This window comes from Streptomyces sp. VTCC 41912 (assembly GCF_045799175.1).
GTDB lineage: Bacteria > Actinomycetota > Actinomycetes > Streptomycetales > Streptomycetaceae > Streptomyces > Streptomyces albulus_C.
In genome coordinates, this window is the sequence record NZ_JBJMAB010000012.1 from 1 (window position 1) to 197,200 (window position 197,200).

General features: G+C 73.6%; 160 protein-coding genes and 5 pseudogenes. 82 read left to right on the forward strand and 83 right to left on the reverse strand.

Annotated elements, in window-relative coordinates; genetic code table 11:
* The 3 genes and pseudogenes from ACJ6WD_RS19030 to ACJ6WD_RS19040 form a co-directional block, all read right to left on the reverse strand.
* Nucleotides 1-544 (reverse strand): annotated as a pseudogene (locus tag ACJ6WD_RS19030) (hypothetical protein); the annotation flags it as partial.
* 343 nt (nucleotides 545-887) lie between these two features.
* Entirely contained in the window at nucleotides 888-1,871 is a 984-nt protein-coding gene (locus ACJ6WD_RS19035) for an FG-GAP-like repeat-containing protein (protein ID WP_331246679.1), read from the reverse strand.
* Nucleotides 1,872-1,963: 92 nt separating this feature from the next.
* On the reverse strand, nucleotides 1,964-5,404 hold the full coding sequence (locus ACJ6WD_RS19040) for a GH92 family glycosyl hydrolase (protein WP_407616219.1): 3,441 nt from the start codon (nucleotides 5,402-5,404) through the stop codon (nucleotides 1,964-1,966).
* Between the two features lie 463 nt (nucleotides 5,405-5,867).
* Here ACJ6WD_RS19040 and ngcE point away from each other — a divergent pair, with 463 nt between their 5' ends.
* From ngcE to ACJ6WD_RS19085, 9 genes are all read left to right on the forward strand, one after another.
* Nucleotides 5,868-7,301: an N-acetylglucosamine/diacetylchitobiose ABC transporter substrate-binding protein gene (gene ngcE, locus ACJ6WD_RS19045; RefSeq protein WP_407616220.1), complete on the forward strand. Its 1,434-nt coding sequence runs from the start codon at nucleotides 5,868-5,870 to the stop codon at nucleotides 7,299-7,301.
* Between the two features lie 63 nt (nucleotides 7,302-7,364).
* A complete protein-coding gene (locus tag ACJ6WD_RS19050) occupies nucleotides 7,365-8,288 on the forward strand; it encodes a carbohydrate ABC transporter permease (RefSeq protein WP_016575515.1) in 924 nt (307 codons plus the stop codon).
* A gap of 11 nt (nucleotides 8,289-8,299) precedes the next feature.
* Nucleotides 8,300-9,175, forward strand: coding sequence for a carbohydrate ABC transporter permease (locus ACJ6WD_RS19055; RefSeq protein ID WP_407616221.1), 876 nt, complete (start codon nucleotides 8,300-8,302; stop codon nucleotides 9,173-9,175).
* A 234-nt stretch (nucleotides 9,176-9,409) separates the two neighbouring features.
* Nucleotides 9,410-10,609, forward strand: a complete 1,200-nt coding sequence (locus ACJ6WD_RS19060) for an ROK family transcriptional regulator (RefSeq protein WP_233657824.1) — start codon at nucleotides 9,410-9,412, stop codon at nucleotides 10,607-10,609.
* Nucleotides 10,610-10,806: 197 nt separating this feature from the next.
* Entirely contained in the window at nucleotides 10,807-11,850 is a 1,044-nt protein-coding gene (locus tag ACJ6WD_RS19065) for a substrate-binding domain-containing protein (protein ID WP_233657942.1), read from the forward strand.
* A 130-nt stretch (nucleotides 11,851-11,980) separates the two neighbouring features.
* A complete protein-coding gene (locus ACJ6WD_RS19070; RefSeq protein ID WP_233657825.1) occupies nucleotides 11,981-12,781 on the forward strand; it encodes an ATP-binding cassette domain-containing protein in 801 nt (266 codons plus the stop codon).
* Complete coding sequence (locus tag ACJ6WD_RS19075) at nucleotides 12,778-14,052, forward strand: sugar ABC transporter permease (protein WP_233657826.1); 1,275 nt, start codon at nucleotides 12,778-12,780, stop codon at nucleotides 14,050-14,052. Before ACJ6WD_RS19070 ends, ACJ6WD_RS19075 begins: the two co-directional genes overlap by 4 nt.
* A gap of 276 nt (nucleotides 14,053-14,328) precedes the next feature.
* Nucleotides 14,329-16,296 (forward strand): 1-deoxy-D-xylulose-5-phosphate synthase, encoded by a 1,968-nt coding sequence (dxs, locus tag ACJ6WD_RS19080; protein ID WP_038522327.1) that lies wholly within the window; start codon nucleotides 14,329-14,331, stop codon nucleotides 16,294-16,296.
* 204 nt (nucleotides 16,297-16,500) lie between these two features.
* On the forward strand, nucleotides 16,501-18,090 hold the full coding sequence (locus ACJ6WD_RS19085) for an amino acid permease (RefSeq protein WP_233657827.1): 1,590 nt from the start codon (nucleotides 16,501-16,503) through the stop codon (nucleotides 18,088-18,090).
* Nucleotides 18,091-18,177: 87 nt separating this feature from the next.
* Here the strand turns inward: ACJ6WD_RS19085 and ACJ6WD_RS19090 are convergent, their stop codons facing one another.
* From ACJ6WD_RS19090 to ACJ6WD_RS19115, 6 genes are all read right to left on the reverse strand, one after another.
* Complete coding sequence (locus ACJ6WD_RS19090; RefSeq protein ID WP_016573645.1) at nucleotides 18,178-18,576, reverse strand: hypothetical protein; 399 nt, start codon at nucleotides 18,574-18,576, stop codon at nucleotides 18,178-18,180.
* 127 nt (nucleotides 18,577-18,703) lie between these two features.
* Nucleotides 18,704-20,833 (reverse strand): 3-hydroxyacyl-CoA dehydrogenase NAD-binding domain-containing protein, encoded by a 2,130-nt coding sequence (locus tag ACJ6WD_RS19095; RefSeq protein ID WP_331246681.1) that lies wholly within the window; start codon nucleotides 20,831-20,833, stop codon nucleotides 18,704-18,706.
* Nucleotides 20,830-22,050 carry an acetyl-CoA C-acyltransferase gene (locus ACJ6WD_RS19100; RefSeq protein ID WP_016573643.1) on the reverse strand — a complete coding sequence of 407 codons (1,221 nt, stop codon included), beginning with the start codon at nucleotides 22,048-22,050 and terminating at the stop codon, nucleotides 20,830-20,832. Before ACJ6WD_RS19100 ends, ACJ6WD_RS19095 begins: the two co-directional genes overlap by 4 nt.
* Before the next feature lie 269 nt (nucleotides 22,051-22,319).
* Nucleotides 22,320-23,594 (reverse strand): ribonuclease D, encoded by a 1,275-nt coding sequence (locus tag ACJ6WD_RS19105; RefSeq protein WP_078487421.1) that lies wholly within the window; start codon nucleotides 23,592-23,594, stop codon nucleotides 22,320-22,322.
* An 80-nt stretch (nucleotides 23,595-23,674) separates the two neighbouring features.
* On the reverse strand, nucleotides 23,675-24,337 hold the full coding sequence (locus ACJ6WD_RS19110) for a response regulator transcription factor (RefSeq protein ID WP_016573641.1): 663 nt from the start codon (nucleotides 24,335-24,337) through the stop codon (nucleotides 23,675-23,677).
* A 274-nt stretch (nucleotides 24,338-24,611) separates the two neighbouring features.
* On the reverse strand, nucleotides 24,612-25,268 hold the full coding sequence (locus tag ACJ6WD_RS19115) for a DUF3000 domain-containing protein (RefSeq protein WP_016576823.1): 657 nt from the start codon (nucleotides 25,266-25,268) through the stop codon (nucleotides 24,612-24,614).
* 102 nt (nucleotides 25,269-25,370) lie between these two features.
* Between ACJ6WD_RS19115 and hemE the strand changes: the two genes are divergently transcribed.
* Nucleotides 25,371-26,438 carry a uroporphyrinogen decarboxylase gene (gene hemE / locus ACJ6WD_RS19120; RefSeq protein WP_016576822.1) on the forward strand — a complete coding sequence of 356 codons (1,068 nt, stop codon included), beginning with the start codon at nucleotides 25,371-25,373 and terminating at the stop codon, nucleotides 26,436-26,438.
* 60 nt (nucleotides 26,439-26,498) lie between these two features.
* Here hemE and ACJ6WD_RS19125 read toward each other — a convergent pair whose 3' ends face one another.
* The 4 genes from ACJ6WD_RS19125 to ACJ6WD_RS19140 all read right to left on the reverse strand — a co-directional run bounded on the left by ACJ6WD_RS19125 (nucleotide 26,499) and on the right by ACJ6WD_RS19140 (nucleotide 32,037).
* Nucleotides 26,499-27,899: an FAD-dependent oxidoreductase gene (locus ACJ6WD_RS19125; RefSeq protein WP_376439704.1), complete on the reverse strand. Its 1,401-nt coding sequence runs from the start codon at nucleotides 27,897-27,899 to the stop codon at nucleotides 26,499-26,501.
* A gap of 132 nt (nucleotides 27,900-28,031) precedes the next feature.
* On the reverse strand, nucleotides 28,032-29,489 hold the full coding sequence (locus ACJ6WD_RS19130) for an aldehyde dehydrogenase family protein (RefSeq protein WP_407616222.1): 1,458 nt from the start codon (nucleotides 29,487-29,489) through the stop codon (nucleotides 28,032-28,034).
* 117 nt (nucleotides 29,490-29,606) lie between these two features.
* Nucleotides 29,607-30,815 carry a thiolase family protein gene (locus ACJ6WD_RS19135; RefSeq protein ID WP_233657833.1) on the reverse strand — a complete coding sequence of 403 codons (1,209 nt, stop codon included), beginning with the start codon at nucleotides 30,813-30,815 and terminating at the stop codon, nucleotides 29,607-29,609.
* A 154-nt stretch (nucleotides 30,816-30,969) separates the two neighbouring features.
* Nucleotides 30,970-32,037 carry a DUF4349 domain-containing protein gene (locus ACJ6WD_RS19140; protein ID WP_407616223.1) on the reverse strand — a complete coding sequence of 356 codons (1,068 nt, stop codon included), beginning with the start codon at nucleotides 32,035-32,037 and terminating at the stop codon, nucleotides 30,970-30,972.
* 255 nt (nucleotides 32,038-32,292) lie between these two features.
* Between ACJ6WD_RS19140 and hemG the strand changes: the two genes are divergently transcribed.
* Entirely contained in the window at nucleotides 32,293-33,750 is a 1,458-nt protein-coding gene (gene hemG / locus ACJ6WD_RS19145) for a protoporphyrinogen oxidase (protein ID WP_407616224.1), read from the forward strand.
* A 2-nt stretch (nucleotides 33,751-33,752) separates the two neighbouring features.
* Nucleotides 33,753-34,490, forward strand: coding sequence for a hydrogen peroxide-dependent heme synthase (gene hemQ, locus ACJ6WD_RS19150; RefSeq protein WP_233657836.1), 738 nt, complete (start codon nucleotides 33,753-33,755; stop codon nucleotides 34,488-34,490).
* 81 nt (nucleotides 34,491-34,571) lie between these two features.
* Here the strand turns inward: hemQ and ACJ6WD_RS19155 are convergent, their stop codons facing one another.
* From ACJ6WD_RS19155 to ACJ6WD_RS19180, 6 genes and pseudogenes are all read right to left on the reverse strand, one after another.
* Nucleotides 34,572-36,281 (reverse strand): alpha/beta hydrolase, encoded by a 1,710-nt coding sequence (locus ACJ6WD_RS19155; RefSeq protein WP_331246687.1) that lies wholly within the window; start codon nucleotides 36,279-36,281, stop codon nucleotides 34,572-34,574.
* Between the two features lie 144 nt (nucleotides 36,282-36,425).
* Nucleotides 36,426-37,268: a TIGR04222 domain-containing membrane protein gene (locus ACJ6WD_RS19160; RefSeq protein WP_407616225.1), complete on the reverse strand. Its 843-nt coding sequence runs from the start codon at nucleotides 37,266-37,268 to the stop codon at nucleotides 36,426-36,428.
* A gap of 127 nt (nucleotides 37,269-37,395) precedes the next feature.
* Complete coding sequence (locus ACJ6WD_RS19165) at nucleotides 37,396-38,388, reverse strand: TIGR04222 domain-containing membrane protein (protein WP_407616226.1); 993 nt, start codon at nucleotides 38,386-38,388, stop codon at nucleotides 37,396-37,398.
* A 9-nt stretch (nucleotides 38,389-38,397) separates the two neighbouring features.
* Nucleotides 38,398-39,718: pseudogene (locus tag ACJ6WD_RS19170) on the reverse strand (DUF692 domain-containing protein).
* 209 nt (nucleotides 39,719-39,927) lie between these two features.
* A complete protein-coding gene (locus ACJ6WD_RS19175) occupies nucleotides 39,928-40,608 on the reverse strand; it encodes a LysE family translocator (RefSeq protein WP_376439722.1) in 681 nt (226 codons plus the stop codon).
* A 67-nt stretch (nucleotides 40,609-40,675) separates the two neighbouring features.
* Complete coding sequence (locus tag ACJ6WD_RS19180; protein ID WP_374206797.1) at nucleotides 40,676-41,440, reverse strand: peptidyl-tRNA hydrolase; 765 nt, start codon at nucleotides 41,438-41,440, stop codon at nucleotides 40,676-40,678.
* A 169-nt stretch (nucleotides 41,441-41,609) separates the two neighbouring features.
* Between ACJ6WD_RS19180 and ACJ6WD_RS19185 the strand changes: the two genes are divergently transcribed.
* From ACJ6WD_RS19185 to ACJ6WD_RS19195, 3 genes are read left to right on the forward strand one after another with little or no spacing between them, the layout of a single operon-like run.
* A complete protein-coding gene (locus ACJ6WD_RS19185; RefSeq protein ID WP_376439797.1) occupies nucleotides 41,610-42,497 on the forward strand; it encodes an ATP-binding cassette domain-containing protein in 888 nt (295 codons plus the stop codon).
* A complete protein-coding gene (locus tag ACJ6WD_RS19190) occupies nucleotides 42,494-43,174 on the forward strand; it encodes an ABC transporter (protein WP_233657841.1) in 681 nt (226 codons plus the stop codon). The genes ACJ6WD_RS19185 and ACJ6WD_RS19190 overlap by 4 nt, the downstream gene beginning before the upstream one ends.
* Nucleotides 43,175-43,227: 53 nt before the next feature.
* Nucleotides 43,228-43,434 carry a hypothetical protein gene (locus tag ACJ6WD_RS19195; protein WP_233657842.1) on the forward strand — a complete coding sequence of 69 codons (207 nt, stop codon included), beginning with the start codon at nucleotides 43,228-43,230 and terminating at the stop codon, nucleotides 43,432-43,434.
* 14 nt (nucleotides 43,435-43,448) lie between these two features.
* Here the strand turns inward: ACJ6WD_RS19195 and zapE are convergent, their stop codons facing one another.
* Entirely contained in the window at nucleotides 43,449-44,534 is a 1,086-nt protein-coding gene (gene zapE, locus ACJ6WD_RS19200) for a cell division protein ZapE (RefSeq protein ID WP_233657945.1), read from the reverse strand.
* Between the two features lie 103 nt (nucleotides 44,535-44,637).
* Between zapE and ACJ6WD_RS19205 the strand changes: the two genes are divergently transcribed.
* The 3 genes from ACJ6WD_RS19205 (at nucleotide 44,638) to ACJ6WD_RS19215 (ending at nucleotide 46,586) form a co-directional block, all read left to right on the forward strand.
* Nucleotides 44,638-45,483 (forward strand): pyrimidine reductase family protein, encoded by an 846-nt coding sequence (locus ACJ6WD_RS19205; RefSeq protein ID WP_038522348.1) that lies wholly within the window; start codon nucleotides 44,638-44,640, stop codon nucleotides 45,481-45,483.
* 153 nt (nucleotides 45,484-45,636) lie between these two features.
* Nucleotides 45,637-46,134 (forward strand): hypothetical protein, encoded by a 498-nt coding sequence (locus ACJ6WD_RS19210; RefSeq protein WP_037634293.1) that lies wholly within the window; start codon nucleotides 45,637-45,639, stop codon nucleotides 46,132-46,134.
* Nucleotides 46,135-46,382: 248 nt separating this feature from the next.
* Nucleotides 46,383-46,586, forward strand: a complete 204-nt coding sequence (locus ACJ6WD_RS19215; protein ID WP_331246692.1) for a hypothetical protein — start codon at nucleotides 46,383-46,385, stop codon at nucleotides 46,584-46,586.
* A gap of 48 nt (nucleotides 46,587-46,634) precedes the next feature.
* Here ACJ6WD_RS19215 and ACJ6WD_RS19220 read toward each other — a convergent pair whose 3' ends face one another.
* Together ACJ6WD_RS19220 and ACJ6WD_RS19225 are read right to left on the reverse strand one after the other, a co-directional pair.
* Nucleotides 46,635-47,321: an ABC transporter ATP-binding protein gene (locus ACJ6WD_RS19220; RefSeq protein ID WP_016576137.1), complete on the reverse strand. Its 687-nt coding sequence runs from the start codon at nucleotides 47,319-47,321 to the stop codon at nucleotides 46,635-46,637.
* Nucleotides 47,318-48,406, reverse strand: coding sequence for an ABC transporter permease (locus tag ACJ6WD_RS19225; protein WP_331246749.1), 1,089 nt, complete (start codon nucleotides 48,404-48,406; stop codon nucleotides 47,318-47,320). The genes ACJ6WD_RS19220 and ACJ6WD_RS19225 overlap by 4 nt, the downstream gene beginning before the upstream one ends.
* A 203-nt stretch (nucleotides 48,407-48,609) precedes the next feature.
* Here ACJ6WD_RS19225 and ACJ6WD_RS19230 point away from each other — a divergent pair, with 203 nt between their 5' ends.
* From ACJ6WD_RS19230 to ACJ6WD_RS19250, 5 genes and pseudogenes are all read left to right on the forward strand, one after another.
* Entirely contained in the window at nucleotides 48,610-49,854 is a 1,245-nt protein-coding gene (locus ACJ6WD_RS19230) for a sensor histidine kinase (RefSeq protein ID WP_233657845.1), read from the forward strand.
* Nucleotides 49,851-50,492 carry a response regulator transcription factor gene (locus tag ACJ6WD_RS19235; RefSeq protein WP_020931400.1) on the forward strand — a complete coding sequence of 214 codons (642 nt, stop codon included), beginning with the start codon at nucleotides 49,851-49,853 and terminating at the stop codon, nucleotides 50,490-50,492. Before ACJ6WD_RS19230 ends, ACJ6WD_RS19235 begins: the two co-directional genes overlap by 4 nt.
* A gap of 151 nt (nucleotides 50,493-50,643) precedes the next feature.
* On the forward strand, nucleotides 50,644-52,047 hold the full coding sequence (gene murC / locus ACJ6WD_RS19240; protein WP_407616227.1) for a UDP-N-acetylmuramate--L-alanine ligase: 1,404 nt from the start codon (nucleotides 50,644-50,646) through the stop codon (nucleotides 52,045-52,047).
* A gap of 16 nt (nucleotides 52,048-52,063) precedes the next feature.
* On the forward strand, nucleotides 52,064-52,471 hold the full coding sequence (msrB, locus tag ACJ6WD_RS19245; RefSeq protein ID WP_016574851.1) for a peptide-methionine (R)-S-oxide reductase MsrB: 408 nt from the start codon (nucleotides 52,064-52,066) through the stop codon (nucleotides 52,469-52,471).
* Between the two features lie 167 nt (nucleotides 52,472-52,638).
* Nucleotides 52,639-53,604 (forward strand): annotated as a pseudogene (locus ACJ6WD_RS19250) (helix-turn-helix domain-containing protein); the annotation flags it as partial.
* Between the two features lie 502 nt (nucleotides 53,605-54,106).
* On the opposite strand, the gene ACJ6WD_RS19255 reads toward ACJ6WD_RS19250, so the two are convergent.
* The 3 genes from ACJ6WD_RS19255 to ACJ6WD_RS19265 form a co-directional block, all read right to left on the reverse strand.
* Nucleotides 54,107-54,766, reverse strand: coding sequence for a 4'-phosphopantetheinyl transferase (locus ACJ6WD_RS19255; protein ID WP_407616228.1), 660 nt, complete (start codon nucleotides 54,764-54,766; stop codon nucleotides 54,107-54,109).
* Nucleotides 54,763-55,680, reverse strand: a complete 918-nt coding sequence (locus tag ACJ6WD_RS19260) for a metallophosphoesterase (protein WP_016578325.1) — start codon at nucleotides 55,678-55,680, stop codon at nucleotides 54,763-54,765. Before ACJ6WD_RS19260 ends, ACJ6WD_RS19255 begins: the two co-directional genes overlap by 4 nt.
* A 121-nt stretch (nucleotides 55,681-55,801) precedes the next feature.
* Nucleotides 55,802-57,394 carry a PucR family transcriptional regulator gene (locus ACJ6WD_RS19265; RefSeq protein ID WP_267952603.1) on the reverse strand — a complete coding sequence of 531 codons (1,593 nt, stop codon included), beginning with the start codon at nucleotides 57,392-57,394 and terminating at the stop codon, nucleotides 55,802-55,804.
* A gap of 160 nt (nucleotides 57,395-57,554) precedes the next feature.
* Here ACJ6WD_RS19265 and ACJ6WD_RS19270 point away from each other — a divergent pair, with 160 nt between their 5' ends.
* Nucleotides 57,555-59,045, forward strand: a complete 1,491-nt coding sequence (locus ACJ6WD_RS19270) for a cytosine permease (RefSeq protein WP_233657849.1) — start codon at nucleotides 57,555-57,557, stop codon at nucleotides 59,043-59,045.
* Nucleotides 59,046-59,224: 179 nt separating this feature from the next.
* A complete protein-coding gene (locus ACJ6WD_RS19275) occupies nucleotides 59,225-59,758 on the forward strand; it encodes a type 1 glutamine amidotransferase domain-containing protein (RefSeq protein ID WP_407616229.1) in 534 nt (177 codons plus the stop codon).
* Nucleotides 59,759-59,795: 37 nt separating this feature from the next.
* Here the strand turns inward: ACJ6WD_RS19275 and ACJ6WD_RS19280 are convergent, their stop codons facing one another.
* A complete protein-coding gene (locus ACJ6WD_RS19280; protein ID WP_407616230.1) occupies nucleotides 59,796-60,428 on the reverse strand; it encodes a M15 family metallopeptidase in 633 nt (210 codons plus the stop codon).
* Nucleotides 60,425-62,296 (reverse strand): malto-oligosyltrehalose trehalohydrolase, encoded by a 1,872-nt coding sequence (gene treZ, locus ACJ6WD_RS19285; RefSeq protein WP_407616231.1) that lies wholly within the window; start codon nucleotides 62,294-62,296, stop codon nucleotides 60,425-60,427. Before treZ ends, ACJ6WD_RS19280 begins: the two co-directional genes overlap by 4 nt.
* 158 nt (nucleotides 62,297-62,454) lie before the next feature.
* Between treZ and ACJ6WD_RS19290 the strand changes: the two genes are divergently transcribed.
* The gene (locus ACJ6WD_RS19290) at nucleotides 62,455-63,009 is read left to right on the forward strand and encodes a DUF1707 and FHA domain-containing protein (RefSeq protein WP_233657853.1); all 555 of its coding nucleotides are present in this window, start codon (nucleotides 62,455-62,457) and stop codon (nucleotides 63,007-63,009) included.
* A 167-nt stretch (nucleotides 63,010-63,176) separates the two neighbouring features.
* Here the strand turns inward: ACJ6WD_RS19290 and treY are convergent, their stop codons facing one another.
* Complete coding sequence (treY, locus tag ACJ6WD_RS19295) at nucleotides 63,177-65,693, reverse strand: malto-oligosyltrehalose synthase (RefSeq protein WP_233657854.1); 2,517 nt, start codon at nucleotides 65,691-65,693, stop codon at nucleotides 63,177-63,179.
* A 164-nt stretch (nucleotides 65,694-65,857) separates the two neighbouring features.
* On the opposite strand from treY, the gene ACJ6WD_RS19300 reads away from it, so the two are divergent.
* A complete protein-coding gene (locus tag ACJ6WD_RS19300) occupies nucleotides 65,858-67,147 on the forward strand; it encodes an MFS transporter (protein ID WP_407616232.1) in 1,290 nt (429 codons plus the stop codon).
* A 43-nt stretch (nucleotides 67,148-67,190) separates the two neighbouring features.
* Here the strand turns inward: ACJ6WD_RS19300 and glgX are convergent, their stop codons facing one another.
* Entirely contained in the window at nucleotides 67,191-69,374 is a 2,184-nt protein-coding gene (gene glgX, locus ACJ6WD_RS19305) for a glycogen debranching protein GlgX (RefSeq protein WP_233657856.1), read from the reverse strand.
* A gap of 564 nt (nucleotides 69,375-69,938) precedes the next feature.
* Between glgX and ACJ6WD_RS19310 the strand changes: the two genes are divergently transcribed.
* Nucleotides 69,939-71,189, forward strand: coding sequence for an SAV2148 family HEPN domain-containing protein (locus tag ACJ6WD_RS19310; protein ID WP_037637270.1), 1,251 nt, complete (start codon nucleotides 69,939-69,941; stop codon nucleotides 71,187-71,189).
* Between the two features lie 205 nt (nucleotides 71,190-71,394).
* Complete coding sequence (locus ACJ6WD_RS19315; RefSeq protein WP_037637283.1) at nucleotides 71,395-72,108, forward strand: exonuclease domain-containing protein; 714 nt, start codon at nucleotides 71,395-71,397, stop codon at nucleotides 72,106-72,108.
* Between the two features lie 40 nt (nucleotides 72,109-72,148).
* On the opposite strand, the gene ACJ6WD_RS19320 is transcribed toward ACJ6WD_RS19315, so the two are convergent.
* Nucleotides 72,149-73,036, reverse strand: coding sequence for an aminoglycoside phosphotransferase family protein (locus tag ACJ6WD_RS19320; RefSeq protein ID WP_020931394.1), 888 nt, complete (start codon nucleotides 73,034-73,036; stop codon nucleotides 72,149-72,151).
* A gap of 140 nt (nucleotides 73,037-73,176) precedes the next feature.
* Between ACJ6WD_RS19320 and ACJ6WD_RS19325 the strand changes: the two are divergent.
* The 4 genes and pseudogenes from ACJ6WD_RS19325 to ACJ6WD_RS19340 all read left to right on the forward strand — a co-directional run bounded on the left by ACJ6WD_RS19325 (nucleotide 73,177) and on the right by ACJ6WD_RS19340 (nucleotide 78,410).
* Nucleotides 73,177-74,425, forward strand: a pseudogene (locus tag ACJ6WD_RS19325) (macrolide family glycosyltransferase).
* A gap of 320 nt (nucleotides 74,426-74,745) precedes the next feature.
* Complete coding sequence (locus tag ACJ6WD_RS19330) at nucleotides 74,746-75,957, forward strand: S8 family peptidase (RefSeq protein WP_233657859.1); 1,212 nt, start codon at nucleotides 74,746-74,748, stop codon at nucleotides 75,955-75,957.
* 191 nt (nucleotides 75,958-76,148) lie between these two features.
* Nucleotides 76,149-77,102, forward strand: a complete 954-nt coding sequence (locus ACJ6WD_RS19335; RefSeq protein ID WP_407616233.1) for a phosphotransferase family protein — start codon at nucleotides 76,149-76,151, stop codon at nucleotides 77,100-77,102.
* Nucleotides 77,103-77,318: 216 nt separating this feature from the next.
* The gene (locus tag ACJ6WD_RS19340; protein ID WP_055582642.1) at nucleotides 77,319-78,410 is read left to right on the forward strand and encodes a glycosyltransferase family 2 protein; all 1,092 of its coding nucleotides are present in this window, start codon (nucleotides 77,319-77,321) and stop codon (nucleotides 78,408-78,410) included.
* Between the two features lie 56 nt (nucleotides 78,411-78,466).
* Here the strand turns inward: ACJ6WD_RS19340 and ACJ6WD_RS19345 are convergent, their stop codons facing one another.
* From ACJ6WD_RS19345 to ACJ6WD_RS19410, 14 genes are all read right to left on the reverse strand, one after another.
* On the reverse strand, nucleotides 78,467-79,237 hold the full coding sequence (locus ACJ6WD_RS19345) for a sirohydrochlorin chelatase (RefSeq protein WP_407616234.1): 771 nt from the start codon (nucleotides 79,235-79,237) through the stop codon (nucleotides 78,467-78,469).
* A 4-nt stretch (nucleotides 79,238-79,241) separates the two neighbouring features.
* Nucleotides 79,242-80,327, reverse strand: a complete 1,086-nt coding sequence (locus ACJ6WD_RS19350; RefSeq protein WP_233657862.1) for an ABC transporter permease — start codon at nucleotides 80,325-80,327, stop codon at nucleotides 79,242-79,244.
* Nucleotides 80,314-81,114 (reverse strand): ABC transporter ATP-binding protein, encoded by an 801-nt coding sequence (locus tag ACJ6WD_RS19355; RefSeq protein WP_016574327.1) that lies wholly within the window; start codon nucleotides 81,112-81,114, stop codon nucleotides 80,314-80,316. The genes ACJ6WD_RS19350 and ACJ6WD_RS19355 overlap by 14 nt, the downstream gene beginning before the upstream one ends.
* 34 nt (nucleotides 81,115-81,148) lie before the next feature.
* Complete coding sequence (locus tag ACJ6WD_RS19360; protein ID WP_233657864.1) at nucleotides 81,149-82,258, reverse strand: aliphatic sulfonate ABC transporter substrate-binding protein; 1,110 nt, start codon at nucleotides 82,256-82,258, stop codon at nucleotides 81,149-81,151.
* Nucleotides 82,259-82,472: 214 nt separating this feature from the next.
* Nucleotides 82,473-83,834, reverse strand: a complete 1,362-nt coding sequence (locus ACJ6WD_RS19365; protein WP_233657865.1) for a sulfate adenylyltransferase subunit 1 — start codon at nucleotides 83,832-83,834, stop codon at nucleotides 82,473-82,475.
* A gap of 2 nt (nucleotides 83,835-83,836) precedes the next feature.
* Entirely contained in the window at nucleotides 83,837-84,772 is a 936-nt protein-coding gene (cysD, locus tag ACJ6WD_RS19370) for a sulfate adenylyltransferase subunit CysD (protein WP_233657866.1), read from the reverse strand.
* Between the two features lie 91 nt (nucleotides 84,773-84,863).
* On the reverse strand, nucleotides 84,864-85,397 hold the full coding sequence (gene cysC / locus ACJ6WD_RS19375) for an adenylyl-sulfate kinase (protein WP_233657867.1): 534 nt from the start codon (nucleotides 85,395-85,397) through the stop codon (nucleotides 84,864-84,866).
* Between the two features lie 23 nt (nucleotides 85,398-85,420).
* Nucleotides 85,421-86,110, reverse strand: a complete 690-nt coding sequence (locus ACJ6WD_RS19380) for a phosphoadenylyl-sulfate reductase (RefSeq protein WP_233657868.1) — start codon at nucleotides 86,108-86,110, stop codon at nucleotides 85,421-85,423.
* Nucleotides 86,107-86,319 (reverse strand): hypothetical protein, encoded by a 213-nt coding sequence (locus ACJ6WD_RS19385; RefSeq protein ID WP_078487065.1) that lies wholly within the window; start codon nucleotides 86,317-86,319, stop codon nucleotides 86,107-86,109. The genes ACJ6WD_RS19380 and ACJ6WD_RS19385 overlap by 4 nt, the downstream gene beginning before the upstream one ends.
* Nucleotides 86,320-86,353: 34 nt before the next feature.
* Entirely contained in the window at nucleotides 86,354-88,048 is a 1,695-nt protein-coding gene (locus ACJ6WD_RS19390; protein ID WP_233657869.1) for a nitrite/sulfite reductase, read from the reverse strand.
* A gap of 219 nt (nucleotides 88,049-88,267) precedes the next feature.
* Nucleotides 88,268-88,351, reverse strand: coding sequence for a putative leader peptide (locus ACJ6WD_RS19395; RefSeq protein ID WP_350257049.1), 84 nt, complete (start codon nucleotides 88,349-88,351; stop codon nucleotides 88,268-88,270).
* Nucleotides 88,352-88,517: 166 nt separating this feature from the next.
* On the reverse strand, nucleotides 88,518-89,111 hold the full coding sequence (locus tag ACJ6WD_RS19400) for a GNAT family N-acetyltransferase (RefSeq protein WP_233657870.1): 594 nt from the start codon (nucleotides 89,109-89,111) through the stop codon (nucleotides 88,518-88,520).
* A gap of 100 nt (nucleotides 89,112-89,211) precedes the next feature.
* The gene (locus ACJ6WD_RS19405; RefSeq protein WP_407616235.1) at nucleotides 89,212-90,096 is read right to left on the reverse strand and encodes an LLM class flavin-dependent oxidoreductase; all 885 of its coding nucleotides are present in this window, start codon (nucleotides 90,094-90,096) and stop codon (nucleotides 89,212-89,214) included.
* 204 nt (nucleotides 90,097-90,300) lie between these two features.
* Complete coding sequence (locus tag ACJ6WD_RS19410) at nucleotides 90,301-91,662, reverse strand: helix-turn-helix domain-containing protein (RefSeq protein ID WP_233657872.1); 1,362 nt, start codon at nucleotides 91,660-91,662, stop codon at nucleotides 90,301-90,303.
* A 286-nt stretch (nucleotides 91,663-91,948) separates the two neighbouring features.
* Between ACJ6WD_RS19410 and ACJ6WD_RS19415 the strand changes: the two genes are divergently transcribed.
* Nucleotides 91,949-92,365, forward strand: coding sequence for a hypothetical protein (locus ACJ6WD_RS19415; RefSeq protein WP_233657873.1), 417 nt, complete (start codon nucleotides 91,949-91,951; stop codon nucleotides 92,363-92,365).
* 169 nt (nucleotides 92,366-92,534) lie between these two features.
* Here the strand turns inward: ACJ6WD_RS19415 and ACJ6WD_RS19420 are convergent, their stop codons facing one another.
* Complete coding sequence (locus tag ACJ6WD_RS19420; RefSeq protein ID WP_233657874.1) at nucleotides 92,535-94,181, reverse strand: acyl-CoA dehydrogenase family protein; 1,647 nt, start codon at nucleotides 94,179-94,181, stop codon at nucleotides 92,535-92,537.
* Between the two features lie 18 nt (nucleotides 94,182-94,199).
* On the opposite strand from ACJ6WD_RS19420, the gene ACJ6WD_RS19425 reads away from it, so the two are divergent.
* Entirely contained in the window at nucleotides 94,200-95,231 is a 1,032-nt protein-coding gene (locus ACJ6WD_RS19425; RefSeq protein ID WP_233657875.1) for a YihY/virulence factor BrkB family protein, read from the forward strand.
* A gap of 58 nt (nucleotides 95,232-95,289) precedes the next feature.
* On the opposite strand, the gene ACJ6WD_RS19430 is transcribed toward ACJ6WD_RS19425, so the two are convergent.
* Entirely contained in the window at nucleotides 95,290-96,984 is a 1,695-nt protein-coding gene (locus ACJ6WD_RS19430; RefSeq protein WP_407616236.1) for a helix-turn-helix domain-containing protein, read from the reverse strand.
* Between the two features lie 361 nt (nucleotides 96,985-97,345).
* Between ACJ6WD_RS19430 and ACJ6WD_RS19435 the strand changes: the two genes are divergently transcribed.
* From ACJ6WD_RS19435 to ACJ6WD_RS19450, 4 genes are all read left to right on the forward strand, one after another.
* A complete protein-coding gene (locus ACJ6WD_RS19435) occupies nucleotides 97,346-98,053 on the forward strand; it encodes a protocatechuate 3,4-dioxygenase subunit beta (RefSeq protein WP_233657877.1) in 708 nt (235 codons plus the stop codon).
* Nucleotides 98,053-98,673: a protocatechuate 3,4-dioxygenase subunit alpha gene (gene pcaG / locus ACJ6WD_RS19440; RefSeq protein WP_331246709.1), complete on the forward strand. Its 621-nt coding sequence runs from the start codon at nucleotides 98,053-98,055 to the stop codon at nucleotides 98,671-98,673. The genes ACJ6WD_RS19435 and pcaG overlap by 1 nt, the downstream gene beginning before the upstream one ends.
* Nucleotides 98,674-98,810: 137 nt before the next feature.
* Nucleotides 98,811-99,638 (forward strand): 3-oxoadipate enol-lactonase, encoded by an 828-nt coding sequence (gene pcaD / locus ACJ6WD_RS19445; RefSeq protein ID WP_233657878.1) that lies wholly within the window; start codon nucleotides 98,811-98,813, stop codon nucleotides 99,636-99,638.
* Complete coding sequence (locus ACJ6WD_RS19450) at nucleotides 99,635-100,822, forward strand: 4-hydroxybenzoate 3-monooxygenase (RefSeq protein WP_407616237.1); 1,188 nt, start codon at nucleotides 99,635-99,637, stop codon at nucleotides 100,820-100,822. The genes pcaD and ACJ6WD_RS19450 overlap by 4 nt, the downstream gene beginning before the upstream one ends.
* Here the strand turns inward: ACJ6WD_RS19450 and ACJ6WD_RS19455 are convergent.
* The 3 genes from ACJ6WD_RS19455 to ACJ6WD_RS19465 form a co-directional block, all read right to left on the reverse strand.
* Nucleotides 100,798-101,856, reverse strand: coding sequence for a PP2C family protein-serine/threonine phosphatase (locus tag ACJ6WD_RS19455; protein WP_044380156.1), 1,059 nt, complete (start codon nucleotides 101,854-101,856; stop codon nucleotides 100,798-100,800). The two genes, ACJ6WD_RS19450 and ACJ6WD_RS19455, sit on opposite strands and share 25 nt — an antisense overlap.
* Before the next feature lie 276 nt (nucleotides 101,857-102,132).
* Nucleotides 102,133-102,384, reverse strand: coding sequence for a hypothetical protein (locus ACJ6WD_RS19460; RefSeq protein ID WP_044380154.1), 252 nt, complete (start codon nucleotides 102,382-102,384; stop codon nucleotides 102,133-102,135).
* Between the two features lie 115 nt (nucleotides 102,385-102,499).
* A complete protein-coding gene (locus ACJ6WD_RS19465; protein WP_407616238.1) occupies nucleotides 102,500-103,705 on the reverse strand; it encodes a serine hydrolase domain-containing protein in 1,206 nt (401 codons plus the stop codon).
* A gap of 201 nt (nucleotides 103,706-103,906) precedes the next feature.
* Between ACJ6WD_RS19465 and ACJ6WD_RS19470 the strand changes: the two genes are divergently transcribed.
* Complete coding sequence (locus tag ACJ6WD_RS19470) at nucleotides 103,907-104,593, forward strand: isochorismatase family protein (RefSeq protein ID WP_407616239.1); 687 nt, start codon at nucleotides 103,907-103,909, stop codon at nucleotides 104,591-104,593.
* Here ACJ6WD_RS19470 and ACJ6WD_RS19475 read toward each other — a convergent pair.
* A complete protein-coding gene (locus ACJ6WD_RS19475) occupies nucleotides 104,556-105,383 on the reverse strand; it encodes a lipase family protein (RefSeq protein ID WP_233657881.1) in 828 nt (275 codons plus the stop codon). The genes ACJ6WD_RS19470 and ACJ6WD_RS19475 overlap by 38 nt on opposite strands.
* A gap of 197 nt (nucleotides 105,384-105,580) precedes the next feature.
* Here ACJ6WD_RS19475 and ACJ6WD_RS19480 point away from each other — a divergent pair, with 197 nt between their 5' ends.
* From ACJ6WD_RS19480 to ACJ6WD_RS19515, 8 genes are all read left to right on the forward strand, one after another.
* Nucleotides 105,581-105,994 (forward strand): hypothetical protein, encoded by a 414-nt coding sequence (locus ACJ6WD_RS19480; RefSeq protein WP_044379639.1) that lies wholly within the window; start codon nucleotides 105,581-105,583, stop codon nucleotides 105,992-105,994.
* On the forward strand, nucleotides 105,994-106,587 hold the full coding sequence (locus tag ACJ6WD_RS19485) for a 2Fe-2S iron-sulfur cluster-binding protein (protein ID WP_233657882.1): 594 nt from the start codon (nucleotides 105,994-105,996) through the stop codon (nucleotides 106,585-106,587). The genes ACJ6WD_RS19480 and ACJ6WD_RS19485 overlap by 1 nt, the downstream gene beginning before the upstream one ends.
* Nucleotides 106,584-107,606: a xanthine dehydrogenase family protein subunit M gene (locus ACJ6WD_RS19490; protein ID WP_233657883.1), complete on the forward strand. Its 1,023-nt coding sequence runs from the start codon at nucleotides 106,584-106,586 to the stop codon at nucleotides 107,604-107,606. Before ACJ6WD_RS19485 ends, ACJ6WD_RS19490 begins: the two co-directional genes overlap by 4 nt.
* 29 nt (nucleotides 107,607-107,635) lie before the next feature.
* Nucleotides 107,636-109,774, forward strand: a complete 2,139-nt coding sequence (locus ACJ6WD_RS19495) for a xanthine dehydrogenase family protein molybdopterin-binding subunit (protein WP_407616240.1) — start codon at nucleotides 107,636-107,638, stop codon at nucleotides 109,772-109,774.
* A gap of 158 nt (nucleotides 109,775-109,932) precedes the next feature.
* Nucleotides 109,933-110,481 carry an ATP-binding protein gene (locus ACJ6WD_RS19500; RefSeq protein WP_407616241.1) on the forward strand — a complete coding sequence of 183 codons (549 nt, stop codon included), beginning with the start codon at nucleotides 109,933-109,935 and terminating at the stop codon, nucleotides 110,479-110,481.
* A 289-nt stretch (nucleotides 110,482-110,770) separates the two neighbouring features.
* Entirely contained in the window at nucleotides 110,771-112,828 is a 2,058-nt protein-coding gene (locus tag ACJ6WD_RS19505) for a phosphocholine-specific phospholipase C (RefSeq protein ID WP_233657886.1), read from the forward strand.
* A gap of 126 nt (nucleotides 112,829-112,954) precedes the next feature.
* Nucleotides 112,955-114,013 (forward strand): aldo/keto reductase, encoded by a 1,059-nt coding sequence (locus ACJ6WD_RS19510; protein WP_407616242.1) that lies wholly within the window; start codon nucleotides 112,955-112,957, stop codon nucleotides 114,011-114,013.
* A 124-nt stretch (nucleotides 114,014-114,137) separates the two neighbouring features.
* Entirely contained in the window at nucleotides 114,138-114,704 is a 567-nt protein-coding gene (locus ACJ6WD_RS19515) for a hypothetical protein (protein ID WP_407616243.1), read from the forward strand.
* A 15-nt stretch (nucleotides 114,705-114,719) separates the two neighbouring features.
* Here ACJ6WD_RS19515 and ACJ6WD_RS19520 read toward each other — a convergent pair whose 3' ends face one another.
* Together ACJ6WD_RS19520 and ACJ6WD_RS19525 are read right to left on the reverse strand one after the other, a co-directional pair.
* Nucleotides 114,720-115,895, reverse strand: coding sequence for an Ig-like domain-containing protein (locus tag ACJ6WD_RS19520; RefSeq protein ID WP_233657888.1), 1,176 nt, complete (start codon nucleotides 115,893-115,895; stop codon nucleotides 114,720-114,722).
* Between the two features lie 188 nt (nucleotides 115,896-116,083).
* Complete coding sequence (locus ACJ6WD_RS19525) at nucleotides 116,084-117,364, reverse strand: DUF6777 domain-containing protein (protein ID WP_331246717.1); 1,281 nt, start codon at nucleotides 117,362-117,364, stop codon at nucleotides 116,084-116,086.
* Between the two features lie 184 nt (nucleotides 117,365-117,548).
* On the opposite strand from ACJ6WD_RS19525, the gene ACJ6WD_RS19530 reads away from it, so the two are divergent.
* Complete coding sequence (locus tag ACJ6WD_RS19530) at nucleotides 117,549-118,883, forward strand: streptophobe family protein (RefSeq protein WP_331246718.1); 1,335 nt, start codon at nucleotides 117,549-117,551, stop codon at nucleotides 118,881-118,883.
* Between the two features lie 15 nt (nucleotides 118,884-118,898).
* Here the strand turns inward: ACJ6WD_RS19530 and ACJ6WD_RS19535 are convergent, their stop codons facing one another.
* The 3 genes from ACJ6WD_RS19535 to ACJ6WD_RS19545 all read right to left on the reverse strand — a co-directional run bounded on the left by ACJ6WD_RS19535 (nucleotide 118,899) and on the right by ACJ6WD_RS19545 (nucleotide 122,944).
* Nucleotides 118,899-119,900 (reverse strand): serine/threonine-protein kinase, encoded by a 1,002-nt coding sequence (locus ACJ6WD_RS19535; RefSeq protein ID WP_233657891.1) that lies wholly within the window; start codon nucleotides 119,898-119,900, stop codon nucleotides 118,899-118,901.
* On the reverse strand, nucleotides 119,897-120,538 hold the full coding sequence (locus ACJ6WD_RS19540; protein ID WP_407616244.1) for a hypothetical protein: 642 nt from the start codon (nucleotides 120,536-120,538) through the stop codon (nucleotides 119,897-119,899). The genes ACJ6WD_RS19535 and ACJ6WD_RS19540 overlap by 4 nt, the downstream gene beginning before the upstream one ends.
* A 63-nt stretch (nucleotides 120,539-120,601) precedes the next feature.
* Entirely contained in the window at nucleotides 120,602-122,944 is a 2,343-nt protein-coding gene (locus ACJ6WD_RS19545; RefSeq protein WP_233657893.1) for an FHA domain-containing protein, read from the reverse strand.
* 239 nt (nucleotides 122,945-123,183) lie between these two features.
* Here ACJ6WD_RS19545 and ACJ6WD_RS19550 point away from each other — a divergent pair, with 239 nt between their 5' ends.
* On the forward strand, nucleotides 123,184-124,644 hold the full coding sequence (locus tag ACJ6WD_RS19550; RefSeq protein WP_407616245.1) for a nucleobase:cation symporter-2 family protein: 1,461 nt from the start codon (nucleotides 123,184-123,186) through the stop codon (nucleotides 124,642-124,644).
* Nucleotides 124,645-124,707: 63 nt separating this feature from the next.
* On the opposite strand, the gene ACJ6WD_RS19555 is transcribed toward ACJ6WD_RS19550, so the two are convergent.
* Nucleotides 124,708-125,343, reverse strand: a complete 636-nt coding sequence (locus ACJ6WD_RS19555; protein ID WP_233657895.1) for a transcriptional regulator — start codon at nucleotides 125,341-125,343, stop codon at nucleotides 124,708-124,710.
* Nucleotides 125,344-126,205: 862 nt separating this feature from the next.
* Between ACJ6WD_RS19555 and ACJ6WD_RS19560 the strand changes: the two genes are divergently transcribed.
* Nucleotides 126,206-128,578: a glycosyltransferase gene (locus tag ACJ6WD_RS19560; protein WP_407616246.1), complete on the forward strand. Its 2,373-nt coding sequence runs from the start codon at nucleotides 126,206-126,208 to the stop codon at nucleotides 128,576-128,578.
* Entirely contained in the window at nucleotides 128,575-129,795 is a 1,221-nt protein-coding gene (locus ACJ6WD_RS19565) for an acyltransferase (protein WP_331246723.1), read from the forward strand. Before ACJ6WD_RS19560 ends, ACJ6WD_RS19565 begins: the two co-directional genes overlap by 4 nt.
* 92 nt (nucleotides 129,796-129,887) lie before the next feature.
* Here the strand turns inward: ACJ6WD_RS19565 and ACJ6WD_RS19570 are convergent, their stop codons facing one another.
* Complete coding sequence (locus ACJ6WD_RS19570) at nucleotides 129,888-130,544, reverse strand: TetR/AcrR family transcriptional regulator (RefSeq protein WP_407616247.1); 657 nt, start codon at nucleotides 130,542-130,544, stop codon at nucleotides 129,888-129,890.
* A 345-nt stretch (nucleotides 130,545-130,889) separates the two neighbouring features.
* On the opposite strand from ACJ6WD_RS19570, the gene ACJ6WD_RS19575 reads away from it, so the two are divergent.
* On the forward strand, nucleotides 130,890-131,108 hold the full coding sequence (locus ACJ6WD_RS19575; RefSeq protein WP_331246725.1) for a hypothetical protein: 219 nt from the start codon (nucleotides 130,890-130,892) through the stop codon (nucleotides 131,106-131,108).
* 29 nt (nucleotides 131,109-131,137) lie between these two features.
* Here the strand turns inward: ACJ6WD_RS19575 and ACJ6WD_RS19580 are convergent, their stop codons facing one another.
* Complete coding sequence (locus tag ACJ6WD_RS19580) at nucleotides 131,138-133,108, reverse strand: amino acid transporter (RefSeq protein ID WP_407616248.1); 1,971 nt, start codon at nucleotides 133,106-133,108, stop codon at nucleotides 131,138-131,140.
* 510 nt (nucleotides 133,109-133,618) lie between these two features.
* On the opposite strand from ACJ6WD_RS19580, the gene ACJ6WD_RS19585 reads away from it, so the two are divergent.
* The gene (locus ACJ6WD_RS19585; RefSeq protein ID WP_407616249.1) at nucleotides 133,619-134,104 is read left to right on the forward strand and encodes a hypothetical protein; all 486 of its coding nucleotides are present in this window, start codon (nucleotides 133,619-133,621) and stop codon (nucleotides 134,102-134,104) included.
* A 57-nt stretch (nucleotides 134,105-134,161) separates the two neighbouring features.
* Here ACJ6WD_RS19585 and ACJ6WD_RS19590 read toward each other — a convergent pair whose 3' ends face one another.
* Together ACJ6WD_RS19590 and ACJ6WD_RS19595 are read right to left on the reverse strand one after the other, a co-directional pair.
* Complete coding sequence (locus ACJ6WD_RS19590; protein ID WP_233657901.1) at nucleotides 134,162-134,641, reverse strand: hypothetical protein; 480 nt, start codon at nucleotides 134,639-134,641, stop codon at nucleotides 134,162-134,164.
* A 270-nt stretch (nucleotides 134,642-134,911) separates the two neighbouring features.
* Complete coding sequence (locus ACJ6WD_RS19595; protein WP_407616250.1) at nucleotides 134,912-137,794, reverse strand: SpoIIE family protein phosphatase; 2,883 nt, start codon at nucleotides 137,792-137,794, stop codon at nucleotides 134,912-134,914.
* Nucleotides 137,795-138,239: 445 nt separating this feature from the next.
* Here ACJ6WD_RS19595 and ACJ6WD_RS19600 point away from each other — a divergent pair, with 445 nt between their 5' ends.
* The 3 genes from ACJ6WD_RS19600 (at nucleotide 138,240) to ACJ6WD_RS19610 (ending at nucleotide 142,373) form a co-directional block, all read left to right on the forward strand.
* Nucleotides 138,240-139,622 carry a family 2B encapsulin nanocompartment shell protein gene (locus ACJ6WD_RS19600; RefSeq protein WP_331246728.1) on the forward strand — a complete coding sequence of 461 codons (1,383 nt, stop codon included), beginning with the start codon at nucleotides 138,240-138,242 and terminating at the stop codon, nucleotides 139,620-139,622.
* Nucleotides 139,609-141,033 carry a SufS family cysteine desulfurase gene (locus ACJ6WD_RS19605; protein WP_407616251.1) on the forward strand — a complete coding sequence of 475 codons (1,425 nt, stop codon included), beginning with the start codon at nucleotides 139,609-139,611 and terminating at the stop codon, nucleotides 141,031-141,033. The genes ACJ6WD_RS19600 and ACJ6WD_RS19605 overlap by 14 nt, the downstream gene beginning before the upstream one ends.
* A 275-nt stretch (nucleotides 141,034-141,308) precedes the next feature.
* Nucleotides 141,309-142,373 (forward strand): sodium:calcium antiporter, encoded by a 1,065-nt coding sequence (locus ACJ6WD_RS19610; RefSeq protein WP_331246730.1) that lies wholly within the window; start codon nucleotides 141,309-141,311, stop codon nucleotides 142,371-142,373.
* An 11-nt stretch (nucleotides 142,374-142,384) separates the two neighbouring features.
* Here the strand turns inward: ACJ6WD_RS19610 and ACJ6WD_RS19615 are convergent, their stop codons facing one another.
* Nucleotides 142,385-143,503: a cation diffusion facilitator family transporter gene (locus ACJ6WD_RS19615; protein ID WP_374206798.1), complete on the reverse strand. Its 1,119-nt coding sequence runs from the start codon at nucleotides 143,501-143,503 to the stop codon at nucleotides 142,385-142,387.
* A gap of 64 nt (nucleotides 143,504-143,567) precedes the next feature.
* Between ACJ6WD_RS19615 and ACJ6WD_RS19620 the strand changes: the two genes are divergently transcribed.
* Both ACJ6WD_RS19620 and ACJ6WD_RS19625 read left to right on the forward strand, forming a co-directional pair.
* Complete coding sequence (locus ACJ6WD_RS19620) at nucleotides 143,568-143,924, forward strand: metalloregulator ArsR/SmtB family transcription factor (protein ID WP_037632240.1); 357 nt, start codon at nucleotides 143,568-143,570, stop codon at nucleotides 143,922-143,924.
* 157 nt (nucleotides 143,925-144,081) lie between these two features.
* Nucleotides 144,082-144,519 carry a MerR family transcriptional regulator gene (locus ACJ6WD_RS19625; protein WP_233657907.1) on the forward strand — a complete coding sequence of 146 codons (438 nt, stop codon included), beginning with the start codon at nucleotides 144,082-144,084 and terminating at the stop codon, nucleotides 144,517-144,519.
* A gap of 40 nt (nucleotides 144,520-144,559) precedes the next feature.
* On the opposite strand, the gene ACJ6WD_RS19630 is transcribed toward ACJ6WD_RS19625, so the two are convergent.
* Nucleotides 144,560-145,429: a MerR family transcriptional regulator gene (locus tag ACJ6WD_RS19630; RefSeq protein ID WP_233657908.1), complete on the reverse strand. Its 870-nt coding sequence runs from the start codon at nucleotides 145,427-145,429 to the stop codon at nucleotides 144,560-144,562.
* A 332-nt stretch (nucleotides 145,430-145,761) separates the two neighbouring features.
* Here ACJ6WD_RS19630 and rsgA point away from each other — a divergent pair, with 332 nt between their 5' ends.
* Entirely contained in the window at nucleotides 145,762-146,892 is a 1,131-nt protein-coding gene (rsgA, locus tag ACJ6WD_RS19635) for a ribosome small subunit-dependent GTPase A (protein WP_233657909.1), read from the forward strand.
* Between the two features lie 231 nt (nucleotides 146,893-147,123).
* Here the strand turns inward: rsgA and ACJ6WD_RS19640 are convergent, their stop codons facing one another.
* The gene (locus ACJ6WD_RS19640; RefSeq protein ID WP_331246732.1) at nucleotides 147,124-147,606 is read right to left on the reverse strand and encodes a DUF456 domain-containing protein; all 483 of its coding nucleotides are present in this window, start codon (nucleotides 147,604-147,606) and stop codon (nucleotides 147,124-147,126) included.
* 186 nt (nucleotides 147,607-147,792) lie between these two features.
* On the opposite strand from ACJ6WD_RS19640, the gene ACJ6WD_RS19645 reads away from it, so the two are divergent.
* The 3 genes from ACJ6WD_RS19645 to ACJ6WD_RS19655 all read left to right on the forward strand — a co-directional run bounded on the left by ACJ6WD_RS19645 (nucleotide 147,793) and on the right by ACJ6WD_RS19655 (nucleotide 152,276).
* On the forward strand, nucleotides 147,793-149,463 hold the full coding sequence (locus ACJ6WD_RS19645; RefSeq protein ID WP_407616252.1) for a hypothetical protein: 1,671 nt from the start codon (nucleotides 147,793-147,795) through the stop codon (nucleotides 149,461-149,463).
* Between the two features lie 239 nt (nucleotides 149,464-149,702).
* Entirely contained in the window at nucleotides 149,703-151,445 is a 1,743-nt protein-coding gene (locus ACJ6WD_RS19650; protein WP_233657912.1) for a pyruvate dehydrogenase, read from the forward strand.
* A 459-nt stretch (nucleotides 151,446-151,904) separates the two neighbouring features.
* Complete coding sequence (locus ACJ6WD_RS19655) at nucleotides 151,905-152,276, forward strand: ATP-binding protein (protein WP_331246734.1); 372 nt, start codon at nucleotides 151,905-151,907, stop codon at nucleotides 152,274-152,276.
* A gap of 39 nt (nucleotides 152,277-152,315) precedes the next feature.
* Here the strand turns inward: ACJ6WD_RS19655 and ACJ6WD_RS19660 are convergent, their stop codons facing one another.
* Complete coding sequence (locus tag ACJ6WD_RS19660) at nucleotides 152,316-153,419, reverse strand: DUF2637 domain-containing protein (protein WP_376558336.1); 1,104 nt, start codon at nucleotides 153,417-153,419, stop codon at nucleotides 152,316-152,318.
* 211 nt (nucleotides 153,420-153,630) lie between these two features.
* A complete protein-coding gene (locus ACJ6WD_RS19665) occupies nucleotides 153,631-154,491 on the reverse strand; it encodes a (2Fe-2S)-binding protein (protein ID WP_233657914.1) in 861 nt (286 codons plus the stop codon).
* A 134-nt stretch (nucleotides 154,492-154,625) separates the two neighbouring features.
* Here ACJ6WD_RS19665 and ACJ6WD_RS19670 point away from each other — a divergent pair, with 134 nt between their 5' ends.
* Complete coding sequence (locus tag ACJ6WD_RS19670; RefSeq protein ID WP_407616253.1) at nucleotides 154,626-155,408, forward strand: GntR family transcriptional regulator; 783 nt, start codon at nucleotides 154,626-154,628, stop codon at nucleotides 155,406-155,408.
* 39 nt (nucleotides 155,409-155,447) lie between these two features.
* Here ACJ6WD_RS19670 and ACJ6WD_RS19675 read toward each other — a convergent pair whose 3' ends face one another.
* The 3 genes from ACJ6WD_RS19675 to ACJ6WD_RS19685 form a co-directional block, all read right to left on the reverse strand.
* Entirely contained in the window at nucleotides 155,448-156,323 is an 876-nt protein-coding gene (locus tag ACJ6WD_RS19675; RefSeq protein ID WP_374206799.1) for a hypothetical protein, read from the reverse strand.
* Nucleotides 156,324-156,673: 350 nt separating this feature from the next.
* Nucleotides 156,674-157,519, reverse strand: a complete 846-nt coding sequence (locus ACJ6WD_RS19680) for a hypothetical protein (protein ID WP_331246735.1) — start codon at nucleotides 157,517-157,519, stop codon at nucleotides 156,674-156,676.
* Nucleotides 157,520-157,878: 359 nt separating this feature from the next.
* Complete coding sequence (locus ACJ6WD_RS19685) at nucleotides 157,879-159,546, reverse strand: PucR family transcriptional regulator ligand-binding domain-containing protein (protein WP_016574245.1); 1,668 nt, start codon at nucleotides 159,544-159,546, stop codon at nucleotides 157,879-157,881.
* 262 nt (nucleotides 159,547-159,808) lie between these two features.
* On the opposite strand from ACJ6WD_RS19685, the gene ACJ6WD_RS19690 reads away from it, so the two are divergent.
* The 6 genes from ACJ6WD_RS19690 (at nucleotide 159,809) to mgtA (ending at nucleotide 170,378) form a co-directional block, all read left to right on the forward strand.
* The gene (locus ACJ6WD_RS19690) at nucleotides 159,809-160,711 is read left to right on the forward strand and encodes a xanthine dehydrogenase family protein subunit M (protein WP_233657918.1); all 903 of its coding nucleotides are present in this window, start codon (nucleotides 159,809-159,811) and stop codon (nucleotides 160,709-160,711) included.
* Nucleotides 160,702-161,301, forward strand: coding sequence for a (2Fe-2S)-binding protein (locus ACJ6WD_RS19695; RefSeq protein ID WP_016574247.1), 600 nt, complete (start codon nucleotides 160,702-160,704; stop codon nucleotides 161,299-161,301). Before ACJ6WD_RS19690 ends, ACJ6WD_RS19695 begins: the two co-directional genes overlap by 10 nt.
* A 2-nt stretch (nucleotides 161,302-161,303) precedes the next feature.
* A complete protein-coding gene (locus tag ACJ6WD_RS19700) occupies nucleotides 161,304-163,691 on the forward strand; it encodes a xanthine dehydrogenase family protein molybdopterin-binding subunit (RefSeq protein WP_016574248.1) in 2,388 nt (795 codons plus the stop codon).
* Between the two features lie 328 nt (nucleotides 163,692-164,019).
* Nucleotides 164,020-165,483 (forward strand): NCS2 family permease, encoded by a 1,464-nt coding sequence (locus tag ACJ6WD_RS19705; RefSeq protein WP_233657919.1) that lies wholly within the window; start codon nucleotides 164,020-164,022, stop codon nucleotides 165,481-165,483.
* A 33-nt stretch (nucleotides 165,484-165,516) separates the two neighbouring features.
* Complete coding sequence (locus tag ACJ6WD_RS19710; RefSeq protein WP_016574250.1) at nucleotides 165,517-166,710, forward strand: XdhC/CoxI family protein; 1,194 nt, start codon at nucleotides 165,517-165,519, stop codon at nucleotides 166,708-166,710.
* A 902-nt stretch (nucleotides 166,711-167,612) separates the two neighbouring features.
* Nucleotides 167,613-170,378, forward strand: coding sequence for a magnesium-translocating P-type ATPase (gene mgtA / locus ACJ6WD_RS19715; protein WP_407616254.1), 2,766 nt, complete (start codon nucleotides 167,613-167,615; stop codon nucleotides 170,376-170,378).
* 49 nt (nucleotides 170,379-170,427) lie between these two features.
* On the opposite strand, the gene ACJ6WD_RS19720 is transcribed toward mgtA, so the two are convergent.
* The gene (locus ACJ6WD_RS19720) at nucleotides 170,428-171,765 is read right to left on the reverse strand and encodes an MFS transporter (RefSeq protein WP_407616255.1); all 1,338 of its coding nucleotides are present in this window, start codon (nucleotides 171,763-171,765) and stop codon (nucleotides 170,428-170,430) included.
* 223 nt (nucleotides 171,766-171,988) lie between these two features.
* Here ACJ6WD_RS19720 and ACJ6WD_RS19725 point away from each other — a divergent pair, with 223 nt between their 5' ends.
* Both ACJ6WD_RS19725 and ACJ6WD_RS19730 read left to right on the forward strand, forming a co-directional pair.
* Nucleotides 171,989-173,083, forward strand: a complete 1,095-nt coding sequence (locus tag ACJ6WD_RS19725; RefSeq protein ID WP_407616256.1) for a helix-turn-helix domain-containing protein — start codon at nucleotides 171,989-171,991, stop codon at nucleotides 173,081-173,083.
* 10 nt (nucleotides 173,084-173,093) lie between these two features.
* A complete protein-coding gene (locus tag ACJ6WD_RS19730) occupies nucleotides 173,094-174,347 on the forward strand; it encodes a GNAT family N-acetyltransferase (protein ID WP_376442961.1) in 1,254 nt (417 codons plus the stop codon).
* A gap of 13 nt (nucleotides 174,348-174,360) precedes the next feature.
* On the opposite strand, the gene ACJ6WD_RS19735 is transcribed toward ACJ6WD_RS19730, so the two are convergent.
* Nucleotides 174,361-174,909, reverse strand: coding sequence for a GNAT family N-acetyltransferase (locus ACJ6WD_RS19735; protein ID WP_407616257.1), 549 nt, complete (start codon nucleotides 174,907-174,909; stop codon nucleotides 174,361-174,363).
* A 115-nt stretch (nucleotides 174,910-175,024) separates the two neighbouring features.
* On the opposite strand from ACJ6WD_RS19735, the gene ACJ6WD_RS19740 reads away from it, so the two are divergent.
* Nucleotides 175,025-175,969 carry a LysR family transcriptional regulator gene (locus ACJ6WD_RS19740; RefSeq protein ID WP_233657925.1) on the forward strand — a complete coding sequence of 315 codons (945 nt, stop codon included), beginning with the start codon at nucleotides 175,025-175,027 and terminating at the stop codon, nucleotides 175,967-175,969.
* Nucleotides 175,970-176,152: 183 nt separating this feature from the next.
* Nucleotides 176,153-177,694 carry an AMP-binding protein gene (locus ACJ6WD_RS19745; RefSeq protein ID WP_233657926.1) on the forward strand — a complete coding sequence of 514 codons (1,542 nt, stop codon included), beginning with the start codon at nucleotides 176,153-176,155 and terminating at the stop codon, nucleotides 177,692-177,694.
* Nucleotides 177,695-178,175: 481 nt separating this feature from the next.
* Here the strand turns inward: ACJ6WD_RS19745 and ACJ6WD_RS19750 are convergent.
* Together ACJ6WD_RS19750 and ACJ6WD_RS19755 are read right to left on the reverse strand one after the other, a co-directional pair.
* Nucleotides 178,176-178,403: pseudogene (locus ACJ6WD_RS19750) on the reverse strand (chaplin); the annotation flags it as partial.
* A 419-nt stretch (nucleotides 178,404-178,822) separates the two neighbouring features.
* A complete protein-coding gene (locus ACJ6WD_RS19755) occupies nucleotides 178,823-179,002 on the reverse strand; it encodes a hypothetical protein (protein WP_233657927.1) in 180 nt (59 codons plus the stop codon).
* A gap of 324 nt (nucleotides 179,003-179,326) precedes the next feature.
* On the opposite strand from ACJ6WD_RS19755, the gene ACJ6WD_RS19760 reads away from it, so the two are divergent.
* Nucleotides 179,327-179,617 (forward strand): hypothetical protein, encoded by a 291-nt coding sequence (locus ACJ6WD_RS19760; protein ID WP_016575042.1) that lies wholly within the window; start codon nucleotides 179,327-179,329, stop codon nucleotides 179,615-179,617.
* Nucleotides 179,618-179,935: 318 nt separating this feature from the next.
* On the opposite strand, the gene ACJ6WD_RS19765 is transcribed toward ACJ6WD_RS19760, so the two are convergent.
* Nucleotides 179,936-180,283, reverse strand: coding sequence for a hypothetical protein (locus tag ACJ6WD_RS19765; protein ID WP_407616258.1), 348 nt, complete (start codon nucleotides 180,281-180,283; stop codon nucleotides 179,936-179,938).
* Nucleotides 180,284-180,410: 127 nt separating this feature from the next.
* Entirely contained in the window at nucleotides 180,411-180,695 is a 285-nt protein-coding gene (locus ACJ6WD_RS19770; RefSeq protein ID WP_374206800.1) for a hypothetical protein, read from the reverse strand.
* 1,069 nt (nucleotides 180,696-181,764) lie between these two features.
* Here ACJ6WD_RS19770 and ACJ6WD_RS19775 point away from each other — a divergent pair.
* From ACJ6WD_RS19775 to ACJ6WD_RS19785, 3 genes are all read left to right on the forward strand, one after another.
* A complete protein-coding gene (locus ACJ6WD_RS19775) occupies nucleotides 181,765-182,010 on the forward strand; it encodes a hypothetical protein (RefSeq protein WP_016575039.1) in 246 nt (81 codons plus the stop codon).
* A 320-nt stretch (nucleotides 182,011-182,330) separates the two neighbouring features.
* On the forward strand, nucleotides 182,331-182,603 hold the full coding sequence (locus tag ACJ6WD_RS19780; protein WP_233657929.1) for a hypothetical protein: 273 nt from the start codon (nucleotides 182,331-182,333) through the stop codon (nucleotides 182,601-182,603).
* Nucleotides 182,604-182,730: 127 nt separating this feature from the next.
* Nucleotides 182,731-183,060: a hypothetical protein gene (locus ACJ6WD_RS19785; RefSeq protein ID WP_233657930.1), complete on the forward strand. Its 330-nt coding sequence runs from the start codon at nucleotides 182,731-182,733 to the stop codon at nucleotides 183,058-183,060.
* A gap of 267 nt (nucleotides 183,061-183,327) precedes the next feature.
* Here ACJ6WD_RS19785 and ACJ6WD_RS19790 read toward each other — a convergent pair whose 3' ends face one another.
* The 4 genes from ACJ6WD_RS19790 to ACJ6WD_RS19805 all read right to left on the reverse strand — a co-directional run bounded on the left by ACJ6WD_RS19790 (nucleotide 183,328) and on the right by ACJ6WD_RS19805 (nucleotide 186,100).
* Nucleotides 183,328-183,606 (reverse strand): hypothetical protein, encoded by a 279-nt coding sequence (locus ACJ6WD_RS19790; protein ID WP_016575036.1) that lies wholly within the window; start codon nucleotides 183,604-183,606, stop codon nucleotides 183,328-183,330.
* Nucleotides 183,607-183,739: 133 nt separating this feature from the next.
* Nucleotides 183,740-184,420: a hypothetical protein gene (locus ACJ6WD_RS19795; protein WP_233657931.1), complete on the reverse strand. Its 681-nt coding sequence runs from the start codon at nucleotides 184,418-184,420 to the stop codon at nucleotides 183,740-183,742.
* A 593-nt stretch (nucleotides 184,421-185,013) separates the two neighbouring features.
* On the reverse strand, nucleotides 185,014-185,292 hold the full coding sequence (locus ACJ6WD_RS19800) for a hypothetical protein (protein WP_016575045.1): 279 nt from the start codon (nucleotides 185,290-185,292) through the stop codon (nucleotides 185,014-185,016).
* 319 nt (nucleotides 185,293-185,611) lie between these two features.
* Nucleotides 185,612-186,100 carry a hypothetical protein gene (locus ACJ6WD_RS19805; RefSeq protein WP_233657932.1) on the reverse strand — a complete coding sequence of 163 codons (489 nt, stop codon included), beginning with the start codon at nucleotides 186,098-186,100 and terminating at the stop codon, nucleotides 185,612-185,614.
* A 932-nt stretch (nucleotides 186,101-187,032) separates the two neighbouring features.
* Here ACJ6WD_RS19805 and ACJ6WD_RS19810 point away from each other — a divergent pair.
* The 4 genes from ACJ6WD_RS19810 to ACJ6WD_RS19825 all read left to right on the forward strand — a co-directional run bounded on the left by ACJ6WD_RS19810 (nucleotide 187,033) and on the right by ACJ6WD_RS19825 (nucleotide 191,828).
* Nucleotides 187,033-188,148: a PP2C family protein-serine/threonine phosphatase gene (locus ACJ6WD_RS19810; protein WP_376559215.1), complete on the forward strand. Its 1,116-nt coding sequence runs from the start codon at nucleotides 187,033-187,035 to the stop codon at nucleotides 188,146-188,148.
* Nucleotides 188,149-188,505: 357 nt separating this feature from the next.
* A complete protein-coding gene (locus tag ACJ6WD_RS19815) occupies nucleotides 188,506-188,772 on the forward strand; it encodes a hypothetical protein (protein WP_016575048.1) in 267 nt (88 codons plus the stop codon).
* Between the two features lie 443 nt (nucleotides 188,773-189,215).
* Complete coding sequence (locus tag ACJ6WD_RS19820; protein ID WP_407616259.1) at nucleotides 189,216-190,916, forward strand: AMP-binding protein; 1,701 nt, start codon at nucleotides 189,216-189,218, stop codon at nucleotides 190,914-190,916.
* 234 nt (nucleotides 190,917-191,150) lie between these two features.
* Nucleotides 191,151-191,828: a hypothetical protein gene (locus tag ACJ6WD_RS19825; protein ID WP_407616260.1), complete on the forward strand. Its 678-nt coding sequence runs from the start codon at nucleotides 191,151-191,153 to the stop codon at nucleotides 191,826-191,828.
* A 141-nt stretch (nucleotides 191,829-191,969) separates the two neighbouring features.
* On the opposite strand, the gene ACJ6WD_RS19830 is transcribed toward ACJ6WD_RS19825, so the two are convergent.
* The 5 genes from ACJ6WD_RS19830 to ACJ6WD_RS19850 all read right to left on the reverse strand — a co-directional run bounded on the left by ACJ6WD_RS19830 (nucleotide 191,970) and on the right by ACJ6WD_RS19850 (nucleotide 197,120).
* The gene (locus ACJ6WD_RS19830; protein WP_016574273.1) at nucleotides 191,970-192,347 is read right to left on the reverse strand and encodes an MmcQ/YjbR family DNA-binding protein; all 378 of its coding nucleotides are present in this window, start codon (nucleotides 192,345-192,347) and stop codon (nucleotides 191,970-191,972) included.
* Nucleotides 192,348-192,394: 47 nt separating this feature from the next.
* Entirely contained in the window at nucleotides 192,395-192,913 is a 519-nt protein-coding gene (locus tag ACJ6WD_RS19835; RefSeq protein WP_233657935.1) for a GNAT family N-acetyltransferase, read from the reverse strand.
* A gap of 76 nt (nucleotides 192,914-192,989) precedes the next feature.
* Nucleotides 192,990-193,748, reverse strand: coding sequence for a hypothetical protein (locus ACJ6WD_RS19840; RefSeq protein ID WP_016574271.1), 759 nt, complete (start codon nucleotides 193,746-193,748; stop codon nucleotides 192,990-192,992).
* 484 nt (nucleotides 193,749-194,232) lie between these two features.
* Nucleotides 194,233-195,690, reverse strand: a complete 1,458-nt coding sequence (locus ACJ6WD_RS19845; RefSeq protein ID WP_020929221.1) for a catalase — start codon at nucleotides 195,688-195,690, stop codon at nucleotides 194,233-194,235.
* A gap of 218 nt (nucleotides 195,691-195,908) precedes the next feature.
* Entirely contained in the window at nucleotides 195,909-197,120 is a 1,212-nt protein-coding gene (locus ACJ6WD_RS19850; protein ID WP_407616261.1) for a thiamine pyrophosphate-binding protein, read from the reverse strand.
* Nucleotides 197,121-197,200 lie beyond the last annotated feature (80 nt).

Here is a 197,200-nt window from a genome sequence, read left to right on the forward strand (position 1 = left end):
CGCCGTTGCGGTCGCGGGCGAGGATGTCGTACTCCTTGGCGCCGCCGAGGTTGCCGGGGGAGAGCACCTTGTCGTAGGCGCTCCACCCGCCGCCGATCCGGACGCTGTCCGGGGTGGCGGCGTTGCTGAAGTACAGGTTGCCGCTGGGGTCCCAGAGCCAGACGCCGTCGGCGATGCCGTCGGCGTCGTTGTCCACCGCCTGCTGGTTGGCGCGCACGTCGCCGAGGTCGTCGACCTTCTGGCGGGCCGTGAACTTGCCCGAGCCGTCGACGTCGTAGACGTAGGTGGCACCGGAGGACTCCACGCCGAAGAGGGTGAAGACCGGGTTGGCCGCGCTCGGACCGCCGGCGGTGACGCCGGTGATCGCCCGGGGGGCCTTGGCCGGCGCCTGCGGGGTCGCCTGGACGGCGTTCCGGGCGGCCGAGCCGGGGTTGTCCGCCGCGAAGGAGGTGCCGGCAGCGGTGCCGGCCAGTGCGACGGCGATGGCCGCGGTGGCGAGACGGGACAGGGCACGTCCGCGCTTGCGGCCGAAGGGTATTGCCACGTAGTTCTCCGTGGTTGGGATCGAGAGGGACCCGGGACGACGACGGCGCGCCCCCGCAGGGGCGCGCCGAAGGTCTCCGGAGCTCAGGATCTTCCGCAGGGCTCCTTCACGTGTCAACTACTTTGCCGGGTCTGTGACCAGCCATCTCTCCGCCCGTACAACCTTTTCGCCGGTGACGATTCGGTACCTGGCGGTGCGAAACGGGCCAACCGATCGAGAAGACGCGGGTCCGGCGGTCCCGGACGACGGACCGACCGATCCGTGTGTCCGGCGGTGTCCGGGTTGTTCCGTCCTGTGATCCTTCCAACACCGGCGCCCCTCGCGGGGTGACCGGCCATGGACTTCAGAACATCAGGCGGTAGGTCTGGTAACCCCAACCGAGCTTGACGGGCTTGGCGTACGGCGCCCGGGCGTTGCCGGTGCCCTTGTAGAGCATCAGCTCGCCGCCGGCGGTGCGGGCCAGCAGGTCGGCGTTGCCGTCGCGGTCCACGTCGCCGGTGGAGAGCAGGTAGTTGTAGGAGTTCCAGCCGGCGCCGATCTTCTGCCGGGCCTGGAACGGGGCCTTGGGGTTGCCGGTGCCCTGGTAGAGCCACAGGACGCCCGCCTTGTCGCGGGCGACGATGTCGGTCTTGCCGTCACCGGTGAGGTCGCCCTGGCCGGCTATCTGGGTGTACGCGCCCCAGCCGGCGCCGATCTTGATGCGCGGTGTCACCTTGCCGTTGGGGTAGGCGAGGTAGACGTACAGCACGCCGGACTTGTCGACGGCCATGATGTCGGATTCCTTGGCGCCGCCGAGGTCGCCCGGGGACAGGACCTTGTCGTAGGTGTTCCAGCCGCCGCCGATGAGGCGGGTCTCCGCCTCGTCCAGGGTGAAGTCGGAGTAGAAGAGGTTGCCGTTGAAGTCCCAGGTGTAGAGGCCCTCTTCGTAACCGTCCTTGTTGTGGTCGACCCGCTGGGCGGCCTTGAAGACGTCCCAGTCGAACCACCTGTACTCGCGCGCGTCGAAGCCGCTGCCGTTCGACTCCTGCATGTAGAGGTCGCCGTTGCGGTCCACGCCGGAGAAGGGGAAGAAGGGGGCGCTCACCTCGCCCGGTGCGGCGTACCCCATGCGGCTGCGGGGGGCCTTCGGGGCGCCGGGGGTGGCCGACTTCAGTGTGTCGACGTTCTTCAGGGGTGCCGGGACGGGGGCCGGGGTGTCGGCGACGGCGGTTCCCGCGGTGGTGCCCAGCAGGGTCGCTGCGAGCACTGCGGTCGCGAGCCGGGTGAGCGCGCGGCCACGCTGACGGCCGGGAAGGAAGCCCACGTGAATCTCCAGTTGTTCGGACATGGGTAGCGCCATGCCCTATACCAGGGCATGGCGCGGCATTTACCCAATCTTTGCAACCGAACGATTATCCGTCAAAGGGGATAACCGGCTCGTTAGTGCACGGAAGCCCCAACTGGCCCGTGTTGCCCCAGCAGTTCGGTCTCGGCGAGGGGTGCCGGGTGGGGCAGGGTGAGGCGGTAGTGGCGGTGGGTACTGGGGGCGGGCAGGGAGAAGGGGCGGGTCTGGCGGTCCCAGGCGAAGCGCTGGTTGGTCCGGTGGTCCAGGGGGAACCAGTGCGTGCCGTCGTCGGAGCCTTCCAGCAGCCATTCCCCGGGAGCCTTCGAGGCGGTCGCGGAGGTGAGGGTGTACGAGGAGACCGTGGAGCCGGCCGGGACGGTGAAGGTCGCGCGGGAGACCGTGGCGGAGGTGTCCGACGTGTCGTCGGTCAGCGGGCCGCCGTCCGGGACGGTCAGGTCCGTGGGCGGCGTCGGCACCGCGTCGTCCTTGGTGACGGAGGTCGGCGCGGCGTCCGGCCCGGTGGCCCAGGTGGAGGGGCGCGGTCCCATGGTGAAGTCCAGGGTTCCGCCGCGGGCGAGCAGGGCGTGCGGCAGGGCGGTGCGGTTCCACGGCCGGCCGTTCACCTTCAGGCCCTGTACGTAGACGTTGCGGGCGCTGTTGCCGGGCGCGTTGACGACGAGGTCGCGGCCGTTCTCCAAGTGGACGGTGGCCTTGGTGAACAGCGGTGAGCCCACCGCGTACTCGCCCTGGCCCATCACCAACGGATAGAAGCCCAGGGCGCTGAAGACGTACCAGGCGGACATCTCGCCGTTGTCCTCGTCGCCCGGGTACCCCTGGCCGATCTCGCTGCCGAGGTAGAGCCGGGAGAGCACCTCGCGGACCTTCGCCTGCGTCTTGGCGGGCTGCCCGGCCGCGTCGTAGAGGTACGCGATGTGGTGCGATGGCTGGTTGCTGTGCCCGTACATGCCCATCCGCACGTCGCGGGCCTCGGTCATCTCGTGGATGACGTCGCCGTAGGAGCCGGCGAACTGCTTGGCGGCGGTCTCCGGGGTGCTGAAGTAGGCGTCCAGCTTCTTCGCCAGGCCGGCCCGGCCGCCGTAGAGGTTGGCCAGTCCGCGGGTGTCCTGCGGGGCGGTGAAGGCGAACGTCCAGGCGTTGGTCTCGGTGTAGTCGTAGCCCCAGACGCGGGGGTCGAAGCGGTCCGGCGGCAGCCGCCAGTCGCCTTGGGCGTCCTTCCCCTGGAAGAAGCCGGTGCGGGGGTCGAAGAGCCGCACGTAGTTGCGGGCCCGGCCCAGGAAGTACCGCGACTCCTCCTTGTACCGGGGGTTGTGGGTCTTGGCGTAGAGGGCCTGTCCCATCCGGGCGATGCCGAAGTCGTTGAGGTAGCCCTCCAGTGCCCAGGACGCGCCCTCGCGGGTGTCGGTGCTGGTGTAGCCGAGGAACGGCGCGGTGGCCATGCCCTTCCGTCCGACGCCGGCGGACGGCGGGGCGACGGTGGCGTTCTTGACCGCCGCGTCGTAGGCCGCCGCGGCGTCGAACCGCACGCCCTTGACGTAGGCGTCGGCGAACGCGACGTCCGAACTGGTCCCGGTCATCAGGTCCGCGTAGCCGGGCGAGGACCAGCGGGAGATCCAGCCGCCGTCCTTGTACTGCTGGACGAACCCGTCCACCATCTTCCCGGCCCGGCCGGGGGTGAACAGGGAGTAGGCCGGCCAGGTCGTGCGGTAGGTGTCCCAGAAGCCGTTGTTGACGTACACCGCGCCGTCGACGATCTTCGCGCCGGTGCGGGTGGGGGTGTCCGGGCCGACCGGCGGCGAGAACGGGCTGGCGTACCGGATCCGCGAACCCACCTGCTCCGAAACGGAGTTGGGATAGAGGTACAGCCGGTAGAGGTTGGAGTAGAGGGTGGTCAGCTGGTCGCGGGTGGCCCCCTCGACCTCGACGCGGCCCAACAGCGCGTCCCATTGGGCGCGGGCGCGGTCCCGGACGGTGGTGAAGGAGGTGCCGTCGGGGATCTCCCGGGCGAGGTTCGCCTTCGCCTGCTCGACGCCGATCAGCGAGGTGGCCAGTCGCAGCGTCACCGTGCGGTCCGCGCCCGGCCGCAGCCGCAGGTAGCCGGTGACGTCCTTGCCCCCGCCGCCCGGCAGCGGTCCGCTCGCGGTGACGGGCGCGTCCACCACGCCGTAGACGAACAGCCGGCCGGCGCCGACCGAGAGCCCGCTGCGGACGTCGGAGTAGCCGGAGAGGACGCCGTGCGCGGGGTCCAGGGTCAGACCGCCCTTGTTGCTGACGTTGTCGAAGATCAGGTTGGCGTCGGCGCCGGGGAAGGTGAACCGCATCGCCGCCGCGTGGTCGGTCGGCGCGATCTCGGTGCGCAGGCCGTTGTCGAAGGTCACCGCGTACTGGTACGGCCGCGCGGTCTCGCGCTCGTGGTGGAAGGGCAGCGCTCGCCCGGTGCGCGAGGCGTCCGGGGTGCCCGCCGCGGTGGACGGCATCACCTGGAAGGTCTGCCGGTCGCCCATCCAGGGGCTCGGCTCGTGACTGGCGCTGAACGCCTGGAGGGTGGGGAGGTTGTCGGCGTTGTTCTTCCGCGCGTACTCGTAGAGCCAGTCGGTGGAGCCGGCGTTGGTCACCGGCGTCCAGAAGGTGAAACCGTTCGGCACGGCGGTGGCGGGGAAGGTGTTGCCGCGCGAGAAGCTGCCGCTGGAGAGGGTGCCGCGGGTGGTGACGGCGTGGTCGGAGAGGTGGGCGAACGGCTTCTCCGGGGCCTTGGGGCCGAGGGCGACGTCGTCGAGCCAGCCGCGGAAGGCCGGCGCGGTGCGCGGCGCCCGGGGCGCGTCGTAGGCGAGCAGGATCCGGGCGACGGTCTTCCCGGCGGCGACCGCGCCGATCCGGGACTCCCGGGCGTTCCACTGGTTGACGTAGAGCGTCTTGGCGGCGGCTTGGCCCTGCGGGGTCAGCCGGGCCCCGTACTGGTCGGTCGCGGCCAGCTCGCTCAGGTACGTCCCGTCGGTGAAGGCCAGGTCGACCGCGACGTGGGTGGCCGGGTAGTCGAGGTCGGTCCCGGACATCTGCGGGAACAGCTTGTACGAGAGCGTGGTGGTGGGGGTGACGGGGACGTGCACGGCGAACAGCTTGTTGTACGAGTAGGCCCGGCCGGCGGCGGTGTGCGTGCCGGCGTAGCGCAGCGCGTGGCCGCCGGTGAACCCGGCGTGCGCCTTGGCGGTGGGGGAGTCGGCGGGGCCGGTGTCGGGGGCGGTGTCCATGCCGGGCCCGCCGGGCGCGGAGGCGGCGGCGACGCCGGAGGTCCGGGGGCGGCCGTCCGGGCCGGTCTCGACGGTGTCGGTCCAGTCCGGTGCGGGCTGGCCCGGTTCGAAGGAGGAGCGGAACTGCGCTGCGGTGCCCGGTGGTTGGGGCGGCGCCGCCTGGGCCGGTCCGGTCGTGCCCGGCCCCACCAGGACGAGCAGGGCGGCCGCCGCGAGGGCGGCGGGGCGGGCGATCCTCCGCAGTGGACTGTGCCGGTGTCTGTGCCGCACGCGCGAGCCCTCTCAACGGGATTGACATCGTTGTCAGTTGCGTAGTGCAGAGATAAGTAAGGTGCGCGGCGGCGCGGGTGTCAAGGGTGTGGCGGCGCGCCGCCGACGCTCGTGTCGCGGCCCCGGCCCCTTGCGAGCGGTCGGGCTCGTGCCCGGCGGCCGCACCCTCGATCCGGGCGCACCGCAGGCGCATGTCGGAGAGGTCTCAACTAGGGAAAGACTCCCGGCCAACTCGGTGCACGATCTTGCCCGTTCGGCTGGAAGTGGACTATACCTATCGGCGTCCGATACCGGCCGTACGACCGCCAGGCCGGATTCCGGGGGGAAAGCGGGGGCGTCGGAATTTCCCGCATATCCCTAGCTCGCCCGGTGCACATCCCGTACAACTCAGCTTCATCTGACCCGCGGTGCCGGGGTGGCTCCGGTACACCGCCTGAGTCCTGAAGAAGGCGAGGACTTGAGCATGGGATCCACCTCAGAAGTAGGCCGTCGCGATCTGGTCAAGCGGGCCGCGGCCCTGGGAATTCTCGCGGTACCGACCATGGGCGCCCTGTCGTCCTGCGCCACCGGGGGCGGCGGCGGCACCGAGGACGGCACCAAGAACAAGGGCGCCACCTCGGCCAGGAATCCGCTCGGCGTGAAGAACGGCGTGTCGCTGGAGGCATTCATCTTCAAGGGGGGCCTCGGCGACCAGTACGCCAAGGACGCCGAAGCCGACTACAACAAGACCTACGGCACGACGGTCAAGCACACCGGAACCCAGCAGATCGGCCCGAAACTCCAGCCGCGCTTCGCCGGCGGCAATCCGCCCGACCTGATCGACAACTCCGGCGCCGACCACCTCGACATGAACACCCTTTCCGCACAGGGGCAGTTGCAGGACCTCACCGCACTGCTGGACGCCCCGTCGATGGACGACCCGAAGAAGAAGGTGCGGGACACGCTTTACCCCAGCACCATCGAAAAGGGCAAGCACAAGGACACCTTCGACGTCTTCTACTACGCCTTCACGGTGTACGGCACCTGGTATTCCAACAAGCTGCTGAAGGACAAGGGCTGGGCCTATCCCACCTCCTTCGACGAGATGATCAGCCTCTGCGCCGAGATCAAGAAGGCGGGCATCGCGCCCTGGACGTATCCGGGGAAGTACCCGTACTACGTCCACTTCAACGTCTTCGCCCAGATCGCCAAGATCGGCGGCCTGGACAAGTGGATCGCCATCGACAACCTGGAGCCGGGCGCCTGGACCTCCAACGACGCGGTCAAGCAGGTCATCGGGCACTACGAGGAGCTGGCCGCCAAGGGCTACTTCCTCGAAGGCAGCCAGGGCCTGACGCACATCCAGTCGCAGACCGCCTGGACCCGCGGCAAGGCGGCCTTCATCCCCAACGGCTCCTGGGTGGAGAACGAGGCCGCGCCCACCACCCCGGCCGACTTCGACATGGCCGTCGGCCCGCTCTTCAACGGCGGCACCGGCGACAGGATGCCGCACGGCACGCTGCGCGCCGAACCCAGTGAGCCGTTCATCGTCGCCAAGGGCGGCAAGAACCCCCTCGGCGGCATGGAACTGCTGCGCATCATGCTCTCCAAGAAGCACGCGCAGAATTTCGCCACCAAGGTCAAGTCGCTCACGTCCGTCCAGGGCGCGACCGACGGAATGCAGCTCTCGCCGGGCCTGGCGTCCGCCGCCAAGTCCGTCAAGGAGGGCGGCAAGAACCTCCTGATGATCCAGCTCCAGGAGTGGTACCCGAAGTTGACCGACGAAAAGCTCGGCGGACTCACCAGCCAGCTCCTCACCGGTGAACTCAAGGCCGCGGACTGGATCAAGAAGGCCCAGCAGTACGCGGACGAGGTCGCGAAGGACAGCTCCGTCACCAAGTTCCACCGCGCCACCTGACCGAGCTTCCCGACCGGGGATCCATCCACGTTCCACCGCTGACGAGGGAGGGCCGGGGAGCTCATGCGCCACGGCAAGTACCGATTCATCGTGGGGTTCCTGGCCCTGCCCCTGCTGCTCTACGGGATCTTCGTGATCTCACCGTTCGTCCAGGCGTTCCAGATTTCCACCACGGAATGGAGCGGCCTGCGCGGCACCGCCAAGAGCGTCGGGCTGGGCAACTACGGAAAACTGCTGCACAGCGATGAATTCTGGAATGCGCTCAAGCACAACGTCGTCATGCTGGTGTTGGTGCCGATCGCCACGCTGGCACTGGGGCTGTTCTTCGCGTTCATGCTGAACGTCGGCGGCCGCTCCCGCCGCGGCGCGGTCATCACCGGCGTCCGCGGCGCGACGTTCTACAAATTCGTCTACTTCTTCCCGCAGGTCATCTCGATCACCATCATCTCGGTGATCTGGTTCAACATCTACAATCCGGATCCGCACGACGGCATGCTCAATTCCCTGCTCGGCGTGCTCGGCCTGGATTCCCTGCAGAGCGCCTGGCTGGGGGAGGGGAGCCTGGCCCTGGCCTGCATCATGCTGGTGATGGTCTGGGCCAACGTCGGCTTCTACGTCGTGCTGTTCTCCGCCGCCATGGCCTCCATTCCCCGGGACATCTACGAGGCCGCCCTGCTCGACGGCGCGGGCCGTTCGCAGACGTTCTTCCGGATCACCCTGCCCCTGCTGTGGGACACCGTGCAGACGGGCTGGGTCTACATGGGCATCATCGCGATGGACGCCTTCGCGCTGGTGCAGATCATGTCGGTCAACATGGGCGGTCCGGACGGCGCGACCGACGTCGTTCCGCTCCGCCTGTACCTGACCGCCTTCCGCGACAGTCAGTTCGGCTACGCGGCCGCGATGGGCGTCGCCATGCTCGTCGTCACGCTGCTGTTCGCCGTCCTCACGATGCGCTTCGCGCGCCGTGAGCGGATCGAGTACTAGGGGCAGGGCGCATGACGACACGAACCACCGCGGCACGGCCGCGCCGGACCTCCGAGGGCGGCACGCTCAACGTCTTCTCGCACGGCATGCTCGTCGTGTGGGCGCTGATGGTGGGCATGCCGCTGCTGTGGGTGCTGTGGAGCTCCTTCAAGAGCAGCGGCGACATCCTCACCTCCCCGTGGTCCCTCCCGGGCAAGCTCCACTTCGAGAACTGGGTCAACGCCTGGGAGAAGGCCAACATCGGCAAGATGTTCCTCAACACCCTCATCGTGGTGGGCGGTTCGCTCACCGGGACGATGGTGCTGGGGTCCATGGCCGGCTACGTCCTGGCCCGCTTCCAGTTCCCCGGCAACCGCCTCATCTACTACCTCTTCGTCGCCGGCATGTCCTTCCCGGTCTTCATGCTGGTGATCCCGCTCTTCTTCGTGCTGCGGGACTTCCCCGGCGTCCCGCTGCTGGCGACGTACCAGGGCCTGATCGCCGTCTACATCGCCTACTCGCTGCCGTTCACCGTCTTCTTCATGACGGCGTTCTTCCGCACCCTGCCCACGTCGGTGGCGGAGGCGGCGATGATCGACGGCGCCTCGCACGTCCGGACGTTCTTCCAGGTCATGCTGCCGATGGCCAAGCCGGGCCTGATCAGCGTCGGGATCTTCAACTTCCTGGGGCAGTGGAACCAGTACCTGCTGCCGATGGTCCTCAACCAGGACGAGGACAAGTACGTGCTCACCCAGGGCCTGGCCAACCTCGCGCTGCAACAGGGCTACCAGGGCGACTGGGGCGGGCTGATGGCCGGCATGATGATCGCGATGCTGCCGGTGCTGCTCGTCTACGTCCTCTTCCAACGGCAGGTGCAGGCCGGGCTGACGGCGGGCGCGCTCAAGTAGCCCGCCGGCCCCGCCCGGGCCGCACGGGGGAGGGCGGTTTCCCACTCAGTGGGACCGTCCTCCCCGCATGCCCGGGCCGCCGGTTCCCCCCGGCCTCAACGCCTTGACGGGACTTCCCCGCTGGAGTTCTTCTTAGAGTTCACATGTTGAAATCGGTTGCCGCCCCCCGATGACGCGGGTGCGGCCGGCGGGCAGTCGTCGCACTGTCCGCCCCAGGCGGGAGTGGATGAGTCGATGGAGACTCCGGGGTCGCAGTCCTCGCTGCACCGGGCCAATCTGGAGCGGGTGGTCCGCGCGGTGCGCATGGCGGGCTCGCTCACCCAGGCGGAGATCGCCCGGAGCACGGGGCTGTCCGCGGCCACCGTCTCGAACATCGTTCGTGAGTTGAAGGACGGCGGGACCGTCGAGGTGACGCCCACCTCCGCGGGCGGCCGCCGGGCGCGCAGCGTCTCGCTGTCCGGCGACGCCGGCATCGTGGTGGGCGTCGACTTCGGCCACTCCCACCTGCGGGTGGCGGTCGGCAACCTCGCCCACGAGGTGCTCGCCGAGGAGGCCGAGCCGATCGACGTGGACGCCTCCGCCGCCGAGGGCTTCGACCGGGCCGAGCGGCTGGTCAGCACGTTGATCGCGCGCACCGGGATCGATGCGGACAAGGTCATCGGCGTCGGGCTGGGCGTCCCCGGCCCGATCGACGTGGAGTCCGGCACCCTGGGCTCGACCACGATCCTGCCGGGCTGGTCCGGGACCAACCCCGGCGAGGAGTTGTCCGGGCGGCTCGGCGTCCCGGTCTACGTCGACAACGACGCCAACCTCGGCGCGCTCGGCGAGCTGGTGTGGGGCGGCGGGCGCGGCGCGGCGGACCTGGCGTACATCAAGGTGGCCAGCGGCGTCGGCGCCGGGCTGGTGATCAGCGGCCAGATCTACCGCGGCCCGGGCGGCACGGCCGGCGAGATCGGGCACATCACCCTCGACGAGTCCGGCCCGGTCTGCCGCTGCGGCAACCGCGGCTGCCTGGAGACCTTCACCGCGGCCCGGTACGTCCTGCCGCTGCTCCAGCCGAGCCACGGCCCCGACCTCACCATGGCGCGGGTGGTCCAGCTGGCCCGCGAGGGCGACCCGGGGTGCCGGCGGGTGATCGCGGACGTGGGCCGGCACATCGGCAGCGGCGTGGCGAACCTCTGCAACCTGCTCAACCCCAGCCGGGTGGTGCTCGGCGGCGACCTCGCCGAGGCCGGCGAACTGGTCCTCGCGCCGATCCGGGAGTCGGTGTCGCGGTACGCGATCCCCAGCGCCGCACGGCAGTTGGGCATCGTGCCGGGCACCCTCGGCGGCCGCGCCGAGGTGCTGGGCGCGCTCGCCCTGGTGCTGAGCGAGATGGGCGATTCGACCCTGCTCGACGGGGCCCGGAACCCGGACGCGCCCGCCCTGACATGAGCGGCTTAACTTCAGGCCCCTAACGCATGGCACCGTTGTCATCTCGTTAAGGATTTACTCCTTGACGGTCGGCTGGCGGCCGAGTTGACTTCCAGCCACCTCGGCCGCAACGACGCGGCCATGTCAGGGAGGCACCCCCAATGAATGCGCTGAATGTGTGGACGCGTCGCGTCGTCATAGGCACCGCCGCCGTCTCGATGGCCCTCTTCGTGGCCGCCTGCGGCAAGGCCGGCGACGGCGGTACCAGTGGTGGTGACGGAAAGACCATCGGCCTGTTGCTGCCGGAGAACAAGACCACCCGTTACGAGACCTTCGACCGGCCCCTGATCACGAAGAAGATCGAGGCGCTCTGCGGTGACTGCAAGGTCAAGTACAACAACGCCGACCAGGACACCCAGAACCAGAAGAAGCAGTTCGACGCCCTGATCACGCAGGGCGTCAAGGTGATCATCCTGGACCCGGTCGACTACAAGGCCACCAAGTCCTGGGTGAACCGGGCCGCCAAGCAGGGCGTCAAGGTCATCGCCTACGACCGCCTGGCCGAGGGCGAGATCTCCGCCTACGTCTCCTACGACAACGAGAAGATCGGCCGCCTCCAGGGCGAGGCGCTGGTCAAGGCGCTCGGCGACCGGGCAAAGGACAGCAACGTCGTCATGATCAACGGCTCGCCGACCGACCCCAACGCGCCGTTCTTCAAGCGGGGCGCCCACAGCGTCCTCGACAAGCAGGTCAAGAAGGTCGTCTACGAGCAGGACATCCCGGACTGGTCCTCGGACGAGGCCAACAAGAAGATGGCCGCCGCCATCGACTCGCTCGGCAAGGACGCCATCCAGGGCGTCTACTCCGCCAACGACGGCATGGCCGGCGGCATCATCACCGCCCTCAAGCAGCAGGGCATCAAGGTCCCGGTCGGCGGCCAGGACTCCGAGCTCGCGGGCCTGCAGCGGATCCTCAGCGGCGACCAGACGTTCTCGATCTACAAGCAGATCCAGCCGCAGGCCGACACCACCGCCGAGATCGCGGTCCGGCTGCTCAAGGGCGAGAAGACCGACTCCCTGACGCCCACCAAGGTCGACAGCCTCAGCGGCGAGGTCAAGGGCATCCCGGCCAAGCTGTACGACGCCCAGGTCGTGACCAAGGACAACATCAAGGACACGATCGTCAAGGACAAGGTCTACCCCGCGAGCCGGATCTGCATCAGTGACGTCAAGGCGGCCTGCGCGGCGGCGGGCATCAAGTAGGGCGGGCGGCGGGCGTCGTCCGGCCCGCCACCGACCCGCCCCCGCCGGCGGCCCCCCCCGGCCGCCGCGCCGGGGCCCGCACCCCCGCACTCGCACCACCATTCCCGCCGCAGCGACGGCGGTGAAGGAGATGATTCACGTGTCCGCTCCGCCCGTCCTGGCGTTGCGCGGGGTCTCCAAGCGGTTCGGCGCCGTCCAGGCGCTCACCGACGTCACGCTGGAGATCCACGCCGGTGAGGTGGTCGCCCTCGTCGGCGACAACGGCGCCGGGAAGTCCACCCTCGTCAAGACCATCTCGGGCGTCCACCCGGTCGACGACGGCGTCGTCGAATGGGAGGGCGCGCCGGTCCGCATCGCGAAGCCGCACGACGCCCAGGACCTCGGCGTCGCCACCGTCTACCAGGACCTCGCGCTCTGCGACAACCTCGACGTGGTCGCCAACCTCTACCTCGGCAGCGAGCTTCGCACCGCCGGCGTCCTCGACGAGATCGCCATGGAGAAGCGGGCCAAGGAGCTCCTGGACACCCTGTCCATCCGGATCCCCAGCGTCCGCATCCCGGTGGCCGCGCTCTCCGGCGGTCAGCGGCAGGTCGTCGCCATCGCCCGCGCGCTGATCGGCGAGCCGAAGGTCGTCATCCTCGACGAGCCGACCGCCGCCCTGGGCGTCGAGCAGACCGCGCAGGTCCTCGACCTGGTCGAGCGGCTGCGCGAGCGCGACCTCGGCGTCATCCTGATCAGCCACAACATGGCCGACGTGCAGGCCGTCGCGGACCGGGTCGCGGTCCTGCGCCTGGGCCGCAACAACGGTGTCTTCGACGTCGCCGACACCTCCCACGAAGAGATCATCGCCGCCATCACCGGCGCCTCCGACAACGCCGTCACCCGTCGCCGGGCGCGCACCGACCAGCTGAAGAAGGAGGCCGGGGCATGAGCGAGCAGCAGACCGCCGAGGCCGAGCCGAAGGCCGCGCAGCCGGCCGCCGTCGACCCCCGGCTGCTGGTCCGGGAGAAAGGATTCGCCGGCTACCTCGACGAGTTCGCGCGCCGGCTGCGCGGCGGCGAGTTGGGGTCCCTGCCGGTCGTCATCGGCCTGGTCGTCATCGCGGTCGTCTTCCAGCTCAAGAACAGCAGCTTCCTCTCCGCGGACAGCCTCGCCAACATCGGGGTCTACACCTCCGGCATGGGCATCATGGCCGTCGGCATCGTCTTCGTCCTGCTGCTGGGCGAGATCGACCTCTCGGTCGGCTCGGTCGCCGGCGTGGGCGCGGCGGTCTGGGCGGTGCTGAGCGTCACCCACGGACTCGACGACGGGCTGTCGGTGCTGATCGCGGTGGCCGCCGGCGCCGTCATCGGTGCCCTCCACGGGTTCTTCTTCGCCAAGATCGGGGTGCCCGCGTTCGTCGTCACCCTGGCCGGCTTCCTGGGCTGGAGCGGCCTGCAGATCTGGCTGATGGGCAAGGAAGGCTCCATCAACACGCCCAGCGGCAGCCTGGTGGAGGACCTCACCGGCTACTACTTCGAGGACAAGGCCGCCGCCTACGGCCTGGCACTGGTCGCGGTGCTCGCCTACGCGGGCTCGCTGCTGCTGGACACCCGGCGCCGCCGGGCCGCCGCCCTGCCCTCCCGGCCGCTCAGCGAGGTCCTGCTGCGCACCGGCGTGGTCGCGGTGCTCGCCTTCGCGGTCGCCTACGTCCTCAACGAGCCGTCCGGCGCCCGCGGCCTGCCGCTGGCCCTGGTGCTCTTCCTCGCCGTCCTGGTCCTCGCCGACTTCGTGGTGCGCCGCACCGCCTTCGGCCGGCAGATCTTCGCGGTCGGCGGCAACGCGGAGGCCGCCCGGCGGGCCGGCATCAACGTCAACCGGGTCCGGATCACGGTCTTCGCGATCTCCGGGATGCTCGCCGCCTTCGGCGGCCTGTTCATCGCCAGCCTCTCCGGCGGCGCCACCAAGAACCTGGGCTCCGGCAACACCCTGATGAACGTCATCGCGGCGGCGGTCATCGGCGGCACCAGCCTCTTCGGCGGCCGCGGCAAGATCTGGTCCGCGCTGCTGGGCATGCTGGTCATCCAGTCGATCCAGCAGGGCCTGAACCTGCTCGGCATGGCCAGCGAGATCCAGTACATGATCACCGGCGCGGTGCTGCTGGCCGCCGTGGTGATCGACTCGTTGTCGCGCCGCACCCAGAAGACCGCCGGGCGCAGCTGACCGCCGGCCGGTCGGGCGGCACCGTCGCGCCTCGGGCCGCGCAATGTCGTAAGACGGCAACAGTCTCCGGAGCCCGGCGGAATCCGGCCCCCCTCGGACGCGGTCCGAGGGGGGCCGCGCCATGCCCGGGGCATCCGCCGCCACGAGCCGAAACGGCGTGCGAGACGACCGTCACCCGAGTGACATACATCGCCGGGCCCGGCCGCGCCGGCGGCGGGCGCGACATTAGACTCATCTGATCGGCAAGCTCGACCTACGGCAGCAAGGAGGCATGGGGTGGCATTGCTGACCCGTATCAAGGGGCCGCGCGACCTGGACCGGCTTTCGTCCGAGCAGCTCACGCAGCTGGCGGCGGAGATCCGTGGCTTCCTCGTCGACGCGGTCTCCAAGACCGGCGGACACCTCGGCCCGAACCTCGGCGTGGTCGAACTGACCATCGCCCTGCACCGTGTTTTCCATTCACCCAAGGACAAGGTCCTGTGGGACACCGGACACCAGTCCTACGTCCACAAGCTGCTGACCGGCCGGCAGGACTTCTCCAAGCTCAAGGCCAAGGGCGGCCTCTCCGGCTACCCCTCGCAGGCCGAGTCCGCACACGACGTCATCGAGAACAGCCACGCCTCGACGGTCCTGGGCTGGGCCGACGGCATCGCCAAGGCCCACGAGGTCCGCGGCCGGGACGACCGGGTGGTGGCCGTCATCGGTGACGGCGCCCTCACCGGCGGTATGGCCTGGGAGGCGCTCAACAACATCGCCGCCGCCAAGGACCGCCCGCTGGTCATCGTCGTCAACGACAACGAGCGCTCCTACGCACCGACCATCGGCGGGCTGGCCAACCACCTCGCCACCCTGCGCACCACCGACGGCTACGAGCGCTTCCTGGCCCGCGGCAAGGACATCCTGGAGCGCACCCCGGTCGTCGGCAAGCCGCTCTACGAGACCCTGCACGGCGCCAAGAAGGGCCTGAAGGACTTCATCGCGCCGCAGGGCATGTTCGAGGACCTGGGCCTGAAGTACGTCGGCCCGATCGACGGCCACGACGTCGAGGCCCTGGAGTCCGCGCTGACCCGCGCCAAGCGCTTCGGCGGCCCGGTGATCGTGCACTGCCTCACCGAGAAGGGCCGCGGCTACCGTCCCGCCGAGCAGGACGAGGCCGACCGCTTCCACGGCATCGGCCCCATCCACCCGGACACCGGCCTGCCCCTGTCCTCCGGCGGCAAGGACTGGACCGGCGTCTTCGGCGACGAGATGGTCGCGCTCGGCAAGGAGCGCGACGACATCGTGGCCATCACCGCGGCCATGCTCCAGCCGGTCGGCCTGGAGAAGTTCGCCAAGGAGTTCCCGGACCGGGTCTACGACGTCGGCATCGCCGAGCAGCACGCCGCGGTCTCCGCCGCCGGCATGGCCACCGCCGGACTCCACCCGGTCTTCGCGGTCTACGCGACCTTCCTCAACCGCGCCTTCGACCAGGTCCTGATGGACGTCGCGCTGCACAAGTGCGGCGTCACCTTCGTCCTGGACCGGGCCGGCGTCACCGGCACCGACGGCGCCTCCCACAACGGCATGTGGGACATGTCGATCCTCCAGGTCGTCCCCGGCCTGCGGCTGGCCGCGCCGCGCGACGCCGACCAGGTGCGCGCCCAGCTGCGGGAGGCCGTCGAGGTCGACGACGCCCCGACCGTGGTGCGCTACTCCAAGGGCGCGGTCGGTCCGGCCGTCGAGGCGGTCGGTCGGGTCGGCGGCATGGACGTGCTGCGCGCGCCCGCCGCCACCGGGCGCCCGGACGTCCTGCTGGTCTCGGTCGGCGCGCTCGCCCCGATGTGCCTGGAGGTCGCCGACCTGCTGGACAAGCAGGGCATCTCCACCACCGTCGTCGACCCCCGCTGGGTCAAGCCGGTCGACGAGGCGCTGCCGGGCCTGGCCGCCGAGCACCGGGTGGTCGTCACCGTCGAGGACAACATCCGCACCGGCGGCGTCGGTTCGGCCGTCGCGCAGGCGCTGCGCGACGCCGGGGTGGACGTCCCGCTGCGCGACTTCGGCATCCCCGAGCGCTTCTTGGACCACGCCTCCCGCAAGGAGGTCATGGCCGAGGTCGGACTCACCGCGCCGGACATCGCCCGCCAGGTGACCGGCCTGGTCGCCAAGATGGACAACCGCGACGAGGCCGCCACCGGCACCGTCGCCCCGCCCGCCGCGCGGGACACCGTCGACGCGGCCGAGCCCGCCGAGGCGGCCCGCGACTGACCCGCGGCCCGCACCGCCCGCCCGAGGGGCCGGCCGGACGTCCCCAGGGATGTTCCGGCCGGCCCATCGGCTGCTCTGGGGTTCCCACCCCATCGGGTGAAACCGCGCCCCCCGAAGGCCCGCCGCCACTGACCGTTTCCCGACATTGCAGAGACTCGGTCAGTTCAGGAGAGTTGCGAGGGTCTTCCAGGCGGAGGTTCGCCCATGAGCACAGAGCACGGACCACAGGGACACGGACCAGGGGGGCACGGGCCGGGGGGAGCGCCGCCGGAGCCGCGGGGCGGGACGCGCCGCGACCGCGGAGTCCTGCGGACGAAGAGCGTCGAACAGTCGATCCAGGACACCGAGGAGCCCGAACACGCCCTCAGGAAGTCCCTCTCGGCGCTCGACCTGACCGTCTTCGGCGTCGGGGTGGTCATCGGCACCGGCATCTTCGTCCTCACCGGGAAGATCGCCAAGGAGCAGGCCGGTCCCGCGGTGGCGCTCTCCTTCGTCGTCGCCGGCGTGGTCTGCGCGCTGGCGGCGCTGTGCTACGCGGAGTTCGCCTCCACCGTGCCGGTCGCCGGCTCGGCGTACACCTTCTCGTACGCGTCACTGGGCGAGCTGCCCGCCTGGATCATCGGCTGGGACCTGATCCTGGAGCTGGCCCTGGGCTGTGCGGTGGTCGCCGTCGGCTGGTCCGGCTACGTGCGCTCGCTGCTCGACACCGGGGGGCTGCACCTGCCGCCGGAGCTGTCCGGCAGCCACGGCGGGCGGTTCGGCTTCGACCTGCTCGCCTGCGTCCTGGTCCTGGTGATCACCGCCATCCTGGTGCTCGGCATGAAGCTCTCCTCCCGGGTGACGGCGGTGGTCGTCGGTGTGAAGGTGACCGTCGTGCTGCTGGTCGTCGTCGCCGGTTCGTTCTTCGTCTCCGGGGCCAACTACCGGCCGTTCGTCCCGCCGAGCCAACCGAGCGCGGCCGGCGGCGGACTGGCCGCCCCGCTCTCCCAGTTGATGTTCGGCTTCGCCCCGTCCCACTTCGGCGTGATGGGCATCTTCGCGGCGGCCGCGGTGGTCTTCTTCGCCTTCATCGGCTTCGACATCGTGGCCACCGCTGCCGAGGAGACCCGGGTCCCGCAGCGCGACGTCCCGCGCGGCATCCTCGGCTCGCTGGCGATCTGCACCCTGCTCTACGTGGCGGTGTCGATCGTCGTCACCGGCATGGAGAAGTACGACCGGCTGTCCGTGGACGCCCCGCTCGCCGACGCCTTCAAACACGTCGGCCACCCGTTCTACGCGGGCCTGATCAGCTTCGGCGCGGCGGTCGGCCTGACCTCGGTCTGCATGATCCTGCTGCTCGGCCAGAGCCGGGTGTTCTTCGCGATGAGCCGGGACGGGCTGCTGCCCCAGGTGTTCTCCCGGGTGCACCCGAAGTTCGGCACCCCGCACCGGTCCACCATCGTCCTGGGCACCGTGGTCGCGGTGGTCGCCGGCTTCACCTCCATCGACGTGCTGGCCGAACTCGTCAACATCGGGACGCTCTTCGCCTTCGTCGTGGTCGCCCTCGGCGTCGTCCTGCTCCGCCGTTCCCGCCCCGACCTGCCGCGCGCCTTTAGGACCCCGTTCGTCCCGTTCGTTCCCCTGCTGTCGGTGCTCGCCTCGCTCTGGCTGATGCTCAACCTGCCCGCCGAGACCTGGATCCGGTTCGCGATCTGGATGGCGCTCGGCTTCGTCGTCTACTTCGTCTACGGGCGCAGCCACAGCCGGCTCGCCCTCCGGGAGCGCCGGCGCACCGGGGCCGAGGCCCGGCCGTAGCGCGCGTGCCGATGCGTGGCGGGCCCGCGGTCGGTCGTCCGCAACGGCCCGCACGTGCCACGCGGCCGCAGACGCCGCGCTGACGGGCTATCGGGCGTCGCCGGGCCCTCTGCCGCGTCGGACCGTCCGCGGCCCCGCCACGCGGGCGCCCAGCGCCTGCACGCGCTCGCGCAGTCCGCGGTCCGCGGTGACCACCAGACAGTCCCGCCCCGCGCCCTCCTCGGCCACCAGCCGCACCATCGCGTCGTCGCCGCTGCCGTCCGCCGACACCACCCGCACGCCCGGCACCGACGCCACCCCGCGCGCCGCGCCCTCCACCACCAGGACGAGCTCCAGCGGCGGATCGACCAGGCCGGGCAGGCCCGTCGCGGCGGTCTCGACCAGCGCGTCCCGCAGCCGTTCGGCGGCGCCGCGCCGGTCCCGCCACCAGCCGTCGGGCACCGAGCCGACCACGTTCGCGGCATCGACGATGAGCAAGCACTCCATGCGGTCAGCCTGCCACGGCCGGGGCGCCGCCGGTCGCCGGCGGGTGCCGCACGCACGACGCGCGGACCGGCTCCACCGAGCCGGTCCGCGCGTCGACTTCCGCGGGACGAACGTCCCTCAGGGCCGCTTAGGCGGGCACGCTCGCGACGCCCGGGGCCAGGAACTTCTTCCCGGTCACCCGCTCGGAGACGCCCTCACGGTCCAGGTACGGCGTGATGCCGCCCAGGTGGAACGGCCAGCCGGCACCGGTGATCAGGCACAGGTCGATGTCCTGCGCCTCGGCCACCACGTCCTCGTCCAGCATCAGGCCGATCTCCTGCGCGACGGCGTCCAGCACCCGGTCGCGGACCTGCTGCTCGGTCAGCACCGCGTCGCCCTGCTTCAGCAGCGCGGCGACCTCCGGGTCCAGCTCCGGCTTGCCGCTGTCGTAGACGTAGAAGCCGCGCTTGCCGGCCTCGACGACCGCCTTGAGGTTGGGGGAGACCGTGAAGCGGTCCGGGAAGGCGCCGTGCAGCGTCTCGGAGACGTGCAGGCCGATCGCCGGGCCGACCAGCTCCAGCAGGACCAGCGGCGACATCGGCAGGCCGAGCGGCTCGACCGCCTTCTCGGCGACGGCGACCGGGGTGCCCTCGTCGATCACGTTCTGGATCTCGCCCATGAAGCGGGTCAGGATGCGGTTGACGACGAACGCCGGGGCGTCCTTCACCAACACGGCCGTCTTCTTCAGCGACTTGGCGACCGCGAAGGCGGTGGCCAGCGACGCGTCGTCGGTCTGCTCCGCGCGGACGATCTCCAGCAGCGGCAGGATGGCGACCGGGTTGAAGAAGTGGAAGCCCACGACCCGCTCGGGGTGCTTGAGCTTCGAGGCCATCTCGGTGACCGAGAGGGACGAGGTGTTGGTGGCGAGCACGGCGTGCTCCGGCACCACGGCCTCGACCTCGGCGAACACCTGCTGCTTGACGCCCATCTCCTCGAAGACGGCCTCGATGACGAAGTCCGCGTCGCCGAACGCGGCGGCCTTGTCGAGGTGGCCGGAGACCAGGCCCTTGAGGCGGTTCGCCTTGTCCTGGTTGACGCGGCCCTTGAGCAGCAGCTTGTCGATCTCGCCGTGGACGTACGCCACGCCCTTGTCGATCCGGGCCTGGTCGATGTCGGTGAGGACGACCGGGACCTCCAGGCGGCGGGCGAACAGCAGCGCCAGCTGAGAGGCCATCAGGCCGGCGCCGACGACGCCCACCTTGGTGACCGGACGGGCCAGCGACTTGTCCGGCGCGCCGGCGGGCCGCTTGGCGCGCTTCTGCACCAGGTTGAACGCGTAGATGCCGGAGCGCAGTTCACCGCCCATGATGAGGTCGGCCAGCGCCTGGTCCTCGGCGTCGAAGCCCTGCCCCAGGTCGCCGTTCTTGGCGGCCGCGATGATCTCCAGCGCGCGGTAGGCGGCCGGGGCCGCACCGTGCACCTTGCCGTCGGCGATGGCCTTGCCGCGCGCCACGGCGGCGTCCCACGCCTCGCCGCGGTCGATCTCGGCCCGTACGACCTCGGTGTCGCCCGCCAGCACCGAAGCGGTCCAGAGCAGCGACTGCTCCAGGAAGTCCGCGCCCTCGAAGAGCGCGTCCGCGATGCCGAGCTCGAAGACCTGCTCGCCCTTGAGCTGCTTGTTCTGGTTGAGCGAGTTCTCGATGATCACGCTCACCGCGCGGTCCGCGCCGATGAGGTTCGGCAGCAGCGCGCAGCCGCCCCAGCCGGGGACCAGACCGAGGAAGACCTCGGGCAGCGAGAAGGCCGGCAGCGCCTTGGAGACGGTGCGGTAGGTGCAGTGCAGACCGACCTCGACGCCGCCGCCCATCGCGGCGCCGTTGTAGTACGCGAAGGTCGGCACGGCCAGCGCGGACAGCCGCTTGAAGACGTCGTGGCCGCCCTTGCCGATGGCCAGCGCGTCCTCGTGCCGGCCCAGCAGCTCGACGCCCTTGAGGTCGGCGCCGACGGCGAAGATGAACGGCTTGCCGGTGATGCCGACGCCGACGACCGAGCCGTCCGCGGCCTCCCGCTCGACCTGGTCGATGGCGGTGTTGAGGTTCGCCAGCGACTGCGGACCGAAGGTGGTCGGCTTGGTGTGGTCCAGGCCGTTGTCCAGCGTGATGAGCGCGAACCTGCCCGCGCCCTTGGGCAGGTCGAGGTGGCGCACGTGCGCCTGCGTCACGACCTCGTCCGGGAACAGCTCGGCCGCACCCTTCAACAGCTCAGCGGTGGTGGTCACTTGCCTGCCCCCTTGTGGTGCGGGTTCTCCCAGATAACGGTGCCGCCCATGCCGAAGCCGACGCACATGGTGGTGATGCCGTAGCGGACCTCCGGCTGCTCCTCGAACTGCCGCGCCAGCTGCGTCATCAGACGCACGCCGGAGGACGCCAGCGGGTGGCCGAAGGCGATCGCGCCGCCGTACTGGTTGACCCGCGGGTCGTCGTCGGCGATGCCGTAGTGGTCGAGCAGCGAGAGCACCTGGACGGCGAACGCCTCGTTGATCTCGAACAGGCCGATGTCATCGATCGTCAGACCGGCCTTGGCCAGCGCCTTCTGGGTCGCCGGGACCGGGCCGATGCCCATGACCTCGGGCTCGACGCCGGCGAAGGCGTAGTCCACCAGGCGCATCTTCACCGGCAGGTCCAGCTCGCGGGCCACGTCCTCGGCGGCGATCAGCGAGGCGGTGGCGCCGTCGTTGAGGCCGGCGGCGTTGCCCGCGGTCACCCGGCCGTGCGGGCGGAACGGGGTCTTCAGACCCGTCAGGTTGTCCAGCGTGGTGCCCGGGCGCATCGGCTCGTCGGCCGTGGCCAGGCCCCAGCCGAGCTCGCCGCCCTCGGGGGAGGTCCGGCGCACCGAGATCGGCACCAGGTCCTGCTGGATCTTGCCGTTGGCGTACGCCTTCGCGGCCTTCTCCTGGCTGCGCACCGCGTACTCGTCGGCGCGCTGCTTGGTGAGGTGCGGCAGCCGGTCGTGGAGGTTCTCCGCCGTCATGCCCATGAAGAGCGCGGACTGGTCGACCAGCTTCTCCGACACGAAGCGCGGGTTGGGGTCCACGCCCTCGCCCATCGGGTGCCGACCCATGTGCTCGACGCCGCCGGCCACGGCGATGTCGTACGCGCCCAGGGCCACCCCGCCGGCCACGGCGGTCACCGCGGTCATCGCACCGGCGCACATCCGGTCGACGGAGAAGCCGGGCACCGACTGCGGCAGCCCCGCCAGGATGGCGGCGGTGCGGCCCAGGGTCAGGCCCTGGTCGCCGATCTGGGTGGTGGCGGCGAGGGCGACCTCGTCGATCCGGGCCGGGTCCAGGTCCGGGTTGCGGCGCAGCAGCTCCCGGATGCACTTGACGACCAGGTCGTCGGCGCGGGTCTCGTGGTAAATGCCCTTCGGGCCCGCCTTGCCGAACGGGGTGCGGACGCCGTCGACGAAGACGACGTCCCTAGCGGTACGAGGCACGTTGGCTCTCCTCCAGGTGCGGGATGGCACTGCTGCACGCGCGCCCCGGAGGACGCGTCACACGCCCATGCTACTTACGGGTAACCAAGCTGCACACCCCCCTCGCCCGGAGCGGCGAACGTCACACCTCCCGGTGGCCGGAACCCGTCGGGAGGCGAGCGCGCCCGACGCCCCGGAGCACCGCGCCGCGCCGGCCGCCGACGCCGACGGCCCCGGCCGCGCGGTGGATGCGCGGCCGGGGCCGTCGGTGGTGTCGGATCGGTCTTCGGTCAGGAGCCGTTGGCCTGAAGGGCCTCGGCGAGGAGCGGGGAGACCAGCTCGATCTGCCAGGGACGGGCGCCGTGTCCGGCGAGGACCTCGGCGACCGTCTCCGGGGTCGCACCGGTCGGCGGCTCCCAGCACACCCGGCGCACCGTGTCCGGGGTGATGAGGTTCTCCTGCGGCAGGTTCAGCTGCTCGGCGAGCGTGGTCACCGCCGCGCGGGCGGCCGACAGCCGGGCCGCAGCGGCCGGGTCCTTGTCGGCCCACGAACGGGGCGGCGGCGGGCCGTTCAGCGGCTGGCCGGGCTGCGGCAGCTCGCTGTCGGGCAGTGCCCGGGCGCGGTCGACGGCGGTCTGCCACTGCTCCAGCTGTCGCCGGCCCATCCGGTGCCCGAAGCCGGACAGGCCGGCCAGCGCATGGGTGTTGGGCGGGAGTTGGAGCGCCGCCTCGATGATCGCGGCGTCGCCGAGCACCTTGCCGGGCGAGACGTCGCGCCGCTGGGCGACCTGGTCGCGCAGCGTCCACAGCTCCCGCACGACCGCCATCTGCCGGCGCCGGCGCACCTTGTGCATGCCGGACGTCCGGCGCCAGGGGTCCTTGCGGGGCGGTGCCGGAGGAGCGGCGGCGATGGCCGCGAACTCCTGCCGGGCCCACTCCAGCTTGCCCTGCCGGTCCAGCTCCTCCTCCAGGGCGTCGCGCAGGTCCACCAGCAACTCGACGTCGAGCGCGGCGTAGCGCAGCCACGGGTCGGGCAGCGGACGGGTGGACCAGTCGACGGCCGAGTGCCCCTTCTCCAGGGCGTAGCCGAGGACGTTCTCCACCATGGCGCCCAGGCCGACCCGGGCGAAACCGGCCAGCCGCCCGGCCAACTCGGTGTCGAACAGCTTGGTGGGCAGCATCCCTATGTCGCGCAGGCACGGGAGGTCCTGGGTCGCGGCGTGCAGCACCCACTCGGTGTCGCAGATCACGTCCCCCAGTGCGGCGAGGCTGGGGCAGCCGACCGGGTCGATCAACACGCTGCCGGCGCCCTCGCGGCGCAGCTGGACGAGATAGGCGCGCTGGCCGTAGCGGTAGCCCGAGGCGCGCTCGGCGTCCACCGCGACCGGGCCGCGGCCCGCCGCGAAGGCGGCGACGACCTCGGCGAGTGCCTCACCGGTGGCGGTCACCGGGGGGATGCCCTCGCGCGGTTCCAGTAGGGGTACCGGCGCCGGTCGGGAATCCGGAGGCGATTCTCCGGGTGCTCGCAGTGTCGTGTCTGCTGCGGTCTTTTGGGCGTCGGTCACCAGTCAAGGGTATCTGTGGATGCGCGTCGCCCGTCGGGGGAATGTTCCCCCGACGGGCGGGACGGGTCGGAAAGTGGAGGTCAGTGGATGATTCCGGTGCGCAGTGCGACCGCCACCATCCCGGCTCGGTCGCCGGTGCCGAGCTTGCGCGCGATCCGGGCGAGGTGGCTCTTGACGGTCAGTGCCGACAGCCCCATCGAGACGCCGATGGCCTTGTTGGACTGGCCCTCCGCCACCAGCCGCAAGACCTCCACCTCGCGTCCGGACAGCTCGCGGTAGCCACCGGGGTGGCCCGGGGCGCCCGGCGGGCGGCGCTGCATGCGGGCCGCGTTGGCGCCGATCGGCGCGGCGCCCGGCCGGCCCGGCAGGCCCAGGTTGGTGCGGGTGCCGGTGACGACGTAGCCCTTGACGCCACCGGCCAGGGCGTTGCGGACGGCGCCGATGTCGTCGGCGGCGGAGAGGGCGAGACCGTTCGGCCAGCCGGCCGCCCGGGTCTCGGACAGCAGGGTGAGGCCGGAACCGTCCGGCAGGTGGACGTCGGCCACGCAGATGTCGCGTGGGTTGCCGACGCGGGGACGGGCCTCCGCGATGGACGACGCCTCGATCACGTCCCGCACACCGAGGGCCCACAGATGGCGGGTGACGGTGGAGCGGACGCGGGGGTCGGCCACGACGACCATGGCGGTCGGCTTGTTCGGGCGGTAGGCGACCAGGCTCGAAGGCTGCTCAAGGAGAACTGACACCGGGCCTCCTGGGGAAGGGCGGGGACGGAAGCCGGCTGGGGAAAGCCGGAATGATCCGTGTTTGAAGGGTCACTGACCTCTTCGGCAGCAATCCGGCAGGACTTTAGAGTTTGATCACGATTTAGTTAGGGGCAATTCGGGCAAATCGGATGCGTGAGCGATCAAGGTGAGCACGGAGTGCACATCGAGGTGATCACAGGCGTACGGAAACGGCGAGGTGCCGCGTGCCCGGACGTTCCGGACACGCGGCACCTCGCCGTCTGGTGTCTGACCCTCAGCGGGCCTGCGGACCGCGGCGCTGCGGCAGCGCCACCACCCCGCCGCGCGGCGCCGGGTCGAGCGGGGCCGGCGGCAGCCCCGCCACCTGGCACAGCAGGTCGCACCACGCCGAGAGGTGCGCCGCCAGGTCCGGCACCCCGCCGGGCCCCTCTGCCGGCGTCCACGACGCCCGGATCTCGATCTGGGTCGCCGGCTCCCGTGCCGCGAGCCCGCCGAAGTAGTGGGACCCGGCCCGGGTGACCGTCCCGCTGGGCGCGCCGTAACGGACCCCGCGCGCCTCCAGGGCGCCCGTCAGCCACGACCACGACACCTCCGGCAGCAGCGGGTCGGCGCCCATCTCCGGCTCCAGTTCCGCGCGGGCCAGCGTCACCACCCGGAACGTGCCCTGCCAGGTCTCGTCGCCGGCCGGTTGGTGCAGCACCACCAACCGGCCGTCCGCCAGGTCCCGGTCCTCGCCGTCCGGCCCCGCCCCGCGCTCGACCACCGCGGCCTCCAGGGCGTAGGCGTACGGGGCGAGGCGTTTCGGGGCGGGTGTCGGGTCGGTCTCGATCTCCGGCCGCAGCCGTGCCGCGCGGAGCGCCTCGACCGCCTGACGGAAGGGGATCGGGGTCTCGTCCGCGCTGTCCGCGAGGTGTTCTTGAGCCGCAGCCATGCCCGGAAGAGTAGGCGGAAGACGGCGCTCATATGTGGAGGACACCCAATGAGCGCGTCGCCCATTCGGAGGTGCCGCGGGCCGCGTGCGAAGATTTGCCGCGTGAGCGCCAACGATGCCCTTACGGGCCAGCAGCAGTCCGCGACGTACGACTCGGCCTTCCTCAAGGCGTGCCGGCGCGAGCCGGTGCCGCACACGCCGGTGTGGTTCATGCGCCAGGCCGGGCGTTCGCTCCCGGAGTACCGCAAGGTCCGCGAGGGCATCGCGATGCTCGACTCCTGCATGCGGCCCGAACTGGTCACCGAGATCACGCTGCAGCCGGTGCGCCGGCACGGCGTGGACGCGGCGATCTACTTCAGCGACATCGTCGTTCCGCTGAAGGCCATCGGCGTCGACCTCGACATCAAGCCCGGCATCGGCCCGGTCGTGGAGAACCCCATCCGCAGCCGCGCCGACCTGGAGCGCCTGCGCCTGCTGGAGCCCGGTGACGTCTCCTACGTCACGGAGGCCATCGGCATGCTCACCCGCGAGCTGGGCGCCACCCCGCTCATCGGCTTCGCCGGTGCCCCCTTCACGCTCGCCAGCTACCTCGTCGAGGGCGGCCCGTCCCGCAACCACGAGCACACCAAGGCCCTGATGTACGGCGACCCGCAGCTGTGGGCCGACCTGCTCGACCGGCTCGCGGACATCACCGCCGCCTTCCTCAAGGTCCAGATCGAGGCCGGCGCCAGCGCGATCCAGCTCTTCGACTCCTGGGTCGGGGCGCTCTCCCCGGCCGACTACCGGCGCGCGGTGATGCCCGCCTCCGCCAAGGTCTTCGACGCGGTCGCCTCCTACGGCGTCCCGCGGATCCACTTCGGCGTCGGCACCGGCGAACTCCTCGGCCTGATGGGCGAGGCCGGCGCGGACGTGGTCGGCGTCGACTGGCGGATCCCGCTGGACGAGGCGGCCCGCCGGGTCGGCCCCGGCAAGGCGCTCCAGGGCAACATCGACCCGGCCGTGCTCTTCGCCCCCCGCGAGGCCGTCGAGACCAAGGCCCGCGAGGTGCTCGACGCCGCCGCCGGCCTGCCCGGCCACGTCTTCAACCTCGGCCACGGCGTGCTGCCCGACACCGACCCCGAGTCGCTCACCCGCCTCGTCGAGTACGTCCACGCGCAGACCGCGCGCTGACCACGTGGGGGAGGAAGGGCCCGACCCACGGGCCCCTTCCTCGCTGCTCAGCCCCGCTGCTCAGCCCCGGTGCGGGCCCGCGGCCGCCCGCACCGCCGCGTCCGCCTTGCGGGCCGCCACCAGGACCGGGTCCCAGACCGGTGAGAACGGCGGGGCGTACCCCAGGTCCAGGGCGGTCATCTGCTCCACCGTCATCCCCGCGGTGAGCGCCACCGCGGCGACGTCCACCCGCTTGCCCGCGCCCTCCCGGCCGACGATCTGCACCCCCAGCAGCCGCCCCGTGCGCTGCTCGGCGAGCATCTTCACGTGCATCGGGCGGGCCCCGGGGTAGTAGCCGGCGCGGCTGGTCGACTCGATGGTGACGGTCACGAACCGCAGCCCCGCCGCCCGGGCCTGGCGCTCCAGCAGCCCGGTGCGGGCGATCTCCAGGTCGCAGACCTTGCTGACGGCCGTGCCGACGACCCCCGGGAACGTCGCATAGCCGCCGGCCACGTTGGCGCCGATCACCTGACCGTGCTTGTTGGCGTGGGTGCCCAGGGCGATGTGCCGGTGCTCCCCGGTGATCAGGTCGCGCACCTCGACGCAGTCCCCGCCCGCCCAGACGTCCTCCCGGCCGGACACCCGCAGCGCCAGGTCGGTGCGCAGGCCCCCGGACGCGCCGAGCGGCAGTCCGGCCGCCTCGGCCAGTGCGGTCTCCGGGCGGACGCCCAACCCCAGCACGACCACGTCCGCCGGGTACGTGGCGTCCTCGGTGACCACCGCGCGGGCCCGGCCCTCCGCCTCGTCGGTCAGCACCTCGGTGACCCGCGCACCGGTCACCACCTCGACGCCCATCCCGCACATCGCGGTGCGCACCAGCGCCCCCATGTCGGGGTCGAGGGTGGACATCGGCTGGGCGCTCTGCTCCAGGACCGTCACCTCGAAGCCGCGGTGGATGAGCGCCTCGGCCATCTCCACGCCGATGTAGCCGGCGCCGATGACCACCGCCCGCCGGCCCGGTGCGCCCTTCAGTCCGTTGAGCAGCACCTGTCCGTCGTCCAGGGTCTGCACCCCGAAGACGCCCGGCGCGTCGATCCCCGGCAGTGGCGGGCGCAGCGGGCGTGCCCCGGTCGCCACCACCAGCTTGTCGAAGCCGGTCCACGCCTCCCGGCCGCCGTCCGCCAGGTCCCGGGTGCGTACCCGGGAGCGGTCCAGGTCGATCTCGGTGACCTCGGTGCGCAGCCGCAGGTCGATGTCCCGGGCCCGGTGTTCCTCGGGCGTCCGGGCGATCAGCGCGTCCGGACCGGCCACCTCGCCGCCCACCCAGTACGGGATGCCGCAGGCGGAGTACGAGGTGAAGTGGCCGCGTTCGAAGGCGGTGATGGCCAGCTCGTCGGGCCCCTTGTGCCGACGGGCCTGGGAGGCGGCGGCCATGCCCGCCGCGTCCCCGCCGATGACCACGAGCCGTTCCGGCGCCGTCATCGCCGTGTCCTTTCGTCGAGTGCGCGGGTCCCACCGGTGCGCGTCCCCCGGTCGCCGCTCAGGTCTGCCCGGTTCTGACCGTTTCGATGCGTCGGGTGGGGCAGGTGGGAGCGGCGGGGACGTCGGGTGGGATCAGAAGGGGTAGGCGGCCGGGGTGGCGCGCACCGTCGTCCAGCGGGTCTCGGTGAACGCGTCGAGGTTGGCCTCGCCGCCGAAGCGGGAGCCCGTCCCCGAGTCCGCCAGTCCGCCGAAGGCGGCCACCGGCTCGTCGTTGACGGTCTGGTCGTTGACGTGCAGCAGGCCGGTGGGGATCCGTTCGGCCAGTTCCAGCGCCCGGGCCGCGTCGCGGGTGACGATGCCCAGCGCCAGCCCGTAGGAGGACTCGTTGGCCAGCGCCACCGCCTCGTCCGCGGTCCGGAAGGCGCGGACCGGGGCCACCGGGCCGAAGACCTCCCGGCCGTACGCGGGGCAGGCGCCGACCGAGCCCGGCCCGGTGGCGTCCGGATCCGCGTCGGCGAGGACGGTCGGCCGGTAGAACAGCTCCCGGTGGGTGCCGCCCGCGGCGATCCGCACGCCCGCCGCGGCGCTCTCCCGGACCAACGCGTCGATCTTGCCGAGCTGGCCGCGGTCGATGACCGGGCCGAGGTGGACCTGCTCGCGGAACGGGTCCCCGACGGCCAGCGCGTCCGCCTTGGCCGCCAGCCGCGCCACGTACTCCTCGTAGAGCGAGGCGTGGACGAGGTGCCGGCCCGCCGTCATGCACACCTGGCCCTGGTGGAAGAAGGACGCCCAGGCGGCGGTGGACATCGCGGCGTCCAGATCGGCGTCCTCGAGCACCAGGAACGCGCTGTTGCCGCCCAGTTCGAGATGGGCCCGCTTGAGGTGCTGCGCGGCCAGGGCGCCGACGCTGCGGCCGGCCGCGGTCGAGCCGGTGAAGGAGACCACCCGCACCCGGGGGTCCTCGACCAGCGCCCGGCCGGCGTCCGCGCCCCCGGGCAGGACGTGCAGCAGCCCCGCCGGCAGACCGGCCTCGGCGAAGACCGCGGCGAGCACGTGCCCGCCGCACACCGCGGTCCGCGGGTCCGGCTTGAGGACCACGGCGTTGCCCAGCGCCAGGGCCGGCGCCACGGACCGGACCGCCAGCACCAGCGGGACGTTGAACGGTGCGATCACGCCGACCACGCCGGCCGGCACCCGGGTGGTGTACGACAGCCGCGGCGCTCCCGAGGGCAGCACCTGGCCGAGCGGGCGGTGGGCGAGCGCGGCGGCCTCGTAGCACTCCTCGGCGGCGGTGCGGATCTCGAAGTCGGCCTTGCCGCGGATGCTGCCGGCCTCCCGCACGAGCCACTCGCCGATCTCCGCGGCGTGCTGGTGTACGAGGTCGCCGGCCCGGCGCAGCACCGCGGCGCGCTCCGGGTACGGGCGGCGCGCCCAGTCCCGCTGCGCCGCGGCGGCCTCGGCCGCGGCCGCCGCGACGTCGGCCGGCGCGGCCAGCGTCAGCGTCGCCAGCCCCTCGCCGGTCGCGGGCTCCACCGCCTCGGCCGGACCGCCGTGCAGGGAGCGCCAGTCCTTGGGATCGAGCAGGGCCATCGCGCCAACCTCCGGGAGAGCGAGCACAGTTGATTGGTCAACGAGTGTGCCCCATGGGGCCGGCGCGCGCGGCCCGGCCGGCGATCCCGGCGCCGCCGGCCGGTACCAGGGCGTGTCCTAGCGCTCCAGCACCATTGCCAACCCCTGCCCCACGCCGATGCAGAGCGCCGCCAGCCCGGTGCCCGAGCCCTGCGCGGCGAGCTGGTGGGCCACCGCACCGGCCAGCCGGGCCCCGGACGCACCCAGTGGATGGCCGATGGCGATGGCGCCGCCACGCGGATTGACGAGGGTGGGGTCGAGTTCCGGCCACTGGTCGACGCAGCCCAGCGCCTGGGCCGCGAACGCCTCGTTCAGCTCGCAGACCGCCAGGTCACCGAAGTCCCGCCCGGCCCGTGCCAGCGCCCGCCGGACCGCCTCGACCGGGCCGAGCCCGAACAGCTGCGGCTCGATGCCGGTCACCGCGCTCGCCCGGATGCGGGCCAGCGGCTCCCGCCCGGTGGCCCGCAGGCCCTCCTCGCCGACCAGCAGCAGCGCGGCCGCGCCGTCGCTCAGCGGCGAGGAGTTCCCGGCGGTGACCGTGCCCCCTTCGGAGCGGAAGACCGGTGTCAGCTTGGAGAGCGCCTCCAGGGAGGAGTTCTCCCGCACCGTCTCGTCACGGGTGAGGTCGACCCCCGGCAGCGGGACGACCTCCGCGTCGTAGCCGCCCGCCGCCCAGGCCCGGACCGCCTTCTGGTGGCTGGCCAGCGCGAACACGTCCTGCTGCTCGCGGGTGATGCCGTGCCGGTCGGCGATCAGCTCGGCGCCCTCGCCCAGCGACACCGTCCACTGCGGCGCCATCCGCGGATTGACCATCCGCCAACCCAGCGTCGAGGAGAACATCTCCTGGTGCCCCGCGGGGAAGGCCCGGTCCGGCTTGCGCAGCACGTACGGCGCCCGGCTCATCGACTCGACGCCGCCGGCCACCGCGATCTCCGCGTCGCCGTGCGCGATCGCCCGGGCCGCCTGGATGACCGCCTCCAGCCCCGAACCGCACAGCCGGTTGACACTCACCCCGGGGACGCTGACCGGCAGCCCGGCCAGCAGCACCGCCATCCGCGCCACGTTGCGGTTGTCCTCGCCCGCGCCGTTGGCGTCGCCGAAGTAGACGTCGTCGATCCGCGCCGGATCCAACTCCGGGGTCCGGTCGACCAGGGCGCGCAGCACGTGGGCGGCCAGGTCGTCGGGGCGCACCGAGGCCAGTGCGCCGCCGTATTTGCCGACCGGTGTCCGCACCGCGTCGACGAGGTAGACGTCCCGCACGGCGTCCCGTACGTGTGGCTCGGTCATCAGGCTGTTTCCTCGCAGTCTTCGCAGTCTTCGCAGTCTTCGCAGGCTTCGTGGTCTTCGCAGTGTTCGCTGTCCTCGAAGTACCGGCTCGGCGACCGGACGGTACGAAGATCGCCATCCGCCGTCCCGAGTCTTTGCCCGGTGCCGCCCGGTGTCAACGGGGCGACCGGCCAGCTTCACCGGACACGCCGGGCGCCTTGGGCGCATCGGGTGCGCTCGCGTCCGCGGTCTCCTCCCGCGTGGCCGGCTCCGCGGTGGCCGGTCCGGCATCGGCCGGCTCGTCGGTGCCGGTGCCGGTGCCGGTGCCGGTGCCCGTGCCGGGGCCCGCCGCGCCGTCCGCGCCGGGCGCCGCGGTGTGCCGGCCGCCGGACCGCCGCGCCGGCAGCCGGCCGCGGACCGCCCGCCACAGCCCGTACAGGGCCGCCGCGGCGGCCGCGAACGGCAGCGCAGCGGCGAGCGCCACCAGCACCCAGCGCGCCGCCGCCGTGAAGGCCCGCCAGGCGTCCGACAGCGCGTCCTGGAAGGTGCCGTCGTCCGGCGTCGGGTCGGAGGAGGCGCCGGGCTGCCGCAGCAGCAGCGTGACGGTGGCCGTGCCGGTGCGGTCCTTGAGGGACGTCTGCTGGGCCTCCAGCGACTCCAAGTCCGCTTCCCGGGTGCTCAGTTGGGACTCCAGCGCGGCGATGTCGCTGATCGAGGAGGCCCGGTCCATCAGCGCCCGGATGCGCGCGACGCTCGCCCGCTGGGACGCCACCCGGCTGTCGACGTCCACCACCTGGTCGGTGACGTCCTGGGCGGAGACCTCGCGGGAGAGGACCTCGCCCAGCCCGGACAGCCGGGCCAGCAGCGCGTCGTAGTGCTCCGGCGGAACCCGCAGCACGAGCTTGGAGCGGTGCCGGCCGTCCGGGTCCCGGTCGGTGGTCTCGTCGGCCGGGTAGCCGCCCGCGTCCGCGACGGCTCCGCGGGCCCGGGCGAGCGCCCCGGGCACGTCCGCGGTCCGCACGGTCAGCGTCGCGGTCCGGACGACCTGCGTCCGCGCCGCCTTCAGCGCGGTGCCGGGGGCGGTGGTCCCGCCCGGCGTCCGGGCCGACGAACCCCCCTGGGCGCCGGACGGCTGCCGGGGCACCGTCGCGCCCGGCCCGGCCCGCTCCGCCGCGGCCACTGCGGAGCGGGACCCGTCGGCCGCTGCGCACCCGGCGGTCGCCAGCGCCACCGTCAGCAGCACCGCCGCCCCGGTCCCCCGTCGCCCTCGCGATCCCCACCGCACAGGCCGTTCCCCTTCCGTTTCGCGCGTGTTCGGCCGCCGGGCCGCGCGGCGTCCGCGCGCCCGGTCCGTGGCCGGAACGTGATGCCGGTTCGACGGGACGCCCCGGGCGGGGGTTGCCGTTCCGAGGTGTCGAAGAGGTCACGGTCCGGGACCCTGACCGAACCGGGAACCCGGCGCCCGGCGGCCCGCACCGGCTCTGAGAGAGTGGACGGCATGAGCACAGCGCACAGCGGTACGGGCCGGGCGCCCGGTCATGTCGTGGTCATCGGCGGCGGTATCGCGGGACTGACCGCCGCGCACCGGCTGCTGGCGGGCGGGGCCCGGGTGACCCTGCTGGAGGCGTCGGACCGGCTGGGCGGCAAGCTGCTGGCCGGCGAGATCGCCGGCGTGCCGGTCGATCTCGGCGCCGAATCGATGCTGGCCAGGCGGCCCGAGGCGGTGGACCTGGCGCGGGCCGTGGGCCTGGGCGACCGGCTCCAGCCGCCCGGCACCGCCACCGCCTCGCTGTGGACCCGCGGCGCACTGCGCCCGATGCCCAAGGGGCACATGATGGGCGTCCCCGGCGACCTCGGCCCGCTCGCCGCCTCCGGCGTGCTCTCCCCCGAGGGCCTGGCGCGGATCGAAGCGGACCGGACGCTGCCGACCACCGAGATCGGCACCGACGTCGGGGTCGGTGAGTACGTCGCGGCCCGGCTCGGCCGGGAGGTCGTCGACCGGCTCGTCGAGCCGCTGCTCGGCGGGGTCTACGCGGGCGACGCGTACCGCATCTCGATGCGCGCCGCGGTCCCGCAACTGTTCGACGCGGCGCGGCGCGGCGGCTCGCTGATCGAGGGCGTCCGGGGCCTCCAGGACCGCGCCCAGGCCGCCGTCCCCGAGGGGATGGCCGCGATGGGCCCGGTCTTCATGGGCATCGCCGGCGGCATCGGGACGCTGCCGGGCGCGGTCGCCGAAGCGGTGCGCCGCTCCGGCGGCGAGATCCTGCTGCGCACGCCGGTGCGCGCACTGCACTGGAGCGCCGCGGACGGCTGGCGCGTCGAGGCCGGTGAGCGCACCCACACCGCCGACGCGGTGGTCCTGGCCGCCCCCGCGACGGCCGCCGAACGGCTGCTCCGCGCCGGTTGCCCGGCCGCCGCCGACGAACTGGCCGCCGTCGAGTACGCCTCGATGGCGCTGGTCACCATGGCCTTCCGGCGCACCGACCTGACCACCGTGCCCAGCGGCAGCGGCTTCCTGGTGCCGCCGGTCGACGGCCACCGGATCAAGGCGTCGACCTTCGCCAGCCACAAGTGGAACTGGATCGCCGACGCCGACCCGGACCTCTTCGTGCTGCGCACCTCCCTCGGCCGCCACGGCGACGAGGCCGACCTGGATCGCGACGACCACGAACTGGTCGGCCTCTCCCTGGCGGACCTCGGCGAGGCGGTCGGGCTGGCCGCCCGGCCGGTGGCGTCCACGGTCACCCGCTGGGACGGCGGGCTGCCGCAGTACGCCGTCGGCCACGTGGACCGCACGGCCCGCATCCGGGCCGCGGTCGCCGGCCTGCCGGGCCCGCTGCGGGTCTGCGGCGCGCTCTACGACGGCGTCGGCATCCCCGCGTGCGTCGGCTCCGCCGGCCGGGCCGCCGACGAGATCCTCGGGACCCTGGCGGCGGGCTCCGCCGGCGGCGAGTGAGAATGGACGACATGACAGACGCTTCCACCCCCGACTCCGCCAAGACTCCCAACGCCGGCAAGAAGGCCAAGGACCTCAACGAGGTCATCCGCTACACCCTCTGGTCGGTCTTCAAGCTGCGCGACGTCCTGCCCGAGGACCGGTCCGGCTACGCCGACGAGGTCGAGGAGCTGTTCGCGCAGCTCGCCGCCAAGGACGTGGTGGTCCGCGGCACCTACGACCTCTCCGGTCTGCGCGCCGACGCCGACGTGATGATCTGGTGGCACGCGGAGAACTCCGACGACCTCCAGGAGGCGTACAACCGCTTCCGCCGCACCCGCCTGGGCCGCGCGCTGGAGCCCGTCTGGTCGAACATGGCGCTGCACCGCCCCGCCGAGTTCAACAAGTCGCACATCCCGGCCTTCCTGGCCGACGAGCACGCCCGCGACTACGTGAGCGTCTACCCGTTCGTGCGCTCCTACGACTGGTACCTCCTCCCCGACGAGGACCGCCGCCGGATGCTCGCCGACCACGGCAAGATGGCCCGCGGCTTCCCCGACGTCCGCGCCAACACCGTCGCGTCGTTCTCGCTCGGCGACTACGAGTGGATCCTCGCCTTCGAGGCCGACGAGCTGCACCGCATCGTGGACCTGATGCGCCACCTGCGCGCCTCCGAGGCGCGGCGCCACGTCCGCGAGGAGATCCCCTTCTACACCGGCCGCCGCAAGCCGGTCGCCGAGCTGGTCGCCGGCCTGGCCTGACCGGCCGGCACCCCGGGCACACGACGGACGGGCCGCCCCGTGCAGGGACGGCCCGTCCGTCGTACGCCGGGGGCGGGGCGGCTAGCGCCCCTTCACCGTCGGGATCAGCGACGGCCGGGCCCGCCGCAGCGGCTGCCCCGGCACCGGCTCGGCCCGCGGGGCGCAGTACACCCGGTGCCCGGGGACCTTCCCGCGCAGCAGGTACGCCTCGACATGGGCGTTCACGCAGGCGTTGTCGCCGAGCGCGACGCCGTGGGTGCCCGCGCTCCGCTCGGTGACCAGCGACGAGCCGGGCAGCCGGCGCTGGAGCTCCAGTGCGCCCGGGTACGGCGTGGCCGCGTCCCGTTCGGCGGCCAGCAGCAGCACCGGCGGCAGCGCGCCGGGCTCGGTGCGGATGTTCAGCGGGCCGCGCTGGCCGCGCAGGGCGTCGTCCAGCTCGGTGGCGGCGGCGTCGCGGTAGGCGTCGGCCAGTTCGCCGCCGTTCGCCCCGCCCTTGGCCGCCCGGTCGGTGGCCGTGCGCAGCGCTTCCTCGGCGCCGTCCGCCGCCGACTCCCGGCGGTCCGGCCAGAAGGCGCACGGCAGGTTCATCCAGACGTTGTCCCAGGTCTCGAACGGCGCGGTGCGGGCGAGGGAGGTGTTGTCCCGGTCCCAGGTGCGCCAGTCGCGCGGCCAGGCCGCGTCGTTGCACTCGACGGCGGTGTAGACGGCGTTGGCGTTCTCCTCGTCCTTGCCGTCGCCGGAGGGCATCGCCTGCGCGGCCAACGGCTTGGCGTCGCCGTGCAGGTACTTCGACAGGGCGTCCGCGCGCATCGACCAGAACGCGTCGTTGTAGCCCGTCTTGAGGAACGCCCCCTGCAACTGCGCCGGCCCGATCTTCCCGTTCAACGGGGTGCGCCGCAGCCGTGCCAGGGCGGTGTCGTAGGAGTGCTGCACGGCCTCCGGGTGGGTGCCCAAGTGGTAGGTGTCGTGGTGCTTGGCGACCCAGCGCAGCCAGTCGTGCCAGCGGCGTTCGAAGGCGAGGCTCTGGTCGAGGTTGTTGCGGTACCAGATCTGCCGGGGCTCCGGGTTGACCACGCTGTCGAAGATCATCCGACGCACGTGGCCGGGGAACAGCGTCGCGTAGACCGCCCCGAAGTACGTCCCGTAGGACGCGCCCATGAACGTCAGCTTCTTCTCGCCGAGGGCCGCCCGCAGCATGTCCAGGTCCCGGGCGTTGTTGATCGAGTTGTAGAACGGCAGGTCGGCGCCGGCCCGTTGGGCGCAGCCGCGGGCGTACGCCCTGGCCTCCGCAATCTTCCGCCGCTTGAAGGCGTCGCTGGGGTACCGCGCACTGTCCGTGGGGGCCTTCGCGAACTCCTGCGGGTCCTGGCACGACAGCGGGGCGCTGCGCCCCACCCCGCGCGGTGCGTAGCCGACGAAGTCGTAGGCGCGGGCGGTGCGCTGCCAGTGCGGCAGCGCGCCGTAGAGCGGGAACTGCATGCTGGACGCGCCGGGTCCGCCGGGGTTGAAGACCAGGGCGCCCTGTCGCGCGCCCGGCTCGGTGGCCCGGGCCCGGCTGACCGTCAGCTTGATCTTCTTGCCGTTGGGGCGCGCGTAGTCCAGCGGGACGGTGAGGGTGCCGCATTCGACGGTGGGCGGCAGGTGCTCCACGGCCGCGCACCGGCCGAAGGCGAGGGGGTGGACGGGGGCGGGCGGTGCGGCCGGGTCCCGGACGGCGCCGCCGGCCGGTGGGGAGGCGAGGCCGGTCAGGACCAGCGACCCGAGGGCGCCGTACAACGCAAGTGCTCTCACGAGCCGTCCCTTCGTATGGTGCGCGGTGCGCGGTGCGGGGCTCCGGAGTGGGGCTCGCCCGCACGGGGCCGCACGGTGGGCATACAAAAGGGATAGTTGGGCCAATTGGTGGCGAAGTAAAGCACCCTACGGCGGTGTCGGACGCTATGCCCCGGAAGAGTGGAGCGCCGCGCGCAAACCGGGATCGGCGAGCGCGGTGGGCCCGAACAACGCCAGCCCGGTCAGTCCGGCCAGCCCGGTCGGCTCTGCCGGCTCTGCCGACTCTGCCGGCGGCGGGCCTGGACGCCTCGACGGTCCGCCGGGGTGCTCGTGCCGCAGCAGCGCCGAACCGGCCTCGGTGGCCCACGCGGTGTACGGGTGGGCCTCGGCGCGGGCGACGGCCCAGGTGCCGAGGGTCAGCACCAGCGGGAAGGCGAACCAGGCCAGCACCAGCCAGTCGACCTCGCCGGACGGCGCCGCCCAGTAGGTGGCGCCGGCGGCCAGCAGCACCAGGAGGGCGGCGAACTGCACATGGCGGACCGCGGTGCCGATCCCGGTGCGGACCGCGGCGGGGGCCGCCAGCCCGGCATGGACCAGCCGGTCGGCCAGCCCGCGGACCGCCTCGGCGCTCGTCAGCGCGCGCCGCACGGCCGGTATGCGGCGCTGTCCCTCGGGGCCTATCGCGCTCAGCGCGGCCCGCTCGACGGGGTCCTGGCCGACCGGGTCCACGACGGTGGCCCAGCCGGTGTGGGCGAGGTGCAGCCGTCGCTGTTGGGCCATCAGGACCAGTACCACGTCGGCGAGTCGGTGCGGGCCGCCGGCGAGGTAGGCCGTCTCGTACAGGGTCAGACCGGCGTCGGCACCGGTGTCGTCGGCCCGCGCGTCGGCGTCCGCAGTCGCGTCCGTGCCGCGGTGCAGGGCCAGCCCGGCGGCCAGCGCCGTGCGGCAGACCCGGACGCAGGAGACGACCGCGACGGCCCAGGCGAGCAGGAGGAAGAGGAGCCACATGGCGGAGGTTCTACGGGACGGAGGCCCCTGCCGCCAAGGAGTTTCTCGCAGCGCGGACGGATGGCCGAGACGCGTCGGTGCAGGCCGAACCGCCCGCGCCGGCCCGGCACTTCGGGCCTGCGCCGCGTCACCCGCCGCCGCAGCCGCCCCCGCCGCCGCCGCATCCGGAGCCGCCCCCGCAACCCGAACTCCCACCGCACGACGACCCGCCGCCGCACGAGGACGCACCGCAGCCGGACCCCCCGCCGCCGTCCGAGGATCCACCGCACCACGCCGGGGCCCCGCCGGAACCGCCGGAGTCGCCGGCCGCGGACGACGCGCCGCCCGACGACCCCGCCACCGCCGCCTTCGCCTGCACGAAGTGGTCCCGCAGCACCTCGTCGGTGAGCACCGCGGCACCGCCCAGCGCCACCGCCAACCCCGCGACCTGCCAGGCCGCCTCGGCGTCCCGGAACCCGGAGGGCGTCTTCGCCCGGGGGCGGGCCGCGGCGAGCGCGGACCTGCCCGCCCTGGTGATCCGCCGACCGAACGACCGCCGGCACACCTGGCCGACCACCAACCCGACGGCCACCGCCGGAACGATCCGGAACACCACCGGCGGCGCCCACGGACCCCCGCCGTCGCGGACGCCGAGGAAGGACAGCAGCATCGCGACGCAGAACAGGGCGCCGCACGCCTTCACCTGGAGGCCCGCCCACCGCCGCCAGCCCCGGGTGGCGCGCGGGGCACGCAGCAAGCCCCGGGCCGCCAGCCGGTCGCCGACGTCCTGCACGGCCGGGCTGCGCATCACCCGCTCCCGGACGGTGGTCAGCGCCCCGCCCGGGGTGGCGGCGACCGCGTCCAGCACCGCCGCCTCGACCGGGTCGTGCGCGGCGGCCCGCCGCACCGTCACCAGGCCCGGTCCGCCGACCGCCAGCCGCCCGTCGTCGTGCATCACCGCCAGCACGGTCTCGGCCACCCGTGCCGGCCCACCGGCCAGGAACGCGAGTTCGCGGACGCCGTGGGTCGGTGAGTCGACCAGCCGGGCCTTCGGCGTCCGCAACCGGACCAGCAGCGCGCCGAGGACCAGCGCCGCCGACGACAGGCCGAGCCCCAGGTACACCCCTTGCGTGAAGGACACGACGTCGCCTCACCCGCGCCGCAGGGCGCGCCGCAGGGTCCGGACCCGGCGGGCGGTGGCCCGCGCGAGCCGGGGCACGGGGTGCCCGGACGGCGGGCGCGGCCCGGCCCGGTCGCGCCACCAGTCGGTCAGCCGCTGCCGCGCCACCGGGTCCTCGGGCGCGCCCTGGGCGAGCAGGAACGCGGCGAAGTCCAGGGCGTCCTGGCGGTAGCCGCCGTGCATCGGGCGGTCCTGGGCGTAGCCGAGGAAGGCCGCCCGGTAGCCGTCGCCGAGGAACCCCGGCAGCTCGGGCGCGACCTTGGCGACCACCGACGCCCGCTTGGCGGCCAGCGCCCGGCCCTGCACCCGCAGCCGCGCCCGGTCGAACCCCTCCGGCGCCGGCGTCCCGGCCACCAGTGCCGACAGCAGCGCGGTCTGCGCCAGGGCCAGCCGCTCGCGGGCCGCAGAGGTGTCCGCGGCCGGACGTTCGGCCGCCGTCCCCGTCGCCTCCTCAGGCCGCCGGGACACGACGGGCCCCCTCCACCACGGCGCGGATCACGTCGAGTTCGGCGGCCAGCGCCCCGCCCTCGGGGAAGTCGTCGTCCCGCTCCAGCAGCACGCCGGGCGGATCGATGCGCGCGCACAGCTCCGCGAGGACGTCCAGGACCGGCTGGGTCACCGGGTGGGCGTGGCTGTCGTGCCACACCCCGTCGCGCTCGACACCGCCCGCGACGTGGACGTAGGCGATCGCCTCGACCGGCAGTTCGTCGAGGGCCGCGGCCGGGTCCTCGCCGCGGTTGACGTGGTTGGTGTGGAGGTTGGCGACGTCGATGAGCAGGCGCACTCCGGTGCGCTCGACCAGCTCCGCCAGGAATTGCCCCTCGGTCAGCTCCTCGTCGGGCCAGGCGAACAGTGCGGCGATGTTCTCCAGGGCCAGCGGCACCGGCAGCGCGTCCTGGGCGATCCGGACGTTCTCGCACAGCACGTCGAGGGCGTCCCGGGTGCGCGGCACGGGCAGCAGGTGCCCGGCCTCCAGCACCGGCGACGCGGTCAGCGGGCCGCCGGCCCGGACGAACGCGAGGTGCTCGGTGACCAACGGGGCGTCCAGCACGGTGGCCCGCTCGGCGAGGGCGGCCAACCGATCGGCGTCCGGCCGGTCCGCGCCGCCGAGCCCGAGCGACACCCCGTGCGGGACCACCGTGGTGCCGCGTTCGCGCAACTCCCCGAGGGCGTCCGGGAGATGGCCGGGACAGACGTTCTCGGCGACCACCTCCACCCAGTCCACCCCGGGCAGCGCGGCGATCTCCGCGGCGATCTCCGGCCGCCAGCCGATTCCCGTCCCCAAGCGCACGGCTCCCCCTTCTCGTCCCCTGGTCGGGGTACTCCTCACCACGCGCGGGCCGGCTAACCGCACGGCCGAGCGGTTCAGAGGTTGATTTGAGCTTGGCCCAGTGCGGGCCGGACGGCACCCGTCCCGGCCGTCCCGGCCCGTTCGTCAGCCGGCAGGCCGGCACGTCAGCAAGCACGTCAGCAAGCCAGCCGGTCCCGGGCGGGCGCCGCTCAGCTGGCGACCTCGAACCCGACCGCGGCGCCGAGCGCCACCAACACCCCGCCGGTGGCCTGGTCCAGCCGCCGTCGCACCTGTGGGCGCTGCAACACCGCCCGGGCCCGGTGCACCGCCAGGGTCACCCCGCCCAGCCACAGCACGCCCAGCACCGCGTGCACGGTCACCAGCAGCATCGTGGTGGCGACCACCGGCGCGCCGTGCGGGATGAACTGCGGCAGCAGGGACAGGTAGACCACGCCCACCTTGGGGTTGAGGACGTTCGTCAGCAGGCCGCCGCGGAACGCCCGCCACGGGCCGCCCGGGACCGCGGGCGCCCCGCCGTCCCCCGGTGCGTCCGCCGCTGCCGCGTCCGGTGCCGGCGCGGTCCCGTCCGTGCCGCGCCGGGCCCGGACCCGGGCGCTGCGCAACGCCTGCACCCCGAGCCACACCAGATACAGCGCACCGGCGATCCGCAGCGCGTCGTACGCCGCCTTCGAGGCGGCGAGCATCGCGGTCAGCCCCACCGCCCCGGCCAACCCCCACACGAAGCAGCCGGCGGCGATGCCGAGCGCGGCGCACAGCGCGGCCCGGCGACCCGAGCCGAGCGCGGTCCGCAGGACCACCGCGAAGTCGGGGCCGGGGGAGACGGTCAGCAGCGCGGCGACCACGGTGAAGCCGATGAGCGAGGTCAGCATGGGCACACGGTATGTCCCGACCGGCACCCGACCGCCGGCGGGGGAGCGGCACCCCGCCCCGCCCCGCTCAGCGGTGTGCCGGCAGCGCCGTACCGCGCAGCGCCGGGTGGTCGGCGACCACCGTGCACGAGCCCGGCGCGATCTCCGTGAAGCCGGCGTCCCGCACCACGGGCAGCCCGCTGTCGGTGAGCCCCGCCCACGCGGCGGGTGCCGCGGTCCGCACGGCCAGCGGGAACCCCGCCGCGCGCCACGCCTCCCGGTCCGCCGCGGACAGCGCCCACCACGCCAGTTGCGCACCGTGCCCGGCCTGCGCCATCGCCTTGCCCGCCGACATCTCAAGCGCCGGATTGAGCCACAGCACCGGGGCGCCGGCCGCCGGCTCCCCGGGGGCCTGCGGATCGGCCAGCTCGGTCCCGGAGACCTGGAGCCGCGCCAGGTCCTTCGGCCAGCCGTCCAGCGGCACCGGCGGGAAGACCCGCACCTCGGCCTCCCGGCCGCTGACCGTGATGCCGGGCAGGGCCGCGGCCCGCCGCCACTCCGCACCGCGCGCCCGCCGCACCACCTTGCGTATCCGGGAGTCCTGCCAGTCGTGCACCACCTGGGCCCACTCGCCCGTCCCGAGGGCCCGCTCGTCCGAGAGCAGCACCAGCACCGCCCGCGCGGCGGCCTCCAGCGCGTCCGTCCGCCCGGGCGGGGCGTCCCGCTCCAGGCGCACCACGAGCGGCAGCACGTACTCCGGTGCGCTCTCCTCGGGGCGGTCCGGCCGCGGGGCGTCGGTCGGGTGGGGTTCGTGGTGCGCGCCGGCCTGGCCGGCGGTCTCGGTCGTGGTCACGTGCTTCAGTCTGCCAGCCGCCACTGACAGTCCCCGGCGACCGCCCGTGGTGGCGGAATCCGCTCCCGGCACCGCGCGGTGCCGCGTCCCCGACTACCGTCGGCGAGGGCCGGGGAACCGGCGGGGAGCGGGGGAGGTGCGGTCGATGCCGTGGCAGACGGGGCAGCGGATGCGGCTGGACGGGGTGGGGCGACGCTACGGGCTGCGCGGGCCCTGGGTGCTGCGCGAGGTGCGGCTCGACGTGCCGGCGGGCGCGCTGCTGCGCGTCGAGGGCGCCAACGGCAGTGGGAAGTCCACCCTGTTGCGGCTGCTCGCGGGCATCGACCGGCCCACGGTCGGCCGGATCACCGGGCGCCCGCGCACCGCCTACGTCCCCGAGCGGTTCCCGGCGGCCCTGCCGTTCACCGCCGCCGGCTACCTCACCCACCTCGGCCGGGTCCACGGGCTGCGCACCGCGGAGGCGACCGGCCGGGCCGCCGAGTGGCTGGCCCGTTTCGGCGCCGCCGGGCACGCCCGGACCCCGATGGCCGAACTGTCCAAGGGGGCGAGCCAGAAGGTCGCCGTCGTCCAGGCCCTGCTCGCCGACCCCGAGCTCCTCGTCCTGGACGAGGCGTGGACGGGCCTGGACCCGGCGGCCCGGGACGTCCTGGACCGCGCGGTCGCCGAACGGGTCGCCGCCGGCGGCACCGTCGTCTTCGTCGACCACGACCCGCGCCGGCTGGCCGGGGCCGTGGAGGGCCGCTTCCGCGTCGCGGACGGGCGGCTGCGGTCCGAGGCCCCCGTTGCGGCCGCCGACGCGCCCCGGGAGGCGGGTCCGCGGACCGTCATCGAGGCGGAGGGCCCGCCGGGCGCCGCGCCGCCGACCGACCTCCCCGGCGCCCCGGACCTGGCGCCCGGCCCGGGCGGCACCCTCCGGCTGACCGTCCCGGCCGCCCACTCCGACGCCCTGCTGCACACCCTGCTGACCGCGCGTCCGCCCTGGCACATCCGCGCGGTCACCGCCGTCCAGGAGCCGGGCCCCCACGCCGCCGTCCCCGGAGGGAACCCCCGCCCATGACCGCCCCGTTGACCGCCCTGGTCCGCTACCAGGCGGCACTGCTCGCCAGGTCCTACCGCTGGTTGCCGCCGCTCCTGGTCCACGCGGCGTTCCTGGCCGTCGGCATCCAGACCGGCGGCCCGATCCTGGACGCCTACGGCTACGCCGCCGGCGGACTGCTGCCCGTCACCGTCTGGCTGACCCGGATCTGCGTCACCAACGAGCCGCCCGCCGCCCGCGGTTGCGTCGCGGCCGCCACCGGCCCCGGCCGGGCGCACCTGGCCGCCCTGCTGGCCGCGGCCGGCGCCGCACTGCTCCTCGCGCTCGTGGGCACCGCCTTCGTGGCGCTGCTCTCCGATCCGCACTCCACCGGTCACCGGGTCGCCGTCCCGGTGCTGCCCGCGACGGTCGCCGGGTTGTGCACGGCGCTGGTCTGCGTGGTGCTGGGCACCGCGATCGGTGCGCTGTGTTCCCGGCCCGTGCTGCTGCGCCCCGGTTGGGGCGTCCCGACCGGGTTGAGCGCGGCGCTGCTCGTGCTCGTCCTGGGCGCGTCGCCCGCCAACGCCGCACTGACCGGCATGATCACCGGCTCCGAGCGCGGCACCGTCACCGTGCCGTGGCTGCCGCTCGCCGCCGCGCTGCTGCTCGCCTCGGGTGCCGCGGCCGTGGCCTCGGCCCTGGCCGGACGCCGCGGCTGACCGGTGCGCTCCGGCCGGTCCGGGGCTCGGGGCCGCGGCGTAGGGTCGGGCGCATGCCGCACCCCGAGCCGCACCCCGCGTCCGAGCCGTCCGAGCCGTCCGACCAACGTCCGGCGGCGGACGACCCCGCCGCGGGGTCGCCGCCCGCCGACTGCGTCGAGTGCGGCAAGCCGACCGCCTACCCGGCGACCACCCCCGGCATCGTCCGCTGCCCGGTCTGCGAGTGGCAGGAGGCCCAGCGCACGGCCTGCTCGGGCTGACCGCCCGGCGGCGCCTACGCGAGGAGCGTCTTGGCGTCCCGGGCCAGCGCGGTCAGACGGGAGATGGCGCGGAAGTACTTCTTGCGGTAGCCGCCGCGCAGCATCTCGTCGCTGAACAGCGCGTCGAAGGGCTTTCCGGAGGCCAGCACCGGCACCTCGCGGTCGTAGAGCCGGTCGGCCAGCACCACCAGGCGCAGCGCGGTCGACTGGTCCGGCACCGCCTGGACGTCGGTGAGGCAGACCGCCGTGATGCCGTCGCACATCGCGCCGTACCGGCTGGGGTGCACCTTCGACAGGTGGTCCAGCAGGGTCGGGAAGTCGTCGAGCGAGGCGCCGGGGGTGCGGTCCGCCGCGCGGCGGACCGTCTCGTCGTCGAACGGGGCGGGCGCCTCGGGCAGGCCGCGGTGGCGGTAGTCCTCGCCGTCGATGCGCAGGGCGCGGAAGTGGGCGCTCAGGCCCTGGATCTCGCGCAGGAAGTCGGCGGCCGCGAACCGGCCCTCGCCGAGCTTGCCGGGCAGCGTGTTGGAGGTGGCGGCCAGCGCGACGCCGGCCTCCACCAGTTTGCCGAGCAGGCTGGAGACCAGCACCGTGTCGCCGGGGTCGTCCAGCTCGAACTCGTCGATGCACAGCAGGCGGTGTTCGCTGAGCGTGCGCACGGTCTGCTGGAAGCCGAGCGCGCCGACCAGGTTGGTCAGCTCGACGAAGGTGCCGAACGCCTTGAGCTCGGGGGCCGCGGGGGTCGCGTGCCACAGGGAGGCGAGCAGGTGGGTCTTGCCGACGCCGTAGCCGCCGTCCAGGTAGACCCCGCGCGGGCCCTTGGGGGCGGCGGGCTTCTTCGGTGCGCGGGAGAACCAGCGCCGCTTCCCGCCGGCGTCCCTCTCCGCCCCGCCGGTGCCCGCGGCGAAGGCCCGCAGGACCTCCACGGCGGCGGCCTGGCTGGGCTGTCCCGGGTCCGGGAGGTAGGTGTCGAAGCGGGCGCCCTGGAAGCGCGGCGGCGGCACCATCTCGGCGACCAGGCGCTCGGCCGGGACGTGCGGCGCGCGGGAGGCGAGCGCGGTGGGGCCCGCGGTGCCGTCCCCCGAGGCCGGGGACGCGACTATCGGGGAGGGAGCGGAGGAGGACTGGGAAGGTGACACAGCCGTCCAGCCTAGCCGCTGTGACGCACCACCCGACCCGCTGAGCGAGGCATGTCACACTGCGCCCATGCGACGCCTGTTCCCCCTCCCCGCCCCGCCCGCACCGGCCCCGGACGCCCTCGTGGACGTCCCGGAGGGCGCCGACCGGACCGTCGGCCCCGACGGGGTCACCGACCGCGAGTGGACGCTCGACGAGCTGGCCGCGGCCTACGCGTACCCGGCGGCGGACGACCCGGTGCGGTCCGCGCGCCCCGGATGGCTGCGCGCCAACATGGTGTCCTCCCTGGACGGCGCGGCGCACCACGAGGGCCGGTCGCAACCGCTCTCCGGGGACGCCGACATGCGGATCTTCGGGGTGCTGCGGGCGCTCGCGGACGCGGTCGTGGTGGGCGCGGAGACGGTCCGGCGGGAGGGCTACCGGCCGGCCCGCGCCCGGGCCGCGTTCGCCGAGCGGCGGGCCGCCGCGGGGCAGGGGCCGGCCCCTGCCATCGCCGTGGTGACCGCCGGCCTGGACCTGGACTTCTCGCTGCCGCTGTTCACCGAGCCGCTGGTGCCCACCCTGGTGCTGACCGGTGCGGGTGCCCCCGAGGACCGGGTGCGGGCGGCCCGCGCCGCGGGCGTCGAGGTGCTCTTCGCCGGCGAGGGGCGGGGCGTCGATCCGGCGCGGGTGGCGGCGGCCCTGGCCGAACGGGGGCACACCCGGCTGCTCAGTGAGGGCGGACCGCGGCTGTTGGGGCAGTTCGCGGCGGCCGGGGCGCTGGACGAGATGTGCCTCTCGCTGGCCCCGGTGGTGGCGGTCGGCGACGCCCAGCGGATCATGGACGGGCCGGCCGTCGCGGTCCCCGAGCGGTTCGGGCTGGTGTCCGTCCTGGAGGAGTCCGGTTTCCTGTTCACCCGTTACCGCCGCTTCTGACGGCGCTGCCGGTCCGCAAAAGAGCGGAATTATCTGTTCCGCTTAGCTTCCGTTGGGCACACTAAAAGCCGACAGGTCTCGTGTGGCGACGGGGCAGGATGGTTTCTGTGGGCACCGTGGCAGACGGTGCGGAAGAGAAGAAGGGCGTCCGTCGTGTTCACGAGCGTACTGATGATCGAGAAGCCTCTGACGCCCGCCGACGTGGAGTTCGTCACGACCCTGCACGGTGACGATCCGGTGTCCTTCGTGGTCCTCATGCAGCCGCGCGGCAAGCAGGACGTGCTGTTGCGGGCCATCGACGACGTCGCGCTCGGCGAGTTCGAGGACGCCGTGCGGGAGGGCGAGGAGCCCGGTGGGGCGCGCGCCGTGGTCCCCGCCGAGCAGGGGCTGGGCCACACCTTGGAGGCGTTGCGCGCGGCCGGCTCCGAGGCGGTCGGCCAGGTGGTCGACGACCATCCGCTGGACCTGCTGAAGTCGGTCGTCGACGAGACCGGTGCGGACGAGGTGATCGTGCTGACCGCCCCGCACTTCGTCGAGGAGTTCTTCCACCGCGACTGGGCTTCCCGGGCCCGCCACAAGGTCGGCGTCCCGGTCCTCAAGCTCTTCTCGCACGCCGCCGACGACCAGCCCCAGGAGTCCGGCGGCGCCTGAACCGGGACCGTCACGGCCGGTTCCGGCCCGTTCGTCAATCTCGTGCCGGCGTGCCACTCGAACGGGGTAGCTGGAGCCCGCCACGGTCCCGGTTCGATGCGTTCCTGGTCAGGAGGGGTGGCCCGGCACGGGCCACCCCGCCGGGCGAGCGGCGACGCACCCGACGCCGCCGACGCCGCCGACGCCGCCGACGCCGCCGAGGACGTCGAGGACGTCGAGGACGTCGAGGACCGAGGAAAGGGGCCGTCATGGCGGAGCAGCGGGAACCGGACGCGGAGCGCGAGCGCGGCCGGCACGAGGACCGGGGCCGGGACGCGGAGCCCGGCCGGGACCGGACGCGGCGGGGCACCCCGGAGGCCGAGGAGCCCAGGCCCGGGGCGGACGGCCCCGCCAAGGGGCGGCAGCCCGGCAAGCCCGACCTGTTCCCCACCTTCTCGCACCGCGACGACTAGGCGTACTGCCCTGTGGGGCGGGGCGGCGGCGTCCCGCCCCACAGGGGCTCACACCCCGGCGCCCGCCCCCGAGGTCAGCCGCCCGTCCTGGACCTCCGCCACCGCGTCCACCGAGGCCAGGTGGGACCGGTCGTGGGTGACCAGCACCGTCGCGGTGCCGCGCTGGTGGGTCAGATCCGTCAGCAGGCCGAGGACCGCGGCGCCCCGCTCGTGGTCCAAGGCGCTGGTCGGCTCGTCGACCAGCAGCACCGCGGGCTCGTTCATCAGCGCCCGGGCGATGTTGACCCGCTGCCGCTGGCCGCCCGACAACTGGTGCGGCCGCCGGTCCGCCTGCTCCGTCAGGCCCACCGCCGCCAGCAGCTCCTGCGCCCGGGACCGGGCCGTACGGGGCGAGCGGCCGTCCAGGTGGGCCATCACCTGGAGCTGCTCCACCGCGGTCAGCGACGGCAGCAGGTTCGGCTGCTGGAACACCGTGCCGATGGTGGAGCGGCGCAGCGTCGTCAGCTCGCCGCGGCCGAGCCCGGCGGTGTCGGTGCCGTCGATCACCACCCGGCCGCGGTCCGGCCGGATCAGCGTCGCGGCGACCGCCAGCAGGCTGGACTTCCCGGACCCGGAGGGCCCGACGACGGCCGTCACGCGGCCCGCCGGCACGGTCAGCGAGACGGCGTCCAGTGCGGTCAGGCGGGCGTCGCCGTCGGGGTAGGTGAGGGTGACGTCGGTCAGTTCGAGGCTCATCGGGCACTTCCCAGGGCGGTCAGCGGGTCGACGGAGGTGATGCGGCGGATGGACAGCGCGGCGCCGACGGCACCCAGCGCGATCATGATCAGGGCCGGGACCAGCACGGTGGACGGGTCGAGCACGAACGGCACGGTGCCGCCCACCGCGGCACCCACCCCGGCCGCCACCGCGGTCCCCAGGCCGGTGCCGAGCACCAGGAGGACGACGGCCTGGCCGAGGGCGTCCCGCAGCAGGTAGCGGGTGGAGGCACCGAGCGCCTTGAGCACCGCGACGTCGCCGCTGCGCTGGATCGTCCAGACCGTGAAGAACGCCCCGATGACCAGCGCCGAGATCGCGAACAGGAAGCCGCGCATCAGCTGGAGCGACCCGTTCTCGGCGCTGTACGAGCCGATCGCCGTCAGGGCGTCCGCCGCGGCCACCGTCCGGGTGCCGAGCCGCCGGTCAGCGGCGGCCAGACCGTCCGTCCCGGTGGTGGACAGGGCGAGTACCGTCGCGTCCTGCGCGCCCGCGCCGCCGGGGCTCCCGGACAGTCGGTGCCAGTCGTCCAGCGAGGCCCACACCACCGGCGTGTGGCTGTACATCGCCGCCCCCGAAACCGCCGTCACGGAGAGCTTCCGGCCGCCCAGCGCGACCCGGTCGCCGGCGTGCGCCCCGAGCTCCGCGGCCGCCTTCTGCGACAGCACCACCGTGCCGTCGCCGGCCGGCCCCGCGGACGGCGCGAGGCGCGAGCCCGGCCGCACCCCGAACACCGACACCGCGGCCGACCTCCCGCCGGTCCCCTCGGCCTTCGTGGTGGCGATGCCCAGCGGCTCCGCGCTGCGCACGCCGGGCACCCGCGCCCACTCCCGCGCCGTCCGCTCCGGCAGCCGGGAGTCGGTGAACGACGGCTTGCCGTCCCCGGCCGGGGCGGCGAAGACCAGGTGGTCGGCGGGGAGCGCGGTGATCGCCGAGGTGTTCTCCCGGCCCAACCCCGCCGTCAGGCCGGACAACAACCCCACCAGCACCGTGATCAAGGTGACGACGGTCCCCATCAGGGCGAACCTGCCCTTGGCGAATCTCAGGTCTCTCCAGGCGACGAACACCGGCTCGGCCATCCTCGGATCGGTACCGGACCCACCGCCCGGCGACTGGCTCCCACCGTCGCCCCCCGCGGGGGTGCCGGGCATCGCGCCCAGGAGTGGTTCCGCGCCACCGAAAGGTGCGCCCCGACCTCCACCTTTGGATGCCCGCCCTCCACCTTTCGATTGATGCCGGGCCCGGTCCGCGCCCGTAGCCTGAAGGAGCCGTGACCGAAGAAGCCAGGACCGACCACTCCCTGACCCCCGTCCTGCGCGTGCTGCGCCTGTGCCTCCACCTGATGGTGGCCGCGCTGCTCGCGCTCGCCGGCGTCCGCGCGGTGGCCGACGAACGACCCACCGCACCCGCCGTGCTCGCCACCGCCGTGGTCCTGCTGGCGCTCTACGTCCTCGGCCCCGTGCTGCCCCGGGTCCGCAGCTCCTCCCGCGCCGCCGCCCTGTGGCTCGCCGTCGTCGTCGCGGTCTGGATGGTGCTCCTGGCGCTCACCCCGGACGGCGTCTGGCTCGCCTTCCCGCTCTTCTTCGTCGAACTGCACCTGCTGCCGCTGCGCTGGGCGCTGCCCGCCGTCGCCGCCAGCACGGCCCTGGCCATCGCCGGCTTCGCCTGGCACACCCACACCCTCAGCGTCGGCACGGTCATCGGGCCCGTGCTGGGCGCCGCGGTCGCGGTCGCCGTCGTCCTCGGCTACCAGGCCCTCTACCGGGAGAGCGAACAGCGCCAACGCCTCATCGAGGAGCTCACCGCGGCCCGCAGCGAACTGGCCGCGGCCGAACGCTCCGCCGGCGTCCTCGCCGAACGCCAGCGCCTGGCCCGCGAGATCCACGACACCCTCGCCCAGGGCCTCTCCAGCATCCAGCTGCTGCTCCGGGCCGCCGAGCGCGCCCTCCCCGAGCGCCCGGAGACCGCCCTCGGCCACATCCGGCAGGCCCGCACGGCCGCCGTCGACAACCTCGCCGAGGCGCGCCGCTTCGTCCGTGCCCTGAGCCCGCCCGACCTGGAGGCCGGATCGCTGCCGGCCGCCCTGGAGCGGCTGTGCGCCGCCACCGCCCGCACCTCCGGACTGGCCGTGCACTGCCAGGTCTCCGGCGCCCCCGCCCCACTGCCCACGCCGCACGAGGTCGCCCTGCTGCGCATCGCCCAGTCCGCGCTCGCCAACACCGTCCAGCACGCCGCCGCCGGCCGCGTCGAGCTGACCCTCAGCTACATGGACACCGAGGTCGCCCTGGACGTCGTCGACGACGGCGCCGGTTTCCTGCCCACCGAGGTGCCACCGCCCGGCTCCGCGGCCGGCGGCTCCGGCTTCGGGCTGGCCGCGATGCGCGCCCGGGCCCGCGCCCTCCAGGGCACCCTCGCCGTCGAGTCCGCCCCCGGGGAGGGCACCGCGCTCGTCGTGACGCTGCCCTGCCCCGACCCGTCCGCCGTCCCCGAGACCCCCCGGGAAGCCGCCCCGTGACCGCCCCCGCCGCCCCCGTCCGGCTGCTGCTCGCCGACGACCACCCCGTCGTCCGGGCCGGACTGCGCGCCGTCCTGGAGACCGAGCCGGACTTCGAGATCGCCGCCGACGTGCCCACCGCCGAGGAGGCCGTGGACCTGGCCGGCCGGCTCGACGTGGACGTGGTCCTCATGGACCTCCAGTTCGGCGGCCGGATGCTGGGGTCCCGCGCCACCGCGGAGATCACCGCCCGCCCCGGCGCGCCGCGCGTGCTGATCCTCACCACCTACGACAGCGACGCCGACATCCTGGCCGCCATCGAGGCCGGCGCCACCGGATACCTCCTCAAGGACTCCCCGCCCGACGAACTGGCCGCCGCGGTGCGGTCCGCCGCCGCCGGGAAGTCCGCACTCGCCCCCACCGTCGCGCTGCGTCTGATGGACCGGATGCGGACGCCCGCCACGGCCCTGTCCCGCCGCGAGACCGAGGTCCTCCAACTCGTCGCCGACGGCCTGTCCAACGCGGCGATCAGCAAGCGGCTCTTCCTCAGCCAGGCCACCGTCAAATCCCACCTCGTCCACATCTACGCCAAGCTGGCCGTGGACTCCCGCACGGCCGCGGTCGCCGCCGCCACCGCCCAGGGCCTGATCCGCCGCTGAGCGCCGCGCGGGGCGCCCGGCGCGGTGGCACGCCCCGCCGCGGGGTCGCGGACCGGCGCTGTCGGCGCCGGGTGCGAGAATCGTCGGCAAGCACCACGCACGACCGGACGCACGACCGCACGCCACGCTCGACGATCAGGGAGACCCACCCATGGCACCCGCCATCCCAGCCTCGATGGAACGGCCGCACTTCATCGGCATCGGCGGCGCCGGCATGTCGGGCATCGCCAAGATCCTCGCGCAGCGCGGCGCCGAGGTGGCGGGCAGCGACGCCAAGGACTCCGCGACCGCCCAGGCCCTGCGCGCCCTCGGCGTCACGGTCCACCTCGGCCACGCCGCCGAGCACCTCGCCGACGACGCCACCAGCGTCGTGGTCTCCTCCGCGATCCGCTCCGACAACCCCGAGCTGGCCGCCGCCCAGCAGCGCGGCATCCCGGTCGTCCACCGCTCCGACGCGCTCGCCGCCCTCATGGACGGCCTGCGCCCGATCGCCGTCGCCGGCACCCACGGCAAGACCACCACCACGTCGATGCTCGCCGTCTCCCTCGGCGCCCTCGGCCTCAAGCCGTCCTACGCCATCGGCGGCGACCTGGACGCCCCGGGCTCCAACGCCGAGCACGGCAGCGGCCAGATCTTCGTCGCCGAGGCCGACGAGAGCGACCGCAGCTTCCACAAGTACGCCCCCGAGGTCGCCATCGTCCTCAACGTCGAGCTGGACCACCACGCCAACTACGCCTCGATGGACGAGATCTACGCCTCGTTCGAGACGTTCGTCGACCGCGTCCGGCCCGGCGGCACCCTGGTCGTCTCCGCCGACCACCCCGGCGCCCGCGAGCTGACCGCCCGGCTCGCCGGCCGCGACGACATCGAGATCGTCACCTACGGCGAGTCCAAGGACGCCGACGTCCGCATCCTCCAGATCACCCCGCACGGCCTGGCCAGCGACGTCACGGTCACCCTCACCAGCGGCAAGATCCTCACCTTCACCGTCTCCGTCCCCGGCCGGCACTACGCGGGCAACGCCGTCGCCGCCCTGGCCGCCGGAGTCGCCCTCGACCTCCCGCCGCACCAGCTCGCCGACGCCCTCGGCAAGTACACCGGCGTCAAGCGCCGCCTCCAGCTCAAGGGCGAGGTCGCCGGCGTCCAGGTCATCGACTCCTACGCCCACCACCCCACCGAGATGACCGCCGACCTGGAGGCCATCCGCGGCGCCACCGAGGAGGCCGGGGGTCGCATCCTCGTCGTCTTCCAGCCGCACCTGTACTCCCGCACCCAGGAGCTGGGCACCGAGATGGGCCAGGCCCTCGCCCTCGCCGACGCCTCCGTCGTCCTGGACATCTACCCGGCCCGCGAGGACCCGATCCCGGGCGTCACCAGCGCCCTGATCACCGACGCCGCCCGGACCGCCGGCGCCCAGGTCACCCCCGAGGCCGACAAGAGCGCGATCCCGGACCTGATCGCCGGAATGGCCAGGCCCGGTGACCTTGTTCTCACCATGGGCGCGGGCGACGTGACCGACCTCGGCCCCGCCATCCTGTCCCGCCTGGGCGCATGAGCTGAGGAGGCCCCCGATGACGTACGAGATCGACAAGCCCGACGAGCAGTGGCGCAGCGAGCTGACCCCGGCCGAGTACCACGTGCTGCGCCAGGGCGGCACCGAGCCCGCCTTCGTCGGCGAGTACACCGACACCAAGACCGCCGGCGTCTACTCCTGCCGGGCCTGCGGCGCCGAACTGTTCCGCTCCACCACCAAGTTCGCGAGCCACTGCGGCTGGCCGTCCTTCTACGACCCGAAGGACACCGACGCCGTCGAGCTCCTGGAGGACCGCACCCACGGCATGGTCCGCACCGAGGTCCGCTGCGCCCGCTGCGGTTCCCACCTCGGCCACGTCTTCGAGGGCGAGGGCTACCCGACCCCGACGGACCAGCGGTACTGCATCAACTCGATCTCGTTGCGGCTGGCGCCCGACGAGGAGTGAGCACCGGACCGGCGGCGGGCGGTGCGCGGGCGTGACCCGCGGCCGCCCGCGGCCCGGTCGACGGCGGCACCCGCCCCGTGGAGCGCCGGGGCGGGACGGCGGTCGTTCATCAGACGCTTATCCCCCTCTGTGACCCTCCCCGGAAGCCGTGCGATCAGGGGGGACGCGTGTTGAACGAGAGGGTTTTCCGGACCGAGGACGTGCCGGCGGAGGACCGGTTGGCCTACTGGGCGGAGCGCATGGCGCAGACCCATGCTCCCGTGCAGGTCAGAAGCGACCACGCGGAGGACTTCCGGGCCACCCAGCGGGTGCTGGACCTCGGTGCGGTGACCGTGTGGTCGGCGACGTTCCCGCAGGTGGTGGTCCGCCGCACGCCGCGACTGATCCGGCGTTCAGACCCGGGGCTCTCCCACCTCTCCCTCGTCGTGGCGGGGACCTGGACGGCCGACTGGGGGGACCACGAGGTGGTCTACCGGCCGACCGATCTGATCGTCGGCGATTCCTCGCTGCCGGCGGAGGTCCGCGGCGACCAGGGCCCGGTCGCGCTGGTGGGGCTGGAGGTCCCCAAGGCGCTGCTGCCGCTGCCGCGCGGCCTGGACGGCCGTGCGGTGCCCCGGCGGATGACGACCCGCCAGGGGGTCGGCGCGCTGCTCGCACAGTTCCTCACCCGTCTGTGCGAGGACACCGGCCCCTACCGGTCCTGCGACGGGCCCCGCCTGGGGACGGTCCTCACCGATCTGGTCGCCGCGCTCTTCGCCGGCGCCCTCGAAACCGGCAGCGCCCTTCCGCCGGAGGTCCGTCGGCGGAACCTGGTGCTGCGCATCACGTCGTTCATCGACGAGCACCTGCCCGACCCCGAGTTGACCCCGTCCGTCGTCGCGGCGGCGCACCACATCTCGACCAGCTACCTGCACCGCCTCTTCCAGGACGAGGAGAGCACCGTCGCCGGCCGCATCCGGAGCCGGCGGCTGGCGGCCGCCCGCCGCGACCTCGCCGATCCGGCGCTGCGCACCCTCCCGGTCCACGCCATCGCCGCGCGCTGGGGGTTCCCGCGGCCGGCCGACTTCAGCCGGGCTTTCCGCAATGCCTATGGGACCGCGCCGAAGGACCACCGGCAAAAGGCGCTGGAGGCCGCCCGGTTGGCTCGCTGCTCACCATTCCGTGGACTCGGTGCCAACGACAACCAGGGGGGATTCGAGGAATCTCCTCTCATCCGGGTTCGACGTACGAAGGGGGCGAACCCGGCACGGGGGAGGGATTCCCCACTGCGCAGATCGCCGCGGCACACCGGCGCGTCGACACCGGTCGCGACGGGGGACCACACGGCCACCGCCAGTGTGGTGAGGAACGCCGCCACCTGCCCGGACGGGGAAAACCCCTAGGGCTCCGGCGGCCGCGCGGTACGCGCACCGCCGGCCGGGCGGGCCGGTCGACCCCGGCGTCGTCCGGTCCGCCCGGCGGCGAACCGCCCGGCGGGAAAAGGGGCTTGAGCCCCTCGGGATCCCGCACCTGAACTTCCACCCGCAGGGAAGCAGTGCTGAGCGGCGCCGGCGCCTGAGGGCCCACGGCGTCCGGTCCGGCGACGCGGGGGCACCGACCGGGGTGCCCCCGCGAGACGCTCGGGGGCCGCTCCCGTCACACCGGTACGGTCACCGCCGTCATCACCAGCTGGGACCCGATCAGCCAACGGCCGGTGAACTCGGTGAGCTCCCGGCCCTCCACCACCGGACCGGGCACCAGGAACCGGGCGGTGAAGGTGGCGTCGGTCGGGTCGAGGGTGAGGTGGGCGTCCTCGAAGCCCAGCCAGCGGCCGGTGAGCGGGAACCACGCCTTGTAGACGCTCTCCTTGGCGCTGAAGACCAGCCGGTCCCAGCAGATCTCCGGCTGGTGCGTGGCGAGTTGGGAGAGCTGGGCCCGTTCGTCGGGGAGCGTGACGAGCTCCAGGACGCCCGGGTCCTCGATCCGCGCGTGCGGCTCCGCGTCGACGCCCACGGAGCGCACGTCGGTCGCCCGGGCCACGGCGGCGCCGCGGTAGCCCGTGCAGTGGGTCATGGCGCCGACGATGCCGGTCGGCCAGATCGGGGCGCGGCGCTCGCCGGGCAGGACCGGCGCGGGGGCGATCCCGAAGGCGGCGAGGGCCCGACGGGCGCAGTTGCGCACCGTGCCGAACTCCCGTTGCCGCTGTGGGACCGCCTCGGCCACCAGCGCGAACTCCTCCGGGAACATCTCCGAGAGCGGGTCGTCCCCGAAGGACTCGGCGGTCGCGATCGGCGCGGGCAGCAGCTTCTCTATCACGCGGGAACTCCGGTGGTCGCGACGGGCAGGATCTGGACCGGGCGGCCGGGGGAACCGGAGCGGCGCCGCCATTCGCGAGGGTAGCCGAGCGACACCTCCTGGTGGGGCACTCCGTCCCACATGATCAGCCGCGGGATGTGCAGATGGCCGTAGACCACCGTGGTGGCGCGGAACCGACGGGGCCAGTCGGCGGTGGCCTCCGTGCCGCACCACAGTGCGAACTCCGGGTACCACAGGGGTCTGGTGGGCTCGCGGACCAGCGGCCAGTGGTTGATCAGCACCGTCGGCAGGTCCTCCGGGAGGGCCGCGAGCCGCGCCTCGGTCTCCGCCACCCGGGCCCGGCACCACGCCTCGCGGGACGGGTAGGGGTCCGGGTGCAGGAAGTACTCGTCGGTGCAGACGACGCCCGCCTTCTCGGCGATCGCCAGGGCCTCCTCCTTGGACCCCATGCCGGGCATCCGGAAGGAGTAGTCGTAGAGCAGGAAGAGCGGCGCGAGGGCCACCGGGCCGCCCGCCCCCTCCCACACGGGGTACGGATCCTCGGGGGTGATCACCCCCAGCTCCCGGCAGACCTCCACCAGGTGCTCGTAGCGGGCCACCCCGCGCAGTTGCACGGGGTCCTTGGCGGGGGTCCACAGCTCGTGGTTGCCGGGCACCCACACCACCTTGGCGAACCGCTCGCTCAACCGGCCGAGCGCCCAGCGGATGTCCTCGACGTACTCCCCGACGTCCCCGGCCACCAGCAGCCAGTCGTCGTCGGACTCCGGCCGTAACCGCTCGACGATGTCGCGGTTCTCGTCGTACCGGACGTGGAGGTCGCTGACGGCCACCAGACGGCCCTCACGCGAGGTGGGGGCCGGCCCGGTGGTGGCGTGCTGGGCGCCGGGGGCGAAGGTGCGGATCTCGTAGGTCACCTCAGCAGTAAAGACGGTGCGGGGGGATCAGGGAAAGCGTCGCCTGGAATCGAGGGGGCGTGCCGCGGCCGGGCCCCCTCGATCACCGGGGCGCGGCCGGCGGCAGTGGCGCGCCCGGCCGTCAGCGGGCGCCGGGGGAGGGGGCGCCGCCGCGCCGGATGCGGGTGGCCAGCCACAGGTCGAAGCGGTCGTCGGGGTCGTCGAGGCGGCGCCCGGTGAGGTCCATCGCCTTGTCCAGGCGGTTGCGCACCGTGTGCCGGTGGACGCCGAGCCGGCGGCTGGTGGCGTCCCAGGCACCGCCGGTCTCCAGCCAGGCGGCGAGGGTGGCGATCAGTTCCTCGCCGCCGTCGGCCAGGTCCAGCGGCCCGAGCACGGTGTCGGCGTAGCCGTGCAGCGTCCGCCGGTCGCCCAGGTCCAGCAGCAGTCGGGCGGCCTCGCTCTGCCGGGCCTCCGCGGGCGCCCCGCTGGTCCGGCTGACCGCCAGCAGCCCGGTGGCCTGCCGCAGCGACACCCGGACCGCTTCCGGCGCGGTGGCCGGGCCGATGCCCGCCGGGCAGTGCGGGGCGAACCGGCCGAGCACCGCGTGGATGTCCAGTTCCTCGCCGACCACCGCCTCGATCAGCCGTCCCGGCGCGGCGCCCGGCCCGCCGGTCACCCGCACCAGCCCGCCGGGCATGGCCAGCGCCAGATCGGCCGCCATCTCCTGGGCCGCGCCCTCCGACAGCCCGGTCCGGGCGGCGGCACCGCCCCCGCCGCGCGGCCCCGCGACCGGCGCCGCCTCCACGACGACCGCCCGCACCCGCTCGGCGGACAGCCCCACCGAGGCCAGCATGTCCCGGGCCCGGTCCGCCGCCAGGTCCTCGTCCGCCAGCAGCTCCGACAGCAGCGCCGAGCGCCGCCGGCGTTCCGGTTCGTCCCGCAGGTGCCGTCGTTCCAGCTCCAGGGAGAGCAGCGAGATCAGTCCGGGCACCACGGACCGGGCGGCGTCGTCCGGGCGGCCGGTGAGCAGCAGCAGCCCGCGCAGCCGGCGGGCGCCGAGCGGCTGCACCTCCAGTTGCCGGCCGCCGGCGGTGCTGGACGCACTGCCCCGCAGCCCCCGCGCGGCGACCCGTTCGACCAGGTCGCGGGCGTCCTCCAGCGCGGTCCCCGGTCCCTGCTCGGCGGCCGCCAGCTGCCGCCCGAGTGGGTCGAGGACCGTGGCGCCGACCCCGGTGGCGGCCGTCCACTCCGCCAGCATCGGCTGGAGCCCGTCGCTGGTCGCCGCGGCCGCGGTCAGCCTGCGCTGGGTGGCGAAGGCCCGGTGCAGCACCTCCCGCTGCTCGGTGGCCCGGGCGTCGAAGACCGCCTTGGTGACCGCGATGAACGGGACCTCGTCCGGCACCGTCAGCAGCGGCAGCCCGGCCTCCTTCGCGGCCGTGACCAGGGGCTGCGGTGCCTCCTGGTACGGCAGCCCCTGGCCCAGCCCGAGCGCCAGGCAGGCCGCGCCGCCCTCGGCCACGTCCCGGACGTACGCGCGGCAGGACGCCGGCTCCATCGGCAGCAGCAGCCCGATGGTCATCAGCAGCTCACCGCCCTGGAGCCACTTTCCCGGGACCAGCAGGTCGGAGACGGTCGCCGCCTCGATGGTGCGGGACAGCAGCTCCTGCGGTACGTCGTAGGTGAGGGCCAGATGGAGGCCGGGCCGCGCCAACAGGTCCGAGATACGCAGAGGCATAGACATAGTGTCCACCACATATCTATTGAATGGACGATCGGGCGATCGAGTCCCGGCGACCGGACGCCTAGGTTCACACCACCGCGGAATCCGTCGTTCCCCACCGGCTTCCCGCGGCACCACCCCCGCATCCCCTGTCGCCACGCCCGAGGAGTAACCCATGGATCGCACGGCACCCATGGAAGGCACGAGCGAGGGGCGAGGCTCGCGCATGATCGAGGTCCGCTCCATCGACTACGTCCCCGTCCGCGAACGGCACGGGAAGGTGTGGCACCAGGGCCCGTTCTGGTTCACCGGCAACTTCGTGCTGACCACGATGGTCACCGGCTTCCTCGGCCCGGCCCTCGGTCTGAGCCTGCTCGCCTCCGTCGCGGCGGTCGTCCTCGGCGCCTGCTTCGGCACCTTCTTCATGGCCTTCCACGCCAACCAGGGCCCCCGGATGGGCCTGCCGCAGATGATCCAGTCGCGGGCCCAGTTCGGCATCCGCGGCGCGATCGTGCCGTTCGCCGCCGTGGTCTTCGTCTACGTCGGGTTCAACGTCTTCAACGTGGTCCTGGCCGCCCAGGGCCTGCGCACCGTCTTCCCCGGCGGCGCCACCCTCTGGTACGTGCTGATCATCGGCGTCGCCATCGTGCTCGCCGTGGTCGGCCACGACCTGCTGCACCTGGTCCAGCGCTGGCTCACCTACGTGCTGATCGTGGTCTTCGGCGTGCTCACCGTCGGTGCGCTGGTCCAGCTCGACCCGCACTCCGTGGCCGCCGCCGGGCATGCCGCGCACGGCTCCTGGACGTCCTTCCTGGTCGTCTTCTCCGCCGCGGCCGGCTACCAGATCAGCTACGCCGTCTACGTCTCGGACTACTCCCGCTACCTGCCCCGCGACGTCTCCGCCCGCAAGGTCATCTGGTGGACCTACGCCGGCGCGGCCGGCTCCGCCGCCTGGCTGATGTCGCTCGGCGCACTGCTCGCCTCGGCGCTGCCGCACCCGGACGCGATCAGCGGCATCCGCCAGGTCGGCAACGCGATCCTGCCCGGCTTCGGCACCTTCGCGGTGGTCGTCTCGTCCGTCGCCCTGGTCGGCATCATGGCGGTCAACGCCTACGGCGCGATGCTCACCACCACCAGCGCGATCGACGCCTTCCGCGCGGTCAAGCCGACCGTCCGGATCCGGATCGCCGGCATCGTGGCCATCGGCCTGATCGTCTTCACCGTGGCGATGCTGCTCCCGGAGAACTACCTGGAGAGCTTCAACACCTTCGTGCTGATGATGCTCTACTTCCTGATCCCGTGGACGGCGGTCAACCTCGTCGACTTCTACTGGGTCCGGCGCGGCCACTACGCGGTCACCGCGATCTTCAACCCGGCCGGCATCTACGGCCGCTGGTCCTGGCGCGGCATCACCGCCTACGTCGCCGGCTTCGCCGCGATGGTCCCGTTCTTCTCCACGTCCTTCTACACCGGTCCGGTGACGAAGGCGCTGGGCGGCGCGGACCTCTCCTTCGTGCCCGGCCTGCTGGTCGGCGGCGGCCTGTACTACCTGCTCACCCGCAGCCTCGACCAGGTCGCGGAGGCGGCGGCGGTCGCCGAGAGCGAGCGCGAGCTGGAAGGGACCGACGCGGACGGGCCGGCGGCCGCCGCGGCCCCGCGCGACTGACGGCAGGGGCGGCGCGGGCCGCCCGGGGCCGCCGCGCACCAGCGGATGAGCCGCCCCGTTCCTCCCGCTATGGTCGGTCGGTAGGGATGTCTCCCCACCGGCCGACCGTCGTTTTCCGGCCCCCCGGGAAGCCGTCGTCCGGTCCTCCGGCCGTCCGGACGAAGGGAAGTGAGCGCACCATGCAGGTGGCGTTTCTGGTGGCCCCGGCGGGCACCGAACAGGTCGAGCTGACCGAGCCCTGGCAGGCGGTGATCGCCGCGGGCGGCAAGCCCACCCTGATCTCCACCAGGTCGGGCCGCATCCAGGCGTTCCACCACCTGGACAAGGCCGACACCTTCCCCGTCGACCTGACCGTGGACGCGGCGTCCGTCGCGGAGTTCGACGCCCTGGCCCTGCCCGGCGGGGTGGCCAACCCCGACGCGCTCCGCCTGGACCGGGGCGCCATCGCCCTCATCGCGTCCTTCTTCGAGACCGGCAAACCGGTCGCGGCCATCTGCCACGCCCCCTGGACCCTGATCGAGGCCGACGTCGTGCGGGGCCGCACCCTCACCTCCTGGCCCAGTCTGCGCACCGACATCCGCAACGCCGGCGGCACCTGGGTCGACCGGCCGGTCGTGGTCTGCACCCAGGCCGCCAACACCCTCGTCACCAGCCGCAAACCGGCGGACCTGCCGGCCTTCTGCAAGGCCCTGGTCGAGGAGTTCGCGCGGTGAGGGGACGCGCGGAAGTCCGCACCGCCGCCGCGCCTTCTCAGACCGGACCGTAGACGGCGCACCGGGCCCCGGTGAGTAGCGCCCAGTAGCGGTCCCCGTAGGACCAGTGCCACCACTCGCTGGGATAGTTCACGAAACCGGCCCCGCCCAGGGCCCGCCCCAGGAGCGCGCGGTGGTGCCGGGCCCGCGCCGGCAGCCCCGGGGCGTCGAACGGGCAGCGCTCCTCGTCGCCCGTGCGGTGGCCGTTCACCGCACCGCCCATGTCCAGCGCCCGGCCCCGGTCGTCCACCAGCGTCAGGTCCAGGGCCGCCCCCGCGCAGTGCGGGGCCACCTCGACCGGGGCGACGAACGCGGCCGTCCGGCGGTGGAGTTCCGCGGGGTCGGTGTGGCCCGCGGTGCGCAGGCGGTCCTGGTAGCGGGCGAACCGCCGGGCCTGCTCGGCGCTGCTGCGGTGCCCCTCGACCACCAGGAACCCCCAGCCCGCCGGCAGCCCGGCGACGGCCGTCCGCAACCGTGCGCACACACCGGCCCGGGCCCGCCCGTACGCCCCGTCCGGGTCCCGCTCCCCCGGGTCCAGGGTCACGCGGGGGAGCGCCGCCACCTCGGCCAGCGGCTCGCCGCAGTCCCGCACCGGCACGTCCGCCACCCGAGGGTCGCTGAGCACGATCACGCGCGCTCGCCCGTCGCACGCGGCGTCCCGGGCGGTTCCTCGACGACCACCGCCACGGACTCCGCCGGCAGGTGCAGCACCCCGCCGCCGTCCGGCAGCACCGGGTGCGGCCAACCGGCCGCCGCGCGGTAGTCGGTCGCCGGGGCCGGCGCGGTGCCCCGCCGCGCGTCCGCCGCGGGCGCCGTGGACGGGGCGAGCGGGACGGTGGCCGTGCCGCTCGGGGCGAGGTTGACGGCCAGGTGGACGGGGCCGCGGCGGAGCACCAGCCAGCGGGCGTCCTCGTCGTGGGCGACGTGGGTGCGGGAGGGGTCGGGATCGGTCAGCGCGGGGTGGGTGCGGCGCAGGGCGAGGAGGCCGCGGTACCAGGAGAGCAGGGCGGCGTGCGGCGCGGCGGACGGTTCGGCCCAGTCCAGGACGCAGCGGTCGCGGGTGGCCGGATCCTGCGGGTCCGGCCAGTCGGCGCCGAGCCCGTCGCCGTGCGCCGCGCCGCCCTCCTGCGCCGCGAACTCGCGCCGCCGGCCGGCCCGTACGGCCTCCGCCAGCTCCGGGTCCGGGTGGTCGGTGAAGTACTGCCAGGGGGTGCGCGCGCCCCACTCCTCGCCCATGAAGAGCATCGGGGTGAACGGGGCGCAGAGGACCAGCGCGGCGGCGCAGGCGAGCAGGCCGGGGGAGAGGGTGGCGGTGAGCCGGTCGCCGTACGCGCGGTTGCCGATCTGGTCGTGGGTCTGCGCGTAGCCGAGCAGCCGGTGTGGTGGGGTGGCCCGGAGGTCGAGGGGGGCGCCGTGACGGCGCCCGCGGAAGCTGGAGTGGCTGCCGTCGTGGAAGAAGCCGCCGGTGAGGGTCTTGGCGAGGGCGGCGAGCGGGGCGCGCGCGAAGTCGGCGTAGTAGCCGTGGGATTCGCCGGTCAGTGCGGTGTGCAGGGCGTGGTGGAAGTCGTCGTTCCACTGGGCGTGCAGGCCCAGGCCGCCGCTCGCCCGCGGCGCGGTGGTGCGCGGGTCGTTGCGGTCGGACTCGGCGATCAGGAACAGCGGACGGCGCTGCTGGGCGGCGAGCGCGTCCACGGCGGCGGACAGTTCGGCCAGGAAGTGCTGGGCGCGGTCGTCGTGCAGGGCGTGCACGGCGTCCAGCCGCAGCCCGTCGATGCGGTAGTCGCGCAGCCAGCCGAGCGCGCTGTCGATGAAGAAGCGGCGGACCTCGTCGGAACCGGGGGCGTCGAGGTTGACCGCCGCCCCCCAGGGCGTGTGGTGGGTGTCGGTGAAGTACGGGCCGAACTCCGGGAGGTGGTTCCCGGACGGGCCGAGGTGGTTGTGCACCACGTCGAGGACCACCCCGAGGCCGTGGCCGTGCGCGGCGTCCACGAACCGCTTCAGCCCCTCGGGGCCGCCGTACGGCTCGTGCACCGCCCAGGGCGCGATCCCGTCGTACCCCCACCCGTGGGTCCCGGGGAACGGGCAGACGGGCATCAGGGAGACGTGGGTGACGCCGAGGTCGGCGAGGTGGCCGAGGCGGGCCGCGGCGGCGTCGAAGGTGCCTTCGGGGGTGTACGTCCCGACGTGCAGCTCGTAGAGGACCGCGCCGGGCAGCGGCCGGCCGGGCCACGGGTGCCGCCAGGCGAACCGGGCGTGCTCGATGACCGCGCCGGGCCCGCCGGGCCCCTCCGGCAGCCGGGCGGCGCGCGGATCGGGCCGCGCCGGGCCCCCGTCCAGTCGGAAGGCGTAGCGGTCGCCGTCGCCGGCCGGTGCGTCGGCGCGCCACCAACCGGGGCGGGCGGGATCGCGCGCCAGCTCCACCGGGGGCGCGTCGGACCGGTCGCCGGCCCAGTGGAGGGCGACCCGCCCGGCCTCGGGTGCCCATACCTCGAACAGCACGGTCGTCCTCCTTCGTCGCTCCGGCCCGGCCGCCGCGGCAGGCGCCGACCCGCTTCCCGACGACGAAAGCACGCCGCCGCCCCGGACGAAAGGACGCGGTGCGGCGGGGCACCGACGTTGCCTGGACACCGGCTCACCGCAGGCCGGAGAATTGCGCCATGACTTCGCTCCAGTTCCCCGCGCGGCCTTCGGACGCGGATCGGGAACGCGCCCTTGAGCTGCTGCGCGACGGCGCGGCGGAGGGACGGCTGTCCCAGGACACCTTCCTGCGCCGGTTGGAACTCGTCCTGTCGGCCCAGCAGCACTCCGAACTCGCGCTGGCGACGGCCGATTTGGAGCGGCACGGCAAGGTCCAGGGGCTGGTACTGCGGGTGGTCGGCCGGGTGTCGGCGTTCCACATCCGGCTGCGCCGGGCGTGGCGCACGGAGCGGCTGCCGAAGCTGCTGCTGCCGGAGCCCGGGCCGTTCCCGCTGTCGATCGGGCGGGCCCCGGGCGTCGGCCTGCGACTCAACCACGAGACGGTCTCCCGCAACCACGCCGAGCTGCGCAGCGAGGGCACCGGCTGGATGCTGCGCGATCTCGGCTCCACCAACGGCACCTGCGTCAACGGGCGCCGGCTGGTCGGCGAGATAGCGGTCGGACCCGGCGACCACATCAGGTTCGGCCACGTGGACTACGTCCTGACCGAACGCCAGGCTCCGCCCAAGCGGTGATCGCCACCGGCGCGCCGAGGCGTCGCGGCGTCACCGACGTCGCGTGGGTCGGACCCACCGGTGTGGACGCTCGGTTCGCCGAACCCCTCCGGGGGCGGGGGATCGGCAACGACACCTGACGCACCATCAGTACGCCGGTCGCGGTGCGCCCTCCGCCGCGTCCGGGGCTATTCCCGTACGAGCAGGGCCACCGGCCAGTCCGCCAGGAGGCCGTCCACCCCCACCGCACTGCCGCCCGCCAGCGCGCGGCCGGTGAGCACCTCCCGCCACTCGCCGCCCGGGGGCAGCCGCAGCACGGTGTCCCACCAGCCACCGGTCTCCCGCAGCCGCAGCGACAACCTGGTCACCGCCGTCACCACCCGCCCCGCGCGGACGAACGCCACGCAGTGCTCGGCCGCCGGGCCCTCCACGGCCAGCGGCTCGTACGAGGCGGCGGCGCCGAACCACTCCGGGTGCGCCCGCCGCAGCCGCAGCGCACTGGCCGTCAGCCACAGCTTCTCGGCCGACGGACCCCTCGGCGCGGCCCCGCCGTCCAGCTCCGCGAGCAGCTCCGCAGCGAACCGCGGCGGCCGCCGGTTGTCCGGATCGACCAGCGCCGCGTACTCCTGCTCGGTGCCCTGGTAGAGGTCGGGGACGCCGGGCACGGTCAGGTGCAGCAGCGTCGCGCCGAGGACGTTCGCGCGGACGAACGGGGCGAGCTCCGCCTCCAGCGCGGCCAGTTGGTCCGCCACCGGGCCGCCCGGCCCGCTCCGGACGAACTCCGCCACCCGCTCCTCGTAGACCGCGTCCTGCTCCGTCCAGGTGGTGCGCAGCCCCGCCTCCCGCACGGCCTTGAGCACCGCGGGCGTCAGCCGCTCCCCGCGGTCGCCGACCGCCGCCTCCGCGCCCGCACCGCCGGCGTCGGACGTGCCCAGCCCGAACGCGGTCTGCCAGGCCGTCCAGACCACCATCGGGTCCACCGGCGGCGCGCCGTCCGCGACGTCCCGCCCTTCGGCCACCACGCCCAGCACGTCCCGCCACCGGTCCGGGCACTCCGACAGCACCGCGATCCGGGCCCGCACGTCGGCGCTGCGCTTGGTGTCGTGCGTGGAGAGCACCGTGCCGCTCTCCGGCCAGTCCCGCTGCATCCGCGCGCCGTACTCGTGGAACGTCGCGGGCCCCAGCGCCGGTTCCCCGGGATCGCCGCCGACCTCGCACGCCGACAGCAGCACCGGGTAGCGGTAGAAGGCGGTGTCCTCCACGGACTTGGCGTGCAGCGCCGACGCGGTCTGCGCGAACCGCGCCGCGAAGCCCGCGACGTCCCCGTCCACGGCGCCGTGGTCCGCCGCCGGGTCCCCTCGGCCCGCGGCGCCGTCCCCACCGGGCGCGAACCGCCCCAGCGCCAGGTCGTGGACGAGGTCCACCGCCCCGGCCTCCTCCGGCACCCGGAAGGTGGCCCGGGCCCGCTCCGCCGCGCCGGCCAGCATCGTCGCGTCCGCCGCCGCCCGCGCGGCGTCGTTGGTGTCGCCGGCGTAGGGCCGGTAGACCGGCAGCCGAACCAGGAGTTCCCGGACCGCCTGGCGCAGCGCCCACGGGGCGTGGTCGCCCGGCCTGGGCACCCGTTGGGCGATCCGGGCCGCGGTCCGCACCAGGCGCTCGACCTCCGCCGCCAGGTCGTGTTCGACGACCTCGTAGGCGGCCCGCCGCACCGTCTCCTCCCAGTCGCCGCCCTCGTCGGCCAACGGCGTGACGAAGTCCCGGTAGTGCGAGAACAGCCGCCCGGCGCCCTGCGGGCACACGAACAGCCCGTCGATGTGGCGGAGCGCGTCGTAGCCCGTGGTGCCCGCGCACGCCCAGCCGTCCGGGAGCCGCTCCGCACCGGTGAGGACCTTCTCCACCACGGTCCAGCAGCCCTTCGTGCCGGCCCGCAGCCGCGCCAGGTAGCCGCCCGGATCCACCAGCCCGTCCGGATGGTCGATCCGCAGCCCGTCGACGACCCCCTCCCGGACCAGCCGCAGCACCGTCCGGTGCGTGGCGTCGAACACCTCCGGGTCCTCGACGCGGACCCCGATCAGCTCCGAAATGGTGAAGAACCGCCGGTAGTTGAGCTCCGTGCGGGCCAGCCGCCACCAGGCGAGGCGGTACCACTGCGCCCCCAGGAGGCGTTCCAGCGGCAGCCGCTCGGTACCGGGACGCAAGGGGAAGACCTGCTCCCCGTAGTGCAGCACCCGCCCCTCGACCCGGAACCGGGGCAGCTCGTCCCCGATCCGCCCCTCCAGTACCGGCAGCAGCAGCCGCCCCTCGTGCCCGCCGTCCCAGTCGATGTCGAACCAGCGCGCGTACGGCGACGTCGGACCGTCGCGCAGCACCTCCCACAGCGGCTCGTTGAGCGACAGCGGCACGGGCACCGCCATGTGGTTGGGCACGATGTCGACGACCAGTCCGAGGCCGTGCGCCCGGGCCGTCGCCGCCAGCGCCCGCAGCCCCTCCTCGCCGCCCAGCTCGGCCCGGACCGCCGCGTGGCAGGTCACGTCGTAGCCGTGCGAGGAGCCCGGCACCGCCTCCAGCACCGGTGACAGGTGCAGGTGGGAGACTCCGAGCGCGGCGAGGTACGGCACCGCCCGCTCGGCTGCGGCGAACGGGAAGTCCGGCTGGAGCTGCAGCCGGTAGGTGGCGGTCGGCGACGGACTCGAAGACTGCGTCATGGGAACACCCGTACCCCGCCGGGGGCCCGTTCTGTCATCGGGTTGCGTCATCCCGGGGCGTCCTGCCCGTGGTGCCTTCCTCCGAACCACCGGGTCGGCCGGCGATAAGGCTTCGTACGTACCGCCCGTACGAATCGTGCAGGTGTGACGGATAGCTTCTTGTGATGACCGCTGTCACCACCACCTACCGCCGGGTGCTCGCCCTGAGCGGGCCGTTGCTGCCCGTCGTGTCCTTCCTCGGGCGGCTGCCGACCGCCATGTGCCAGCTCGGCAGCGTGTTGCTGGTGGCCGAGACGAGCGGTTCGCTGACGACCGCGGGTCTGGTGGGCGGCGCCCTGGCGGCGGGTCAGACGGTCGCCGGCCCGCTGATCGGGCGGCTCGCGGACCGCCACGGCCAGCGGCCGGTGGTGCTGATCGCCTGCTGGGTCAACGCGCTCGCGGTGGCCGCCCTGGTGACGGCCGCGCTGGCCCGCACGGCGACGCCCCCGCTGGCCCTGCTGGGCCTGCTGGCCGGGGCGAGCGTGCCGCAGATCGGCCCGCTGGCCCGCACCCGGCTGGTCGCGCTGGCGCACCGCGCGCGGGCCGACGACCGCCTGGTGAGCGCGGCGCTCTCCCTGGAGGGCACCTTGGACGAGGTGTCGTTCGTGCTCGGGCCGGCGCTGGTGGGGCTGGCCGCCACCCTGGTCCACCCGGCGGTGGCGCTGGGGCTGGCCGCGGTGCTGCTGGCGGTCTGCGGCTCGGCGTTCGCCCTCCATCCGACGGCGGTGGCGGTGCGGCCCGTCGTGGCCCGGCCCGCCGCGGACCGGGCCCCGCGGACCGCCCGCCCGGCCCGCACCCGGATGCCCCGCGCGGTGCACGCCATGCGGGTCTCGATGGTCCTCCAGGGGGCCATGTTCGGCGCCTGCCAGGCCGGCATCACCGCGCTCACCGAACGCCTCCACCAGCCCGCCCAGGCGGGCCTGGTGTACGCGGCGATGGGCGTGATGAGCGCGGTCGCGGGGCTCTCGCTCGCGCTGGTGCCGGCCCGGATCGGCCTGCCGGCCCGGTGGCGGGCGGCCGCCGTCGCGCTCATCGTGCTGTCCGTGCCGCTGCTCTTCGTGCGGTCGATGGGGGCGCTCTACCTGGTCGTGGTGGTGCTCGGGGTGGCCTTCGCGCCGCACCTGATCACCCTCTTCGGGCTCACCGAACGCCTGGTGCCGGCCGCCCGGCTGGCCGAGTCGATGGCCTTCCTCACCAGTGCGGTGGTCGGCGGCCAGGCGGTGGCGCTGGCCCTCTCGGGGCGGCTCGCCGACATGTACGGCCCGTCCGCCGCCTTCGCGGTCGCGGTCGGCGCGGCGGTGCTCGTCCTCGTCGTCGCCCTCACCACCCGCGCCGGTCACCGGCCCACCGCGCCGCTGCGCGTCTCCCCGGCGGGACCGGAGGAGGCCGCGGCGGACCGCGCGCAGACCTCCTGAGCCCTGCGCGCCCCGGGGCGTCGCAGGGGCCCGACCGGACGACTCAGGCCGGCCGCTGGAGCACCACCAGGCTCCGGCCGACCAGCACCAGCCGATCGCCGCCCTTGACCTTGGCGCCCCGGCCGTCCGCCGCCGCCTCCGGCCGGTCGGTGTCCACCACGACCTGCCACTGCCGCCCCAGGTGCTCCGGGACGGTGAACTCCTTCTCCTGGTCGTGGGCGTTGAACATCAGCAGGAACGAGTCGTCGGTGATCGGCTCGCCGCGCGGACCGGGTTCGGAGATCGAGCTTCCGTTGAGGAACACGGCCAGCGACTTGGCGTGGACGGACTGCCAGTCGCGGGTGCCCATCTCGGTGCCGGCCGCGGTGAACCAGGCGATGTCGGACAACTCGTCGTGGGCGCCCTCCATCGGGTGCCCCTGGAAGAACCGCCGCCGCCGGAAGACCGGATGGTCCCGCCGCAGCCACACCATCTGCCGCACGAACGCCAGCAGCGCCGCCCGGTCCGCCCGTTCCTCGTCCGCCGTGCCCGCGGCGTCCTGTGCCGCCTCGGGTTCGTCCGCGGCGCCGGCCGCCTCCCGCTCCGGCCACCGCACCCAGGTCAGCTCCCCGTCCTGGCAGTACGCGTTGTTGTTGCCGCGCTGGCTGCGGCCGAACTCGTCGCCGTGGCTGAGCATCGGCACGCCCTGCGACAGCATCAGCGTGGCGAGGAAGTTCCGCATCTGCCGCAGCCGCAGCCGCCGCACCGAGGGGTCGTCGGTCGGCCCCTCCGCCCCGCAGTTCCAGGACCGGTTGAAGCGCTCGCCGTCCCGGTTGTCCTCGCCGTTGTCCTCGTTGTGCTTGTCGTTGTACGAGACCAGGTCGCGCAGGGTGAAACCGTCGTGGCAGGTGACGAAGTTGACCGAGGCGAGCGGCCGCCGCCCGTCCTCCTGGTAGAGGTCCGACGAGCCGGCCAACCGGGACCCGAAGTCCGCCAGGGTGCGCGGCTCGCCCCGCCACAGGTCCCGCACGGTGTCCCGGTACTTGCCGTTCCACTCCGTCCACAGCGGCGGGAAGTTCCCCACCTGGTAACCGCCCTCCCCGACGTCCCACGGCTCGGCGATCAGCTTCACCTGGCTGACCACCGGGTCCTGGTGCACCAGGTCGAAGAACGACGACAGCCGGTCCACCTCGTGGAACTGCCGCGCCAGCGTCGCCGCCAGGTCGAACCGGAACCCGTCCACGCGCATCTCCTGCACCCAGTAGCGCAGCGAGTCCATCACCAACTGGAGCACGTGCGGGCTGCGCATCAGCAGGGAGTTCCCGGTGCCGGTGGTGTCCATGTAGTAGCGCAGGTCGTCCGACAGCCGGTAGTACGAGGCGTTGTCCAGCCCCCGGAAGGACAGCGTCGGTCCCAGGTGGCTGCCCTCGGCGGTGTGGTTGTAGACGACGTCGAGGATGACCTCGATGCCCGCCTGGTGCAGGGCCCGCACCGCGGTCTTGAACTCCAGCACCTGCTGCCCGCGGTCCCCCCAGGACGCGTAGGCGTTGTGCGGCGCGAAGAACCCGATCGTGTTGTAGCCCCAGTAGTTGGTCAGGCCGGCGTCCACCAGCCGGTGGTCCTGGACGAACTGGTGCACCGGCATCAGTTCCAGGGCGGTGACCCCGAGCTTCGTCAGGTGGTCGATGATCGCCGGGTGCGCCAGCGCCGCGTACGTGCCGCGCAGCTCCTCCGGCAGCTCCGGATGCCGCATCGTCAGGCCCTTCACGTGGGCCTCGTAGAGCACCGTCTCGTGGTACGCGGTGCGCGGCGGGCGGTCGTCGCCCCAGTCGAAGTACGGGTTGACCACCACCGACGCCATGGTGTGCGGTGCCGAGTCCAGGTCGTTGCGGACCTCGGGGCGGCCGAAGTGGTAGCCGTAGACCGCCTCGTCCCAATCGATCACGCCGCTCATCGCCCGCGCGTACGGGTCGAGGAGCAGCTTGGCGGAATTGCAGCGCTGCCCGCGTTCCGGCTCGTAGGGGCCGTGCGCGCGGAAGCCGTAGCGCTGTCCCGGCATGATCCCCGGCAGATACGCGTGCCGTACGAAGGCGTCGGACTCGCGCAGCTCGACGGCGGTCTCCGACCCGTCGTCGTGCAGCAGACACAGTTCGATGCGCGTGGCGGCTTCGGAGAACACCGCGAAGTTGGTGCCCGCACCGTCATAGGTGGCACCCAACGGATACATCTGTCCCGGCCAGACCTGCATGCGTAGACACTTCCACTTTCTCTACGGGGCGGCGGCGACTCCACGACACGCGTCCGCGGGCCGAATCGGAATCCTTCCCAACGTGTCCAAACTGCCGGATGGCGGGAGATTTTCGTGTGAACTCCGCTGAAAGCTGACGGATCTCCGGCGATGTCGGATTGTCGTACCGTGCGCTGATCGGGGGCCGGCGGTCGTCGGGCCGCGGCCGGCGCGGGCGGGCGGAATGCTAGGGCTACCCCAAAAGCGGCGTCTTGGCCACGGACTACCTCACATGTGTGCAGTTCGCCAGCGATGCCCCGGCCAAAAGTGGGCACCCCCGCGCGGCCCGGTGCACAAAGTGCTGTCAACGGCTCACCGCCGGGACACTCCATCGCGTGGGCGGCAACGGGAGGCCACCCCCCGACGCGGCTATGAAACCGCTCACTCCCACCGCGCTTTCCGGTCACAACCGGCACCATGGGCAAGGGGAGTTGGCATCCGACTCACGGCATCCTGCTGCACCGCTCCCCGCGCCGCAGTAGTCTGCCTTGATCGTTGGCACGGGGGTTCGGAAGGCGGTGGCAGGTGAGCGGCGGGCTGGAGTTGCCCCCTGGTGACGAGAGTCATGAGGGCCACGAGGGCGGCTCCGTTGACGCACCGCCCGGCACGGTGTCCCTGGCCCGACCGCTGGAGATCGGTGCCGAACTCGACTGGGGGGTCGAGGACTGGAGCGAGGTGCGCACCCGGGCCCGCCGGGCCGGACGCGCCTACATCTGGCTGAATCTCGTCGAGCAGCGGCTGCGGGCCGTCGTCGCAGCCGTGCTGCGTCCCATCTACGAGCCGGTGCACGGCGACGAATGGGTCATCGCGGCGGCCGGACCCGCGGGCCAGGAGTGGGTCCAGCGCGCGGTCGCGGTCCGCGAGGTCAGCCGCCGCAAGGGCTACCTCCTCGACCCCGCCGACGACAACATCGTCAGCTTCCTGACCCTCCCGCAGCTGCGCGAGCTGATGGTCCAGCACTGGCCCTGCTTCGAGCCCTACGTGGACGACCGGCGCGAGGTCGAGCTGGTCCTCGACGAGCTGGAGGTCGCCCGCAACATCGTCTCCCGCAACCGCGCGCTGTCCGAGACCGTCCTGGCCCAGGCCGAGCGGGCCTCCGCCCGACTGCTGGACGTCCTCGGGTCCGGGGCCGGCACCCGGATGTCCGGACGGCTGCCCATCGACGCCGTCGAGGACCTCGTCGGCGACCGGTACGCCGACGTCGTCGGCGTACACCCCGACCGGGTCCGCCTCCAGCGCCAGCTGCCCGCGGAGGACCTCTTCGGCGGCGCCCGACGCCTCGACGCGGTGGGCATAGGACTCAACCTCCTGGTCCAGAACTACTCCGGCCGCCGACTGGTCCGGCTCGCCGAGTCCGGGTGCCGGGTCCGACTGCTCTTCCTCAACCCGGCCAGCAGCGCGGTCCGCCGCCGGGAGCGCGAAATCGGCCTCAAGAAGGGCGAGATGAGCCGCTCCATCGAGATGAACATCCTGCACATGCGGCGGGTCCGGGCCCGCCTGCACGACCCGGGCGCCTTCGAGATCCAGGTCTTCGACGAGACCCCCCGCTTCACCGCCTACCTCGTCGACGGCGACGGGCCCGACGGGATAGCCGTCGTCCAGCCCTACCTCCGCAAGAGCCGCGGGATGGAGTCGCCGGTCTTCGTGCTGCGCGGTGGCGGCCGTGACCTGGTGCGCCAGGACGCCCGCGGCGGCCGGGACGTCGACCACGGGCTCTTCGAGATCTACCGCGAGGAGTTCGAGAGCGTCTGGGCGGACTCGCGGCCGGTCTCCTGAACGGGCCTGCGCACGGTGCGGCGGCGGGCGGCCCGGCCCGTTGTCAGTGGTGCGTGGGAGAGTGGTCGCACCACGGGGGAGGTACCACCGAAGGAGGCCGCATGAGTCAGCGCTGCGTGGGGGTCCGACCGGCCGGAGGCCGGCGGAGCATCGAGGAGGGGTGCGCGCCGCGCCCGTGCGGGGCCGGGCGGAAGAGGGGGTCGGCATGAGCTGGCATCAGGAGCTGTTGGTCGGTTTCGACCTGGAGACCACGGGCACCGACGTCGAGCACGACCGCATCGTCACGGCCGCACTGATCCGGCTGGAGGGCGACGGCGAGGTGGCCGGGCAGCAGTCCTGGCTCGTCGACCCGGGCGTCCCGATCCCGGACGAGGCCGCGCAGATCCACGGCATGTCGACCGCCTACGTCCGCGAGCACGGCCGCGCGCCCGCCGCCGCGATAGCGGAGATCACCGAGGCGCTCGCCGAAGTGCTGCGCGCGGACGTCCCGCTGGTGGTGATGAACGCGCGCTACGACCTCTCGCTGCTGGACCGCGAGTGCCGCCGCCACGGCGTGCCGACGCTGAGCGAGCGGCTCGGCCACCCGCCCGCCCCGGTCATCGACCCGCTCGTCCTCGACAAGCACGTGGACCGCTACCGCAAGGGCAAGCGCGCGCTCCAGGCGCTCTGCGGGCACTACGGGGTCCCGCTGGACGGCGCACACGAGGCCGGCGCCGACGCGGTGGCCGCGGCCGGTGTCGCCCGCCGCATCGGCGAGGAGTACCCGGCCGTCGCGCTGCCCGCGCCGCGCGCCCTGCACGTCCTCCAGGAGCAGGCCGCCGCCCAGCAGGCCGCATCGTTCCAGGCGTACCTGCGCCGCAGCGGTGACCCGGAGGCGATAGTCGAGGCGGCCTGGCCGCTGATTCCCTACCAGCGCTGAGCGGACCGGCCCGCCGGCGGGCGGTGGCCGGGGCGCGGGCTCAGAACGGGTACCACCGGACCGCCGCGTCCTTCTCGCGCAGCGAGGCGATCCGGCGGCGGAACTCCCCCAGTGCGGCGGGGTTCCCGGGCGCGTGCTGGGAGACCCAGGCACAGCTCGCCGTCTCCCGGGACCCGCGCAGCACCGCGCAGCCCTCCCAGTCCCGCACGTCCCAGCCGTACACCGAGGCGAAGGTGTCGTATGCCTCGGCGCCCAGGCCGTAGCGGTCCCGGCTGAGCGCCATCACGACCAGGTCGTGCTCGCGCAGGTCCGAGGAGAAGGTCTCCAGGTCGACCAGGACGGGGCCGTCCGGCCCGATGTGGACGTTGCGGGGCAACGCGTCGCCGTGGATCGGGCCGCGCGGCAGGTGCGGTTCCAGCGCCGTCGCGGCGAGTGCGAAGGCGTCCCGCCGGCCGCGCAGGTACTCCGCGTCGGACGGTGACACGGCATCGCCGGCCAACCGCAGCCAGCGCTCCACGCCGTCCAGCAGTTCGCGCCGGGGGAGCGCGAACGGCGGCTCGGGCAGCGCGTGGACGAGCCGCAGCAGCGCCGCGAGGTCCTGCGGCCGGGCCGGGCGGACGGCCTCCGGAAGCCGCCGCCAGTACGTCACCGGATGCCCGTCGACGAGCCGGGCGGTCGGCTCCGCGGCCCGCACGGCCGGTACGTCCTGCGCCGCCAGCCACTGGGCGACGGCCAGTTCCCGCTCGGCGCGTGCCAGCAGCTCCGGGCTGCGGCCGACCCGGACCACCACGCCCCGCTCGCCCAGGGCGAAGACGGCGTTCTCGCCGAGCGCGAGCAGCCGGGCGTCCGCCGCCGCCTCGGGGTGCCCGGCCGCGGCCAGCACGTCCCGGGCGCGCGCCTCGGTGAAGGCGGGGCTGGATTCGGTCATCGGATGCCTCCTGCGGTGCGATCTCGCGCCCAGTCTCGCAGGTGCCATGAGGCGCCCTGGATCCCGTCCGCCCCTGGCCCGCAGGGGCTTCCGGCCGAGGGGAGTCGTCCCCCGTCGGCCGGGGTGACGCCTTTTCAGGATTGCACGATACGTATCGTCTCGCCTAGGGTGCGGGGCATGCCTCAACGCCGCTCGCACCTCGCCATGTTCAGCATCCCGGCCCACGGCCACGTCCAGCCGAACCTCGACGTGATCCGTGAGCTGGTCGACCGGGGGCACCGCGTCACCTACGCCGTGCCCGCCGAGTTCGCCGACCTCGTCGCCGCCGTCGGCGCCGAACCCCGACCGTGGACCTCCGTCCTGCCCGCCGCCGACGACCCGCAGGGCTGGGGCACCGAACTCCTCGACCAGCTCGAACCGTTCCTCGACGACGCGATGCAGGCGCTGCCGCAACTCGCCGCGGCCTACGAGGGCGACACCCCCGACCTGGTGCTCCACGACAGCGCCGCGTTCCCGGCCCCGCTCCTCGCCCGCCGGTGGGGGGTCCCGGCCGTGCAGCTGGCCCCGCACGTCGTCGCCTGGGACGGCTACGAGGAGGAGGCCGCCGAGGCGATGCGGGAGGAACTGCGCGGCACCGAGCGCGGCCGCGCCTACTACACCCGCTTCCGGTCCTGGCTGGCCGAGCACGACATGGCGGACCTCGCGGAGCCGGACCACCTGGCCGCGCGGCCCGCCCGGGGGCTGGTCCTGGTCCCCCGGGCCATGCAGCCGCACGCGGACCGGGTCGACGGGTCGATCTTCACCTTCGTCGGCTCCTGCCAGGGCGACCGCTCCGCGCAGGGCGACTGGCGGCGGCCGGCCGGTCTCGCGCCGGGCGCCAAGGTGTTGCTGGTCTCGCTGGGGTCGGTGTTCACCGAGGCCCCGGACGTCTACCGGTCCTGCATCGAGGCGTTCGGCGGCCGACCGGACTGGCACGTGGTGCTCCAGATCGGGAAGTCCACCGATCCGGCCGTGCTCGGTGCGGTCCCGGACAACATCGAGGTGCACACCTGGGTCCCGCAGGTGGCGGTCCTTCGGCAGGCGGACGCGTTCGTCACCCACGCCGGGATGGGCGGCAGCCAGGAGGGGCTGGCGAACGGGGTGCCCATGGTGTGCGTACCGCAGGCCGCCGACCAGTTCATGAACGCGGACGCGTTGGAGGCGTTGGGCGTCGCCCGACAGCTGACGAAGGGGCAGGTCACCGCGGAGGCGCTGGGGGCGGCGGTGCGCGCGGTGGTCGACGACGCCGGTGTGGCCGCGGCGCTCGACCGGGTCCGCGCGGAGATGGCGGAGGAGGGGGGCAGTCGGCGGGCCGCCGACCTCATTGAGGCCCAACTCCCCCAGGGGTAACCGCCGGTACGCCTCTTGCGGAGCGCGAGCATGCCACAGCGGGACGGTTGAAAATGCAAACGCATCGTCAGCCGTCCCCTTTCATTGCGTGAACGTTAAGCGGGTTGAGTCACTGTCCGTCAACTTGCCTGGTTCTTATGGCTAGTTCTGTGCGGCTTTGCCTTTTTGCAGGGTTGTTGCGAATCTCACACGGCCTGGCGGGCCTTGAATTGCACCCGTCAATCCGACAGGGTTTCGAGCCAGCCCGGTGGAGCCTTTCCGGTCCCTTCGGGCACTTCGCAACGCTTCCCCCCACACCACGAACGAGGAGAACCCTCGCCATGGCTCATAAGCGTTCCAGCAAGAAGCGGCTCGTCACGGCGATATCCGCCGTTGTTGCCGCCACTGGTATCGCCGCCGTCACTGCGGTCACCGCGGGCGCGTCGCCCGCCGCCGAGGGCAAGATCTACGGCGCCGATGCCAAGGGCGCCGTCAAGGGCAGCTACATCGTGCTGCTGAAGAAGTCCGCCGCGGTGCGCGCCGCCGAGAGCGGCGACCTGGCCTCCAAGTACGGCGGCAAGGTCAAGCGGACCTTCACCTCCGCGCTCGACGGCTTCTCGACCACCGGTCTGTCCAGCGAGGACGCCAAGCGCCTGGCGGCCGACCCGGCCGTCGACAAGGTCGTCCAGAACCACACGTTCCACACCGACGGCACCCAGGACAACCCGCCGTCGTGGGGCCTGGACCGGATCGACCAGGCCGACACCAAGGGTGACGGCAAGTACAACTACCCGGACAGCGCGGGCGACGGCGTCACCGCGTACGTCATCGACACCGGCATCCACATCAGCCACAAGGACTTCGGCGGTCGCGCGTCGTACGGCTTCAACGCCATCGACAACAGCGACAAGGCCGAGGACGACAACGGCCACGGCACCCACGTCTCCGGCACCATCGGCGGCACCGCCCACGGCGTCGCCAAGAAGGTGAAGCTGGTCGCCGTCAAGGTGCTCGACGGACAGGGCTCCGGCACCACCGAGCAGGTCGTCGCGGGCATCGACTGGGTCACCAAGAACCACAAGGGCCCCTCGGTCGCCAACATGTCCCTCGGCGGCGGCGCCGACGAGGCGCTCGACGCGGCCGTGAAGAAGGCCATCGACTCCGGTGTCACCTTCGGCGTCGCGGCCGGCAACGAGTCCACCGACGCGGGCCAGGGCTCCCCGGCGCGCGTCAAGGAGGCCATCACGGTGGCCTCCAGCACCAAGGACGACCAGCAGTCCGACTTCTCCAACTACGGCAGCGTCGTCGACCTCTACGCTCCGGGCTCCGACATCACCTCGGACTGGAACAACAGCGACGACGCCACCAAGACCATCTCCGGTACGTCGATGGCGACCCCGCACGTCGTGGGTGCCGCCGCGGTCTACCTGGCCGACCACAAGGACGCCAAGCCGGCCGACGTGGAGAAGGCGCTGACGGACGGGGCGACCCCGGACAAGATCAGCAACCCCGGGCAGGGCACGCCCAACAAGCTGCTGAAGATCGTCGAGTAGTCGATCGGACCGCTCAGCACCGCACGCCGGCCGTCGCGCTCGCCCCCACGGGGCGCGACGGCCGGCGTCGTTGCGTCCGGGACCTTAACTTCTGGTGGGCGGATCGGGTGGGGGGACGTCCACTGTGCGTGAGTGCGGTGGTGAGGTGGCCCATCGTCAACAGAAGCGGCGGAAGGGACGGGGTCGGCACGGTGACGCACCACGATGAGGAGGCGGCTGTCCGACCGCCGGCGCTGGCTTGGGTGCGCCGGCACCTGGAGGCCGACGAACGGATCGTCAGAGCCGAGACGCTGCACGGCGGCAGCACCGCCGACATGCGGCGACTGACCATCGGCACGCCGGACGGAGGCACCCGTGACCTGGTACTGCGGACCTTCGTCGACACGGAGCACGCCGAGGACTGGCTGAACAGGGAGGCCGGCGCCCTGACCGTGCTCACGGGGACCGGGGTTCCGGCTCCTGGACTGGTCGCGGTTGATCCGACCGCCGCGCATTGCGCGCATCCGTCGCTCCTCATGACACATCTGGCGGGCCGGGCGGTCCTCGACGACGAGGGGTTGGAGGCGCGGGTCCCGCTGCTGGCCCGTCAACTCGTGGCGATCCACGCGTTGCGACCCGCTGAGCGGCCCCGGGAGTACGTGGCGTTGACGACCGCCGACACCGTCGTGACTCCGAAGGGCGCCGACGCGACGGCATGGACCGCGGCGATCGACGTGATCCGTCAGCCCGCGCCACCCTGTGAAGGGCGATTCCTGCACCGGGACTTCCACCCCGGCAACGTGCTGTTCGACGTGCCGCCCGCAAGGCCGACAGATGCCCGGATCACCGGCGTCGTCGACTGGGCGGCCACCTCCTGGGGCCCGGCGGATCTCGACGTGGCGCACTGCTCCACCAATCTCGCGCTGTTGCACGGCCCCGCGTGGGGTCTGCGGTTCGCCGAGGCGTATGAGGAGGCCGGTGGGGTGCTGGCAGCGGCCGCGAGCGAGCGGCTGTACTGGCGGGTGCGCGACGGGCTGGCGTGCTCGGAAGAAGTGCGGTCGGTGTCGCGGCCGTGGCAGGAGGCGGGGCGGACGGAGCTGACGACCCGAGCCGTGGAGGGGCGGCTGGACGCCTATGTCACCGCCCTGATGGACGCGCTGGGCTGAGCCGAGGCGGTCCGGAACGGAGTGTCAACGTCCGCTCCCGCGCGGTGAGTTATCCACAGGAGGGGTCCTCCGGAACCGTGGGCGGCCGAGCGTGGCTACCGTCAGTGACATGCACGGAGTCACGCCGTTCCTCGGCATCAGCACCATCGTCTACGGAGTGATCGGACTGTTCTGCGTCCTCGCCGGCGCGGTCCGCACGACAGGGGGGAGCCCACCATGCACAGCGTCACCGTCATCGTCCCGGCCCACAACGAAGAGGCCGGACTCCCGGCCACGTTGGAGTCCCTCGCGCGGCAAACGGTCCCGCCCGACCGCGTCCTCGTCGTCGACGACGCCTCCACCGACCGCACCGGCGAGGTAGCCGCCGCACACGGTGCCACGGTGCTCCGCCCACCGCGCAACCTGGGCAGCAAGGCCCGGGCGCAGAACTACGCCCTCCCGCGCTGCACCACCGACCTCGTCCTGGCCGTCGACGCGGACACCGTGCTCGCCCCGGACTACCTCCAGCGCGTCCTCCCGGTCTTCGACGACCCCCAAGTGGCCCTCGCCGCGGGCACGGTCCGCACCCGCCACACCCGCACCGTGTGGGAGCGGGGGCGCTCCACGGAGTACCTCTTCGGCTTCCACTTCCATCGACCCATCCAGGCGCGGGCCAACAGCCCCATGGTCTGCTCGGGGTGCTGCTCGGTCTTCCGCCGGGAGGAGCTGGTGGCCTTCGGCGGGTTCCCCGAGCGCACCATCGTCGAGGACATGGACTACACATGGTCCCGGCAGATCGCCGGCAGACGCGCGGTCTACGTCTCCGACGCGGTCGCCCTCGCCGCCGACCCGGAGGACCTCACCTACTTCCGCAAACAGGTCAACCGCTGGATGGCCGGCTTCTGCCAGAACGTCCGGCTCCACCTCGGCCGGTTGCTCGTCCGCAAACCGCTGCTCGCGCTGTGGGTGCTGCTGGCCCTCTTCGAGATCCTCACCGCGCCGCTGTGGTGGGCCTCTCCGTTCGTGCTCAGCGCGACGACCGGTGCGTCACCACCCGTCGCCTTCGCCTGGTGGGCCGGTGTCGACCTGTTGTTGACGCTGCCACCCCTGGTGTACGCCGCCCGTCGCCGCAGACTCCCCTTGTGCGGTGTGCTGGTGAACATCCCCTGCGCCTACGCCACCAAGGCGGTCAACGTCGTCTACGCCTGGAAGGCGCTGGTCGTCGAGTTGTTGCTGGTGCCCCTGCACCTGGCGCGCGGCCTGACGGTGTACGAGAAGGGGCGCGCCGACGCGCCCTCGGGGCGCGGGGCGGTGGTGGCGGCGAGCTGAGCGGGCCGGGGGCGGAGTGTGGCCGTTGCCGGTCAGGCGGTCAGGCGGTCAGGCGGTCAGGCGGTCAGGGCCGCCGTGTCGCCCCGGGCGCCGGCCCGGACGGCCTGGTCGTAACGGCGCAGCAGCAACCGGGCCAGCTCGGGGGCGGCGCCCAGCACCGGCGCGAGGATGTCGGCGCGGGCCTCGCGCGCCCCGGCGGCGATCCGGTCCGGCAGGAAGCCCGGCGCGATGACGTACGGGGCGACGGCGACGCGCCGGACGCCCTCGGCCCGCAGGGCCCGGACGGCGTCGGCCGTCCGGGGAAGAGATGCGGAGGCGAACGCAGGTCGCACGGCACACCATTGAGCGGTGCGCCGCCACTCCCGCGCGATTTCAGCGATCACTGCGATCGCCTCCGGGTCCGAGGAGCCCGCCGAGGCCAGTACGACCCCGGTCGAGCGGTGGTCGCCGGGCCGCAGCCCGGCCTCCTCCAGCCGGCGCTCCAACGCGCCGGTCAGGAGGAGGGACGGGCCGAGTACCTCGGCTTGATGGACGGTCAGCAGGGGCAGTCGTGCGACGGCCTCCCGCAGCACCGCGGGGATGTCGGTCTTCGCGTGGAAGGCCCGAGTGAGGAGGAGGGGAAGCGCCACCACGTTCCGCACGTCGTCGTCCGACAGGCGCTCCAGGACCCGGGGGATCCGGGGCGCGTTGAAGTCGAGGTAGCCGACCTCCACGCGCAGCCCCGGCCGCAGCTGCCGGACCCGCGCGCAGAGCTCGGTGACGGTTGCGGCGTGCCGAGGGTCGCGACTGCCGTGGGCGATGACGAGGAGAGTGGGGCGTGCGTTCATGGTTTCAGCTCTTGACGAGGAGGCCGCGGCTGCGCAGCACCCGGCGCTCGATCGGGGCGAAGATCAACAACTCGATGCCGATGCCGACGATCAGGATCAGCAGGATCGCGCCCAGCACCCAGGACATGTCCTGCAGTTCACGGCCCTGTTCCAGGAGCTGGCCCAGCCCGGTACCGAGGTCGGGAGCGTTGACGATGAGTTCGGCGGCCATCAGGGACCGCCAGGAGAACGCCCAGCCCTGCTTGAGCCCGGCGAGGTAGCCGGGCAGCGCGGCGGGGAGCAGTACGTGACGGACGCCGGCCAGTCCGGTCGCGCCGACGGTGCGGCCGGCCCGCAGGTACAGCGGGGATATCTGGTCGACGCCGGACACCAGCCCGTTGGCGATCGAGGGGACGGCGCCGAGCAGCACCACCGCGTAGATGGTGGCGTCGCTCAGGCCGAACCAGATGATCGCCGCCGGGACCCAGGCCACCGAGGGCAGGGACTGCAGACCGCTCAGGATCGGGCCGATCGCGGCCCGGACCGGCTTGACGCGGGCCACGATCAGGCCGAGCACGGTGCCGATGGCGACCGACGCCAGGAAGCCGAGGGCGCCGCGGGAGACGCTGGTCCACACGAAGCTGAGCAGCGTGCCTTCGAGCCACTTCTGCTGCAGCGAGCGGAGGACGTCGAGCGGACTCGGCAACAGGTAGTGGGGCTTGAGCTGGAAGTGGTAGGCGAGCTGCCACAGCCCCAGCACGATCACGATCGCGATGAGGGGAGGGAACGCCTTTGACAGCAGGGTGCGCAGCCACGGCTGTCGGGAGACCACGGTGGAGTCGAGCGCGTCGAGCCCGGCCTCCAGACCGGCGAGGTCACCGGCGGCGGGGCGGGACTCACCGGCCGCCTCGGCCGGGGCCCCGGTGGACACCGCGGTGCCGGCCGCGGCAGCGGTGGTGTCGCCTTCGGCGGTGGCTCCGGCAGCCGCCTCGGCCGGGGAGTCGGCCGTCGGGGCGGCCGGTGCCTCGGCGTCGGGGGCGGTGGCCGGTCCGGTGGGGTCGTCGTCGGGCTTCCCGGTGGTGGACGACGTGGTGGTCTCAGTGCTGGCCATGGCGGCGGATCTCCCCACGGAGCTGTTCGGTGATCTCGACGGACAGGTCGGCGACCGCGGAGTCCTCGATGCGGCGCGGCTGGGGGATGTCCACCTGCCACTCCCGGGCGACCCGGCCGGGGCGGGAGGACAGCAGCACGACGCGCTCGCCGAGCCGCACCGCCTCCCGGACGTTGTGGGTGACGAACAGGACCGAGAGGTTGGTCTCGTGCCAGATCCGGGTGAGCTCGTCGTGCAGCACGTCGCGCGTGATGGCGTCGAGCGCCGCGAACGGCTCGTCCATCAGCAGCAGTTGGCTGTCCTGTGCCAGCGCCCGGGCCATCGCCACCCGCTGGCGCATGCCGCCGGACAGTTCGTGCACCCGCTTGCCGTACGCGCCCTTGAGGCGGACGAGTTCGAGCAGCCGCTCGGCCTCGCCGCGGCGTTCCGCACGCGGCACGCCGCGCATCCGCAGGGCCAGTTCGATGTTGCGGCCGGCGGTCAGCCACGGGAACAGCGCGTGCTCCTGGAACATCAGCGCCGGGCGGCCGCCGGGCGTCTCGATGGTGCCGGCGGACGGCTTGTCCAGGCCGGCCACGAGACTGAGGAGGGTGGACTTGCCGCACCCCGAGGCCCCCAGGAGGCAGACGAATTCGCCGGGCGTGACGTCGATGCTGATGTTGTCCAGCACCTGTTGTTGCGCGCCGGGTCGGCCGAACGACTTCGAGACGTGCTGGATGCGAGCGGCGTACGGGCCGGTGGAGCCGGCGGCCGCGGGGGCGGGCTTGGTGAGCGTGTTGGTCGTCATCGGTGTCACCTCCTGGGGGTTCGGGGAGCCGGGGTCAGTTGCCGCCGAGGCCGGCGTCGTCGACCGGCGGCTTGCCCTCGGACTTGAGCACCTTGTTCAGCAGGGTGAGGTCGTAGATGCCCTTGAGGTCGGGCTTCTTCAGCAGCCCTGCCTTGACGGCGTGGTCCGCCTCTTCCTGGAGGGTGGCGGCCAGCGGGTCGTCGGTGACGTCCACGTTCTTGAAGGCCGGGTCGATGACGTCGTCCGGCAGTGCCTTACCGGTGATCGTCGGGTCCGCGAGCTTCTCGTTGAGCGCCTTGACCGCCTCGGCGGGGTGCGAGCGGATCCAGGCGTTGGTCTTCACCGACGCGCGCAGCACCGCCTCGACCGCCTTCGGGTGCTCCTTGAGGAACCGCTGCGAGACGATCATGTTGGTGATGACGAACTTGCCGTCCTTCCACAGCTTCTTCTCGTCCAGCAGCGACTTGCCGCCCTGGGCGACCAGCTTGGACGCGGTGGGCTCGGGGACCCAGGCGCCGTCGATGCTGCCCTGCCGGAAGGCGGTGGGCGTCACCTTGTTGTCGACGCGCTGGACGGTGACGTCACCCTTGCCGCTGGTGGCGTCGACCGAGTAGCCCTTCTGCGCGAGGAAGTTCAGCAGGGCGACGTCCTGGGTGTTGCCCAGCTGCGGGGTGGCGATCGTCTTGCCCTTGAGGTCGTCCAGGCTCTTGATCTTCTTGGGGTTGACGATCAGCGAGACCCCGCCGGACGCCGAACCGGCAATGATCTTCAGGCTCTTGCCGTGCGACTTCACATAGCCGTTGATCGCGGGGGAGGGGCCGATCCAGCCGATGTCGATGGCGTTCGAGTTGAGCGCCTCGATCTCGGCGGGGCCGGCGTTGAAGACCGAGGACTTCACCGCGGTGCCGCCCAGCTCCTTCTGGAACTGGCCCGTCTGCAGGCCGATCAGCGGCGTGGCGTGGGTGGTGTTGCCGAAGAACCCGATCCTGACCTGATCGAGCCCGTCGACCTTCGGCCCCTTCGGGGCGACGGAGGCCGCGGTGTCCTTCGGGGCCTCGGAGCCGTAACCGCAGGCCCCCAGCGCGACGGTCAGCAACGGGACGGTGGCGGCGGCCGCCAGGAGGCGATGACGAACGGCAGACACGGGAGGTGGTCCTCTCGGAGGGCCGGGGCAGTACGCGCCTCGCTACGGCGCGCCCGGCGAAATGGTGGATCTTCGGAAGGAGGTTGTGGGGGGCACGGAGTCACGCATCGTCAGCGCACACATCGGCCGACTCCGCCCTGGCCGCTCCCGAGGGCGCCGCTGCCGACGCGCCCGCCTTCCTTCGCAAAGGTCGAGAACATGTCCTTGAGCATGATCAGAAGTCCCACCCCTCGTCGTCCGCCGCGCCCTGCGGCGCGGGGTCCGCGGCCGCCTCCGCGAACGCGGTGCCCGCCATGCCCGCGGTCAGCGTGGTGCCGTCCGCCGGGTCGATCAGCAGGAAGGAGCCGGTCCGCCGGGACTCCGCGTAGGCGTCCAGCGCCAGCGGCGCGGCGGTGCGCACCACGATCCGGCCGATGTCGTTGGCGGCCAGTTCGCCCGGGGCCGGGTGCTGGGAGAGGTCGTCCAGCGTCAGCCGGGACGGGATCTCCTTGACGATCGCCTTGACGGTGCGGGTGGTGTGCTTGAGCAGCACCCGCTGTCCCACGGTCAGCGGCCGGTCGGCGACGTGGCAGACGGTGGCCTCGACGTCCTGGGTGACCGACGGCGCCGCCGCGGTCGGGGCGATCAGGTCGCCCCGGGAGACGTCCAGGTCGTCGGCGAGGCGCAGGGTCACCGACTGCGGTGCCCAGGCGACGTCCACGCTTTGGCCGAGCGCGTCGATGCCCTCGACGGTGCTGGTCCGACCGGACGGCAGCACGGTGACGGCGTCGCCGACGCGCAGCACGCCGGAGGCGATCTGGCCCGCGTAGCCGCGGTAGTCGGGGTGCTCGGCGGTCTGCGGGCGGATGACGTACTGGACCGGGAAGCGGGCCGGGTCGTCCGACGGGTCGGCGACCACCGGGACGGTCTCCAGGTGCTCCAGCACCGTCGGGCCGCCGTACCAGTCCATGGTGGACGACGGCGTCACGACGTTGTCGCCGGCCAGCGCCGAGATCGGGATGGCGGTGATCTCCGGTACGCCCAGCGAGCCCGCGTAGGCGGTGAACTCCTCGGCGATGGCGGCGAAGACGGACTCCTGGTAGTCGACCAGGTCCATCTTGTTGACGGCCAGCACGACGTGCGGGACCCGCAGCAGGGCGGCGACCGCGGCGTGCCGGCGGGTCTGCTCGACCACGCCGTTGCGCGCGTCGACGAGGACGACGGCCAGTTCGGCGGTGGACGCCCCGGTCACCATGTTCCGGGTGTACTGCACGTGCCCGGGGGTGTCGGCCAGGATGAAGCGGCGTCGCGGGGTGGCGAAGTAGCGGTAGGCGACATCGATGGTGATGCCCTGCTCGCGCTCGGCGCGCAGTCCGTCGGTCAGCAGCGCCAGGTCCGGCGCCTCCTGCCCGCGGTTGCGGGACGCGTGTTCCACGGCCTCCAACTGGTCGGCGAGGACCGACTTGGAGTCGTGCAGCAGCCGGCCGACCAGCGTCGACTTGCCGTCGTCCACGGAACCGGCGGTGGCGAAGCGCAGCAGCGAGGTGGCGCCCGCGTCCACCGTCAGGTCCGAGCGGGCGGTGTTGGTGGTGCTCATGGCTAGAAGTACCCCTCGCGCTTGCGGTCCTCCATGGCGGCCTCGGACATCTTGTCGTCGGCCCGGGTCGCGCCCCGCTCGGTGAGCCGGGACGCGGCGATCTCCGCGATGACGGCCTCGATGGTGTCCGCGTCCGATTCGACGGCGCCGGTGCAGGACATGTCGCCGACGGTGCGGTAGCGCACCTGCCGGACCTCCAGCTTCTCGTCGTCCTTCGGGCCGCCCCAGCCACCGGGCGCCAGCCACATGCCGCTGCGGGCGAAGACCTCCCGCTCGTGGGCGTAGTAGATGGCGGGCAGTTCGATCTTCTCGCGGGCGATGTACTGCCAGACGTCCAGCTCGGTCCAGTTGGAGAGCGGGAAGACCCGGACGTGCTCGCCCGGCGAGTGCCGGCCGTTGTAGAGCTGCCACAGCTCGGGCCGCTGCCGGCGCGGGTCCCAGCCGCCGAACTCGTCGCGCAGCGAGAACACCCGCTCCTTGGCGCGCGCCTTCTCCTCGTCCCGGCGGCCGCCGCCGAAGACCGCGTCGAAGCGGTTCTCGTCGATGGCGTCCAGCAGCGGCACGGTCTGCAGCGGGTTGCGGGTGCCGTCCGGGCGCTCGCGCAGTTCGCCGCGGTCGATGAAGTCCTGCACCGAGGCGACGTGCAGCCGCAGGCCGTGCCGCGCCACGGCGCGGTCGCGGTAGTCGAGGACCTCGGGGAAGTTGTGCCCGGTGTCGACGTGCAGCAGGGCGAACGGCACCGGCGCCGGCGCGAACGCCTTCAGCGCCAGGTGCAGCATGACGATGGAGTCCTTGCCGCCGGAGAAGAGGATCACGGGCCGCTCGAACTCGCCCGCCACCTCGCGGAAGATGTGCACCGCCTCGGACTCCAGGGCGTCCAGGTGCGACAGCGCGTAGGGGTTGTCCAGTTCCTCGGAAAGCGCAGCAACGGTGGTCACGCGGTATCCCCTTCGTTCGCTTCTCCGCCCACGAGGCGCGGAGGTGCGGGTATCACGGCCGGCCGCGGGGCGGTGCCCGCGTGTGCGTCGCTCACGCCAGGCCCCTTTCGACGAGCAGCGCGTGCAGCGCCGCCGCGGACTCCTGCACGGTCTGGGTGTGCGACTCGATCCGCAGGTCCGGTGCCGCGGGCTCCTCGTAGGGGTCGTCCACGCCGGTCAGCCCGGAGATCTCGCCGGCCGCCTGCCGGGCGTACAGGCCCTTCACATCGCGCTCGGAGCAGACCTCGACCGGAGTGGCGACGTGCACCTCCAGGTACGGCGTGCCCTCGCCCTGGTGGCGCTTGCGCACCGCCTCGCGGCTGTCCGCGTAGGGGGCGATCACCGGGACCAGGGCCTTCACGCCGTTGCTCGCCAGCAGTTCGGCGACGAAGCCGATCCGCTGGACGTTGGTGTGCCGGTCCTGGCGGCTGAAGCCGAGGCCCGCGGAGAGGAACTCGCGGATCTCGTCGCCGTCGAGCACCTCGACGCGGTGTCCCTCGCCGCGCAGCCGCTCGGCCAGCTGGTGCGCGATGGTCGTCTTGCCCGCGCTCGGCAGACCGGTCAGCCAGATCGTGGCGCCCGTCATCTGTGTCTCCAAAAACTCCGCCATCAGTGCAGTCCGCACTCGGTCTTGTTGCTGCCGGCCCAGCGGCCGGCCCGCGCGTCCTCGCCGGCCCGCACCCGACGGGTGCAGGGGGCGCAGCCGACGGAGGCGTAACCGTCCATCAGCAGCGGGTTGGTGAGCACCCCGTGCTCGGCGACGTAGGCGTCCACGTCGTCCTGCGTCCAGCGGGCGATCGGCGAGACCTTCACCTTCCGCCGCTTGGCGTCCCAGCCGACCACCGGGGTGTTCGCCCGGGTCGGCGACTCGTCCCGGCGCAGCCCGGTCGCCCACGCGTCGTAGCCGGCCAGGCCCGTTTCGAGCGGCTTGACCTTGCGCAGCGCGCAGCACAGGTCGGGATCGCGGTCGTGCAGCCGCGGGCCGTACTCGGCGTCCTGCTCCGCCACGGTCTGACGGGGCGTCAGTGTGATGACGTTGACGTCCATCACCGCGGCCACCGCGTCCCGGGTCCCGAGGGTCTCCGGGAAGTGGTAGCCGGTGTCCAGGAAGACCACGTCCACACCGGGGAAGGCCCGCGAGGCCAGGTGCGCGACGACCGCGTCCTCCATGGAGGAGGTGACGCAGAACCGCGGACCGAAGGCGTCGGCGGCCCACCGGAGGATCTCCAGGGCGGGCGCGTCCTCCAGGTCGCGGCCCGCCTGCTCGGCGAGCTGCTGAAGGTCGGTGCTGGTGGTCACGGCGTACCTCCGTCAGAAGCGGAAGGAACTGCGGAAGGGGAAGGAGACGGGGCGGACCCGGCGGCTCCCGGGGCCAGCAGCCCCAGGAACTTCAGCCGGAAGGCCCGGCTGCACGCCCGGCACTCCCACGAGCCGTGGCCCTCCTCGGAGGGGTGCAGGTCCTCGTCCCCGCAGTACGGGCAGTAGAACGGCGCGGCGCGTTCGCTCACGGTTCCTCCCGTTCGGTCTCGGTGCGGTGCGGGGTCACTTCAGGGCACCCTCTTCGGCGCGCGCCGCCCAGGTGGCGAACCGCTCGCCCTCCTCGCGCTGCGCCTCGAAGTTGCGCAGCACCCGCTCGACGTAGTCGGGCAGCTCCTCGGAGGTCACCTTCAGTCCGCGGACCTTGCGGCCGAAGCCCGGCTCCAGGCCCAGTGCGCCGCCCAGGTGCACCTGGTAGCCCTCGACCTGGTTGCCGTCGTCGTCCAGCACCAGCTGGCCCTTGAGGCCGATGTCCGCGACCTGGATGCGGGCGCAGGCGTTGGGGCAGCCGTTGAGGTTGATGGTGATCGGCTCCTGGAAGTCCGGCATCCGGCGCTCCAGTTCGTCGATCAGCGCGGAGCCGCGCCCCTTGGTCTCGACGATGGCGAGCTTGCAGAACTCGATGCCGGTGCAGGCCATCGTGCCGCGCCGGAACGGCGACGGGTTGACCTGGAAGTCCAGTGCCTCCAGCCCGGCGACCAGCGAGTCGATCCGGTCCTCGGTCACGTCGAGGATGATCATCTTCTGCTCGACGGTGGTGCGCAGCCGGTCCGAGCCGTGTGCGGCGGCGAGTTCGGCGACCTTGGCGAGGGTGGCGCCGTCGACCCGGCCGACGCGCGGGGCGAAGCCCACGTAGAACCGGCCGTCCTGCTGGCGGTGCACGCCGACGTGGTCGCGCCACTTGTGCGCGGGCTGCTCGGGCGCCGGGCCGTCGACCAGCTTGCGCTGGAGGTACTCGTCCTCGAGCACCTGGCGGAACTTCTCCGGGCCCCAGTCGGCCATCAGGAACTTCAACCGGGCGCGGGTGCGCAGCCGGCGGTAGCCGTAGTCCCGGAAGATGCCGACCACGCCGGCCCAGACGTCGGCGACCTCGTCCAGCGGCACCCAGGTGCCCAGGCGCTGCGCGAGCTTGGGGTTGGTGGACAGGCCACCGCCGACCCACAGGTCGAAGCCCGGGCCGTGCTCGGGGTGGACGACGCCGACGAAGGCCACGTCGTTGATCTCGTGCACCACGTCCTGGACCGGCGAGCCGGAGATCGCGGTCTTGAACTTGCGCGGCAGGTTGGAGAACTCCTTGCTGCCGATGTAGCGCTCGTGGATCTCGTCCACGGCCGGGGTGCCGTCGATGATCTCGTCCGCCGCGATGCCGGCCACCGGCGAACCGATGATCACGCGCGGGCAGTCGCCGCACGCCTCGGTCGTGGACAGCCCCACGGCCTCCAGCTTCTCCCAGATGGCGGGCACGTCCTCGATGCGCACCCAGTGCAGCTGGACGTTCTGCCGGTCGGTGATGTCCGCGGTGCCGCGGGCGTACTGCTCCGAGACCTCGCCGATGGCGCGCAGTTGGGCGACGGTGAGCCGACCGCCGTCGATGCGGACCCGCAGCATGAAGTACTTGTCGTCGAGCTCCTCGGGCTCCAGCACCGCGGTCTTGCCGCCGTCGATCCCGGGCTTGCGCTGGGTGTACAGGCCCCACCAACGCATCCGGCCGCGCAGGTCGTTGGGGTCGATCGAGTCGAAACCGGCCTTGGAGTAGATCGTCTCAATGCGTGTCCGCACATTGAGACCGTCGTCGTCCTTCTTGAACTGCTCGTTGCCGTTGAGCGGCGTGAAGTGACCAACGGCCCACTGACCCTCGCCGCGGTGGCGGCCGGCCTTGCGGCGGGTCGTGGCGGTGGGCGGTTCCGGGGTGGCGGCCATGGGTTACGTCCTTCTGGGCGGCTCAAAGGGAGTGCGGACGGGTCCGGTGAACCCATGCTGACCTGCGTGGACACACCGAAGCGCGGCGCGCGTGGGCGCGTCGGCGGTGGCATGCGGGGTCGGGGGTTCAACGCGTCCGCGACGATGGGGACGACGGGTGCGACGTGGTGGTGCTGAGGTGCTGTCCGGATCCGTGGGTGCGGACCGGCCCGTGCAGCGTCAGCCCGCCCGACAAATGGCGCTGGACATGCGGCCGAGGTCGACGTGCCGCCGACTCACCAAGGCAATTCCAGCTCGAGACATGACGGAAGCGTGGCACGGGGCTCTCCGGACAGTCCACCGTCATCCAAAATATGGACATGCTTGTCCCGCATCGCGAGACGATGTGGCGCCCGTCACGTTGCGGAGGGGTTTCGGGGGCGCGGGCGGCCGCGCCCCCTGCGGGGCCGAAGGGGGGCGCGGGCGCGGCTCAGGGAGTTGCGGCGGCCGGCACCGGCCCGGCGCCCGGCCACGGGCCGGGGGCCTCGACCTCCGGCTCCTCGGTCACCTCGGTGCGGAACAGCCTAAAGCCGCGCCGCTCGTAGTTGGCCCGCGCGTGCGGACCGTCGTCGCTACAGGTGTGCAGCCACACCCGCGCGGTCGCCGGTCGGCCCGGCCACCGCTCGGCCAGGTCCCAGGCCCGCGCCGTTCCGTACCCGAGCAGGTGCCCGCCGATCCGCCGCCCCCGGAAGGCCGGCAGCAGCCCGAAGTAGACGATCTCCACCACTCCGTCCGGCTGGCCCTGGAGCTCGATGAACCCGGCGGGCGTCCCGTGCGCGTACGCCACCCACGTCTCGGTGCCCGGCTGCGCCAGGTGCTCGGCCCAGCGCGCGTACGACCACGCCAGCCGGTCGGTCCACAGGACGTCCCCGCCGACCGCCGTATAGAGGAAGCGGCTGAACTCCGGCGAAGGCACCTCGGACCGGACGATCCGGACGTCCTGCTCGGCGGCCGGCTCCGCGCCGGGCGAGAGCGCGGCGCGCGAGGTCTGTTCGAGGTGCCAGATGGTGACGGGGTGGCTCATGGCGCCAGCACATCACACGGCGGGCGCCGGGCCGTACGGCGGTCCGAGGGCCGGGACGCGCCCGGACCGCCGCGGGCGACGGAGCCGACTGGGGCGTGTCCTAGGAGGTCACGCCCGGCCAGGCGCCGTCCGCCGCGAAGACCGCGTCCGCGAGCCGCTCGACCTGGTCCGGGTCCGGCGACCAGCAGTACAGCATCACCTCGTCCGCCCCGCTCGCGAAGTACCCGGCGACCGCCTCGCGCAGCGTGCCCGGCGTGGTGAGCAGTCCGTCGACGACGTGGTCGGTGTACGGGGTGGCGCCGTAGTACGCGCGCAGTTCGTGGCGGGCGCGGTCCACGACGGCGGCGGGCCCGAGGGCGACGTTCACCTGGGCCAGCAGCCGGGGGCGACCGGCCCGACCGGCCCGCTCCCAGGCCGCCTCCACATCACGGAACAACTGGTCCATCTGGTGGGACGGCAGGGCCGCCCCGAGGAACCCGTCGCCCCAGCGGGCGACCCGTTCCACCACGGCCGGCACGAACCCGCCGAACAGCACCTCCGGTCCGCCCGGCCGCGCCGGTGCGGGCCCGACCGGGCCGACGTCAGCGGACAGCGGCCCGCCGGCCCACAGGCGCCGCAGCGCGGCCAGCTGCCCGTCGAGCCGGCGCCCCCGGGTGCGCAGGTCCACCCCCGCGGCCAGGTAGTCGTCGGCGCGCCCGCCGATGCCGATGCCGAGCGTGAACCGCCCGCCGGACAGCAGATCGAGCGTGGCGGCCTGCTTGGCCAGCAGCGCGGTGCGGTGCAGCGGGGCCAGCAGCACCTCGGTCTGCAGGCGCACCCGGGTGGTCGCGCCGGCCAGCGCGGCCAGGGTGACCAGGGGCTCGGGGTTGGCGTACACCAGCCGGTCGAGCAGGGCGACGGTGGAGAAGGGGCTGGCGTCGGCGCGCCGCGCCCAGGTCAGGAGTCGGGTGGGGTCGGAAATGGGGAGGCCAAGGCCCACGGACACGGAAATCCTCCAGGAACGGCATGCCGCAGGGCATGCGGGAACGCGGATGGTCGTGTCGCCCACTCGTCTGGTCCGGCGCGTCATGCGCGTACCGGCTGCTCCCGTTCTGCGACGTCCTTCTGGAGAGCTGCGTCAGAGTGCGCCCACCGTAGCGGCGGGCGGCGCGCCCGCGCACCGCGATTTCCGGCGGGCGCGCCGGGCCGCTCACGCCATCCCGTGCCCGGCCCCCGCCCGCCGGGCCGCCAGCACCGTCGGCGCGGTGGAGTGCGGCAGCAGTTCCACCGCCCGGGTCGGCAGGCGGAGCTCCACCTCCACCCCGTCCGCGAAGCGGTACGGGCGGTGGGCCAGCACCCCGGCGAGGTTGCGCCGCAGCCGGGACAGCTCGGCCCGGACCGTGACCGTGCGCCCGCCGTCGCCGAACAGGTCCCGGGCCAGTTCGGCGGCGCTGCGCCCGCGCGGGTGGGCGGCCAGCACGAACAGCAGCTCCGCGTGGCGCGGGGTCAGCGCGTGCGACCAGCTGCCCGCCGGACCGGCCACCGTCACCGCCGGCCGGCCGGGCCCGCCGAGGTCCAGCACCACCCGGGGCGGCTCCGGCGCCGGCTCCGGCCGGCCGAGCCGGATCAGCCAGCCGCCGGGCAGCGGCTCCAACGTGCACATCCCGTACCGCGGCAGCCACACCGGCCCGGCCTCCGGCTCCTTGGGCAGCGCCACCCGGTCCGGCGGGGTCATCCCCGTCACCGCCGCCGTCCAGCCGTGCGCGTCGACGGCCAGCGCCCGCCCGCCGATCCGGGCCAGCATCGGCGCCGCGCTGGACCGCAGCCGCTCCAGGGACGCGTGGTGCCGGGTCCGCAGCTCGCCCTCGGCGAGCCGGGCCACCGCGGAGACCAGCGCCAGCGTCGTCGGATGGAAGGAGTACGCCGGCCCGCTGACGTCCACCGTGCCCAGCAGCCGCCCGTCGCGCGGGTCGTGCAGCGGTGCCGCGGCGCACGTCCACTGGTGGTGGCTGCGCAGGAAGTGCTCCGCGGAGTGCACCAGGACGGGGCTGCGGGCCACCAGCGCGGTGCCGATCGCGTTGGTGCCGACCACCCCCTCCGTCCAGTCGGCGCCCTTGTCGAAGCCGAGCCGGTCGGCCATCCGCCGGATCGGGGCGCTGCCGTCGCGCCACAGCACCCTTCCCTCGGCGTCGGTGACCACCATGATCTGCTGGGCGGCGTCGGCGGTCGGCAGCAGTCCGCCGCTGAGCACCGGCAGCACCGAAGCCAGCTGGGACCTCTGTCGCCGGAACTCCAACTCGGCCATGCTCAACAGGTGTTGGTCGTTCGCGCGCTCCGGGTCCACGCCGCGGTCCAGCACCCGCCGCCAGGATTCGCCGATCACCGCGCGGGGCGTGTCCCGGGGTGCCTCCGCCGGCGCGTGGTCACCGGCCAACGTCGCCTCGTGGACCCCGGCCAGCCGCCGTGCGGTCTCCCGGATGTCCTGGGCCGCGTGGACGGCGCCGGCGATCGGTCTCCCGGTCGGCCGGGCGCCGGTCCGCTCGCCGGCCCTGTCGATCGGTCTGTCGCTCACGCTGCTCTCCGTTGCCCCTGCGTCCGGTCCGTGCCCATCGTGCCGTCAGGAGCCGTGCCACGAGGCCCCATTGGCCAGATCTGTTGCAACGGAATGCAACTGTTGTGGCCTATGACGCTTCCGGGGAAATCTGGTCACCAGCGGCCGATGGCGTCCCTCCCCGCGCCGGGAGCGTGCGGGGCCCACCCGGAGGTTTCGCCGGACACCCGACGGAGAACCCGCCGGTGCCCGCCGGGGACGCGATCGGCCGCCCGCGTCGTCGGCACGGTGTGGGAGGGGGCTCACCATGGTCGCCGTCGCCCCGCGTGTCGTGGTGATCGGTACCGGCGAGGGCGCCCGGATCGCCCGGGCCGCCCGCCTGGCCGGACACTACGGCGTGTCCCGGCTGTCCGCGGTCGACGTCCTGATCAGACGTCAGCCGCTGCCCGCCGAGGGCTATGTGATCGACGGCGCGCCGCAACTCCTCGACCGGGTCGCGCGCTTCGGCGGTCCGTTGCCCGCACCGGCCTTCGCCGACCTCGTCGTGCACCTGCGCGAGGCGGGACAGGACGGCACGGGTGACGCCTCCCGGGTGATCCGGTACTACGAGGCGCGCGGCGTCCTGGTCGGTTTCCGGCCGGACGTGCCGGACGCCGAGATCATCGTGGCCATCGACGCGGCGCTGCGCGGGCGCACCGCACCGCAGCCGCCGCGATGGCCCTGAAGACCGGGATCGGTGCCGAGTCGGCGCAGCACCGCTCCCCGCCTGGCGCGGCGGTGGTTCATCCCCTGTCCGTCCCCACCCGGAGCCCGGTTGCTGAGGGTTCCGGACGGGGACGCGGAACCGCCGCCGCGCCCTCCGCAGACGGGGCGGGCGCGCCCGGCGGCACGCCCTACTCCGCCACCGGCACCGGCCGCGCCCGCTCCACCACCGCCGCCAGGTCCAGGGTGTGCGGCAGCGTGCCGAACGCCGCCCCCGCGTCGCCGCCGAGCCGCGCGGCGCAGAACGCGTCGGCGACCTCCGGCGGCGCGTACCGCACCAGCAGCGCCCCCTGGAGCACCAGCGCCAACCGCTCGGCCAGCCGCCGGGCCCGGGCCTCGATGCCCTCCAGGTCGGCGAGTTCGGTCAGCAGAGCCGTGATCGCCCGGTCCAGCCGGTGGTCCGCGCCCCGTGCGGCGCCGATCTCGGTCAGGTAGGCGTCGAGCGCCGCGGGCTCCCGCCGCAGGGCCCGCAGCACGTCGAGCGCCTGGACGTTGCCGGCGCCCTCCCAGATCGAGTTCAGCGGGGCCTCGCGCAGCAGCCGCGGCAACCCCGACTCCTCCACGTAGCCGTTGCCGCCCAGGCATTCCAGCGCCTCCGCCACCACCGGCGCACACCGTTTGGTCACCCAGTACTTGGCCGCCGGCACCGCGAGGCGCAGGAAGGCCCGGTCCCGCGCGGTGCCGCCGTCGCAGGCCGCCGCCAACCGCAGCGCCAGCGTGGTCGCCGCCTCCGACTCCAGCGCCAGATCGGCCAGGACGTTGCGCATCAGCGGCTGGTCGGTCAGCCGGCGCCCGAACGCCTCCCGGTGCGCGGTGTGGTGCAGGGCCTGCGCCACCGCCTGCCGCATCAGCGCCGCCGACGCGGTGACGCAGTCCAGCCGGGTCGCCGCGACCATGTCGAGCAGGATGGCGACCCCGCGCCCCTCCTCACCGACCCGCCGCGCCCAGGTGCGGCCGTCGAACTCGACCTCCGCCGAGGCGTTGGAGCGGTTGCCCAGCTTGTCCTTGAGCCGCTGGATCCGGAACGCGTTGCGGGTGCCGTCCGGCAGCACCCGCGGCAGCAGGAAGCAGGTCAACCCGCCCGGCGCCCGTGCCAGCACCAAGAACGCGTCCGACATCGGCGCCGAACAGAACCACTTGTGGCCCGTCAGGACGTACTCCCCGGCCGCCGCCAGCGGCTCGGCGCGGGTGGTGTTCGTCCCCACGTCGCTGCCGCCCTGCTTCTCGGTCATCGCCATCCCGGCCAGCGCGCCGGCCTTCTGCGCCGCCGGCCGCAGCTCCGCCTCGTAGACCCGCGAGGTCAACAGCGGCTCCCACGCCGCGGCCAGCGCGGGTTCGGCCCGCAGCGCCGGGACCGCCGCGTGGGTCATCGACAGCGGGCAGCCCTGTCCGGCCTCCACCTGGGTCCACACCAAGAAGCCCGCGGTGCGCCGCAGGTGCCCGTGCGGACGGGACCAGGCGTCGGTCAGCCCGGCCGTCACGGCGTGCCCGAGCAGCCGGTGCCAGGCGGGGTGGAACTCCACCTCGTCGATGCGGTGCCCGTAGCGGTCGTGGGTGCGCAGCACCGGCGGGTAGGCGTTGGCCTGTTCGCCCCAGCGCTGTGCCTGGGCCGAACCGGCCGCCTGGCCCAGCCGCCCCAGTTCCTCGCGCACCTCGTCGAGGTGTTCCCCGGCGACGTACCGGGCCACCCCCTCGGTGAGCGCCGGGTCGGCGGCGAAGACGTCGTAGCCGAGCAACGGCGGTGGTTGGTTCGTCACGGTATGAGTGGTGGCTGCCATGCCCGATACGGTAAAGAGGTGCAGCCGCCGAACGAACCGACCGAACCGCACGGACCGCGCCGGGGGCGTCTGACCCGCGCCCGGGTGCTGTACCGCAACGTCTCCAAACGGCGCCTGACCTGGCTGCTGCTCAAGGACATCGTCGACACCTGCATGCGCTACCGCGTCACCGGGCTGGCCGCCGAGGCCGCGTTCTGGTGCCTGCTCTCGCTGCCCCCGCTGATCTTGGGCCTGCTCGGCGTCCTCGGCTACACCGAGCCCTGGATCGGCCACACCACGCTGGAGAACTTCCGCTCCCACCTCCTGCACGCCGCTGGCACCGTGCTGTCCAACCGGGGCGTCGACGAGGTCGCCCGCCCGCTGCTGAACGACGTCTTCACCGGCCACCGCCCCGACGTCATCTCGCTGGGCTTCGCCATCGCCCTGTGGTCCGGCTCCCGCGCGCTCAACGTCTTCGTGGACACCATCACGATCATGTACGGGCTGGACGGCCACCGCGGCATCGTCAAGACCCGCGTGCTGTCCTTCGTGCTCTACGTCGCCGGGCTCGCGGTCGGTGCGATCGCGCTGCCGCTGATGGTGGCCGGTCCGGACGTGGTGGTCGGCTGGCTGCCGGCCAGCGGGGACGTCGTCCGGGCGCTGTACTGGCCGGTCGTGCTGGTGCTGTCCATCGCCTTCCTCACCACCCTCTACCACGTCTCGGTGCCGGTCCGTTCGCCCTGGCGGGAGGACATCCCCGGCGCCGTGGTCGCCCTGGCGATGTGGATCCTCGGCAGCTTCCTGCTCCGCCTCTACCTGACCGCGGCCGTCGAGGGCCCCACCATCTACGGTTCGCTGGCCGCCCCGGTCGCGGTCCTGCTGTGGATCGGCGTCTCCGCCTTCGCGGTGCTGGTCGGCGCCGCCATGAACGCCGCCCTGGACCGGGTGTGGCCGTCGGTCGCCACCGCCGCCGCCCGGGCCGAGATCGAACGGCGCCGCGCCGCGGCGGACCGGGCCGCGGCCGAGCGCGGCGGCGACGGGCCCGCGGCGCCGACGGACCCGCCGCGGTGACGCACCCGCGCCGCCGACCGGGGCGTGCGGTGGCCGACGCGCGCCGGCGCCGCCCGACTCACGGCAGCGCCACCGGCAGGTAGCGCCCGGCCACCCGCAGGTCGGCCTCGACGGCGGCGGCGGCCTCGCGCAGGGCCGGCAGCACGGCGGCCCGGGTGGCCGCCGGCGACCGGTCGGCCGCGTGGGTGGACACGCCGAGCGCGGCCACCGCGCGGCCGTCGCCGTCGTGCACCGGGACCGCCACGGACCGCAGGCCCGGCTCCAGTTCGTCGTCCACCAGGGCGTGGCCGTCGGCCCGGACGCGGTCGAGGAGGAGCGGGGGGCCGGCCGGGCCGGGCGCGGTGCGGTGCTCCGGGCGGGCGGTGCGCCCGGCGGCCGGCGAGGCCGCCAGCAGGACCCGGCCCGCGGCGGTGGCGGGCGCCGGGGCGCGGCTGCCCGGGCTGATCGTGACCCGCATGATGCGGGCCGCGAGGACCCCGATGACGTACTGCACGGCCGGCTGGGCGTCCGCACCGTCGGCGGTCAGCACCGCCAACGACGCCGACTCCCCGACGCGTTCGGCCAGCGCGGTCAGGTGGGGCCGGGCCAGGTCCGGCAGGGTGAGCCCGGAGAGCCGGGCGAAGCCGAGCTCCAGCACCCTGGGGGCGAGGCGGAACCGGCCGCCGTCGGCCGTGGTGTAGCCGAGGTGCTCCAGGGTGATCAGGGCGCGCCGGGCGGTGGCGCGGGGGAGCCCGGCCGCCTCGGCGACCGCGGAGAGCGTCAGTGCGGCCCGGCCGGTGCCGAACGCGGTGAGCACGGCCAGCCCGCGGGCGACGGACTCCACGAATCCCGGGCCCAGTTGCCGCTTCGAGGCGCGCCGCCAGGCGGCCGGGCGGCCGTCGTCCGCGACCGTGGCGGGGGCCGGCGCGGTCAACGCCCGCTCCATGGCGAGGACCGTCGCGCGAAGCCGGGGCAGGACCGCGTCCGGGAGCGCCGCGGCCGGGTGGCGACTGGTGTGGCTGACCACGCTCGCCGCGCAGACCGTGCGGCCGGCCGGGTCCCGGACCGGCATCGCCACGGCGATCAGGCCCGGTTCGATGAGCTGGTCGTCGAGCGACCAGCCGGCGATCCGGGCCGCGGCCACCCGCGCGGTGAAGTCCGCCGCGAGCCGCCGGGCGCCGGCCGGCGCGGCGTCCGCCGGCCTCCGGGGCGGCACCGCGGGGAAACCCGCGTCGGCCGGGTCGGCGGCCCGCCGCGCCCGCCAGCGCTGCCAGTCCGCCGGCGCCCAGTCCGCCGCGAACAGCGCGCCCGGCGCCCCGCGTTCGGCCGGCAGCAGGTCGCCGATGCGGAACGCCAGCGACACCGCGCGCCGACGCGTCGCCTGGTGGACGAAGCGCAGCCCGTCGCCGTCGGGGACGGCCAGCGACACCGATTCGTCGAGGGTGTCGGCGAGGCGGTCGGCCAGGGGGCCGAGCCGGTCGGGCAGGCCGGTGGCGGCGAGGTAGGCGTTGCCGAGTTCCAGCAGGGCGGGGGCGAGCACCGCGTCGCGGCCCTCGGCGCGGACGTAGTCGAGCCGGCCCAGGGTGCTCAACAGGCGGTCCACGGTGGCGCGCGGCAGACCGGTGGCCCGCACCAGATCGCTCACCGCCGCCCGGCCCCCGGCCGCCGTCAGCGCGCGCAGCACGGCCAGCGCGCGCATCAGAGGCGCCACCGCCTCCGGCGGCGGCGGGACGGGCGGAGCGGGGCGGGCGGGTGACGGCAACGGGTTCTCCATGGTGCGGCGAGGTGGTCCGGAGTAGTCCGGAACCGTACCCGGCGCACCGTTGACACGGCCCGGGGCCGGGGCCAGACTCGGGGCACCACGAGCGTGAACTTCAGTTCACTGTGCGAACACCCTTTGTGAGCAGGTGAGTTGGTCCGCCAGGAGGGCCGCGAGGGCGTCGGTGACCGGCCGGGTCCGGACGCGTCCTGACGGGCGCTCACCAGGACGCCGCGTCCGTCGGGAGTGGCGCTCCGGTACGCACCGGCGCGCCCCGGTGACCGCCGGGGCATTCGTCGGCACGCTGGACCGCGTTTCGGCGAAAGCGGTGTCCACCGCCCGGTCCGCACCCGTCCACCGCAGGGAAAGGGCACCCATGACCGCACCGGCATCCCCCGCCCCGCCGCTCCCGACCCCGGAGCCGACGCCCTACCAGGGCGCGCCGGACCGCTTCCCCCGGCGGCCGCGCCACCTCCTCGACACCGCCACCGATCCGGAGGCCGTGGAGCTGACCGGCCCGGTCTTCGGCCCCGCCGACGTGCACGACCTCGACGCGGACCTCACCCGGCAGCACGCCGGCGAACCGCAGGGCGAACGCCTCACCGTCACCGGGCGGGTCCTGGACCGCGCCGGCCGGCCGGTCCGCGGCCAACTCGTCGAGATCTGGCAGGCCAACGCCTCCGGCCGGTACGCACACCGCCAGGACCGCCACCCCGCGCCCCTGGACCCCCACTTCACCGGCGTCGGCCGCTGCCTCACCGACGCCCACGGCCGCTACGCCTTCACCACCATCAGGCCCGGCGCCTACCCCCTGCCCGACGACAGCGCCTGGCGCCCGGCCCACCTCCACTTCTCCTTCTTCGGCACCGCCTTCACCCAGCGGCTGGTCACCCAGATGTACTTCCCCGGCGACCCGCTCCTGCCCCACGACCAGATGCTGGCCGGGGTCGCCGACCCCGCCGCCCGACAGCGCCTGATCGCGGTCTACGACCACGCGCTGTCCCACCCGGGCGGCCCGCTCGCCTACCGCTGGGACGTGGTCCTGGACGGCCCGTCCGCCACCTGGACCGAGGGGACGCGCTGATGCCGGACGCCACCGACCGCGGCGGGCCGCTCGCCCCGACGCCCGCGCAGACCATCGGCCCCTTCTTCGGCCACGCCCTGCCCTTCCCCGGCGGCGGCCGGATCGCGCCCGAGGGGCACCCCGACGCCGTCACCCTGCACGGAACGGTCCGCGACGGGGCCGGCGCGCCGGTGGCGGACGCCCTGCTGGAGTTCTGGCAGGCCGGCCCGGACGGCGGCCCGGCGGCCGGCGCACCCGGCTCGCTGCGCCGGGACCCGGCCACCGGCGCGCTCCTCGGCCGGGACGGCGCGGTGTTCACCGGCTTCGGCCGGGTCCCCACCGACGCCGGCGGCCACTACGCGGTGCGCACCCTGCCGCCCGCCGCCCGCCCGGACGCCGCACCGCACCTGGCGGTCTGCGTGCACGCCCGCGGCCTGCTGGAGCACCTGTTCACCCGCGTCTACTTCGCCGAGCGCACCGCGACCCGCGCCGCCGACCCGCTGCTGGCACAGCTGCCCGCGGAGCGCGCCCGCACCCTCCTGGCCCGCCCCGACGGCCCCGGCCGCCTCCGGTTCGACATCCGGCTCCGGCAGTCGGCGGACGGCGGGGACGAGGAGACGGTGTTCCTTGCCTTCCGCTGACCGACCGACCGCGCAGCCACCACGCCCACCACCGGCCGCCCCGGCCCCGGCCCCGTCCACGCACCCACGCACCCACGCACCCACGCACCCACGCACCCACGCGCCCGTCGCACCCGCACGACCCGCAGGAGCCCGCATTGACGCCGCCCGCCGCGCCCGCACTGCACCACACCGTCAACGGCCCGCTCGGCGCCCCGCCGCTCGTCCTCGGCCCGTCCCTGGGTACCGCGCTCTCCCTCTGGGACCCCCAACTCCCCGACCTCGCCCACCGGTTCCGCGTCGTCCGCTGGGACCTCCCGGGCCACGGCGGCACCCCCCTGGACGCGCTGGCCGACCCCGGGACGACCACCGTCCCCGAACTGGCCGGCCTGGTCCTGGACCTCGCCGACGCCCTCGGCCTCGACCGGTTCGCCTACGCCGGGGCGTCGCTGGGCGGCGCGGTGGGCGCCTGGCTCGCCGCCCACCACCCGTACCGGATCGCCTCGCTCGCCCTGGTCTGCTCGTCCGCGCGGTTCGGCGAGCCGGCCGGCTGGCGCGACCGGGCCGCCCAGGTCCGTGCCGAGGGGACCGACGCCGTCGCCGACACGGCCGCCGGCCGCTGGTTCACCCCCGCCTTCGCCGCCTCACCGACCGCGACCGCCCTGGTCGAGGCGCTCCGCCGGGACGTCTCGCCCGACGGGTACGCGGCCTGCTGCGACGCCCTGGCCGCCTTCGACCTGCGCAGCGCACTGCCCCGGATCACCGCCCCCACCCTCGTCGTCGCCGGCCGCGCCGACCCGGCCACCCCACCCGCGCACGCCCGCGAACTCACCGACGGCATCCGGGACGCCAGCCTCGTCGAGCTGTCCGGCGCGGCCCACCTGGCCGGCGTCGAGCGCCCGGCCGAGGTGCTCGCCGCGCTCCTCGCCCACCTCGCCCCGCTCCACCTCGCGCCGCTCCACACCGCCCCGGGAACGGCGCTGTGACGCCCCGCGACACCACCGTCGGCATCATCGGCGCCGGCCCCGCCGGACTGCTGCTCGCCCGACTGCTGCACCGCGCCGGCATCGACTGCGTCGTCCTGGAGGGCCGCGACCGCGCCTACGTCGAACGGCGGCAGCGCGCCGGCATCCTCGAACAGGGCACCACCGACGTGCTGCGCGCCTGCGGGGCGGGGGAGCGGCTGGACCGCGAGGGACTGGTCCACGACGGCATCCAACTGCGGTACCAACGGCGCGCCCACCGCCTGGACTTCCCGGCACTGACCGACGGCCGCCGGGTGACCGTCTACGCCCAGACCGAGGTCGTCAAGGACCTGATAGCGCTGCAACGGGCCGACGGCCCGCCGCTGCTGTTCGGCGCCCGGGCGCGCGCGGTCACCGGCGCGGACACCGACCGGCCCCGCATCCACTACGCACACGGCGGCCGCGAACACACCCTCACCTGCGCCTACGTCGCCGGCTGCGACGGTTTCCACGGCGTGGCCCGGCAGGCGATCCCGGAGTCCGCGCGCCGCACCTACACCCGCGGCTACCCGTACTCCTGGCTCGGTGTCCTCGCCGACGTCCCGCCCTCCCACGACGAACTGGTCTACGCCCACTCCGACCGCGGTTTCGCCCTGCTCAGCATGCGCACACCGGCCGTCAGCCGGCTCTACCTCCAGGTCCCCAACGGCACCGACCCGGCCGCGTGGCCCGACGAGCTGATCTGGGACGAGCTGCAAGCCCGCGCCGCCGTCGACGCCGCCCCCTGGGAGCCGACCCGCGGCCCGCTCACCGCCAAGGCCGTCCTGCCGCTGCGCAGCGCGGTCACCGAGCCGATGCGCTGGGGCCGGGTCCTGCTGGCCGGCGACGCGGCGCACATCGTGCCGCCCACCGGCGCCAAGGGCCTCAACCTCGCCGTCGCCGACGTCACCGTCCTGGCCCGCGCCCTGACGCACCGGCACCGGACCGGGTCGGACGAACTGCTCGACGCCTACTCCGCCACCTGTCTGCGCCGGGTCTGGCGCGCCGAGCACTTCTCGCACCTCATGACCACGACCCTGCACACCGCCCCGGACCAGAGCCCCTTCGACACCCGGCTCCAGCTCTCCCAACTCGACCGCATCGCCGGCTCCTGGCACGCCGCCGCCGAGATCGCCGAGAACTACACCGGGCTGCCGCTGTCCTGACCGCCACCGGGGCCCGGCCGGTCCGGGTCCCGGTGCCGCGTCCGGTAGCGCACCAGCAGCATCGCCGCGTCGTCGTGCAGCGGCCCCTCGGCGTGGTCGACCACGTCCTCCCGGACGGCCTGCAGCGCCGCTTCCGGGTCGGGCTCCTTGAGCAGGTGGGCGCGCTCGTCGAGGGGGTAGAACCAACCGGCCGAGTCCCGGGCCTCGGTGACCCCGTCGGTGTAGAAGAGCAACTGGTCGCCGGGGGCGAACGGCACCTGGTGGGGGACCGGCGCCTCCGGCCCGTGCTCCACCAGGCCCAGCGGCAGCGCGCGTTCCGGCGGCGCCGCGTAGCGGACCTCGCCGGAGGCGCGGACGACCAGCGGGGCGGGGTGGCCGAAGTTCAGCAGCGTGGCGTGCGGGCCGTCGCCGATCTCGGCGAGCACCGCGGTCACGAACCGTTCACCGGACAGGTGGCGGTTCAGCGCCCGCTCGACCCGCGCGCCGACCGCCGGCAGGTCGGGCTCGTCGTGCGCCGCCTCCCGGAACGCGCCGAGCACCACCGCGGCGCTCTCCACCGCCTCCAGGCCCTTGCCCTGCACGTCCCCGACGATGATCCGCACCCCGGCGGGCGAGGTGACCACCTCGTAGAGGTCGCCGCCGATCCGGGCCTCGGCCACCGCGGAGGTGTACGAGACCGCGATCCGCAGCGGCCCGGCGCCGCGCGGCACCGGCCGCAGCAGCACCCGCTGGGCGACCTCGGCGATCGACCGGACGCTGGCCAGCTCCGCCTCCCGGCGCTGGCGCATCACCGCCGCCACCACCCCGGCCGCGGTCACGCCGGCCACCGACAGCAACGCCGTCAGCCCGCGGCGGCTCTCGAACAACCCGCTGTGGACCCCCAGCCCGACGCAGAGCACCGCCGCCATCAGCCCGACCAGCGCGGTGCGCCGCCAGCCGCCGACGAGACCGGCGAACGCCGGCCCCAGCGACACCAGCGGCAGGAAGCCGACCCCCGGGCCCGCGGTGAGGTCCACGGCGCTGACCGCGGCCATGACCAGGTACGGAAGCGCGGCCAGCGCACGGGAGCGGGTGCGCTGCTCCCCCTTCTCCACGGTCAAGGTCCACCCCGGCGTAGTGACGGCCCGGGGACCGGCCGGCCGGTCCCCGGAGAGACGATCGCTTGCGGGGGCGGGCCGAGGCCCGTCCGACTGTCCGAAACCCGCCTCCGGGCCCCCGACCTGAGCATATGCAACGTTTGCCGGGGTGCAGGACGGGGCGTCCGCGCCCGTTATCGAATCGCAGCGGGGTCCGGTGCGCCGCGGGACGCGTCAGCCGAGGAACGTCCGGGCGCTGTTCACCCGGCCGGGCCGCAGGATCCGGATCGGGCCGCGGTTGCAGTCCGGGCAGTCCGCGCGGGTCAGCGGAGAGGGCACCCGCCGGCCGTGCGTGAAGTAGTCGGCGCGCCGACGGCCCGCGAGATCGGTGGTGTGCCGGATCTCGTACTCCTCTTCCCATCCGTGTCCGCAGTGCAGGCAGACGAACGCGTACGCCTCGTGAACCGTCTCGGTGTCCCGTTCCATGGTCACCACGCCCTCTCTCCGGGGCCGTCGCACCCGCGGCGGCGCCGGACGGATCCATGCCGCACCTCCCATTATGGCGCCGCGCCCGGGCGTTCGCGGCGGCCCGCGGGCGCCCTCAGCGCCGGCCGCGGACCTCCGCCAGCGCCGCGTACACCGCCGTCACCAGCGCCCGGCTGCGCGGGTCCGAACCGCTGGTCCCGCCCCCGTAGCGGTTCATGACGTACGCGTACGCCAGCCCGTTCTCCGGGTCCGCGAAGGCGAACGAACCGCCCGCCCCGCCGTGCCCGAAGGCCCGGGGGTTGGGGCCCGCCTGGCCCCGGTCGTTGAGCATGTAGCCCAGCCCCCAGCGATGGGTCGCTGAGGGGCCCTCCGGGGTGAGCGCGCCGAGGGCCAGGTCCGGTTCGTCCGGCCGGCTCTGCGAGGTGCGCATCGCCTCCAGGGTGGCGGGCCGGACCAGCCGACCGCCGGCCAGCGCCGCGTAGACGGCGGCCAGGCCGCGCGCCGAGGCGTGCGCGTTGCCCGCCGGGATCTCGGCGGTGCGGTAGGCGGCACTGTTGACGTCGCCGGTCGGCACGTACGTCAGCGCCAGCGCGACGCCGGCCAGCGGATGGTCGGCGAGCCCGCGCACCGGCGGCGTCGGCAGGTCCGGGAAGCGCTCGCGGAGCTGGGCGGCGTTCAGCTGGCCGACCATGTCGGCGCAGCGCGGGTGCTCCTCGACCGGCGTGCCGATGAAGACCCCGGCGTCCAGCGGCCCGGTGACCTCGCTGCGCAGGAACGCCCCCAACGACTGCCCGGTGATCCGGCGGACCACCTCGCCGACCAGATAGCCGAACGTCACCGCGTGGTAGCCCTGCGCCGTTCCCGGCTCCCACCACGGCGCGGTGGCCGCCAGGGCGTCGCAGACGTAGTCCCAGTCGTAGGCCCGGCCCTCGGCCAGCGGCTCCCGGGGCGCCAGCATCCCGGCGCGGTGGCTGAGCAGCCAGCGCACCGGTATGGCCTCCTTGCCGGCCCGGGCGAATTCCGGCCAGTAACGGGCGACCGGCGCGTCCAGGTCCAACGCGCCCCGCTCCACCAGGAGATGGGCGCACAACGCGGTCATGCCCTTGGCCGACGAGTAGACGTTGACCAGGGTGTCGGGCCCCCAGGCCCGGCTCCCGGTCGCGTCCGCCCGGCCGCCCCACAGGTCGACCACCCGCTCCCCGTCCAGGGTGACCGCGACTGCCGCCCCGACCTCGCGGTGCTCGCGGAAGTTCCGCTCGAAGGCGCTGCGCACCCCCTCGAACCCCGGTGCGCAGCGGCCGTTGACGGTGACAGCCTCCACGGTGGCCCTCCTCGCGTCGTCGCGGTGCGGTCGGATGCCGCGCCCCGCCGCACGGAACGCCCACGCACGGAACCGACGCGTGCACGGCCGGAGCACCTACGGATGATCCGCCCGGATCGATGCCCGTGGCAACCATGCCCGTCCGGCCGGTACCTTTCCCGCCCGTCCGGCCGAGTGCCGCGTTCGACGATGATGGCCCCCATGACCGCCGTGACCGCCATGCCCCCCGAGACCGCCGTGCCCGCCCGGCCGCTCCGCCCCGTCCAGGCCCTCCTCGTCGTCGACGTCCAAACCGCGTTCGTCTCCGGGGCCGAGGCGGTCCCCGAGGCGGCCCGGGTCCTGGACTGCACCCGTGGCCTGCTCGCCCGCGCCCGCACCGCCGGGGCCCTCGTCGTCCACCTCCAGAACGACGGCGCGCCCGGCGCCGTCGACGCACCGCACACCCCCGGCTGGGAACTCCACCTCCCCGTCGAGCCCGGCCCCCGCGAGCACGTGGTCCGCAAGACCGAGGACGACGGCTTCGCGGACACCGGGCTCGGCGCCCTGCTCGACGCGGCGGGCGTGACCGAACTGGCGGTGTGCGGGGTGCTCTCCGAAATGTGCGTCGCCGCCACCGCGCGCACCGCCCTGGAGCTGGGCCACCGCGTCGTCCTCCCGCACGACGCGCACGCCACCTACGACATCCCCGCCGCGCCTGACATCAGCGACATCGTCCCGGCCGCGATGTCCTCCCGGGCCGCGGAGTGGGCCCTCGGCGACGAGGTCGAGATCGTCCCGCGCGCCGCCGCTGTCCCCTTCGTCGCCCCGCCGCTGGCGCCCGCCCTCGCTGCCCCCGCGGCCGGTACGGGGCTCAGTCCTGCTGCTCCGCCGCCCGCTCCAGCGCGCTGACGTACGCGGCGACGCCGTGGTCCCGGATGCCGTCGGAGGCGGGGGAGAGCAGGTCGGCGGCGAGGCCCCGGCCGCGGTCGGGCAGGCCGCCGTCCAGCGGCACGGTGTTGTGCACCGCGCCCCGGGAGTCGATGTGGCGCAGCGCGGAGACGTGCCGGAAGGCCGGCTCCGGCGGGAGCTGGGGGACGACGTCGTCGTGGTTGACGAAGCGGTACATCCGCTGCGTGAAGGCGGTGTTGAACTCCCGGGCCAGGCCCGGGTCGCAGGTGCGGGGCTGGCCGAAGGTGTAGACGCCGTCGGCGGTCAGCCGGGGGTCCTCGAAGTGGAGCCGGGCGCCGGCCAGCATCGCCAGCGCACCGCCCAGGCCGTGGCCCGTGAAGTAGACCTGCTGGTCGTCGTCGCGCAGCTCCTTCAGCGCCGTGAGGACCTGCGGCCAGACGGACTCCAACGCCTCGGCGAACCCGTGGTGGACGGCGCCCCGGCCGCCGGGGCCGGGCCACGGCGGGGTGTCGGCGTCGGACAGCCAGTCCCGCAGCTCGGCCGGCTCGGTGCCGCGGAACGCGGTGACGATCACGTGCCGCCCGCCGAGGGTGTACGCCCGGGTGTCCCGGAGCGGGAACGGCGGGCGAAACGCGGTGTGGTGGTGGCGCACCCGGTCGAACCCCCACTCCCGGGCGGTGGCCTCGATGCTCGGCTCGTCGTGGTAGGCGAGCTCGGCGGCGCGCGCCATGCACAGCGCCTGACGGAGGCTGTAGCCGGTGGCGTGCTGGTCGACGAGGGAACGGGTCAACGGTGCTCCTGGGGGTGTGCGGCCGGCAGGGACGGCGAGGCGACTACGGAGAGCGCCCTCCGGCTACACAAAGTAACGCTGCGTGGTCGCGGCGAGCAGGTGCGCCCGTTTAAACCACTCGTTCGAGCCTCGGGTAGCCGAGAGCGGGGCGCCGAGTGAGCCTGGAAGCGTCCGGCACCCACAGGAAGGCCCCCACAGTGAACAGCGACGAACAGGCGTCACCCGCGGAGCACGCATCGGCCGACGTGGTGGTGGAGGTCGAGGGTTGCAAGGCGGCGGACGCCCACGCCGTCTTCCGGGTCCTGCACACCGCCTTCCGCTCCGACCGCGCCCCGGACGACGTCCCCCAGGAGGCGCCCGGGCCGGGCACGACGGTGTGGACCTCCACCGTCGACGTCAGCGAGCGCGGCACCACCCCGGAGCCGCGCCGGCTCAGCGCCCCGGTCACCGTCAGCCTCCAGGGCGGCTACTGGGCGGTGGACCAGCTGTGCGCGGGCCTGAAGTCCGCCTTCGTCGTCCACCTCCTCGGCACGGCCGCCGGCGACCAGGAGAAGGAGGTCGAACTGCGGCTGGAGACGCTGCGGCAGCCCGTCACGAAGGGCGCCCCCTGATGCCGACCGCGGACGGCCGCCCGGACGGCGCCGACGGCCCCCGCCCGGTCAACGGCCGCCACTCCGCGCTGACCCTCACCGTCAACGGCACCCCGCACGCCCTGACCCTCGACCACCGCACCACCGTCCTGGACCTGCTCCGCGAGCACCTCGGCCTCACCGGCACCAAGAAGGGCTGCGACCACGGGCAGTGCGGCGCCTGCACCGTGCTGGTCGACGGGCGGCGCGCGAACAGCTGCCTGCTGCTGGCCGTGGCGCACGACGGGCGCCGGATCACCACCGTCGAGGGCCTCGCCGACGCCGACCGGCTGCACCCCCTGCAAGAGGCGTTCCTGGAGCGCGACGCCCTCCAGTGCGGCTACTGCACCCCCGGCCAGATCTGCTCGGCGGTCGGCGTCCTCGCCGAAGCGGCCGACGGCTTCCCCTCGCACGTCACCCCGGACACCGCGCCCTCCGGGGCGCCGGTCGCCCTCACCGCCGACGAGATCCGGGAGCGGATGAGCGGCAACCTGTGCCGGTGCGGCGCCTACCCGAGGATCGTCGAGGCGGTCGCCGACGCGGCGGCCGCCGGGGCGGGGGTGAGGGGCCGGTGAGACCCTTCGGCTACCTGCGGGTCGACAGCGTCGACGAGGCGGTGCGGGCCGCCGCCGGACAGCCCGGCGCCCAGTTCCTCGCCGGCGGCACCAACCTCGTCGACCTGATGAAGCTCGGCGTGGAGGCCCCGCGCACCCTGATCGACGTCAGCCGGCTGCCGCTGGACCGCGTCGAGGAACTGCCGGACGGCGGCCTGCGCATCGGCGCCACCGTCCGCAACGCCGACCTCGCCGCGGCCCCGGTCGTCCGCGACCGGTACCCGGTGCTGTCGCAGGCCCTGCTGGCCGGCGCCTCCGGCCAGCTCCGCAACACCGCCACCACCGGCGGCAACCTCCTCCAGCGCACCCGCTGCGGCTACTTCCAGGACACCGCCAAACCCTGCAACAAACGGGAGCCCGGAAGCGGCTGCCCGGCCGTCGACGGCGCCCACCGCGACCTCGCCGTCCTCGGGCACTCCGCGCACTGCGTCGCCACCCAGCCCTCCGACATGGCGGTCGCCCTCGCCGCCCTGGACGCCACCGTGCACCTGCACGGACCCGAGGGCGAACGCACCGTTCCCGCCACCGACTTCCACCGGCTGCCCGGCGACAGCCCCGAACGCGACACCGAGATCCGGCTCGGCGAACTGCTCACCGCCGTCGAACTGCCGCCGCCCCGCGCCGGCGCCCGTTCCCGCTACCGCAAGGTCCGCGACCGCGCCTCGTTCGCCTTCGCCCTGGTCTCGGTCGCCGCCGTCCTCGTGGTCCGCGACGGCGTCGTGGTGCACGTCGCACTCGCCTTCGGGGGCCTGGCCCACCGGCCGTGGCGGGCCCGCACCGCCGAGGCCGCGCTGCTCGGCGCGCCCGCCACCGAGGAGCACTTCGCCCGCGCCGCCGCCGCCGAACTCGCCGCCGCCGCACCGCTGCGCGACAACGGCTTCAAGGTCCCGCTGGCCCAGTCCCTCGCCGTCGGCGTGCTCACCGAGCTCGCTGACGGCGCCGACCGGGCCGACCGGGCCGGCCACTCCGACACAGGGTGACCCCGCCCCCGACCGCAAGGACCCGCGCCATGAGCCATCCGCCGGAGGAAGCACCGTTCCCGCCGGGCCCGCCGCCGCATCCGCTGGGCGACCCGCTGGTCCGCCGCGAGGGCCGGGAGAAGGTCACCGGCACCGCCCGCTACGCCGCCGAGCACACCCCGGACGGCTGCGCCTACGCCTGGCCGGTACCGGCCACCGTCGTCCGCGGCCGGATCACCGAACTGGACACCGGCGCGGCGCTGGCCCTGCCCGGCGTGATCGCGGTGCTCACCCACGAGAACGCGCCCCGCCTGGCGCCCACCGGCGACCCCACCCTCGCCCTGCTCCAGGAGGACCGGGTCCCGCACCGCGGCTGGTACGTCGCGCTGGCCGTGGCCGACACCCTGGAGGCAGCACGGGACGCCGCCGAGGCCGTCCACGTCAGCTACGCCACCGAACCCCACGACGTGACGGTCACCGCCGACCACCCCCGGCTGTACGTGCCGGCGGAGGTCTTCGGCGGCCCGGGGGCCCGCGAACGCGGCGACTTCGACGCGGCGTTCGCCGCCGCACCGGCGACCGTCGACGTCACCTACACGGTGCCGCCGCTGCACAACCACCCCATGGAACCGCACGCCGCCACCGCCCTGTGGACCCACGGCCACCTCACCGTCCACGACTCCAGCCAGGGCGCCACCAGGGTCCGCGAGGACCTGGCCGCCCTGTTCAAGCTCGGTCAGGACCAGATCACCGTCCGCTCCGAGCACGTCGGCGGCGGCTTCGGCTCCAAGGGAACGCCCCGCCCCCAGGTCGTGCTCGCCGCGATGGCCGCCCGGCACACCGGCCGCCCGGTCAAACTCGCCCTGCCGCGCCGCCACCTGCCCGCCGTCGTCGGCCACCGCGCCCCCACCCTCCACCGGGTGCGCCTCGGCGCCGGGCCCGACGGCGTGATCACCGCCCTGGCCCACGAGATCGTCACCCACACCTCCACGGTCGCCGAGTTCGTCGAACAGGCCGCGATGCCCGCACGCATCATGTACACCTCGCCGCACAGCCGTACCGTGCACCGCCTGGCCGCGCTCGACGTCCCGACGCCCTCCTGGATGCGGGCCCCCGGCGAGGCCCCCGGGATGTACGCGCTGGAGTCGGCCGTCGACGAACTCGCCGTCGTCCTCGGCCTCGACCCGATCGACCTGCGGATCCGCAACGAACCCGGGACCGAACCGGACACCGGCCGCCCCTTCAGCAGCCGCCACCTCGTCGACTGCCTGCGCGCGGGCGCCGCCCGCTTCGACTGGTCGTCCCGGGACCCGCGCCCCGCCGTGCGCCGCCAGGGCGACCTGCTGCTGGGCACCGGCGTCGCCGCCGCCACCTACCCCGTCCAGATCTCCGCCACCGACGCCGAGGCGCACGCCGCCGCGGACGGCACCTTCCGCGTCCGGGTCAACGCCACCGACATCGGCACCGGCGCCCGCACCGTGCTCGCCCAGATCGCCGCCGCCGCGCTCGGCGCCCCCGCGGACCGGGTCCGGGTCGAGATCGGCAGCAGCGACCTGCCGCCCGCCGTGCTCGCCGGCGGCTCCACCGGCACCGCCTCCTGGGGCTGGGCCGTCCACAAGGCGTGCACCGCGCTGCTGGCCCGACTGCGGGAGCACCGGGGGCCGCTGCCCGACGAGGGCGTCACCGTCGCCGAGGACACCCGCCGGGAGACCGAGCAGCCCTCCCCGTACTCCCGGCACGCCTTCGGCGCCGTCTTCGCCGAGGTGCAGGTCGACACCCGCACCGGCGAGGTCCGGGTCCGCCGCCTGCTCGGCCAGTACGCGGCCGGGCACATCCTCAACCCCCGTACCGCGCGCTCCCAGTTCGTCGGCGGCATGGTCATGGGCCTGGGCATGGCCCTCACCGAGGACAGCGCACTGGATCCCGTCTACGGCGACTTCACCGCCCGCGACCTGGCCGCGTACCACGTCCCGGCCTGCGCCGACGTCCCGGCGATCGAGGCGTACTGGCTCGACGAGGAGGACCCGCACCTCAACCCCATGGGCAGCAAGGGCATCGGCGAGATCGGCATCGTCGGCACCCCGGCGGCGATCGGCAACGCGGTGTGGCACGCCACCGGCGTCCGGCTGCGGGACCTGCCGCTGACGCCGGACCGGATCCTGACCGCCCGGGCCGTGCCGCTCACTTGAGAGGGGGTCACCTCATACGGACCACCCCTGTTGCGGGCCCCGAACCCGCGGGTCAGCATGACAGTCCACCCATACGTGACGGATGCTCACTCTTCGTGTTCGGGGTTCGTTGGTCCAACGAGGTGAAGGACGTGAGCCTCGCGGTGAGGAGCCACGACATGACACCACCCGGAGACCGGCACTACACGGTCGAACTGCACGTCTCGGCGGAGCGCGTCCCCCAGATCCGGCGCATCGTCGCCGCGCACCTGCGCCATTGGGACCTCGCGCCGCAGGTCAGGCCGGTGTGCGAGGGGGTGGCGGAACTCCTGACCAACGTCCACCGGCACATCGGCCCCGACGCTCGCTGCGTGGTCGAACTCCGCCGGGGCGAGCGCCACCTGACGGCATCGGTCGCCGACGACGGGCCCCGGCTGCCGCGGCTGGAGGGCGCGAGCGGCGGCGGGCTCGCCCGGATCGCCGCGCTGAGCGACAGCTGGGGCAGCTGCGGCACGGCCGGCGGCAAGGTCGTCTGGTTCACCCGCCGGATCGAGGCGGCCCGCACGGCGCCGGTCGGCCCGCCGGCGCCGCCGACCGGTGCGCCCGACGGGGCTCCGCCGGCCCCCGCCGCGGCGGAGCCGACCCCCGTGGCCGAGCCGTCGGCGGCCCCGGCCGTCGAGCCGTCCGCCGCCTCCGGACCGCCGCCCTCGGAGGCGACGTTGGTCTGAGTCCCAGCTCCGAGGCGTCGTCGACCCGACGCCCCCGACCGGCCCCCGAACGGCCGGCGGGACACGGCAGCACCGCCGTGTCCCGCCGGCCGTTCGTCGTGCCCGGCCCGCTCCGGCCGGTGAGTTCGCCCTCCGTACGGTGAGGTGTCATCTCCGGGACACCCCCTCTTCCCGGACCCTCGTTCCTCTTGGAACACTCTGCTGACCGCTGTATCCGCACGACCCTTGCGCACCGTGCTCCCGAACAGACCCCCCGTCATTTCCCCCCACCCACGAGGTCCCCAGACACATGGCTGACATCAACCGCCGGCGTTTCCTCCAGATAGCCGGCGCCACCGCGGGCGTCACCGCCCTCTCCGGCAGCATCGCCCGCGCCGCCGCCATCCCGGCCCGGCGCAGCACCGGCTCCATCAAGGACGTCGAGCACATCGTCGTCCTCATGCAGGAGAACCGCTCCTTCGACCACTACTTCGGTTCGCTGAAGGGCGTCCGCGGCTTCGGCGACCCGCGCCCGGTCACCCAGCCGAGCGGCAAGTCCGTCTGGTACCAGGCGAACGGCGGCAAGGACGTGCTGCCCTACCACCCCGACGCCGAGAACCTCGGCATGCAGTTCATCGAGGGCCTCAACCACGACTGGCACGGCGGCCACCAGGCGTGGAACAACGGCAAGTACGACCAGTGGATCCCCGCCAAGGGCACCGGCACCATGGCGTACCTGACCCGCAAGGACATCCCGTTCCACTACGCGCTCGCCGACGCGTTCACCGTCTGCGACGCGTACCACTGCTCGCTGATGGGCGCCACCGACCCCAACCGCTACTACATGTGGACCGGTTACGTCGGCAACGACGGCACCGGCGGCGGCCCGGTCGTCGGCAACGAGGAGGCCGGCTACGGCTGGACCACCTACCCCGAGCGCCTGGAGAAGGCCGGCGTCTCCTGGAAGATCTACCAGGACATCGGCGACGGCCTGGACGCCGCCGGCAAGTGGGGCTGGATCGACGACGCCTACCGCGGCACCTACGGCGACAACTCCCTGCTCTTCTTCAACCAGTACCGCAACGCCAAGCCCGGCGACCCGCTCTACGACAAGGCCCGCACCGGCACCAACGTCAAGCAGGGCGGCGGCTACTTCGACCAGCTCAAGGCCGACGTCAAGGCCGGCAAACTGCCGCAGGTCTCCTGGATCGCCGCCCCCGAAGCCTTCTCCGAGCACCCCAACTGGCCCGCCAACTACGGCGCCTGGTACGTCTCGCAGGTCCTGGACGCGCTCACCTCCAACCCGGACGTGTGGAGCAAGACCGCCCTGTTCATCACCTACGACGAGAACGACGGCTACTTCGACCACGTCGTCCCGCCGTTCCCGCCGGCCTCCGCCGCCCAGGGCCTGTCCACCGTGGACACCGCCCTGGACCACTACCCCGGCAGCGCCGGCTACGCCGCCGGCCCCTACGGCCTCGGCCAGCGCGTCCCGATGCTGGTGGTCTCGCCCTGGAGCACCGGCGGCTACGTCTGCTCAGAGGTCTTCGACCACACCTCCATCATCCGGTTCATGGAGAACCGCTTCGGCGTCCACGAGCCCCACATCACGCCCTGGCGCCGCGCCGTCTGCGGCGACCTCACCTCCGCCTTCGACTTCTCGCTGGAGAACACCAAGCCGGCGGCGCTCCCGGACACCAAGGGCTACCAGCCGCCGGACCACGACCGGCACGACAGCTACCACCCCACGCCGCCAGCCAACCCCGTCCTGCCCACGCAGGAGACCGGCTCCCGGCCCAGCCGCCCGCTGGCCTACGTGCCGCTGACCGACGGCGCCGCGGACGTCGCCGGCGGCCGCTTCACCCTCACCTTCAGCGGCGGCAACGCCGCCGGCGCCTGCTTCCTGGTCACCGCGCCCAACCGCACCGACGGCCCCTGGACGTACACCACCGAGGCCGGCAAGACCCTCTCCGACACCTGGAACACCACCTACTCCAAGGGTGCCTACGACCTGACGGTGCACGGACCCAACGGCTTCCTGCGCACCTTCAAGGGCCCCGGCAAGAAGCAGACCCCCGAGGTCACCGCCCGCCACGACGCGGCCTCCGGACAGGTCGCGCTGACCCTGACCAACCCGGGCACCGCGGCCTGCAACCTGACCATCGCCAACGCCTACGGCGGCGCCAAGCAGACCGTCCGGGTGGACCCGGGCGGCACCGTCACCCGGCCCGTCGACCTCACCGCGAGCAAGCGCTGGTACGACCTGACGGTCACCGCCGACACCGACGCCGGCTTCCTGCGCCGGTTCGCCGGCCACGTCGAGACCGGCAAGCCGGGCGTCAGCGACCCGGCGCTGCGCACCGGCTGACCCGGCCCGGCCGGGAGGCGCCGCACCACGGGCGCCTCCCGGCCACCCTCCGGCGGGAATGTCGCCTTGCCTTGGAGCGCGCTCCAGCTCCTAGCGTGTGACGCACCACCGATCGAAGGGGAACCGTTGCGGTACACACTGTTCGGCAAGACCGGCCTGCGGGTCAGCGAGCTGTCCCTGGGCACCATGACCTTCGGCGAGGACTGGGGCTGGGGCAGCGCCAAGGACACCAGCGCCCGCATCCTCGACGCCTACGCCGACGCCGGCGGCAACTTCCTCGACACCGCCAACAACTACACCGCCGGCACCTCCGAGACCATGCTCGGCGAACTGCTCGCCGGCCGCCGGGACCGCTTCGTGCTGGCCAGCAAGTACACCTGCGCCACCGCCGAGGGCGACGTCAACGCCGGCGGCAACCACCGCAAGAACCTCGTACAGTCCGTCGAGGCCAGCCTCCGCCGGCTGAACACCGACCGGCTCGACGTGCTGTGGGTGCACGCCCGGGACAACTTCACCCCCGTCGAGGAGGTGATGCGCGCCCTGGACGACGTGGTGCGGGCCGGCAAGGTCCTCTACCTCGGCGTGTCCGACTGGCCCGCCTGGGAGATCGCCCAGGCCAACACCCTCGCCGAGCTGCGCGGCTGGACCGCGTTCGCCGGCTCGCAGCTGCGCTACAACCTGCTGGAGCGCACCGTGGAGCGCGAACTGCTCCCGCAGGCCCGCGCCTTCGACCTCGCCGTGCTGGCCTGGGCCCCGCTCGCGGCCGGCAAACTCACCGGCAAGTACCGGCGCGGGGAGTCCGGCCGGCTGGACACCAGCGACCGGACCAGCCACTGGGACCACAACGAGGACGAGACCGTCACCGCCGTCCTGGAGGTCGCCGAGCAGGGGGGTTGGAGCCCGGCGCAGGTGGCCCTGGCCTGGCTGCGGCAGCGCCCCGGCAACGTCATCCCGATCATCGGCGCCACCAAGGAGAGCCAGCTCGCCGACAACCTCGCCAGCGTGGACGTGGTGCTGGACGCCGACGCCCTGGCGCGGCTGGACGCCGTCAGCGACGTCCCGCTCGGCTTCCCGCACGCCTTCCTGCGCGAACCGGGCATCACCGAGACCGTCTACGGCGACCGCTGGTCCGCCATCGAGGACCGGCGCTCCACCCACCGGCGCACCGCCCACGACGTCCGCTGACCGCGCGGCACGCGCCGTCCCGGTACGCCGAACGCCGCCGCCCGGATGGCCGGGCCCGGGCGGCTGCGGTCTAGTGAGGGGCGGGCGGTCCGCCGGGCCCGCTCGGGCGCCAAGGAGACGTGCGATGTGCAACACCGCCGCGACGGCCGTCACCGCGGCCACCGTCGCCCTGGTCGCCGCGGTGACCGGCGGGTGCGGGACCGGGGCCGGCGGGACCGGTCCCGCACCCGCCCGGACCCCGTCCGCCACCGGTCCGGCCACGAGCGCCCCGCCGTCGGCGATCCCGCCGGCGGGGCCGGTCGCGGTGCACGCCCGCACCGGTCCGCTCGGCCCGCTCCTGGTCGACGGCCAGGGCCGCGCGCTCTACCTCTTCACGGCGGATCGGGGGCGCGAGTCGACCTGCTACGGCGACTGCGCGGCGCTCTGGCCGCCGGTGCTGGTGCGTGGCGCGCCCACGGCCGGCAGCGGCGTGCGGGGGGAGCTGCTCGGCACCACCGCCCGCCGCGACGGCAGCCGGCAGGTCACCTACCACGAGCAGCCGCTGTACTACTTCGACCGGGACAAGCGGCCCGGTGACGTGCGGGGCCAGGGCGCGGACGACCACGGCGGGACGTGGTACGTGCTCGACCCGGCGGGCAACCGGGTCACCCGCCCGGTGCCCGGCGGCAGCGCCGGCCCCGGCGGGTCCTGACCGAGATCCGGTCGGCTACTTGAGGGCGCTGCGCTGCTGCCACTGCTGCCAGTTCTCCTGCCAGACCTCCAGGCCGTTGCCGACGCCGGTCTGCTTGGTGCTGCTGGTGCCCTTGACCTCGACGGTGGAGCCGATCGTCAGGAAGTCGTAGACCCGCTTGGCGTCCGAGGTGGTCATGCCGAAGCAGCCGTGGCTGTTGTTGACCACGCCGACGGAGTTGTTCCAGGGGGCGGAGTGCAGGAAGGTCCCGGACGCGGTGAGGTGGGTGACCCACTTGGAGTCCAGCATCCACTCGTTGCCGTGGCCGATGGTGGCGGAGTCCATGGTCTCGGCGGCGTTCTTGCTGCGGACGGTGTGCACGCCGCCGCGGGTCGGGTCCTGCGGGGAGCCCGCGGAGCCCTTGACGGTGCCCACGGCCTTGCCGCCGTCGTACATGGTCAGGGTGTGCGAGGGCACGTCGATGACGGCCTTGTGGTCGGCGCCTATCGTGAAGTCGAAGTCGTAGTCGCGGGCGAACCAGCCGCTGTCGCCGGAGTTGATGCCGCCCAGCCCGCCGCGCACGGACACCTTGGTGCCGGACGGCCAGTAGTCCTTGGGCCGCCAGTCGATCCGGTCCTTGCCGGACCAGTCCGTCACCCAGCCCCAGGCGCCTTCGACGTGCGGCTGGGTGGTGACCTTCAGCGCCTTCTCGACCTCGGCGCGGTGGCTCTTTGCTATCGGGTGGTCGAAGAGGATCGAGACCGGCATCCCGGTGCCGACGGTCTGCCCGTTGCCCGGCGTGTTGGTCAGCTTGTTGACCTTGTCGGCCTGCTCGGTGGTGAAGGTCGAGGTGGCCGAGGACTCCTTGCCGCCGGTCGACGTCGCCTTGGTGGTCACGGTGTAGGTGGTCTTCGGCCGGACCTTGCCCTCGGACGTCCATGACGCACCGTCAGCGGTCAGCTTCCCGGGCACCTTGGCGCCCTCGCCGTCCTTGACGTCGACCGCGGTCAGCTTGCCGCCGTCGGCCTTGACGGATATCGGCGAGCCGAGCTTCGCGGCGGAGCTGCCGCCGGCCGGGGTGACGGTCACCTTGGCGGCGGGCTCCGCCGCCTTGGACGAGCCGGCGCCGGTCCCGCACGCGGTCAGCAGCAGCCCCGCCGCGAGCGCGGCAGGTATCAACCGGGCGGTGTGGCGACGTGTTCCGGCGTGCACGAGGGTCCCTCCAAAGCTGAACAACGGACGGCGGCGCCGCCGAAGGCGTCCGCCGCACACAGAGACGTTTTGTCCGCTTCAGAGGTTGTGCGGTGCATCGGTTTATTAGGACACGGTTCGATATCGAAGCCGGCAGGGAGTGCCGAGTGCCCCGGCGGCGCGGTCGCCCGGCGCCGGCGGGCGCGACGTCAACCGGAGGCGCCGCCCGGCTGGCCGGGCGTCCCGGGGGTCTCGCCGGGGCCGGCGGGCGACCCGGGCTGCTCCGGCGTCGTGGTGCCGGGCGTGCCGGGCGGCGCGGGTGTGGAGGGGCCGCCCGGCGGCGTCGAGCCGGGGCCGGACGGGGACCGCGGCGGCGTGCCGCCCCCCGGCGACTGCGGTGACGCCGGGGACTGCGGGGGCGTCGACGGCGAGCCGTTCCCCGGCGAGCCGGGGGAACCCGGTGCCGACGGGGACGCCGGCGACGGGGAGAACGGCGAGGCGGACGGCGGCGCCGACGGCTGGTCCGTGCTGCCGTCGGCGCCTTCCGGGCGGGTGAAGTACTGCCCGGTGCCGGGGTCCTTGAGGACGAAGTCCCGTACCGGCTTCGCGGCCGGCCGCACCGTCACCACGTTCGCGTCCCGGAAGCCGGGCCAGGGCTTGCCCTGCGTCGTCAGCCCCTGCCCGCCGGTGGCCGTCGGCGGCGTCAACGGGTTCCCGCACGCGCAGCGCACCCGCGGCACCCCGTACGCGTCCACCAGCACCGCCGTGCCGGCCTGGAGCACCGCCTGGTAGCCGGTCGCCCTGCCGTCCTGGTAGCCGTGGTTGGTGACCCAGGTGTCGACCAGCAACTGCACCGGCGTCATGGACCGCAGGTACGCCGGCAGCTCCCCGGCGTCCTTGCCGACCACGCCGGCGAACGCCCGCGCCTTGGCCGGGTCGGCCTGGAGGTAGCGGATCTGCTTCTCGACGTCGCAGCTGGCCCGGTCGCGACTGCCGCCGTACAGGCCGGGCGCCGCCCCGGAGACGCTGGTGCGCCGGTGGTCGCCGCTCGGCGGTACGGACGGCGTGGCCTTCGGGGACGCGGTGCCGTCCCCGTTGACCGTCGAGTCGGTGAACGGGGCCGGGCCGGTCGCCGCGACCGATTCCAGGTGCAGCACGCCGGCGCTCCCGTTCCCGCCCCCGGGGCGGGTCAGCACCACGGCCACCACCACGGCCGCCACCACCGCCGCGGCGGCGAGCGCGATCCGCGGGGTCGAGCGCCACCAGGGCCGGTGCTCGCCCTCACCGTCCCCGTCGCCCCCGCCACCGCCGCCGCCCCCGGGGCCGTCCGGCGGCGGGGCGCCGGTGCCCGGTGCGGTGGGGTGTCCCGGTTGCGGCCAGGGGCGGGTCGGTTCGTGCGGGGGCACGGTGGGGGAGCCGGCGAGCGGCCCCGACGGCGGACCGGTCGGCCGGCTCCCCGGTCGGTCGTCCGGCGGCGGTGCAGATGTCACGGGTCTCTCTTCCCGGCGCTGTTGGGCCATCCGGCGATGGGTGTTACACCCGCATTTGCGGAGAATTGGCGGCTTATGGGTCATTGTGTGCCGAGGTTCGGCGTCCTCCGCAAGCGGGGTTGGCACGCCCGTGCGTACCGTGGCCCGGACGGCAGTTAGGCCCCGCGCCCGGCAGGAGGCAAGCGTGAGCCAGACGCCCGGCCCGACGACGGCCGGCCCCGCAGCACCGGCGCCCCACGGCCTTCCGCCCGCCCTCCGCGGTTGGTTGGCGGCGCTCGGCACCGCCCTGGCGGGCCTGGTCACCATGGTGGTGACGGCCGCGCTCGGCCTGTGGGCGGCGGGCGCCGCGGACCTTCCCCAGGGCGGGTACCCCGCGGTGGTCGCGGCCGCCGTCGTCGCCGCGGCCGGCGGCTCGATCAGCGCGACCGGCGACGCCGGGATCATCGCCGAGGCGCGGGCCGCCGTCGACGCCGTCCCGCTGTCCGTCACCCTCGCCGGCATGCTGGTGACCGCCGTGCTCTTCCTGCGGCCGCTGCGGCACCGCGCGGTCGCCCCGGCCGGCGAACTCCTCGGCCGGATCGCCCGGACGGCGGTGTGCTGGGTGGTCCTGCTCTGGCTGGTCGCGCTGGCCGCCCGGCACAGCTTCACCGTCACGGTCGGCAACTCGCTCGCCGACCAACTCGGCGCCCTCCTGGGCAGCACCCCCACCGTCGGCTTCCACGCCGACCTCCCGGCCACCGTCGGCTACGGACTGCTGTGGGTGCTGGCCGTGCTGGTGCTGGCCTTCCTGGTCTCCCGCAGGGCGCCGCTCGACGCCCGACTGCTCCGCTTCCAGGACGCGGTCCGCCCGCCGGCCCACGCGATGCTGCTGGTGCTGCTGGCCTACGTGGCGATCGGACTCCTCGTCGGCGTCGTCGAGTTGTTCACCCGCGGCGATCCGGCCCGCACCCTCGCGGTGCTGCTGCTCGGGCTGCCGAACCTGGCCTGGCTGGCACTGGGCCTGGGCACCGGCGGAGCCTGGAGCGGACACGTCGACAAGGTCCTCGGACTGCCGTTGCCGCACGCACTGGAACAGGTGCTGCGGCACCGCGGCACGCACACCGTCGACCTGGGCTCGCTGGGCGCCCAGGACGGGCGGGTCTGGCTGCTGGTGGCGGTGGCCGCGGTGGTGCTCCTGGGCGCCGCGTTCGGTGCGGCGGTCCGCGCCCCGGCCCGGATCCCGCTCTGGCGGCACGCCCTGGAGATGGCCGCGGCGCTGGCCCTGACCCTCCTCGTCGTCGGCCTCCTCACCAGGATCGACGCCCACTACGGGCTCTCCCTGATCGGCGTCGGCGACCTCGGCGGCGACCTGGGCGGCGCGGTCCTCCTGGAGCCGCAGCTGTGGCGGCTGGTGGGGGTGGGCGCCGCCTGGGGCCTGGTCACCGGATGCGCCGGCGGCCTCGCCGCCCGCCGGGTCCGCCACCCCGGCCAGGTCGGCGACGCGCCCCACGCGCCGCCCCACGCGCCGCCGGACCGCTGACGGGCCGATGCGGCCCTACGCCCCGGGGAACACCGGGCGCGCCCAGCGCGGGGGCGGCGGGGGAGCCGGACCGTGCGCGGTGCCGCGCTCCGCCCCGGCGGCGGGCACGTCCACCCGGGTCGGCGCGGGCGCCGCGGTCGGGCCGGCCGCCGTCGTGCTCCGCCCCGCCGCCCGCAGCGCCGCCACGAACCCCCGGCAGCTCTCGTACCGGTCCTCCGGGGCCTTGGCCAGCGCGCGGGCGAAGACCGCGTCCACCGCCGGCGCCAGCTCGGGCCGCAGCCCGCTCGGGGGCGGCGGCGGGTCGTACTGGTGGGCCCAGAGCAGCGCCATGTCGTCGTCGCGGCGGAACGGCGGCGCCCCGGTCAGCATCTCGTAGGCGACGCAGGCCAGCCCGTAGACGTCGCAGCGGCCGTCGACCGGACGCCCGGAGATCTGCTCGGGCGCCACGTAGTCCAGCGTCCCGACGAACTGGCCGACGCTGGTGAAGCCGGTCAGCGACAACGACTTCTTCGTCAGCCCGAAGTCGGTCAGGTAGACGTGTTCCGGCCGGTCGCTGTCGGTGCCCTCGGCGATCAGCACGTTGCCGGGCTTGACGTCGCGGTGGACCAGGTCGTGGGCGTGCGCGGCGTCCAGCGCGGACGCCACCTGCACCGCGATCCGGCAGGTCGTGGCGAGCGGCAGCCGGCCCTCGTGGTCGAGCAGCGCCCGCAGGTCGTGGCCCCGGACGTAGCGCATCGCGATGTAGAGGAGCCCGTCGGTCTCCCCGGCCTCGAAGACCGGCACGATGTGCGGGTGGTCGATCGCCGCGGCCACCCGCGACTCGTGGGCGAAGCGCTGCCGGAAGGTGTCGTTGCGGGCCAGCTCGGGCGCCAGCAGCTTCAGTGCCACGGTCCGGCCCAGCCGCAGGTCCTCGGCCTGGTAGACCACCGCCATGCCGCCCCGGCCGATCTCCTCCCCGAGCAGGTAGTCGGCGATCCGGCGTCCGCGCAGTCCGGCGGAGGCCGACGACCCGTTCACGGCCGGTCACCCGGCCGGTCCACCGGCGGCGGGAACCGCTCCGCGGTGGGCCGGTCCCCGTTCCCCGCGTCCTCGCGGCGCCCCGCTCCTGCCGCCCCTGCCGCCCTTTCCGCCCCTGCCGCGTCCGTCGCGTCCGTCGCGTCTGCGTCCGTCGTCGGCCCCTCGGAGACGGCGAAGGCCACCAGCGACGCGCCGTCGCAGAAGCACCACCGCTCGTGCCGGGCGTCGTACAGCCACACCGCGTCGCCGTCCACCACCGCCCCGATCCGGGTGCCCCGCGCCCGCTCGGCGAACGCCTCCCGGTCCAGCTGGCCGGCCAGCAGCTCCTCGACCCACTGCCGGTAGCGGCCCAGGGCGCCCTCGGCCGCGGCCAGCAGCGGCCGGGGGTCCGCGGTCCGGGCGGTGGGCTGCCCGGCGGCCGGCGGGCCCTGCGGCACGGACAGCAGCAGCCGCCCGTCCACCCACGCCGACCAGCCGTTGGAGCACCGCGCCAGGGCCCAGTCACCGCGCCGTTCGACCACCTCCACGGGCAGCAGCGGATCGAGCGGCACCAGCGGACGGGCGGCGTCCGGGGCCGCCCAGGTCGCCATTCCGTCCGGCGGGACGACGTGGCTGGGACGGAACTCCGGCACGGTCACGAGCGGCTCCTCGGTGCTCCTCGCGCACGGCCGCGGGCGCCGCCGCGCGCACGACGGTCCCGGCTACTGGCGCATGATCTCGGGCTCCTGCCGCCGCAGCAGTCGGTAGACGCAGAAGCCGAACACCACCGAAAGCACCACCAACATGCCCATGTCCAGCAGCCACGGCCCCACCGCGTGCCGGAACAGCGGGTCGGCGGTGAGCGGCCCCGGCTGGAGGCGGCCCAGGTCGATGGTGCCCGCCATCGCGGCCAGCGCCCACCGGGACGGCACCAGCCACGCCACCTGCTCCAACACCGCGGTGCCGCGCAGCTGGTGCAGGGCGCCGCAGAACACCACCTGGACGATGGCGAGGAGGACCAGCAGCGGCATGGTGACCTCCTCCTTGCGCACCAACGCCGACACCAGCAGTCCCAGCAGCATCGCGGTGAACGCCAACAGCGCCACCGCCAGCGTGATTTCCACCAGCGGCGGCATCAGGACCCCCGTGCCGCCCGGGGCGTTGAGCTGGACCCCGAACAGCGCCACCAACGTCAGCACCACCGCCTGGACGACCGTGACGGTCCCCAGCACCAGCACCTTCGACAGCAGGTACGCCGAGCGGGACAGGCCCACCGCCCGTTCCCGCTGGTAGATCACCCGTTCCTTGACCAGCTCGCGGACCGCGTTGGCGGCACCGGTCAGCACCGCCCCCACGCAGAGGATCAGCAGCACCGTCGCCGCCCCGTCGGTCAGCTTCCCGCCGCTGAGGGCGTGCGCCATCGCCCCCATCACGAACGGCAGCGCCACCATGATGATCAGGAACGTCCGGTCCGAGGACAGCGCCGCCGCGTACCGGCGCACCAGCGTCCACAACTGGGCGCCGCCGTGCCGGGTGCGCGGTGCGGCCACCGGCTGCCGGGGCGCCGCGGGGGCGGGCGGCTGCCGGGTGTCGCCGGTGATGTACCGGCGGTACGACGGCGAGGCCCGGAACTGCCCGGCCCAGTCCCGTCCGCGGTCGTTCTCGAACGCCTCGAACGCCTCCGGCCACTCGGCGAACCCGAAGTACGGCAGCGCCTCCGCCGGCGGCCCGTAGTACGCGAGGGTGCCGCCCGGGGCGAGCACCAGCAGCCGGTCGCAGGCGTCCAGGCTCAGCACGCTGTGGGTGACCACGATGACCGTGCGGCCGTCGTCGGCGAGGCCGCGCAGCATGTGCATCACCGAGCGGTCCATGCCCGGATCGAGACCCGAGGTCGGTTCGTCGAGGAAGAGCAGCGACGGCTTGGTCAGCAGCTCCAGCGCGACGCTGACGCGTTTGCGCTGGCCGCCGGAGAGCTTGTGGATCGGCAGTCCGGCCCGCTCGACCAGGCCCAGTTCGCGGATCACCTCCTCGACCCGGGCCGCCCGCTCGGCGGGCGCGGTGTCCCGGGGGAACCGCAGTTCCGCCGCGTAGCCCAGCGCCCGGCGGACGGTCAGCTGGGTGTGCAGGATGTCGTCCTGCGGCACCAGCCCGATGCGCTGGCGCAGCTCGGCGTAGTCCCGGTAGAGGTCCCGGCCGTCGTAGAGGACGGTGCCCCCGTCCGCGGGCCGCAGACCGGTCAGCGCGTTGAGCAGCGTCGACTTGCCGGCCCCGCTCGGGCCGATCACCGCGAGCAGCGACTTCTCACCCACCGGGAACGACACCCCGTCCAGCAGCGTCCGGCCCTCGGCGCCCTTGCCGACCCGGACCGTCAGCTCCTGCACGTCCAGCGACACCTCGCCGGTGTCGACGTACTCCTGGAGCTGGTCGCCGACGAGGACGAAGGCGGAGTGGCCGATGCCGATGATGTCGCCGGGGCGCACCGGTGCCTGCTGCACCGGACTGCCGTTCAGGTAGGTGCCGTTGTGGCTGCCCAGGTCGACTAGTTCGTGGCCGTCGGGGCCGGCGCGGAGCTCGGCGTGCCGCCGGGAGACCGCGAGGTCGTCCACGACCAGGTCGTTGTCGGCGGACCGGCCGATCCGCACGGTGCGCGCCGGGGGCAGGTGCCGCACCGTGCTGGGCCGGCGGAAGGTGCGGGTGGCCGCGGGGTGCGACACCGACGAGGGCCGGCCGACGGTCGGGCGACGGGGCACGTCGGCGAGTACCGCGCAGGGTCCGTCGGCGGGGTTGCCGAAGCGGATCACGCTGCCCGGTCCGACGTCGGACCGCGACACCCGATGCCCGTCCGCGTACGTACCGTTGGTGCTCCCCTCGTCCTCGACCAGCCAGTGGCCGCCGGCGGTCCGGAGCACCGCGTGGTGCCAGGACACCCGGTCGTCGCGGATGACGAGGTCGCACGCCGGGTCGCGCCCCACGTGGTACGCGTGGCCCGGGCTCATCACCTGCGCGACTCCGCCGGAGCGGACGAGGAGTTCGGGCGCAGCAGACGGATCAGGCCGCTCAGCCATATTTCGCATTTTACGGCGCATTCCCCGCCGGCGCTCCTGGTTACTCGCGCGGAACGGGACAGGTCAACTATGGTGAGCGCCCCGATGAGCCCGCACCTGCGCATTCCACGGAAATGCCGGACTTCGATCCGCCCATCGAAGGATCACCCGGTGAACGGGACGCACCGCACCCCGCAGGGAAATGCACCATAGGGCCCGGGTTCCCTCTTATTCACCTACCTCGTGAAGGCAAGGCAGAGATGGCACGACTCGCGCGACGATCCCCTCGGCAGTTTCCTCGGCAACGGGCCCACCCGGTCGACGAGGTACTGCCGTTCGGCAAACTCGCCCTCTACGGTTTCCAGCACGTCCTCGCCTTCTACGCGGCCGCGGTCATCGTCCCGATCATGCTCGGCAACGCGCTCGGACTGTCCCGCTCGGAACTCGTCTACCTCATCAACGCAGACCTTCTGACCTGCGGAATCGCCTCCATCATCCAGGCGTTCGGCATATGGAAGATAGGCGCCCGACTGCCCCTGGTGCAGGGCGCCACCTTCACCGCGGTCTCGCCGATGATCGCCATCGGGCTGGGGGCCGGCGGCGGCACCGCCGGACTGCTGGTGGTCTACGGTGCGGTCATCACCGCCGGCATCGCGACTTTCCTTTTCGCCCCGTTCTTCAGCAAGTTGGTGAAGTATTTCCCACCGGTCGTCATCGGCACGATTCTCACCATTATCGGCCTCACGCTCATCCCGCAGGCGCTCCAGGACGCGGCCGGCGGTGTCCAGTTGGCCGGTAGCCCGGAATTCGGCGACCTGAAGAACCTCGGATACGCGCTGGGCACCCTGCTCTTCATTCTGGTGATCGTGCGGATCGGAAAGCCGCTGCTGAGCAGTGTCGCGGTGCTTCTCGGGCTGGTCGGCGGAACGGCCGTCGCCTGGGCGCTCGGTGACGCCGACTTCAGCGGCGTGGGGCAGACCGACTGGTTCGGCGTCAGCACGCCCTTCCACTACGGCATGCCCAAGTTCGAGGCGTTCCCGATCATCGCGATGGTCGTCGTCATGCTGATCACGATGGTGGAGACCACCGGGGACGTCTACGCGATCGGCGAGATCACCGGAAAGCCGGCCAGCAACGACACGGTCGCCCGGGCGCTGCGCGCCGACGGCGTCGCCACCGTGCTCGGCGGCGTCTTCAACTCCTTCCCGTACGTGGCGTTCGCCGAGAACATCGGTCTGGTGCGGATGTCGCGGGTGATGAGCCGGTTCGTGGTGGTCGCGGCCGGTGGCTTCATGGTCGTGCTGGGGCTGGTGCCCAAGGCCGGTTCGGTGGTCGCGGCGATCCCGCACCCGGTGCTCGGCGGCGCGGCCCTGTCCATGTTCGGCATGGTCGCCGCGGTCGGCATCCAGATCCTCGGCAAGGTCGACCTGCGCGAGGAGCGCAACGCCCTGATCCTTGCGGTCAGTCTGGGCGCCGCGTTCCTGCCGACCGCGGTCGCGCCGTTCTTCGAGCGGATGCCGCAGGGCGTCCGGGCGGTGCTCGACAGCGGCATCACGCTGGGCGGCCTGACCGCCATCGTGCTCAACCTGGTCTTCAACGTCTTCACCCGGCGCAAGTCGCTGGAGATCGACTGGGACGAGTTCACCGAGGACGAGGACGAGGGACTGGACGAGGCGGCGGGGCCGGCCGGTCCGCCGCCGCACGCCCAGGGCGCGTACTGACGCCCGGCCCGCCGGGGCGGCGCGGGCGTCAGTACGCGCCCCCGCCCCGGCGCACCGGCCGTCTCAGCGCACCGAGTGGAACGGCGGCGCCTCTCCCGCCTCCCCGATCAACTCCCAGAAGCGGTCGACCAACTGCCGCAGGTACGCCGACCGTTCGGCCGCGATCTCCTTCAGCCGGGCGTCGGCGTTCCGCGCCACCACGTGCCCCATGTACCGCTCGGAGAACTCCGCGAACTCCCCGTGCATGGTGCGCAGCGCGTCCCCCACCCGCGTCCGGTTCAGCGTGGTGATCTCGGTGATCGGCCCGACGTGCGACTTCCAGCGGCCGTCGAGGGCCGCCCGCAGGTGCCCGGCCAACTCCTCGACGTGCCCCATCACTCCGATGAGTTTGCGCAGCGACAGCCCCAGCGCCTCCACCAGTGCCTTGGTCTGCCGGTAGTCGCCGTGCCACTGGTTGGCCGCCTCGGCCGTCCGGTACGCCTCCGGGGCCATCCCGACCAGCTGCGCCAGCCGTTCCGCGCTGAGCTGCCGGGCCATCCGGTGCTCGGCCAACGACCGCGGCTCCACCCCCATCAACACGGTCGGCGGGCACCACAACACGTCGGCCAGGGCGAACAACTGCGGCTCGGTGGGCACCAAGGAGCCGTACTCCCACGCCTCGATCACCTCGGGGCGCACCGGTGCGCCGCACGCCGTCATGGATTGGGCGACCTGAGTCGTGGTCAGGCCAACCCGGGCCCGCGCGGATCGGGCCTGAGCGGGAGAGAACGGAACGCTGTTCACGTACGCGACACCTCGCTGCACCCGGCCTTCAGGGGGTGCTGGGGGGAGGGGAGGGAAGGGACGGACATGGAGGAACGTCCAGGGGCGGGAAGATTAACAGATCGGCCAGAGGTACGAACCTCCAGTTCAGAACTGGCGTACCGGGTATAGCCGGTGCACCGGCATCTACCGGGCGGTAGCGGTTGTGGGGAGCGCCACGACGACCGGACGTAATGCAGGTGTTACGTGGATGAAGGTGCGGTGTCACAGTGATCGTCGAGGCTGGCGAGTGCCGATGGGCCTTGCTCGGCAGGGCCGCTCGGTGTACACCTGACATCCGGTCCTCCCCCCACGATCCGATCAGGATGGGACCCTTCCTATGCGATACACGCTCGACCGCCCCCGTGCGGTTCGGTGCATGCAGTCCGTTGTGCCGGTCGCGACCGTCGAGGTCGCGCACCACCGCGCCGCCGTCCGTTCCGTCGAGAGAAGACGCACCCCGGCGCGCCCGCCCTTCTCGCTGTCATGCCTCTGACAATCAGCGTGCGTGCGTCCGGCGCTCACCAGGTGACCGCCGCCTGACGCCCTCCTGAACGTCACCGTCCACGCATCGCGCGCACCACGGAGCCGCCGGCACCCCACGAGCCGGCGCGCCGGCATCCCCACACGCCGCCGCAGCAGGGCGGTTGCTCCGCCCTGCCCGCGCGCGGCCACCGGCCCCGAAGGACCGTCGACCACCGGTCCCCGCGGCGCCGCCGCCGGCCTCCGCGTGCCCCGTAGCCAGAAAGGACAACCGCAGGTGCTCACTTCGCACCACGCACCCTCCCAGGGCTCACCCACGGCCCTGCTCGGCGGAACGGACCAGTCCACCCCCGGCACCCACCCCGCCGGCCACGTCCTCGTCGTCGGTACCCCCGGCCCACGCCTGGAACGCCTCACCCACACCCTGCGCACCACCGGCCACGACGTCAGCCACGCCCCGCCCGGCGAGGCCGGCCCCCGCGTCCGCCAGGCGCCCCCGGACGCCGTCGTCGCCCTCGACGAACCCGGTACCCGGTACGCCGGAGCCGCCGTCATCCGCGAGGTCCGCACCGTCCCCGCCGGCCGGGCGCTGCCGCTCCTGGTCGTCACCGACACCTCCGGCCCCGCCGGCGTCGCCCAGTTGCTCCGCCAGGGCGCCGACGACTGCATACCCGAGGCCTCCGATCCGGACGAACTCTCCGCCCGCATCGAGGCCAAGCTCCGCCGCGTGCCGGTCCCCGTCGAGCAGCTGCTGCGCGACCCGCGCACCGGCCTCTACTCCCGCCCGCACTTCCTCGACGAGGCGGAACGCGAACTCAACCGCCCCGAAGCCGCCCGGCACGGCGGGGTCCTCGCCGTCATCGGCGTCGCCGAACTGGCCGCCCTGGAGGAGCGGTTGGGCCCCCGGGTCCGCCGCGAGGTCGCCGAACGGCTGGCCGGCGTCGCCGAACAGCTCGGCGGCGTCTGCGACCGGCTCGGCCGCGACGACGACGGCCACCTGCTGATGCTGCTGCCCGGCATCGACGAGGAGAGCGCGCTGCGCGGCCTGACGGACTTCGCGACCGCGGCCGCCGGCACCCGCTTCGTCGTCGCCGACGAGAACGTCCGCCTCACCCCGGCCGTCGGCTGGCTCCCGCTCACCGGGTGCACCGACGCCGCCGACGCCGTCGACCAGGCCCGCGACGCGGCCCGCGAGGCGCTGCGCCATCGCGACCTGCGCCCCGTCCGCTACGCCCCCTGGATGCGCGAGGCCCCGCACCGCCACCGGCGTCCCCCCGTGCGGGCCCTGATCCGCCCGGTGCTCTCCGCCCTCTCCCCGGTGCTCGCCCTGCTCCTGGGCATCGGCGTGCCGTTCGCCCTCTACCGGCAGGCGTACCTGGCCGGTTGGGACCTCGGCTCCGGCATGTACTGGGCGGTGGTCGCCGGACTGGTGCTCTCCGCGCTGCTGATCGTCCTGGAGTGCCTCTACGCGCTGGACGCGCCACCCCGGCCGGCCAGCCCCGGCGCCCCCTACCCGCCGGCCAGCGCCGTGATCGCCGCGTACCTCCCCAACGAGGCCGCCACCATCGTCGACACCGTCGAGTCGTTCCTGCGCCAGGACTACCCCGGCGAGCTGGAGATCGTCCTCGCCTACAACACCCCGCACCCGCTGCCCGTCGAGGACACCCTCCGCGCGATCGCCGCCCGCGACTCCCGGCTGGTCCTGCTGCCGGTCGCCGGCTCCACCTCCAAGGCGCAGAACGTCAACGCGGCCGTCACCCGGGTCCGCGGCGAGTTCGTCGGCATCTTCGACGCCGACCACCACCCCGCGCAGCACGCCTTCCGCGACGCCTGGCACTGGCTCTCCAACGGCTACGACGTCGTCCAGGGCCACTGCGTGGTCCGCAACGGCGACAGTTCCCGCGTCGCCCGGCTCGTCGCCGTCGAGTTCGAGGCGATCTACGCCGTCAGCCACCCCGGGCGCACCCGGCTGCACGGCTTCGGCGTCTTCGGCGGCTCCAACGGCTTCTGGCGCACCGACCTGCTCGCCCGCACCCGGATGCACGGCTCCATGCTCACCGAGGACATCGACTCCACCATGCGCTCCCTGACCAGGGGCGCCCGGATCGCCGTCGACCGCACCCTGATCTCCCGCGAGCTGGCCCCCACCACCCTCGCCGCGCTGTGGAACCAGCGCTCCCGCTGGGCCCAGGGCTGGCTCCAGGTCTCCCTCAAACACCTCTGGCACGGCCTGCGTTCACCCGCACTGACGGCGCGTCAGAAGTTTGGTCTGCTGGTCCTTCTGGGCTGGCGCGAGATCCAGCCGTGGCTCACCCTCCAGATCCTCCCGATCCTGCTCTACGCCATCTGGAAGACCGGCGGCCCCGCGCACCTGGACTGGGCGGTGCCGGTCTGCGTGCTCGCCCTGCTGCTCACCCTCGCCGCCGGCCCCGTGCAGGCCCTCTTCGCCTGGCGACTGGCCGTGCCCGAACTCCGCGCCCGCCGCGGCTGGTTCTGGTCCTACCTCCTGGTGTCGACCGTCTTCTACAGCCACTTCAAGAACATGGTCGCCCGCCAGGCCCACCTGAAGGAGGCGCTCGGCGACCGGCAGTGGCGGGTCACCCCGCGCGCCCAGGCGACCGCCGCGGCCCGGGCGGTGGCCCGCCGATGACCACCGCCACCGCGCCGCCCGCCCCGCCGCGCACCCCCGAGAGCGCCCCGCGCCGCCGCCCCGCCGGCGACATCGACGGCTTCCGCGGACTGGCCGCGCTCAGCACCGTGGCCTTCCACGTCTGGCAGCAGTACACCGCCTACGACGCCCGCGGCAGTCACTCCCCGCTCGCCAACCCCGCGCTCGACGCGGTGCTGTCGCTGGAGGTCATCGACCTCTTCTTCGTCCTGTCGGCGTTCCTGCTCACCCACTCCTACGCCCGCGCCGCCCTCGACGGCGGCTCCACCCGCCCCGCCCGCGCCTTCCTCTTCCGGCGCGCCATCCGCATCCTGCCGCTCTACCTCCTGGCCGTCCTGGTGGTCTGGGCCACCCGCAACCCCACCCTCCCCGGCGACTGGCGGGACCTGCTGGAGCACCTGACCTTCACGCACGTCTTCGACCAGGACCGGATCTTCTACACCCTCGGCCCCACCTGGTCGCTCTCCCTGGAGGTGCTCTTCTACTTCGTCCTGGTCGGCCTCGGCCCGCTCGCCGTCCGCGCCTGCCGCCGACTGCGCCGCCGCTCCGCCCGGATCGCGGTCTGCGCGGGCGGCTGCCTGGCCCTCTACGCGGCGCCGCTGGTCTGGATCACCGTCGCGCACTACGCCCTCGGCATCCCGCACACCGACTGGGTCGCCTACTTCGGCCCGCAGGCCCGCTTCGGCGGATTCGCGGCCGGCATGGGCCTGGCGGTGCTGCTGGCCGCGCTCGGCGACCGGGCCCGCCTCACCCCGCCCACCGCCCTGCTCCTCACCGGCCTGGCGCTGGCCGGCCTCTTCTGCCTCTCGCTCCAGTCCGACGCGGAGGGCTTCACCTTCACCTACTACCACCCGATCGCCGCCGCCCTGTGGGCGCTGCTGCTCTTCGGCACCCTCCACATCCGCCGACGCACCTTCTGGAACCGCTTCCTGACGGCCCGTTGGCTCACTCCGGTGGGGCTGATCAGCTACAGCCTGTTCATCTGGCACGAACCGGTGATGCTCCTGCTCCACAACGCCGGGCTGCTGCCCACCGGCCCGTCCGGCTTCCCCTGGGCGCTGCTGATCGTCTTCCTCGCCGCCCTGCCGGCGGCCGCCGCCAGCTACTGGCTCATCGAGTACCCGGCGAGCCTGCTCGGCCGCCTCAGGGACGGGCACGGCCGCCCCCGGGACTTCTACCCCGAACCCGCCCTCCGCTGACCGCGGAGGCAGCAGAGCCGGGCCCGTCAGGTGGGGCCGTCGCCCCGGGCGGCGGCCCCACCGCCGTCCCGGGCGCGCCCCGCCGTCTCGCGTCAGCCCGGCCCGTCGGCCCGACCGGGCCCCTCGGCGAAGAGCGTGCCCAGGCGGTACTCCAGCGCCCGCCGCGCCTGCGCCAACGTCCGCCGGCCGTGCAGCACGTCACCGCCCAGTCCCACCGCGGCCGCCACCAGCAGGTCGGCCTCCAGGCGGACGTCCAGCCCGGGCGCGGTGCGTCCGGCATCCCGGGCCGTGGCGAGGATCCCCGCGACCAGCTCCTCCAGCGGATGGTCTCCGGGCAGGAACACCCGGGCCAGCGCCGGATCGGTCAGGCTGCGCGCGTAGTACGCCGCGAACACGCGTAGGGCCGCGGTCCGTTGGGCGTCCAGCGGCAGGAACTCGTCCAGCACGGACCGCAGCAGCCCCCGTGGATCGGCCGGGTCGAACCGGATACGGGTGCGCGCGATCCGCTCGTTCTCCTCGTGCAGCAGCCGCAACGCGTCCACCAACAGCCGGTGCTTGTCCGCGAAGTGGTACTGCACGGCCCGCACCGAGACCCCGGCCCGGGCCGCGACCTCGCGCATGCTCGCCGCGTGCAGCCCGCGCTCCGCCGCGATCCACCACACCGCCTCGACGATCCGCCGCCGCTTGTCCGCCGCCGCGCCGCCGGCCCCGGACACCGTCCGCTCCGCGTCGCCGGCGGGCGTCGGCACCGGCGGGTGCCTGCGCCGCCGGTACGCCCGCGCCTGGCAGCTGCGCGAGCAGTAGAGCGCGGGCCGGCCCCGCCCGGACGGTGCCAGCGCCGCACCGCACACCCGGCACGACGGCCCCTTTTCCGCACGCTCCGACCCCATCCGGCACCTCGCAAATACTGTGACGAAAAGCGAATTCAACGGTCCTCAAGCCTCATTCGAGGTCGTGAGCGCTGATACGTTCGTACCGTAGCCGGGTGACGTTATCCGACGCATCGACCGGCGCGGCTGACGCCCCGGCAGGCGCTTTCGTCTTCCGGCTTCTGACTTCCGTCTTTCGACTTCCGACCCGTTGCGAGGTGTGCGATGAAGTACGACGTCCTCCAGATCATCGGCATGGTCCTGGTGGGGATCGCCGGCCAGGGCGCGTTCCGGCTGCTCGTCGACCACGGCGACACCGGCCTTCTGGGCGGGCTCGGCGGCTTCCCGGTCGTGCTGACCGGCTACCTCGCCGCCACCGCCGCCGGGGTGCTGCTCGCCGGCTGGTCGCACACCCGGGCCACCGCACTCGGCCGCCGGAAGTGATCCGGCGGCCGAGTGCGGGGCGGGCGGCGTCAGCCCACGTGGACCCGCGGGCGGCGCCGCAGGTCCGGCTCCGCGCGGCGCAGCACCTCGCGGGTGACCGGCGCCACCTCGCCGTCACCGAACACCAGGAACCGCAGCAGGTGGCTCAGCGGATGGCCCTCGGTCCAGTTGAAGTAGATGTGCGGCACCTGCCCGGTCCGCTCCCGCAGCTGCATCAGCACCGCCGCGATGGTGTTCGGCACGCCCGCCCCGTGCACCCGCAGGATCCGCGTGCCGTACGCCTCCACGCCGTGCACGTGCAGCTCAGCGGTGAAGTCCGACGAGTCCTCGACCAGTACCTCCAGGAACAACACCGGTCCCCGGTCGGGGATGTGGGTCTCCTCGCGCTGGCTGTACTCCTTCTCCCGGTAGTCGGCCGCGTTCCGCTCGTCGGGCTCGTTGGCGATCACCCGCAGCGGCCCGGCGGCCAGCGCCTCCTCGATCAGCCGCTCCGCGGTCTCGTCGAACACCACGTCCGCGGCGCGCAGTTCGAAGGCGCGGTGCACCCGCGAGGCGAACGACGTCAGCAGGATGCCGAGGATGAACAGCAGCGCGATCTTCAGGCCGTCCGGCCGCTCGATGACGTTGGTGACGAGCGTGTAGCCGAAGACCAGGGTGATCGCACCGAACCCGATGGCGGCGCCCCGGTGCCCGCGGTGCCGGGCGGCGACGGTCGAGGCGAACGAGGCGGAGAGCATCAGCACCAGCACGCCGGTCGCGTAGGCGCCGCTCTGCTCGTCGACGCTGGCGTCGAAGACGCACGTGATCCCGAACGCGATGGCCAGGAAGATCAGCACCAGCGGGCGCACCGCGCGGGTCCACTCCGGGGCCATGCCGTAGCGCGGCAGGTAGCGCGGCACGAGGTTGAGCAGCCCCGCCATCGCCGACGCGCCGGCGAACCACAGGATCGCGATGGTCGAGATGTCGTAGACGGTGCCGAACGCCTCACCGAGGTGCTGGTGCGCCAGGTACGCCAGCGCCCGCCCGTTGGCCGCGCCGCCGGGCGCGAACTCCTGCTGCGGGATCAGGATGGTGGTGGCCAGGCTCGACAGGAGCAGGAAGCCGCTCATGATGAGCGCCGCGGTGGTCAGCAGCCGGCGGGTGTCCCGGATCCGGCCGGCCGGCTTGGCCGGGTCGTCGGTGGCGTCGCCGCGCACCTGCGGCATCACGGCCACGCCGGTCTCGAAACCCGACATGCCCAGCGCCAGCTTCGGGAAGACCAGCAGGGCGACGCCGACGATCGCCAGCGGTGAGGAGTGCTGCGCGGTCATCGCGTCCCACCAGTTGCCGATCGCCACCGGGTGGGAGAGCACCTGCCAGGCCGACGTGGCCAGCACGACGACGTTGAGGACCAGGTAGACGCCGACCAGCGCCACGGCTATGCCGATCGCCTCCCGGAAGCCCTTGAGGAAGACCGCGCCCAGGGCGGCGAGCAGCAGCAGCGTGATCCAGAGGTTCGCGCCGTGCAGCGCGGCCGGGGCGAAGGGATTCTCCACGACGTGCGCCGAGGCGTCCGCCGCCGACAGCGTCATCGTGATGACGAAGTCCGTGGCCGCGAACCCCAACAGCACCAGCACCAGCAGCTTCCCCGCCCACCAGGGCAGCAGCCGTTCCAGCATGGCGATCGAACCCTCGCCCTGCGGGCTCTCCTTGGCCACCCGCCGGTAGACCGGCAGCGCGCCCAGCAGGGTCAGCGCGATCAGCACCAGCGTGGCGAACGGCGACAGCAGCCCGGCCGCCAGCGCGGCGATGCCCGGCTGGTAGCCCAGCGTCGAGAAGTAGTCGACACCCGTCAGGCACATCACCCGCCACCAGGAGTGCCCCTTGTGCTCGGCGGGCGGCGTGCCGTGCGGCCCGGGGTGGCGGGCGCTCTGCTCGCTGAGCCCGTCCAGCAGCCAGGACCGCCACCTGCGTGGGGTGGCGGCGGGCGGCGGAGTGGGGTCCACCTGGGTACTGGTCATGCGGCCACGTCCTGCCGATCGTCATTGGTCCGCCGGCCGCCGCAACGGGCGGTCGACGGGGTGATGGGGTGGATGGGGTTGAGGGGGGAGCGGGTGGGTCGAGGCCGAGTGCCGGGCGAGGAGTGGTGTCCCGTGGAGGGGCAGGACGGCGCACCGGACCGCCTGCCGCGTTAACGGGTGATTCCGCCCAACTCGCCGTCTTTCGCCGTTTGTCGCCTTCGCCCCATGGGGCGCTGCCCGGAACCGCCGGGCAACGAGGAGCGAGTATGCAACACGCTCCCGCGCCCGATCGCCCCAGGGGCGCGTCCGGGACCATCCGGCGTCCATCCCCCCGGCGTCAGGGACGCGTCAGAAACCGCGCACCCGCCGTACGCGCGGCGTTAAGTTCCCCGCCGATCCGTGTTCCCCCTCCCCGGTCCGCGCACCCTGGCACCAGGCCCCGGCCACGTGTCCGGCTGCCCGTCCCGCCCCCTGCCCCCTTCCCCGGGGCAGGTCCCAGGAGGTGTTCCCATGGCCGCCCTCCACCACCCGCTCCCCGCGCATCCCCCGCCCGCCCCGCGCACCCGGCGCCCGGCGGCCGACGTGCGGCCGGCACCCGTGGCGCGGGCCGTCGGCCCGGCGCCGGCGGCCGACGCGCTCGGCCGTGATCTGGCGTTGCCGGTGGGCACGGCGGTCACGGCGGTCGCGGTGACCGCCCTGTTGGTGACCGGTCAGGCCGGTCACCGCTGGCTCTCGCTCGCCGCGTTCGCGCTGCTGACCGTCGGCATCGCCGCCGCGGCCCGGCCCCGCCTGGTGCCCGCCGTCGTCCTGGTCTCCTGGATGTTCTTCGACGGGTTCGTGGTGCACCAGCACGCCGAGCTGGGCTGGCAGCAGGCCGACCGGACCAGCCTGTGGGTCCTCGCGGGGGCCGGGCTGGCCGGCGCGGTGTGCGCGGCGGCCGCACGCGGCCGCCGGGCGGCACGGGCGGCCGGCGGTGGGGGCGCCGGCACCGGGTGACGTCCCGGTGTCCTGCGGCGAACCGCAGGGCACCGCGGCAGGCGTCGCGGAACGACTTCAGTGCCCCCAGCGACAGCGGCGCCCACGGTGACAGTGGCGACAGTGCTGTTCGCGGTGGGCCCGTGAACCGCACGGGACGCACAGGAATCCGAGGCCCATGCCCAGCAGCCAGGCGTCCTTGGCCAGCGGCAGGCCGTCCTGGGTGGGGCGGAGGCTGCCCGGCCGGTGCATGCCGGGCAGCCGCAGGTACAGGCCGACCAGCCCGCCGGCGAACCCGGTCAGCGCGACGCCCGCCAGCCGGGTCGGGACGAACGGGGCGAGCAGCGCGGCGCCGACCGCGATCTCCGAGGCCGCCAGCAGCCGGGTGAACCGCTCCGGGGGCAGCTTCGCCAGGAACGGGTACGCGGCGGACGCCATGCCGTGGACCGCTTCGGCGGCCTCCCGGTCGGACTTCCACATCGTGAGCCCGGCGTTCAGGATGAAGGCGCCGCTGGCCAGACGGGGGGCGACGTCGCGGGGTTCGGGCAGCTGCATCATGGGGGCCTCCAGAGGTCAGACGCGGCCGGACCGGCAGAGCCGTTCCGCGCCGTCGGATCCGGGCCGGAGAGAGCGGGAGGGGAAGCGGGGGCCACCGGTCGGGGGCCGTCCGGTGGGGGGCCGCGGCGGGCCGCGGGCGCGTGCGCGCGTACGGGGCGGGCCCTGGGGCGGTCGTGCCGACGACCCGTTCGACGGCCCTCCGAACGAGGTTAGCGAGGGGCGGCGGGGGCTGCATCCGGTGCGCGGACGCCCCGCGGGGCACCGCGCGGCTCACAGGGCCGATTCGTCCCACTGGTCGAGGAGGGTGTCGATGCCGCCGTCCTCGGGGCCGTTCGACGGCCGCATCCCGTCGAGGGTCTGCTCGGTCCAGATGACCTTGCCGCTCGGGGTGTAGCGCGTCCCCCAGCGTTGCGCGAACTGGGCGACGAGGAACAGCCCGCGCCCGCCCTCGTCGGTGGCGGTGGCCCGCCGCAGGTGCGGGGAGGCGCTGGTGCCGTCGGAGACCTCGCAGATCAGGGCGCGGTCGTACAGCAGGCGGACCCGGATGGGCTGGGCGCCGTAGCGGATCGCGTTGGTGATCAGTTCGCTGAGGATCAGCTCGGTGGTGAAGCCGATCTCGTCCAGTCCCCAGGACTCCAGGGTGCGCATGCAGGCGGCACGGACCGGGCCGACGGCCGCCGGGTCGGAGGGGACGTCCCATTCGGCGATCCGGTCCGCGGGGAGCAGTTTGGTGCGGGCGACGAGCAGCGCGATGTCGTCGCTGGGGTGCGCGGGCAGCATGGCGTCCAGGACGGCCGTGCAGGTCTGCTCGGGGGAGGCGTCGGGGGCGCCGGCGAGGGTGGTGCGCAGCAGTTCCAGGCCGGTGTCGATGTCGCGTTCGCGGTCCTCGATGAGCCCGTCGGTGTAGAGGACGAGCCGGGACCCCTCGGGCAGGGTCAGGTCGACGGTCTCCACCGGCATCCCGCCGCCCAGGCCCAGGGGCGGTGCGACCGGGACGTCGGGGAAGGAGACCGGGCCGTCGGGCAGGACCAGGGCCGGGCCGGGATGGCCCGCGCGGGCCAGCGTGACGCGGCCGGCGACCGGGTCGTAGATGGCGTAGAGGCAGGTGGCGCCGGTGATGCCGGCGGTGCCGTCGCCGACGAGGGACTCGTCCTCCAGCGCCGGGGCGTCCGGATCCCGCGTTCCGGCGGTGCCCGTGGCGGACGTTCCGTCAGGCCCGGCGTCCGCCGCGTACGGGCGGTCCGCCGGCGGCAGTTCCCCGTCCCGCCCCGCCGCCCCGCCGCCGATGCCGTGGCTCTCCCCGTCGGGGCCCATGCCGTCGGTGCGGGCCTCGTCGGTGTCGATGTGGCTGACGAGTTCGTCCAGGTGCCCCAGGAGTTCGTCGGGCGGCAGGTCCAGGGCGGAGAAGTTGAGGACCGCGGTGCGCAGCCGGCCCATGGTGGCGGCGGCGTGCAGGCCGTGGCCGACGACGTCGCCGACGACCAGGGCGACCCGGGCGCCGGGCAGCGGGATGAGGTCGAACCAGTCGCCGCCGACCCCGGCCTGCGCCGGCAGGTAGCGGTGGGCGACCTCCAGTGCCGACTGCCGGGGCAGCGCTCGCGGCAGGAGGCTGCGCTGGAGGGTGATGGTGGTGGCGTGCTCGCGGGTGTAGCGGCGGGCGTTGTCGATGGAGATCGCGGCCCGGGCGGCCAGCTCCTCGGCGAACGACAGGTCCTCCGCGCCGAACGTCTCGGAGCTCTCGGCCCGCCAGAAGTTGGCCAGGCCCAGCACCACGCCCCGGGCCCGCAACGGCACCGCGATCAGCGAGCGGATGCCGTTGTCCAGGATCCGCCGGGTGTCGACCGGGTCCTGGTCCCGCCACGCCCGCTCGGCGCGCAGGTCGGGGACGAGGACCGGGCGGGCGTCGGCGATGCCCGCGGTGATCGGGCTGCCGGGGACGAACCGGATGCGTTCGCCGACGCGGTAGGCGGCCGAGTCCTCAGGGACGCCGCGGACCGCCAGCCGGCGCATCGGGGCGTGTTCCCCGGTCGGTTCGTCGCCGCGCAGCACCGGCTCCAGCAGTTCGACGGAGACCACGTCGGCGAACCGCGGGACGGCGACCGCGGCGAGTTCCTCCGCCGTGCGGACCACGTCCAGCGTGCTGCCGATCCGCATCCCGGCGTCGTAGAGCAGCTTCAGCCGCCGCTGGGCGACCTCGGCCTTGCCGGTCAGCGCCTGGAGTTCGGTGGTGTCCCGCAGGGTGACCGCGGTGCCCGCGGGGCCGCCGTAGGGGGCGGTGGGGCGGATGTTCACCGCGAGCAGCCGGTCGCCGGCGGGGTGCACCTCGTCGGTCGCCGCCCGGCCGGAGGCCAGCAGGTCGGCCGTGCCCGGCTCCAGGCCCAGTTCGGTGATCCGGCGGTGCTCGGCGTCGGCGGGCAGGTCGAGCAGCCGGCGGGCCTCGTCGTTGGCGAGCAGCAGCCGCCCGTCGCTGCCGATGATGAGCACCCCTTCGCGCACGGCGTGCAGCACGGCGTCGTGGTGGTCGTACATCCGGGTCATCTCGGCCGGGTCCAGGCCGTGCGTCTGCCGGCGCAGCCGGCGGCTCACCAGGGCCACCCCGGCGATCCCGAGGACCAGCGCGCCGGCCGCGCTGCCGATCAGCAGCGGGAGGCGCTGCAACGCCCACTCGTTGGTCCGCTGCACCTTGATGCCGGCCGCGACGAGCCCGACGACCCGGCCGTCGGCGGCCTTCACCGGCACCGTGGTGTCCACGGCGCGGCCGAAGGCCGAGTGGGAGGTGGAGGTGACCGTCCGTCCGGCGAGCGCGGGGCCGTAGCCGCCGGGGACCTGCTTGCCGATCAGGTGCGGGTTGGGGTGGGTCCAGCGGATCCCGGACGGGCTGAACGCGACGAGGTAGTCGAGCCCGGCCTCCTTGCGGGCGTCCTCGGCGCGGGGCTGGAGCCGGGCGGTGGGGTCGGCGGACTGCATGGCGGCGGCCGTCCCCGGAGCGTGCGCGAAGGCCGTTGCGGCGACCGAGGACCGCTGTTTGGCCTCCTCCAGGCTCGCCTGCTGGGCCTGGAGGGCGAGCGCCACCCCGGCTGCCACGACCAGCAGCACCACCAGGGCGAGCTGCAGCACGAGCACCTGGCCCGCGACGCTGTGCACGCTCAGCACCGAGCGAAGACGGCGTCCCCCCTCACGCCTGGAAGATCTCTTTCGCCCGAAATTTTCCATCACGCGCCATATTTAGCATTGTGCGCCCCCGGGTAGCGATCAGCTGCGCCGGCGTCATAAGTGTTCCTTTCGGAATAACAAAGCGGCTTTATGAGGGCAAATTTGGTCGGATGCGGAAGGCGGCAGGGTGTCGCGCCGGGCTGCAAGGGCCCCCGCCGGCGAGCCTTCGGGCACCGATTCCACGGGGCGTAGTGGCGGTGCGACACAAGGTAGTCGCACGGGTGTCCGGGAGTTGGGGGAGCGGGCATCGACCGATTCCGGCCGGCGGCCCGCCAACGGGCCGTTGCGGGGCGCCGATTCCCGGCCCGACGATCCCGGGGTCCCGCATGCCACCGGCCCCGCGCCGCTCGGCCGGCATGCCCTCGGTCCCACAAGGAGGTTCTCCGTGAACGACCGGATGACGCTCGCCCCGGACGCCGCACGCCAGCTCGCGACCACCACCAAGACCGCACCCCAGATGCGCGGCATCACCCCGCGCTACCTGCTGCGCGCGCTGCCGTGGGTGGACGTCGAGTCCGGCGTCTTCCGCGTCAACCGCCGCCGCACCTACGTCCTCGGCGACGACCGCCTCGCCACCTACCAGGACGGCGACGCCCACCGCGTCATCCCCGGCGACCTGCGCGAACTGCCGTACCTGCGGGACGCGGACGACGCGCTGCTGACCGAACTCGCCGGCGCCTTCGCGCAGGTGCCCTTCGACACCGGTCAAGTCCTCGCCGAGGGCGGCACGGTGTCGGACCGGCTGCTCGTCATCGTCCAGGGCCGAGCCGAGAAGCGGGCCCGCGGCCGCTACGGGGAGGAAGCGCTCCTCGAAGTCGTCGGCGACGGCCAGTTCTTCGACCTCGACGCCTGGACCCGCGCCGCACCGATGCCCTACCAGGTCACCGCCGTCACGCCCGGCACCGCGCTCTGTCTCGACCGCGCCGCCCTGGCCCGGGTGGTCGACCGCGACCCGTCGCTGCGCGCCGGCCTCGACGCCTACCTGGCGGCCGACGGCGTGCTGCCGGGCAGCGAGGTGCCGGTCGACCTCAGCTCCGGACACGTCGGCGAACCCGACCTGCCGGCGACCTTCGTCGACTACGAGGACGCGCCCCGCGAGTACCACATGAACCTCGCCCAGACCGTGCTGCGCGTCCACACCCGGGTCTCCGACCTCTACAACGGCCCCATCGACCAGACCCGCGCCCAGGCCAACCTCACCGCGCACGCGCTCCGCGAACGCCAGGAGGACGCGCTCCTCAACCACCCCGAGCACGGCCTCTTCCGCAACGTCGCCCCCGGTCAGCGCGTGCAGGCCCGGACCGGCGCCCCCACCCCCGACGACCTCGACGAACTGCTCACCCGGGTCTGGAAGCAGCCCGCGTACTTCCTCGCGCACCCCCGCGCCATCGCCGCGTTCGGCCGGGAGTGCACCCGGCGGGGCGTGCCCCCGGTCATCGACACCGGCTTCGGCAGTCCGCTGCTGACCTGGCGCGGCGTGCCGCTGCTCCCCTCCGACAAGGTGCGGTTCACCGGCGGGGCCGACACCGGCACCACCGAGATCCTCTTGATGCGGGTGGGCGAGGCCGAGCAGGGCGTGGTCGGACTGCGCCCGGCGAGCGTCGCCGACGAGATCGAACCGGGCCTGGCCATGCGGAACATGGGCGTCGACACGAAGGGCATCACCTCGTACCTGATGACCGCGTACTTCAACGCCGCGGTCCTCGTCGAGGACGCCCTCGCCGTCCTCCAGAACGTCGAGGTGTCCCGTTACCATGACTACTCCTGACGCCCCGGGATCCCCGCTGGCCGCGCCGGCCGTTCCGGGAATCCCCGGTGCCGCGGCCCCGCCGCCGCCGGGCGTCGCCACCACCGCGCCCGGCACGGACCCGGGCTCCCACGCGCCGACGGCCGCACCCACCGCCACGGCCCCGTCCACGCCCGCCCCGACGGGCCGCCGGCTCACCCGACCGGCCGCCTTCACACCGGAGTTGGCGCGCCGCGACGTCCCGATCCTGCACCGGACCGTCAACGGCAAACCGCTGGTCTGGCTCGACAACGGGGCCACCACCCAGAAACCCCGCCAGGTCATCGAGGCGGTGTCCGGCTTCTACGGCGCCGGCAACTCCAACATCCACCGCGGGGCGCACACCATGGCCCGCGAGGCCACCGAGGCGTACGAGGGGGGTCGGGCCGCGGTCGCCCGCTTCCTGGGCGCGGCGTCCCCGGACGAGATCGTCTTCACCCGCGGCACCACCGAGGCGATCAACCTCGTGGCCCAGAGCTGGGGTCGGGCCCACCTCGGCCCCGGCGACGACATCCTCGTACCGGAACTGGAGCACCACTCCAACATCGTCCCCTGGCAGATGGTCGCCAAGGAGACCCGGGCCCGGGTGGTGCCCGTCCCGCTCCGGCCCGACGGGCAGATCGACCTCGACGCCTACGCCGACCGGCTCTCCCTGCGGACCCGGCTGGTCGCGCTCAGCCAGGCGTCGAACGTCCTCGGCACCGTCCCGCCGGTCAAGGAGATGACCGCGCTGGCCCACCGCTACCGGGCCAAGGTGCTGGTCGACGGCGCCCAGGCGGTGGCCCACTTCCCGGTCGACGTGGTGGACCTCGACGCCGACTTCTACGTCTTCTCCGGCCACAAGCTGTTCGCCCCCACCGGCATCGGCGCCCTGTACGCCAAGCCGGAGGTGCTGGAAGCGATGGCGCCGTGGCAGGGCGGCGGCAACATGATCGAGTCCGTCTCCTTCGACCGCACCGTCTACGCCCCCGTCCCGCACCGCCTGGAGGCCGGCACCGGACACATCGCCGGCGTGGTCGGCCTGCTCGCCGCGATCAACTGGCTGACCGGCTTCGACCGGCACGCCGTCGCCGCCTACGAGACCGACCTGCTCGCCTACGCCCAGCAGGCGCTGGCCGCGGTCCCCGGACTGGACCTGATCGGCTCCGCCGCGGACCGGATCGCGGTGCTGACCTTCACCCTGGCCGGCCACGACCCGGCCCGGATCGCCGACTGGCTCGACCGGGACGGCATCGCCGTTCGCGCCGGCCACCACTGCGCCCAGCCGGCCCTCGCCCACTACGGACTGCGGAGCGCGGCCCGCGCCTCGCTCGCCCTCTACAACACCCCCGAGGAGGTGGATCAGCTGGTCGCCTCGCTGCAACGGCTCCAACGGCATCAACGGCCCGCCTGACGCCGCCGGCACGTCCGCTTCCGCCGACGTGCCGCCGCGCCCGCGGTGTGTAGGGTGAGTGACTGCGAAGGGGAGTAGCCCCGCGAACCGGTCGTCGACACACTGGAGCCGCAACAGGCTCCCGGTGGCCGGGCCCACGCAGTGACTGTGCGGGCGGGCGAGACCTTCGGCCCTTTGTCGACGACTGAGAACGCGTCGGCGGGGTCGAAGTCGTGCCGCCGCTCCCACGCCGGTCGTCGTCGAGGCCCGCCGGAGCGGAAAGGCTGACGATCAGCGTGTTGCACTTCGTTCTGCTCATCGCGTGCGCGGTGGCGATCTACCTCTCCTGCGAGTGGTTCGTCAACGCCGTGGAATGGCTGGGGGAGCGGCTCAACGTGGGCCGGATGGCGGTGGGCACCATCCTCGCCGCCTTCGGCACCGCACTGCCCGAGTCCGTGGTGACCCTGGTCGCGGTGACCACCGGCGCCACCCCCGAGGCCAAGGACATCGGTGTGGGCGCCGCGATGGGCGGCCCGCTGGCGCTGGCCACCGTCGCCTACGGCGTGACCGGCACCATGCTGCTGCTCCAGCGGCGCAAGCGGCGCGCCGCCGCCGCGACGGGTGCGCCCGCCGCGGAGCCGGACGGGACGGCCGCCGAGCCACGGCCGGAACAGGCGCTGGGCTCGGAGCGGGAGTTGCGGCGGCTGGCCAAGGACCAGAGCTGGTTCCTGCCGGTGTTCGTCGTCAAGGTCGCGCTCGGCCTGGTCGCCTTCGCCTTCAAGCCGGTGCTCGGCCTCGCGTTCTTCGCCGTGTACGCGGTCTACTTCTGGCGCGAGATCCGCGGCGACCACGAGGAGGACGCGGAGGGCGTCGAACTGGAGCCGCTGAAGTTCCAGCCCAAGGCGGCGTCCCCGGCGACCTGGGCGGTGGTCGCCCAGACCCTGGCGACCCTCGTGGTGATCTTCTTCGCCTCGCAGCTCTTCGTCCATCAACTGGACGCCATCGGCCCGATGCTCGGACTCTCCGCCTCGGTCACCGCGCTGCTGCTCTCGCCGGTCGCCACCGAACTGCCGGAGATCATGAATGCCGTGATCTGGGTGCGCCAGGGCAAGACCAAGCTGGCGCTGGCCAACATCTCCGGCGCCATGATGATCCAGGCCACCGTCCCCAGCGGCCTCGGCCTGCTCTTCACCCGCTGGCAGTTCGATGCCGCCCTGCTGTGGTCCGGCCTGATCACCATGGCGGCGATCGGCTATCTCCTGCTGACCATGCGCGCGCACCGGCTCACCCCCGGCCGGCTGGCCGCGGCGGCCGGGTTCTACGTGGTGTTCGGACTGGGACTGCTCGCGATCCTGCGGTGAGCGGTCGGCGGTCAGCGGGCCGGGGCGTGGTGGGCCAGCGCCGCGTGCGGGTCCGCCCCGCCGTCCTCCGGGGTGTGGTCGAGGTGGACGGTGGCCGCGGTCAGCCGCGGTACGCCGTGGATCAGCGCGTGCTCGGCCGCCACCGCGATCCGGTGCCCCCGGGCCAGGGTGAGCTGCGGGTCGAGGACGATGTCCGCCTCGGCCCGCAGCGCGTGGCCGATCCAGCGCATCCGCACCTGTCCCACGCCGCGGACGCCGGGCACGCCCCGCAGCGCCGCCTCGCCCGCCGCCACGAGCGCTGGGTCCACCGAGTCCATCAGCCGCCGGAACACCTCCCGTGCCGCGTCCTTGAGCACCAGCAGGATCGCGACGGTGATCAGCAGACCGACGACCGGGTCCGCGGCCCGCCAGCCCACCGCCGAACCGCCCGCGCCCAGCAGCACCGCCAGCGACGTGAAACCGTCGGTGCGCGCGTGCAGCCCGTCCGCGACCAGCGCGGCCGAGCCGATCCGGCGGCCGGTGCGGATGCGGTAGCGGGCCACCCACTCGTTGCCGAGGAAGCCGACCAGGGCGGCGGCCGCGACCGCCCACAGGTGCGATACGTCCCGCGGGTGCAGCAGCCGGTCGACGGCCGCGTAGAGCGCGGGCACCGCGGACGCCGCGATGGTGAGCACAATGACCACCCCGGCCAGGTCCTCGGCCCGGCCGTACCCGTAGGTGTAGCGGCGGGTGGCGGCCCGCCGGCCGAGGAGGAAGGCGACGCCGAGGGGGACCGCGGTGAGCGCGTCGGCGGCGTTGTGCAGCGCGTCGCCGAGCAGCGCCACCGAACCGGACAGGGCGAAGACGGCGGCCTGGACCACGGTGGTCAGCCCGAGGACCGCGAGCGAGAGCCACAGCGTGCGCAGGCCCTCCCGGGAGCTCTCCAGCGCCGGATCGACCTTGTCCCGGGCCTCGTGGCTGTGGGGGGTGAGGGTGTGCGCCAGCCGGTGCCGCAGCCGGGCGGTGCGGGAGGCGTGCGAGCGGCCGGCGGGCCCGGTGTGCCGGTGCGGCTCGTGGTCGTGGTGATGGTGAGGTTGACCGTCGCCGTGGGAGTGGGGCTCGGAAACCGGCATCTGCGCGTTCACGGGCATCGCACCTTCCCGACGTCCGGGGCGCGGCTTGTGCCGGGCGCCCTCGTCCCCCCATTATGTGCGTATGAGCGCACGCATGCACCTATCAGATGCGCACGGTGTGCAGGAGCCCGGCGACGGCACGCGGCTGGCCGTCGCCGTGGAGATCCTCGGACTCCTCGCCGACCGCACCCGACTGACCCTGCTGCGGCGCCTCGGCGCCGGCGAGGCCGACGTCACCACCCTCACCGAGGCGTGCGGCGCCTCCCGCACCTCCGTCAGCCAGCACCTCGCCCGCCTCCGGCTGGCCGGACTGGTCACCACCCGCAAGGACGGCCGCCGGGCCGTCTACGCGCTGCGCCACGGCCACCTGCGCCGCCTGGTCGACGAGGCCCTCGGCGCCGCCGACCACCAGATCCGGCACCTGCCGCCGCACGACTGAGCCCGCGCCCCGGCCGGCGGGCCGGTGCACCGGGGGAGAGCCCCGCTCCACCGACCGTTCAACCCGACCCCCGTGAACCGCAGTTGAGGGCGCGAACCCGCGCCGGCCCGCCCGTATCCTGACCGCGGCGGGAGCACGCACCACGGGAGGAGCCGTCATGCGGATCGGGGAACTGTCGGAACGCACCGCAACGCCGCGCCGGCTGCTGCGCTACTACGAGGAGCAGGGCCTGATCGTCGCCGCCCGCACCCCGAACGGCTACCGCGACTACGACGACCGCTTCGTGGACCGGGTGCTCCAGATCAGGGGCCTGCTCGACGCCGGCCTGCCGACCCGCATCATCAAGCAGATCCTGCCCTGCCTGGACAAGCCCCGGACCATCTACTTCCCCGACGCCACCCCGGAGATGATCTCCACCCTGGAGCACGAACGCGACCGGATGACCGACCGCATCGCCTGCCTGATCCGCAACCGCGACGCCATCGGCGCGTACCTCGACGCGGTCCTCTCCTACGACGGCGGCCCCGGGGCCGGTTCGGGGGCGCCGGGCACCGACCGGGAGCGCGCCGGCCACGAGGAGCCCGCCGGGCGCTGAGGCCCGTGCCGGGTCGGGTGCGGCACCGCGCCCGGCGCCGTCACCCCCAGGCCGCGGAGTCCGGATCGACGCCGTGCGCCCGGGCGTTGGCGAAGATCACGTCGCGCAGCCACCGGGTGAGGTCCGGCGCCAGGGCGTCGAAGTACTCCGCGTAGCCGGGGTCGTCGACGAACATCCGCCCGATGCAGGCGTGCATCGCGTGGGTGGTGTCGAAGTACCGCGAGAGCAGGGCGCGGTGCCGCTCGGCGAGGGCGTTCGCCGCGTCGGAGCCCGGGGTCACGCCGGCGCGCAGCGCAGCCGCGAGGTCGGCGTTGAGCGCCTCGGTCGAGGCCGCGACCTCCTGCCAGTCCTCCGGCGTCATCCGCGCGGCCCGTTCCGCGTACTGGCCCCACTGCGCGGTGTCGCCCCAGCGCTGCTCGGCCTCGTCCACCCAGGCCGGCTGCCAGTCGGCACCGAAGATCTCGACCTGCTCCTCCGGGGTCAGCCGCATGCCGGTCCTCGACGCCTCCAGCATCTTCTCGACCGCGCCGACCATCTTCTCCAGGCGGGCGATGCGCGCCACGAGCTGGGACCGCTGCCGGCGCAGGTGCGCGCGGGCATCGGCGTCCGGGTCGTCGAGGAGGCGGCCGATCTGGGCCAGCGGGAACCCGAGCTCCTTGTAGACCAGGATCCGGTGGATCCGGGCGACGTCGTCACCGGAGTACACCCGGTACCCGGCCCAGGTGCGGCCGCTCGGGCGGGCCAGGCCGATCGCGTCCCAGTGGTGCAGCGTCTTCACGCTGACCCCGACGAGCGCGGCCGTGCGACCGACGGTGAGCCCGTCGGGACCGGTCCGGTCGGCGCCCTCCCAGATGATGGTCGGTTCCTCCTCGGGGGAATCAGGGGAACCACCGGGGGATTCACTCGTCATCGCTCCAGTGTTGCGCACCGGGCGCCACGGCGCGCAGCACCCGCCGCGTCGGCGTCGCGGCCACCGGGGAGGCACCTCCCGGTGGGAAAAACCCTTGGCGTCCTCGTGCGGGCCCGTTCTAGGGTGGGCGCGTTCGGACGCCGGCCCAGGGCCGCCGTCGCTCAGCCGTCGAGGTTTCGGGAGGTGGGTACTGATGACTGTCGCCACGAAGGGCGTTGCCCGCATGCAGAAGATCGTCATTCCCCTTTCCGTGGTCTCCGGCTGACTCGACCTTCCGTTTCCCGCGCGTTGCGCGCACGGCCGGGACCGCTCCTTCTCGAAGGGCCTTCCCGTTGTTCGACCTCGACTTCCCCGCTGCCCGTCCGCTGACCGCCTATGGCTGGGACGAAGGCTTCGCGGAGAGTTTCCTCCCCCATGCCGGGCAGGGTTTCGTGCCCGGCCGCGTGGTCCGCGTCGACCGCGGCCGCGTGGACGCCGTCGTGCCGGACGGCACCGGCGTCCGCACCGTCCTCTTGGACACCGCCCTGGTGGCGACCGGCGATCCGACGCGGGTGCCGTGCACCGGCGACTGGGCCGTCGTCGACCTCCACAACGGTCGCGTCGGCGACCATCTCGACGGCGTGCTGCGGGCGTTGCTGCCCCGCCGCACGGCGATCCTGCGTTCGGCCTCGACCAAGCGTTCCGAGGGGCAGGTCCTCGCCGCGAACGTCGAGCACGCCGTCGTCGCGGTCTCCCTGGCCGAGGCGCTGGACCTCGACCGCGTCGAGCGGTTCGTCTCCCTGGTGTGGGAGAGCGGGGCGCAGCCCCTGGTGGCGCTCACCAAGGCGGACCTGGTGGCGGACCCGGCCGCGCTGGGCCACCTCGTCGCGGACGCCTCGGCCGCCGCCCCCGGTGTGCGGGTGCTGGCGGTCAGCGCGGCGACCGGCGCCGGCGTCGAGGAACTGACCGCCGCGCTCGCCGGGGCCACCGCCGTCCTCCTGGGCCGGTCCGGCGCCGGCAAGTCCACCCTGGCCAACGCGCTCCACGGAGCGGAGGTGCAGGACGTGCGGGCGGTCCGCGACCAGGACGGCAAGGGGCGGCACACCACCACGACCCGTGACCTGCTGGTGCTGCCCGGCGGTGGCGTCCTCATCGACACGCCGGGGCTGCGCGGCGTCGGCATGTGGGACGCGGCGGACGGGCTGGCCCGGACGTTCTCCGACGTGGAGGAACTGGCCCGGCAGTGCCGGTTCCACGACTGCGCCCACGAGGCGGAGCCGGACTGCGCGGTCCAAGACGCCGTGGAAAACGGCGAGTTGGCGACCCGTCGGCTGGAGAGCTACCGCAAGCTCCAGCGGGAGAACCAGCGGATCGTGGCCAAGACCGACGTCCGCCTGCGTGCCGAGATCCGACGCGACTGGAAGCGCAAGCAGGCACTGGGCCGCCACATGATGGAACGGAAGCGGGGATCGGGCCTGGGCTAGGGGCGTGGCGGGACGGGGCGGGCGCGCCGGGGCGCGGTAGGGCCGTCCGCGTCGCCCGGCCCGTGTCGCGGCCCCGCTCCCGGTACGCCATGGCGTCCTGTAACGCCGTTACGGGGCGCCGCCGCGTGCCCCGGACGAGCGCGCGCCACGCGCCGACGTCCCGCGCGGCGACGTGGTGCCCCGCCGTTGCGGCCGCGCTCCCGGGGGCGGGGGCCGCGGGGGTTCCGGCCCTCAGCGCGCGAAGACCGCTCCCATCCAGGCGCCCATCACCAGGAGGCAGGCGAACAGTTCCACCAGCACGCTCAGGCCGATGGCGCGCAGGACCGTGCGCGTCGAGGCCCAGGCATCGCCGTGGCCGCCGAGGCGGACGCGTTCGAGGACGTAGAGGCCGCCGAGCGCGCCCAGCGGGCACCCGATGACGGGCACCAGGAAGAACCCCGCGACGCCGGTCACGCCGGCGAGGAGCAGTGTGCGGTAGGGCGCGCCCGCCGCGCGCAGGTCGCGCGCCGGCAGCAGCCACTTGAGCACCTGGTTGAGGAGGAGGACGGCGGTGCCGGACGTCAACACCGCCCAGGCGAGGGAGGACCGTTCCGCCGTCGCCCACCACAGCAGCCCGGCCCAGACCACCAGCGGACCCGGGAGACCGGGGACCAGCACCCCGAGCACCCCGAGCAGCAGGACGAGGCCGACGCCGATCAGCTGCCAGGCGTTCATGCGCCCGCCCCGGCGGCGCCGGCGCGCGGTCGTGCCCCGAACGGCGCATGCACGGCGCCGGTTCGCGCGCTGGGCTCTTTCCCGGCCGGCATGGCCCAAGCCTGCCGGAACCGGCCGGCCCGCGCTTCCTGGAATGCCCTTTTCGCGCCCTGTTTCGGCGGCCCGCACCACGGCACAATGCGGCCCATGAGGCAGCAGGGGCCGGGCCGTGGCAGGGAGGACGACTGGTGGTGGCGGGAGCTGTACGGCGACGCCCCCGAGGCGGGCGGCGAGCGCGCCGCGGGCCCGCCGGCCGCCGCCTCCGACACCCTCGACGAGCGGATCGAGTCGGCGTTGCGGACGGTGGGCCGGCGCCGGTCCGCCGGCCCGTCCGCCGACGCCGGCCCACCGCAGACCGGCCCGGACCGCCGGCGCTCGCCCGACGCACCGCGGGTCCCGGACCCGCGCGTCGGGTGGGAGGCACCGGAGCCACCCGCCGGGCCGGGACGGCCGGACCCGCCTGGCGCGCCCGCGGCCGGGGAGCCGCGCACCGGGGAAGGCGCCGCACCCGGGGCGTCGCCGTCCGGGGGCTTCGTCCCCAGCGGATTCGAGCCCCGGCCGTGGGAGCCGAGTGGGTGGGAGCCGCGGCCCTGGGAGCTCCCGGGCAGCGCGGCGCCCTACCCGGCCGGCCCGGCACAGCCACCTCCGCCCCCGCTCGCGTGGCGCGCCACGTGGCCGGCCGCACCGCCCGTCGAGGTGCCGGACGTCGAGGCGCCGGACGTCGAGGTGGGCGAGGGCGCGGGGGCGGCCACCGAGGAGACGGCCACCGAGCCGAGAGCCGCGGCGGACAGGGGCACGCAGGACAGCGACGCGCAGGACAGGGCGGCGGAGGGCGGGGGCGCGCAGGGCGACGACGTGGAGCCCGCCGCCCCGCCGCCCGTCGCCCCCTCCTCACCGCCGCCCGGCGCGCCCGCGTTCCCGACCGACTCGTCCTCGCCCTCGCCCGCGGCCGACTCGGGGGCGGCCCCCGGCACCTGCCCGCAGACCGCCCCGGAAGCCCTCGACGACTGGGTGCCCGACACCGTTCTGGACGGCGTCCGGTGCGGCGCCGTCGCGGTCCGTGCCGTGTCGCAGCGCGGCGCGGCCGCCCGCGGGCGGGGTGACGTGCGCGGCGAGGCGTTCCTCACCGCCCGGTTCGGGACGGGCCGGGACGCGCTGCTCCTGCTGGCCGTCGCCGCCGGCCCGAGCACGACGGGGGCGGTCGCGCACCGGGCCGCCCGCGACGTCCGGGCCTGGGCGTCCGGCGCCGTCGGCGGCTGCTCCACCCAACTGGCGCAGGACCTGCGTGCGGGTCGGCGCGACGCGCTCAAGGCGGGGCTCCAGCGCCTCACGGACCGCGGCTGCGGCAGACTGCGCGCCCGTGCCGCGGACCCGGCGGCGTCCGACGGCCAGGCGGCCGCGCTGCGCTGCCTGTTGGTGCCCGCCGACCCGGACTGTCGGACCCGGGTGTTCTTCGGCGTCGGCGCCGGCGGCCTCTTCCGGCTGCGCGACGGCGGCTGGGAGGACCTGGAACCCACCGTCACCGCACCGGCGGACGCACCACCCACCCCGCCCGCGCCGCAGGCACCCGGTGGTGCGGCGCCCCGCCCCGCGCCGTTCCGGTTCCGCGTCGTGACGGGCTGCCCGGGAGACGTGTTGCTGCTGTGCGGCGCGGGGCTGGCGGGACCGCTGAGCGGTGACCCGGACTTCGCCGCCCGACTCGCCGCCGCCTGGTCGGTCCCCGGACCGCCGGACCTGGCCGACTTCCTCACCGCCGTCCAACCCCGCGGCGCGGGCGACGCCGAGGACCGCACGGCCGTCGCGGTGTGGGAGCCGTAGCGGCCGGCGACCTCCCCCCCGCACCCACCCGACCCGCCACGGTCCGCACCCCAAGGGCACCGACGGGCCCCGATCCCCCGGAGGCGCCCCGCGTCCCCCCATGGGTTCATGGGAAGGAGCAACCAGGCGGACCGGGTCCCGGGCGGCCGCTCGCCTGCGCGCCCCGCCGTCCCGCACGCGCCCGCCCGCGGTCCGCTCCGCACGACCGTTCGTCCCGCCGATCGAGGAGGCTTTTTCCCGTGGCCAAGCAGACCGTAGCCGAGCAGTTCATCGACATCCTGGTGCGGGCAGGGGTCCGGCGGCTCTACGGGGTCGTCGGGGACAGCCTGAACCCGGTGGTGGACGCCATCCGCCGCAACTCCGCCATCGACTGGATCCAGGTCCGGCACGAGGAGGCCGCCGCCTTCGCCGCGGGCGCGGAGGCGCAGCTCACCGGGAAGCTCGCGGCCTGCGCCGGATCCTGCGGGCCCGGGAACCTCCACCTGATCAACGGGCTCTACGACGCGCACCGCTCCATGGCCCCGGTGCTCGCGCTGGCCTCGCACATCCCGTCCAGCGAGATCGGCACCAGCTACTTCCAGGAGACCCACCCGGACCGGCTGTTCGCCGAGTGCAGCCACTACAGCGAACTGATCTCCAACCCCCGGCAGATGCCGCGGGTGGTGCAGACCGCGATCCAGCACGCCGTGGGCCAGGGCGGTGTCGCGGTCGTCTCGCTGCCCGGGGACGTCGCCGCCGAAGCCGCGCCCGAACGCGCCGTCGAGCACGCCTTGGTCACTTCCCGGCCGTCGGTGCGGCCCGGGGACGACGAGATCGACGCCCTGGCCCGGATGGTCGACGAGGCCGCGAAGGTCACGCTGTTCTGCGGCAGCGGGACGGCGGGCGCGCACGCCGAGGTGATGGAGTTCGCCGAGCGGGTGAAGGCGCCCGTGGGCCACGCGCTGCGCGGCAAGGAGTGGATCCAGTACGACAACCCGTACGACGTCGGGATGAGCGGGCTGCTGGGATACGGCGCGGCCTACGAGGCGACCCACGAGTGCGACCTGCTGATCCTGCTCGGCACGGACTTCCCGTACAGCGCCTTCCTCCCCGACGACGTGCGGATCGTCCAGGTGGACGTGCGGCCCGAGCACCTGGGCCGCCGCACCGCACTGGACCTCGCCGTGTGGGGCGACGTCCGGGAGACGCTGCGGTGCCTGATCCCCAAGGTGCGGGAGAAGGGCAACCGCACGTTCCTGGACCGGATGTTGAAGAAGCATGCGGACGCGCTGGAGGGGGTGGTCAAGGCGTACACCCGCAAGGTGGAGAAGCACGTGCCGATCCACCCGGAGTACGTGGCCTCGGTGCTCGACGAGGAGGCCGCCGCCGATGCGGTCTTCACCGTGGACACCGGGATGTGCAACGTCTGGGCGGCCCGGTACCTCACGCCGAACGGCAGCCGGCGGGTGATCGGATCGTTCAGCCACGGCTCGATGGCCAACGCGCTGCCGCAGGCGATCGGCGCGCAGTTCATGGACCGCGGCCGGCAGGTCGTCTCCATGTCGGGGGACGGCGGCTTCTCGATGCTGATGGGCGACTTCCTGACGCTGGTCCAGTACGACCTGCCGGTGAAGGTGGTGCTCTTCAACAACTCCTCTTTGGGAATGGTGGAGTTGGAGATGATGGTGTCGGGACTGCCGGCGTACGGCACCACCAACCGCAACCCCGACTTCGCGGCGATCGCGCGGGCCGCCGGGGCGTACGGCGTGCGGGTGGAGAAGCCCAAGCAGGTGCGCGGGGCGCTGCGCGACGCGTTCCGGCACGAGGGGCCGGCGCTGGTCGACGTCGTCACCGATCCCAACGCGCTGTCCATCCCGCCGAAGATCAGCGCCGAGATGGTGTCGGGCTTCGCGCTCTCCGCCGGGAAGATCGTGCTGGCGGGCGGGGTGGGCCGGATGGTGCAGTTGGCGCGGTCCAACCTCCGGAACGTCCCGCGGGTGTGAGCGCCCGCGGGACGCAGTGCCGTGGCGCAGGGGGAGTTCGGCCCGTCGGTGCCGGCGCGGCTCCGGACTCCCGTACGGCGCGCGGCACTTCGGTGCGGCGCAGCGCCCCGGCGGCCGGCCGGCCGACCGGTCCGCGGACCGGCGCGCTCCGGCCGGTCGCGGAACGCCTTCCCGCCACGCGTGGTGAGGGCGTGTTCCGCGCGGGCGCCGCAGACCGCCCCGCCGGGGTCCGTGCGCCGGGCGTGCGCCGGCGGGGGCCAAGCGGAAGCATGGCGGCGGGCCCGATGGGAATGCTGACCGTGAGGCTGTTCGAGGCAGAGCGCTGGTGGTTCGTTGGGGGCGGGGGAGAGCATGCGTCAGCCTGTGCGACGCGAGGGTCGGAACAGACGGCGGCGAGCGGACGGGGGGAGCGGGGGCGCGGCGGTCGCGGAGCGGCCGACCCGCGCGCTGGAACGGAAGGTGCGACAGGCCGATCTCCAGGCCGTCGGCGAAGTCCGCAGGGAGCTGCGGGAGTTACTGTGCCGCTGGGTGCCGCCGGACGGCGAGGCCCCGGCGGACCCCGAGGTGGCGGCGCTGCTGACCAGCGAATTGATCACCAACGCCCTGCTGCACACCGAGGGCGGGGCGGTGGTCACGGCGTGGGTCACCGACCGGCTGCGGGTGGAGGTGCGGGACTGTGCCGAGCGTCGCCCCGAGCCGCGGGAGCCGTCGGCTGACGGGACGTCCGGGCGGGGGCTGATGCTGGTGCGGGCCCTGTCGGACGCGTGGGGCATCCGGTCCGAGGGGGGCGGCAAGTGCGTGTGGTTCGAGTTGGGCGGCGGACCGGCCTGACGCGGAGCCGGGGGTGGGGTCGGCGCGGTCCGCCGGCGTTCAGCCGAACTGCCTCTCGATCTCGGCGAGTTTCTCCTCCAGGGAGTCCAGTCGCGGGATCGTCTGGGTCTCGTCCTCGGTGGTGAGGTCCACGGCGCCGCGTCGACCGGGCGCGGATCCGTCCGCGTCGGCGCCGGACACGGCCTTGAGGGCCGGGCGCGGCCGCTTGACCGGTTCGCCGGGGTTTCGGGGGGCCGGGTCGGCGGGCCCGGCGGGGTCCGGGCCGGCCGACGGGGCCTTCTCCGTGGCGGGCGCCGCGGGCACCGCCGGTGCGCCCACGGTGACGGCGACCTGATGTGCCTTGCCCCTGCCCCACGACCGGTGCTGCCGGTTGAGGGCCTTGATGCGGGCCCGTTCGAGCCTGTCCTGCTCCCGCCTGCGCAGCCGGCCCTGTACCTTCTCCCGCTTGTCCTCGCGGACCTCCTCGACCGCCTCGTCCAGGGTGCGGACGCCCTCCAGCAGCATCAGCGACCAGGCCGCGAAGGTCTCGCGGGGCGCCCGCAGCCAGCGCACGATGCGGATCTGCGGCAGCGGCCGGGGCACCAGGCCCTGCTCGCGCAGCGCCGCCCGTCGGGTCTGCTTCAGCGCCCGGTCGAAGAGGACCGCCGCGGACAGGGACATGCCGGCGAAGAACTGCGGTGCGCCGGCGTGGTCCAGGCCGCGCGGGGCGTGCACCCAGTTGAACCACGCGGCGGCGCCGGCGAACGTCCACACCAGCAACCGCGAGCCGAGCGCCGCATCGCCGTGGCTGGCCTCGCGCACCGCCAGGACGGAGCAGAACATCGCCGCACCGTCGAGCCCGAACGGGACCAGGTACTCCCAGCCGCCGGTCAGCCCGAGGTTCTGCACGCCGAAGCCGACCAGGCCGTGGAAGGACAGTGCCGCAGCCACCGCGGCACAGCAGAACAGCAGCACGTAGGAGGCGGAGGCGAAGACGGTCTCCTTGCGGCGGCGGCGCTCCTCGCTGCGTTCCCAGGAGTCGTCGGTGCCGGCCCGCCGGTCCGCGCGGCGCCCGCGCAGCAGGAGGACGGCGGCGGTCATGACCCCGGCGAGCAGCAGAAGAGCCGGAATCAGCCAATTCAGCGATATGTCGGTCATTCTCATTCCGGGACCCCTTGCTCAGGTTGCGGCGCTTACGCGGATTCGCGAGGCGCGCGCCATCCTGGCGGAACCGGACCCGGCCGCACGGGATTTCGGAGCAAGAGAACGCCAAGGGGTGCCGGAGTGGTCAGTTGAGCGACCAGGGGTTCGAACTTCCGTGCTCCGCAGGGGAGTTCCGTGCGAAGCGCGGTCACTCCTGCGGGTGGTGGGTGGGTCAGGAGGTTGCGGTGAGGCGGCTGATGCGCTCCGCATCGCAGGTGCGCGGGCAGGTGACGCAAGTGTCCTCGGGGCGCAGCGTGTAGTACATGCAGCAGCTGGCCCGGTCGCGGGTGGACAGCGCCGCGCCGTCCGGCCCGGTCAGCTCGCGGAAGCCGGCGCCGGCCGCGTACGGGGCGGTGGCCCCCGGCAGCAGCCGCGCCAGCTCGCTGACGGCCCGCCGCTCCTCGCCCAGCAGGTGCCCGACGTACCAGAGCCCCTCGACGATCTCGTCGGAGGCCATGCCCCACAGGGCCCGCGGGCCGCGCCGCATCCGGGTGCGGAAACCGTCCAGCACGGGCCCCAGGTGGGCGGCGACCGCGGCGCGGAGCTCGGCGCGCAGGGCCTCCTCGTCCGGCACCACCCGGGCGCCGGGCAGGGTCGCCGCGGGGTCGTCCGGGAGGCATCCGAAAGAGCCCGCGCGTACGGCCATCCGGCCCAGCTCGCGGTGGAAGCGGACATCGCCCGCGGACAGGTGCGGCACCCGGCGGTGCAGGAACCACGGGACGGTGATCAGCAGGCAGGCCGGCCAGGCGTAGCGGTGCAGCGCGAAGCTCGCGACCACGTCGGGGCGGGCGGACCGGCCGTGGTCCCGGGTGATCCGGGCCGCCTCGTCGGCGAGGAAGACGTCCAGCGCGGGCCCGGCCGAGGCCAGCGCGGCCGCGTCCAGCCATCCGTCACCCTCGGGCGACGGATGGCTGGACGCGGCCGCGAGCGTCACCCGCAGGTCCGGGAACACCTCGGCGAGCCGGGCGTAGGCGTCCGCCACGGGGTGGGCGGCGGGCGGGGCGGCGGGCGCGGCAGCAACGGCAGGGGACATGCGGGGGACCACCGAATCGCGATCGTTGGCAGGTAAGGCTTACCTTATCCGACATCTCTACCCGTGCCCGCTGAGGTGTGAACCCGAGCGACGGACGCTTATGGTGCTGGCAGCCGTCAGCAGGAGGAACCGTCATGGAGCAGGGCACAGCGGAGCCGCATCCGGAGACCCGGGTGTGGTTGCCCGCGCAGGCCGTCTCCGGCGGGCCGACCGGCGGGCCGACCGGTGTGCGGGGCCGGGCCGCCGGCCCGGGGACCGGCGGGTCCGGCGCGGCGCCGCCCGGCCCGCGGCCGCGCCGGCACTCGGTGCGCGGCCAGGTCCTGGCGGCGCTGCGCCGGGCGCTGACCGCCGGGGAACTGCTGCCCGGCGAGGTCTACTCCGCCCCGGTCCTCGCCGAACGCTACGGCGTCTCCGCGACCCCGGTCCGGGAGGCCATGCAGCAGCTCGCGGGGGAGGGCGCCGTCGAGGTCGTGCCCAACCGCGGCTTCCGGGTCTGCGAGCGCAGCTCCCGCGACCTCGCCGAGCTCTCCGAGGTCCGCACCATGCTGGAGCTGCCGGCCATCGTCCGACTGGCCCGGGCGGTGCCCCCGGAGCGCTGGGAGGAGCTGCGTCCGCTGGCCGAGGACGGGGTGGCGGCGGCCGCCCGCGGCGACCGGGCCGGGTACGCCGAGGCCGACCACGCCTTCCACCAGGCGTTGATCGCGCTCACCGGGAACCGCCGGCTCACCCAGGTCACCGGTGACCTGCTGCGCCGCGCGCAGTGGGCGGCGGGCGGCGGGGGGCGGCCCGGTACGGCCGCCCTGCTGGCCGACGCCTCCGAGCACACCGCCCTGCTCGACGCGCTGCTCGCCCAGGAGCACGGGGTCGTCGAGCGGATCGCCCGCGCGCACCTGTCGGCGGCCCGGCACCGACACTGACGCGGGCGCGGCCCGGGGACTCGCCGGGGGCGGGCGGCCTCAGAAGGCGGGCAGCAACTCCGCCAGGGGCAGCGCCGCGACGTCGGCGGCGGGCCGGGAGACGTACAGCTCGGCGTGGTAGAAGCCGTCGGCCTCCTTGCCGCCGACGGTCAGTCCGCGGCGCGCCAGTGCCTCGACGGCCGCCCGCCGCTCGGCCTCGTCGGCGAACCGCCGCTGCCGGAACGTCCGGGTGGTGAGCCGCTCGGTGACCAGCCCGGCCCGCGCCAGCAGCGTCGAGACCGGCCGGTAGGACACCGTGCGCAGGACGAACGCGGCGACCCAGGGCGGCGCGGAGAAGCAGTCGAAGAGCCGGGCGAAGGTGCGTGCGGTGATGTAGCCGACGCCGCCGGTGACGGTGATCAGCTCGGTGCCGTCCAGCGCCCGGCACAGCTCCGGGGCCGCGGCCTCGTCCTCCAGGTTCGCCGCGAAGCCGCGGTCGAGCAGCCCGGCCGCCACCGCGTAGCCGACCGCGTGCTCCGCCGCGTCGATGCCGGTGATCCGGGCCGCTCCGGGCCGGCGCCGGGCCGCGTAGAAGGCCCGGTCCGCCTCGGCCAGCCGGTCGCCGCCGGGGGTGTCCGGGCCGGTGCCGGCGTAGCGCCGGTAGAGGTCGTCGAGGGTCACCTCGTGGTTGAACAGCGCCGCGTTGACCCCGTACGAGCAGCACAGGTCGACGACGCGCAGCGGCGGACGCCCGGCAGTGCCGCCGCTGCGGCGCTGGAGGGCGTCGGCCAGGGCGCGGAACACCGCCTGGCCGTGCTGCGGGATCTGGTACTCCAAGGGTTGCAGCGTGCTGTAGTACCGGCGTGGATCGGGGCAGTTGTAGATCGCCTCGAAATGCGCCTTGCCCCAGTCGGTTCCGGTGCCGGTGTGGGCCACTCCTGCCACGGTGGGCCTCCTGAAGGCTCTGCCAGAGGGAAGCTGGACGCGGACCAGCATCCAGGCCGCGCCGCCGCGCCGCAGTGCGACTTGTGGCCATTCTCGGGGCAGGTGGGACGCGGCGCTACCGACCGCTCGGTGCCCGGCCGCCGACCGGCAGCCACCGGGGCCCGGCCGATCCGCCGCCTGCAGGGCCCGGTTCCGGCCATTCGATCCGGGGCGCGGCATGGCCGAGGTCGGGTGGTTGACGGCCCTCCGACGGACGGAGCCGGGCCGGCCTTGGGAGCCCGGGCCGCTCTGCCGCCCGTGGCCGTGGTCGCGGGCTCGGCGCCGATCCGCCGGACGGGGGGCTAGCTCCCCGCGGTCCCCACCGGGGGCTCCGCCTCCTCCGGCGGGGGCGGCGGGAGCTGGCCGGCGAGCCAGGTGGGGACGCCGCCCATGAGCCGGAACAGCCGGGCGGCCTCGGTGCGCAGGCGGAGCGCCTCGTCCTCCGGGGCGGCGTCGGCCAGCGCCGCCAGCGCCGGTGCGGTGCCGACCAGGAAGCCCAGCTCCTCGCGGATCCGCAGGGACTCCGCGAAGCCGTGCCGGGCCTCCGCCAACTCCCCGTCGCGCAGGGCCAGTCCGGCCAGGTGCCGCCAGGTGAAGGAGAGCAGCAGGGCGTCGCCGTGGGCGGTGGCGCCGGCGTGCGCGCGGCGGTAGGCGGCGCGGGCGGAGTCGGGGCTGTCGGCGACGTGCTCGGCCATCAGGCCGCGGCGGAAGTCCAGCAGCGGGCGGCCGGCGGTGCCGGGGGCGAGCAGCGCGGCGGCCCGACCCAGCGCCGAGCGGGCCTCGTCGGCGCGGTCGCGGACCCCCAACACCGTGGAGGTGTAGGCGAGTTGGCCGCGTTCGCAGGCGGCGCCGCCGCGTTCGTCGTCGCCGCCGGCCAGGGCCTCCGCGGTGCGCAGGGCGTCCTCCGCCTCGGCCCAGCCGGTGGCGGTGAACATGCAGCGCTCGACCAGCAGCGCGGCGCGGCGCAGGGCGGCGGGCGCCTGCCGGGCCGCGAGCGGCTCCAGGAGGGCGGCGGCGTCGAGCCAGCAGCCGCGGGAGCGCAGCCGCCACACGGCGCGGTCGAGGGGGTCGTCGCCGGCGGGGGTGGCCGCCGACGGTGCGGACGCCGGCCGTGGTGCCGGGACCGGTACCTGATCCACGGACCTCATGGAATCCGCGGGATCCGCGGATCCGGACATGGCGGTATCCGCCACAGTGCCCTCCCCGAGCGCGCCATTGAGACGGGAATGCAGGATGCTGTGGGCGCATCTCAGCATGAATTCCGTCGCCGGGCCAAGGGGGCGGGTGAAAGATTTCACAATCGCGCGGGGTGGCATCGGTGGCCGGTGTGCGGTGGTTCGGCCGTGGTGCGGGCCGGGGCGACGGCCCGGTGCGGCAACGCCGTTGACGCGACGCCGCCCGATCGGGGGACCCCGGACGGCGTACCGCCGGCGGCGGTCGCGCGGCGTGCGGCGGGCCCGGTGCGTGCGTCGCACCGGGCCCGACGAGGCGCCGTCTTGAGAGGGCGTCAGCTCATCCGCAGCGCCAGGAAGAAGTCCAACTTGTCCTCCAGGCGCGAGAGGTCGCGGCCGGTCAGCTGCTCGATCCGGCCCACGCGGTAGCGCAGGGTGTTGACGTGCAGGTGCAGGCGGGTCGCGCAGCGCGTCCAGGAGCCGTCGCAGTCGAGGAACGCCTCCAGCGTGGGGATCAGCTCGGCGCGGTGGCGGCGGTCGTAGTCCCGCAGCGGGTCCAGGAGCCGGGCGGTGAAGGCCCGGCGGACGTCGTCGGGGACGAACGGCAGCAGCAGGACGTGCGAGGCCAGCTCCTCGTGGCCGGCGGCGCAAACCCGGCCGGGGCGGGCGGCGGCGACCCGCCGGGCGTGCCGGGCCTCCTCCAGGGCGCCGCGCAGCCCCTCGGCGGAGTGCACGGAGGCGCTGACGCCGATGGTGAGCCGGCCGTCGCCGTCCAGGCCGCGGCCCAGCGGGTCCTGGATGACGCGCAGCAGGTGGTCGGCGTGCAGGCCGTCCGTCATGGCGGCCTCGGTGGAGTCCTCCGCGACGGCGGGCAGCGGCACCAGCGCGACCGCCTCGTCGCCGGTGTGCGCCACCGCGATCCGGTCCGACGGCTCGGGCCCGAAGGTGCCGGGGTCGACCAGCACCTCCTCCAGCAGGCTCTGAGCCACCGGGCCACCGGGCACGTCGCCGCCCTCCCACTCGACCCGGGCCACCACGATCTGCCAGTGCGGGGCGGCACCCAGGCCGGGCAGCAGCACCGGCGCGGCCACCCGCAGCCGGGCGGCGATCTCGGCCGGCGGCGCGCCCGTCTGGACCAGCTCCAGGACCTCCTGGGCGAGCCGGCGGCGGACCGTGCGGGCGGCGTCCCGGCGGTCCCGTTCGACGGCGATCAGCTGGGTGACGCCGTGCAGCAGGTCCAGCCGCTCCTCGGACCAGTCGCCGGCGTCCGCCTCGACGGCCAGCAGCCAGTCGCTGAGCAGGGTCTGCCGCAGGTCACGGCTCTCGTAGCGGATCGGGAAGAGTGAGTAGGTGGCGCCGGCCAGGCCGATCCGGTGCGGGCCGCGGCGGCCGCTGCGGGCGGCCGCCAGGTGCTCGCCGGCCAGTCGGGCGGCGAGCTCCGCCGGCAGCTCCGGCCCGGCGCCGGCCAGGCTGGAGCCGGCGATCTGCCGGCCGATGGGGGAGAGCACCCAGGCGCGCAGGTCCAGGTCGGAGCCGAGCAGGTCCAGGACCACCTCGGGGCCGCCGCCGGCCGGGCCGGAGGTCATCATCCGCCGGTGGCGGTCCACCACGGCGGCCAGGTCGCCGGCCCGCTCGCTGGAGACCTGGCGGACCACGTGCTCGGTGATCGAGGCGAACGAGACCGTCTCGTTCACCGAGAAGAGCGGCAGCCGGTGCCGGGTGCAGGCCATCACCAGGTCGTCGGGGATGGCGCCCAGCTCGGCCTCGCCGGCCGCGAGGCCGGCGACGCCGGCGGAGGCCAGGATGCGGACGAACCGCTCGGAGTCCTCGGCTTCCCGGCGCCAGGCCAGGCCGGTGAGCACCAGCTCGCCGCCGGAGAGGTACCGGCTGGGGTCCCGCAGGTCGGTGGTCATCACGCCACGGACGGTGCGGTCCAGCTCTTCCTCGCCCCCCAGGAGTTGGAGGCCCAGGGAATGTGTGTCCAGGAGTGCGCGGAGCCGCATGACCTCGCCCGCCGTTCTGTGCTGTCTCGTGTTGCCGGTGGAATGCCGCGAGGTTTTGATCCCTCGTCTTTCGTTCGAATCTACAAGACGGGCAGCGTGGCCAGCCAACCGCTTCATGGTTTCGGTGACTGCACCGGGTGGGGCCGCAGCGCGTTCACTAAGCCCAACCGCGTTAACAAGACATGAACGACGCCATGGCGCCGAGGGCCGAAGGTCCCGACCATGAGCAGCGAACGACCCCATTTCGTAGAAGAGGCCAACCATGGACTTCCTTCGCCCCGCCAGCTGGGAGGAGGCGCTCGCCGCCAAGGCAGAGCACCCTACCGCTGTGCCCATCGCGGGCGGTACGGACGTGATGGTCGAGATCAATTTCGACCACCGCCGCCCGGAGTACCTGCTCGACCTGAACCGGATCGCCGATCTGGGTGAGTGGGAGGTCGGGGAGAAGACCGTACGCCTGGGCGCGTCCGTCCCGTACACCAAGATCATGGAGAACCTGCGGGCCGAGCTGCCGGGCCTGGCCCTGGCGTCGCACACCGTCGCCTCCCCGCAGATCCGCAACCGAGGCGGCGTCGGCGGCAACCTCGGTTGCGCCTCGCCGGCCGGTGACGCCCACCCCGCACTGCTCTCCGCCGGCTGCGAGGTCGAGGTCGAGTCCGCCGCGCGCGGGGTCCGCATGATCCCGATCGACGAGTTCTACCTCGGCGTCAAGCGGAACGCCCTCCAGCAGGACGAGCTGATCCGCGCCGTGCACCTGCCCAAGGCCGACGGCCCGCAGCAGTTCTCCAAGGTCGGCACCCGCAACGCGATGGTCATCGCGGTGTGCGCCTTCGGCATCGCGCTGCACCCCGAGACCCGCACGGTCCGCACCGGCATCGGTTCGGCCGCACCCACCCCCATTCGGGCCAAGGAGGCCGAGCAGTTCCTCGCCGCGGCGCTGGACGAGGGTGGCTTCTGGGAGTCGGGCGCCCCGATCCCGCCGTCCGTCGCCAAGCAGTTCGCGCAGCTCGCCTCGGGGGCCTGCAACCCGATCGACGACGTGCGCGGCAGCGCCAAGTACCGCCGGCACGCGGTGGGCATCATGGCGCGCCGCACCCTCGGCTGGACCTGGGAGTCCTACCGGGGCAACGCCCATGGCACCAAGGGAGGCGCACAGTGCGCGTGAACTTCACCGTCAACGGCCGCAAGCAAGAGGCCGACGACGTCTGGGAAGGCGAGAGCCTGCTGTACGTCCTCCGCGAGCGGATGGGCCTGCCGGGCTCGAAGAACGCCTGCGAGCAGGGCGAGTGCGGCTCCTGCACGGTCCGCCTGGACGGGGTGCCGGTGTGCTCCTGCCTGGTCGCGGCCGGGCAGGTCGAGGGCCGTGAGGTGGTGACCGTCGAGGGCCTGGCCGACTTCGCCAAGCAGCGCGCCGAGCACGGCGGCTGCGCCTCCGGGGCCTGCGGGACGAGCTTGCAGGACGCCCAGCAGTGGCAGTCCAAGCCGGCCGCCTCGCGGACCGGCGAGAACGGCGAACTGGCTCCGATCCAGCAGGCGTTCATCGACGCCGGCGCGGTCCAGTGCGGATTCTGCACCCCGGGCCTGCTGGTCGCCGCCGACGAGTTGTTGGAGCGCAACGCCTCGCCGTCGGACTCCGACATCCGCGAGGCGCTGTCGGGCAACCTGTGCCGCTGCACGGGTTACGAGAAGATCCTCGACGCGGTCCGGCTGGCGGCCGCCCGCGGCGAGAACCAGACCGCGGGACAGGGGGCCTGATCATGGCTGGTGCCACCCGTACACCCACCAACCTCACCCAGGGCGGCAAGACCGACGCCGGTATCGGCGCGTCCACGCTCCGCCCGGACGGCACCTTGAAGGTGACCGGCGAGTTCGCCTACTCCTCGGACATGTGGCACGAGGACATGCTGTGGGGCTTCACGCTCCGCTCCACCGAGGCGCACGCCGAGATCGTCTCCATCGACACCGCCGAGGCGCTCGCGACCTCCGGTGTCTACGCCGTCCTCACCTACGACGACCTGCCCACCGAGGTGAAGAACTACGGCCTGGAGATCCAGGACACGCCGGTTCTCGCGCACGGCAAGGTGCGGCACCACGGCGAGCCGGTGGCGCTGGTCGCCGCCGACCACCCGGAGACCGCGCGCCGCGCGGCCGCCAAGATCAAGATCGAGTACAAGCAGCTGCCGCTGGTCACCGACGAGGCCAGTGCGCTGGCCGCGGACGCGCCGCTGATCCACGAGGGGCGCGACGACCACCACATCGGGCACGTCCCGCACCCCAACATCGTCCACCGCCAGCCGATCGTCCGCGGCGACGCCACCGAGGCCGCAAAGAAGGCCGACGTCATCGTCTCCGGCGAGTACGTCTTCGGCATGCAGGACCAGGCGTTCCTCGGCCCGGAGTCCGGCCTCGCGGTGCCCGGTGAGGACGGCGGCGTCGACCTCTACGTCGCCACCCAGTGGCTGCACTCCGACCTCCGCCAGATCGCCCCGGTCCTCGGCCTGCCCGAGGAGAAGGTGCGGATGACGCTGTCCGGCGTCGGCGGCGCCTTCGGCGGCCGCGAGGACCTGTCGATGCAGGTCCACGCCTGCCTGCTGGCGCTGCGCACCGACAAGCCGGTCAAGATCGTCTACAACCGGTTCGAGTCGTTCTTCGGGCACGTCCACCGGCACCCGGCCAAGCTCTGGTACGAGCACGGCGCCACCAAGGACGGCAAGCTCACCCACATGAAGTGCCGGATCGTGCTGGACGGCGGCGCCTACGCGTCGGCCTCCCCGGCCGTCGTCGGCAACGCCTCCTCGCTCGCGGCCGGCCCGTACATCATCGACGACGTGGAGATCGAGGCGATCGCCCTCTACTCCAACAACCCGCCGTGCGGCGCGATGCGCGGCTTCGGCGCGGTCCAGGCGTGCTTCGCCTACGAGGCGCAGATGGACAAGCTCGCCGCCAAGCTCGGCATGGACCCGGTCGAGTTCCGGCAGCTCAACGCCATGGAGCAGGGCACGCTCATGCCCACCGGGCAGGAGGTCGACTCGCCCGCTCCGGTCGCCGAACTCCTGCGCCGGATCAAGGCGATGCCGCTGCCGCCCGAGCAGCAGTGGCTGGCGGCCGGCGAGGGTGCCGACGTCCGGGCGCTGCCCGGCGGCCTGTCCAACACCACCCACGGCGAGGGCGTCGTCCGCGGCGTCGGCTACGCCGTCGGCATCAAGAACGTCGGCTTCTCCGAGGGCTTCGACGACTACTCCACCGCCCGGGTGCGCCTGGAGGTCATCGCCGGCGAGGCGGTGGCCACCGTGCACACCGCGATGGCGGAGGTCGGTCAGGGCGGCGTCACCGTGCACGCCCAGATCGCCCGCACCGAGCTCGGCGTCCAGCAGGTCACCATCCACCCGGCCGACACCCAGGTCGGCTCCGCCGGTTCCACCTCCGCCTCCCGGCAGACGTACATGACCGGCGGCGCGGTGAAGAACACCTGCGAGGCCGTCCGCGAGAAGGCCCTGGAGCTCGGCCGCCGCAAGTTCGGCACGTACCACCCCGCGTGGGCCACCGCCGAACTGCTCCTGGAGAGCGGCAAGGTCGTCACCGACGGCGGCGAGGTCCTGGCCGACCTCGTCGACGTCCTGGAGACCGAGGCGATCGACCTGGAGCTGGAGTTCCGGCACCGGCCCACCGAGGCGTTCGACCTCACCACCGGCCAGGGCTTCGGCCACGTCCAGTACTCCTTCGCCGCGCACCGCGCGGTGGTCGAGGTGGACACCGAACTGGGCCTGGTCAAGGTCATCGAACTGGCCTGCGCCCAGGACGTCGGCAAGGCGCTCAACCCGCTCTCCGTCGTCGGCCAGATCCAGGGTGGCACCACCCAGGGCCTGGGCGTGGCGGTGATGGAGGAGATCATCGTCGACCCCAAGACGGCGAAGGTGCGCAACCCCTCCTTCACGGACTACCTGATCCCCACCATCCTCGACACCCCGACCATCCCGGTCGACGTGCTCGAACTCGCCGACGAGCACGCCCCGTACGGGCTGCGCGGCATCGGCGAGGCCCCCACCCTGTCGTCCACTCCGGCCGTCCTCGCGGCGATCCGGAACGCGACCGGGTTGGAGCTCAACAAGACCCCGGTACGTCCCGAGCACCTGACGGGCACGTAACGGAGCACCGCCTGGGGGCCGCCTCCCCAGGCCCCCAAACCCTCCGGGCGGTGCGCGAACAAGGGGTGTCCTGTCCGTCCTCCTCAGCGCACCGCCCGGAGTCTTTCCCGCACCACACAGCACCACCGCACCATTCAGCACCACGGCACCACACAGCACCACCGCATCACCCAGCACCACGTCGCACCACACCCCGACTGACCTGCGGCAGCTCGATGCAGTCAGTACCCGTTCGTCTCGGGCCGTCCCCCGGGTCGTGCAGCCGAATATCCATCCCAAATCTCGCCGCCTCGGCGGGGGCCCCTATGAACCTTGGGAGTAAGGCACCATGACCCAGCAGTCCACGGAGCCGAGGACCACGGCGGAAGACGCGGGTGACGGCTCACGCCAGCCCGCCGGCCGTTCCTGGCTCGACCGGTACTTCCACATCACCGAAAGAGGGTCATCCCTCGCGCGGGAGACGCGCGGCGGCATCACCACCTTCATGGCGATGTGTTACATCCTCCTGCTGAACCCCGTGATCCTGGGCTCGGTTCAGGACGTCAAGAACAACACCCTGGCCCACGGCGCGCTGGTCACCGCCACCGCGTTTGGCGCCGCGGTCTGCACCCTGCTGATGGGCTTCGTCGGCAAGGTCCCGCTGGCCCTCGCCGCCGGCCTCAACGTCTCGGCGGCACTCACCACGCAGGTGGTCCCGCACATGACCTGGCCGCAGGCCATGGGCATGTGCGTGATGTACGGCGTCGTCATCTGCCTCCTGGTCGTCACCGGGCTCCGCGAGATGGTCATGAACGCCATCCCGCTCGCCCTGAAGCACGCGATCACCATGGGCATCGGCATGTTCGTCGCGCTCCTGGGCCTGGTGAAGGCCGGGTTCGTGGGGATCGGACACCCGGGCAGCCCGGTCACCCTGGGCATCGACGGCAAGCTGGCCGGCTGGCCGGTCCTGTTCTTCTGCGTCACCCTGCTGCTGATCTTCATGCTGCAGGCCCGCAAGATCCCCGGCGCCATCCTCATCGGCATCGTCGTCGGCTCCGCGCTCTCCATCGGCGCCACCAAGTTCGGCGGGCTGACCGCCAAGGACTGGGGCGGCACGTCCCCCACGATGGACGGCAGTGCCGTCTCCATGCCGGACTTCGGACTCTTCGGGCACGTGGAGTTCGGCGGCTGGGGATCGATCGGGGCGCTCAGCGTCACCATGATCGTCTTCACCCTGGTGCTGGCCGGCTTCTTCGACGCCATGGCCACGATCATCGGTGTCGGCACCGAGGCGAAGCTCGCCGACGACAAGGGCCGGATGCCGGGCCTGTCCAAGGCGCTGTTCGTCGACGGTGCGGGCGGTGCGATCGGCGGTCTGACCGGTGGTTCCGGCCAGACGGTCTTCATCGAGTCGGCCAGTGGCGTCGGCGAGGGCGCCCGGACCGGCCTGTCCTCCGTGGTCACCGGCCTGCTCTTCGCGGCCTGCCTCTTCTTCACGCCGGTGACCCAGCTCGTGCCGGCCCAGGTCGCCGCCGCGGCACTGGTCGTCATCGGGTCGATGATGATGAGTGTGGCCGGCCACGTGGACTGGAGCGACCGGGCGACCTCGATCCCGGTGTTCCTTACCGTTGCCCTGATGCCGTTCACTTACCAGATCACCACCGGCGTCGGTGCCGGCGTCATCGCCTACACCGCCATCAAGGCGGCCCAGGGCAAGTGGCGCGAGGTCGGTGCCTTCATGTGGGTGCTGACCGGCATCTTCCTCGTCTACTTCTCGCTCCATCCGATCGAGCAGTGGCTGGGCGTCAAATAACGCCCGCCGGCTCCCTCCCGTAAGGAGACCGACATGCTGGACATCGCCGACGAGCTGAACCGGTGGGTCGAGCAGGGACGCACGTTCGCGGTGGCCACCGTGGTGGCCACCAACGGCAGCGCCCCTCGCCAGCCCGGCGCCGCGCTCGCCGTCGACAGTGACGGCACGGCGATCGGGTCGGTCTCCGGTGGATGCGTGGAGGGAGCCGTTTACGAGTTGTGCCAGGAGGCGTTGCAGACCGGCCAGTCGGTCCTGGAGCGCTTCGGCTACAGCGATGAGGATGCCTTCGCCGTGGGTCTGACCTGCGGCGGGATCATCGACATCTTCATCACACCGGTACGGGCGAGCGCCCCCGGCGCCGCCGCCGACAGCGGCCCCGCGGGGGACGTGGTGGACAGCAACGCCGCACCGCTCGCCGCCGCGCTGGCCGCCGCCTCCTCGGGTGAGGCGGCGGCGGTCGCGCGGATCATCGAGGGGCCGGCCGACCTGCTGGGCCGCGCCCTGCTGGTGCGCCCCGACGGCAGCCACACCGGCAGCCTCGGCGGCCACCCCGCCCTGGACCGCACCGCGGTCGAGGAGACCCGGGCCCTGCTGGACGCCGGCCGGACCACGACGCTGGAGATCGGCGCGGACGGCTCCCAGTGCGGTCAGCCGGTGGTCCTCCTCGTCGAGTCCTCCGTGCCCGCCCCGCGCATGATCGTCTTCGGGGCGATCGACTTCGCGTCCGCGCTGGTGCGGGTCGGCAAGTTCCTCAACTACCACGTCACCGTCTGCGACGCCCGCCCCGTCTTCGCCACCCGGACCCGCTTCCCGGACGCGGACGAGATCGTCGTCGACTGGCCGCACCGCTACCTCGACTCCCAGGACCTCGACTCCCGCGCGGTGCTCTGCGTCCTCACCCACGACGCCAAGTTCGACGTCCCCCTGCTGGAACGGGCGCTCAAGCTCCCGGTCGCCTACGTCGGGGCGATGGGCTCCCGCCGCACCCACCTCGACCGCCAGCAGCGGCTGCGGGACGTCGGACTCACCGAACTCGAACTGAACCGCCTGCGCTCGCCGATAGGGCTGGACCTGGGCGCCCGGACGCCCGAGGAGACCGCGCTCTCCATCGCCGCCGAGATCGTCGCCAACCGGCGCGGCGGCACCGGCTCCCCGCTGACCGGCGCGCACACCCCGATCCACCACGAGGCCCCCCGTACCGTGGGCCGGATCGGAGAAGTTGCCTGACGTAACGTCAGAAATGCTGTGTACCAAGCCCGTTGGTGCACGGCACCCCGTCCCGCACGGACGGCGCCGACCGGACACGCGGCGCCCGCGGGACGCACGAGACCTACGGGACCGGCGTACCTGACGGCGCCGGACTCGGGGGAGGGCGAACCTGTGGTTCGCAACGGCACGGGCGCGGCGCTGTGTGGGGGCCGCGCCCGTGCCGGTTCGTTTTCCGCCCGGGCGCCCGCCCATCGGAACCGCCCGGGGCCGCGCCGCCCGGCCCCGTTCCGGGGAACGCCGCCGGGTGCGCCCGTCCGCCCCGTCGCGCAATTCCTCTCCCGGCCACTCGGCCGCCCGGACCGCGGCACGCGAAAAGGGAATTTCCGCGGCCCGCGCCGCTTATCGAGAACGGCCCGGACGCGAGTCACGCGACGCACCTCACACCGCGCATTGACGGCCTCGGCCGAAAGGATGACGGGAAATCCGGGAACGTATGGCAGGATGGGCCACCGAGGCCGCCTTCGTCGAGGGCGTCCGGCGATGTCCGCGCGAGCAAGGAGGTGATCGGGATGAGTCCCGAAGGAAGTCCTTGCCGCAGCGCTGCTCTCTGCTGATCGCGCCGTTCGCCGCGTGATCGCGGCTGTTCCCCGCACTGCTGTGTGCACTCACCGGTGATTCCCGGGCGCTTCGTGCTGCCCGTCGGACCGGGCTGAACCGTATTTCCACCACGGCCCTTCCGTGCTGCCTTTTTGCCGGTGCACGCTTTTTCCCCGGTATTTTTCCGTAATTCTCAGCGCCCGCGCGCACCGGCCATTTCGGCCTGCCCGGAAACAATTCCGCCGGAACTCCGAGTTCTTCGAATCCCGTGGTTCGACGGCGGTCGGTCCGGCCTGCCCGCATGCGCGTCAGGAGGTTTCGCCATGACCACGAAGACCACGCCGCCCATCCGAGGGACGCTCGCTCCGCCGGGCCGGAGCTCCCGCCGCGAGCGCCGGGCCGCCGAGCTGCAGACGCGCACCCGGCGCGTCGCCGCCCGGCTCGCGGAGTTCAGCGCCCGCCCCGCCGAGCAGGTCCTGCACGACCTCGGCAGCACCCCCAGCGGCCTCACCCACCGCGAGGCCGCGCTGCGGCGGGAGCGCGACGGCGCCAACGCCATCGCGCAGGAGCGCCCGCCGCGCTGGTACGCACAGCTCGCCAGGGCGTTCTGGAACCCGTTCATCCTGGTGCTCGCCGTCCTGGTCGCCGTGATGTACGGCCAGTGGCTCCAGGTCGCCGACACCGAGCCGTTCGACCCGAAGATCGCCATCCTCGGCGCGATGGTGCTGATCAGCGCCGGTCTGCGGTTCTGGCAGGAGTACCGGTCCGGCAGCGCGGCCGCCGCGCTGCGGGCCCTGGTCACCACGACCACCGCGGTGCAGCGCCGGGCCGGCCGCGGCCGGCTGCCGGCCACCCTTGAGATCCCCATGGCCGACGTGGCCACCGGCGACGTCGTCAAGCTGGCCGCCGGCGACCTCGTCCCGGCCGACCTGCGCCTGCTCACCGCCAAGGACCTGATGGTCAGTCAGGCCGCGCTGTCCGGCGAGTCGCTGCCGGTCGCCAAGGCCGACACCCGACCGGCCACCGACCGCGGCCAGGACGCCACCCACGACCCGGTCGAGGCCGACAACCTCGTCCTGACCGGCACCTCCGTCACCTCCGGCAGCGCCACCGGCGTCGTCATCGCCGTCGGCGCCGACACCTACCTCGGCTCCATGGCCGGTGCGCTGGCCGGCGAGCGCCCGGAGACCAGCTTCGACACCGGCGTGAAGAAGGTCAGCTTCCTGCTGATCCGCTTCATGATGGTGATGGTCCCGGTGGTGTTCCTCATCAACGGGCTCACCAAGGGCGACTGGGCGGAGGCGTTCACCTTCGCGGTGGCGGTCGCGGTCGGCCTCACCCCCGAGATGCTGCCGATGGTCGTCACCACCAACCTGGCGCGCGGCGCCGTCGCGCTCTCCCGCCGCAAGGTCGTCGTCAAGCACCTCAACGCCATCCAGAACCTCGGCGCCATGGACGTGCTGTGCACCGACAAGACCGGCACCCTCACCGAGGACCGGATCGTGCTGGACCGCTACCTCGACGTGCACGGCCGGTCGGACGGCGAGGTCCTCGAACTCGCCTACCTCAACAGCCACTTCCAGACCGGGCTGCGCAACCTGATGGACCAGGCCGTCATCGACCGGATGCACGAGGCCGAGGAGGTTGTCGTCGACGCCCGCTTCACGCTGGTCGACGAGATCCCCTTCGACTTCGCGCGCCGCCGGATGTCGGTCGTGCTGCGCCGCAACGACCTCGACGGCCCCGCCGCCGAGCACCTGCTGATCACCAAGGGGGCGGTGGAGGAGGTCCTCGACCGCTGCGAGGGCGTGGCGTACGCCGGCGACGTCGTCGCACTCACCGACGCCCTGCGGGACACCGTGCTGCGCACCGCCGAGGACCACGGCCGGCAGGGCCTGCGGGTGCTGGCGGTGGCGACCCGCACCCTGCCGGTCGACCCCGACGCCGCGGCGGACGACGCCGCCGCCTACACCGTCGCGGACGAGGCCGGGCTCACCCTGATCGGCTTCCTCGCCTTCCTCGACCCGCCGAAGCAGGACGCCGCCGAGGCGCTGCGGGCGCTCGCCGACAACGGCGTCGCGGTCAAGGTCGTCACCGGCGACGGGGAACTGGTCGCCGCCCGGGTCTGCGAGCAGGTCGGCATCGACCCCGGCACCCCGGTCACCGGCGCCGAGATCGACGCCCTCGACGACCTCGAACTCCTCGACCGGGCCCGCACGGCGACCCTGTTCGCCAAGGTCAACCCGGTGCAGAAGGCCCGGATCGTGCGCGCGCTGCAGGCGGACGGGCACACCGTCGGGTTCCTCGGCGACGGCATCAACGACGCCGCCGCACTGCGCGACGCCGACGTCGGCATCTCCGTCGACACCGCCGTCGACATCGCCAAGGAGTCCGCCGACATCATCCTGCTGGAGAAGGACCTCACCGTCCTCGGCCAGGGCGTGCTGCGCGGCCGGCTGACCTTCGGCAACACCATCAAGTACCTGAAGCTGACCGCCTCGTCGAACTTCGGCAACGTCTTCTCGGTGCTCGTCGCCTCGGCGTTCATCCCGTTCCAGCCGATGCTCGCACTCCAGCTGCTCGTGCAGAACCTCTGCTACGACGTCTCCCAACTTGCCACGCCCTGGGACCGGATGGACGCCGACTACCTGCGCACCCCGCGCAAGTGGGACGCCCGGGGCATCCGCCGCTTCATGCTCGTCCTCGGCCCGACCAGCTCCATCTTCGACGTCACCACCTTCGCCCTGATGTGGTACGTCTTCGGCGCCAACAGCGAGGTCCACCAGGCGCTGTTCCAGTCCGGCTGGTTCGTCGAGGGCCTGCTGACCCAGACCCTGGTCGTGCACATGCTGCGGACCCGCCGGATCCCGTTCGTGCAGTCCCGCGCCACCTGGCCGGTGCTGCTGATGACCGCACTGGTGATGGGCGTCGGCCTGTGGCTGCCGTTCTCGCCGCTGGCCGGGGCGCTGGGCATGCAGGCGCTGCCGCTGGCCTACTTCCCGTGGCTGGCCGCGACGTTGGCGGCGTACTGCCTGCTCACGCAGGGGGTCAAGGGGTGGTACATCCGCCGGTTCGGTGAGTGGCTCTGAGCCCTCGCGGAGCCCCGTGCCCGCGGCGTCCGGCCCTACCGGCCGGGCGTCACGGGCACGGGGCCTCCCCGTCCCCCGGCGGCCGGGCGTGCCGCAGCCCCCGCACCGCCCGCGACGCCAGCGGCAGCACCGCGGCGACCGCGGACACCACCCCGGCGGCCGCCACCACCCGGAACCCGCCGTACGCCCGGGCCAACGGCCCCACCCACAACTGCCCCACCGGGATCGCCGCGTACGCCAGCAGATCGCCGGTGGCCGCGACCCGGGACAGCGCGTGCGCCGGGACGTGCTCCTGGAGCGAGGTGTCCCAGGCGATGCCCGTCACGCAGACCCCGAGCCCGGCGGCGAAGCCACCCGCGATGAGCCAGGGCGCGTCCCACCGCGCGCCGAGCACCAGCAGCGGCACCGCCCCCAGCGCACCCGCCGCCAGCCCCCACGCCAGCAGCCGGCCGACCGCCATCCGGTACAGCACCGCCCCGCTCACCAGCAGCCCGACGCCCCGGGCGCTGAGCACCAGCCCCCAGACGGCCCGGCCGGCGGTCCGCTCGGTCAGTGCCGGGCCCAGGATCTGCCAGGTCCCGGTCTGCACCAGATTGATCACGAAGAACGAGAGGGTCGCCGGCCCCGCCCACCGGACCCGCCCGAACTCCCGCCAGCCGCCGCGCACCGCCGCCCACACCGGCCCCGCCGCCCGCGCGGGCCGCGCCCCGTCACCCGGCAGCCGGGCCAGACACCCGGCGGCGACCGCGAAGCTCACCGCGTCGCAGACGATCGCCGGCCCGCTGCCGACGGCCACCACCAGCCCGCCCGACAGGCTCGGACCCAGCACCTTGGCGGCGTTGCGCACCGTGCTCAACAGCGCGTTCGCCGGCCGCAGCGCCGCGGCGCCGACCACCTCCGGAACCAGGCCGCGCAGCGCCGGCGTGGTGAACGCCGCGCACACCCCGCCCAGCACCTCCAGCCCGGCGACCGACGGCAGCGCGTAGCGCCCGGTCAACAGCAGCCCGGCGACCGCGCCTTGGGCGGCCGCCGACCCCAGGTTCGCCGCCACCAGCACGGTCCGGCGCCGGAACCGGTCCGCGGTCACCCCGCCCACCACCAACAACGCCAGCATCGGCAGCATCCGGGCGGCCAGCACCACCCCGAGGTCGCCGGGGCGACCGCCCGAGCCGTCCAGCACCGCGAAGGCCAGGGCCACCGGCGCCATCGCACTGCCCAGCAGCGACACCGCCTGCCCGGTCAGGAACCAGCGGAAGCCCGGGTACGAGAGCGGGGGCGACAGCGGGTACGCCAGCGGGGACACAGCGCTCCGGGCGGGCGGCCCCGGCCGGGCGGCGGGAGCGGGCACGCGGGCGGGGCCGGAGGCGGCGCGGGGGTCGGGGTCCATGGGCCGGAGTCTGCGGGGCCCGGCGCGCAGACCTATGCTTTCGGCCTCGGGCGAAAGGTCCGGGCCCGGCGAACCGGCACACGCCGCGTCCGCACCCATCGCGTCCGCACCCACCGAACCCGCACCCACTGCGTCCGCCCGCACCGCGACCCCGAGTACCGCGACCCCGAGCACCGCGGATGGCGGGCCGGCGGACCCACGCCCCGGAGGGAGGCCGCACCCGATGGCCGTGCTGCACCTGAGCCCGCTCGCCCTCGCCCACTCCCGCTTCGCGCTCTCACCGCTCGCCGAAACCCTCGGCACGGTGATCGCGCTCGCCCGGCCGGGCCCCGCCCCCTGGTTCGCGGCCTGGCACGCCCGCCACCTGCCGGCCCTGGCCGCCGTCGGGGCCGCCGACCCGTTCGCCCGCGGCCTGATCGGACTGGTCAGCTCGACGACCTGGCTGCCCCGCTGCCTGGCGATCCCCCCGCCGAACGGCCTGCGCACCTCCCTCGCCGACGAGTTGGCCGCGGTACGCACCCTCCCCGACGCCGCCTTCCGCGCCGCGCTGGAGACCTCCGCGGCCCACCCGCACCCCCGCCACGCGGCCCGCCACCACCGCCACCGCGACCTGTCCTGGCTCACCGGGCACGCCTGGGCCGACCGCACCGCCGACCTGCTCCAGTGCCTGTGGCGCACGCACGTCGCCCCGGACTGGACCCGCCGCCGCACCCTCCTGGAACGCGACGTCGCCCACCGGGCCGGACTGCTCGCCACCCGCGGCTGGCCCGGCGCCCTCGACCAGATGAGCCGCCACAGCACCTGGGAGGGCCCGGACGCCATCCGCTTCGGGCGACGCCCCGGCCCGGACCGCGTCATCGGCGACGCCGGCATGCTCTTCGTCCCGGTGAGCCTGGCCACCGGCACCTGGCTCTGCGAGGGCCCGCCCGGCCACTACGCCCAGGTCTACCCGGCCCGCGGCGGCGCCACCGTGCACGCGCTCCCGCAGCACACCACCACCCCCGGACGGGCCCTCGCCCGCCTGGTGGGCACCGGTCGCGCCGGCCTCCTGCACGCCCTCCGGCAGCCCGCCACCAGCACCGAACTCGCCGCCCGGCTCCAGCAGTCCCTGGGCACCGTCGGCGGCCACCTGGCGGTCCTGCGGGACGCCGGCCTCGTCGTCGGCACCCGGGTCGGCCGGCGGGTGGTGTACCGGCGCACCGAACGCGGCGACCTCCTGGTGGACGACGCCGAGCCGGACCCGGGCCATGCGGCCGACGGGCTGAATCCCGCCCCCGGCGGAGAAAACGGGATGAGCGCGACGCATCCGCCCGGTTAGCGTCGCCCGTGTGACCACGAGCCACCGTACCGACCTGACCCTCCGCACCATCCCGGACGCCGACCTCGACCAGGCCGTCGACCTCACCGCCCTCGCCTTCCACCTGAAGCTCGACGGCAAGGGCCGCGCCCACCAGAGCGAGGTGCTGCGCAACGCCCTCCGGATCGGTGCCTACGACGACGGCACACTGGCCGGCATGGCCGCCGCCCACCGCCTGAGGATCGCCGTGCCGGGCGGTCAACTCCCGGTCGCCGCACTGGACTTCGTCTCCGTCGCGGCCACCCACCGGCGTCGCGGCGCCCTGACCGGACTGCTCGCCGAACTGTGGCGGCACTGCGCGGCCGAACGGCTCCCGCTGGCCTGTCTCTGGGCCTCCGAGAGCGCGATCTACGGCCGGTTCGGCTTCGGCGCCGCCACCGAGGCGTACCGCCTGGAAATCGACTCCGGCCGCCCCCTGGCGCTCCGCATCGCCCCCGACGACCGTCCGCTGCGTCTGCTCGACCCGGCCGACGCCCCGGCCGTGCTCGGCGCGTTCCACGAGGAGCAACTGACCGCGGGCGCCGGCCGGTTCAGCCGCGACGCCGCATGGTGGCGCCGGCACGTCCTGGACCTGGAGGACACCGACGACGACGAGGACGACTACGGCCCCCTGCGGGTGGTGGTGCTGGGCGCCGCCGGCGAGCACCCCGGCGGCTACGCCCTCTACCGCACCCGCGGCGCCGACGGCCACGCCCCCGGCGCGGTCGACGTCCAGGAACTGGCCGCCGCCTCCGCCCCGGCCGCCGCCGCACTGTGGACGTACCTCGCCGGCATCGACCTGACCAGCACCGTCCACGCCTCGGCCCGGCCCGTCGACGACCCCCTGTTGCAGTTCGCCGCCGACCGCGACCAGGTGCGGGTCACCCGGCAGGAACCCTGCCTGTGGCTGCGGCTGGTGGACGTGGGCGCCGCCCTGACCGCCCGCTCCTGGGCCGCCCCGGTGGACGTCGTCCTCGACGTCCGCGACGCCGCCCTGCCCGCCAACGACGGACGCTTCCGCCTGACCGCCGGCCTACCCGGCACCGCTGCCTCCTGGACGCCGACCACCGATGCCGTCGATGTCGCCCTGGACGTCCGGGAGTTGGGGGCCTGCTACCTGGGCGGGGTGCCGTTGCGCCGACTCGTCCAGGCCGGGCTGGCCCGCGAACGCACCCCGGGCGCGGTCCGCCGCCTGGACGCCGCGTTGGAGACCGAACGGCTGCCGTTCACCGGAGAGGACTACTGAGCCGCCCGCCGTACTACCGCGCCGGCCGGAGCGCCGCCATCAGCAGCACGTCGTGCCGGGCCCCGTCCCAGTACAGGGCCTCGCGCAGCCGGCCCTCCACCACGAAACCGCACGCCTCGTAGGCGCGCCGGGCCCGCTCGTTGTAGGTGAAGACCTCCAACTGGACGCGGTGCAGGCCCACATGGTCGAAGGCGTGGTCGAGCAGCAGCCGGATCGCCTCCGGGCCCAGGCCGCGGCCGGTGGCGCCGGGGACCAGGGCGATCCGGAAGGAGCCGTGGGCGTTGTCCCGATCGATCCGGCTCAGCGCCAGGTCGCCCAGGTAGGCGCCGGTCTCCCGGTCCTCGATGGCCAGATCCAGCCGGTCGGTGCGCTCCGCGCAGGTGGCGATCCACGCCCCGAGCTCCGCCCGGCTCCAGTCGCGGTGGGTGCCGGTCAGGCGCCTGGTCTCCGGATCCTGGAAGGCGGCGTGGAAGGCGTCCGCGTGCCGCTCGGCGAGCGGCAGCAGCCGGATCCGGCCGCCTTCGAGGACGGGCTTCGCGGCGAGTGCGCTGGCGTCGATCATGGGTGGATGATGGCCGGGTCGCGGCAGGCGCGGCAAGGGAATTGACTCGCGGGCGACGCCGTTGACGCCGGTGGCCTACGGGGGCCGTGGCCCGAGGGGCCGGGGAGGGGCGCGCGTGGAACTCCAACAGGTGCACTGTTTCGTCGTGGTCGCGGAGGAAGGGCACCTCAGACGGGCCGCCGAGCGCCTGGGCCTGCCGCGGTCGGCCGTGGCGCACCGCATCCGCGAACTGGAACGCGAGCTGCGGACCGCGCTGTTCGACCCCGCACTGCCGGAGCCGCGGCTGACCGCCGCCGGAGACCGCTTCCTCCCGGAGGCCCGGACGCTGCTCGCCGCCGAGGAACGCGCCCGCGCCGTACTCGCGCACCGCACCGTCGCCGCGCCCCCGGGCGCCCCGCCGCGGACCTTGCGCCTCGGCACCAGCCCGGGGCTGGCCGGGCACCTGGACCGGGTGCTGGACGCACTCGCCCGGATCGCCCCGCAGCTCGCCGTCGAGCCGGTCACCGCGCCGGCCCCGGAGCGGCCGGCGCTGGTCGCGTCCGGAGCGCTGGACGCCGCCTTCGTCCGCGGCCCGGCCCCCGGACCCGCCCGGGACGGGCTCCGCCACGTCCCCCTCTGGCAGGACCCCCTGGTCGCCGCCGTCCCCGCCCGCCACCCGCTGGCCGCCTCGCCGGGCACCATCAGCCTGGCCGAACTCGCCGGCGTGCCCCTGGTCCTCACCGACCGCGACGCCAACCCGCCGCTGGTCGACCTGGTCACCGCCGCCTTCCACGACGTCGGATTCACGCCCCTGCCGGGCCCCCGGCACGGCTCGCTGGAGGCCACCTTGGCCGCGATCGGCGCCGGTGCCACGGCCGCGGGGCTGTGGACCGTCGTCTACGACACCTACGCCCGCCGGCTGTCCGCGCCCGGCGTGCGCTACCTGCCGTTCCGCAACCCGGGCATGGAGTTGACCACCTCCCTGGCGGTCCGTCGCGCCAACCCGCCCGACGGCGTCGACGCGTTGCTGAGGGCCTGCGCGGCAGCGGGGGAGAGCGGCGGACCGGCGGCCCGTCGCTGACCGCCCGGCCCGTCGGTCCGGCGCCGTCCGCCGCCGTCCCGGCCGTCCGCCAGGATGACCGTTGCTGACGCAAAACCGCTGCTTGAACCCCTGATGGGGGTCTCGACTGCCAGACTCCATGCCACCGTGCGGACGTCCTCGGGGGCGTCCCCCGCACCGGGCACACCGAGCACAGGAGAGAGCATGCGGACACCGATGACGATCGCGGACTTCCTCGACCGGGCCGAGTTGGGGTTCCGTACCGGCCCGGGCGTGATCGACGAGCCGCAGCAGCCCGCTTTGCCGGTGCCCACCTCCACCTACGGGCGGTTCGCCGAACGCGTCCGCGCCTGGCAGGCGGGCCTGGACGCCCTCGGCGTCGGCGAGGGCGAACGCGTCGCGGTGGCCAGCCACAACTCCGCCCGGCTGCTGGAACTGCTGTTCGCGATCCCGATGAGCGGCCGGATCTGCGTTCCGGTGAACTTCCGCCTCAAGCCCGAGGAAGTCGCCTACGTGGTCGAGCAGAGCGGCTCAACGGTCCTCCTCGTCGACCCGGAACTGGACGCGGCCCTCGCCCACGTCACGGCGCGCCACCGCTTCGTCCTCGGCGAGCAGACCGAGACCGAGCTGATGCGGTTCGGCGTGGCACCGCGCCCCTGGTCGCGCCCCGACGAGGACGCCACCGCGACGATCAACTACACCTCGGGCACCACCGCCCGCCCCAAGGGCGTGGAGCTGACCCACCGCAACATCTGGGTGAACGGCATGACCTTCGGCCTGCACACCCGCGCCTGGGAGCGCGACGTCTACCTGCACACGCTGCCGATGTTCCACTGCAACGGCTGGGGCATGCCCTACGTGATGGCCGGCCTGGGCGCCAAGCAGGTGGTGCTGCGCAAGGTCGACGGCACCGAGATCCTCCGCCGCGTCGAGGAACACGGCGTCACCCTCATGTGCGGCGCCCCGACGGTCTGGAACATGGTGCTGGACGCGGCGGCCACCTGGGAGGGCGCCGTACCCGGCCGGGACCGGGTCCGCATCGTGTGTGCCGGCGCCCCGCCGCCCAGCCGGACCATCCAGCGTGTGGAGGAGGAACTGGGCTGGGAGTTCACCCAGCTCTACGGCCTCACCGAGACCTCGCCGTTCCTCACCTTCAACCGCACCCGGCCCGCCGACCTCGGCCTCCCCGCCGAGGAGCGGGCCCGCAAGCTCTCCCGGGCGGGCCTGCCCGCCCTGGGCGTCAAGCTCGCACTCTCGGACGCCGGCGAGGTCCTGGCCCGCTCGAACACGGTGCTCAAGGGGTACTGGGAGAAGCCGGAGGAGACCGCGGACGCGCTGGTGGACGGCTGGTTCCACACCGGCGACGGCGGCACCTTCGACGAGGCCGACAGCCATCTGACGATCTCCGACCGGAAGAAGGACGTCATCATCACCGGCGGCGAGAACGTGTCGTCCATCGAGGTGGAGGACACCATCTTCAGCCACCCGGCCGTCGCCGAGGTCGCGGTCATCGGCGTACCGCACGAGAAGTGGGGCGAGACGATCAAGGCCCTGGTCGTCCTCGCCGAAGGGGCGACGGCGGCGGAGGCCGACATCATCGCCCACTGCAAGCAGCACCTGGCCGGCTACAAGGCCCCGACCTCGGTGGAGTTCCGGGACGCCATCCCGCGCACCGCCACCGGCAAGATCCAGAAGTTCAAGCTGCGCCAGCCCTACTGGGCCGGGTTCGACCGGGGCGTCAACTGACGAGACGTCAGTGAGCCACTCGGGAGGGGCGGGTCCGCGTTCCCCCGCCCGCCCGCCGACCGGCAGTTCACCACCGTCGGCGGTGAACTGCCGAGGAGCACCAGCCGTAGCCCGGGCCGCGAAGACCCGGGCTGCGGTGCGAACTTCGAAACGTTCGGGCGCGAAGCGCGCATCCCGGTTCCCGGACGCGCGCCGCCCCGCCGTTTCCCGCTCAGTTGTGAGCGGTGCGACGACCCCGGCGGTACAGCAGGACGCCACCCATCAGCAGCCCGGCGCTGGTCGCGATGGCCAGCCCGGTCTCCGCCCCACCGGTCTTCGCCAGCTGCGGGCGAACCGGGACGTTGCGGTGCTGCCGGTGCTCAGGCGCGGCGATCGGAGCGGCCGGCAGGTGGTGCCGGGCCACGGGGGCCTCGTGGTGCACCTGCGGCTTGCTCTCCTGCATCCTGTGCTGGTGGTGGTGCCGCACGTGGACTTTCGACACGTTGGCGCAGCGGTTGCCGAAGGCCGGGTTGAGCGCTCCGACCACGTCCACCGTGTTGCCGCACACATTCACCGGGACGTGCACCGGCACCTGGATCTGGTTGCCGGAAAGGACACCCGGAGAGCCGGCAGCGGTGCCCTCCGATCCGGCGTCGGCCGCGGACGCTCCCGCTCCTGCGAGCAGCAGGCCGCCCGTGGCAACCGAAGCGGCGATGACCTTTTTGATCACGAGACTCCTCCTTGACAGTGCGGTCACATCCGCGGACCGCACACCACACAACGACGCTGAACGCAGAAAGATCCGAATGCACCATTTCGATCACTCTTTCAGCTTGATGTGTATGCCTACTCGGTGGAATGCGCAGGTAGATATTTTTGTATGCCAATGCATTTCTCATGATGAGTGGGTCACCGAAAGATAATCGCGAAAAAAGCCCGCCGTAATAGCGGCGAGCTTTCGGGAAACCGCGTAAATCAAAAAGCCGCACGGGACGAGCCGCCGGTGACCCGGCGCCCGCGGGCCGAGGAGCGCAGCTCGACGCGGCCGTCGCGGCGGGGTCGGAGGGCGATGGTGCGGGGCCGGCCGGAACGGACCGGCCGCCCGGCCCGGGGCGGGCTTCGACGTCCCGCCCCGGCCGGTTCGGGGCGTCAGTTCCGGGTGAGCAGCGGCAGTCGACCCACGTGCAGCGGGCCGAGGTCGCTGGCGACCTTCAGCGGGTCGCCGAGCACTCCGGTGACGCCCGGGCCGGTCCCGTCGGCGTAAGCGGGTGCGGAAAGGACCCCGGTGAGGGCGAGGGCCCCCAACAGGGCGGCAAGGGCACGGCGCATATCGGCTCCTGCTCCATTCGTCGTGGTGGCGTGCAACTGGCACCGGCCACCCTGTCAGCAGCGCGGCGCGGAAAACCGGAAGACGCCGCGGCGCGGAGGACTCGGCCGAGGTAATTCGGCTGAACAGGGGAATTTTCGGCGGGCGGCCACTTCGCCCACGAACCCTCGGTGCCGCAAATTCGGCGCATGCCAAGGAAATCAAGAAATCTCGATCATACAATCCGGCGCGTCGTTCAACGACTTCACGCACATTTCGTATTAGCCTCCCCAACTGTACGAAGTCGTTACATAACGACCTCAACCCCGCAATTCACCGGAGAAGAAATGCGCAAGCTTCACAAGGCTGTTGTCGTGGCTGCCCTCCTCGGTAGCGTCAGCTTCCTCGGCGCCAGCACCGCCAACGCCGATGGCGAGGAGGGTGGCGGCAAGGCCCGCTTCGACATCAAGCAGAGCGCCTCGTGTCGGTCGCACGACACCAACGTCGACATCCTCGGCGAGGTCGGCATCGCCAACGGCCTGGGCGGCAACCTCCTCGGTGGCGAGGGCTCGCCGGGCGCGCAGAGCACCCACATGGGTTCGTCGATGGGCTGCAGCAACGGCGCATTCAGCAAGTAACCGGAACGAAGAGGGGTCCCGGCGTCCACACGGACGCCGGGACCCCTTTCTTTTCGCCTCCGTCCGGGCGCCGTTCGGCCGGCGGCTCCGGGCGACGCCGGGCGCCGGCCGCCCAACGGGCCAGGAGCAAAGGGCAGTTACGTGTCCGTCGCCCCGGCGTTCGCCGCCTCCCGCACCAGAGGCGGCGAGCCGGCGGGCGACGGATGACGGACGGCACCGACACGCAGAAGCGGGGCCGGTCGCCGAACGGCGTGCCGACCCCGCCGAGTCGTCATCGGGCGCGGGCTCGCCGCCACCCGGTCGACGACCGCGTGTGCCTCAGAAGTCGACGCGCGGCCGCTTGAAGCCCTTGGGCAGCAGGAAGTGGTTGGAGCAGTTCATGCGTGGACCGATGTCCGTGTGCTCCCGGTCCGACAGGCCGGACTCGGGCCACACCACGCGCTGCCGGGCGGCCGTCGAACAACGCTGCATCTGCCGGATGACGACGCGGTCGCCGTCCTTGGTGCGGTAGGTCCCCTCGGTCTTGTGGACGCAGGTTCTGTCGCTGGCGACGCCACCGTCGCAGTTGGCGCCGTCCGCGGCGTGTGCCTGGGGGGCGATGACGCTGGCCGCGGTGAGGCCGCCCATCAGTGCCACGATGGTGGCGATCTTCTTCCGACTGAACATGTACTGCGTTCCTTTGTGATCGAGGCTGGGCGCGGGGCACCGCGAACGGGCCCGCGCCCTGGCCCTGGACATGCCGAAAGGGGTTCCGGTGCCCGACCCGTAGGCCGGACACCGGAACCCCGAGGTGTTACTTGTTGAGGGCGGAGTTGTTGCAGCCCATCCGCGAGCCCTGGTGGGTGCCCTGCTTGCCGGGGGAACCCTCACCGTTGAGGGCGTTGCCCAACACGCCGTTCAGCAGCCCGACCTGGCCGAGGACGTTGAGGTTCATGTCGTGCGACCGGCACATGGTGTGCTGCGCGATCTTCACGTCCTCGTGACGCTTCTCGGCGGACTGCTGGGCAGGCGCCTGCTGGACGGTCGCCTGGGGGGCGACCTGCGGCGCGGGCGCCTGCTGGACCGGGATCTGCTGCATCGGGGCCTGCGGGGCGGCCTGCGGGGCGGGCGCCTGCTGGACCGGCTGCGGGGCGGCCTGCGGAGCCGGGGCCTGCGGGGCGGCCTGCGGGGCAGGGGCCTGCTGGACCGGCTGCGGGGCGGCCTGCGGAGCCGGGGCCTGCGGAGCGGCCTGCGGGGCGGTCGCCTGGGGGGCGGCCTGCGGAGCGGCCTCCTGGTCACCGCGCTCGCCGCCGGACGAAGATGCCCCGGCGGCCGAGACGGCCCAGGCGTTGGCCTGCGGGCCGTACCCGTCAGCGAAGCTGACTCCGGCACCGGCGGTGGCGAGGCAGCCGATGGCTGCGACGACGATGGCGACTCTCTCAAGTTTGCGCATGGAACCCTTGATCCTTGGTTGCGTGGACGGGGATGATGCCGCGACTGCTAAGTGTGAGGATATGCACACTCAACGTAATCAATCGTGGATTTCGCCCCCTACACTTTCCGTGTCGTTCCCGCAACAGGAGGAACTCTCCCTTCGCGTCCGTGACGCGTCGAACCCGGCGTGCTCCACCGTCCCGGATGACGAGCGGCGAACTCCCGTGCGGCATTCCCGACGACTGCCCGGAGGCGCTCAACGAGCTTGTTGGCCAAGCGAATTGAGGTCGCAGCGGGGCAACGGTGATCCGGCTGTCGATTCGCGTGACGGCCCGCTCGGCATTGCCGCCGGACCCCTCTTCTGCACTCTGCGGAAGGTGAACGACGTGGGCCCCCAATAGGGGCACGGGAGTGGATTGATACTCACCCGTTTGCCGTGAGTGTCACCATCACCGGCGCCTGCGGAAAAGTCGCGCCGGCGGGATTGCCGGGTATTGCGAAGTAGGGCGCGGCCAAGGCGCTCGATTCCCCTCTCCGGTGTGACTATCGGGGTTCCATAAAGACGGCGCGGGGTGCGGAAAAGTCGCAGGTCCAGGCGCCTTCTGTCGCCTTTCTTCGTCTTTCGACACAGGGCGCGCAACGGAGTGGAACCCCCAGATTGGCGACTGCTAGTGTGCGCGCAGTCACAGCCAGCAATTAGGGCTTAAGTAAAGGTACGAAGGGTCGAGGGTTCCATGCGCAAGCTTCACCAGGTCATGATCGTCGCGGCTGCGGCCGGCGGTCTGTCGGCCGCCGGTGCCGGAATTGGCACCGCCTACGCCCACGATGGCGGCAGGATGCACAAGAACGATCTCTTCCGCCCGTACCAGGAGTGCAGCCCGCAGACCTTCGCCGAGGCCAACCTCCCGATCGGCGTGCTCGCCGTTCCCGAGACCTTGGGCACCACCTGCGGTCAGTTCAACCACGCTTTCACCAAGTAAGGCGCGTCGGGCGATCGCGCCCGGCACCGCTCGCGGGCCCTTCGGGAAATCCTCCCCGAAGGGCCCGCTCGCTTGCGGCGGAACAATTGCTTCGGGCCGGTGCGGCCGAATGGGTGATTCGCTGCGAAGAGCTCGCGTGCGGCCCGGCCCGTTGAATGCCCAAGTGGTCCGGAACTTGCCATGGTTGCAAGGGGCAAGTCCGCTTCGTCGGGTCGTATCATCCGGCGCGTCGCCCAGCAACCGTGAGTCTTTCGTATTAACTATCAGCAACTGCACGAAGTCGATCGGTAACCGATCGTTTCCGCTCACATGGAGAAGAAATGCGCAAGCTTCACAAGGTTGCTGTCGTGGCCGTCGCGCTGGGCAGCGTTGGCTTCTTCGGTGCCGGCACCTCGTACGCCATGGGTGGTTCGGGCATGGGTGTCGGCCAGGGCTCCCAGTGCCGGACCCACGACCTGAACGTCGACGTCCTCGGCGAGGTCGGCATCCTCAACGGGGTGTTGGCCAACGCGCTCAACGGAGAGGGCTCGCCCGGCGCGCAGGCCACCCCGATCGGCTCGGGGATCGGCTGCAACAACAGCGTCGGCAAGTAACCGAGAGGGGGTCTGGCGGCCGGCCCACGGGCTCGGGCGCCAGACCCCTTCCGGCATCCCAGGGCCCGGGCGCGGGCCCGTTCGCGGTGCATCGCGCCCTGGCCTCGATTACAAAGGAACGCAGTTCATGTTCAGTCGGAAGAAGACCGCAGTCGTCGTGGCACTGATGGGCGGCCTCACCGCGGCCGGCCTCGTGGTTCCCCAGGCGCACGCCGATGCCACCGGGCTCTGCACCCGTGACATCCAAGGCAACGTCACCTGCCTCCAGCGGACCACCGGTACCAACGAGGAGGGCAATTACACCCTCAACCAGCAGCAGAGCTGTGTGCCGACGTCACCGGTGAAGCTTCCGGGACACGGACTGCTCAACCCTGGGACCACACAGGTCGGCCCGGCCATCACGTGCAACAACTCGGCACCGGTGCCCGCCGGCGACCAGATGGCTCCGATGGACTGAGCTGCTGCGGAGAGCCGGGGTGCGGCGTCCGGCGCGCGAGCGCCGGCGTCGAGCCGGTTGGAGGGCGGTCTGCTTCCCGCTCCGTCGGAACGAGGGGTGACGGCGCGGCGCACCCCGTCAAAAGGCGCATGGCCGGACCGAGTTGCCCGAGGTCCCGCCATGCGCCGCGTGCGGGATGCGGACCCGCCGTCGCAAGCCAAAGGCCCCGGAACCGAGTTGGTGGCTCGGTGCCGGGACCGGATCAGTGCCAGCGCGGGGGAGCGGGCGTCAGAAGGCGTTGTTGTCGCACCGCAGGTTCGCGCCCATGTGGGTCGGCTGCGCACCGGGGGAGCCCTCGCCGTTGAGGGCGTTGCCCAGGGTGCCGTTGAGGAGGCCGACGGCACCCAGGACGTCGACGTTCATGTCGTGCGACCGGCACTCGGTGCCCTGCCCGAGGCCGATGTCGTGCCCCGGCTCGCCGTGGGCTTGGGCGGTGCCTGCGCTGAAGGCGCCGACGCTGCCGAGGGCGGCGGCAGCCACGATGGCGGCCTTGTGGAACTTGCGCATTTCTTCTCCGGTGATCGAGCGGTTGTGAGGTGTTGGGCGGGCGGCTTCGGCCGGTGCCGGGGCCGCACATGGAGTGCCGCGCCCCGACGCCGGTGGCCCGGAAGGGGAAGCGCCCTGGAGTGGTCCTGGCGGGTCAGGCCATGCGGGGCAGGTCGAGCGCACCCAGCGGAGGAGCTGCCAGCCGCCCGAGCCCGACCGGGTTCACCTGCGGGACGTCCGGCGAAACCAGCGGGTTGACCAGCGGATTGACCTGGGGGTTGATCTGCGGGTTGACCTGCGGAGCGGGTTGCGGCGAGAAGACCTGCGGAACGGCGACCTGCGGCGCGACCTGCGGCGTCACCTGGGGGGCTGCCTGGGGCGCGACCTGCGGGGCGGCCTGGGGAGCCGCCTGCGGGGCGGACTGCGGGCCGCCCGGGGAGGTCGATGCCTCCGCGGCGCCGCGCGACGTGGCCCAGGCGCTGGCGTGCGGGCCGCCGAACTGCGGTCCGTACTGCTGCTGCGGGGCGGGTGCCTGGGGGGCGGGCTGCTGGGCGTATTGCGGCGCGGGCTGGGGAGCCGCCGGCTGTGGTGCGGGGGCGTACTGCTGCGGGGCGGGTGCCTGGGGGGCGGGCTGCTGGGCGTATTGCGGCGCGGGCTGGGGGGCCGCCGGCTGTGGTGCGGGGGCGTACTGCTGCGGAGCCGGGGCCTGCGGAACGGTGGGCGTGGTGGCGCCGTTGTACCCGGCCGGAGCATCGGCATAACTCACGCCGGCGCCGATGGTGGACAGACCGCCAGCCGCTGCGACGACGAGCGCGATCTGATGAAGCTTGCGCATGGAACCCTCGGCCCTTCATTACCTGTATGGAAAACTGATTACTTATCGCTGACGTGAGTGTGCGAACAGAGGTAATCCCGGACTTCACGCCTTGCGCACCACGTGCAAATCCAGGACGGAAGCCTTCCGTCGGACCGCGACAACGCCAATCGTGAGGCCCTCCAACGGCCTTCGGCAGCGACGGCGCAGCCCGTCACCTCTCCTCCGCATCGCATCGGACGACCTCGTCGACATGGTTGCCGCAGGCCGCTCCGGAACCCGGACGAAGAGGTACCGGTCGGTGGCCCATGGGTCCATTCGCTGTTCTCTCCCAGCGAGGAACGGTGAATTGTCGTCGCCAGTAACGGGAATCAAGGGATGGTCACCCATTTGCCCGCCGGCATGCATCAGTTGGAGTGTCGGCGTCGCGGCCGGCGCAGCGAACCGCCTCGGCGCCGGGGTGCGTGCTCGTCAACATCGGTATGTTTATCGGTAATTACTCGACGGTGGTGCGGCGCCACCCTCCGAAAAAGAACGCAAAAAAAGGTTCTCGACGCCGGCCTTGCGGCTCGGCGTCGAGAACCCTATGGGTGACCTGTGCGGTACCTAGCGGCTCAGAATGCGCTGTTGTTGCAGCCCATGGTCGAGCCCAGGTGAGTCGACTGCGCGCCCGGCGAGCCCTCGCCGTTGAGCGCGTTGCCCAGCAGGCCGTTGAGGACGCCGACCTCACCGAGGACGTCCAGGTTCAGGTCGTGCGACCGGCACTGGGAACCCTGCTTGATGTCGAACTGCCCGCCGCCCTGGCCGCCGAGGGCAAACGCGTTGCCGGCGCCGAGGAAGCTGATGCTACCGAGAGCGGCAGCCACGACGGCGGCCTTGTGAAGCTTGCGCATTTCTTCTCCGGAAGTTTGAGCCGATGTGGACTGCGATCCGCAGATGCGATCTGCGATGTACCGACTTCGTACAGTTGGGAAGGCTAATACGAAATACCAATCGACCTTGAGCGACGCGCCGGAATATGCGACGGAAAAAAACGGAAGTTGCCCCGGAACCTGAGCAGTTAAGGACCGGGGTTGAGCGGGAACGGGCCGAGATGCGGGCGGTTTCGCCTCTTTGTTGGTGAGGAGCGGGGGCGGATGGCCGGTCGTTCATGAAGGCCCTTCGAGGAAATTCCCCCGAAGGGCCCACGGTGGCAGGGCCGCTGCCGCCGCCTTACCTGGCAGTCGCGAAGGCGTTGGCCTGGGTGTTGTTCTGGGTGCAGGAGAAGCCGTGGGTCTCAGGCGTGGCCAGCAGACCGATCGGCACGTTGGCGTCGAGCAACGACTGCGGGCTGCACTCCTGGTACGGGCGGAAGAGGTTGTTCTGGTCCTGCGGACCGGACTGCGGCAGCAGCCGCGCCACCTGCGGCGAAAGCTGCGGGTTGAGCTGCGGGTTGAGCTGCGGCGACACCTGCGGGCCGGCCTGCGGACCGGCGGGCTGCTGCGGGGCCGCCTGCTGCGGGCCGCCGTGCGTCCCGTAGGTGTGGGCGGTGGCGCCCGAGGCGGTCCAGGCGGCGGCCTGGGGGCTGTCCGGTTGGGGAGCGGTGGGCGTCGCGGCGCCGTTGTACCCGGCCGGGGCGTCGGCCTGGCTGGCGCCGGCGCCGATGGTGGACAGACCGCCAGCCGCTGCGACGACCAGCGCGATCTGCTGAAGCTTGCGCATGGAACCCTCGGCCCTTCATTGCCTGTATGGAAATCTGATTATTTATCGCTGTGTTGAGTGCGCGAACGGGAATTCCCCAGGATTCGACGTGTGCGTGCCCTGCGTGAACCACGGGGGAAGTCTCCCGAGGGGCCGCGGCCACGCCGATCGTGAAGTCGCCCGCGCGGTCCAGGAATCGATGGACCGGACCACCGCCACTCCTTCGATTCGCGCCGGACGCCTGTCGACATCGATCCCGCGGGACGCCCGCCACCGGGGAGGAAAAGACCGTCCCGGCCGGCGGACCCACGAGGTCCATTCGCTGTTCTCTCCCAGCGAGGAACGGTGAATCTCCGCCCCCGGTAACGGGAATCACGGCACGGTCACCCATTTGCCCACCGGTGTACGACCTTTGAGGCGGTGGCGCCCTTGCCTTCGGGCGTTGAGGTGTTCTCGACCCGCAGGGGTGGGCTGAATGGTTTATATGACGTTCCGAAGTCGTCGTATTCGACGCGGGGAGGGGAGTGGAGAGGGCCGGCCCGACAATGCGGTGGTCGGGGAGTGCGGCCAGGGGAGGTGACGGTCAGCGTGGAAGGGCTGACAACACGCTGACCGTCACTGTTCTCCCACCTGAAAGAACGCCGTCATCCTAAGCCACGGATGTGCTCGCGGAGCTGGCTGCGGGCGGATGCGTGCGGCGGGGGAGCGGAGGGTGATCAGCCGGACTCGTGCAGGTTTCCGTGCAGTGCTACTGGGCAACTCGCCGAGGAATTCGGTCCGTTGTTGTGCGGGTGGTGCGCTGTCGGGGAGGAATTTCCGGGAGTTCCGTGCCGTGACCGGTGGGGGCCGTCCTTGTGGTGTCGCGGATATCGTCCGGGCGAATGGGAGCATGGTGCATGCCCATTCGACGGCTGACGCGCTTGCACCGACGACCTGAGGCGGGGCGCGCGCTGATGCTGGTTCCGCTCGGACTGATCGCCGCGGTCCTGGTGGCGGATGCCCTTTCGCCGGCGGAAGTCCATCTCAGACCCTTGCTGGTCGCCGCTCCCGCCCTCACCGCCGCCTTCGCCGGTCCCGGTCCGACCGCACTCATGGGCGGTCTGGCGGTGGCGGCCGAGCTCGGCGTCGCCGCGGGCCAGGGAGCCCTGGGCACCGGGAACTTCGCCGCGCAGATCAGTGCCCTGATCGTGGTGTCGGGGTTGGTGTTCCTGTTCACGGTGGTGCGGGAGCGCAGCGAGCGGCGGCTGTCGCGGAGTCGTTCGGTGGCGGCGGTGGCGCAGCAGGTGCTGCTGCGGCCGTTGCCGGTGCGCAGCGGGGACTTGGAGTTCGCTTCGCTGTACGTGGCGGCGGAGGAGGAGGCGGAGATGGGGGGCGACCTCTTCGCCGCGGTGCGGACGGCCGTCAGTACCCGCTTGATCGTCGGGGACGTCCGCGGCAAGGGGCTCCCGGCGTACAGTCACGCGGCGCTGATCCTCGGCGCGTTCCGGGCGGCGGCGCACCGTCAGGCCACGTTGCCCCGGCTCGCCCGCCATCTCGACGGCGCGGTCCGCTGGGACAGCAGTCAGTGGGACACGGCTCCCGCGCGGCCGGCCGCCGGCTGCACGTCGGATGCCGCCCCGGCCGATGCCGATGTCGGGGAGCTGTTCGCCACGGTCGCGCTCTTCGACATTCCCGACGGGCGTTGTGAGCTGAGTGCGATCAGCTGTGGGCATCCGCCCGCGCTGCTGCTGCGGGACGGCCGGGCCCACAGCCTCGCCCCCGGGCGCTGCGCCCTGCCCCTCGGGCTGGGGACCTTCGACGGCCCGCAGGACTACGACGTCGACACCTTCCCGTTCCTCCCCGGTGACCTGCTGCTCCTCTACACCGACGGGGTGATCGAGGCGCGCAACGCGAACGGTGACTTCTATCCGTTGAGCGAACGGGCCGGCGCCTGGAGCGGCAGCAGCCCCCGGTACGTGCTCCGCCGACTGCGCGAGGACCTCCTCGCCCACGCCGGTGGCCGCCTCACCGACGACGCCGCGGTGGTCGCGGTCCGCCGGCTGCCGCCGCCCGGGACGTCGGGCCGGTGACGTCGGGCCGGTGACGCCGGCCGGTCGGCAGCGCGGCATACGGGTGAGGCGGTGGAAGGCCCGGTCCGCTCGGTGTCGCTGACGGTGCGGCAGCGGGGGCGCGCGGCGGACCGGGGGGCGGCCCGGCGGAGCCGACGGGGCGTCACCTCGGGCTACTGCAAACGTGAAGCGGGCGCCCCGCCGTCGTCCGGAACCGCTGTGGGCTGCGCTCTTTGCCCTGCGGGGCACCGGGCGGCGCGCGGTTGCGGGCCCCGGATGCCAGCGCCGATGAGCGGCATAGGGCATATCGGATTAGCCTCCGATATCAGCGCGATGTGGATCTTTTGCTGCTCGCTGCACTCGACCCAAGGAGGAGAAATGCGCAAGCTTCACAAGGCTGCTGTGGTGGCCGCGGCCCTCGGTAGCATCAGCATTCTCGGTGCCGGCACCGCCAACGCCCAGGCGGCCGAGGCCATGCACGGCGGCTGGTGCCACACCCACGACCTGAACCTCGACATCCTCGGCCAGGTCGGCATCCTCAACGGCCTCCTGGGCAACGCCATCAACGGCGAGGGCGCCCCGGGCGCGCAGATCAGCCCGATCGGCTCCGGCATCGGCTGCGGCCACGGCGGTGGCGGCATCTGAGCGCGTCGGTAGCCGCGTAGGCACCGCACTGGGTCTCGGCGCCCGGACCACACAGGTCCGGGCGCCGAGACCCTTTTCCGTCTCCCCACCCCGTGCTTCGTCTTCTTCTTCGTGCGGCGAACGGGTGGGCGGGCCGGGGGTCACGCGGGGCCGTTCGACGCCATGCTGTACCTGGCGCGCACCGGTGGTTCGCGGGGTGGTGCTTCCGTGCCGCGGGCAATCGTGCGGGTGGACGGCAGTGATGGCAGAAGACGGGCTCGTTGGGAGCGGCTGATGAAGGTGTTGGTGGATCTGTCGGGGCAGGCGCCGCCGGAGGGCGGCGGGGCGGCGGCTCCCTCGGTGACGAGGGGGCGCGGCGAGGCCCGGCTGACGTTCCGTGGGGGCGGTGGGGGCGTCGCGTCGCCCGCGCCGCAGACCCGTGCCGTTCTGGAGGGGGAGCACCGGTGACCGAGCACCCGCACGGTGAGCTGTCGTACGCGAGCGGGGCGGCGGACCGGCCGCTGCTCGGCCGGACCATCGGCGCCGACCTGGCCCGCACCATCGCCCGCTTCGGCGATCGCGAGGCGCTGGTCGAGGTGGCCGGCGGCCGCCGCTGGACCTACGCCGAACTGGGCCGCGCGATCGACGAGGTGGCGCTCGGGCTGCTCGCCAAGGGCGTCGGCAAGGGCGACCGGGTCGGCATCTGGGCACCGAACTGCGCCGAGTGGGTCCTCGTCCAGTACGCCACCGCCCGGATCGGCGCGATCCTGGTCAACGTCAACCCCGCCTACCGGGTCCACGAGCTGGCGTACGTCCTGCGGCAGGCCGGGGTGACCGTGCTGGTCTCCGCCGTCACGCACAAGACCAGCGACTACCGGCGGATGATCGAGCAGGTGCGCGCCGACTGCCCGGCGCTGCGCGACGTGGTCTACCTCGGCGATGCGACCTGGGGCGGGCTGCTGGCCGCCGGTGCGGCGGTCCCGCACACCCGGCTCGCCGCCTGCGAGAAGACGCTGACCGCCGACGACCCGGTCAACATCCAGTACACCTCGGGCACCACCGGCTTCCCCAAGGGCGCGACCCTCTCGCACCACAACATCCTCAACAACGGCTACTGGGTCGGCGAGACGCTCGGCTACACCGAGGACGACCGGGTCTGCCTGCCGGTGCCCTTCTACCACTGCTTCGGCATGGTGATGGGCAACCTCGGCATCACCACCCACGGGGCCTGCATCGTCATCCCGGCGCCCTCCTTCGAGCCGGCCGCCACCCTGCGCGCCGTCCAGGACGAGCGCTGCACCTCGCTCTACGGCGTGCCCACCATGTTCATCGCCGAGTTGAACCTGCCGGACTTCGCCGACTACGACCTCTCCTCGCTGCGCACCGGCATCATGGCCGGCTCGCCCTGCCCGGAGGAGGTGATGAAGCGGGTCGTCTCCGAGATGCACATGGCCGAGGTGTCGATCTGTTACGGCATGACCGAGACCTCCCCGGTCTCCACCCAGACCCGGCGGGACGACGACCTCGTCCACCGCACCGCGACCGTCGGCCGGGTGCTGCCGCACATCGAGGTCAAGGTCGTCGACCCGACGAGCGGGGCGACGGTGCCCCGCGGCACCCCGGGCGAGCTGTGCACCCGCGGCTACGGCGTGATGCTCGGCTACTGGGAGGACCCCGAGCGCACCGCCGAGGTCATCGACCGGGCGCGATGGATGCACACCGGGGACCTGGCGGTGATGAACGACGACGGCTACGTCCGGATCGTCGGCCGGAGCAAGGACATGATCATCAGGGGTGGGGAGAACGTCTACCCGCGGGAGATCGAGGAGTTCCTCTACTCCCACCCCAAGATCGCCGACGTCCAGGTCGTCGGTGTCCCGGACGAGAAGTACGGGGAGGAGATCGCGGCCTGCGTCATCCTCCGCGACCCCGCCGACCCGCTCACCCGCGACGAACTGGCCCGCTACTGCCGTTCCCGGTTGGCGCACTACAAGGTGCCGCGCTACCTGGAGATCACCGACGCCTTCCCGATGACCGTCAGCGGCAAGGTCCGCAAGGTCGAACTCCGGGAGCGGCTCGCGGCGAAGTGGGGGACGGCGCCCCCGCCGGCGGTGCCGGGCGCCGCCGCCGCGTCGGCCCGGGAGGACACCCTGGACACGGTCTGACGCGTTGAGCGGTGCGGGGCCCAACGCGCCCTGCCCCACGGGTAGTTCGACCGGACCCGGCCGCCGGCCCGCGGCGGCCGGGCCGCCGTCGGCCCGCACCGGACCGGCCGATAGGGTCCTGACCTGGCCCGTTCCCGGTTCCGGGGAGGGGCGAAAGGCCGTCAACCAGGCCAAAATTCAAGGCCGTTCACCAGGACGGATATCCCGCGGGATTCCCGTCAAGAGGGGACATTCATGACCCGTATCGCACGTTGGGCGACCACTGCCGCCGCCGTGGCCGCCGCCCTGGGGAGCTTCGCCGCCCCCGCCTACGCCGACGTCGTCCAGCCCGGCACTCCGGACGGTCCCACCCGCGAGGTGCTCACCGCCGGCTGCGCGAGCGGCGAGGACGCGGCGACCGTGGCGCCGACCGTGGTCGACGCCGACAGTGCCGCCAGCTTCTACCGCTGCGACCCGGTCACGCACCGGGTGGCGGCCCAGGGCGGGCACGCGACCTGCGCGCCCGGCGGTCTCTTCGACTGGAACCGCGGGCTGTGCGAACCGGCCGCCACGGTGCCGGAGATGGCGACCCGGCTGACCGCCGGCAAGGCCACCCTGTCCACCAAGCCGCTGAAGGTCATCGGACTGCACGCCACCCTGGTGCGGGCCCGTGCCGCCGGCCCGCAGGACGCGATCTGGAACGCCACCATCACCTTCAAGGACACCACCGGCAAGGTGCTGTGCGTGGCGAAGACGGACGTCGCCGGTCGGGCGTCCTGTGACGCCGACCGGCCGCGCTCGGGTGCCGAGGTGCTCAGCGGCGGCTACACCGCCGAGTACGCCGGCAACGGTGCGGTGAACGGCGGCTACGACACCGTCGCCCGGGCCACCGCGCAGGGCGGCATCCGCGCCGTCCTGCCGCCCCAGGTCTGACGGACCGTCCGCAGTGGTGCCCCGCGGTCGCCTCTGACCGGTCCGGCCCTGCCGCCCGCTCGCGCGGGTGGGCGGGTCGGACCGGTCCCGGTGGGAGGAGTGACCGCGGGGCACCGTGCCGCCTGGTGGGCCGCGGCCCGGTCAGCGGCGCTCGCCCGGCCAGTCCAGCAGGAGCCGTTGGGCGCGCGGGAGCGAGGCGACGACCAGGTCGTAGGAGTCCTCGATCAGCTCCCGCACCATCCGGTCCGGGAGCGTTCCGGTCAGCGAAACGGTGTTCCAGTGCCGCTTGTTGAGGTGGTAGCCGGGGATCACCTCGGGGTGCGCCGCCCGCAGTCGCTGGGCCAGCTCCGGGTCGCACTTGAGGCTGACGGTCAGCGGCGCCGCGTCCAGTGACGTCAGAGCGAAGACCTTGCCCCCGACCTTGAACGTGGAGACCTCGGGGTGCCGGGGGAAGGGGTTCTCCTCGGTCGCGCCGTTGAACTCCAGGCAGGCGGCGCGGAGGGCTTTCGCATCGATCACCGGCACATTATGGCCCGGGCCACCGACATCACTGACGGGGCGTCACATCAGGCCGGTGCGACCGCTTCCCGGCGCATGCAGACCCGCGGCCAGCGGTCCAGCCCCAGCTCCGCCTCGTGGGCGCGGATCGCCCGCAGGCCCGGCGTCAGCGCGGCGTCGGCGAGCCGGCGGAACCCGAGCCGGGCGTAGTACGGGGCGTTCCACGGCACGTCGGCGAAGGTGGTCAGCGTCAGCGCGGGCAGGGCGCTGTCCCGCTCGGCCCGGTCGATGAGCGCCCGGCCGATGCCGCGCCGGGCCCGCTCCGGGTGGACGGAGACCTGCTCGACGTGGCAGCAGCCGTCGACCGGGTCCCAGAGGAGGTAGCCGCGCGGCACCTCGCCCGCCCCGGCGCCGTCGTACGCGGCGAGGGCCCGACCGGCGCGCCGGTACTGCGCCAGCACGTCCAGCGGCGGCGGTTCGTCGTCCGCGATCCGCGCCATGCCGAGCGCGCGGAACGGCTCCCCGGCGGCGCGTTCGAGGGCGCGCAGGGCGGGCAGGTCGGCGGGGTCCGGAACACGGATGATCATCAGGCCAGTGTCGCGGGTCGTGGCGCGCGGGGCGAACGGGTTTCCGCCGCGGGGGCGCCGCGGCGGAACGCCGGGCTCAGCCCGGCGGCCGGGCGCCCTGGGTGATCAGTTCGTCGGCCGCGTCGTTGACCGGCTGCGGGGTGCCGGTGAGGTCCATGACGAACAGCGGGACGTGCAGCTCGTCGGCGCGGGAGCGGGCGTCTCGGGCGTAGCCGGCCAGGGAGAAGAAGACCGCGACCGCGGAGTCCGCCAGGCCGTTGAGCCAGACGCACTCGATCTCGCGCAGGGCGGTGGCCCGCGTCGTCGGATCGACCTGGGCGACCACGCCGCTGCCCCGCAGGTCGACGCCGGCGGCGGTCCGCTCCTGGGCGCGGGCGACGTCGGTGAAGCCCAGCCACTTCAGGTACTGCGCGGCCGCGGTGATGCAGTCCCGCGCGGTCCGGATGGTCACCGGGCGGAACGCCGGGCGCTGCGGCGGCGGGCCGGTGGCCGGTCGGGGGCGTGCCGGCGGTGCGGGCGGGGGCGCGGCGGCGGGGGCCGCCTCGGGCAGCTCGGGCGGAAGCGGTGCGACGGGCGTCGGGGTGACCGGTACCCGCACGACCGTGCCGCAGGCGCACCCGCTCTCCGGCGCCGGCCAGGCGTCCTGGCGCCCGCAGACCTCGCACCGCACGTCCACCCAGGACGCTTCCCAGGTGCGGTGCAGTATCTCGACCGGTACGCCACCGCGCAGCACCGGCAGTGTCAGTGGGGCGCCGCAGGCGCAGGGGAAGGTCGGCGGGGTGAAGGCGTTCTCGCGGCGGCACGTAGGGCACCGCACCGGCACGCTGTCGGCCATGGTCGGCTCCAGGCAGGTCGGGCAGGCTGTCGGTCGGCTCTGCTTGCCGTCCATGGTCTCGCCCCGGGCGCCTGCCGGGGGCGGGAATGCGCCGAGAAGGTCACGGTGGGCCGCGGGGGAGGGGGCGCGCGGGGGGCGCGGACACGCCACAGGGCCCGGAATCCGTGACCGTACGGAATTCCGGGCCCTGTGAGTGGTTCCCGTCCGACAGTACGGGAGCTGGGCGCGACGGGACATTCCCCCAGCTACTGCTGGGAGACACCCCCGCACCGTCGGACGGAGTCTGTGGGAGGGGTGGGTGGTGCGAGGTGGGCAGCAGGCGGGCTCCGCGGCGGGGAGGCGGCTCGCCCTCCTTGACGGGCGAGCCTGCCACCGCACTGGAATCTCCCCGGGATCCCGCGGAGCTCCGCGCTACTTCCCCGTACCGGCCGACCACCCCTCAACGGGCCGACCGGTACGGGTGCGCAAGGTGACTGACCTCCCGTCAGTCCTCGCGCAGCTCGCGGACGCGCGCCTCGACGCGCTTGCCGTAGTCCTGGTCGGCGGCGTGGAAGTGCGCGAGGTTCTTCTCGATCACGTCGTCGCGGCTGACCTGCGAGAGGCCGCCGGCGATGTTCTCCACCAGGCGCTTCTTCTCGTCCTCGGACATCAGGCGGTAGAGCTCACCGGCCTGGAAGAAGTCGTCGTCCTTGGTGTGCGCCGGGGCCTCGTGGGTGCCGACGTAGCCGGAGACGGCCAGCGGGGCCGACAGCGGCTGGTCGGTCTGGGTCGGACCGTCGTACGAGTTGGGCTCGTAGTTCTTGGCGTGGCGGTCGTAGGCGTTCGACGCCATGAGGCCGTCCCGGCCGTAGTTGTTGGCGGTGGTCGCCTTGGGGGCGTTGACCGCGAGCAGGGTGTGGTTGACGCCCAGGCGGTAGCGGTGCGCGTCCGCGTAGGCGAACAGCCGGCCCTGGAGCATCTTGTCCGGGGAGGGACCGATGCCGGGGACGAAGTTGTTCGGCGAGAACGCGGACTGCTCGACCTCGGCGAAGACGTTGTCGGGGTTGCGGTCCAGGACCATCCGGCCGACCCGCTGCAGCGGGTAGTCCGAGTGCGGCCACACCTTCGTCAGGTCGAACGGGTTGAAGCGGTAGTTGGCCGCCTCGGCCGCCGGCATGACCTGCACGTACAGGGTCCAGGAGGGGTACACGCCCCGCTCGATGGACTGCAGCAGGTCGGTCTGGTGGCTGTTGGCGTCCTTGCCGACGAGCTCGGCGCCCTGGTCGGCGGAGAGGCTGCGGACGCCCTGGTTCGTCTTGAAGTGGTACTTGACGAAGAACGCCTCGCCCTCGGCGTTGGTCCACTGGTAGGTGTGGGAGCCGTAGCCGTTCATGTGGCGGTAGGAGGCCGGGATGCCGCGGTCGCCCATCAGCCAGGTGACCTGGTGGGTGGCCTCGGGGGCGTGCGCCCAGAAGTCCCAGACGTTGTCCGCCTCCTGCTTGCCCGTGAAGGGGTCGCGCTTCTGCGAGTGGATGAAGTCGGGGAACTTGATCGGGTCCTTGATGAAGAACACCGGGGTGTTGTTGCCGACGAGGTCGTAGTTGCCCTCTTCGGTGTAGAACTTCACCGCGAAGCCACGGGGGTCCCGCACGGCATCCGCGCCACCGAGGCTGTCGGCCACGGTCGAGAAGCGGATGAAGAGCTCGGTCCGCTTGCCGACGGTGTTGAGGAAGTCGGCCCGGGTGAAGCCGGTGACGTCGTCGGTCACCTCGAAGTAGCCGTACGCGCCGGAGCCACGGGCGTGGACGACGCGCTCCGGGATGCGCTCGCGGTTGAAGCGCGCGAGCTTCTCCAGCAGGTGCTGGTCCTGGAGGATGATCGGGCCGCCGACGCCGGCGGTGGCGGAGTTCTGGTTGTCGGCGACCGGGGCGCCGGACTCGGTCGTCAGCGTGGGCTTCGACATGGTGACCTTCCGTACGAGAGCGCGGAAGTTGGCTTCCGCATGTCGGAGCGTAGAAAGCGCTCCGACCAAACGTCAACAGTTTGTTGAAACAATCTGTGGTGCTGAGGTGCGGGTATTCCGGACGGCGGTCGCGCCTGGGCGCGACAGGACAGGTGTCAGCGCGACCACCGCCCGGAAGCTTGTTCTCGCGGGCCCGGGAGAACCCTGCGGTGACGGGCTCAGGTCCCGTACGCGCGAGTCGGCACCGGGTCCACCGGCACGGGGTCGTACGCGTCCGCCGCGCGTGCGGTGCGGACCTCCACCAGCACCGGGCGGCGGGTGGAGACGGCCTCCTTGCGGGCCCACTCGACCGCCGAGCGGAACTCCGCCGGGTCCAGCACGTCCCGGCCCGCGCAGCCGTACGCCTCGGCCAGCTTCACCGGGTCGGTGAACGGATCGGCCTCCGCGGGGTCCCCGAGCAGCACCACCACGAACGGCACTTCGTACTGTGCCGCCGCGGCCAGCTCGCCGGCCGTCAGCGGGAAACCGCTGCCGTCCACGACCACCACGACCTCCGCCGACCGCTCGCCCCGGGAGTCCAGGGCCGTGCGGACCCCGATCGCGGTCGGCACCTCCCAGCCCGGCGGGCCGCTGCGACGGGGCACACGGTGCCGCTGCGCGGCGTCGACGCCGGCCGCACCGACCTCCGGCAGACCGCTCACGACGTAGGTGTCCGCCGCCGGCCGGGCGGCGAAGACCTCGGCGAGCTCCGCCAGGGCCCAGCGGGTCCCGGCGTCCGCCGGGTCGGGCGGGACGACCAGGGGAACCACCGCTCCCGGTGCCGGAGACCCGACGCCGTCCACCAGGGCCGGGCCGGCACCGGGAGCGGAGGGGGGGACCGGCACGGGGCCGCACACGATCTCCGCCGCGGCCAGATCGGCCGGGACGTCGATCAGTACGGGCCCGGGCCGGCCCTCCCGCGCGATGCGGAACGCCTCACGGAAAGCGCCCGGGATCCGCGCGGGGTCCTCGATCCGCTCGGCACGCTTGGTGACGGCACCGGCCAGCCGGACCAGGTCCGGCGGTCGGTACCCCGCGTGCCGCAGCGGTACGGCGGGGGCCTGCGGTGCGGACGCCTCCCGACCGGTGACGCACACCAGCGGGACGGCGTCCTGCTGTGCCGCGTACAGGCCGCTGAGCAACCGGACCGCCCCGGGGCCGGCCGCCACCGCGGCGACGCCGACCTTCCCGGTCGTCCGGGCCCAGCCGTCGGCCATGTGCGTGGCGCCCTCGGCGTGGCCCGCCGACAGGTGGGCGATGCCACCAGTCCGCTCCATCGCCGCGTACAGCGGCAGCAGCGCGGAGCCGGGGCAACCGAAGACGGTGTCGACGCCCTCGTCCTTCATGATCTCAACGGCCGCCCGTACGGCGGGAAGGCGACGTGCCCCCATGATCGGGTCTCAGCCCTTGAGGTCGTAACCGGAGAGGCGTTCCACGCCGCGCAGGAGGGCGGAGTGGTCCAGGCCGCCGT

Bases quoted from the DNA above. Each gene is read 5' to 3' on its own strand.
- ACJ6WD_RS19035 (WP_331246679.1), bottom strand. From the start codon at position 1,871: ATGTCCGAACAACTGGAGATTCACGTGGGCTTCCTTCCCGGCCGTCAG.
- ngcE (WP_407616220.1), top strand. From the start codon at position 5,868: ATGGGATCCACCTCAGAAGTAGGCCGTCGCGATCTGGTCAAGCGGGCC.
- ACJ6WD_RS19050 (WP_016575515.1), top strand. From the start codon at position 7,365: ATGCGCCACGGCAAGTACCGATTCATCGTGGGGTTCCTGGCCCTGCCC.
- ACJ6WD_RS19055 (WP_407616221.1), top strand. From the start codon at position 8,300: ATGACGACACGAACCACCGCGGCACGGCCGCGCCGGACCTCCGAGGGC.
- ACJ6WD_RS19060 (WP_233657824.1), top strand. From the start codon at position 9,410: ATGGAGACTCCGGGGTCGCAGTCCTCGCTGCACCGGGCCAATCTGGAG.
- ACJ6WD_RS19065 (WP_233657942.1), top strand. From the start codon at position 10,807: ATGGCCCTCTTCGTGGCCGCCTGCGGCAAGGCCGGCGACGGCGGTACC.
- ACJ6WD_RS19070 (WP_233657825.1), top strand. From the start codon at position 11,981: ATGATTCACGTGTCCGCTCCGCCCGTCCTGGCGTTGCGCGGGGTCTCC.
- ACJ6WD_RS19075 (WP_233657826.1), top strand. From the start codon at position 12,778: ATGAGCGAGCAGCAGACCGCCGAGGCCGAGCCGAAGGCCGCGCAGCCG.
- ACJ6WD_RS19085 (WP_233657827.1), top strand. From the start codon at position 16,501: ATGAGCACAGAGCACGGACCACAGGGACACGGACCAGGGGGGCACGGG.
- ACJ6WD_RS19090 (WP_016573645.1), bottom strand. From the start codon at position 18,576: ATGGAGTGCTTGCTCATCGTCGATGCCGCGAACGTGGTCGGCTCGGTG.
- ACJ6WD_RS19115 (WP_016576823.1), bottom strand. From the start codon at position 25,268: ATGGCTGCGGCTCAAGAACACCTCGCGGACAGCGCGGACGAGACCCCG.
- ACJ6WD_RS19125 (WP_376439704.1), bottom strand. From the start codon at position 27,899: ATGACGGCGCCGGAACGGCTCGTGGTCATCGGCGGGGACGCGGCGGGC.
- ACJ6WD_RS19130 (WP_407616222.1), bottom strand. From the start codon at position 29,489: ATGGCCCTGCTCGATCCCAAGGACTGGCGCTCCCTGCACGGCGGTCCG.
- ACJ6WD_RS19135 (WP_233657833.1), bottom strand. From the start codon at position 30,815: ATGACCGAGCCACACGTACGGGACGCCGTGCGGGACGTCTACCTCGTC.
- hemG (WP_407616224.1), top strand. From the start codon at position 32,293: ATGAGCACAGCGCACAGCGGTACGGGCCGGGCGCCCGGTCATGTCGTG.
- hemQ (WP_233657836.1), top strand. From the start codon at position 33,753: ATGGACGACATGACAGACGCTTCCACCCCCGACTCCGCCAAGACTCCC.
- ACJ6WD_RS19160 (WP_407616225.1), bottom strand. From the start codon at position 37,268: ATGTGGCTCCTCTTCCTCCTGCTCGCCTGGGCCGTCGCGGTCGTCTCC.
- ACJ6WD_RS19175 (WP_376439722.1), bottom strand. From the start codon at position 40,608: ATGCTGACCTCGCTCATCGGCTTCACCGTGGTCGCCGCGCTGCTGACC.
- ACJ6WD_RS19185 (WP_376439797.1), top strand. From the start codon at position 41,610: ATGCGGCTGGACGGGGTGGGGCGACGCTACGGGCTGCGCGGGCCCTGG.
- ACJ6WD_RS19190 (WP_233657841.1), top strand. From the start codon at position 42,494: ATGACCGCCCCGTTGACCGCCCTGGTCCGCTACCAGGCGGCACTGCTC.
- ACJ6WD_RS19195 (WP_233657842.1), top strand. From the start codon at position 43,228: ATGCCGCACCCCGAGCCGCACCCCGCGTCCGAGCCGTCCGAGCCGTCC.
- ACJ6WD_RS19205 (WP_038522348.1), top strand. From the start codon at position 44,638: ATGCGACGCCTGTTCCCCCTCCCCGCCCCGCCCGCACCGGCCCCGGAC.
- ACJ6WD_RS19215 (WP_331246692.1), top strand. From the start codon at position 46,383: ATGGCGGAGCAGCGGGAACCGGACGCGGAGCGCGAGCGCGGCCGGCAC.
- ACJ6WD_RS19220 (WP_016576137.1), bottom strand. From the start codon at position 47,321: ATGAGCCTCGAACTGACCGACGTCACCCTCACCTACCCCGACGGCGAC.
- murC (WP_407616227.1), top strand. From the start codon at position 50,644: ATGGCACCCGCCATCCCAGCCTCGATGGAACGGCCGCACTTCATCGGC.
- msrB (WP_016574851.1), top strand. From the start codon at position 52,064: ATGACGTACGAGATCGACAAGCCCGACGAGCAGTGGCGCAGCGAGCTG.
- ACJ6WD_RS19265 (WP_267952603.1), bottom strand. From the start codon at position 57,394: ATGCCTCTGCGTATCTCGGACCTGTTGGCGCGGCCCGGCCTCCATCTG.
- ACJ6WD_RS19270 (WP_233657849.1), top strand. From the start codon at position 57,555: ATGGATCGCACGGCACCCATGGAAGGCACGAGCGAGGGGCGAGGCTCG.
- ACJ6WD_RS19275 (WP_407616229.1), top strand. From the start codon at position 59,225: ATGCAGGTGGCGTTTCTGGTGGCCCCGGCGGGCACCGAACAGGTCGAG.
- ACJ6WD_RS19290 (WP_233657853.1), top strand. From the start codon at position 62,455: ATGACTTCGCTCCAGTTCCCCGCGCGGCCTTCGGACGCGGATCGGGAA.
- treY (WP_233657854.1), bottom strand. From the start codon at position 65,693: ATGACGCAGTCTTCGAGTCCGTCGCCGACCGCCACCTACCGGCTGCAG.
- ACJ6WD_RS19300 (WP_407616232.1), top strand. From the start codon at position 65,858: ATGACCGCTGTCACCACCACCTACCGCCGGGTGCTCGCCCTGAGCGGG.
- glgX (WP_233657856.1), bottom strand. From the start codon at position 69,374: ATGCAGGTCTGGCCGGGACAGATGTATCCGTTGGGTGCCACCTATGAC.
- ACJ6WD_RS19315 (WP_037637283.1), top strand. From the start codon at position 71,395: ATGAGCTGGCATCAGGAGCTGTTGGTCGGTTTCGACCTGGAGACCACG.
- ACJ6WD_RS19320 (WP_020931394.1), bottom strand. From the start codon at position 73,036: ATGACCGAATCCAGCCCCGCCTTCACCGAGGCGCGCGCCCGGGACGTG.
- ACJ6WD_RS19330 (WP_233657859.1), top strand. From the start codon at position 74,746: ATGGCTCATAAGCGTTCCAGCAAGAAGCGGCTCGTCACGGCGATATCC.
- ACJ6WD_RS19340 (WP_055582642.1), top strand. From the start codon at position 77,319: ATGCACAGCGTCACCGTCATCGTCCCGGCCCACAACGAAGAGGCCGGA.
- ACJ6WD_RS19345 (WP_407616234.1), bottom strand. From the start codon at position 79,237: ATGAACGCACGCCCCACTCTCCTCGTCATCGCCCACGGCAGTCGCGAC.
- ACJ6WD_RS19350 (WP_233657862.1), bottom strand. From the start codon at position 80,327: ATGGCCAGCACTGAGACCACCACGTCGTCCACCACCGGGAAGCCCGAC.
- ACJ6WD_RS19355 (WP_016574327.1), bottom strand. From the start codon at position 81,114: ATGACGACCAACACGCTCACCAAGCCCGCCCCCGCGGCCGCCGGCTCC.
- ACJ6WD_RS19365 (WP_233657865.1), bottom strand. From the start codon at position 83,834: ATGAGCACCACCAACACCGCCCGCTCGGACCTGACGGTGGACGCGGGC.
- cysC (WP_233657867.1), bottom strand. From the start codon at position 85,397: ATGACGGGCGCCACGATCTGGCTGACCGGTCTGCCGAGCGCGGGCAAG.
- ACJ6WD_RS19390 (WP_233657869.1), bottom strand. From the start codon at position 88,048: ATGGCCGCCACCCCGGAACCGCCCACCGCCACGACCCGCCGCAAGGCC.
- ACJ6WD_RS19395 (WP_350257049.1), bottom strand. From the start codon at position 88,351: ATGTCTCGAGCTGGAATTGCCTTGGTGAGTCGGCGGCACGTCGACCTC.
- ACJ6WD_RS19400 (WP_233657870.1), bottom strand. From the start codon at position 89,111: ATGAGCCACCCCGTCACCATCTGGCACCTCGAACAGACCTCGCGCGCC.
- ACJ6WD_RS19415 (WP_233657873.1), top strand. From the start codon at position 91,949: ATGGTCGCCGTCGCCCCGCGTGTCGTGGTGATCGGTACCGGCGAGGGC.
- ACJ6WD_RS19420 (WP_233657874.1), bottom strand. From the start codon at position 94,181: ATGGCAGCCACCACTCATACCGTGACGAACCAACCACCGCCGTTGCTC.
- ACJ6WD_RS19430 (WP_407616236.1), bottom strand. From the start codon at position 96,984: ATGGAGAACCCGTTGCCGTCACCCGCCCGCCCCGCTCCGCCCGTCCCG.
- ACJ6WD_RS19435 (WP_233657877.1), top strand. From the start codon at position 97,346: ATGACCGCACCGGCATCCCCCGCCCCGCCGCTCCCGACCCCGGAGCCG.
- pcaG (WP_331246709.1), top strand. From the start codon at position 98,053: ATGCCGGACGCCACCGACCGCGGCGGGCCGCTCGCCCCGACGCCCGCG.
- ACJ6WD_RS19455 (WP_044380156.1), bottom strand. From the start codon at position 101,856: ATGGCCGCGGTCAGCGCCGTGGACCTCACCGCGGGCCCGGGGGTCGGC.
- ACJ6WD_RS19460 (WP_044380154.1), bottom strand. From the start codon at position 102,384: ATGGAACGGGACACCGAGACGGTTCACGAGGCGTACGCGTTCGTCTGC.
- ACJ6WD_RS19470 (WP_407616239.1), top strand. From the start codon at position 103,907: ATGACCGCCGTGACCGCCATGCCCCCCGAGACCGCCGTGCCCGCCCGG.
- ACJ6WD_RS19485 (WP_233657882.1), top strand. From the start codon at position 105,994: ATGCCGACCGCGGACGGCCGCCCGGACGGCGCCGACGGCCCCCGCCCG.
- ACJ6WD_RS19495 (WP_407616240.1), top strand. From the start codon at position 107,636: ATGAGCCATCCGCCGGAGGAAGCACCGTTCCCGCCGGGCCCGCCGCCG.
- ACJ6WD_RS19500 (WP_407616241.1), top strand. From the start codon at position 109,933: ATGACACCACCCGGAGACCGGCACTACACGGTCGAACTGCACGTCTCG.
- ACJ6WD_RS19505 (WP_233657886.1), top strand. From the start codon at position 110,771: ATGGCTGACATCAACCGCCGGCGTTTCCTCCAGATAGCCGGCGCCACC.
- ACJ6WD_RS19515 (WP_407616243.1), top strand. From the start codon at position 114,138: ATGTGCAACACCGCCGCGACGGCCGTCACCGCGGCCACCGTCGCCCTG.
- ACJ6WD_RS19545 (WP_233657893.1), bottom strand. From the start codon at position 122,944: ATGGCTGAGCGGCCTGATCCGTCTGCTGCGCCCGAACTCCTCGTCCGC.
- ACJ6WD_RS19550 (WP_407616245.1), top strand. From the start codon at position 123,184: ATGGCACGACTCGCGCGACGATCCCCTCGGCAGTTTCCTCGGCAACGG.
- ACJ6WD_RS19555 (WP_233657895.1), bottom strand. From the start codon at position 125,343: ATGACGGCGTGCGGCGCACCGGTGCGCCCCGAGGTGATCGAGGCGTGG.
- ACJ6WD_RS19565 (WP_331246723.1), top strand. From the start codon at position 128,575: ATGACCACCGCCACCGCGCCGCCCGCCCCGCCGCGCACCCCCGAGAGC.
- ACJ6WD_RS19575 (WP_331246725.1), top strand. From the start codon at position 130,890: ATGAAGTACGACGTCCTCCAGATCATCGGCATGGTCCTGGTGGGGATC.
- ACJ6WD_RS19580 (WP_407616248.1), bottom strand. From the start codon at position 133,108: ATGACCAGTACCCAGGTGGACCCCACTCCGCCGCCCGCCGCCACCCCA.
- ACJ6WD_RS19585 (WP_407616249.1), top strand. From the start codon at position 133,619: ATGGCCGCCCTCCACCACCCGCTCCCCGCGCATCCCCCGCCCGCCCCG.
- ACJ6WD_RS19590 (WP_233657901.1), bottom strand. From the start codon at position 134,641: ATGATGCAGCTGCCCGAACCCCGCGACGTCGCCCCCCGTCTGGCCAGC.
- ACJ6WD_RS19605 (WP_407616251.1), top strand. From the start codon at position 139,609: ATGACTACTCCTGACGCCCCGGGATCCCCGCTGGCCGCGCCGGCCGTT.
- ACJ6WD_RS19615 (WP_374206798.1), bottom strand. From the start codon at position 143,503: ATGCCCGTGAACGCGCAGATGCCGGTTTCCGAGCCCCACTCCCACGGC.
- ACJ6WD_RS19620 (WP_037632240.1), top strand. From the start codon at position 143,568: ATGAGCGCACGCATGCACCTATCAGATGCGCACGGTGTGCAGGAGCCC.
- ACJ6WD_RS19625 (WP_233657907.1), top strand. From the start codon at position 144,082: ATGCGGATCGGGGAACTGTCGGAACGCACCGCAACGCCGCGCCGGCTG.
- ACJ6WD_RS19630 (WP_233657908.1), bottom strand. From the start codon at position 145,429: ATGACGAGTGAATCCCCCGGTGGTTCCCCTGATTCCCCCGAGGAGGAA.
- ACJ6WD_RS19640 (WP_331246732.1), bottom strand. From the start codon at position 147,606: ATGAACGCCTGGCAGCTGATCGGCGTCGGCCTCGTCCTGCTGCTCGGG.
- ACJ6WD_RS19645 (WP_407616252.1), top strand. From the start codon at position 147,793: ATGAGGCAGCAGGGGCCGGGCCGTGGCAGGGAGGACGACTGGTGGTGG.
- ACJ6WD_RS19660 (WP_376558336.1), bottom strand. From the start codon at position 153,419: ATGAGAATGACCGACATATCGCTGAATTGGCTGATTCCGGCTCTTCTG.
- ACJ6WD_RS19665 (WP_233657914.1), bottom strand. From the start codon at position 154,491: ATGTCCCCTGCCGTTGCTGCCGCGCCCGCCGCCCCGCCCGCCGCCCAC.
- ACJ6WD_RS19670 (WP_407616253.1), top strand. From the start codon at position 154,626: ATGGAGCAGGGCACAGCGGAGCCGCATCCGGAGACCCGGGTGTGGTTG.
- ACJ6WD_RS19680 (WP_331246735.1), bottom strand. From the start codon at position 157,519: ATGAGGTCCGTGGATCAGGTACCGGTCCCGGCACCACGGCCGGCGTCC.
- ACJ6WD_RS19685 (WP_016574245.1), bottom strand. From the start codon at position 159,546: ATGCGGCTCCGCGCACTCCTGGACACACATTCCCTGGGCCTCCAACTC.
- ACJ6WD_RS19690 (WP_233657918.1), top strand. From the start codon at position 159,809: ATGGACTTCCTTCGCCCCGCCAGCTGGGAGGAGGCGCTCGCCGCCAAG.
- ACJ6WD_RS19700 (WP_016574248.1), top strand. From the start codon at position 161,304: ATGGCTGGTGCCACCCGTACACCCACCAACCTCACCCAGGGCGGCAAG.
- ACJ6WD_RS19705 (WP_233657919.1), top strand. From the start codon at position 164,020: ATGACCCAGCAGTCCACGGAGCCGAGGACCACGGCGGAAGACGCGGGT.
- ACJ6WD_RS19710 (WP_016574250.1), top strand. From the start codon at position 165,517: ATGCTGGACATCGCCGACGAGCTGAACCGGTGGGTCGAGCAGGGACGC.
- mgtA (WP_407616254.1), top strand. From the start codon at position 167,613: ATGACCACGAAGACCACGCCGCCCATCCGAGGGACGCTCGCTCCGCCG.
- ACJ6WD_RS19720 (WP_407616255.1), bottom strand. From the start codon at position 171,765: ATGGACCCCGACCCCCGCGCCGCCTCCGGCCCCGCCCGCGTGCCCGCT.
- ACJ6WD_RS19725 (WP_407616256.1), top strand. From the start codon at position 171,989: ATGGCCGTGCTGCACCTGAGCCCGCTCGCCCTCGCCCACTCCCGCTTC.
- ACJ6WD_RS19735 (WP_407616257.1), bottom strand. From the start codon at position 174,909: ATGATCGACGCCAGCGCACTCGCCGCGAAGCCCGTCCTCGAAGGCGGC.
- ACJ6WD_RS19745 (WP_233657926.1), top strand. From the start codon at position 176,153: ATGCGGACACCGATGACGATCGCGGACTTCCTCGACCGGGCCGAGTTG.
- ACJ6WD_RS19755 (WP_233657927.1), bottom strand. From the start codon at position 179,002: ATGCGCCGTGCCCTTGCCGCCCTGTTGGGGGCCCTCGCCCTCACCGGG.
- ACJ6WD_RS19760 (WP_016575042.1), top strand. From the start codon at position 179,327: ATGCGCAAGCTTCACAAGGCTGTTGTCGTGGCTGCCCTCCTCGGTAGC.
- ACJ6WD_RS19765 (WP_407616258.1), bottom strand. From the start codon at position 180,283: ATGTTCAGTCGGAAGAAGATCGCCACCATCGTGGCACTGATGGGCGGC.
- ACJ6WD_RS19770 (WP_374206800.1), bottom strand. From the start codon at position 180,695: ATGCAGCAGATCCCGGTCCAGCAGGCGCCCGCGCCGCAGGTCGCCCCC.
- ACJ6WD_RS19775 (WP_016575039.1), top strand. From the start codon at position 181,765: ATGCGCAAGCTTCACCAGGTCATGATCGTCGCGGCTGCGGCCGGCGGT.
- ACJ6WD_RS19780 (WP_233657929.1), top strand. From the start codon at position 182,331: ATGCGCAAGCTTCACAAGGTTGCTGTCGTGGCCGTCGCGCTGGGCAGC.
- ACJ6WD_RS19785 (WP_233657930.1), top strand. From the start codon at position 182,731: ATGTTCAGTCGGAAGAAGACCGCAGTCGTCGTGGCACTGATGGGCGGC.
- ACJ6WD_RS19790 (WP_016575036.1), bottom strand. From the start codon at position 183,606: ATGCGCAAGTTCCACAAGGCCGCCATCGTGGCTGCCGCCGCCCTCGGC.
- ACJ6WD_RS19795 (WP_233657931.1), bottom strand. From the start codon at position 184,420: ATGCGCAAGCTTCATCAGATCGCGCTCGTCGTCGCAGCGGCTGGCGGT.
- ACJ6WD_RS19800 (WP_016575045.1), bottom strand. From the start codon at position 185,292: ATGCGCAAGCTTCACAAGGCCGCCGTCGTGGCTGCCGCTCTCGGTAGC.
- ACJ6WD_RS19805 (WP_233657932.1), bottom strand. From the start codon at position 186,100: ATGCGCAAGCTTCAGCAGATCGCGCTGGTCGTCGCAGCGGCTGGCGGT.
- ACJ6WD_RS19810 (WP_376559215.1), top strand. From the start codon at position 187,033: ATGCTGGTTCCGCTCGGACTGATCGCCGCGGTCCTGGTGGCGGATGCC.
- ACJ6WD_RS19815 (WP_016575048.1), top strand. From the start codon at position 188,506: ATGCGCAAGCTTCACAAGGCTGCTGTGGTGGCCGCGGCCCTCGGTAGC.
- ACJ6WD_RS19825 (WP_407616260.1), top strand. From the start codon at position 191,151: ATGACCCGTATCGCACGTTGGGCGACCACTGCCGCCGCCGTGGCCGCC.
- ACJ6WD_RS19835 (WP_233657935.1), bottom strand. From the start codon at position 192,913: ATGATCATCCGTGTTCCGGACCCCGCCGACCTGCCCGCCCTGCGCGCC.
- ACJ6WD_RS19840 (WP_016574271.1), bottom strand. From the start codon at position 193,748: ATGGCCGACAGCGTGCCGGTGCGGTGCCCTACGTGCCGCCGCGAGAAC.
- ACJ6WD_RS19845 (WP_020929221.1), bottom strand. From the start codon at position 195,690: ATGTCGAAGCCCACGCTGACGACCGAGTCCGGCGCCCCGGTCGCCGAC.
- ACJ6WD_RS19850 (WP_407616261.1), bottom strand. From the start codon at position 197,120: ATGGGGGCACGTCGCCTTCCCGCCGTACGGGCGGCCGTTGAGATCATG.